Here is a 219,057-nt window from a genome sequence, read left to right as displayed (position 1 = left end):
GCCGGAACGCAGGATCAACAAGAATGACGTACGTAGTGTGTTCGCCACCTTCTGCGAGGTTGCCCAACAGGCAGGATTCGACACGGCACAATGGAAGCTTCTCTCTCCGGAGGAGAAGGGAAACGTCTATCGACTGCAAGAGGAGGAGGTGTGGCGGGTTAACGGGGAGGTCACGAGGCGAGTTCTTCACAACACCCCGTTTCCCTCTCACCTGTTCGCTACGGACAGGGAGACGTACAACCAGATTGCCGCGTGGATTCAATGCCTCACGGCGATTCGGAACAACGCCGACGACATCGAGGTCGGGAGTCAGATCGGATGACTGACAAATGGGGTGGGGAACAGCTCGACTTTCATGAGCACTACTGCCGGCAGGAAACCGGAGATTCGATCACTCGACTGACCATCGGGGGGCACGCAGTCATGGTGTTCTCTTACCCCGGTCAGTCGCCCCAGGTGATCGAATACCCGAACGAAGTGCAAGCCATTCGCGCTTACCGCGAGATGTCCATGGGGATGGGTGGGCCGGACCCGTTCGTGATTACCGCCGATATGTCTCTCACTGTGAAGCCGTGGGTTACGACACACATCGACTCTGACTAGCACGCAATCGAGAGGGCTCAGCGCTCACGCTCTGAGCCTTTTCATAGCGGCCTAGTAATACTCCGCTAAACCTGTACCGTCGCCATACAAATTGAAAAGAGGAGAGAAAGTGGCCACTGTCGCGGAACTGAAGGCTCAGGCTGACGCCCTGGGCATCACGTACACCACGAAGACTCGGAAGGCTGAGCTAGAGGCACTGATTGCCGACGCTCAGCGCCAGGAGGAAGCGCAGCCTCTCAGCAACGCTGACAAGGCCCGGCAGGCTGGCAGCAAGGGCAAGAGCGCTACGCCCATGGGGAACGCCACTCGTTTGATGCACTACAACAGGCAGCGCTTTGGCAAGGACACCATCCGGGCCAACTCTGAGGGTCACTGCACCCCTCGGCAGGCCCGGCGCATCCGTAAGACTATCAACCGTGCTAGCAAGGTCGCTGCCTGATGGGAAAGCGGAAGCCTAAGCCTGCATGTGAGTTCACCACTGCTCCGAATCACTCAGATGACCGAGTGGAGGTTTACCCGGGACACCCTAAGCCGGTAATCCTCTGCGGCTATCACGCTTCGGATGGCTGGGTAAAGACTGCTCTCGCGTACGCCCTGGGAGCGCGCAATGTGGCCTAAGCTCGATTATCGCGAAGCACACGAACGGGGAGTTGACCCTGACGGCACTACGTACCGCTTCCTTCTCGTCATCGGATATCTCAACAGAGAGGAGGAGCTTTCGACGCTTCCCCCTGAATCTGGGAACGTCTGCCGACCGTTCAGCAGAGCGGCTAGTGAGATCCTGATGCACAATGCACCCGTGATGGATCTGTTTATGGAATGACTGAGTTGTACCCCTTAGATTGCCCTACAGGCCACGTAATCCTGTGCTCGCCTACTGATACCAGGGGTGAGGCATACCGGAGGTTATGGTCTGTAGGGCTTTCTAGCCGGACAACTACAGGAGGTTTTGACAATGGCCACGATTAGGGATCTGGCAGAGGAATACGGCTGTCAGCCGTACGAGGTGGCAGCTTTCGGAGACCTGGGGAACACTCCCCAGGATGAACCGCTTCCCGAAGAGACTGTGAGTGCCATTCGCGAAGCATGGGCGGAGTCGGACAGCAACAACGACTGATGTGATTAGCCGTAGGGCCGGAGGATTCCTCCGGCCCTACCCTTGTCCCATTAGCGCACACGGAAGGAAACGCAATGGACCCGAACGAAACCTTGAAGAACATTCGAGAAGAGCTTGCCATCTTCAAGGAGCAGGGAGACAAGTGGGAAGACAACGAGCAAGCCGACACTCTAGCTTGGGCCGTTGGCGACCTTATCGAATGGCTGGATAGGGGCGGCTTCCTCCCGGCTGACTGGCAGCGCAACCGGGGCAACTGATGACAGTCCTGGCCTTTCTCATCGGCTGTCCCGCGCTTGTCTTTCTGTGCCTGGCTGCTGTCATGATTGCCACAGGTCATAACCTAGGCTCAGACCTTCTCAGACGCCACAGAAAAGGAATGCACGCCGTCAGGTACTACTGCACTGAGAAAGAGGCTCAGGAGCGCTCTCAGCAGGGTTAAACGAGGGGCCTAGGCTTTCGCCTAGGCCCCTCTAAGTCTTTGCTCGCACCTGCATGTTTGCTAGCACCCGCCAGGAGGATTGTCAATCCCCTAAGCGGCTTGATCTTGGATCTTACATCGATGTGACATAGAGCATTCTGCCAGTGTCCCGCCGGTGGGACTCTTCGTTAAGGTCTCCTTAACAGGACGTAGACAGTCCGGTTAAGTCCGGTCCGGTCGCCCCCAGTCCGGTCCGGTCCGTCCGGTCCCTTTGTGTCCGGTCGTGTCCGGTTCGGTCCGGTCAGCCCCCCACGGCTGTCCGGTTGCATAATTTGGTTTATGCAAGTCCCACGGGTACAGTGGTACAGGTCCGGTCCGGTCGTTGAGCGTCCGGTCAGTCAGTGTCCTCATCGAAGTAGCCGGAGGTGGTACGGATGTTCTCAGTCTTCTTGTACCGGGCCTCAAGGACGGCCATGGCTCGTACAAGCCTACGGACTGAGCTGAACGGCATCGTCACTACTGCCGGCCGGTCAGGATCCTCAAGGAGCTGGACGGGGAACTCGATGTGGCTGCCCACCAACTGTGGTGGGCCAGCGAAGACACCTGACCACTTCTCGGGCGTACGAGGCATGAGACATCCATTCCTGTTGATGTAGGGAAGCTCTGCGTTGCGAAGCTAGCATATCAACAGGTATGGAAGTTCGGCACTCTCAGTAACAGGTGACCCAAGTCACTGCACAGGAAGGTTGACAGATGCCCAACTCTACCCCTCAAGATCCCGCTGGACAGCGGTGGTTTGTGTTCATCCCGGATCAGGGGAAGTTCAAGATCCCCCAGGGGGTGATAGACCGGGAGGGGTACGCCCGGAAGACCGGGGCCACCCGGCTGCTTTTCGGGAACGAGGTCCGGTGGTCTCGTCCGGAACCCTCCTCGGGTCCGGTCCGGAGCCACCTGGCGGTAGTCCGGTGAGTGACATCAGGCGTGATTACCAGGGAGCAGAGGATCCATGGGTCGGCTATGAGCTGGGGGATGTGTTCGCGGCTGACCATATGTACTCCGGCGAACACGAGGTGATCGAAGACCTCGTGGAGTTATACGAGGTGACCCTAGATTTCGAGGTCTGGGCACACGACTTCCGGACTGAGGACATCATTCATGGTCGCCACAAAGCCCATGAGTGGGAGCTGTGCTCCGCGTTCGGGGAAACTACGTCCATTCGACTGGCTAGGAGCTGATATGACTGACACCACGGGGACCGAACGAGTCTACCCCTTCACCGACTGGCGGCTACCTCCGGACTACGCGCCGAAGGTTCACTACACCGCAAGGTATTGTGCCTGGCCTGGGAGCAAGATTTCCGGCGGAAATATCTGGTGGGACATGGCAAAACTCATGGATACGATCGAAGAGGTTCATGGGTTTATGGCTCGGCACCACAAGAACGCCAAGTCGTACGTCGTCTACAAGGTGACCACCACCGAGGAAATCATCGACACTTCCCGGATGCTTTACGACCCGGAAGACCCGTACTACAAGGAATAGCTCTACCGTCGCCACACAGACTTGAGGGATCACAATTGAATACGTACGTTGATTTGCACGTGCACACCGATCGGGGATCGATTCTCGACGGTAAAGGCACCAGCGAGGAGTACGCCGAGAGGGCTGCCCTTCTGGGGCAGCCCGCTTTGGCTCTCACGGATCACGGTAGTATGTCCGGTGCTATGCGGCACTGGGCAGCCTGCAAAGCCGCTGACATCAAGCCCATCTTGGGATGTGAGTTCTATGTGTCTCCTGGCTCAGCAGAAGTCAAGGAGCGACGCTCCTGGGGACCGGGAGATCCCACTCGACTGGCCGAAGACGGGGACAACCCTGGTATCGGTGGCCAGGGAGCTTACACGCACCTCAGTGTTATTGCTCAGACTGGCGAAGGACTCAGGAACCTATACCGACTCCAAGCGGAGGCTTTTGATCGAGGGTTCTATCGCAAGCCTCGAATCGACATTGAGACGCTTGAGAAGCACTCTGAAGGACTAATCGTCCTCAGTGGGTGTGCTGGGTCGGCAATTAGCACACGGCTTCGTCTGGGGCAGAATGCGGAGGCTTCCGTCCTTGCGGATAATTACAAGAGCATCTTCGGTGATCGCTTTTTCATAGAGCTGATGCACCACGGCATACCTTTCGAGGATGCTCTCAACCGGGATCTCATCGGGCTCGCACACAAGCATTCACTTCCTATGGTCGCTACTAACGATGTCCATTACTGCGCCCCTGAGGACGCCTCGGTTCACTCGGCGTTGCTGTGCGTGCAGACCCAGAGCACGCTTGCCAAGCCGGTATTCCAGTTCTCCGGGGCTGGCTACCACATTGCGTCCCGAGCTGAAATGGAAGCTAAGCCTCTCCCCGTGATCGCTCTCGACAATACTCTGTTGATTGCGGAAATGGTGGGGAGCTATGACCAGGTATTCGAGAAGAAGCTTCGGTTCCCTGCCGTAGAGCTACCTGACGGCTGGGACGAAGAGGAGGCCCTTCGGGAGTTGAGCAAAGAGGGCTTGCTTGCTCGGGTTCAGCCCTACACTGATGAGTACGTTCGTCAGCTCTGCTACGAAAACCGAGTCATTATCGACATGGGTTATGCGCCGTACTTCCTGGCGCTGCACTTCATCCTGAAGGAGGCTAAGGGTCGTGGAATCCCAATTGGGCCTGGGCGTGGATCTGCTGGGGGTTCCCTTGTCGCTTACGCCCTGGCAATTACAGATCTTGATCCGATTCGACATGGTCTCATCTTCGAGCGCTTTCTCAACCCGGAGCGTGCGTCCCTCCCGGACATCGACATCGACGTTGCGGAGGATCGGAGAGACGAGTTCATCGCGCTCGTGGTCGAGATGTACGGTCAGGAGTTCGTTGCACAGATCGGCACCTTCGGGACCATCGGGGCCAAGAACGCGCTGAGGGACGCCAACCGCGTCCTCGGTGGAGCGCGCAAGCAGGGCGACGTGTACGCCTCTCAGTTGCCTCCGGCGAAGTTCGGAAGGTCTCCGAGCCTCAAGGATTACACCGGGCCGAAGGATGCCGTCTATGAGCTTGCTACAGGGCTCGAAGGCACCACTAGAAGTGAAGGTGTGCATGCTTCTGCGGTAGTGATCCCTCCTGAGCCTCTGAGGGATCTGCTGCCTCTTCGGAAGCCCAAGGGTGAAGGCTCGTGGATCACCGGATTCGATATGCACGAGGTGGAAGCTCTTGGCCTAATCAAGTATGACTTCCTTGGACTACGAAACCTGGGGATTATTGATGAGACGCTACGAATGCTGCGGACTCGACAAGTTGAGACGACACTACCCGTGGTGCCGGACGAATGCTCCGACCGAGCTACCTATGAACTCCTTGCCTCCGGAAACACCCTCGGAGTCTTTCAGTTGGACTCTCCTGGTATGCGAGGACTGCTTCGCCAACTACGACCCACCCGCTTTGATGATGTCTCAGCCGTGCTCGCGTTGTACCGGCCTGGCCCGATGGGAGCTAACGCTCACCTTGAGTTCGCCAAGCGAAAGAACGCGGGAGTCGACTGGAAATCTGACTGGGCAATTCACTCTGAGCTGGAAGAAGCTCTAAAGCCTGTCCTCGCTCAGTCCTTCGGCCTGATCGTATGGCAAGAGCAGGTACTTGAGGTCTTGAAGATCGTGTGCGGCTGGTCGTACGCCGAGGCCGCGTTGTTGTTCGACGCGATGAGGAAGAAGAATCATGCAAAGATGGAGGCCACGAAGCCGGAGTTTCTTTCGTCGGGTGAAGCTAAGGGCTTCTCGAAAGCAGCGCTTGAAGCGCTCTGGGCTACGCTTGTCCCGTTTGCCGATTACAGCTTCAATCGCGCGCACTCTGCCGGGTACGGACTGGTCGCTTACTGGACGGCTTATCTCAAGGCGAACCACCCGACTGAGTACATGGCAGCAGTCCTCTCGTCGGTCGCGGAAGACCCAGATAAGCTACCTGAATACCTCGCAGAGGTGAACCACCTCGGGATTCCGTTGCTGCCTCCGGACATCAACCACTCCGGAGTCGGCTTCAGCCCCAGCCCGAAGGGAATTCACTACGGAATCTCGGCTATCAAGGGCGTCGGGGAAGCAGTGTTCAACGCGGTCAGCTCGAAGAGACCGTTCAAGGACCTGGACGATTTCTTCAGGCGAGCGCCGGCTAAGGCACTGAATACCGGCTCTCTGGGTGCTCTGATCGCCTCTGGGACGTTGGACGGTATCTGTGACTACCGGGAAGAGCTTTACATCGCCAGGGAGGCTCTGAGCGCCAGGGCGCTACGAGACAGAGCAGAGAGGAGGAACGGTCAGAAGCCGCTCTACCGGATCGGATACGGCGTAGGCAACAGCAACCTCCGGTCCACCGAGCAGCGCCAGGCTTGGGAGGGACAGTACCTCTCGACCGTGCTCACCAGGAGTCAAGTGGATCTGGTGCCAACCAGAGCGCTAACCGAGGACGAACTTGTGTGGCTCAAGAATCTGCTCACCAGGAATCCTGGTGAGTGGGAATTGCGGCTAGTCCTCGGAAGGGTCAAGTTGCAGTTGCCTTCGGCAAATTGGCCCGTCGTTCAGCAAGCTGTAGCAGCTCTCGGTGTGTTTCAGTGATCTAGCCCCGCCTCCGAGAAGAGGCGGGGCTTTTTCATGCTTGCATACTCCCCGGTATGGACCTAAGCTCTGGGTAACCAACCGGTTACTCCTGAAGGAGGAGAGCATGGCAAAGCGAGACCCCCAGGACGGAGCTACGGCCAAGCCGATCTGTCCGAGCTGCAACGGAACCTGCGGGCGGTACGTCACGAAGCGTTCCGTCAACAGCAAGGGGAAGACCGAGAGTCACAGCGTCTGGGAGAACTGCACCCGATGCAAGGGTAGGGGGTGGCTCTGATGAAGGGCAAGGGTCCCAAGCATCCCGAAGGACTCGGGAACCGAGGCGGAGGCGGGCTCTGCTCCGCCTGCGGAGGCGAGGCCGGCAAGTGGGTTCGCCGGGACGTCATCGTCAAGGGCAAGGTCGAAACCCAAGAGGAGTTCGTCCCCTGCCGGAGTTGCAAGGGCACAGGCCGGTCCTAGGAGTACACTGCCGGTATGCCGTCTCTGTGTCGCAAGTGTGGTGGCGATGGCGTCATCAGACGCCTGGTCGCTGCGGTAGGTCCGATCCGACCCATGAGGGGAAACCTGATCTTCCAGCTTGGGCCTGATCGAGCTAACTTTGTGCCACCGGGAACCGTCGCCTCGGCGCACTGTTCATACGACTGTCCAGTGTGCGAAGGATCTGGCCGTGCCAAACCCCGAAGCTGAATGGTGGACCACCCGTGATGTAGCCGAGTATTGCGGAGTGGGAGACTCTACCATCAGTCAGTACCGTCGCCGAAAGCAAATGCCGTCGCCAGATGACAAATTCGGAAGAACGTGGGTTTGGAAACCGGCTCGAATAATTGAATGGAGGACAAAGTGAAAAAGGCCCCCGCCAGAAATGGCGAGGGCCTTTTCATTACTGGGACGCTAGAGCAGCCCGCCAAGCGTTAGCGCTCGGAGTGTCATCCAGGGGGACACCCGGGATACTTCCGATTTCGTTAAAGTACGCAATAGCCAGTACATCACCTCTCCCACGGAGATAGGCAATGTGGCTGGTGATGGCAGCAGCCCTAGCTGAACCGGAGGTGTCGGAGTTCTGCTTGACGATTCCGTACTCAGGGACCATCAATGGCAGACCAGGGTAGACCACGTGAATTCGATCGAAGACGTAGCCGAACATCTTCTGATTATCGAAATAGCCACCGCTGGTTGACGACTGATAGCAGTCGACTCCATAGAAATCCATGCCGTCCCAGCCGTAATCCTCCGGGTCAGCCCTATTGGGATTCTCGTCGAGATCGTACCTCGTAAGAATCGGTCCGATACCGAGAACCCACTTGCCCTTAGAATGGCTATTCTTGATAGAGGTCAGCAAAGCACCGTTGGCTCGAATTTGAGCAGCGGTAATGATGCCGTCTCGGACTTCATCATGGGGCTCGTGGAAGTGGGACACGTAGACACCCTTGAACCACGCCGGAGGCGTATCGGGGATGCTGTTGAGGAACCCCGTGAAGAGTGAAGGGTCGCCCTTCCACGAGATATGCATAATCCCGCCCTGGGGGAGTGCTGCCCACCGCTGGCCCGTATTCCACGGAGTAGGGGTAGTTGGGCTTCCGCTACCAAAGTCTCGGTGATACAGAATCCCTGGGAAGGAGATTACATCTCCCGCGAAATTCCCGGGGAGTGAGTCCATGCCAATCAGCATGCTGGGGGGAGGGGTCGTAGGCTCAGTAACGATCTTGTCGAAAGTCAGTGGAGCAATGCTGGTGCCATTCCACCGCCCTTCGAGGGTCAGCGGAACCTCAGTGGTGCCATTCCACCTGAACCAGGGGCCAGAAGCAGCCTCTTCGAGAGCCACGATCGCCTGAGCCGAACCAGCAGCCGCATCGAAGGTCCACGACACGCCCAGAGGGGTTCCCGTTGGAGCGTTGTAGCGATAGGCGACCTTCAGGCCAGCCCCAGCATCCGTGGGGAGAACTGTCCACCCCGAGGACTCATGAATCTGGCTGGTGGTGTTGGCGTTCGCCTGAACCAGCGCGATAGCCATCGTCTTCGTTTTGCTCGGGGTAACAGTTACCGGAGTGGGAGCAGTGCTACTAGCTCGCTCGATAGCGGCTACGGCGTTAACAACTCCCGTACCACCGGAAACCTCAACGACAACAGCCGCGCCGAAGTTCGGGCCATTCTTAGTAACCGTTACGGAAGTAAAGGGGCTGGTGGGTGTGCACTTCCAGAGTTCGATGCGACGCCCCACGGTGCCAGAATCGGGGGCGCTTTCAATTCGGGTCCACGTATTACCGCCGTTGTCCGTCACTCCGGTAAAGGAGTTGGCGGCCAACCACATTCCGCCGCACACAAGATATGTGCGCCCAACGACACCGCTGCAAGACAGCACCAGGGGGTTGGTTACGTCTGCTGTCGAGTAGGCTAAAGAGACAGGATTTGAGAAGGCCATTTACGCCGTCCTCAGGATGATTGCTCCCACCGGAGTGCCAGAGGGCACTGGGTCACCAGGGGCCAGGACTACAACGGTGCTCTTGGAATCCAGAGCGTTCTGAAGACCGGTGACTCCGCTGATAACGTGCGTATGGCTGGTTGCAGCCTTACCCGAGAGAGCTGTAGCAAGCCCCGTGATATCGCTCTGAGCGTGGCTGTGAGACGACGGAGGGAAGGTGGTGGGCTTATCCGTCAGATCGGTCCACGAGGAAACGCCAGAACCCTCCTCCGCCTCTGCAACGTGGTTGGCGAAAGTGGTTAGGGTGACGAACGCCGTAGGCGAACCCGAAGACGAAGACCGAGGGGCGACCTCGCTGAGGTCGATGCCATTGGGCAGGGCGCTCAGCGGAACATCGATGTCGTAGGTACGACCACCACCACCAAGGAAACTCTCCTGAACGGTGTAGGTCCAACCGTTCGGAAGGATATCAGGGTCATTGGTGGCCGGCAGGTTGACGGTAAACGAGCCGTTGGAGTCCAACGTGGCAATGATGGTGTTCGGCAGAATCACCGTATCGGCAGCGTCGCTGACCGCTACCACCTTGCCAGAGAATTTCACCTGTCCCGAGGCAGGCGTGCCATCCAGATAAACGTACTTCCCCTTAACGGGGACCTTATCGTAGTTATTGGGTAGGGCCATCTAGTTTCTCCTTTTGCGGCCTGCCTGCTTCTCCCGTTCGGTCTTCAAGGAGTGGTCACGGTGGCAGATCCAGGCCAGATTGCTTGAATGATTCGATCCACCCTGGGATCTGGGGGTTATGTGGTCCACCTGACCATCTATGCCGGATCGACCGCAGACGTAACACGTCTTGGTGGAATACCCCCTGGCGTACTTCCGGATGGTCTTCCAGTTGCTAGGTAGGTCTACCTGACCACTGGATTTCTGCCACATTCGGTGAATCTTGCAAGGCTTAAGTTGCTTGCAGCTTGGATTACTGCATCTTTGCTTTGCTCTGGGCATGGTGCTCCTTCAGCTCTGGCGGTACTTGGTGTGCGGCTGCGCCGGCTGAGGAAGATGGGAAGCGGGGGAGGGGAGCTGCCTAGGCGGTAGCGAACCTGGCGCTCAGGACCCTCCCCCGACAATCAGAGGAGAACTTGTTCGATGTGCACTCCTGCGTGCCCCAGAATTTCCAGTCCACTATTCCGGCCGTAGGCCTCTGAGTAGTACACCGTAGAGATTCCGCTTTGCGCGATGAGCTTCGAGCATTCGTAGCATGGCTCGTGGGTACAGTAGAGGTACGAGCCTTCAACGGCGATTCCTCTTCGAGCTGCCCAAATGATTGCGTTGGCTTCAGCGTGGATTGCTAGCCGGCAAGGCTCATCGATTACCGTGTGATTGCAGTGAGCCATCCCCGAGATAGCCCCGTTGTAACCTGACGACAAAATTACACCTCGGTAGTCAGCGACGATGGCACCGACATTCAATCGTGAGCAAGTGGAACGCCTTGCGAACTCGTAAGCGACGCCAATAAGCGTCTGCTGGATCGTAGGCCTAGAGGTATTCAACGGTTGCCCCTAGCATTTCAACGGCTTTGAGAAGATCTCTTATAGGAGCGAGTTCGTAGGCTTTAGACGAACTCGCGACTCTGATCTCAGCCTGGTTTAGACCAGGCTGAGGCTTGGAGTAAACTACGTATCCCGCCGTAGGCGACAGCATAGGATCACCAAATCCTCTCCGGATTTGGTTCAGGTAGAGGAACTTTCTCTTCGCCCCCTTCCCCGTGGGGAAGGTGACAATGGCGAAGTCTCTCAACTTAGCTCCTATGTAGTTATAGACGCCGTAGGCGTCTTCTAGATAGCGGCCTACGGCCGCTTATAACTAAGTCCTTAGTTATTTATGCGCTCCGTAGGAGCGCTTACTTATAACTACTAACTAAGTTCTTATAACTTAGTCTACTCATCATCCGGTGGCACCGGATGTACTCCCTCCGCTGCCTCCGCAGCAACCAGCTCCCACTAAGTAATGTCGATGTCCCAAAATCCCCACCGAGGACAACCCGAAGCCTGAGTGTGACCGGAGTCACATGGAGTATGCCTTCAAACTAGGACACCATGGACTCGCATACCGCCGGTTATGCAAGTACCGTTGGGCTCACGCCACCGAGGCGAAGGGGAGAGAAGATGACGTTCTGGTTGTACCTCGATTGGGGATCGCTCGAATCTGACAGGGACTCCCTTCCGGAGAGGATTTTGGTCGCGGGGCTCCCTCAGGAGGGGTCGCTGATTGCGCTGCCCCGGGAGGGCGAGGGTGATTTCGAGGTAGAGGTAGAGGAGCTTTACATCGACGCTAGCGTTCTCAACAACGTTCGCCACAAGGCGTTTGTCATTCCCGCCTAGCACCACCGAACAGGAAAACAACTGAATAGGAGGATCTACTTGACGCATCGTCAAGGCGCTGCTCTGGGCATCCTAATCGCAATCCTAGTGGCCTGTGCCTACGGCCCGGTGGCGTACCTCTGGGGGGCTTAGTGAGCCTGTCAGAGGTGCCTACGGAGGACCTGAAGCAGCTCTACTGCCACCACCGAGAGAAGGCACTTGAGGTCGCCTTCGAGCTGGTCACCAGGCATGACGCTGGGGATCTGATCGAATTCTTCACGGAGAACCCTCTTCCGCTGGAAGAGGGTGAGAAGAAGCAGGTGATGAAGCTTCTCGCGGAGCGAGGTGTGCCGCACGCCGTCACTGGTGCGGTAGTGGGGAAGAGCGCGAATGCGGTCTACAAGGCGGTGGGTAAGTCCGATTCGTCCAAGCAGCAGCCCGAGGGCTGCTCTCCCGGCAAACCGGACATCCCACTCCCCGAGGCTACAAAGGAGGGTCTACTAGCTGAGGTGTTCCGGGAAAAGGTCGCCTCTGTCTCTCGGACCCTAGGGAAGTACGTACACCTGCCCGTAGAGGAAGTCCTTGAGGCTGATGCCGAAGACATCCTTGACTCGCTAGACGACATCATCGCCACTGCGACCACAATTAAAAAACAACTTAATAGGCGGTTCTGGATCAATGAAGAAGGCGTTTACATCGACGGAACTCGCAGCGTTGCTGTATAAGCGCATGACGGTTGAGTTCTACACCTTCACTAAGGACAGCCTTATGAAGGAGTACGGGCTTTCCGAGACGAAGTTTAGTAAGACTGTGAGAGAGTTACGGAGGAATCACGCCTACCGAAATAAGGTGATGTTGGGCTATCACTATCGCCTGGGCATATGGAAGGTGTTCGATACTTCCGAGGAAGACGATTATCGCTTCTCCGTCTACCGAGAAACGAAGTGTCAGATTCAAGGTCTCGACACGATTGATCGCAGCCTTCTCGAAGGAATGGAGAACAGGGGGAAGATTGCCCCTTCGGCCAGAAAGGCATACCGGGATTACGTAAACCAAGGCGGAAAGATTATTCGGTCCTTGAAGCCTATGAAAGTGGACTGAATATGTTCGTCACGGATGCAATCGCCATGGATGATCTAGGTAGCCTGCCAGCCATCTTGCAGACGGACTACCCGGATTTTATCCAGACGAAGCAGGTTTCTCTCTGCATCGGAGAGCACGGGGACCAATACGTCCCCGAGAAGCATCGAGAGGTGCAAGCTGAAGCAATCTTGGAATGCGGCCAACGGCTGTCATTTACCGTTGCCCCAGTAACAGGAGAACGGCTCTACTGCCCACGCCATGAAACGTGGGAGGTCTGCCGTGTGCCCGGAGGCTTTTTGTATCGCTGTGAAACCTGCGACTCAGAGCCTCTGGCTCACTTTGGGCACAACTCGATTACGCCTTTAGCTAAGGCGAGATCACACCTGAGTAAGAACAGCAACAAAGGCCATCGCGCCATGATCGGCAAGTACACCGAAGACAGCATCACCTGGAAGCTCTACGAAAAGGGGATGGAACTGTAATGTTTAGCGTCACGTACACCCTCGGCCAGTGGCCAGCCCACTCCGACGCCGAGACCTACCAGCCCGCCGGGCGGGCTATGGCGAAGGCCCTCCGGGCTCTGGGGATCGACAGCAATCCTAATATTGAGGGCTGACGGATGGGTCAGCTTATCCCCGCTCTGAGCGCCACTGTGGCCCCTGCGTTCATCATCCTTGCTCTGGCATACCCTCTTCGCCCCCAGGGCGGCAGAAGGCCTCTGAAGCCGGTTTCCTGGCAGGATATTCGGACCAAGCTGGCTCTTCAGCGTTCCACTGGGGAACTCCCGGCTCTGCCGGTCGTTCGCAGTCACCGGAGGGGCTAAAAACGTGGGAACTGTGCGCAAATTTCTGGGCCGGGTTTTCGAGGGCCGATGGAAAGTCGTAAACCTCAGCAGCGGGATGGTGGTCGCCAGTCACCGATCTTGGGCTAAGGCAACGGACATGTCCAGTCAGTTGAACGATCAGGCAGCTTGGGATGGTCTTCCGGGTGTCTACGACGTGAGGTGGATGTAGTGGAGTTCGCGAAGCAGAATCTTCGGCACGAAGAAATTCCCGCCGGCACTCCGATTCGATTCATGGGGCTGAGGGGCAAGAAGGTTGCCCCTGGTAACTCAGAGACTCTTCACCCGATGCACGTCCCGGTGGTTTTCGAGGGGTCGATCAGTATCAACAATGTCCACGAAATGGACCTCGAAACTCCGGTGGAAGAGAAGCCTGAGCCTCCGGCTCCTCAGCACACCACGACGGACTATTACCAGGAGTCCGCCACGGGAGCCCTCTATCAGCTTCAGTACCGAGCTGACCTGGGGTACAACCTGATCTGTCTGAACAACGTCCGTCCGTCGATTTACTGCCCCTACGCCGAAATCCCCGAGGGCTTCAAGCGTCTCTACAAGGAGGTCTGAGGTGGAACAGATCATTCTTGAGCGCGCTCTGTGGTCTCCCTCGTACTCCCAGTGCCTTACCGGCTACAACCCGGATGGCGAATTCGTGCACACTCAGCGGGTGTTCGCTGACTGTCGAGGCGGCTACATCGATCCGGAGAACTCCATCGAGTACACCATTAAGAGTTGGGCTCCCGATGGTCGGGGCTACTCGGATCGAAAGAAGCAATTGTGAAGCTCTGGGAGTTTTTGAAGCCTAGCGTCACTGATCCTCGGTTCGTACTCTTCGAGCTTGCCTACTGGTTTGTGTGGACTATGTATCACGGACTCACGGAATGGACGAAACTGTGAAGCGTACCAAGGCACTAATCCTCGCTGCTGCTCTCGCTCTGGGCGTAGGCCTGACGGGGTGTAAGTCCGACGACGCTGAGGTTGTCAACGAAAACCTCAGCAAGGACGCTGACAACTTCAAGGTCAATCGGCGGGTAGTGTTCTACAACGCCATCAACGACAAGTACATTCTGTCGGTTGAGGGCTTCTGCTCGGTCGATCCGGGGGACGCCAACCGGATGACTGTTACCTGCAAGGTGGGTAACGAGTACAAGCGGAACGCGCTCGGGAAGAGCGACAACGTTCTCTGGTGGTATGAGCAGTTGACCACCTCGGGTGTTAGCCCGAACCACTACAAGGTGACCCTGAAGCCCTCGGTGATTGTGCCTGAGGTGGAGGTTCGGTGATCTGCCGGGGCACGTACCGCACGACTCTGCGGCACAACTGGGGGAAGTGGGAGGACAAGTGGAAGCCGGTAGTGACGGAGTTCTTCACCGGTAGCAGTCAGCTCCTTCCCGCCAACAGCTACAAGAACACCGGATACGAGCTGTTCAACCTCCGAACCTGCATTCGGTGCGGCAAGACCGAAGGTAAGAAGATCGCATAACTGAATCCACAATTGAATACTGAAAGGAGGGCTCCTTCGGGAGCCCTCCTTGGTGGGAGGACAACTGAATATGAGCAAGCTTGAGCAGCTTGTTGAGGGAATTCGATGCCTAGAGCGAGAGCTTGATGGCGTCTCGAATGAGATGACTTATCGAGAGATTAGTCTTCACGCAAAGGCATGGGAGCTTCGAGGTCTAGCCGAGGAGATTCTTGATGAAGATCCTCGCTGAAGACCTCGCCCGGCTTCTCTATAATTCCATTCAATTTAGCTCCAAGGACTCAAGTCTTGGTGGCGTGGTGATGTTCGTAGCCGGGGAGAGTGGCTACGAGGTGTACGCCTCGGATGACTACGTGGCGATGAGGGATGAGGCTTCTGGCGATGTCGAGGCTGGGGCCATCTTCTACCTCGGGCTCAAGGAGGTCAAGGAGCTTGAGAAGACCCTTCGGACAATTGAGGGACAGGTTCAGCTTCAATTTCCGGTTGGAGAGAACGCCCTTGAGGTGATGTGGCTGACTGAGGATGGAAAGGATGTGTATTCCATCCTGCTTCAGATGCCCTCTGAGCCCCCGGACTTCTCGGGGGTAGTAGAGGTGGTGCACCGAGAGCTGAACGGGCTTGCAGAGGACTACTACCCGGCTTCCCGGGAGCCTTTCGCGATCCGAGGGGAGAGGTTCACGAAGTTCCGACTCCTCCGGACTCCGGAGAGCCCGTCGTGCAAGGACGGCTACCCAGTAGACTTCCTTTGGGATGGCAGTCTGCTGCGGTGGAAGTGTGGCCCGTTCCTCAAGGGTGTTGTCGGTCCGCTGACCAGGGTCAGTCATGATGACGTGGTGGGGCTCCGAGAGCTGTACCGAGAAGAGCCGGGGGTGCTGTGGTGAGGTACATCCGGCGGCTGTTCTAGCCGGTTAGAATAGAGAACGTAAGCAGGGAACACAATTGAATAGCTGGGAGCCCCGGCTACTCGCCGGGGCTCTTCGGCATGGGGGAGTGATGACCCAGGAACGCAAGTACACCCGATCTTTCAGCCAGCTCAATACGTACTCTCAGTGCTCGGAGCAGTGGCGACTTGAGCGAATGGTTCGCCCCAGGCTTCCCAAGCGTCCTGCTAGCTGGTTGATCGCAGGAACTGTCTTTCAGCAGGCAGTAGACAACTGGGAAATCTCCGGTCGAACGAGCGATATGCGGGCCGATTTCGTGGAGCTGTATAACGCTGGCATCGATCAGCTTCGTGAAGAGCAGCCCGACTGGGATCTCTGGATCAAGCCACCTCGGACGAAGACGGTTCAGGCTGACATCGAGAATCGCATGAAGGCCGGTCTTGAGAAATGGATTCCCCAGTATAGACGTTATGCTGAAGAGGCTGAATGGGAAATCTGGCGGACGCCATTCAATGATCCGGCCTTCGAGGTCGAGCTTGAGTGGACTTTCGATAACGGCGTAACCGTCAAGCTGGCAATCGATAGGGTCCTTTGGTGGCCTAAGCAGGGGATTATCTCCCTCGAAGACATCAAGACCGGTAACCGCCAGAAGAGCACTCAACAGCTCTTGCTCTACCTGTACGTATTCAGCCAGGTGTTCAAAGAAGAGCTTGAGGGGCCTGTTGAGTACGCGAGGTTCTTCTATGCGAAGGACGGAACGGTATCCGAGTGGGTCAAGGCCCCTGAGAGGAACGCAGAGACGCTAACGGAGTTCTACGGCGCTCTCGACAGAGGTATTCAACACAAGGTGTTCATTCCAAACGTGGGAGATCACTGCGGGCTGTGCCCAACAAAGCCCTGGTGTAGGTCTGAAGGCTGGCTCCGAGAGGACCAGCCGCTTAAGGGAGGCAACTGATGAAGCCTGTTCCTCTGGCCGATCTGATCGGGAACGCGATGCGGCACAAGATCGCAGCCGGCAAGGGTTCCTATCACACCAAGGGTGCTCTCAAGAAGCGCACCAGCAAGCGCGAGAAGACTCGGCGGTTCTTCGCCGCTAACCCGGATGTGAAGCCGTGGCCTCTGCGCCCTCGGTTGGCTAACAAGACCATGCTGAAGCGAAAGGGCGACAAGTGATCGAGTACGACGAGTTCGATGTTGAGGACATCAAGGCTCACGATGCCCTTGTGGAGAACGAGATCCGGGAGAAGATCCCGGGCTTTGTGGAGCTGGTGGATGAGATGTTCGCTGAGCCGAACATGACCATGAGCGAGGCTGCCCTGACGTTGGCGCTCGCTATCCCCCGCGATCACCTCGCGTGGTATCTGCTGGTGTTCCTCCGAGACCGGAAGGAATTCAATGTCTGAGAACATTCAGCTTTCGCAGCACATCCTTGGAATGAATCCGTATGTGCTGGTGGAGATTTCCGCCGCTGAAGACGACGAGACCATTCAGGTGTCTCTTGAGTACGGCGGAGGGCTTGACAAGGAAACGGCCTTCGAGTTGATGAAGGCTGTTGTAGAGGATTCAGAGGAGAACCAAATTGGCTGATGAGACTGGCTTCCCGAAGATTCACATTGACTTCGTTGCGAACGGTGACTTCGTGCATCTTCGCACGGACAGCGGAGCTGAGCTTGCGGAGGTGGTTGAGGGCTTTGAGGAGCACTCTGAGGCCATCTTCAAGGGCATCGGCACCATCAAGCAGCAGTCGCTTGCTGTAGGGGTTTTCACCGGGAACGCAAACAACCAGGCTGGTGCTGGTGCTCCGAAGGCTGCGCCGGCCCCTAGCGCCGGGAACACCCCTCCCGGTCAGCAGCCGAACTGTGATCGCTGCGGTGGCCCCACGAAGGACCTCCGGGGCAAGCGGGATAAGAGCGGTAATCCGTACCGGAACCGCTTCTACTGCAAGAACTTCTCGTGCAAGGGTCCTGGCTGGGGAGATTGGATCGAGTAATGGACGCGACGACTACTTACAGCGAGCGAACCATTCATCTTGATCTGACGGAGGAGGAGGCGGGGAAGCTCATGTACCTGCTTCTCTTTAACACGGATTGGGAAGAGGATTTGCACGGCGGGTTCGCTAAGGAGCTTCACGACGAGCTTGAGGATATCGGCGTGAAGGTCCGAAGGGAGGCTTGATGGAGATTAGGGCTGAGCGGGTTGATGTGCCAGTCGTTCTCACCATTCCGGGGAGTGAAGCGCGAAAGCTCATGGGCGCTCTTCAGGAGGTTGACTGGCATTACAGCAACTACGGAGATACGGCCAAGAGCGTCTATATGGCACTTGAGGATGCTGGGGTCGAGGAGGAGTGAGATGGAGATAGAGAAGACCGAGCACTTCACCCTGACTGTCACTCGGGAGGAGCTTGAGGCGGTCGTTGAAGGTCTTGGCTCTGTCCGAGGTGGGCAGGTTTCGTATACCTGCTTTGACGAGCTTGAGCGCATTCACGATCAGATGCTCAAGGAGCTTGAGCGTTAAGGAGTAACCCTGAATAGCCTTTCTCTGGCTATGCGGGCTCGGGGGCGGACGGGTGAACCTATCCCGTCCCCCTTCCCCAAGCTCGATGGCATTCGGGCGTTCGCTCGGAGGGGTCAGATGGGGCTTACTGCTGCTGCTTCTGGTGGTGGCAAAACAGCCTTCTGGTGCCACTGGGTCATGAACGCACGGTACGACTTAGACTATCCGATTCCTACGCTGTATTTCTCATCTGACTCAGACACCGCAACCGTAGGTGTGCGTACCGCTCAGGGGGTTTTTGGGTGTACGCAGGATGAGGCAGAGAAGCGTCTCTCCGAGCCGGGAGGCTGGGAGGCATTCCATGAGGCTACAGAGCACGTCTGGTGGGATTTCACCGTTGGCCCGACGTTAGGGCACTTCGATGAAGAGATCGAGGCTTACGCGATCTCTGAGGGGGCTTATCCGCACCTGATTGTCGTGGACAACCTCATGGATGTCGACTCCGGTTATGGAGCTGACGAAGGCAGCAACCAGCGTGAGGCTCTTCTTTGGGGGGCTGCTAAGGCAAGGGAAACCGGGGCTCACGTGCACTTCCTGACGCATGTGACCGGCGACAACGTGAACGGCAACGCCCCAATTGGGAAGCGGGACATCATTCAGAAGATCGATAAGCGACCTCGGTTGATTCTCACGATGTTCCAAGACCCTGAGATGCCGGGATATTTGAACGTCTCGGTAGTGAAGAACTCCTCTGGGCCTGCCCAGAGCGACGGGGGAATGTACGTAGGGATTCCGTGGGTTCCTGAACGTTCATGGATGGGAGGCTGAATTGAAGATCGGCACCAAGGGATTCTGGGTGGACGACAACGAGCCGTGCGAGATCATCGGCATTGAGGACGAGGGGGCGGGGATGTACGTCTTCGAGTCTCTTGACAACCCGGTAGATGGAGACGGCATCTGGATTGGCAATATCGAGGACTTTTCTCCGGAGGTCTGAATGAGAGTTCTAGTGACTGGCTCTCGGGGCTGGGAGATATGGGAGACGGTCTGGAACGAGCTTTATGAAGTGCTAGTCACCGTTCCCGACAGAGGGACGCTGACGGTTGTCCACGGGAAGTGTCCCAAGGGACCAGATCAGCAAGCCCACGAATGGTGTGCCGATATGCACCGGCACACTGAAACGTGGTGGCGGGGCGTGAGCATCATCGAGGAGCCCCACCCCGCTGACTGGAACACCTTCGGCAAGTCTGCTGGCTTCCGGAGGAACGCCGAGATGGTGAGCCTGGGAGCGGATGTCTGCCTGGCGTTCATTCGCAACAACAGCAAGGGGGCCAGCATGACTGCTGACCTCGCCCAGAAGGCAGGTATCGAGACTCGGATTTACCGAGAGGACTGAGATGCACATCGTCATTGGCTCAACGGCAATCAAACACCACTTCCCGGATTTTTCCCGAGAGCCCAAGGACTACGACTGCTTTACTGAGCGCGACGACACCCCTGACATGGTGCAGTGGCGGCAAAGCGAATTCTGCCCCTGCCCCTACGAGCCCTATTTCCACCCCAAGCTGCTTCAGCGCTGGTGGAAGGGTGAAAATCGATACGCCACCCCTGATGAGCTTTACACCATCAAGCTAAGCCACGCCTTCTGGGAGCTTCCCAATGGCTCCTGGGGCAAGCATATGGCCGACTTGATGTTTCTGAAGGCCAAGGGGTGTCAGGCCATCGAGCCCCTTTACAAGCTGCTCTACGAAATCTGGACCGAGAAGCACGGTAGCAAGAAGATGGATCTCTCCAAGGAGGCTGACACCTTCTTTGCGGACGCGGTCCAGCGGAAGTACGACCACGACAGTTTGCATTACTCCGTCGCCTACACACCCGGTAAGCCGTTGTACGAGCTTTACTTGAAGGACGGGCATTCCGTCGACATGGACATGAAGAAAGTGTGGGCTGCTCCCGAGGAGGATATTGTCCGCCTCTTCCGGGAGGAGGTGTACGCGACCGCTCTTGAGCGGATTGTGATCCCGAGGAACTACAGGGTCTCTCCGGGGTTTGCACACCACTGGGCGCTACGGCGCACGATCACTAGTTTGACTCGGGGGAAGAGTGCTCGGTTTATTGCGGAGCGGTACGACCAGTTCTACAGAGCAGATCATGACTACGTGGCTCATCATCGCGCGAACGCGCATTTTCTGATTCCCTTGGAGGGCTAATGACTTTTGTAACCCGAGCCCTCCCTATCGATTGTGCAAACTTGGACTGCCCGAACAAACCGGGCGAAGGAAGGTTCGTCCTCATTCGGTCGGCTGAAAAGATTGTGGGTGGAAATCGCCCGCTGACGCTGTACGTCTGCTTTCCGTGTGCCGAAGCTCTGAAGGGGATTGCAAAGTGAACCAGGAAGTCAAGGCTAAGTGGGTTGCCGCTCTGCGGTCGGGCGAATTCAAGCAGGGCAAGGAGTGCCTTCGTAGCGGAGATGAGTTCTGCTGCCTCGGGGTGCTCTCCGAGCTGGCCGTTCGGGATGGCGTGATCGAGCGCAGCCGAGTTCTTCCGGATGACGACTGGCGAGCCGGCAAGAACGACGCCGGCATTCACGCCTACGGCAACGAGACCGGGCATCTCCCGTCTGAGGTCGCTGAGTGGGCTGGTCTGACGTACTTCGATGAGGACGACCGGAAGACCTACCCGGCCGTTGATCCTGAGACCGGGGACAGCAGCCTTTCGGAACTGAACGACAACGGCACGACCTTTATCGAGCTTGCCGACATCATCGAGAGGGAGCTGTAACCATGGAGTGCCCGACGTGCAAGCAGCAGCTCACCGACGTTGCCTCGATGCTGAACGCTGCTGACAAGTGGTTTATGATCGAAGACCTCGCGGTTGGTCAGACGTACTGGATCCAGGAGATCAACGATTTCGTTGAGATGGTCCAGCCCGCAGCTCCCGGTGAGTACGACTCCTATGGTGGGGGCGTAGCCGAGGACATCTTCATGATCCTGAAAGTGGGCGACAAGCTCTACAAGAAGGTGGGCTATCGCTCCTCCTACGGAGGCACCTATTGGGATGCCGGCAGCATCCGAGAGGTTAAGCCTCAGCCTCGCACCGTCACTGTTTACGACTACATCTGAGCCGTGAGCCGAGAGGACAACTGAATATGGACATCGCTAAGACCTGCCCGTATTGCTCGTCCGAGGTAGCCGAGGACAACCCGGTTTTTGTGGCGACTCTGCTTGAGGAGAAGCTTCGCGGAGAGTGGACGTACGCCACCTACGAGGAGACTGGCTACTGGCGAGACCGAGCGTGGACTGTCGGGAAGACCTTCGAGGTTTCCGGCGTCGGCAAGGTCGAGGTAGCTGACAAGAAGATCAAGCCGAACCTCGATGAGATGGAGACCGGCTACTACGAGGATGGTAGTTACCCCCAGGGCACCGAATTCGAGGTGTACGCGATCCTGAAGGTGGGGGAGAACTACTACAAGTCCACTGGCCGGGGTGACTCCTACGGCGAGATCACGTGGAGCGGGATCGTCAAGCCGGTAAAGCCGAAGACTGTGACGAAGGTTGTCTACAGCTTCGAGTGAGTTAGCGGGAGAGGGCAGGTGAACCTGTGCCGACCCCTGCCCTCTCCCTACCGTGCGGGTCGCTTAACACGGTCCGTAGCAGCTTATCACAACAGCTTGCGACAACTGAATAACGAGGAGTGTTCGTGTCTAACGAGTACACCGTTGGTGATCTCGACCAGTGGATGACCAACGACTTTGAGGTTGCCGCCGAAGGCTGGGATGGGAAGCCTTATTTGGTGACCGCTGAGGATGGTGACCTCTGGTCCCTCTTGATGCACGAAGAGGCCAACGACGTTCCCAGCCCCTTTGGCCTGATCTCTCTTGAGAAGAGCTTCGGAGGCGAGGGCCAGGGTGACCAATATTGGGTTGTCGTCAAGGTGACCCCCCCTGACGGCTCTGAGCGGTTCTTCCGGATGGATGGCTGGTACCAGTCCTACTCCGGTGGTGAGCTGGATGGGGAGCCGTACGAGGTCAAGCCGACTCCGAAGACTGTGGTGTTCTACGAGTAGTGGCTAACTGCGTAACGTGTGGGTTCCTCCTGGTCGGCAGACAAAAGCTCTACTGCGATAAAGCAGCGTGCAAAAAGACTGCTGGCCGGGAGGCCCACCTTCTCAGGACATACGGAATCGGTCAAGCTGAGTGGAATCGAATCTGGGAAGCCCAGGGGAAATGCTGCGCAATCTGCAAGCGTGAACCCCGGCTTAAGAAGGACGGCACCTTAGAGGTATTCCATCTCGACCATGAGCATGCCGTGAAGCAATCGGGGCCTATCCGGGGAATCCTCTGCCCTTTTGTAATACCCGGCTGGTTGGACGTCTCAAGGATCATCAGAAGGCACAGGCTCTTGCCGATTACCTTCGTGATCCACCAGCTAGCCGGGCTTTAGGGCGACAGGTGATCGCCCCCGGAAGGCCCCCCAAGAAGCGAGCACCGAGAAAGAGGCGTAGATGATCCAGTTCCGGCACTGGCCCAATCGAACTGTAGAGCTTGATCTGTCGATGGCAGACGAAGGCGTTTGGTATCCGATCCCGTACACGGAACTTTGCTACCGGCTCTGGCTTGACCACGACGGAGACGTGGATCGCATCGAAATCAAGGCCGATGATGATATCGATTGGGGCGAAGAGTGAAGACCTGGGATGAGATGAAGGCTCTCGTCGGCAAGCGAGTCAGGGTTACCCTGAATGACTCCCCCAGGGTGACCCACGAAGGCACCTTGATGTTTGTGACCGACATGGGTGAAGTCACGATTATGAACGAAGACGGCTCTGTTGGTCACTCCTGGCCTGCTCTGAATATGGAGGAGCTGTGACCTGGCGTAAAGCCTTAGAGGAGGAGGCGTTTCACATCGCCTTTCCTAATGAGGTAATGGGGCCAGAGGACAGGATCGAGATTCGTACTGAGTGGTTCGACGCCACGGAATCTTGGGGTTGTGGCGAAGGCACCTGTTACGAAGAGGGTTCGGATGCCACGATGGTTATCAACGTTCTGTGGCGTAGGAAGTGGCAGGACCCCCGCGCCGGGGCTCCCGGCAAGAGGGTTTATCTCGGGGTTATCGACCCCGCTCCCAAGCTCAGGGTCTACGAGCGTCAAGAAGCGGTCGATTTCTGGATGAGACTGATGCGGGGCTGAATGGGCCTCTCCGAGGGAATGCCGATCCTTCCACTCCTAGAACACTACGGCTTCGATGACGTTAAGCCCGATCACGGGTGGCACACGGTCAGGTGTGTATTCCACGGAGACCGGAAGGCCAGCGGTCGGGTCAGCACGAGAGATAACGCATACCGCTGCCAGGCATGTGACGCCAAAGGCGACACGATCAGTCTGATCATGTGGAAAGAGAGGTTGGATGTCGCTGGTGCCATCGGATTCTACGAGAGAATCACTAACACAAGCGTCCAACGAATATCACAGCAAGCTCCTGACTCCCGAGGGAAGCGAGGTCCACGCATACCTAACGGAGGAAAGGCAGCTTACGAGCGAGGCCATAAACCATTTCAAGCTCGGGTACACAGGAGACTCCCCCCGGCTGGGTGATCCTCACCGGCGGATCAGTATCCCGTACCTCAGCTACTCAGGTCCGACTCAGATTCGGTTCAGGTCTCTGGAAGCCAACCCCGGGAGCCATAAATATCTCGGGTCGGCTGGCGATTCCACCAGGTTGTATAACACCCTGGCTCTCCGGAGTGATTCGCAAACGGTCTACATCACCGAAGGCGAATTCGACTGCATCACTGCGTGGATGGCCGGTTTGCCGTGTGTCGGAGTGCCAGGAGCAAAGAACTGGAAGAAGAGCTATTGGCGTCTCTTCCGCTATCGAGAGGTTATCGTTCTAGCCGATTCCGGAGAAGCCGGAGAACAGCTCGCCAAGGCCATCCGAGCTGACCTTGAGTTGGTTAAGATTGTAGTAATGCCAGATGATGACGTAAATGACTTCTGGCAGAAGTACGGCAGAGACGCCCTTCGAGAGTTCGTGGGAGCAGACAAGTGAATAGTGACGTGAACTATTACGACGAGGCATGGATCAGGATCCTTGCTGCCGCCGAAAGTGTCTTGGAGGACGACCTCAACGAGGATGGCGAAGACCCTCAGGTGTATGAGCAGACGATGAAAGCCGTCTGGGAAATCCTCAATAACCCCTATGCCTTCAAGGACTACCTGTGAACGACGACAGCCCGACTGTTCAGGACAACTACGACGAGATTTTCGCTCTCAATGGCGCGATCGTCGAGTTCAGTCGCCGGAAGGTTCGTGAACTCCGGGAGATGGCGGAGTCCCACCGGGATATCGCGGAGCGATACGACGAGATCGCTGATGCAGTCACGATGATGTCCCTGACTTCGGCTGAGCTGATTGCTCGGGGGATTGCTACGGAGGCTGGTCTTTACGTCGAGGACGATAAGGACGAGGACGATGAGTGACGACAGGTACAACGGCGTCTGGGCTGAATACGACCGAAGGACTCGGGAAGAGGCTGAGTGGTCTCGGGCCGAGGAAGACTATCCGGTGGTTCAGGATGGCCCGTGGAAAGGTTGGCGGGTGGCGGGATACACCACCGATGCGCCCCAGTGGCCCCAGGATGGCGCTAGGAACATTCAGTACGACACCCCTACCGTTATGGGTGCCTTCGAGGTTGATCCTGAGTATCGAGTCAAGTCTTCGGGTCAGAAGCTGTTTCCCAGTGGCGCTATGCGGGATGCTGACCCGAACAAGCCCCGGTACGACCTGATCGATCCTGGGTTCAATTACCGGCTTGCTGAGCAGCTTCGCAAGGGCGCTGAGCACTACGGAGAGCACAACTGGACTAGGGGTATCCCGAGCAGCAACTACCTGGCTTCGCTGATGCGTCACGTTGAGGCATACCGCCGAGGTGAGCGAGATGAGGACCACCTCGCAGCAGCGGTATTCAACATCATGGGTCTGATGCGTAACGAGGGGACGACTCTTCATGACCTCTACGATTGGAGCGCCATTGAAGACTCTGCTAATTGACATCGAGACTGCGCCAAATCTGGCGTACGTCTGGGGCTTGTGGAAGCAGGATATTCCCCTGCCAATGCTTGTTGCTCCGAGCTACATGCTGTGCTTTGCTGCGAAGTGGTATGGCAAAGAGAACACGTTCTTCTACGGACTGCATCGTCCTGGCAAGCCTGGGATGCTTAGTATGGCATGGAATATGCTCGATGAGGCTGACGCAGTTGTTCACTACAACGGCAAGTCCTTTGACATCCCGATTCTGATGCAGGAGTTCCTTCAGGAGGACATGCCTCCTCCGTCGCCGTTCAAGCATATCGACCTGAAGCAGGTTGTCTCCAAGAAGTTCCGGCTTCCGAGTAACAAGCTTCAGTATGTCTCCGATCAACTGCTGAAGTTGGGTGGTAAGGAGGAGACCGGGGGGTTCGCTACCTGGGTTGGGGTGATGCAGAACGATCCTGAGGCTTGGGCCACTTTCGAGAAGTACAACCGTAGGGACGTGACGGTTCTGGAAGAGGTCTACGACCGGCTGTTGCCGTGGATCGACAACCACCCGAACCGGAACCTCTATCAGCTCGACCAGGGCTGCCCGAACTGCGGTAGCACTGACCTCCGCAAGGAGGGGCACGCCTACACAGCCGCAGGAAAGTATCAGCGCTTCGTCTGCCGCAATTGTGGCCGGTGGTCACGATCTAGCAAGAGGGATAGCGGAGTAACCATCCAAGGAGTCTAAAACTGAATATTGATAAAGAAGAGCTGGCTTGGTGCGCAGGCTTTCTTGATGGAGAGGGCTCCTTCGGCTGCTACGCCACCTCGGGTGGCAAATATCGCCGAGTCGTGGCATCTGCGACACAAGCGGACCGCGAGGTTTTAGAGCGGCTACAGCGAAATGTCGGTGGAAACGTACGAGGGCCATACGAAAGGCTGAATAAGAACTCTCGGCCTCAGTACGGATGGAGCATCGAGAACTATGAGGGTGTTCAGTTCGTTGTCGCATGTGTTTGGCCGTGGCTAAGCACCGTAAAGCGTGAGCAGGCTAAGGCTGCGCTCCTTGCAATGCAGGATTATCGACGGAAGCGGCTCACTGCTGTTGATTACGTGGGGGAGAAGTAATGCCGGTTTACGACATGTACGAAGAGCGCTTCGTGTACTACTCAGCCCTGATCGAGGCTGAGAACAAGGCTGAAGCTTGGAAGGAATTCAACAAGCTTCGTGCCAGCGGCCTGCTTCAGGGCCTTGAAGACCTCAACTACCGCGACGCTACCGAGGTGACTGAGGATGCGGAGGCTACGGGTTGGTGAAAGAACTCTCCGCCATCGAAGTCTTCGATGATCTGATCCTGAAGATTTCTACTTCGGTCGCCAAGGATTTCCCTTGTGTCGATTGGGAGGACATCTCTCAGCATCTCTACCTGACAATCCTTCAGCATCGGGAGAAGTTCAAGCATCCGGATAACGCAGGTGTCACCTCGGCTCTCTGGAAGATTGCTAAGGTGTACGCTCTGAAGCTTCGCAGCGAAGCATTGCACATCTCGGTGCAGTACGCCTATCGAACTGAGGATGTTAAGAACATCCTTGAGCAGACCTTCGATTACGAACGTTGGCCTGAGACGGAAGTTCCTGAGGACGCTGAGTCAAGTAAGCCATCGGCCGATCAACTCGATTTGCAGTCCGACATCAAATGGGCCTGGTCGCAACTGACGGTTGAGGACAAGCAGGTGATCTTTCGGAGGTTTGGTCTGAAGGATGAGTTGAACGCCACCGAGAGGCGTCGGTGCAATCGAGCTGTTGAAAAGCTGGTGGACATCCTGAACACCTATCCTCGCCCTGGGCATCCGAGGCGAGCAATGACCAACACCCGTGCGCAGCACATGATCGGAGGCACCTATGAGTGAGCACCAGCACCCGAAGGTTTCTGTAATTCCCACCGAAGACTACGACTATCGAGTCTTCGTCGGAGAGAATGAGCTTCCCGTTGAGGTGTGGAACGTCGAAGCGAAGTTCTATGGGGTGGATGAGGTCAGGGTAACCATCGAGTTCGCCGCTAGCGCTGTGGAGTTCAGGAACGTTGATTGATCCCTCAATTCTGAGGGAGCTGCTTGAAGAGATAGAGATCCCCGATCCCTATCGAGTGAGGATTAACGCCTACGGCCCCGATGCGGGCCGTAGGCTCCTCTCTCTTTACGATTCCCTCAAGGAGATTCTTGATAATGACCCCGGAAGCGAAGCTCAAGGAACTTAAGCCATGGTGCTACACCGTGGCTAAGAGCTATGCCGGGGGTGATCCGGATTTGACGGAGGAGTACGCACAGGAGGCTTGGGTGGCCATGTGGCGGCTCCTAGACAAGAAGCCTGAGTCGACGGATACCCACCTGAAAGCGGACGCGCGACAGAGGCTTAGGGACTGTTACAGCCGTGGGGACCGGCTCGGGAAGCCCCGGGCTGGTCACTCCTCCAAGGTGGCTCTGGTGCCCGTCGACGGAGAGGCCCCCCTGTGGGGGCGTCTGACCGCTCAACCCCAAGGCTCTGACCTGTCATACCACACTCCTGAGCTGGTGGCCGCGATCAACCGTCTGAGCCCCAGCAAGCGGGAGTACGTCTACCTCAGGTTCTGGCGGGGCTATGACTCACCAGCTCTGACCAGGCACTACGGCTACGACCCGGTATCTCTGTGGTCCCGTCCGAAGACCGGAGCTAAGGCCCAGCTCGCGTGTGACCTAGCTCACTTGCATGCCCTGATCTGAGCTTGCATACTTGGCGTTATGAAAGTCGGTAGCTACGCGAAAGGTAGGCAGTAGCCATGGCCAACATTGGCGAGATCATTAAGGAGTTCGAGGTTGTCCCGCTGGAAGTTCCCATGGAGGCTCCGGAGCACGTCGGCCCATCGCGTAGCGGAGAGGAAGCCCCGGATCGAGAACTCACGCCCGCAGGGAGCTGATGTGTGCATGTGCTTTGGGTGTCGCTATGGCAGCGGCTGTGTAAGCAACCTCTTCGCTTTGAAGGGTCCTAAACTGGCCCTGGACCCTTATTACGTCATAACCTGTAGGGGATGCAACGGCGTGGGTTGCTCGGTCTGCGACGACATAGGAGGGGTCGATTCCCGGATTCCCGGCATCTTCGAAGCGATGGCTGAGGCAAGGGCTATCTTCGAGCAGGAGAAGCGGGAAGCCTACCGAGAGCATGTCGCCTCTCTGGACAAGCTCCCTGGCGCAATTCGCCTCTGGCGTACATGGAAGCTGTTCCCCGATGGCTCTCTTCGGGCGATGATTGCCAAGTACACCTGGCAGTCAGGAGAGAATGCTTCTTTGGTCTCCGGTGGAGACGCAGGTGAGGACTCTGGCTTCTACGGTTTCAGTACGGTTGATGGCCTCCGCACTGCTGAGCCAAGGTGGTGGGCGAAAAGCCAAACGGGGGAGCTTTACCACCTACCGATTGCATGGAGCGACATTGCTTCCATTCCGCATCGGTACGTCTGCGGGAGCGTCCTGGGCTATGGACACGTCAAGGCTTCCGCCTCCGGCGCTCGGGTCCAGTACGCAGTCCCCGAGTGCATCGTAGAGCCGGATGGCAGTGATCCTGATTTCGGGATGCTGGTGGTGAACGCTGCGGAGAAGTACGGAATGAAAATCATCAGCATTGCTCAGGCGAACAATCTCGAAACTGGTCTCGTCAACTACTGGAAAGGTCGTCCGCTTCGATGAGGTACGTCATCAAGAGCTACGGGCAGAATCGGAACTTCGAGGTTCCCGAGGGCGTGTCGATGGAGGTCTTACCAAGCGTGGTTAAGACCAGCGACGGGGAGATGTCGCTTCTCACTCTCACGTTCTTTCAGGGTGAAGCTGTACTCGCCATGTTTGCTGGTGTCGTGGAGTTCTACCCTGCCTCCCTGATTCCCCCGAAGGACCAGTTCGCTACCACGGTTCCCGAGGATCTTAGCTGGATCAACCGAGTAGCCTGAGGGGGTGCTGTGCGCCGGCTGAGTAGACCTTGCTACGACAAGTTCCATCGATGCCCTGGCTGGGTCGGGGGAGGCCCCAAGTGGGCCAAGGTGAAGCGGTGTAATGACGGCCGCATTCAAGTTGACTACGCCGATCCATGGTGGGCTTGGAAGTTCTGGCCTTGCGGTAGCTGCAACGTCCTGGTGCTTCCCTACCACTCAAGGAAGCTCAGCATTCCGTGGCTGCTCTACGAACTGAAGTGGAAGATCCGAAGCCTCCGAGACTGAGAGAGCGAGACAACTGAATATGACCATGAAGGTTCTTGCCGTCGCCAGTACGCAGGTTCATTTCGGGGAACTTCGGGAAGCCGGATACGTCATGCATCATGACGCAGAGCCATCGTTTGACTCTGCCGAGGAGTGGGATAGTTGGTGGGACTCCATCCCCACTCACATCGATGAACTCCACGAGGCTGCTGGCCGGAAGTGCTACCTCTCGGAGAACCGTCCGAATCCGGCCACAAACACCAACAAGACGTACCTCGGTCACATCACTGAGATTGACCACCTCTCGGTGGTCGGTCATGGGCACGTGACTCTGTACGTCGAGGGTGTCTCCCGGGCTCTGCTCCTGGAGCTGGAACGGCACCAGCAGCGCTACAGCATCAACTTCTCGGTGCTCAGTCAGCGGTATGTCGACCACGGCGTGGCGAGTGATATCGGGGTTGTAATTCCTCCGATCTTCACGGGGTCTCACACCGCGAGGCTGCGGGAGCATTTTTTTACCTCCCAGCTCCGCTACGACGAAACCTACCAGGAGCTTCGCGCCCTGGGGCACACGGTCAAGGAGGCTCGTGGAGCAGCGCGAGCCTTCCTCCCGGAGTCCACGGAGACACGGTTCTATGTCACTGGCTCTATCCGAGCCTGGCGCAACATCATTGAGCAGCGGCTATCGCCGGCTGCTGACGCAGAGATTCGGGAGTTCGCTTCGCTGGTGCTCGCAGAGATGCAGAAGCTTGCCCCCAACAGCATGCAGAACATGAACCTCGAAGGAGATAACTAAAGATGGCCAAGAGTGATGGCGGCGCAATCGTCGGTGGGTGCCTGGCGCTGATCCTTCTCGCGCCGGCTGTGGTCGCCGTGGAGGCATGGTGGTTGATGCTCCTAATTGGCGCAGTGCACCATGACGTCGACAGTAGCATTCCGGCGTACGGCTTCTGGCAGATGTTCATCGTGGTTCTGGTGTTGAACGCTATCGCGGGAATCTTCCGGGGAATGACCAGCTCGAAGGAGGGCAAGTGAGTACCGTCTACGGCAAGGCTGCTGACCTGATCGAAGAGAACGGCTGGACGGCGGGTAGCCCAAAGAATACGTACGGCTGCTACTGCGCTGGTGGTGCTATCGCGAAAGTGATCACCGGAAACGCATTCGACATGGAGGGGACCGACAAGCCTGAAGAGCTGGACGCAGCTCTCCACGAGTTCGCTGACTTCGTGGGGGTGCCTCGGGGGGAAGGGTTGGATTCTTACTGGCGAGTGTGGCGTTGGAATGACGCGCTGGTTCACTCGATCCCTGACCCCGCCAGCGCTCAGCAGCTCGTCATCGACAAGCTTCGGGCTCTGGACGTGGAGGTTAGCAGCAAGTGACTGACATCGAGATTCAGGATTGGCGACAGAGGGCCTACGAGAAGGCTCTGTCGGGTGAGTGGACGCAGGCGTTCGCGGTCGGTTCTGATGGCTGCATGTGCGCGGGCGGCATGATCGCCTGGGCTATCACTGGGCGGCCGAACATGATGTATAACACCCATTTTGACGATCGAATTCCGCTGGCATTCGACGAGTTCGTTCGGGTCAACGGCATCGAGAACACATACGGAATCCGGGGCTACTGGGCTGTAGCCGCCTGGAACGATGTCCCCGAGCGCACTCTTGAGGACGTTCAAGAGGCATTCAGGAAGGTTGTAGAGGCTAACGGTACCCGGTAGCACCAGTAACGCAGAAACGGCCCCCAGAATCGCTCTCAGAGCGTCCTGGGGGCCTTCTGTGTACCTAGACTAGGATCACCTCCTAGACCACGTTCGCATCCTTGGTGTTCCGAACCTTGTATACGCCATAGACAGTCAGCGCAGCAGTGACCAGGGCGGACACAACTCCCTGGGTCTCCGAGGCGTCAAACACGTTGTCAGCGACAACTGGAGTGAGCGCGACAGCGACACCACCAACGGCTGTAACAACAGCCTTGGCGTACGGGGAAAGTACCATCATTCCTCCTTACCGGCCCCCCTTCGGGGGCTCGATCACAATTACGTTCGCTGACTTAAGTGCTTCAACGGTCTTTTCAAGAGCGATAATGCGCTCTTTAAGGCGAGCATTCTCCTCTGTTGCAGAGGCAAGCTCCTGCTTAAGCCAGGCGATATGTTGAGTCAGGTCGTCAATGATTGCGTCATAATGCATCCGAGCCTTCTCGTATGCCTGAGCTTCGACCTGTTGTTTCTGCAACTCTCTGTTTTCCCTGGCGGTTTTGCGCTGGCCGAGATACGACCAGCCACCTCCGAGAGTCGTGAGAACTGCAACTACGATGGCGACGGTTTCGGTAGACAATGGCTGTCCTAGAAAAAGGTAACTACGATTACCAGCCCCGGCGTCCCGGCACCACCGGCACGGTTAGTGGCGGAGGCGATAGCATTACCACCGCCAGCGCCGTATCCGGACCCAGCACCACCATTGCTCGTGGTGCTGAATGCTGGCGGACCGCCCTGTCCAAAGGGCGTAGACCCACCCTGCTGGTAGTACGTGAAGGAATTGCTCAACACCTGTCCGGCCATACCGGACGCGCCAGCAACATTGACAATGTTTCCACCGGTGGCAGTACCACCGATACCTCGCGATGCCGTAGAGGTCGTAGCTGTGTTCGTGCCAGCGGAACCACCTGTACCGCCGTTGGCGGTCATGTACGACCCAAAAGCGGTAGCGCCTCCATCACCGCCAGAGGCGGCACTAGAGGCGGTGCCTCCGGCACCGATCGTGACGGCAACACTGCTAGGCAGGTCGGCAGCGCTGTACCAGCTCTCTGCGTACCCTCCGGCTCCACCAGAGGCACCACACGCATTAAAGGAGCCACCGCCAGCAGCTCCGCCACCACCACCGCCACCACCCACGATGCGGACCCACACTGAACGTGCGCCGTTTGGCTTAGTCCAAGTGCCGCTAGTGGCAATGCGGCTAATCTCTGGTGCTCGGGCGTAGCTGTAGGGGGTCCATTCACCGATGTCAGCCTTATAAACGGTCAGGGCGTGAGAATCAGTTAAGAATGCATGCTGTCCATCAGTAGGGGCTGGAATCTTCAGGTCACGAGCTGAAGCGCTAGCGAACCTCGGGATTACCAAGGTGTCAAGCGCCACTGCCAGCCCAGAGAAGGCAGCCGGGCCATTCGGAGGATCACCAGTCTCCGGAATTGGAAGATTTGCGATAGGACTATTGGTAGCCAAGAGGACTCTCCTTAAGGTAGGTTGGCCAGGGAGATATCACCCGTGACTCTTGCGATAATGCACAACGGACTACCCGCACAAAGTACGGTCGAGGAAGTTGTCAACCCAGTGACATGAGCACCCTTAGGAACAAACCGAAGAATGGTGTCACTGCCATCGAAGTTGCCCCCGGGGATCTTCACCTGGGAAAGGTCTGCGTCGGCCGCTTCAGCGGCAATCCACACTCCGTAGACAAACTGCGGCCTAGCAGGTCGGCCCTTGATCGCTTTGGCTAGGCGATTGATTTTATCCATTGTAGAAGGTCCCCTTTGAGGTGCCAGTAAAACTGCCGGGCCCAAGAGGAATGGATAAGGTCTCTAGCTGGTGAATCTCAGCTCTACCGTCGAGGTAGACGAACTTCACGAAGTCCCCAACGTCAAGAGCGGGGTTTGGGATCGAGGAGAAGTCGAGTGAATAGCCCAATCCCACATAGCGAGCAAGTTCAGTTCTAGCTCGGTTGTAGCACTGTGCAGTGCTTGTCAACGAGGTGTCATTAATGACTTGCATCACTCGGCCGAATGGACCGCCCCAGCGGAGAGGCGAACTGCCATCGAGGTTGTAGGCCACGGCGCTGGGAGTCTTTGCTTCCTCCTGGGCAGCACCGATTACGGTGACGGCGTTGTAGACGCCCTCCCGACTGAATGAATGTGTTGCGTCCACTAGGACGCCATCTAGTCCAGCGTTGATCGTTTCTACTGGGGGACGCTGAGAGTCCAATGGCTCGATGAGCTTGCACCTGGGTTGACCCTCTGTATCGAAGTGCAGATCGCCACCCATGTTCCGGCAGAGATCCTGAATGGCGGACCAGTAGTCACCTTGCTCAAAGGTGTGACCTCCTGGTAGTCCGTAGTTGGTCAGACCGGGATCGAAAAGAGCCCCCGGACTGATCGGGGCGAGACTGGGATAGAACCATTCAAGGAACTCGATGACAACAGACATCGCCCCCCGCCCTGAGCGGGAGACGATATTCGATAGGGCAGACTGACTCATGACGCGAGATCGGTCGTATATCTGAATCCGGGGTGCCCGGTCGATCTCGCTCCACTCGGTGATCTCAAGTTGAAAGACTCCAAGGGGAACAAGCTCTTCCTCGCCATTTGGGTATACGACACCTTGGCGGATAAGGATCTCTGTTCCCTGAGGAGACAGCGCTTCATCAAGCGTCGGCACAAGCCGGAGGTCGGCAATAGTTACGTTGCCCGACCTCCGGACTTGGCCACCGAGTTCAACTCGGATTGCCCCTCCGCTGACATTAAGGTCTGCGGCAACAAGCTTTCCGTCGTAGTAGACATCAGCAACAGTCTTCCTGACGCCGGATTCTCGGACACGCCGGTGGAAGTTTGTGGACAGTGGCGAGTACATCTATCCTCACAAGTTACGCTGAAGGAGGTCCAGCCACGTTGAATGGTTGGTGAGTACGTCAGCCCACGTTTCATTCTGCTCAGAAACATCGGCCCAAGAGCGAAGCGACAGCGACTCCTGCGTCGTAGCAGGCTTGTCTACCTCGATGAAGCTGATCGAATGAAGGTGGACCAGCTCTCCACCAATTGCGCCGATGCGCTTGCGGTCGAAATCCTTGACCTCGAAATACATATCGTCTTCGCCGGTTAGCTGGTGTCCGGCAGTTTGCAGCAGCAGTGTTCCACCGAACTGCAACAGTTCTCGTAGCTCTCTACTCTTGGAGTCTGACTCCCAGAGTCCACCGAGCTGGAACGTGGCGAGGGAAATCGTTCCCTCGCGCCCACCAATTACGTCCCTTAGGACGATCTTGTTGGGTCTACCCAGGACTTCGTATTCCCCGAGGATTCGCCCGGGGCGGCTGACCTCATCAAAATCTACGATGTTGACGCGCCGGCTGAGCGCCGGCTGACCGACCGATTTGAGCCAAGCGGTTCCGGGGTTGCTCACGTAAATCGGAACAGTCGGGGTGCTGGAAACCGTAGAGGTGACCAGCGATGTTCCCCCCGACCCTGGGAGTTGAACGTTATCGAAGTTCAGGAAGAAAGGCTTAGTGTTGCTGTTGGCTCCACCGGTGAACGCTTGAAGCCCAATGAGTCCCGTAGGAAACGTGGTGTCGACGGTTGACTCAACCCACCACATAGCAGGCTCAGAGCCTCCCTGGGGCCATACCTTCACCTGGGTAGCACCCGAGGTGCGCTTAACCCTGATGGTCCACCAGGAGCCGGCTAACCAGCTCGTAACAACGTCGTTGTGCACCGCGAGGTTAATCAGGGTGCCAGAAACCTGACGACGAATCAAAACGTCTATGCTGTTGTCCGGCATAAACCGGACCTCAACGCGGTAGAAATTCGACTCATCCTGATAGCCATAAACGAACCCAGCGACAATCTGAGCACCGGTCGTGAGTACGCTCGAAGACGCATCGAAGTACACATCGAAGTCAGAGAGCACTGGATCTAGCGTCATCGTCAAGGGATCGTTGTTCGCCGTGATGGACGCCTGAGCAATACTGCCATTGGTGGAAGCATTAGCCGCTGTGCCGGCTTTGACCGTCCAGCTCAGTCCAGAGCTGGACGCCCCCCAGCCGGACGAGGTGGTCCGACTGAAGGGGTCCGTCTTAGTGCTGTCAGTGGTGGCTACTCCATCGGCAGTAACCCTATAGATATAGCTCTTGCCGATCGGTGCCTCGAAGTCCGTGATAGCGAAGTCATCGTCACTGACGATGGAGACATTATCCCCACCACGGACAGGGGTGTCCCTGTCCTCACCGGTGGTGTCAATCCGAAGGATGGTGATCCGGTTGTAGTCGTCGAGGCCAGTGACGGTAATATCGAACCCGGGAGAGTGGTACGAGTTGTTGTAGGCAACGTTAACTGCAACAGCCATTACACACCCCCCAGAGCCTGAATGAGTTCTTCCGTCTTCTCCTCGAAGACGATTTCTGCGTCCCGCTTGACGCCATCGACGTACACGGAAACAGAGATGGGTCGATCAGAGTTCCGAATCTTCTGCTCAAGTGCATTACCTTGGGCAGCATTCAACGCCAGCTCATTCGAGCCAGTCTTGTTAATGAAGGGCTGATTCGGAGCGATACTTCCGCCGTTGTCGTAAGCCCAGTGGACGTGGTTATAGTGATCTTGCTGAATGGTCCCGCCAGAGAACACGTGTGGCATACCATTCTTGATCTGCCGTCCGCCGGCAGGAGTGAAGATAAGCTCCTTCGTGCTCTTGCCGTAGTTCGCAGCAATCCAGTTGAAGACATCCCAGCTAGGAGGCAGGTCAACGGCTCTGCCGAGGGCGTGATAGCTCCGGTTACCCGTGGAGGTAACTGCACCCTCACGGAACCCCGAGATAAGCGGAAGCCCTGGGAAGCGACGCCTCAGAACTGCCATCATGGTTGCTACGCCGATACCACCCTGACCAGTTGGACCACCAAGGATGGGGTCGGGGAACTTGGTCTTGGACATATCGAGGTTGACGGGCCAGGTGACCGAACCACCCTGGGCGAACTGCTGATAGGGCAGTTGCCCCGTGCGGTTGATATAGTCAAGAACCGGCTGACCGAGCCTGTTGGCTGACCGAGCCTTAATCATGTACTCCTGGTCGGAGGCCATAATCGGGATCTTGTCGCCAGTCGGGCCACCAGGCCCACGAATGGGGCCACCAGCCTTCTTGCCAACACCACCGTTCTTCAGGCCTTCACGCTTCTCCATCTGCCACTGCTTGCGCTCGGAGGCGAGAGCAGCGGAATAGGAGAGGCCAGGTCTAGCGGCAACCTTCTGGGCAGCAAGGATTTCCTGCATCTTCTTAGCGATGTCGGTATAGCCCATCATTTTCAGAAGGGTCTTAACATCCTTCGGCACCTTGCCGTAGGTGTTAATGAGGCTCTGAGCCTCCTTGCGGGTCTCCTTGTTCTGGCCGAACTCTTCCTTCAGAGCCTTGGTGCGCTTCTTGTGACGCGAGATGGCCTGCTCCATCGGAGTACCCGATCGGATATCCTGAAGCATCATCTCGAAGGATGCTTGAGCGGCTTGCTTCAGCGCGGCCCGGTTGTTCTGTCCAGCGCGGGTGTGATCGTCAAGAGTCCGCTTGTTGGTCTTGACGGCTTCCGTCAATCCGATTTGAGACTGCTTGAATGCATCACTAGCATCGGTCAGGGTTCTGGCCGTAGCAGCCTGACCCTGCATTGCAGTGCGAGCATTGTTGATCGCGTCCTCAAGGGACATCTGCTTCTGAATGCTCTGGTCGATAATCCCATTCCACGAGCCGAAGGCTCCGGAAAGCCCAGTCGTGGTAAGGTCAAGATTGTTAAGCCTGCTCGACCATTCATCCGTGGCCTTAGAGTTGCCCTCTGTCAGACCCTTCCACATGCTCGTAACATCGATAAGCCCACCGAGCTTCTTCTGTGCCCGTTCGGCACTCTCGGCCACTCCCTCGAAGTATTTCCCGGTAGCCCCAGGAAGGTGCGAGAGCCCTTGGAAGAGCTGTTGTAGCACCCAGATAAGGGCGGCTAGGGTTTGCGTGACTGCGTACGCTACAGAGCCCAATGCGAGCATCGCGAACTGCAACGCCTTGATCGCAACAACAACGATCAGGATGACCTGCATTGCTGCGATCAGTGGCAGAACCAGAATGCCGAGAATCCACGCGAGATCCTTGGTTTCCAGTCCAAGGAATGAGAAGGTCTTCTCAAGAGACTGGATCGATCCGATAAGCAGATCGACGACAGGCAGGAAGCCGTTTGCGATCGCATCCTTCACCTGGTTGAAGAGCTGAAGCATGCTCTTGCGCACAGGCTCAGACTTGGTGTAGAGAACCGCTAGAGCTGTAGCAAGAACGACAAGCGCAACGGCTACAAGCGAGATCCACCCCCCCAGTGGGAGAAGTGCAGAGCCGAAGAAGGACAGACCCTTCATCGCCAGTGATGCAAAGTTGGCTACGCCAGAAAGGGCGGTACCGAAGACACCCACTGCAATAGCAGCAGGGCCGGAGGCCAGAGTAAGGAGGATTACTTGGTGGAGCAAATCCTTCTGGGCAGGATTCAAGGCGTCATAGGCGTTCCTAATTTGAACGATCTTGCCTACTAGCCTCCCCAACCACTCAATCATTGTTGGGACTGCTCTGACGAACATTCCCACTAGTTCCATCACAACTGGCTTCATGGCCTCGATGGCAGCAATGATCTCGTTGCGATTCTTGTCGAATGCCATACCAATGGTGGCCTGAACATCCTCTTGGAGCGCTTGCCACACACCGCCAAGGGTCTGCGCTGCCTGAGTCGCACCCTCAAGGAACTTGGGCTGATTGCCAAACTTGATCATTGCGTTGTTCAGATCGATGGCTGTAACGGTGCCAGCCTTCATGGCCTTGTTCAGCTCTGGGATATCCTCGAACCCCAGCCTCTTGGCTAGCTTCTCGAAAATCTGGATACCACCAGGAACGTGCTCCGCGAACTGCTGGCGAAGGTCGTCCATTCCGACGACACCCTTAGAAAGGATCTGGGTATAAGCCATCAGCGCCAGAGAGGCACGCTCAGGCCCAGCAACACCCTGAGTCAAGAAGATGTTGTTTAGAGCCTTCATGGTCTTATAGACATCTTTGCCCTTGACGCCCACGGCGGCAATTTTCTGGGCGTAGCTGATGGCGTCCTCGGTATTGAACAGGGGTGACTCGATAGCCATCTTCTGAATGTCAGCGAGGATCTTCTCTACGTCCTCGGCTGGCCCCAGAAGGGACTGCATGCTTGCTCGGGCGTACCCGATCGTCGTAGCGAACTTCAGGCCATCTCTGGCCAACCCACCAAGGGCGTACGCCACTGGTCCCGTGAGGAACGTTGTTGCGAACCCACCGAGAAGCTGAAGCTGGAAGGACGCTAGGCCAATCCTGGTGCTGAGCTGGGAGAGCGAATGAGAGGCCATGTCCATAGCCTTGGCAACCTCAGCGCCAGAGCGCTTAGCCTGTCCACTCAGCTTCGTAAGCTGGGTTCCCATCTCGCCAACTCGGATGTTTTTTCCGGTGGCTGCGGAAGCAGCAGCTTCAGGGGTAGCACCCATTGCCCGCATTGCGCGGTACTTGAATGCCTTATCCATGTCCTCCTGAGACTGCTTAGCAATCTTCAGAGACTCAGCGGCATCAGCCTTCTCGATAGCGTGCTTCTGCTGACCCCACTTGGTCAGCTCCTGAATCTTCTTCTGGACCGCAGCTTGCTCAGCCTTGTTCCGTCGCTCGTTCTCGGCGTACGCCTGGCGCTCTGCTCTCTGCACCTCGGCCATTGCCTTCTGGCGCTGGTCTGCTAGCGACTTCTGAGCCTTCATGGACTCAGCGATCTTTCGCTTCTCAGCCTCGAAGAGCTTGTCTCGCTCCTTGGCGTTAGCCTTCATCTCAGAGGTGCGCTGAGCGTCCAACCTCTTAGCCCGGTCGGCTTCACGGGCGATTTCCTTCAGGGCTAGACTCTGGGTCCTCTCGTAGTCTCGGATGCTCTTAGCAGCCGTATGAGGGAGCCCACTGAGGCTCTTGGTAATACCCTTGTCGAGTTCCTTCGCAGCTCCCTCAAGAGCCTTCTTGATTTCCCTCTTGGCCTTGGCGGAGTCGATCTCCGGGGTGATCTCGATATGGGCCTTGCCGACCCTAGGGCCATCATTTTCCGCCACCTACAGACCACCCCCAAAGAATTCCTGTAGTTCTTGCTTGCTGGACATACGCGGCTTCTCCTGCTCTTGCCCAGGTCTAGGAGCCGGCTTAGGAGCGTCTTTAAAGACCTGCTTCATGCCGGAGCCTTTGAGATCCTTGGTCGCCTCAATGGAGAGGAAGTAGACCGCCTGCTGAAGTAGGTCAACCAAGTCCTGTCGGTGGTGATCTGGTTGATCCCAGATGTCACCCGATTCACGACGGATGTGCTTGACGTACCACGAATCTTCGGGGAGGTGCCGAATATGGCTCACAACCCAGCGGTAAGTCATCCCCGAGCCTGACCGCCAAAAGTCACGGAGATCGGCTCCATAGAATCGGCTGAAGTCAGCCTCGATAATTCCCAGGAGCCGATCATCCGCGAACAGCTTTGCGAGCCAGGCTATTCCCCCGAGGACGTGCCCAGGGCCTTGAAGGCTTCACCGATGAACTCGATGTGGTCCTTGACCTTCGGCCGGACGACAGCCTTGTACTCCGCGAACTGGTCTTCACCAAGCAGAGCCTTCAGAGCCGCAATCGGCTTGTCGTTCTCATAGTGCTCAAGCACATCGCCATCAGCCTCGTTCAGGTTCGGCGGCAAGGTAAACTCCTTGCCACGGAACTCGAAAACCACATTGGCGTCCTGCGCCTCATTCTTAACAGCTTCCTGAGCAGTCACTTTAAATTCCTCTGTTGAATTGTAAGTTTCGGGGGATTGGGTTGAATTCGTTTAGCTAAGCAGGTCGGTGTTGTTCGACAGCAGAACAGCGCTGTAGCCGTCCGGACCAGCCAGAGCAGAGAAGGTGATACCGAGAGCCACAGCGTCAGAGCGCTGAAGATTGATGGCCTCGCGGTCGGTCATGGTGACTCGGGGCAGAACCAGGCGGTTGACATCACCCTCGTCGTCGGTCCACTCGATACCGAGCATGACCTCCTGGCTAACAGGAGCGTTCGCCATCTCAAGCCGAGCAACGCCGGAGGCGTTAGTGACAGTCGAGTTGAGGAAGTACAGGCCAAGGGTGCTCTTGTTGTGCGAACCCAGAGCCATACTGACCTCAAGGCCCATGCCGGTCAGAGGCCGCTTGACAGCGGTAATGCTCTGCCACATCATGATGTCGTTAGTATCGACCGAGGGGGTAACGGAAACGCCGTCCTCGGTCACCCAACCAAGCTCCTTGAAGGCATCGTCCCACTCGGCGGTAACGTCAGCCGGCTCGGCGGTACCGAGCAGAGCGACGAGGACGCGACCATCGGGAGCGAGCCGAACCTGACTCGGGTTGTAATTGGTAGCCATATAGACTCCTATTTAGTTGTTATGCAGTTTTACCTGCCGTGCTCGCGGAGATATTCCGCAGCACGATCGGCCAGTTTAGGATTATCTCGAAGCATCCCTAAAGCCGAGTTGCAGCTAGAACACAGAAGCTTTCTAACCGCTCCGGTAACGTGGTCGTGATCCACACAGAAGGGGCTCATGGGCTCCTCGCAGATGGCGCAGAGACCCACTTGATCGGCTAGCATCAGGTCAATATCTTCAGCGGATACTCCGTACCTCTTTTGCCTGAGATAGCTAACCTGTCTAGCAATTACCTTGGCTGAATTCTCGCGGTAGTATGCCCGACTCCTAGCAGCATGGCATTCGTAGCATGTCGTCCGGGGCTTGCCGTTCTTGTAGCGCGGGAAATCGCGAATCTGCTTATCAACTAGGCAGCCTTTACATTGCTTCATGGCATGGTCTCTGGGTCGGGGGTGGTAGTTAGGCGAAGAGTCGCAAAGTACCGGGGCGTCTCTTCCTGCTTGTCGTAAGCCTCAATGGCTCCGACTTCCTCCACCACCCGGTGAAGCCGGATTCCCCAGCCTCTATATTGGAACTGAGCACGGAGGACGCTTGCCTCTGCGATATCGATGATGTCTGCGCACTTGTTCGGGTCGGGACAATAGACATCAATATCGATGCGAGGCTTGTTAATCTTCGGCCACACCTTCAGGCCGCCCTCTTGGGACACCTGAATCCAAGTCTTGTCCTTCGTCCAGCCGACAAGATCCTTGGCGATGTTGTCGACTCCTAGAGTCTCAAGCTCAGGGGTGTAGTTTGTGAGGATGTCGATAATTGCAGCAGCAGCATCCCCATGACGAATAAACGGAGGCAATTATCTCAGCCTCTCTTGTGATTCGAGCCGATCCAGAGCGGTCCTCATCGGGGCGTACTTCAGGATCTCTACATCAGGGTTACCGCCCGGATGGGCTCCCCATTCGACCCAGACAGCACCAGGGTCTTCGTTGACAAGTCGCCAGTTGCGACCGATCTTCCGGACCTTGAACACCTCCACATATCGGGGAGGTGAGGTATTGGACGTACGGTAAGGCCCTGCCTTATAGCGCTCGTTGTAAATCTCGATGGCAAGGTCCTTCAGGGTGCTTGCCTGCTTCTTTGCGTACTCTGCGTACTTTGGACCATCGACGATGGCGAGCATCTTCTTGCCATCGATCTTCGGGGTTCCGACTCTCCAAGCCACTAGCCCTCCCGGATTCGTCCGATGAAGGCAATGTGGTCAAGGACCCCTTCGAGGTCTACCAGTTCGCTTGTGAAGCCAAAGAGTTCATACTCCCTGCCTCGGTACAGGAACCGATCCGTTGGCTCGGGAGAGACGTTCTCAGGGGGGCTGTAGACCCTCACAGAAGACCGAGCGAACTCTCGGTTGTCAGAGACTTCGTAATTCAGCTTCTCCGCCAATGGAAACGGCTGCACCGAGCAGCCGGGAAGAGGGGTTTCCTCGGCGTTCTCCCAGTCGCGAACCATGCTCCCCGAGCGAGCATCCTTGACTAGTGGAGCCCGGCGGAGGATTACGGTTTCATTGCCTAGAGACGCCATGTCCGAGCCACCCCCTGATAGGAACGGATCACGTCCAGCCCGAAGGAATCGAAGTTTGCCTCGGAGACACGCCACTTGTAGGTCACGTCCCCCACGGTCTTCTCTTCGAGGTCTTCCGGAGTCCGGCCATTCAGCTCACCGAGAACCACAGAAATAGCGACACCCTTGATGTCGGCGGGGACCTCTTCGATGTCGTAGCCGTAGGTGTACGTCACGTCGACTACTTCATACGGAGCCAGGCCATCGATCTCGTCGAGGCCATTCCACTCGGAGGCAATCCAATACCAACCGTCATAGCGGTAGGTATAGTTCGATTGAATAAGCGGAGTAATCGAGGCGACGGAAACAACGGGGCCGATCAGCTCAACTACACCATGGCCATCAGCTCGGTATCGAACCGTCTCGTTGGTGTGCAGAGAGAAAGCAATCCCAGTCACGTTCTCGATGTACGCCGTAACCTGGTCAATCATGTACTGGTAGTACGGCTCTTCGGCAGGGTCGATAGACCTCTTCAGCGGAACTTCAAGGTCAGCGATAGTGAACACAGTTACCTCACTGCAAGGTAATCGTAGAGTTCCTGAAGTCCAGCGGACCCGAGGATTTCAAAGATCAGGGAAAGCTCTTCAAGCTCTTCCTGGGACTGTCGCCAGAGGAATTCGGAACGGGCTTGCGAAGATGGCTCGTTAGGCTGCCCGAGAGCCCCGTGAAGGGCCGAATTCCACTTGTTGTAGTCTCCGTACACGGCGTACCTTGCCGAGTCTCCCATTGCCTCAATGAGGCCATCGGTAGGAGTGCAGATACTTGGAATCCCAGAGGCAGCAGCCTCTACAGCGACACGTCCGAAGGACTCATACTTACTGGGCACCAGGAGAACCCTGGTGCGCTTGTAGACCTCCCGGATGTCTTCCTGGTGGGGCATGTACTCCACATTCGGAAGATCCTCGTAGGCCTGCTCGCCGTAGGCTCCCTTGACTGCCAGGAACGGCAGATCAGGATTCCTCCGAGCAAGCTCAAAGAAGGTCGCATACCCCTTGTCATACAACCCGTCAGCGCCCATGCTGAGATTGATGAGGGTGACGCACTCGCCAGGAGAGTCGACTCTGTACCGCTCCGGTTCAACTACGGGGTGTAGCACGATCCCGGGGGTAGAGACTCCGCTATCCCGGCAGCTCTGCCGGACCCACTCGGTGTTATAGAGCCCCAGGTGGGATATTCCCAGGGGCTTTCGAGTGCCCTTGTGGTCATTGTGGGCGTAGTGCACCACTGGCTTACCCATCATCTGGGCCACCAGAGCACCCCGGTAGGAGCACTTGAGCTGCGTCACGACGACATCAGCCCAAGGGAACAGGTTGAGTGGAGCTGCCTTGGCCTCTGCGTCCGTCTGGACCGTTCGTACCTGTACGCCGTCCAGCTCGTAGCTGGGGACCGGAGTTGGCTCACCAACCAGGATCATGACATCATGACCTTGCGCAGCGAGGTGCCGCAGAGCATCATGTAGCGAGGTTTCGCCCCCGGCTTGATGCTTCATCGGGCCGGGGTATGCATGGGTATAACCCAAGATCCGCACTGGAAGGAATTCCTATCTAGGGGCTTTACGGGAAGAGTGAAGTGCGAGAAGGGTGCGGTTCGTTTGGCGACGGTAGCCGCATCTAGATCGCATGATCCTCGGGAGAGGGGCCGGAATTAACCGGCCCCTCTCTTTCTGGATTAGCTAGAGAAATCAGCGTCCGGACGCAGCACCGAGAAGGGGTACTCACCACCCAGCCGCTTAAGCGGGTTGATGACGTTCGCGGCAACCCGGAAGGTTGCACGCAGAACCTTCGCGTCCTGCTGGAAGGTGTTCAGGACAAGGGTGCCGTCCTGAGCGAAAATCGGAGCCGAGTCGGTAACAGCGAACTCGATATCCTGCCGGATACCGATCTTCAGCGTGTCCCACTGACCAGCGATCATCAGGGCGTCGTCCTTGTGAGTGTTCCAAATGCCGGACCGCACCTCAGCGAGGCTCTGACCGTAGATACCCTGACCCGTAGGCGAGCTGGTCAGCGCACCGTCGAAGATCGGGTTCTTGTTGGCGTCACGAAGCCGAACCAGCTTCCACTTAAAGCCGGGGTAGGTCACGAAACCGGACGGGTCGTAGCCGTCCTCAGCCATCGTCTCCGACATCGCAGCGATAGCGTCAGCCAGGTCAACAAACTGCCCGGGACTGGTGCCGATGTTCGCAGCGTTCACGGAGTTGCCGGCCGCAATAGCGTCCGGAAGAATACCGTGGAAGCCGTTGGCAGCCCAGGAGTTCGGGATCTCCTCCCCGAAGAGGATCGCAGCGTCCAGCTTCTTAGCCATAGCCTCAACGAGGTAGGGCTTGATCTCGCCGAAGTCGACATCCGAGTCAGCAGCCCAGGTGTCCGGAAGCGGCACCAAGACGGCCATCTCTTCGGCTTCCATCCGCTTCTGAGACCAAGTCATGCTGGTCGTCTGCTTCATCGCGAGATCCTTCGCCTCACGACTACCGTCAGTCTGAGAACTGCCAGGACCGAACGACGGCTTATCCGTGGCAGCCGTACCCTTAATCCAGTAGGCGTCCGGAAGGGTCTCGGTCAGGGTGAAAATCTTCTCCCGGCGAGTCATTCGCGAAACAGAGCCGAGCTGAAGCGCGGCGGAGCCGGTGAGAACGTCGTCCAGAATACCGGAGGCAACCTCCGGAGGAAGCTCACGAACGCGGTTGCCGACCGAATTGATCGACGCATCCTGCTCGTGGCGGTAAAGACCCTTGGTGGTCTGAATGGCCATATTAAGTTGTCCTTCGTCTAAGAGAGATTAGTTGCGACCCCAGATGAGCTGGGACATGTATTCGTTGGCAATCTGAGTGGCATCCTTCGAGCCCTCACCCGTGGAGACACCTCGGGTGCCAGCGAACACATCTGTAGTGTTCGGCTTAGTGCCGGTAGTCTTGACCCGAGCGGCCAGCTTCTCGGCGGAAGCCTTCATGTCCTCCGGAGTGTCACCACTAATGAACTCGACATCATCCATGGTCAGACCAGCGCCCAGGGCAATCGAAGTCTTCAGAAGGGAGTGATTCTCCTTCTGAAGGCTCTCAGCGCGCTCCTGAGCCTTCTCAAGCTCGGACTTCTGCGAGTCTTTCCACTTGCGGAACTCTTCAAGCTCCTGCTCGGTCTCACGGTTCTTGACGCGCTTAGCCGCGTTCTCCTTGCGGAGACTCTTGGCAAGCTCGATGAGGTCATCCTTCTCAAGCTCTTCGAGCTTGGAAGCGGTCTCCTTGGATGCACCCTCGGTGGTGCCGTCAGTAACCTCAGTGGTGTTCTCAGTCGCCTCCGGGGCGGTCTCTCCGGACATATCTATAACCATCCTTCTAGGACTTCTTGGTATTCGAGGACTGGCCACCAGAGCCAGCCTTAGCCTTAGCGCCCTCCTTGGCGAGGGCCATTTGCGTATCTGCCTGCTGCTTCATCATTTGGTCTTCCCTGGCCCGCTGTTCAGCCTGGTAAGCCTCGGCAGCAGCGGTAAGCTGCTCAACCTGATCCGGATCCAGATCCATCATCTGAGCCAGCACAGGGATCATGAACGGCGGGGCCTGAGCGAACGCCTGAGCGAACTTCACAGCGGCATCAGCCTTCTCAGCGAGACTGCGGATTTCCGCGTCTCCCCAGATGACTTCTGCGTCCAGCTCCTTAGCCTTCTTGAGGTCTCCCTTGTACTTGAAGACCAGCCGCATAGCTTTCTCAATGGCCCACCCGACAGAGCGCTGACGGGCCTGAGTTCTGAGCTTGTGCCCGGATTCAGCCTGGGTCAGGGTGTCACCAGAGATGTTCGCCATTCGGCCCATGAGATAGTGGGCCGGGAGCTGCAACAGGGCAGCGAAATCGAGCACGTCATCACGTACTGAATTCAGGATTTGCGTGATGTCGACCTGATCGAAATCGCCGAATTTGGCATCAGGAGCCGGGACATGCCAGAGGGTGTCTGCACCAGGATCAAACGGAGGTTTCTGGTCTACACCCTTCCTGCCCTTTTTGGCAGCAGCAATCTGACCTCCGGTCAGCCACTTCTGCCGGTAAGCCTGAGATTTCGAGATAACCAACCGGTTCAGGATGGTGAGGTTGATCCGGTCCTGAATCTCGAAGGCGTCTTCAGCTTCAGCCTTGCCGTCAGGACGCCACTGGCACCTGACAAGCGGAACCTCATCAATCGAGTTCTGCTGGACGCTGAGACGCTTGAAAGCGTTGTTTGCGAACGCTGTACTAGCTGGGACGGATTCCCCATTCTGGGGACCCGTGTACGCATGTACGCTGCCGTCAGACAGGTAGACAACCGCTACCATCTGCCCCAGGTAGGCATCCCGCCAAAGCCGGACACCAGCCAGAGCCCGAGTGGGCCTGACAGGATCAGCGAACACATGACAGAGCTTGGGATGCTCGACAGTAATCGTCGGCTCGTTGGTCTCGGGGTCCTCTGGACCCACCAGGAGATAGCTCTCGCCATAGGTCGCAGCCCAGGTCAGGAACTGATCCATCTGGAAGTCCATGTCGTTGGCCATCCAGACGAGACGAGCGTCTTTGTCAGCGAGGCCCCGGCTACCCTCAGAATCGGCCTTTTGAGGCCCCTGAGAGCCATTCTGAGGCGTTTTCCCCTCAGGGTTGGTACTAGGAGAGGGAGAGGGCTTCTGAGGCTCGTAGGAGCCGAATCGGAAGCCTTTAACGCGCATACGCGGAATCATCGCGTTCGTAGCTAGAGCTACGTAGTTAGTCAGCGACTTCTCTTGGAAGTCTCGAAGAGCCTTGACATACCTTCGGTCACCATTAGGGAGAGGGTGATCTCCGGATACATACCGCTCTCGTACAGTGTGGTAAGCCTGCTTACCCTCGATGGCTAGCATTCCATTGAATAGCCACCACTCAGGGCTTCCGGGAGGGAAATTAGCACCCGCTCCATTGAAGATCGACGGATTCCAAGAATACGGCAGTCCTGCTGCCTGATTCCCCGGTGGAACCGTGATATCTCCGGTGTAAGTTGCCAAGCCCTCACCCCCTTATTCAGTTATGCGTCACCAGGCATACATCATGCGATCCACCTCCGGGGCGAGAGCGCCATCTTCGATTGCCTGCATGCACGCTGCGTGCGCTAGCACTGCCGCTTGTGCGGCAGCGATATATCTCTTTGAATCGGAGGTCTCCTTGCGGAGAATGTCCCCCTGCGGAGTTTCGAGGATGTGGCAGGCGAGAATGTGTCGTTCAAGGTCCGTTTGATCGTTCCAGACGATCCGTTCACTCCGAACGCCACTCTCGAAGCCCTCGATGGCTTTGGCGTACTTAGCCTTCGAGGTAAGCCAGAATTCCTCTACGCTACAATCCTCGTAGTCTGCGGCCCATTTACCGATGATGTCCTGGAATTGGTGTGGATCGGCGAACACGCTGTAGACGTTCCGCTTTTCCAGTTGCTTCCGGACATACTGATCGACCTCGTAATACGGGACTTCCCAGGAGCGATCAGCGCTCTCAGGCTTCTCCCACATTTTGAGAAGAAAGACAGCCTGGTCGGTAAGCCTGACTGCCACAACGGCAGCAGCACCATTCCTCATAGCGCCCTTGAAGCCAAGGGCAATCTTGTCGGACTTCTTGAGGGGCTTTAGGTCCGGTTTACGGACCTTCTCGACCTCAGCCTTCTTGAGCCAGCCTGACTCGCCGATGACGATCTCGTTGAAGTAGAACTTCCGCGCGCTCGATTCACGAGTGTTGGAGTCGCAAATCTCCTCGAAGATACGATTGATGTTAACCCACGGGGAGTTGCGGTAAATCCACTGCAAAGCAGGGATAGCCTGCTCGGGGTCTTTGACATCCTCTACGTGGATGCTCTCTGAGTCGAAGAGCACACCTCCGAGATTTCCATCGGCCGCTAGCCGGCTGAACTCTCGATGGGAAGCCTCAGCTACCGAGTTCTCACCGGGGAGCGGAGCGTTAGTAACCTCGATAGATCGTCCATCGAGTTTACCGAGGTTACGACGCAATACCTCTGCGAACTCAGGGCCTCTTTCCGCAGGTACCCAGTTGTGCGTTTCTTCAAGGACGACGAATGTTGGCCTAGCACCCTCACGCGAACGCGGACTTGCGGTTACCTTCTCCAACTTTCCGCCGTTAGGGACATAGATTCTAGAAAGCGCAATGTCTAGTCCGTATTCACTCTCAGCCGCGCCGTTGGCAAGCATCGAGTTAATCAGAACCATCGTCTGATCTGCCTGAGACTCGGATACAGCGGCTAGCTGAACGAGGGGGTTTGGATGAGGTCTACCCACGGGATTGCCGTAGGCGTCAAACCCATCGAACTGCACGGGGCCTAAAAGCTCTGTGGAAGCAATAGCGGCGACCATTGGTGTCTTGCCGACACCCTTAGCGCGCTCTCTGTAGGCTCGGCGGAAGAGCCATCCACCCCGGGCGAATTTGCCAGCCTCGAAATCGAATTTCGAGTCAGGGTGAAGGGCGTAGAACCAGAGCAAAAACTTGGCCTGGTCGTCTGTGAACTCCCAGCCTCGGCCCTTGTTGATGCCGTCAGGCTGGGCCAGGTAGGTGGAGGCCCAATCAAGGAGGTCCCAACCTAGGGTCTGATACCCGTGATCTTCCGGGAGCCCAGGTGGCAGCCCTCCTTGGGCCATAGCGTCCTCCTGGGACTTGGATATTGAGTTGTATGTAAGTTCGTGATACTCTTGGCGCTACGTCGCCAAACGTGAGGAGTGTGCCCTATGAGGGTCGCTGTGCACCTCCTACTGGATGTTGATCCAGTGGTGTGGGCTATCAAGAACCGTGGGGAATGGCCCACGGATGACCTCAACAGTCTGAACTCAGCAGTTCGTCAGGACGTACGAAAGAGGATTCTGGCCGAGGTCAACGAAACCCCCGGATTCAAGGAGTCCGGCGTTGCAGTGAAGATGCAATGACCGGCACAGCCCTCGAAGGCGAGGGCTCTTGGAGAATTCGTCCAGAGGACGATCCAGGGTGCCTGTTCATCATCGACATGAAGACCATGGAAACCTGTCCTATGCCGCGTGCCGAAGGCAAGATTCACTGCCTCGTTCACGTGGGCGTCAAGCAGACTCGCAACGAGAGATGGAACCCGCTTGAACTTTGATGCCGATAGGGGGCCGAGGGTTAGCCCGACCCCCACCAACGGAGAAGCAGGGGCAGCCCTGATCCTTATCGTCGCCTTGGTTTTTATCGTCGCCACTTGTCTTTGTTGTGGAGCTGCACTATGAAGTACGCGGACAACGCCGGGAACCACTGGAATGGCTACGGTGAACGAAATGTAGAAGAGTTAGACACCATTGAGGACTGTATCGAAGAGATCGCAGTGGCTGCTAGGCGAACATATGTCTCTCTGCACTCTGTGCACTCGGCGAGAATGCGAGGAAAGGTTAACGACCAGTTCTTCGTCAAGATCCGAGCTGTCCTTAGGAGGGCTCAGGATCTTCCCCGCGAAGGCGGGACCGGTAGTCCACCCCAGAACGACTCGCCTTCTGAGCCTCCGCCTCAGCAGCCTTAACGACATCGGCAGCACCAGCGCCGACACGCATTCCCAGGGAGCCACGGTCTTTGATCGTGGCTCCCATCTTTTCCAGCCGGATGCGGATGGAGTCAGAAAGAGATTTTGCGTCCTTCGGTGAGCATGGGACATCAATGAAGCCCCCATTGGTCTTATCCACCTCAATGTGCCAACCCCAAAGGTTGTTGTGGAGTAGGGCTGTGGTAAGCATTTCCTCCCAGTCGGTGTCAGTCATCAACATCGCCTGAGCTGATTCCTGCCAGGTTCGCCAGAACTTTAGGGTGCGGTCACACCACTTGATGTCAGGTTCCTCATCAGCCAACTCAGGGCCTCTGCGGATACCGTCCCATTGGAGGTTACCGACGCTGTGAACAACGGGGTTGCGGTTCACCTTGGCTTCGTCGGGCTTGCGCTCACTCATCGCTCCTCCACCGAGATAAGCGGAGGGTTGACCCGACCAAGCCGAATGGACTGTTGAATGGTCGCAAGAGTCCTCGAAGAAACACCATCGAGGACATAAATTCGATCGTTATCGAAATAGCGTCTTCCCTCACTACTGTAGCTGTCCAAAACCACAATAGTGCGATCATCTAGACCGAAGTGGTTATTCTTGAGAAAATCACGCGCTCGGGACTCGCAGGGAGCGAACAGATAATTCACTTCTGCACCGCCTTGCGCGGAGCCCGCTTAGCGGGAGCCTTCTTGGCGGGAGCCGGCTTAGGCTTCTCCTCAAGAAGCCCGGAAAGGGCCTCCACGTCGCCACTGAACGCCGTATTCATGTACTTCAGGTACTCATTAGAGTCCTCGGTCAAAAGACCCTCAGTACGGGCGTACGTGGCATCATTCCGGGCCTTGCGCATCACCGGATGCATATGCTCGATAATGACATCATCGCGGTACGCCAGCTTACCGAGGCCCTTGCCCCAGTCAATCCATACGAGATCGAGGCAGTAGTGCTGGAAGACCTTCGGAGTCATAAAGCCGAGAGTCTTCGGGATGTCGGAGGTCATCACCACGGCGGTAGCCATCTTCTCGCCCTGAAGGAGATCGTTGCCGTAGGCGATACCAGTTTTCATCTCCCGGAGGCTGTCAAGGAGCTTCTGATCCCACCCCAGGGTGCGAGGGCAGTGGTCATCACCCATGAAGCCAACAGCGAACCCCAGGCTGTCCCTGACGGCTTCAACGCCGGCATTCAGGGGTGCTACTACGCCCGGGAGGTCGGGATCCACGGTGACAGTGACAGCCTTGCCGCCAGCCTGTGTAAGGTGCCAGTAGTAGAGGTCGTGATCGGGATCATCGGCAGAGATCACGAAGATAAGCTCAGTGTCTGCCTGGCAGACCTCCCGGAACTGCTTCAGCAGCTTCAGGGCATTACCGATGCGCCCACGAGTGGGCACCAAGATAGTAAGATCGGCCATATTCAGTTGTTCCTCCTGGGAAGTGGCCTACTAAGGCCATGAAAAAGGCCCCCGTTAGGGGGCCTGAGAGCTTCTGTAAGCTAGTTTTGGATTATCGCTAGGGTAACCCCTAGGGTAAAGAGCGCCACAGGCGTATAGGCCATCCAGAGGGCTGCTACGGCCTTCCCCCGGCCAACTTGGTGGGTTGCTCGGATCTCTCTCAGAGCCATGTGGCCGAGGATGGCTGCGATCACATTCGGGATGAACAAGGTGCACCAGCCGAGCACTAAGGCGAGGACCCCAACCCACATGGCCTGGGTGGCTGACTTGTTCTCAGGAGCCATCTGGGCGTACATCTGCTCTCCTCCGAAGGGGGTGAATGGGGGTCGGGTGTATTGCAGAAGCGCACCCCGCGAAAGATGCCCCCTCCCGACCCCCAAGACTCCAAGGTAGCTACTGTTTAGGAGAATGTCCAGTCAAAGCCTCAAGGATGTTCCTCGGAACGTAGAAGGCGTACTGGATTCCGTCAAATACGTTCATACTGACGGCCTGGTCGTCTCTCTCTGCTCGCTCAAAGCGGCCCAGGGATACCCAACTGCCCCCGGCTCTAGCGATCTCTAGGCGAGCACCGATGCGGAGAAGCACCTCCCGGCGCTCTGAGAGGTCTGAGGATGTCCAGAGGTCTCGGTAGAGTACGCCCATGGGGCGGTAGGTCTTACCGGCTTTGCGCTCGGGCAGAGCGCTCAGGGTGACGATTCTGCTCTCAGTGGCCGCGATCTGTTGTCGATAGATGCCTTTGACAGCCTCAGGCTTACCCTTGACCATCTCTAGGAGGTCATTAAGAGCCTCCTGAGCGTCTTTCAGCTCTTCGGCATGAGACTCACCAGTAGAGCACACCTCTTCGAGGGCTTCAAAATCGCCAACGTGACCCAGGAATTCATCTTCGATGATTCTATGGACCGATTCAGCGAGAATGTAGCGAGTTTTGCAGTCTTTTTCGCCACCGATCCGGTTTTTGCACCGGTAATACTCCTTCGTACGCCCCGAAGGGCCTGCAACGGCTCGATACATCGCTCCTCCGCAGACCAAGCAGAAGGCAATTCCGAGCATAGGACTGGTGGTGCGAGACCTTTTGAAGGGTCCCTTCTTGATGCGCTGAAGATGCCCCTGGATATCATCCCAGTCAGCCCGGCTAATGGCCGGCTCTGAGCGCTGAACGGGTAAGCCGTTGTTGTCGTAGACAACCTTACCTTCGTATTCCTCGATCCCCAGTAGAGTCTTGGAGGAGAGGAGTGACTTCAGGGATTGTCTGCTCCACTTGGTTCCCCGAGTGGGCTTGCCGCTACGGCTTCTGTGAAGGTCTAAGGGCGTCAGAACGCCCTTGGCTGTTAATTGAGCGCAGATAGCGTCTAGCGATACACCATTACGACACTGCTCAGCAATCTCTTCGAGAGTGCTCTTAGCCTGGTCATCCACCACTAGCACCCAACCCTTTCCGGAAGGGTGCCTTTGGGTCTTGTAGCCATATGGAGGATAGCCTCCATGCCAGCGATTTTCCGCTCTAGCTAGAGCCTGAGAGTCCTTTACTCGCCCTTTGATCTGGCTCACCTCGATCTCGCCAGCAAAGGCGAAGATCATGACTATGAGACTACTGATTGGGTCCAGTGGACCTCGCCGGAAATCTAGCTCCATGCGAGGTCCACCAGCGGGACCAGTCACGAACACGATGATCTTTCGATGACTCATGGCCCACTTGGACAGCTCGTGCATATCCATCATGCTGCGGATGGCTCTGTCAGCCTTGGCGAACACCAAGGCGTCATACTCATCCTGCCTGCTCTTCAGCCAGGGACCCAGGTTGGGTCTCTCGAAGGGGCTGAACTTGTCCGCCGAGACTCCTAGATCCTCCACGAACTCAACATGGTCCGCTCTGCGGACCAGCTCGTCAGAGGAGATGTCTGCTCGTTGGCGTTGAGGAGAGGTCGTCTCATCGGTAAGGTTGCTGATCCGGATGGGGGCTAGGACACGCATGCCCTCAGTGTAACTGTGTCAGCTTCGGCTGGCCGAAGATGTCGTGCGCGTGCAGCCCGTACTGCCGGCAGATCGCGACGCAGAGCCGCGCCAACCCGTCGAGCAGTGCCTCCGGCGGCGTCTCGGTGACGTAGGTGCCCTCGTTCTCGACGCCGATGGCCCGGCCGTTCTCACCCGGGCAGTGCGCGGCGATCATCTGCCTGTCGCCGGCCCGCAGCCGCTCCAGGCTGCCGTGCCGTCCCTCCAGGACGTGACCGCCCCGGCTCACCGTGAAGTGCTGCCCGGTGTCCGACCAGCCGTTGCCGTCCATGTGCAGGTCCTGGCAGTCGCGGGCGAGCTGCTCGGCGTGCTCCTTCGAGTAGTCGGTGACGTTGGGGAACGCCATGTGGTGCAGGATGATCTTGTTGGTGGGGATCGCGCTTACCAACAGCGCGCCCGACGGCGGGCGGGCGGCCCACCCGTCACAGCTGATGATCCAGTCGAGGTCCGCGCCCGGCGCGGCCTGCGCGGCGGTCGGGAGCGCGAGCTCGCTCCCGACGACCGCGACGGTGGCGGCGCCGAGGCCGGCCCGCAGCAGCGTACGACGGTCCAGCTCGGAATGATCGAAGTGCATGGCATCTCCTCGCCGACCCGACCGGGGCCGGGCGATGTAAAGGAACTCCAAGTAAGGCGCGCAATCCGAAGAATATTGCCAACACTCCCGTGAGCGCCAGAGGACAAATACCGCACCCGCTCGCCGCTTCTCCGTCGATCTTGGACTTGTGGCACCTCCGAAGTCCGACGAATTCGACATTCCCTGGCGCCACAAGTCCAAGATCGACGGGGCCGGCCGGCCCGCCCGTACGCTGGTCGCGCGGGCGGAGGGGAGGGGGATGGCGATGGGCGGTGGGGCGCGACCGGGCCGGCGCACCGTGCTGGCCGCGGCGGGCGGGCTGGCGGTCGCCGGGGTCGGCGTACCGCTCGGGCTGGCCGCCACCCGCGACCGGCCGCAGCCGGCCCGCGGACGCCGGCCGGTAAGCATGGCCATGCACCTGCACGCCTCGTTCAGCGAGGGCGTCGCCAGCTACGCCGCCCACCTCGACCAGGCCCGCCGCAACGCCGTCGACGTGCTCTGGTGGACCGACCACGACTTCCGGGTCGCCGCCCACGACCACCGCCGCGTCGTGCACTTCGACGGCCCGGAGGAACTGGAGGGCGGCCTGGCCTGGACCTGGCGGCCGGCCACCGAGGGGCGGCTCACCGACTCGACCGCCGACTTCGTCGCCGCGCCGGACGCGCCCGACGGCCCCGGCCGCGCGCTGCGCCTCACCGCCACCGGCGCCGGCACCCACTGGTACGCGGGCAAGGCGTGGAACTGGACGCACACCGGGAACATCTCCGACACCACGCTGCACCTCGACGTGCGGCCCGAGGTGGCCGGCCCGCACGCCACGCTCACCGTCGAGATCGCGTTGTCCCACCACCCGGCCGGACCCGGCCGCCCCGCCGGCCAACTCGTGCTGCGCTACCGCCTCGGCGCGGCGGACACCGTCCGGCACACCGTCGACGGCCGGCACGGCACCGTCGACCTCCCCGCCCCGGCCGGCGCCTGGCGGCGGCACACGTTCGCGCTGCTCGCCGACGTCCGGCGGCTCTGGCCCGACCTGGTGGCCGGCGACAACTCGCTGCGCGGGCTGCGTCTCGGCGTGACCGTCACCGGTGGCGCGCGCGGCGCGTACCTGGTGGACCGGCTGGTCTTCGACCGCGCCCGGCGGGCCGGGCAGGCCGGGGAGGAGATGCGCGCCGAGGTGCTGCGCGGCTACGCCGGGGCGTACCCGGGCGTCACCCACCATCGGGCGTACGAGGTGTCCATGGTGCGGCACCTCAACTGGTTCGGCGGCGACGGCACGCTGCCGCGCTTCCCGTCCCCGCCGTACCGGGACAACGACGTCGACGCCACCGAGCGGATGGTCGAGTTCCTGCACGCCCACGGCGGCGTGGTCTGCTGGAATCATCCGCTTGACGCCGAGCGGCGCGACTCGCTGGCCCGGCTGCTTGTCACCCGGCGCGCGCTCGGCGTGGACCTGATCGAGATCGGACGGACGCCGGTCGAGGACCACCTCTGGGCGTACGACGTGGCGGCCCGCAACGCCATCCCGCTGACCGCGGTGGGGGTGACCGACGACCACGACGGCACCGACTGGCGGGCCGGTCGGGACCGGCACGTCACCTCCGTCTGGGCCGCCTCGACCGGCCGCGACGACCTGGTCGCCGCGTTGCGCGCCGGGCAGGCCTACTTCGCCGACCTGGCCCGCTACCGGGGCGCGCTGGACCTGGAACTCGGTGGCCGCAGCGCCATGGGCGCGCTGCCCACCGTCGCCGAGGACACCGCCACGGTCCGGCTGCGCGCCACCGACCTGCCGGCCGGCGCCACCCTGGAGGTGGTCACCGGCGAGGTCGACCTGGCCGGCGCCGCGGACCCGACCCCGGCGATCCGAACCGGACACGTGCCGTGGCGGCAGTTGCGGCAGGGCTGGCACGACCTGCCGGTGCGGGTCGGTGGCGGCGCGTACGTGCGCACCCAGATCCGCGACCGCGATGACACAGTCATCGCCGCGAGCAACCCCCTCTGGCTCCTGCGCCGGCCCCCGCCCCAGGGCGTCCCCCCGTCCCGCCGCCGCTGACTGCCCTCGTCCCACTCGCAGATCACCATCGGTGATGAAAACCTGGCACCCGCATATACCGATGAGCGGTATATTCTTCGGGGATGAATGACACTCCACTGCGGGAGCCGACGTTCCTCGTGCTCACCGCCCTGGCCGAGGAGCCCCGGCACGGCTACGCGGTCGTCGAGGACGTGCTGCGCATCTCCGACGGGCGGGTCCGGCTGCGCGCCGGCACCCTCTACGCCGTCCTGGACCGCCTGCGGTCCGACGGCCTGATCGAGGTCGACCGGGAGGAGGTGGTGCAGTCCCGGCTGCGCCGCTACTACCGGCTCACCGCGCTGGGTGCCACGCGGCTCGCCGACGAGGTGGCCCGGATGCGCCGGCACGCGGACACCGCTGGCCGTCGCCTGCGCGTCGCCGGCCTGCTGCCCGAGGGGGGAATCTCTTGAGCGAGGAGTTGGAGCGCCGCTACCGCCGGCTGCTGGCCGTCCACCCCTGGGCCCACCGCCGGGTGTACGAGGAGGAGATGCTGGCCGTGCTGATGGCCGACGCGCGGCCGGGGCAGACCCGCCCGGGTCTCGCCGACACGGTCGACCTGGTGGGGGCCGGGCTGCGGGCCCGGCTGCGGGTGGGCGGACGGGGGTTCACCGAGCCGGCCTGGGCCGACGCCGCCGCTGTCACCGGGCTGCTGGTGGCGCTGGTGCTCGCCGCCGCCGCCGGGAAGAACGTGCTGGACCAGATCCTGGTCGACCCGTCCCTGCCGCCGCCGTTCCGACCACCCGCGACGGACCCGGTCGACTGGCTGCGGCTGGCCGGTTGGGTGGCCGTCGCGGTGGCCGTCGCGGTCGGACTGCGCCGGGTCGCGGCGATCCTCGCCTGGGCCGGGGTCGGCGGCTGGCTGGTGCTGGTCGGGCCGGGCGCGACCGACCAGCCGGGGTACGTGGTGGACACCCTGCCGCAGTTCACCCTGGCCGTGATCGCCGCCGGTGCGCTCAGCGTGGCGGCGCCGCCACGCCGGGCGGTGCGCGTGCTGGGCCGCACACGCCTCGCCGCGGTGGTGGTCGGGCCGGTCCTGGCGGTCGGCCTGCTGGAGCTGAACCGGGTCACCAGCCCGCTGTTCGGCGGGGGTGAGGTCACCTACGAGAGCTTCTACGGGTTGGGCGCCGGCAGCGAGCCGGTCATGTACCTCTACCTCGCCGGGCTCGCGCTGGCGTGCCTCGCGGTCGGCGTACCCGTGGCCCGGCTGGCCCCGCCGGTGCGGCGGCGGGTCGTGGTGCTGCTGGCGCCGGTCGCCGCCCTCGCCCTGGTGATCGACGGCGCGCTGGCCGGTTGGGCGACCTCCACGGCCCACATGGGGCATGCCATCCCGCTGGTCGGCGCCCAGTGGGCGATGCTGGTGCTCGTCCCGCCGGTCACGTTCCTGGCCGGGGTGCTGCTGGTGCGCCGGCGCGAGGAGACGCACCGGATGGTGGCGCTGGGCCGCGCCGCGGACCGGGAGCGGCCGACCGGCTGACGCTTGCCGGCGTCTGCTACCAGTGACGGGGTGTCCGTTACCGACCATCCGCGGCCCGGCACCGGGCGGCGTCCCCGGCCTGGGGCCGCCGTCCGGCGTGCGGAAGCACCCGTTGCGCCGATGGCCGGCCGTCCCGGCGCGATCAGAATGACCAGCGAGGCGGCCACCGACATCCGCCCCTGGAACGCCGTGGAGTTTGTCGCATGAGCGGCTGGCAACTGTCCGGCTACACGCCGGTCCGTCGGCTCGGCGCCGGCGCGTCGGGCAGTGTCGTGCTGGCCACCCACGACGCCACCGGCACCCCGGTCGCGATCAAGTACCTGGTCCGCGACCTCGGCGGGGAGTCGTCGTTCCGGGTGGCCTTCCGCGCCGAGGCCCGGCTGCTCGGCGAGATCGACGACCCGCACGTGAGTCGGCTCTACGAGTACGTCGAGTCCCCGCAGGGCGCGGCCATCGTGATGGAGCTGGTCGACGGCGTCTCGCTGCGACAGATGCTGCGCGCGCACGGCCCGACCACACCCGAGGCGGCGCTCTGCGTGCTGCGGGGGTCGCTCGCCGGGTTGGCCGCGGCGCACGCGCGCGGGGTGGTGCACCGCGACTACAAGCCGGAGAACGTGCTTGTCACCGGCGGCGGGCTCAGCAAGCTCGCCGACTTCGGTATCGCCATGCCGGTCGGCCAAGGCACCGACACGACCGTCTCCGGCACGCCCCGCTACATGGCCCCCGAGCAGTGGACGGGCGCCCCGGCCAGCCCCGCCTGCGACATCTACGCCGCCACCGCCACGTTCTTCGAGTGCCTCACCGGGCTACCCCCGTACCAGGGGCCGGACCTGCTCTCGCTGCGCGAGCAGCACGCCACCGCGCCGATCCCCACCGATCCGGCGCCCGCGCCGGTGCACGAACTGCTCCGGCACGGCATGGCCAAGCGTCCGGACGAGCGGCCGCAACCGGCCGAGGTCTTCCTGGAGCTGCTGGACCGGGTGGCAGGCACCGGTTACGGCCCCGGGTGGGAGGAGCGCGGGCTGCGCGAGCTGGCCCGGCGGGCCGCCCTGCTGGCCGCGCTGTGGCCGTTCCCGGACCGGGCGGAGGGCGCCACCGCGGTGGCCAGCACGGCGCTCGGCGCCGCGACCGGCCGGGGCGGCCTGCTCCGGCGGGGACGCAAGCGCACCGTGCTGGTGGCCGGCGCCCTGGTCGCCGCCGTGCTTGTCGGCGGCGCCGGCTACAGCTACGCCGCCCGCGAGACCCCGGTCGCCGCCGGGGCTCCCGGCGGTCCGTCGCCGGCCGTATCCGACCCGTCCGGGGCCACACCGGACCCGCCGAGCGCCGCGCCCCCGGACGCCACCCCCACCCCGACCCCCACGCCGTCCGCCCTGGCCACCCCGCCGGCGGAGACGCCGTCCACCGCGCCGGACGGAACCCGGGCGCCGACCCGACCGCCGGCGCCCACCGGCGCGGCGACCCCCGCCCCGTCGCGCAGCACCACGCCGCCGCCCCCGCTGGACGTCACCGCGCCGGTGGTCGGCGGCGTCGCCGCCGATCCGAGTGAGCTCGAACCGAAGGGCTGCCCGTTCGGGGTCCAGAGCAGCACCGTCAGCGTCCCGGTCACCGACGACCGCAGCGGCCCGGCCGCGCTGAAGGTCACGTTCCGCTACACGCTTGAGGGCGCCACCGGCACGGTCCGGATGGCCGCCGCCGGTCGCGGCGTGTTCACCGGCACGCTCGGCCCGCTGGCCGCGCCGAAGCAGAGCACCCGCATCCCGATCCAGGTCACCGCCGCCGACGCCGCCGGCAACGCGACGACCTCGGCGAAACCGGTGTACGTGACGCTCTACAACTACTGCACCCCCGGCTAGGAGTACGACCGTGCCCGCAGCCCAGCACCGCAGCCCGACCCGGGGACGGCCGGCATGAACCGGCCGGAGGAGCCCACCGAGGCGCTGCCCACCCACGCCCTGCCCGCGTGGTCCGGCACGGACCACACCGTGCGTTTCGGCCCTCCGGCGGTGCCCGGGCCGCCCGGTGGGGACCCGACCGTGCACCTCGCGGGTGACCCGCGCGTCGCGGGAACGACCGCCGGGGCGTACCGGGATCCGACGGTGGACGCGCGGGCGGTGAGCGGCGTCCCGGCGCCCGCGCCCGGCGGCGAGTTGCGCTTCGGCCCGGGCGTGCCGGCGACGCCGCCGCCGGCCCCGGCCTGGCCGGTCGCGCCGCCGGTCCGCCCGCCGCGCCCGCTCTGGCGTCGGGTCGTCTCGGTGCTGTCCACGGTGCTCACCGCCGCGCTGCTGGTGGCGGTCGGGCTCTACCTGTGGCAGCGGCTGCGGCCGTTGGAGGTCGAGCAGGTCTCGGTGGCGGTGCCCCGGCCGGCCGGGGTGGCCTGCGACGTGACCGTCGACGTGGTCGCCACGGTCCGCACCAACGGGCACGCCGGAACCATCCGCTACCAGTGGTTCCGCTCCGACGCGCCGCCCGGCGCCCTGCTCAGCGAGCGGGTCGGTGGTGGGCAGCGGACCGCCACGCTCACCCTCAAGTGGACGTTCAGCGGGGTCGGCGCGACCACCGGGACGGCCACCGTCAACATCGTCGAACCGTCGCCGGTGCAGGCCGGCACGCGCGTCAGCTACCGCTGCCCCGGCGGCTGAGCGTTTCCCCGCGCGCCGCCCAGGGTAGGCCCACCCGGAACTACCCCTGACCCCGTGCGTGGAGGCCCTTAGATGAGAGACAACTTCGGAGACGCGGTGGGCGACGCGTTCCGCTCGGTGATGCTCTTCCTGCCCAAGGCGGTCGCGTTCGTCGCGATCCTGGTCGCCGGCTGGCTGATCGCCAAGGCCGTGCTCAAGCTGGTGGACAAGGTCCTGGAGCGGGTGCGCTTCGACCGGGCCGTGGAGCGCGGCGGGATCAAGACCGCGCTGGCGCGTTCGAAGTACGACGCCAGCGACATCGTCGCCAAGCTCGCCTACTACGCGGTGCTGCTGGTGACGCTTCAGCTCGCGTTCGGCATCTGGGGCCCCAACCCGATCTCGGACCTGATCGCCGGCGTGGTCGCCTGGCTGCCCAAGGCGTTCGTGGCGATCGTCATCGTGGTGGTGGCCGCCGCCATCGCCCGCGCGGTGAAGGACATCATCTCCAGCGCCCTCGGCGGTCTCTCCTACGGCCGGGTGCTGGCGAACCTCGCCTCGGTGTTCATCCTCGGCCTCGGCGTCATCGCCGCGCTCAACCAGATCGGCGTCGCCACCGCGGTGACCACGCCGGTGCTGATCGCGGTGCTGGCCACCGTCGGCGGCATCCTGGTGGTGGGCGTCGGCGGCGGCCTGGTCCGGCCGATGCAGAGCCGCTGGGAGAGCTGGCTGAGCCGGGCCGAGGAGGAGTCCCGGGCCATCGCCACCCACGCCCGCGCCTACCAGGCCGGCCGGCGGGACCTGGAGGCCCGCCTCGCCGCGGACCGCGAGGCCGAGCTGACCCCGCCGGTGACCCGGGACGCCGACCTGACCCAGCCGGTGACCCGGGACGCCGAGGCGGAGCGCACCCAACCGGTGCCGGTGTACGCGGGCTCCGCCGAGCCGACCCAGGCCGTCCCGACCCAGTCCGGCAGTGACCCGGCGGTGGCGGCCGGTGGCGAGGCCACCCAGGTCATCCCGCCGCTCGCCGACGCCGACCGTATCCCGCCGGCCGAGCGCGCCGCGCCGGCCACGCCGCGCCAGCCGACGGCCGAGCAGGCCGCGGAGAGCGAGACGACGATGGTCATCCCGCAGGCGGACGCGGAGAAGTTCCGCCGCTGAGCCGAACGGCGCACGAATCGTCGGGGCGGGATCCGATCGGGTCCCGCCCCGACGCCGTTCACCCCGTGTACGCGCGCTCGGCCCGGCCGCGCCGCAGCGTGGTGGGTGCCGGCAGGGTGGCCAGCAGCGCGTCGATCTCGGCCGGGCTCAACGTGAGGCCGAAGTCGTCGACGAGCGCGGCGGCGTACTCCTCGTCGGTGAGCGACCGGGCGGTGGTGTCGTCGCCGGGGCGTTCCCGCGCGTACTCGCGGTCGATGAGCCGGCGCACCGACTCGTCGTCCTTGCGGACCACGATGCGCTGCCTGGTGAACGGCGAGTGCGGGCTGGTGGCGGTGTTGTGGTTGGCGACCTCGACGTCCACCGGGTACTGCGGCTCCTCGGTGAAGGTCTGCAGCGTGGCCCAGTCGCCAGTGGTCCGTTCCTGGAGCCGCCACGCGCCGTCCAGGCCGCGGCGGAGCCGGTATTCCCACCGGCCCTGCCGCCGCGGCTCGCCCTCGACCAGGGGCAGCGGTTCGAGCAGGCCGGAGCCGAAGCCCACGTCGGCGAGCCACACCTGGTCGCCGTCGTCGACGCGCAGGACCAGGTGGGAGCGCGGGCGGGGGGCCTCGGCGGGGTCGCCGGTGCGGGCGAGCAGCCGGTCCACCCGGTAGCCGAGGCGCTGGAGCACCGCGCCGAAGAGGACACCGTGTTCGTAGCAGTAGCCACCCCGACCGGCCCGGACCAGCTTGTCCTGCACCCGGGGCAGGTCGACCTCGACGCCCCGGCCGAGCATCACGTCCAGGTTCTCGAACGTGATCGCGGCGACGTGGGCCCGGTGCAGGGCGCGCAGGGTGGGGCCGTCCGCCGCGACGGCGCCGCGGTGGCCGACGCGGCGCAGGTACGCGTCGAGGTCCAGCGCGTCGACCCGCCAGTGCGCGGCCGGGTCCACGGCTCCGAGCGGTGCGGTCATGTCACGGTCCTCTCTGCTCAGCGCCCCGGCACCGGACCGGTGCTGGAGCGGACGACGAGTTCGGTGGGCAGGGTCACCCGGCCCGGGGTGCCGCCGGGGTCGAGCAGCATGCGGGCCATCAGCCGGCCCTTCTCGGCGATCGGCTGGCGGACGGTGGTCAGCCCGGCCGCCGCCGCCACGGGCACGTCGTCGAAGCCGGTCACCGACAGGTCGTGCCCGACGCGCAGCCCCCGGTCGGCGGCGGTCGCGGCCACGGCGGCGGCGAGCACGTCGCTGTCCGCGACGATCGCCGTCGGCCGCTGGGCGGCGCCCAGGATCGCCGTCGCCGCCGCGCGGCCGGAGGCGGTGGCGTTGCTGCCGCCGCTGACCACCCGCAGGCGGGCGCCGGTGGGCAGGGCGTCGCGGACGCCGGCGAGCCGGTTGCGGGAGTACGGGTAGAGCGTCGCCTCGTCCACCGCCGGCACGATCCGGCCCGGCTCTCCCGGCGCGGCGACCACCATCGCGACGTCGCGGTGGCCGAGGCCAACCAGGTGCCGCCCGATGGTCCGGCCCGCCTCCCGGTCGTCGATAAGCACGCAACGGGCGGCGGTCGACTCGGTGGAGAGGACAAGCGGCAGCGACCGGTCGGCGAGCGCGCGGACGGCCGGGTGCTCGTCGGTGAGCCCGTCGGCGACCGCGCCGTCGATCACCGCGCGGTGCACCGCGTCGAGCGACTCGCGCACCTGGGCGTCGGTGAGCCCGGCGACGACCGGCGCGAACGGGATGAACACCAGGCTGGTCCGGCCGGCCGTGAGCGTCTCGGCGAGGCCGCCGAGCAGGTCGAGGACGTAGGGGTCGCGGAACGCGTACGCCAGCTCGGTGGTCAGGATGACGCCGACGGCGTTGGCCCGCCCGGTGCGCAGCGAGCGCGCGGCGGCGTTCGGGCCGGGGTAGCCCAGGTCGCGGGCGACGTCGAGGATCCGGGCGCGCAGGTCGGCGGAGAGCCGTTGCGGGCGGTTGAAGGCGTACGAGACCGCCGCCGTGGACACGCCCGCCGCCTCGGCGACGGAGCGCAACGTGACCCGGGAGCCCATGACCCTCCATCTCGTTAATCGTTTAACAGCATGCTCCGGAAACGTCCTGTCGTCAAGGGCGCGGTCCGGTTAGGATCGACGGCATGACCTGGCGATGGTGACCCCCACCTGAACGACGGACCCGCGTGCCCGCGACCCGCCGGCTGGCGGCGACCCTCTACGGCTACGCGTTCCTCACCGACCTCGTCCTGCTCTACCCGCTCTACGTGCTCCTGTTCGCCGACACCGGGCTGTCGGTCGGGCAGATCTCCTCGCTGTTCGTCCTCTGGTCGGCCGCCGGCATCCTGCTGGAGGTGCCCTCCGGGGCATGGGCCGACGCGCTGTCCCGGCGACTGCTGCTCTGCCTCGCGCCGCTGCTCACGGCCGCCGGCTTCGCGCTCTGGGTGCTGCTGCCGTCCTACCCCGCGTTCGCCGTCGGGTTCCTGCTCTGGGGCGCCGGCGGCGCGTTGCGTTCCGGCGCGCTGGAAGCGCTCGTCCACACCGAGCTGGACCACCTCGGCGCGGCCGACAGGTACGCCCGGCTGATCGGCCGTGCCCGCACCGCCGAGGTGCTCGGCGCGGTCGCCTCCGGAGTGCTCGCCGGGCCGGTGTTCGCGCTCGGCGGTTACCTCGCGGTCGGCGCCGCGAGCGTGCTGACCTGCCTGCTCGCCGCCGCCGTCGCGGTCCGCCTCCCGGAACGCCGGCCGGCGCCCGCCGCCACGCCCGCGCCGGTGCCGGCCCAACCCGGCCCGGCCGCGCCGCCGCCCGCCCTCCCCGGCCCGGCCGCGCCGCCGCCCGCGCCGGGGGAGCGGCCGGCCGACGACGGGCCCGGCTGGCTGGACAGCGTGCGGAGCGGGCTCGCCCAGGTACGCACCGACCGGCGGGTCCGCGCGGCGGTGCTGCTGGTCGCCGCCGTGGCCACGATCTGGGGCGGGCTCGACGAGTACGCCGGGCTGCTCGCCCGCGACACCGGGGCCGCCGAGGCGACCGTGCCGCTGCTGCTCCTGCTGCTGTGGGGCGGGATGACCGTGGGCGGACTGCTCGCCCCGCTGGGCGAGCGGCTGTCCGACCGGGGATACGCCGGCCTGCTGGTCCTCGCGGCGGCGGCGACGGCGGTCGGCGCGCTGCTGCGCCACCCGGCCGGGTTCCTGCTGCTGGCGGTCGCGTTCGCCGCCTTCCAACTCGCCACCGTGCTCGCCGACGCGCGGTTGCAGGCCCGGATCACCGGCGACGCCCGGGCCACTGTCACCTCGCTCGCCGGAATGGCCACCGACCTGACCACCGTGGCCTTCTACGGCGCCTACGGGCTGCTCGCCGGCGCGGTCGGCAACCCGGTCGCGTTCGCGGTGGCCGTGCTGCCGTACCCGCTGGTGGCGCTCCTGCTGTTCCCCGATCGGGGGGCGGGTCGGGGGAAGCGGTAACGGAAAGCGCATCCGCCACTACGGTGGGTCCGGTGACCCTGCAAGCAGCGCGCACCCTGCGCGACGAGGACCTGACCGGGCTGGCGGAGCTGGCGGCCCAGTTGCGGGTGGACGCGATCCGGTGCAGCACCATGGCCGGGTCCGGGCACCCCACCTCGAGCCTGTCCGCCGCCGACCTGCTCGCCGTGCTCGTCGCCCGGCACCTGCGCTACGACTGGTCCTACCCGGGCAACCCCGGCAACGACCACCTGATCTTCTCCAAGGGGCACGCCTCGCCGCTGCTCTACGCGGTGTTCCGGGCCGTCGGCGCGATAAGCGAGCAGGAGCTGCTGGAGACGTACCGCCGGGCCGACTCGCGCCTACAGGGCCACCCCACGCCGGTCCTGCCCTGGGTGGACGTCGCCACCGGCTCGCTCGGGCAGGGCCTGCCGGTCGGGGTGGGGGTGGCCATCGCCGCCCAGTACCTGGACCGGTCCCGCGCCCACGTCTGGGTGCTCTGCGGTGACAGCGAGATGGCCGAGGGATCGATCTGGGAGGCGCTGGACAAGGCCGGCCACTACGGCCTGCGCCACCTCACCGCGATCGTCGACGTCAACCGGCTCGGCCAGTGCGGCCCGACCGAGCTGGAGTGGAACCTGGACACCTACCGGCGGCGGGTCGAGGCGTTCGGCTGCCGGGCGATCCTCGTCGACGGCCACGACCTCGGCGCGATCGACGAGGCGTACGGGCAGGCCCGCGACGGCGCCGGGCCGACCGTGGTGCTGGCCCGCACGGTCAAGGGCAAGGGCGTGCCCCAGGTCGAGAACGACCCGTCCTGGCACGGCAAACCCCTCGACCCCGAGCTGGCCGACCGGGCGGTGCGGGCGCTCGGCGGGCCACGGCGGATCCGGGTCGCCGGGCCGAGGCCGTACTCCGCGCCACGCGCCACCCCGGCCGAACACGGCCGGCCCGAACTGCCCCGGTACGAGCGCGGCGCGAAGGTCGCCACCCGGGACGCGTACGGGGACGCGCTGTGCGCGCTCGGCGCCGCCCGACCCGACGTGGTCGCGCTCGACGGCGAGGTCGGCGACTCCACCCGGGCGGACCGCTTCGGCGCCGCGTACCCGGACCGGTACTTCCAGATGTACATCGCCGAGCAGCAACTCGTCGCCGCCGCCGTGGGCCTGGCGGTCCGGGGCCGGCGGCCGTTCGCGGCGACGTTCGCCGCGTTCTGGTCCCGCGCCTACGACTTCATCCGGATGGCCGGCGTCTCCCGCGCCGACATCGCGCTCGTCGGCTCGCACGCCGGCGTGGAGATCGGCCCGGACGGACCCTCCCAGATGGGGCTTGAGGACATCGCCGCGGTGCGCGCCGTGCCCGGCTCCACAGTGCTCTGCCCGGCCGACGCGGTCTCCTGCGCGGCGCTCGTCGCCCAGATGCCCGACCGTCCGGGCGTGGCCTACCTGCGCACCACCCGCGGCGCGTACCCGGTGCTCTACGACAACGGCGAGGAGTTCCCGATCGGCGGCAGCCGGGTGGTGCGCGACGGTGGCGACGTGGTGCTGCTCGGCACCGGCGTCACCGTGCACGTCTGCCTGGCCGCCGCCGACGAGCTGACCCGGGAGGGGATCGACGCCCGGGTCGTCGATCTCTACTCGATCAAGCCGGTCGACCGGGAGCGCCTGCTGGCGGCGGTCCGGGACACCGGCGGCCGGCTCGTGGTGGTCGAGGACCACTACCCGGAGGGCGGCCTGGGCTCGGCCGTGCTGGAGGCGCTTGCCGACCTGCCCGAACCGGTGCGCGTCAAGCACCTGGCGGTACGCGGGCTGCCCGGCTCCGGCACCCCGACCCAGCAGTTCGACCGCGCCGGCATCGGCGTGCACGCGGTCGTCTCCGCGGCGCGCACCCTCGCCTGAGGTGTAAGGAGGGGGCCCCGGTTAACGCATTCGGTAGAGGCGGGGCCCCCGCTTAACACCCGGCAGGCCGGGTGCGCTCACTCCGGCAGCGCGTCGAGGTAGACCCAGCGGCCGTCCTCCCGGGCGAAGCGGCTGTGCTCGGCCAGCACGCCCGGTCGGCCGTCCTCGCGGTAGTGGGCGCGGAAACGAACCGTACCGGTGCTGTCGAACAGGCCGCCCTGCCCGGTCTCCACCACCTCCAGCCGGGTCCACCGGGTGCCCGGGGCCAGCTCCAGGCGCTCCGGCCGGGTCCGGGAATGCCAGCTCCGCACCAGGTAGCCGGCGTCGCCGAGCGCGAACGCGCTGAACCGGGAGCGCATCAACGCCTCGGCGGTCGCCGCCGTCGCCGCGCCCCGGTGCACCGGGGCGCAGCAGTCCTCGTACGGCCGGGCCGAGCCGCACGGGCAGGCTGCTGTTCGCTTCGCCATGCCGCGATTCTCGCCTCCCGTCTGGAAGGCGTTAAGAAGGGGCCCCGCCTATACCAAATGCGTTAAGAAGGGCCCCCGCCTTACACCCCAGCGGGGCAGCGGGAGGCCGGGGAGCGCACTAGTCTCCGAGGATCATGAGCGGAAGCCCGACCCGGCGCGACCTGGACCCGGAGCAGGTGCGCCGCTACCTGGCCGCCTCGCTCGGGCCGGCCGTCGAGGTGGCCGACTGCGGGCCGCTGGCCGGCGGCGGGTTCGCCGCGGTGTGGTGGGTACGCCTCGCCGACGGGCGCGACGTCGTGCTGAAGGTCGGTCCGCCGCCGCACGTGCGACTGCTGCGCTACGAGCGCGACATGATCGGCGCGGAGGCGCGCTACCTGCGACTGGTGGCGGTCCGCGCGCCCACGGTCCCGGTGCCGGCGCTGCTGCACCACGGCCGGCACCGTGAGCTGGGCGACTGGCTGCTCACCGAGCGGCTGCCCGGTCGTACCCTGTGGGACCTGACCCGGGCCGGGGCGAACGTCGCGCCGTTGCGCGTCGAGTTCGGCCTGGCGCTCGCGATGCTGCACGCCGTCACCGGCGACCGGTACGGCTACGACGGCGGTCGCGCCGCCGCGCCCACCTGGCGCGAGGCGTACGCCGCGATGGTGGACGATCTGCTCGCCGACGCGGCGGACTGGTCGGTGCCGCTGCCCGCGCCGGCGTCCCGGATCCGGGAGTTGGTCGCCCGGCACGCCGCCGTCCTCGACGGGGTCCGCCGTCCGGCGCTGCTGCACTTCGACGGCTGGGCCGGCAACGTGCTGGCCGTCGAGGGTCCGGACGGCACGCCACGGCTCAGCGGCCTGGTCGACGGCGAACGGCACCTGTGGGGCGACCCGCTGCTGGATCTGGTCTCGCCGCTGCTGTTCCGCCGGGCGGAGGACGAGCCGGACGACCCGTTGGTGCGCGCGTACCGGACGGTGGCGCCGTTCCCGTGGGACGCGGGGGTGCGGCGGCGGCTCGGCCTCTACCGCCTGCATCTCTATCTGTTGATGACCGTGGAGATGCCCAGCCGTGCCATCACCGTGGAGACGGACCCGGGGCGGGTGGCGCTGCTGGCCGAGCTGCTCGACGCCGAGCTGGCCGACCTCGCCGGCTGAGGGGCGTCCGGGACCCGGCTGAGGGGCGTCCGGGCCGGGCGTTCACGGGACGGCGTCGGAGTAGACCTCGACGTCGTAGAGCAGTTGCACGTTGCGACGGCCGTTGGTGATGCCGACGAAGACCGGGTCACCGGCGGGTGTGCGGCCCTGACGCCACACCTGTTCGCGGGCCGCCTCCCGCGACTCGTGGTGGACGCCGCCGTGCTGGTGCAGTTGCAGCACGCGGCGGGCGGTCGTGCGGTCGGTGTCGAGATGGACGCGCAGCAGAGGCATGACCGGACCTCCTTCGTCAGGCCAGCTTAACGACGTTAAGTTTCGTGTCCATCGGTTTAGGATGGCGTCGTGGACAGCCGTGGACGCTCGCCGGTGTGGCTACGTGGGGAGCCGTCCCGTGCGCGGCGCAAACCACCGCTGACCCTCGAACGCATCGTGGACGCCGCGGTGGACCTCCTCGACCGGGACGGCGCCGAGGGCCTGACCATGCGCGGCCTCGCCCTGCGGCTCGACGTGACGGCGACCGCGTTGTACTGGCACGTGACGACGAAGGACGACGTGCTCGACCTGGCCGTCGACCGGATCTTCGGTGACGTGCCGATCCCGGAGGCGAGCGAGGACTGGGCGGACGACGTCCGCGCCCTCGTCCGGGGATGGCGCGCCGCCATGCTGGAGCACCCCTGGGCGCCCGGGCTGGTCGGACGACCGATGCTCGGGCCCAACGTCCTGGCCCGCACCGAGTTCCTGCAGGCGGCGCTGGTGCGTGGCGGCTGTCGTGGGCGTCGGCTCGCGGTGGCCACCCGGGTCCTTGCCAACTTCGTCATCGGCGCCTCGCTTACCGAGGCCACGTGGCGCCGGACCGCGGATCCCGAGGCGAGGGCGGCGGCCCGCGCCCACGTCGCCGCGAGCGCGGACGCCTATCCGACGCTTGCCGCCGCCGGTCACCTCGACGACACCCGATGGAGCGACGACCTGCTGTTCGAGGAGGGCCTCGACAGCGTCCTGCCGGTCAGAGCCAGCCGGAGCGGCGGAACAGCCGGTGCAGGGTGACCGCGAGCGTCGCCATGAGCAGCAGCGCGAAGCCGTAGCCGTACCGCCAGTGCAGCTCCGGCAGGTGCGCGAAGTTCATCCCGTAGACGCCGGCCACCGCGGTCTGCGACGCCGCGATCGCCGCCCACGACGCGATCCTGCGCATGTCGTCGTTCTGCGTCACGGCGAGCTGCGCCAGCCGGGACTGGACGAGCGAGGTGAGCAGCTCGTCGTAGGCGCCGATCCGCTCCACCGCGCGGGCCAGCCCGTCTGCGACGGCGGTGAACCGGTGGCGCACCCGGGGCGGGGGACCGCCGTCGGGCGAGTCCAGCAGAGCGCGTAGCGGCGCGGCAAGCGGCAGCACCGCCCGCTTGAACTCCACCACCTCCCGTTTGAGCTGGTAGAGGTGCCCGATGTCGGCGCCGTGCCCACGGGCGAAGACGCTCTCCTCAACCCGCTCCAGGTCGCGTTCCAGGTGCTCGGCGACCTCCAGGTACAGCTCGACCATCCGGGCGCAGACCGCGTACGCCACCGCCCACGGGCCGTCGGCAAGCAACCCCGGGCGGTGTTGCAGCTCCGCGCGGACCGGGGCGAGCGCGCCGGTGGCGCCGTGCCGGACGGTCAGCACGAACCGGTCGCCGAGGAACACCAGCACGTCCCCGGTGTCGACCACCTCGGAGGTGGCGGTCAGCTCGGCGTGCTCGACGTAGCCGGCGCTGCGCAGCACCAGCAGCGTCACGTCGCCGTGGCGCCGCACGGTGGGTCGCTGGCCGTCGGTGAGCGCCTGCTCCACCGCCGTCTCGTCGAGCCCGAACGTCCGCCCGACCGCGGCCATCACCGCCGCGCCCGGCTCGTGCAGGCCGAGCCACACGAAGGTACGCCGCCGGCGGCGGACCTGCGCGTACGCGTCGGCGTAGTGCGGCCGGCCGGGTTCCCGCCGGCCGGCCACGTAGACCGCGCAGTCGACCATCGCGTCCGGATTCACCCGCCGCTGCCGTGGCGTGTCCGCCTCCCGGGCGCGCCCGAGCAGCCGCCGGACGAGGCCGGGCATGCGTTGCCGCCACCGGAACCGGTCCACCGCGCACCTCCACCCGCCGGGAAACCGACGGCCTACCGTACGGCCCGCCGGGGGTGCGGCGGTGTCCGGCCGGCGTCAGCGGGCGGCGGTGGCGAAGACCACGATGTTGTCGGGATAGCTGCCGGTACGCGGGTTGAACCGCCCGCCGCAGGTGATCAGGCGCAGCCGGGCCGCCGCGCCGCCGCCGTACACCCGTTCGGTGGGGAAGCGGTCCTTGGGGTACGTCCCGACGCCGTCCACGATGAACGCCGCGGTCCGGCCGTCGGCGCGGACCACCCGGACGGTGTCGCCGGGGCGCAGCCGGCCGAGGTCGAAGAAGACCGCCGGGCCGCGTTGCGTGTCGACGTGCCCGACCAGCACCGCGTTGCCGGCCTGGCCGGGCGCGGGGCCGGGACGGTACCAGCCGGCGACCTCGGGGCGTTCCAGCGGCGGTACCTCCAACGCGCCGTTGTCGGTGGCGACCGGCACGATCTCGGCGTCCACGCCGATGCGGGGAATGACCACCCGGGCGGGCGTCGAGCGGGGGAGCGTCGGGCCGGCGGTGCCGGGGCGTTCGGTGGCCGGCGCGGCGGACACGCCGGGTTGCGGCGGCGACGCCGAGGTGCTGCCGAGACCGGCCGAGACCAGCCCGGCGCCGGCGGCGGCGGCGAGGGTGACGGCGGTGACCACGGCGGCGGTGCGGGCCCGCGACGGCCCGCCTGCGCGGCGGTGGGACGAGGACACCGATCCGGCCTCCCTCCGACGTGGACGCGGGGGCCCGCGCCGGGTGGACCGGCGCGGGCGACCCGCTCGGCGTGCCGTTCAGGCCGTGGCGCCCGCCCGTCGCCGGCGGCGGACCAGCACGTACGCTCCGCCGGCGAGCGCGCCGGCGGCGAGCGCGCCGCCCGCGACAAGCACGCCGGTGTCGCCGTCCCGGCCGCCGGCGCCGGCCTGCGCGCCGCCGATCGGGGTGACGGTGAACGTGGCGCTGCCGCCGTCGCTGCCGTCGCCGCAGGTAGCGGCCACCGTGTACGTGCCGAGCGTGAACCCGGCGGTGAAGAGTTCGGCGCTCAGGCCGCCGCCGGCGGCGGCAGTGGTGGACCTGACGTTCTGGTCGCGGTCCGGCCCGGTGACCCGGAAGATCGCGTCACCGGCCTTCGGGTTGCACGTGGTGGTGAGCACGACCGTGCCGCCGACCGGGGTGGTGGCGGGTGAGACTCTGGTGTCCGCCAGCGCGGCGGCCGGTAGCAGCAGTGCGCCGAGGCCCACGCCGACCGCCGCCGTGCCGAGAAATGACTGTGCCTTCATCCGCGTCTTCCCTCACATTTCGTCCGCTGTCTGCGTGGGACGTCGTTCGGGTGGCCAACTCCGTGACTAGCACCGGTGTGGCCAACACTAGGAGGGTTGCGGCGGTCACTGGGGGTAATTGAGAAATCTTCGTTGCCGTCCGGTGTTCCCCCTCCCGCCACCCGACGACGGACATGCCGGCACGTCGAGGATGAGACCGGACAGACGTCAGGACGTCCCGTGCGGGCTGAGCGCCGCCGACCACAGGGCGATCCGGCGGTCCCGGCTCCGCCGGCTCAACAGGGCGAAGCAGACGGCGAGGACGACGAGGTCCGGATGCCGCCCGGTGACCTCGACGTCGACCGGGGCGCCCGGCCGACCCGACGTGCGCGCGGTGACGGTTCCCCCGGGCCCGGTCAGCGCACCCTCGTACCGCCGGAACCCGCGCGTGGTCCGCCACCCGACGGGGGTGTCCACACCGGACAACCGCGCCGCCGGCGGTTCCAGTTCGAGCAGCGGCGCGTCGGCCGGCCCGGCGATGATCCGCAGGCGGCATCGGCCCTGTGCGCGCAACGGCCAGGCGCCCTCGGACGTGGTCGCGTCGGCGCGGACCAGGCCACGGCCGGCGTGCAGCGTCCCGCGCGGCGCGGTCCCCGCCGTCAGCGTCCACAGTCGGCGGCCGGTGCGGCGCAGCGTCAGGTCGGTCATGTCGTACCCCCGTAGTCGTGGTGTGTGCGGCTCACCCGGCCGGCGGTTCCGGCCGGACCAGCCCGGTGTCGTAGGCGAGGACCACCGCCTGGATGCGGTCCCGCAGGCCCAGCTTGGTGAGGATCGCCGAGACGTGTGTCTTCACGGTGGCGGTGCTCAGGTGCAGCCGGGCGGCGATCTCCGCGTTGGACAGTGCGCGCGCGGTGAGCGTGAGCACCTCCCGCTCGCGGGCGGTCAACGCCGCGAGCGCCCGGTCGGCGGTGGGGGCCGGGCCGGGCAGCCGGTCGGCGAACCGGTCCAGCAGCCGCCGCGTCACCGTCGGCGCCAGCAGCGCCTCACCCCCGGCCACCACCCGCACCGCCTCGGCCAGATCGGCCGGACGGGTGTCCTTGAGCAGGAAGGCGCTCGCCCCGGCGCGCAGCGCGGCGTAGACGTGCTCGTCGACGTCGAACGTGGTGAGCATGACGATCCGGGCGGGGCTGCCGGCGGCCACCAGGTCCCGGGTCGCGGCGATACCGTCCCGCCGGGGCATCCGCACGTCCATCAGCACCACGTCGGGCCGGGTACGCGTCGCCACCGCGACCGCCTCGACGCCGTCCGCCGCCTCCCCGACCACGGTCAGGTCGGGCCGGGCGTCGAGGACCATCCGCAGCCCGGCGCGGATCAGCTCCTGGTCGTCGGCGACCACCACCCGCACGTTCACCGGATCACCGCCCGCACCGGGAGTTGCGCGCGTACCCGGAAACCGCCGGCCGGCAGCGGGTCGGCGTCGAGCGTGCCACCGAGCAGGCGGGCCCGTTCCCGCATGCCGACGATGCCGCGTCCGCCGGTCGCCCCGGGCCGGCGGGCCGGCGTCGAGCCGTCGTTGACCACCTCCAGCCGCAGCATCCCGTCGCCGTAGCGGACGTCGACGTCGGCGCGGGTCGCGTGCCCGTGCCGCAGCGCGTTGGTAAGCGATTCCTGCACGATCCGGTACGCGGACAGCTGCACCCCGCCGGGCAGCGCCTCGCCGTCGCCCTCCCGGCGGAGCGTCACCGGCAACCCCACCGCGCGGACGGCGTCGACAAGCGCGTCGAGCTGCGCCAGCCCCGGCTGCGGCCCGTCCGGGTCGGAGCCGTCGTCAGCGGTAAGCGCGTGCAGCATCGCCCGTAGCTCGGTCAGTGCCGACCGGGCCGCCGCGTTGATCGAGCCGAGCGCGGCGCGGGCCTGCGCCGGCTGCTGGTCGAAGATGTCCTCGGCGGCGACGGCCTGCACGGCGATCACCGCCACGTGATGGGCGACCACGTCGTGCAGCTCGCGGGAGATGCGCTCCCGCTCCGTGGCGCGCACCTGCCGCTCCCACTCGCAGCGCCGCTGCGCCTGGGCGCGGAGCAGTTCGCCGATCGACCAGCTCAGGCCGAGCGCGGTCACCGCGAGCAGCATGTCCCGCCAGCCGCCGGTGACGAGCTTCCACGGCGTGGGCGCCACAAGCACCCCGAGAGCGACGAGCGAGAACCGCGGCGGTCGCAGCCGGGCGACGTAGGACAGCGGCGCGGCCACCAGACCGAGCCAGCCCAGCGTCGGGCAGAGCGCCTCCAGGCCGACGCCGGCGAGCGCGGCCACCGCGAGGGCGTACCCGGGTCGGCGCCGGATCCAGAGCAGGCAGCTGGCCTGCAACACGGCCAGGCCGACCGCGACGGCGGTCCCGCCCGGGGTGGCCGGGCCGACGTCCGAGGTCAGCAGCACGAGCAGCGACACGCCGAGACAGGCCGCGGCGATGCCGCCGTCGAGCACCAGCAGGAACCGGGTCCGGGACAGGCACTTCATGCCCTGGATGCTAGGTTGCCGCCCCGCTTGACCTCATCGGCCGCGAGACGGAGATGTGGCCCGGCCCTGGTTCCCGGGACGGACCCGGGAACCGGCCGCCGGCGCGATCCGCGCGACGCCCCGCCGGCCCTAGCGTCTTCCGCAGTTGATTCCGCCACACCGGAGGTACGCACCGATGGAAACCACGATGCCGAGCGCCACCGTCCGTCCGGCCCGCCGCCGCGACCGACTGCTCACCGTGCTCGCCGCCACCGCCGCCACACTGCTGGGCTGGGCGGTCGCGGTGCCGCTCGCCGGCGTGGAGCTGACCGCCCGCAGTGGCGACGCCGAGCAGCGGGTCACGCCGGTGGCCGTGGCGGTCAGCACGGTGCTCGCCGGGTTGGCCGGCTGGGCGCTGCTGGCCCTGCTGGAGCGGTTCACCGGGCGGGCGCGGACCATCTGGACCGTGGTCGCGGCGCTTGTGCTGCTGCTGTCCCTGCTCGGGCCGCTGTCCGGGGGAGTGGGCCGGGCGGCCACGGTGACGCTCGTGGTCCTGCACCTGCTCGCCGGCGCGGTGCTGGTGCCCGGCCTGCGGCGTACCGCCGCCCGCTGACCGGCCGCCCGCCGGGCGGGTCGACTCGGAACCGCCCGCGACGGGGGTGGGCGGCTTCGATCGAGGTCATACAACTAGCCTCCTAGGACGCCGTAGAGGCTGTGCCTCACTCACCGGTCCGGTCGTCGGCCAGCTCCCGAAATTTTTCTGCTCGGGATGTCGAGAACCGTGGGCCGGCTCCGTCCCCGGTCCGAACGCGGCCAGAATGGGTCGCACCCGTACCGAGGAGAAGCACCATGGCGAAGTACCTGCTGCTGAAGCACTACCGCGGCGGCCCGAAGCCGATCACCGACATGCCGATGCTGGACCGGTGGACGCCGGAGGAGGTCACGGCGCACGTGCAGTACATGAACGACTTCGCGGCCCGCCTGGAGAAGTCCGGCGAGTTCGTCGACGGCCAGGCGCTCTCCCCGGAGGGCACGTTCGTCCGCTACGACGGGGAGGGGCGCCCACCGGTCACCGACGGCCCGTTCGCCGAGACGAAGGACCTCATCGCCGGCTGGATGGTGATCGACGTGGACAGCTACGAGCGCGCCCTCGAACTGGCCGCGGAGCTGTCCGCCGCGCCGGGGCAGGGCGGCCGGCCGATCCACGAGTGGCTGGAGCTGCGCCCGTTCCTGACCGAGCCGCCCACCATCACGGAGTGAACTGATCCGATGGACCACGTGATGCTGCGCAGCCTCACGCCTGGCGTTCTCGGTGTCCTCGTCCGCCGCGGAGCTGACTTCGCGGCGGCCGAGGACGCCGTGCAGGACGCGCTTGTCGAAGCGCTCCGCGTGTGGCCGGCCGACCCGCCGCGCGAGCCGAAGGCGTGGCTGGTCACCGTCGCCTGGCGCCGGTTCCTCGACATGGCTCGCGCCGACGCCGCCCGGCGTCGGCGGGAGGACCTCGTCGACGAGGAGCCGGCGCGGGGGCCGGTGTCCGGGGCGGACGACACGCTGCGGCTCTACTTCCTCTGCGCGCATCCGTCGCTGACCCCGTCGTCGGCGGTCGCGCTCACCCTGCGCGCCGTCGGCGGGCTCACCACCCGCCAGATCGCCCAGGCATACCTGGTGCCCGAGGCGACCATGGCGCAGCGGATCAGCCGGGCCAAGCGCACCGTCTCCGGCGTACGGTTCGATAGGCCCGGCGACGTCGCGACCGTGCTGCGCGTACTCTACCTGGTCTTCAACGAGGGCTACTCCGGCGACGTCGACCTCGCGGCCGAGGCGATCCGGCTCACCCGCCAGCTCACGGCCGCCATCGACCATCCCGAGGTGGCCGGGCTGCTCGCCCTCATGCTGCTGCACCACGCCCGCCGGGCCAGCCGGACCAGCCCCGACGGCGGTCTGGTGCCGCTGGCCGAGCAGGACCGCCGCCGCTGGGACACGAGTCTCATCGCCGAGGGCGTGGAGATCCTGCAGGGGGCCCTGGCCCGGGACCGGCTGGGCGAGTTCCAGGCGCAGGCCGCCGTCGCGGCCCTGCACGCCGACGCGCCCACCGCCGCGGAGACCGACTGGGTGCAGATCGTCGAGTGGTACGACGAGTTGGTCCGCCTCACCGACAACCCGGTCGTCCGGCTCAACCGCGCGGTTGCGGTCGGGGAGGCGGACGGCGCCCGGGCCGGGCTGGCGGCGCTCGCCGAGTTGGACGAGACGCTGCCCCGGTACGCGGCGGTGGCGGCGTACCTGCACGAACGTGACGGCAACCCGGAGACGGCCGCCCGGGTCTACGCCGAGGCCGCCGGAAAGGCCACCAACCTCGCCGAACGCGACCACCTGATCCGCCAGGCCGCCCGCCTGAACACCCGGTGACCAGCGGTCCCGGCCCTGGCGGCCCTGCTGCCGCACGCCGCTGGGAAGCTGCTCGACCCGGCCGGCCCGGTCCCGGCGGCGCGGTCGCGCGCTAGCCTGCCGGCATGGATCTGGGTCAGGACGGCGAGCGGGTGGCCGCGTCCCTCGCGCACCGACTCGCCGGGCTGACCTTCGTGGATCTGACCACCGACCAGGTGACCGCTCGGCTCGTCGACGCCGTGGTCGAGTGGGCGTCCGGCGAGGGCTGGCGGGTCTACCGCCGGGCGGCGAGCGTGCTGCCGTTGCCGCCGCCGCTGTCCGGGCGGCAGTCGGTGCTCGACGTCGCCTGCGCGCGGCCGGCCCGTCCGCCGGTCGTCGTCGAGGTCGACCACACCGATCGTCGACGCACCGTGGAGAAGCTGCTGGCCGAGGCCGGGGCCGGGCGGATCCCGATCTGGCTGCGCTGGGGCGTACCCGGGTTCACCCCGCCACCCGCGCCGATCCGGATGGTGACGGTCGAGGTGTCCCGCCGCAACGGTCCGGCCGGCCAGGGTCGGCTGCACTCGCGGCGACCGGCGGTGGACCGGCCGGCACCGGCGCACTCGCTTACGGCGGGCGGCCCGGCCGACCCGGTCGCGCTGCCGATTCCCGCCCCCGAGGAGCCCGACCGAGCTGCGCGGGACGCGCGCCGGTCCTGACGCTCCGGCGGTGCTGGCCCGACGGTGTTAAGAGGGGCCCCCTCCTATGCACGATGCGTTAAGCGGGGGCCCCTCCTTAAACCGCTCGGCGGGGGGCGCCCGCGCTGGTAGCTTGCCTCGTCGTGACGGGGGAACGGCTCGGCGGGCGCTTCGCCCGCCTGTGGACGGCGAGCACGCTGTCGGCGTTGGGCAGCGGCATGGCCACCGTGGCCGCCCCGCTCTACGTGGCGTCGCGCACCGACGACCCGCTCGTGGTCTCCGCCGGCGCGGCGGTGTCCTGGTTGCCGTGGCTGCTGTTCGCCCTGCCCGGCGGTGTGTTGGCGGACCGGGTGGACCGGCGCCGGCTGATGGTGCTCATCGACTGGGTACGCGTCGGGGCGCTGGCCGTGCTTGCCACGGCGATGCTCGCCGACCGGGCCGGCGTCGTGCTGCTCTACCTGGTGCTGTTCGTGGTGAACACCGGTGAGGTGGTGTTCCGCACCGCCGCCCAGGCGGTGCTGCCGGCGGTGGTGCCCCGGTCCCGGCTGGAACGGGCCAACGGCTGGCTGAGCGGCGGCACCCAGGTGACGCAGAACATGGTCGCCGGCCCGCTCGGCGGCTTCCTGTTCGTGCTTGCGGCGGCGGCGCCGTTCGCGCTCAACGCCGGCACGTACGCGCTCAGCGCCGTCCTTGTCGGCCTGCTCGCCGGGACCTACCGGGGCGCGCCGGCGCGCGGCGAACGGCGTTCGGTGCGGGCGGAGGTCGCGGAGGGGTTCCGGTGGCTGCGGTCGCAGCGGCTGCTGCGCACGATGGCGCTGCTGATCGGGCTGCTCAACGTCACGCTCACCGCGGCGATCGCGGTGCTGGTGCTGCTGGCGACCGAGCGGCTGGGTCTCGGTTCGGTCGGCTACGGCGTGCTGTTCACCTGCATGGCGGTGGGCGGGTTGCTCGGCTCGGTCGTCGGTGACCGGTTGATCGCCGCCATCACCGCCACCTGGACGGTGCGGGTGGGCCTGCTGGTCGAGGCCGGCCTGCACCTGGCGTTGGCCGCGTCGCGCAGCGCGGCGGTGGTCGGGCTCGCGTTGTTCGCGTTCGGGGTGCACAGCGCGTTGTGGAACATGGTGGCGAACTCGCTGCGGCAGCGGCTCACCCCGCCGGCGCTGATGGGCCGGGTGGGCAGCACGACGTTGTTCGTCGCGGCCGGCGGCAACTGCGTCGGCGCGTTGCTCGGCGGCGTGTTGGCGGCCCGGTTCGGGATCACCGCGCCGTACTGGGTGGGCTTCGTGGTGGCGGTCGCGGTGAGCGTCGCGACGTGGCGGGTGTTCGACCGGGCGACGGTGGCCGCCGCGTACGCCGAGCCGACGCCGCCCGCGCCCGCGCCGGTGGCCGGGTAGCGGTCAGCGCAGCGGGGGCACCGGCAGGGTGACGCCCTGCGCCGCGGCCTGGTGCGCCAGCTCGATCAGCTCGACCACGGCCACCGCGTCGGCCGGGTCGACGGGCATCGGCGCGCCGTCGCGCAGCGCCGCCGCCACCCGGGCGTAGAAGTCGGGGTAGCAGCCCGGCTCGGTGGGCACGGCGCGCAGGTCGCCGTCGGCGCCCAGCCGCCCGTACCGCTCCGGGCCGACCGCGCCCCAGCCGGGTTCGCCGGGCCGCCGGCCGTCGCGCAGCGCGGCCTCCTGCGGGTCCAGGCCCCAACCGGTGTACGCGGCCCGGTCGCCGAGCACCCGGAAGCGGGGGCCGAGCTGCGCGGTCACCGCGCCCATCCACAGGTGGGAGCGCACGCCGCGGGTGTGGGTGAGCGCGACGAAGGCGTCGTCGTCGACCTCGGCGCCGGGCCGCCGCCGGTCCACCTCGGCGTAGACGTGCTCCACCGGGCCGAACAGGTGCACCGCCTGGTCGATCAGGTGGGCGCCGAGGTCGAACAGCGCGCCGCCGGCCTCGCCGGGTGCGGCGCTCTCCCGCCAGCCCGGCCTGACCGCCGGGCGCCACCGCTCGAACCGCGACTCGAACCGGGTCACCCGGCCCAGCTCGCCGGAGTCGACCAGGCGGCGCACGGTGCGGTAGTCGCCGTCCCAGCGCCGGTTCTGGAACACCGTCAGCGGCACCCCGGCGGTGGTGGCCTCGTCGAGCAGCGCGCGGCCCTGCTCGGCGGTCGGTGCGACAGGCTTGTCCACCACCACCGGCAGGCCGGCGGCCACTGCGGCCCGGGCCAGCGGCACGTGCTGCCGGTTGGGCGCGGCCACCACCACCAGGTCGAGCGCGTCGGCGGCCCGCCACAGGTGGTCGGCGTCGTCGACGACCCGGGCGTCGGGGTGGTCGGCCTGGGCCTGCGCGCGCCGCCCCGGGTCGCGGGTCACCACCGTGTCCAGCCGCAGCCCGGTGGTGGCGGCGATCAGCGGGGCGTGGAACACCCGCCCGGCCGTCCCGTACCCCAGCAACCCGACCCGCAGCGGCGCCCCCGTCATGCCGCCGAATCTACGCGGCGGGGTCCCCGGTGGCGCGACCCGCCGGTGTGACAGCGTGGGCGGGTGTCCGCTTCCTACCCGGTCGACGTCGACCTCGCGCTTGTCGGCGGCGGTGGCGCCGCCTCCCTGGTCCTGGCCGCCCTGGACCGGCACCGGGTGAGCGGCGTGCGGGTGGCCGTGGTGGATCCGGTGCGCAAGCGCGGCCAGGACCGCACCTGGGCGTTCTGGGGCACGCCCGGCGGCGACCTCGACCCGCTGCTGAGCGCGAGCTGGTCGCGGGTGGAGGTGGTGACGGCGGCGGGCCGCCGCGTCCTGCCGTTGGACCCGCTGCGGTACGCCATGCTCCGCTCCGCCCCGGTCTACGACCGGGCTGCCGAGGCGGAACGGCGGCTGGGCGCGGTGCGGATCGGCGCGGCGGCGGGGGAGGTGCGCGACGACGGTGACCGGGTGACCGTGCACGACCCCGCCGGTGGGGTGTTGGCGCGGGCCGGCTGGGTGCTCGACTCCCGGCCCCGCCCGCCGGCACGGCCGGGGCGGACGAGCTGGTTGCAGCACTTCCGGGGGTGGTGGCTGGCGGCCGAGAAGCCGACGTTCGACCCGGGCCGGGCGGTGCTGATGGACTTCCGCACCCCGCAGCCGGAGCGCGGGGTGTCCTTCGGGTACGTGCTGCCTGTCGACGACCGGTTCGCGCTCGTGGAGTACACCGAGTTCGGGCCGGCGGTGCTCGACGACGCCGGCTACGACGCGGCGCTGCGCGGTTACGCCGGGCTGCTCGGGCTGGACCTTTCCGCGCTGCGGGTGCGGGAGGTGGAGAACGGGGTGATCCCGATGACCGACGGCCCGTTCGTGGCCCGCCCGAGCCGCCGCGTGGTGCGTTTGGGCACCGCCGGTGGGGCGACCCGGCCGTCCACCGGGTTCACGTTCTCCGCCATGCTCCGCCAGGCCGACCAGGTGGCCCGGGCCGTCGCGGCGGGCCGCCCGCCGGTGCCCCTGCCCGCGTACCCGGGTCGGCACCTGTGGATGGACGCGGTGGCGTTGCGGGCCCTGGACCGGGGGCACGTCGGCGGGGTGGAGTTCTTCGAGCGGCTGTTCGACCGCAACCCGCCGGAGCGGGTGCTGCGCTTCCTCGACGGCGTCACCAGCCCGGTCGAGGACCTGGCGGTGATGCGGTCCAGCCCGTTGCTGCCGATGACCGGCGCGGTGCTCGGTGACGCCGCCGGCCGGCTGCGCGCCCGGCTGCGCCGTTAGGCGTTGGCGGCGGCGACCCGGTCGCGCACCAGCACCCGCAGCCGTTCCATCGGGTCACCGTCGCCCGCGCCGAGCCGGTTGCGCACCGCCGCCACCGTCAACCCCAGTTCCGGATACGCGAACGCGAGGCTGCCGCCGCTGCCGGCGGTGCCGAACGACCCGTCGTCGTCGACCGCGTAACCGAGCCCGAACGTGCTCTCCTGCCCGAACACCCACTCCTGCGCGCGTACCGCGGGCGCGGACACGGCGCGCAGCCGGTCGGGGGAGATCAGCCGGACCCCGTCGACCGGGCCGAGCAGCGCCGCGTACATCCGGGCCACCGCGCGGGCGCTCATCGTGCCGACCGACGGCACGTCGGCGCGGAGCACCGCCGGGTTGCCGCCGATCGTCGCGTCCGGACGGACCGCGGGCGGGGCGACCGCGTCGAAGTGCGGCAGGTTGGCGCCGGCCCAGGTCATCATCGCGGACAGGCCGGCGTCCTCCAGCCGGGCCAGCCGGGGCAGCTCCGCCTCCGGTACGGCGAGGAACAGCTCCCGGTCGACGCCGAGCGGCCCGGCCACCTCCTCGGCGAGCACCTGGGAGATCGGCTTTCCGGTGACCCGGCGGACCACCTCGCCGACAAGCCAGCCCCACGTCCAGGCGTGGTAGGCCAGCCGCTCGCCGGGCGCCCACAACGGTTTCGCGTCGGCGAGCAGGTCGCACATCCGGGACCAGTCGGTGAAGTCGGCGGGGGTGATGTCGGCGGGCAGGGCGGGCAGGCCGGCGGTGTGGGTGAGCACGTGCCGCAGCGTGATGCCGTCCTTGCCGTTGCGGGCGAACTCCGGCCACACCCGGGCCAGCGGCAGGTCGGGGTCGAGGCGGCCCTGCTCGGCCAGCACGTGCGCGACGGTGGCGGTGAGGCCCTTGCCGGTGGAGACCGCGTGCACAGGCGTGTCGGCGGTCATCGGCCGACCGGCGTCGGTGTCGGCGAGGCCGGCGTGTTCCTCGACGATCGGCGCGCCGTCGAGGTAGGCGGCCACCTGCACGCCCGCCTCCCGCCCGGAGGTCACCAGGTCGTCGATCGTCGCGCGCACGTCGGCCCGCAGGCCGTTCCACCGGTTGTCCACGGTCAGGGAGCCTGCCAGAGCGCCGCGTCGGCGTCGCGCGGTTTTTCGTCGTCGGTGAGCAGGCGGGCGCGCAGCGCGGCGATCGTCTCCTCGCCCACCCCGAGTCGCCCGGTGACGTATCCGCGCACCGAGCCGTGCGCGGCGACCAGCTCGGCCAGCACCAGCCGGATGAGTTCGGCGGGCGCCCGACCGTACGCCGGCCAGCCCGGCGTCGCGCCGCCGTTGCGGTCCCGCCACTCCGCGACAAGCGCCCCGGTGGCCCGTTCGGTGAGCGCGAAGTCCGCCGCGATCTGGTCGGTGTCCACGCCGAGCAGGGCCAGCACCAGTGCGGCGAGCAGCCCGGTGCGGTCCTTCCCGGAGGCACAGTGGAACACGAGCGGCTGCTCGTCGTGGGCGATCACCTCCACGGCCCGGCGCAGCTCCGCCACGCCGTCCTCGGCCACCTCGGCGTACCTGTCGGCCAGGTAGCGCCATGGATCCACGTCCGGGTCGATGTCGGCCTGGACGTAGGGGCGGTGCTCGATGCTCAGGTTGTGCCAGGTCACGCCGAGGCTCTCCGGCGCCCGGCCGCGCTCGGCGATCTCCCACGGGTAGCGCAGGTCGATCACGGTGCGGACGCCGAGCGCGGCGAAGCGTTCCAGGTCGTCGCCGGTGAGCTTGGCGAGGGAGTCGGAGCGGTAGAGCCGGCCCCGGGCGACCGTGCGGCCGTCGGCGGCACGCCAGCCGCCCAGGTCACGGAAGTTGCAGAGGGTGGTGAACGGCGGGGGCGCGGTCATGGGTGGCACGGTAGCCGGGCGTCGCGGGTCGGGTGGTCCCGCGCGGCGGCGTACCCGGTAGGTTGCCGGGCATGGCGGAGGCGGAGACCGGCCGGGTCGTGGAGATCTGGACCGACGGCGCGTGCAGCGGCAATCCCGGGCCCGGTGGCTGGGGCGCGGTGCTGCGTTGGGGCGGGCACGAGCGGGAGCTGTGCGGTGGCGAGGCGGCCTCCACCACGAACAACCGGATGGAGTTGACCGCCGCGATCGAGGCGTTGGAGAGCCTGACCCGTCCGGTGACCGTGCGGCTGCACACCGACAGCACCTACGTGCGTAACGGCATCACCGGGTGGCTGAACGGGTGGAAGCGCAACGGCTGGGTCACCGCCGCGAAGCAGCCGGTGAAGAACGCCGACCTGTGGCAGCGGTTGGAGGCCGCGTGCGCCCGGCACGACGTCACCTGGCTGTGGGTGAAGGGCCACAACGGCCATCCGGAGAACGAACGCGCCGACGCGCTCGCCAACCGGGGGATGAGCGAGGCGCGGGGCGGCGGTTCACCGGCCACCCCGCGCACGCCGGCGGCTCACCGCAGCGGGCGGCCCTCCTCGATCTCCTCCGGCCCGTCGGCCGGGTCGGCGGTGCCGGAGACGGCGTCCACGTCGTAGCCGGCCCGGCTGGTGTCCCGCGCCGAGCGCCGGTCCTCGGCCGGCAGGTCGGCGAAGTCGTCGCCGCTGTCGTCAGTGGTGTGCAGGGATTCGCCCGGCGGGCGCAGGGACGCCTCGTAGGCGGTGGCGCCGTCGGGTTCGTCGCCGGCGGCGCGGCCGAAGGACTCTTCACTGGTCATGTCGCACTCCTGCCCGCATCCGGTGGCGGCAAACGTTCAGCGGGCCGCGTCCGGGTGCGTCGGCATCGACGAGCCGCCCGAGCTGCTGCCGGACGCTCCGCCGGCCATCCCGGACCCGTCGTCCTCGGTCACCTCGTCCGGTGCGGGCACGTCCGGCTCGGCGGCCGGCACCTCGGTGTCCGCCGGCACCTGCACCAGCCGGGCCTGTCCGGCCGCGTCCTCGGCGTGCGCCGGGTCGACGGGTTCCGCGCCGTCACGTGCCCGATATCCCACCGGTCCGCCCCCGTCCCCCTCGACTGTTCCCGCCGCCGCCTACCCACCCCACCCCCACCAAAACCCCACCCACCCACCCACCCACCCGCCTGTCTGGGGTCGTTTCGTCGATCTTGGATTTGTGGTGCCAGGGTATGTCCGTTAAGGGCAGGTATCGGAGGTGCCACAAGTCCAAGATCGACGTCACCGCCGTAGATCTTGAACCCGGAGCACCGGTGACAGCCGCAGGGGGACGGGATCGGTGATCAAGGGGTTCACGTCGAGGGGGCGCGTTCTCGAGAGGCGAACTCCTTGATCAACGGGGGTGGTGGGGGCGGGGGTGGTGGGCCGGGCGGCGGCGGGGTGGGCGGGGCGCGGTGGGGGTGCGGGTGGGGGTTGGGGTTGGGGGCAGGGGCCAGTGCGTGGGGCGGCGCAGGCCGGGCGGCAGGACGGTGCGGTGGTCGCCGCGGGCGGCGTCGAGTTGGGACTGGTGCGTGAACAGGCACTCGCCGAGGTCGGCGCCGCGCAGGTCCGCGCCGCGCAGGTCGGCCCCGGTCAGGTCGGCGGCGCCGAGCCGTACCCCGCGCAGGTCCGCCCCGATCAGGGTGGCGCCGCGCAGATTCGCCCCGGCCAACGCGACGCGGCGCAGGTCCACGCCGATCAGCACGGCGCCCCGGCGGTCCGGTCCGGCCCGACCGGCGCGGGCCTGCTCGCCGGCGCTCGACAGCAGCCGGTTGACCCGGGCCCGGTGCGCGTCGGCGTCGACCGCGAGCAGTTCCTCCGGGGTGCCGTCGGTGAGCCGGCCGGTCTCGTCAAGCGCGGCGGCCAGGTCGTCGCGCAGCGGACCGGGCGGGGTGAGCCGCACCGCCTCGGTCAGATACCAGAGCAACTCGTGCAGCGGTCGCAGCACGGCGAACGTGTCGAACATCCGCCGTGCGGTCGCCGGGTCCGTGCGCCAGTCGCGGCCGGCGAAGGTGCCCTGGGTGAGGTGCTGGCCGGCGCCGAAGCAGTCGAACACGGTGCACCCGGGGAAGCCGCGTTGCCGCAGCTCCGAGTGGATGCCGCAGCGGGAGTCGGGGCGCAGGTTCGGGCAGGGCCGCCCGGCCGGCTTGTCGATGGCGAAGTCGGCCGAGGCGGCGAACGCCGGCGCGACGCAGCAGACCCCCGCGCAGCGCGCGCAGTCCGCCCGCAACTCCCACCCCTCGCGCTCACCGGTCATCCGCCGCCCCCCTCCGACACCCGGTCCATTCTCCGCCGGCCCACCACCCGCACCCCAGCCGCCCCGCGATCATGAAGCTGGCGGCGCCCGCCGTCCGAATTGTCGCCGGCAACCTCATGATCGGCGGGGCGGGTGGGGTGCGGGTGGTGGGCCAGCGGGCTCCTTGATCAACGGGGCGGGTGGTAGACGGCGGCCAGGGCGGCGGCGGTGTCGGCCAGCCGGGTGCGGAGCGCGGCGGGGGAGAGAACCTCCACGTCGGCGCCGAGCCGCAGCAGGTCGCCGTGCGCGTGGGTGAGCGACTCGATGGGGATGACGGCCCACACCCAACCCGCCGCGTCGGGCGGGCCGGCGGACGCCTCGGCGGCGGCGACCACCACGTCGCTGCCGATCTCCCGCAGCCGCGCCCGCCCGCCCGGGGAGAGCCGGACGGTGGCCTCGTCCCGGTGCAGCCCGGCCCGGAACGCGACCACGTGCGCCCGCCACCACGCCGGCAGGTCGAACTCCGGCCGGTCGAACGGCTCGTCGAGCGGGGTGAGGTCGAGGATCTGGTTGACCCGGTAGGTGGCCGGCTCGGCGCGGTCCGGCCGGGCCGCGACCACGTACCAGCGGCCACCCTTGAGCACCAGCCCGTACGGCTCCAGCACCCGCGTCACCTCGCCGCGCCAGCCGCGGTAGCGGACCCGGACCCGGTGTTCCCGCCACACCGCCTCGGCCGCCTCGGCCAGGTGCGGTGACGGGTCGCCGTCGGAGTACCAGCCCGGCGTGTCCAGGTGGAAGCGCTGCTCCAGCCGGGCCGCCCGGTCGGCCAGCGGGGCGGGAAGCGCGGCACGCAGCTTGAGCTGCACGGCCGCCACGACCGACTGGTAGCCCAGCTCGGCGGCCGGCCCGGGCAGCCCGGCGAAGAGCAGCCGGTCGGCCTCCTCGCCGGTAAGCCCGGTCAGCCGGGTACGCCAGCCGTCGACAAGCCGGTAGCCGCCGGCGTGCCCGGCCTCGCCGTACAGCGGGATGCCTGCGGTGTGCAGCGCCTCGACGTCCCGGTAGATCGTGCGCGCCGACACCTCCAGGCGGGCGGCCAGGTCGGCGGCGGTGAGCCGGCCGTGCGCCTGGAGGAGCAGCAGGATGGACAGGAGTCGACTCGCCCGCATCCGCTGACACTAGCTGTCAGGGGAGTGGCCCTACGGTCCCCGGCATGGCCTTCCACGACAAGGAGCTGACCGTGCCCGGGACCGTCGAGGTCGCCGGCCGGCACGTCAAGCGCTACCACATCGACCAGCCGCGGCGTCGCCTCGAACCGGACGTGGTCGACGCCGCGTCCGCGTACCTGCCGTCGCTGCTGCCCGCCCCGACCGACGGCACCCCGCCGGCGAGTTGGGCGGTGCTGCACCGGGGCGCGGACACCGGGGCGTACCTGCTTGCGTACAGCTGGTTCTTCGACAACGTCGTCGAGTGCCGGATCGCGATCGCCGGGCAACCGGCGCTGGCCTGCCCGGACGACGACCCGGCGCACTTCGTCGACCTGGACCGGCCCGGGGTGGGGTGTGTCTGGGAGCTGGGAGTGCTGGAGCACGAGCGGCTCGCCTGGATCCGGCACGTGCTCGCGCCAGAGCGGCCCGACCTGGCCGGCTACCTGGCCGACGCGCGCGCCGAGGGGCCGGTGGGCCGCTGATGGGCGACTTCGACTTCCTCGTCGGCGCCTGGGACGTGACAAACCGGCGCCTGCGGCAGCGGCACGTCGGCGCCGACGACTGGGACGAGTTCGCCGGCGTCAGCGAGGCGCGTTCGTTCTTCGACGGCGCCGGCAGCTTCGACGAGATGCGCTGCCCCAGCCGGGGCTTCTCCGGCTCCACCGTGCGGGTCCTCGACCCAGCGACCGGGCTGTGGTCGATCTACTGGATGAACAGCCGGCGCGGGGTGCTGGAGCTGCCGCCGGTGGTGGGCCGGTTCAGCGACGGCGTCGGCACGTTCTTCGCCGACGACACCGACGAAGGGCGGCCGGTGCGCTGCCGGTTCCTCTGGTCGGCGATCACCCCCACCTCCTGCCGCTGGGAGCAGGCGTTCTCCACCGACGGCGAGCGCACCTGGGAGACCAACTGGACCATGGAGTTCACCCGGGCGGCGTGACAGGTGGCGTGGTGGTGCGGTAGATCGCGGTCAACCAGACGTCGAGCAGCACGTCGACCACGTCCCGCTCGGCCACCGCCGGGCCGTCCCCGGCGAACGTCGCGTACCAGACCCGCTCGTTCATCGAGTTCAGCGCGATGGCGAGGTCCCGGGCGGGCAGCCCGTCCGGGGCCGCGCCGCGGGCGCGCTCCACCTCGACGGCGGCCTGCACCGCGCGTACCCAGCGTTCCAGCACCTCGGCCCAGAGCCGCCGCACCTCGGCGTTGGTGCCGCGCACCTGGGCGCAGGCGAGCACCACGTCCCGGTGGCCGCCGAAGATCGCGTGGAACCGGGCGATCAACTCCCGCCACCTGGCGCGCGGGTCCTCGGCGAGCCGGTCCAGCACGTCGCCGGCGGCGGCGTCGGCCTCCTCGGTGACCCGGTCGAGCAGGGTGAGCAGCACCGCGTCCTTGGAGGGGAAGTAGAAATAGAAGGTGGGCCGGGAGATGCCCGCGCCCCGGGCCAGGTCGTCGATGGAGATGTCGCCGAACGGCCGGTCCCGCAGCAGCCGCTCGGCGGTGGCGAGGATCGCCACCTCCCGGTCGTCGCCGGTGGAGCGGCCGGCCCGCCGCCCGCGGGTCGGCGCGGCGCCGGTCGGCGTACGGGCGGGGCTCATGTGGGCCGATGGTACACCTGGTCAACACCCTGTCGATTCCACTCGACAGGGTGTTGACTGGTCTCGGTGGCGGTGGCTAGTGTCCGGTCCACCGCGGGCAGAACGGGAGAAGCGATGGCCTCCGACCACGTCGACGTCCTCATCGTCGGTGCCGGTCTGTCCGGCGTCGGCGCCGCCGTCCACCTGAACCGCGAGTGCCCCGGCAAGACCTACGCGGTGCTGGAGGCCCGCGGCGCGATCGGCGGCACCTGGGACCTGTTCCGCTACCCAGGCGTGCGCTCCGACTCGGACATGTACACCCTCGGCTACTCGTTCAAGCCGTGGACCGACCCGAAGGCGATCGCCGACGGCGAGTCGATCCGCCGCTACGTCCGGCAGACCGCCCGCGAGTACGACGTGGAGCGGCACATCCGCTTCCACCACCGGGTGGTGCGCGCCGAGTGGGACAGCACGACCGCCCGCTGGACCGTGCACGCCCACCGCGACGACACCGGCGAGGACACGACGCTCACGTGCGCGTTCCTGTTCACCAACTCCGGCTACTACCGCTACGACGAGGGCTACACGCCGCGCCTGCCCGGCGTCGAGCGGTACGCCGGCACGCTCGTGCACCCGCAGCACTGGCCGCGGCGGCTCGACTTCACCGGCAAGCGGGTGGTGGTGATCGGCAGCGGCGCGACCGCGGTCACCCTGGTCCCGGCCATGGCGCAGCGGGCCGCCCACGTCACCATGCTCCAGCGCTCACCGACGTACGTCATCTCGCTGCCCTCGCGCGACAGGTTCGCCGACGCCGCCCGGCGGTGGCTGCCCCCCACGGCCGCCTACGCCGTCACCAGGTGGAAGAACGTCCTGCTCGGGGTGGCCAACTTCCAGCTCAGCCGGCGCGCGCCCGGGCTGGTGAAGCGGTACCTGCGCCGGGCCGCCAGGGGCCGGCTTCCCGCCGGATACGACGTGGACCGCCACTTCTCGCCCCGCTACGACCCGTGGGACCAGCGGCTCTGCGTGGTGCCGGACGGAGACCTGTTCACCGCCCTGGCCGACGGCCGCGCGTCGGTGGTGACCGACACCATCGACACGTTCACCGGGCACGGCGTCCGGCTCGCCTCCGGCGCGGAGCTGCCGGCCGACATCGTGGTCACCGCCACCGGCCTCAACCTGCTCGCGCTCGGCGGCATGACGCTCGCCGTGGACGGCGTCGACGTCGACCTCGGCGCGACCGTCGCCTATAAGGGCATGATGCTCTCCGGCGTGCCGAACCTCGCCATGACGATCGGCTACACCAACGCGTCCTGGACGCTCAAGGCGGACCTGGTCGCCACCTACGTCTGCCGGCTGCTGCGCCACCTCGACGACACCGGCCAGCAGATCGTCACCCCCCTCGCGCCGGACACCGACGACCTGGCGCCGATCATCGACCTGCGGTCCGGGTACGTGCTGCGCTCCGTCGACCAACTGCCCAAGCAGGGGCCACGCGCGCCGTGGCGGCTGCACCAGAACTACCCCCGGGACGTACGCCTGATGCGGCACGGGCCGCTCACCGACGGCGTCCGGTTCGCCCGGGCCGGCGTGCCGGCCGCGGCCCTGTATGGAGGCAATGATGCGTGACCTGGACTTCTCCGGCGGTGTCGCGGTCCTCACCGGCGCCGCGAGCGGCATCGGCGCGGCGCTGGCCCACGGCCTGGCCCGACGCGGCGCCGACCTGGTCCTGCTCGACCGCGACGCCGACGGGCTGGCCACCGTGGTGGCGGCCATCCGGGCCGCGCACCCGGACCTGCGGGTCGAGACGCACCTGGTCGACCTCGCCGACGCCGACGCCACCGACCGGGTCGCCGCCGAGATCCACCGCGCCCATCCCCGGATCCGGCTGCTCGTCAACAACGCCGGCGTCGCGCTCGGCGGCCGGTTCGACCAGGTCACGCTCGACGAGTTCCTCTGGGTCATCGAGATCAACTTCCGGGCGGTGGTGCGGCTGACCCACGCGCTGCTGCCGGCGCTCAAGGCCGAGCCCGGCGCCCACCTGGTGAACGTCTCCAGCCTGTTCGGCCTCATCGCCCCCGCCGGGCAGGCCGCCTACTCGGCAAGCAAGTTCGCCGTACGCGGGTTCACCGAGGCGCTGCGGCACGAGCTTGTCGACGACGGGGTCGGCGTCACCTCGGTGCACCCGGGCGGGATCCGGACCCGGATCGCGGCCCGCGCGTGGGTCGGCAGCGGCGTCCCGCTCCAGGAGTACGAGGCCGGCCTCCGGCAGTTCGAGAAGCTGCTCACCATCGACCCGGCGACCGCCGCCGAGGCGATCCTGCGCGGCGCGCAGCGTCGCCGCGGCCGGGTGCTGATCGGCTGGTCGGCGAAGCTGCCCGACCTGCTCGCCCGGATCGCCCCCGCCGGCTACGGCCGGGTGCTGGCCCTGGGCATGCGCCCGCCGCGTGCGCCGGCCGCCCTCGCCGCCCCGGACGGCGCGGCTCCCCTCGCCGCCCCGGACGGCGGGGGCGCGCCGGAGCCCGGTCGGTCGGCGTGACAGTCGCCCTGCCGGCGGTCGACGAGCGCACCGTGGCCGGCCGGCGGATGCGCTGCCGGATCACCGGCGACGGGCCGCCTGTGGTGCTGCTGCACGGCATCTGTCGTACCCTCGACGACTTCACCGCGCTGCACACGGCGCTGGCCCGGGACCACCGCGTGCTCGCCGTGGACCTGCCCGGCCACGGCGGCTCCGCGCCCCTGGACGGGCCGCACACGCTGCCCGCGCTGGCCGGCGCGGTAGCCGGGTTCCTCGACGCCGCCGGGGTCACCGGCCCGGCCCACCTGGTCGGCAACTCCCTCGGCGGCGCGGTGGCCATGCGCGTCGCCGCCGACGCCCCGCACCTGGTGTCCGACCTGGCGCTGCTCGACAGCGCCGGCTTCGGGCGGGAGGTGACCGTGGCGCTGCGGCTGCTCGCGGTGCGCCCGCTGGCCCGGCTGCTGCTGCGTCCGCACCCGGCGATCGCCCGCCGCATCGAGCGGGCCATCTTCTTCGACCCGGCGTACGTCACCGACGAGCGGATCGCCACCGCGCTGGCCGTGGCCCGGCAGCCGCACGCCGCCCGGGTGATCCGGGAACTGGTCCGCCACCTGGGCACCTGGCGTGGGGTACGCCCGCGCTGGCGCGCCGAGCTGCTCGACGCGGTGGCCGCGCTGGACCTGCCCACGCTGCTGGTCTGGGGCGACCGCGACCTGATCCTGCCCGCCGCGCACCTGGCGTACGCGCGGACCCGGCTGCCCGGGGCACGGGCCCACCTGTTCCGCGACACCGGCCACTTGCCGCAGATCGAGCGCACCGCCGAGGTGGAGACGCTGCTGCGCGACTTCTGGTCCACCCGCCCGACCCCCTGACCCAGCCCACCCGGCCCGGCGATCATGAAGTTGACGGCGCCGGTTGTCCGAATTGCCGCCGTCAACTTCATGATCGCGCGGTGTGAGGGCTGCGCCGGGCGGGGGCCGGGGTGTTCTGCGCCACGACCGGTGGCGGCGGGGGCGGGCACGGGAGGTCGGGCGCGCACCATCGATTCATGACGCAGGCGTGGCACATCGACACCGGGCTCGGAAGGTCCCGGTGAGCGCCGCCCGCCGACCCGCCGCCCTGGTCTACGCGGTGGCCGTCACCGCGTACGTGGCGGCCGTGTTCCACCGCAGCTCGCTCGGCGTGACCGGGGTGGACGCGGCGGACCGCTTCGGCATCAACGCGTCCGCGCTCGCCACCTTCTCCGTCGCCCAGCTCGCCGTCTACGCGGCCATGCAGATCCCGGTCGGCGTGCTGCTGGACCGGTACGGTTCCCGCCGGCTGCTGCTGGCCGGCGGCGCGCTCATGGTGGCCGGGCAGCTCGTGTTCGCGGTCGCCGTCGACGTGCGCCTCGCCGTCGTCGCCCGGGTGCTCGTCGGCCTCGGCGACGCGATGACGTTCATCAGCGTGCTGCGGATCGTGGCGTTCTGGTTCCCCGGCCGCCGCAACCCGATGCTGGTGCAGCTCACCGGCACCATCGGTCAGCTCGGGGCGGTGCTCGGCGCCGTACCCCTGGTGGCGCTGCTGCACCACGCGGGCTGGACCCCGGCGTTCCTGACCGCGGCGGCGCTCGGCGTCACCGTGCTGCTGCTGGTCCTGGCCGCGGTGCGGGACACCCCGCACGCCGGGCACGTCACCGCGCCGACCCCCGGGCTGGCGACCGTACGCCGGCAGCTCGCCGACGCGTGGGCGCAACCCGGCACCCGGCTGGGCCTGTGGACGCACTTCGTCACCCAGTTCTCCGGTTCGGTGTTCGCGCTGCTCTGGGGTTATCCCTTCCTGGTGCAGGGGCAGGGTTTCTCGCCCACCGCCGCGGCCGGGCTGCTGACCCTGATGACCGTGGTGACGCTTGTGTGTGGCCCGGTGGTCGCGCACCTGTGCGCCAGGCACCCGTACCACCGTTCGGTGGTGGTCTTCGCCATCACCGCCGCCACCGCCGCGGTCTGGGCCGTGGTGCTGGCCTGGCCCGGCCGCGCCCCGCACGGGCTGCTGGTGGCCCTGGTGGTGGTGCTCGCGGTCAACGGCCCCGGCGCGGTGATCGGCTTCGACTACGCCCGCACGTTCAACCCGGTGCACCGCATCGGCAGCGCCACAGGCATCGTCAACGTCGGCGGGTTCGTCGCCTCGATCGTGCTCATCCTGGCCGTGGGCGTGGTGCTCGACCTGGCCACCCCGGCCGGGCGGGGCGCACCGCCGCTGTGCGCGTTCCGCTTGGCGTTCGCGGTGCAGTATCTGCTCTGGGCGTTCGGCGCGGTGCAGGTGCTGCGCTACCGCAACGCGGCCCGGCGCCGGTTGGCCGCCGAGCGGGTGCCGGTGGCGGTGCCGGCCTGAGGTCGCGTGCCGGTCAGTGGCGCCGCCGGTGGGTGAGCGAGTCCAGCATCAGGGTCACGCCCGCGCCGACAAGCCACACGTCCTTGGCCAGTCCGATGCCCGCCTGGCTGGGCCGCAGGCTGGTGCCCTCCCGCATGCCCGGGGTCTTCAGGTAGAGCTGCACCAGCCCGGCGCCGAACGCGGTGAGCGCGGCGCCGGCGAGCAGCGACGGGACGAACGGGGCGAGCAGCGCCGCGCCGAGGGCCATCTCGCCGCGGGAGAGCAGCACCGCGAACCGGTCCGGCGGGACCTGCCCCAGTTGCGGGATCGCGCCGACCGCCATGCCGTGCACCCCGGCGGCGGCCTCGCCCTCAAGCGTCCGCTTGGACAAGCCGGAGTTCAGGATGTACGCGCCGATGGCGACCCGCAGCGGCGCATGCGTCAACCTCATGATCACTCCCGTTCGACGTCGAAGAACCGGCACCGGCGGATACCCGGTGACGACCGGGACAATCCGCCCGTGCCGCCGACGATGATCGGCGGTAGGTTCGGCGGGGGACCGAAACGAAGGAGAAACCGTGAGCCAGGAAGTCCGGGGAGTCGTGTCGCGGCGCAAGGGCGCGCCGGTGGAGGTCACCACGATCGTGGTGCCCGACCCGGGGCCGGGCGAGGCGGTGGTCCGCGTCCAGTCCTGCGGCGTCTGCCACACCGACCTGCACTACCGCGAGGGCGGCATCAACGACGACTATCCGTTCCTGCTCGGCCACGAGGCCGCCGGCGTCGTCGAGCAGGTGGGCGACGGTGTCACCGACGTGGCCCCCGGCGACTTCGTCGTACTCAACTGGCGGGCCGTGTGCGGGCAGTGCCGGGCCTGCCGGCGCGGCCGGCCCTGGTACTGCTTCGCCACCCACAACGCGGCGCAGAAGATGACCCTCACCGACGGCACGGAGCTGGCCCCCGCGCTTGGCATCGGCGCGTTCGCCGAGAAGACGCTCGTGCACGCCGGGCAGTGCACCAAGGTGGACCCGTCCGTCCGGCCCGCCGCCGTCGGGCTGCTCGGCTGCGGCGTGATGGCCGGCCTCGGCGCGGCCATGAACACCGGCAACGTGACCCGGGGCGACTCCGTCGCGGTGATCGGCTGCGGCGGCGTCGGTGACGCCGCGGTGGCCGGCGCGGCCCTCGCCGGCGCGACGACGATCGTCGCGGTCGACACCGACTCCCGGAAGCTCGACTGGGCGCGGAAGTTCGGCGCGACCCACACCGTCAACGCCTCCGAGGACGATCCGGTCGAGGCGATCCGCGCGGCCACCGGCGGATTCGGCGCCGACGTGGTGATCGACGCGGTGGGTCGGCCGGAGACCTGGAAGCAGGCGTTCTACGCGCGGGACCTCGCCGGCACGGTCGTCCTGGTCGGCGTGCCGACCCCGGAGATGGCGGTCGAGCTGCCGCTGCTCGACGTGTTCGGCCGCGGCGGCGCGCTCAAGTCCAGCTGGTACGGCGACTGCCTGCCCAGCCGCGACTTCCCGATGCTCACCGAGCTCTACCGGCAGGGCCGGCTCGACCTGGACGCGTTCGTCACCGAGGAGATCGCCCTCGACCAGGTCGAGGAGGCGTTCACCCGGATGCACCACGGCGACGTGCTGCGGTCGGTGGTGGTCTTTCCGTGACCGCCCGCGTCGACCACACCGTCACGTCCGGCACGTTCTCGCTCGACGGGCAGACGTTCGACGTGGACAACAACGTCTGGGTGATCGGCGACGACGACGAGTGCGTCGTCGTCGACGCGCCGCACGACGTACCCGCCATCCGGGCGCTCATCGGTGACCGCCGCGTGCTCGCGGTCCTGGCCACCCACGCCCACGACGACCACGTCCGGGTCGCCCCCGAGTTGGCCCGGGCCACCGGCGCGCCGGTGCTGCTGCACCCGGCGGACCGGGTGCTGTGGGACCAGGTCCACCCGGACACGCCGCCGGACGGCGACCTCGTCGACGGGCAGACCGTCACCGTCGCCGGCACCATGCTGCGGGTCCTGCACACGCCCGGCCACAGCCCGGGAGCGTGCAGCCTCCACGCGCCGGAACTGGCGGCGGTCTTCACCGGCGACACGCTCTTCGCCGGCGGACCCGGCGCGACCGGGCGCTCCTGGAGCGATTTCGACACCATCGTCGAGTCGATCCGCACCCGGCTGCTCACCCTGCCGCCGGAGACCGTGGTGCACACCGGGCACGGCGACGACACCCGGATCGGCGCGGAGGCGCCGCACCTGGACGAGTGGATCGCCCGCGGCCACTGACCACGGCGGAGACCGGAGGCGGCGAAGCGCCCGACGACGTTCAGCGCCTCGCTGTCGTCGTCGTGGATCCATCAGTCACGGTGCGCCTTCCCCGGTGCGGCAGGTGCCTCACCGTAGCGAAGGGACACCGCCCCGCCGGCCGGCTCGCCCCGCCCGCGGCGTACCCGAAGGAAATCCGTGGTTCGCCCGCCCCCGGCCCGGCGATACTCGGCGGCGTGCCCGGACCGACCCTGACCGCCGCGCAGTCCGCCGCCCTGCGGCACGTGCGCGACGTCGCGCTGCGGGACCGCCCGGCCGCGCTCGCCGTGATCGCGCAACACCTCGCCGGATCCGGCGCCGACGTCCACGCTGAGGAGGTCGTCGCGGCGGTGACCGGGTACGGCCGGCTGACCGTCAACTTTCACCCCGACCGGGTGCTGCGCGACGGCCGTACCGTGGTCGAGGCGCTCGACGCCGACGGTGTCTACCGCAGCCAGTTCGAGACCGGCATCTCGGCCGGCGGGCTGACCGCGTTCCCCGGTGGCGACCGGGACGTCTGGGAGAAGGCGATGTTCGGCGGCGCGTACCAACGTCCGGGCGTGCTGTCCGTGGAGCGTCCGAAGTACGGCGGTCTCAACCTGCTCGACCACCCCGACGGCGCGTGCCCCCGGTTCGGCTCCTGTCACCTGCGGCTGCGCCCGGAGGTGCTGGCGCGGGCGACGTTCAGCTTCGGCGACAGTTCCGTCGGGCCGGCCGAGGTCGGCACCGCCACCGTCTTCGAGCCGGTCCTCGCCGCGCTGCTCACCGCCACCGCCGCCACCGACGTCAGCCTGGGCGTGTCCGGAATGGACACCGGCACGCTGCTGCGGGCCCTGCTGTCCCGCCGGGAACGCGCGTCCGAGCGGGCCGGTCGCGCCCTGGACGACTACATCGAGGCGCAGGTACACGGCGAGGTGAGTCTCGCCCGCGACGTCGAGGCGGTGGTGGTCGACCCGTCGTTCCGCGACACGGACGTGGGACGCCGCCTCGCCGGGATCGCCGGCCGGCACGGCTTCGCGCTGCGGTGGCACACCGGCTTCCAGCTGCCCGTGGACGCCGTGGACGCCGACTTCCGGGGACCGGGCATCCCGCCGCTGGCCGCCCGCGTGCACGCCGAGTTCGGCCGGCCGGGGGAGCCGCTGACCGCGGCGCTTGTCGGCCGCGCCGCCGCGTCGCTGGTACGCGAGCCGCACCGCTGGGCCGACCGGGGGCCGGCGGAGTTGACTGTGCAACACCTCAAGCAGCTCTGGCACGTCCTGGTCTGGTTCGGCCGTCCGGCCTGATCGTCACGTGGTGTCCGCTCCGGTGCCCACTGTCCGATCCCACGGGTGACCTGGACCGCAGCCCGTGCCCGGACCCATGTCTCCGGAATGCCCGGCCGGCCCGGCTGGTTGTGTCCCCGGTACCGCCGGTGCGCAAACCAGCACCGACCGTGAACCCCCGAGGGGCGCTCACCCCGGAGCGCGTCGTAACGATCGAAAGGGCAACCATCGTGAAGCAGCACGTCGCTCGATGGCTCCCCGCCATCGCGAAGACCGCCGCCGCGAGGACCGGCGACATCACCCGCAACCGTCGTGCCGTACTCACCGTCGCCGGCGTGACCGCCCTGGGCGGTCTCGCCTACGGTCCCACCGCCGTCGCCGCCCCGGTGACAAGCGGACCACACGCCGGCGCCGTGGCCGCCATCGACCTGGCCACCGGCAAGAAGTCCGCCCGCGAGGCGGCGAAGTCGGGCCTGACCACCGGCAGCGACAAGGTGCCGACCAAGGCCGACCGGCCGAGCAGGGACAAGCTCATGCCGCACGGCGTCGAGGGCGCCCAGTCGCGCATCCCGCTCGACGACGCGCAGGTGGACAACGCCAAGGCCATCGTGCGGGCGGCCAAGGAGACCGGAGTGGGGGAGCGGGGCGCCGTCATCGGCGTCGCCACGTCGCTCCAGGAGTCGAAGCTCTACAACCTCGGTCACCTCGGCAGCTACAACGACCACGACTCGGAGGGCCTGTTCCAGCAGCGTCCGTCGTCCGGTTGGGGCACGTCCGAGCAGATCACCGACCCGGAGTACGCCAGCAAGGCGTTCTTCGGCGCGCTGAAGAACATCGGCGGCTGGCGGGACCTGCCGCTGACGAGCGCGGCACAGACGGTCCAGGTGTCCGCCTACCCGTACGCGTACGCGCAGTGGGAGGAGCAGGCGGCGGACATCGTCCAGCAGCTCTGGTGACACCGTCACACCCGTGACCGGCCGGCCCCGCTTCCCGGGGCCGGCCGGTCACATTCACGGCGACCGGGAGGTTGCGGCCCGTCTGGGGCACGGGTGGGTGTCTGCGACGCCCTGAGGCACCCTGGCGTTCCAGTCGTCGCCTGTCCGGAGCGCGGGTGGAACGGTATGGGTGTCTCGGGCGTGCTGATGCACCCCTGGCGTTCCAGTCGTGGGCTTGGGGGAGCGCGGGTGGAATGTGCGGGTGTCTGACGGGCGTGTGGGATCCGGTCGTGGTGTGCCGCCCGGGTGTTCCGGGTGGGTGGGGTGTCCGGTTCGGGGGTGGTGGGTGGCACTCTGACGGTGGAATCGTCGCGGGGGTGCGGGCGTTGTAACCCGGTGAACGGCCGAGGAAGGCCAGCGCACCGGTTCGCCGCGCTGCCGACCCGCCCCCGGGAATGGCGGTGGGTAGCCGGTCGTTACACAGTCTCCCGGCCCCGTGGTGTGGCCCTGCCCCGCGGAGCAGCCGGCATCCCCCGCAAAATCCTGAGTGCCTGACGGTGCTTGCGCGCGCGCCAACCCCCCTCTCGGTGCGCGTCGTCGACCCCCGAATGGAGCCCCCACCATGAACACGATCCTGCGTAAGAGCGTTCTGGGTGTTGCTGGTCTCGCGTTTACCGGTGGTGTGTTCGCCGGTCCGATCGCCGCCCACGCCGACACCCCCACCCACACCACCAAGCCGGTCACCACGGCGGTGCAGGCCGAGGGCAAGCAGTCGACCATCACCCTCAACGACGAGCAGACCGCCAACGTCAAGGCGATCATCGCGGCGACGAAGAAGGCCGGCCTGCCCGAGCGGGCCGCGGTCATCTCCATCGCCACCAGCCTCCAGGAGTCGAAGCTGGAGAACCTGGGCCACCTCGGCGACACCAACGACCACGACTCGCTGGGCCTGTTCCAGCAGCGCCCCTCCTCCGGCTGGGGCAGCCCGGAACAGATCACCGACCCCGAGTATTCGACCCTGGCGTTCCTGAAGGGTCTGAAGCAGGTCGACGGCTGGCAGGACATGCCGCTGACCAAGGCCGCCCAGACCGTCCAGGTGTCGGCCTACCCGGACGCCTACGCCCAGTGGGAGAACCAGGCCACCGACCTCGTCACCACGCACTGGAACAAGTAAGCAGCACCGCGAAGGCCGGCAACCCCTGCACGGGGATGCCGGCCTTCACGCGCGGCTGTTAAGCGGGGCCCCCGCCTCTACCGGAGGCGTTAACGGGGGCCCCCGCCTTACTCGCGGAGCGGTGGCTGGCGATGATGTCGGTTACGGCTACGGCAAGCGCCAGCACGATGATTCCGGCGGCCAGCAGCAGTGAGTGCCGGAACGCCAGCCCCCAGTCGTTCTGGTTCTGCGCCAGCGTCGAGAAGAACAGCGCGCCGACCGCCGCGATGCCGGCGGCGGTGCCGATCCGCTGCCCGGTCTGGAGCATGCCGGCGCCGCTGCCGGCCATCGGCACCGGCACCTCGGAGAGCGTCAGCGTCTGGTTGGGCGCGATCACCAGGCCGCTGCCCAGCCCGGCGACGAGCAGTGGCAGCGCGGTACGCAGTGGCACGTTCTGGTGCGGCCCACCGGTCAGCACCAGGTCGGTCGCGACCAGCCCGACCACCACGGCGAGCAGTCCGATCGCGACGAGCGGCCGGCCGTACCGGGTGACGACCCGGCCGCCGAGCGCGGAGGCGAGCGCCGAGCCGAGCGCGAACGGGGTGATCGCCACGCCTGCGACAAGCGCGCTGTAGCCCAGGCCGATCTGGAGGTAGAGGGTGAAGATGAAGAAGATGGCGGTGAAGCCGGCGAAGTAGATCAGCCCGATGAGCGAACCGAGGACGTACGAGCGCAGGTTGAACAGCCGCAGGTCGAACAGGGGTGTGGCGTGCCGGGCGAACCGGCGTTCCCAGAGCGCGAAGCCGGCGAGCAGCAGCAGGCCGAGCGGGATCAGCAGCCACTTGGCCGAGCCCTGCCACTGTTCCCGCTGCACCAGCGGCAGCAGGATGACTGTGACCCCGGTGCCGAGCAGCAGCACGCCCACCGGGTCGAGCCGGTGCCGGTGGGGCTGGCCCTCGGGCCGGCCCGGCACCAGCCGCCAGCCGAGCACCATCGCCACGATGCCGACCGGGATGTTCACGAAGAACACCCACCGCCAGCCGTGCTCCTCGCCGCCGAGTTGGATGAGCAGCCCGCCCAGCAGCGGCCCGACCGCGGTGGAGATGCCGATGGTGGCGCCGAGCAGGCCGAACGCGCGACCCCGGTCCGCGCCCCGGAACAGCTGCTGGATCATGCCGCTGACCTGGGGGTTGACGATGCCGGCGGCGGCGCCCTGGACGAGCCGGGCGATGATCAGCCAGGTCGACGAGGTGGCCAGCCCGGCCAGCGCGCTGGTGAGCGTGAACAGTCCCACCCCGACCACGAACGCGGTACGCCGGCCGCGCGCGTCACCGAACCGTCCGGCCGGCACCAGCACCAGGCCGAACGTCAACGCGTACCCGGACAGCACCCATTGCAGGTCGCTCGGGGTGGCGTCGAGCGCCCGGTCGATCGACGGCACGGCGACGTTGACGATGCTGACGTCGAGCAGCGTCATGAACGCCGCGACCAGGCCGACGCTCAGCGCCTGCCAGCGGCGCCGGTTGTCGTACCCGGTGTCCGGCGTCGGCGACCGGTCGCCGCTCATCGTGCCCTCCACAGACCGTCGATCACGCATCCCCGATCGCTACCCGGACCCCGGAGGGGCAAACGACATGATCAGGCTGTCTGACGCGCGCACCAGCGGGGCCCGAAGTCCAGGCCCGACATCGGCGAGTCCTCCCGGTGCAGCAGCCCTCGCTCGGTGAGCGAGTGCAACGGCGCGTGCACCTCTTCCTCGGTCATCCCGGTCTCCTCGGCGATCATGTCCGGGTAGGGGACGTGTCCCCGTACCTCAAGCGCGGTGACCGCCTGGTACACCCGTTCCTCGGCCGCGGACAGTTGGACCTGAGGCATGGCTTCCCTCCTCGCCGGTGGGCCGCCCGACCTGCGGACGGCCGGCGACCGGCGGTTACCCCGGGGAACGGCGAAGATGCCCACCCGAACGACTGTCGTCGCGGGCGTGGCGACGCGCCGGTGCCCTAGGCTGCACGCGTGATCATCTGGGACCTCGTGGTGGTCGGCGGCGGACCCGCCGGACTTTCCGCCGCGCACGCCGCGGCGCGGGCCGGCGTGCGCACGCTCGTGGTCGAGCGGGCCACCCATCCCCGGTACAAGACCTGCGGCGGCGGCCTGATCGGCACCTCGCTCGCCGAGGTCGGCGCCGTGATCGAGGTGCCCGCCCAGGACCGCACCGACCGGGTCACGTTCACCCGCGACGGGCGACGGGCGTTCACCCGCCGCAACGCCACGCCGCTGGTCACCATGATCCGCCGGGAGGAACTCGACGACCGGCTGCGCGCCGCCGCGGTCGCGGCCGGCGCGCAGGTCCGCGAGGGCGTCGCGGTCCGCGCGGTGGAGCAGGACCCCGACGAGGTACGCCTGCGGCTGGCCGACGGCGAGGTGGTACGCGCCCGGAGCGTGGTGGGCGCCGACGGCTCCTCCGGCGTGACCGCCCGCCACGTGGGGGTGCGTTTCCGCCAGGTGGACCTGGGGTTGGAGGTGGAGCTGCCGGTCCCCGCCGCCGAACGGGACCGGTGGCGGGGCCGGGTGCTCATCGACTGGGGGCCGGTCCCCGGCTCGTACGCCTGGGTCTTCCCGAAGGGCGACCGGCTCACCGTGGGTGTCATCGCCGCCCGTGGTGAGGGCGAGCGGACCCGGGCCTACCTGCGGGACTTCGTGGCCCGGCTGGGGCTGTCCGGGATCAGCCCGGAGCACGACTCCGGCCACCTCACCCGCTGCCGGGCCGGGGACTCCCCGCTGCGCCACGGCCGGGTGCTCGTCGCCGGCGACGCGGCGGGCCTGTTGGAGCCGTGGAGCCGGGAGGGGATCAGCTACGCGCTGCGCTCCGGCCGGTTGGCCGGCGCGGCGGTCGCGGGCGGGGATCTCGACGGGTACGGCCGCGAGGTCGAGGCACGGCTGGCGCCGGAGATGCGGGCCGGGCACCGGCTGCTGGACGTCTTCCAACGGCGGCCCGACGTGTTCCACGCCGTCCTGGCCAGCCCGCCCGGCTGGCGAATGTTCGTCCGGTTCTGCCAGGGGAGGGCCAGCTTCGCCGAGGCGCTGGGCCGGCGGCCGGTGCGGGCCGGGCTTGCGCTCGTCGACCGGCTGCCCCCGCTCAGGGCACGATGACCGCCCGCCCGTGGATGTCGCCCCGGCGCAACGCCTCGTACGCCTCGGGCGCCTCGGCAAGCGGGAACGTCCGCACGTCGGCGTGCAGCCGGCCGGCCCGACCCAACGCGATCACCTCCTGGAGTTCGGCCCGGGTGCCCCAGAACGGCACCACCACGCCGGTCTCCAGCGGCACCGGGGGCGGCGCGTCGGCGACCGGGCGGACCGGCAGCGTCCCACCTGCAAGTCCGACAAGCAGCAGTTGACCGCCGGTCGCGACGACCTGCCGGGCGGTGTCCAGGGTGGGTTGCGCGCCGACGAAGTCGAGCACCACGTCCGCGCCGTCCGGCGGCGGGCCGACCAGCTCACGGATCTTCGCCACGGCGTCCGGGCCGGCCGGCACCACGTGGTGGGCGCCGAGGCGGCCGGCCAGGTCCAGCGCCGCGACGCTTGTGTCCACCGCGACGATCCGCACCGCCGTGGTGGCGACCAGGATCTGCAACGCCATGTGCCCCAGGCCGCCGATGCCGATCACCACGCAGGTGGTGCCGGGCCGCAGCCGGGGCCGGGCCAGTTCCACCGCGTGGTACGGGGTCAGCCCGGCGTCGGTGAGCGGAGCGGCCTGGGTCAGGTCCATGTCACCCACATGCAGCAGCCGGGACGCCGGCACCGCCACATACTCGGCGAGCCCCCCGTCACGGCTGAGGCCGATGCCGCCGACCGGGACGACCCGGCAGCGGTTCTCCTCGCCCCGCAGGCAGGCCCGGCACCTGCCGCAGCCGATGATCCCGTAGACCGCGGCCCGGTCCCCGGGCGACCAGCCGTCGACGCCGGGACCGGCGGTCTCCACCGTGCCGGCGATCTCGTGGCCGAGCGTCATCGGGGTGGGGAACATCCCCGCCTCGGCGTCGAGGATGTGCAGGTCCGAGTGGCAGGCGCCGACCGCGCCGACGCGCAGCAGCACCTCACCGGGTCCGGCCTGCGGGGTGGGCGCCTCGGTCAGCTCCAGCACCCCGGGGGCGGTCATCCGTACCGCGCGCATCGTCGCCCTCCCACCTCGTCGCCGACGGCCGTCGCGGCGGCATACCCGTGCCGCCCCGGTTGATACCGGCGTTGGACGGGCTGGCGCACAATGCGGGTATGGGCGAGCCGGTCGAGTCGTTCACCGACGAGGAGTACGCGTTCCTGCGGCATGTCCGCTTCGGCGAGTTGCCACCCCGGGTACGCCCCGAGGAGCGCGCGGAGTCCACCGAGACGGACAGCCGCCCGGACCGCCCGGACCCGGCCGGCGGCGAGTCGGAGTGGCACCTGCGCGCCGGCGGCTGACCCTCAGCCAATGCCGTTCCATCCGTGACCCGACCAGCCCGTGAGCGGGACGCGGCCCGGCGGATGGCGCCCCGGCCACCGTCGCGCCGGCCGCGACATCGTGCGTCAGGGCACCGTAGACACCCATGACGTTCCAGTCGTGCGTCATCCAGCCCGCGAGTGGAACACCATGGGTGTCTCCGCGAGCCGCATCCGGCGGGACCGGCGTGTCCCGGCCGATCAGCTCGTCGGACTGGATCATCGAGTCGACCCCCCGACGATCTCGCCACAGATCTTGGAAGCTCCCGGCCCCTCCCGGGGCCCTCTCCTTCCAAGATCTCCACTCGGTCGCGTCGATCATGAAGTTGGCGGTGACAAAACGGAACGGGAGCACCGCCAACTTCATGATCAACCGGGCGGGGGCGGGCTGGGACGGGTCAGAAGACCGGCACGCCGTCGCGGACCAGCTTCCAGTTCGGCACGTAGAAGTCGGCCGGGTCGATGACGCCCTTGGCCTGCGCCCAGTCGATCAGGAGCTGGCGGATCTCCTGCTGCGCGTTGTAGACCTGGGTCTTCACGATGCCGGGGAAGTTGCCGCCGCCGCTGCGCCGGTAGTTGTTCACCGCCACCACGAACTGCGCGTCCGCCGCCACCGGGGTGTCGGTGCCGGCGAGCACCAGGCGGGTGATCCGCTGGCCGACCGGCTTCGAGATGTCGATGTCGTAGTCGACGCCAGAGAACACGTCGTAGTTGTAGTCCGGCACGGTCGGGTCGCTGATGGTCGCCACGTCGACCGGGGCGCCGACCGGGACGGTGGTGAAGTACTTCGCCGAGTACTCCAGGTACGCCTTCACCTCGGCGCCGGTCAGCACGACCGCCTCAAGCGTGTTGTCGTACACGTAGAGGCCGGCCACGTCACGGATCCGCACGTCACCCTGGGGGAACACCGCGGTGCGGCTGAACGGCGCGGCGATCGACAGCACCGGCAGTCCCGCGTACGCGCCGCCGGCAAGCGCCTCGGTGACCACCTCGGTCTGGACGTGGTTGATGAAGTCGAGGATCGGGGTGTCCCTGTAGCGCGACTCGGCGGCGGTCAGCTCCACGCTCGACTGCGCGACGACCTTGTTGACGTAGTCGACGGTCTTGGCGTGCTGGCCCCGGACGGCCGCGAGCACCGCCGGGTCCTCGACCACGGTGTTGGTGTTCAGCGTGGTGGCCGACGAGCCGACCACCTTCCAGCAGCCCTTGTGCCGGGTCAGCGTGAAGTCCATCCGGGTCAGCCGCTGGCCCCACTTGGACGGCTCGGAGGTGAGCACCGCCCGGCCGGTCTTGCGGTTGGTGACGAACTTCTGCGGCACCTCGTTGTGGGCGTGGCCGAACAGGATCGCGTCGATGCCCGGCACCTGCTCGGCGATCAGCGCGGTCGGGTTCTCGTTCGGCAGCTCCGGGCCGTAGCTGGAGGTGCCGCTGTCGCCGCCGTGCGCGGAGATGATGACCACGTCCGCGCCGCGCCGGCGCATCTCCGGCACCCACTTCGCGGCGGTGGCGACCATGTCGGCGAAGACCAGGCGGTCCTCGACGTTCGCCCGGTCCCAGATGGCCACGCCGGGGTTGGTCAGGCCGAGGATGCCCACCCGCAGCTTCGGCGCGCCGTGCCCGCCGAGCTGGACCTGCTTGATCACGTACGGGGGGAAGGCCGGCTTGCCGGTCTTCGCGTTTATCGCGTTGGCGGCCAGGGCCGGGAAGCCGAGCTGTTTGATCCAGGTGGCCAGCAGCGGCAGGCCGTAGTTGAACTCGTGGTTGCCGAGCGTGACGGCGTCATAGCGCAGCACGTTCATCGCATTTGCCATCGGGTGCGTCTCACCGGTGCTGGTGATCGGCTCCTGCTTGGCGTAGTAGGTCGCGAGTGGCGTGCCCTGGATGGTGTCCCCGGCGTCGAGGACCAGGGTCGCCCGGCCCCTGCGCTCGGCGCGGATCTGGTTGACCAGGGTGGCCAGCTTCGCGACGCCGACGTCGTTGTGCGCGCTGTCGTCGTACTCGGAATCCCGGTAGTAGTCCCAGTTGTAGACGTTGCCGTGGGTGTCCGACGTGCCGAGGACGGTCAGGTCCCAGGTCTTCGGCGGCTTCGGCTTCGCCTCGGCGGGCGCACCGGCGAGCAGGGGAGCGGTCGCCGCGGCGGCGGCGACGGCAAGCACCTGGCGCCGCGAGGCGCCGGAGGAGGAGGTCAATGCGGTGCCTTTCCATGGGGGTACGCGCCTCGTGGGCGCCGTTGCGCACCATAGACCATCTGGCGTTTTCCGGGCGCGCGTCGGGGTAGGGCGCAGGCATGAGCGAGGACCAGTACGCCAAGCAGGACCCGACCGAGCAGTACGGCCAGCAGCAGTCCACCCCCGGCACGGAGCAGGAGATGGGCCCGAAGCCGGACCACGGCGAGGAGTCCTACCGGGGCGCCGACCGGCTCAGCGGCAAGCGGGCGGTCATCACCGGCGGTGACTCCGGCATCGGCCGGGCCGTGGCCATCGCCTTCGCCCGCGAGGGCGCCGACGTCCTGGTCTCCTATCTGGGCGAGGAGGAGGCGGCGGACGCCCGGGAGACGGTCAGCCTGGTCGAGCAGGCCGGACGCCGGGGCGTGGCCGTCCGCACCGACCTGCGCGAGGAGGCCAACTGCCGCGAGCTGATCGACCGCGCGGTCACCGACCTGGGGGGCATCGACATCCTGGTCAACAACGCGGCCTACCAGATGTCGCAGGACAACGGCATCGACGACATCAGCACCGAGCAGTTCGACCGGGTCTTCAAGACCAACGTGTACGCCATGTTCTGGCTGAGCAAGTTCGCGGTGCCGCACCTCAAGGAGGGCTCGGCGATCATCAACACGTCGTCGATCCAGGCGTTCGACCCGTCGCCGCAACTGCTCGACTACGCCACCACCAAGGCGGCCATCGCCAACTTCACCAAGGCGCTGGCGCTGAACCTGGCCGACCGGGGCATCCGCGTCAACGCGGTCGCGCCCGGCCCGGTCTGGACGCCGCTGATCCCGGCCACCATGCCGCCGGAGAAGGTCAGGGAGTTCGGCACCGACGTGCCGATGGGTCGCCCCGGCCAGCCGGCCGAGCTGGCCCCGGCGTACGTCTTCTTCGCCTCCCCGGAGTCGAGCTACGTCACCGGCGAGATCCTCGGTGTCACAGGCGGCCGGCTGACGAAGTGACCCCGGCGTCTCAGCGGGGCCAGGCGGCCATCCGGCGGCGCACCTCGGCGATCCGCGCCGCGTCCAGCCCGTAGCGGGTGAACCGGCGGTCGGCGAGCCCGTCGAGGTAGCGGCCGGCCGCGCGCACGTCGGTGTCCTCGAGCGCCGGGTCGACCTGCCGGGCCAGCTCCAGCAGCTCGGTCACCGCGTACCGGTCAAGCGCGGCGGCCACGTCGATGTAGTCGCGTACCTCGCGCCGGTTGACGAGCGCGGCGGTCTTGTTGGCGATCAGGTCCCGCACGTCCATCACCGGGCCGAAGTCCATCACCACCGGGCTGCGGTGGCGGTCCAGCCGGGCCAGGCTGAGGCGGATCCGACGGTCACCGAGGCTGACCACGAAGTCGCGCAGGTCGCGGTCGAAGCCGTCGAACACCTCGCCCAGCCCGCCCGGGTCCGCCTCGTCCACCAGGTAACCGGCCCGTTCCAGCGCGGCGCGCACGTCGGCGGCAGCCGCGGCGGCGGCGCCCTCGACGTCGGCGAACAGGTCGACGTCCTCGGTGGGGCGGGTGACCAGGCCGTGCGCCGCCCAGGCCACGCCGCCGCCGAGCACGAACCGGTGCGGGCCGGCGGCGGCCAGGGCCACCCGGGCCACCTCCCGGTAGAAGTCGTGCGGATGCCTCACGCGGCGCGCAGGCTCCGGTGCCGGCCCTCCCAGGCCAGGCGTACGCCCCGGGGCAGGTTGAGCAGCGGCCACACCCGGCGCAGCGTCCCCGCGTGGATCAGTTCCCGCAGGTCGTCCACCCGGCTGGTCTCGCGCAGCACGTTCTCGTACATCCAGAGCAGCTCGTCCGGGTCGGCGAGGTCGAAGGCCCGTTCGCCGCACCACATCAGGCGCACCGGCAGCTCGACGATGCCGGTGGTGGGGCCGGCCAACTCGGCCAGGGTGCGCGCCACCACCGCGGGACGCCCGGGCCGGGCGAGGTACGCGCTGACGGTGGCGGACATGGCATCAGGGTAACTCCTGCCCGGTGTGCCGAGCGCCGGAGTCGGTGACCGGCGTCACGACGCCCGGCGGAAGAGGCGGCCCCCCGGTACCGTTGTGCAGAGCGTCGGTGTGACCAGTGTCCCCGGGCCTCACCTAAATTGCCTTCGCGGAATACCGTTCGGCTGGAGCCGCGTCGCGCCACTCGCCGAGAGGCGACCTGCACACCGACGCCCAGCGCCGCCCCGGTCACCAGGCCGGGGCGGCGCTGTTGTCCACTCGACTCGCGAGCCATGTTCGGCTGGCCTAGTGTGCTCAGTGTCAGCCGGTCTCAGCGTGGAGGGGGTGCCCGGGTGGGTCTGAAGACGTTCATCCAGGGGTGGCCGGTCTACCGGCAACTCACCGGCACGGACCCGCTGGGTCGCGGCGCCGCCGCGCAGTCGGCGCGTTCCGCCGAGCTGACCGCCCGCACCGAGACCGCCGACGGCATGGCCCGGTCGGTCTGCCCCTACTGCGCGGTCGGCTGCGGGCAGCGCGTCTTCCACAAGGACGGCCAGGTCACCCAGATCGAGGGCGACCCGGACAGCCCGATCTCCCGCGGCCGGCTCTGCCCGAAGGGTTCGGCAAGCAAGAGCCTGGTGACAAGCCCGCTGCGGCAGACCAAGGTCCGCTACCGCCGGCCGTACGCGACCGAGTGGGAGGACCTGGACCTCGACGTCGCGCTCGACATGATCGCCGACCGGGTCCTGGCCGCCCGCGACGAGACCTGGGAGGACGTCGACGACCACGGTCGCCCGCTCAACCGGACGCTCGGCATCTCCAGCCTCGGTGGGGCGACGCTCGACAACGAGGAGAACTACCTCATCAAGAAGCTGTTCACGGCGATGGGGGCACTCCAGATCGAGAACCAGGCCCGCATTTGACACTCCGCCACCGTCCCCGGTCTGGGGACCAGCTTCGGTCGCGGCGGCGCGACGGACTTCCAGCAGGACCTCGCCAACGCTGACGTCATCGTCATCCAGGGCTCCAACATGGCCGAGGCCCACCCGGTGGGCTTCCAGTGGGTGATGGAGGCGAAGAAGCGCGGCGCGAAGGTCTTCCACGTCGACCCGCGGTTCACCCGCACCAGCGCGCTCGCCGATACCTACCTCCCGATCCGGGCGGGCACCGACATCGCGCTGCTCGGCGGCGTGGTGCGCTACATCCTGGACAACGAGCTGGACTTCCGGGAGTACGTGCTGGCGTACACGAACGCGGCCACCATCGTCAGCGAGCAGTTCGCCGACACCGAGGACCTGGACGGCCTCTTCTCCGGCTACAACCCGGAGACCGGCTCCTACGACCATGCCAGCTGGCAGTACGAGGGCCAGGAGGGCAACACCAAGATCCGGGGCACCGGCAAGGAGCGTGACTCGGCGTCCGGGCTGGAGCACGAGTCGCACGGCGAGCCGGTGCCGGCGCAGACCCGGCGGGACGAGACGTTGCGGCACCCGCGCTGCGTCTACCAGATCCTGAAGCGGCACTTCGCCCGCTACACCCCGGAGATGGTGGCGCGGGTCTGCGGCATCCCGGAGGACAAGTTCCTGGAGCTGGCCCGCGCCTGGACGGAGAACTCCGGTCGGGAGCGCACCGGCGCGCTCGTCTACTCGGTGGGGTGGACGCAGCACAGCGTCGGCGTGCAGTACATCCGCACCGGGGCGATCATCCAGACGCTGCTTGGGAACATGGGCCGGCCGGGCGGTGGCATCCTCGCGCTGCGCGGGCACGCGAGCATCCAGGGCTCCACCGACATCCCGACGCTGTTCAACCTGCTGCCCGGCTACCTGCCGATGCCGCACCACGCCGACCACCCGACGTTCGACAAGTGGGTGGACAGCATCCGGCACCCCGGCCAGAAGGGCTTCTGGGGCAACTCGCGGGCGTTCGCGGCGAGCCTGCTCAAGGCGTACTGGGGTGACGCGGCGACGCCGGAGAACGACTTCGGCTACGGCTGGATGCCCCGGATGACCGGCGACCACGGGACCTACCAGCAGGTCCTGAACATGATCGACGGCAAGGTCAAGGGTTACTTCCTGCTCGGCCAGAACCCGGCGGTCGGCTCCGCGCACGGCCGGGCCCAGCGTCTGGGCATGGCCAACCTCGACTGGATGGTCGTCCGCGACCTGTTCCTGATCGAGAGCGCCACGTTCTGGAAGAACAGCCCGGAGATCGCCACCGGGGAGATCGTGCCGGAGGAGTGCCGGACCGAGGTGTTCTTCCTTCCGGCGGCCTCGCACGTGGAGAAGGAGGGCACCTTCACCCAGACCCAGCGGATGTTGCAGTGGCGGGAGAAGGCGGTCGACCCGCCGGGCGACGCCCGTTCCGAGCTGTGGTTCTTCTACCACCTGGGCCGGGTGCTGCGGGAGAAGCTGGCCGCCTCCACCACGCCCCGCGACCGGGCGCTGCTGGACCTGGCCTGGGACTACCCGACGCACGGCGAGCACGCCGAGCCGAGCGCCGAGGCGGTGCTGAAGGAGATCAACGGCTTCGACGTGGCCACCGGTCGTCCGCTCAACGCGTTCGCCGAGGCGAAAGCCGACGGCTCCACCGCCGTCGGCTGCTGGATCTACTCCGGCGTCTACGCCGACGGGGTGAACCAGGCGGCCCGCCGCAAGTCCCGGCACGAGCAGGACTGGGTGGCCGCGGAGTGGGGTTGGGCGTGGCCGGCGAACCGGCGCACGCTCTACAACCGCGCCTCCGCCGACCCGGAGGGCCGGCCGTGGAGCGAACGCAAGAAGTACGTCTGGTGGGACGCCGACAAGGGCGAGTGGACCGGCTACGACGTGCCCGACTTCGAGCGGACGAAGCCGCCGACGTACCGGCCGCCGGACGACGCCTCCGGCCCGGAGGCGCTCGCCGGCGACGACCCGTTCGTGATGCAGGGCGACGGCAAGGCCTGGCTGTACGCGCCGAGCGGCGTGCTCGACGGCCCGATGCCGACGCACTACGAGCCGGCCGAGTCGCCGATGCGCAACCCGCTCTACGGGCAGCAGGCCAACCCGACCCGGAAGATCTACGAGCACCCGGTGAACCGGATCAACCCGAGCCCGCCGGAGCCGCACAGCGGGGTCTTCCCGTACGTGTTCACGGTCAGCCGGCTGACCGAGCACCACACGGCGGGCGGGATGAGCCGCACGGTGCCGCGCCTGGCCGAGCTGCAACCGGAGATGTTCGTCGAGGTGTCCCCGGAGTTGGCCGCCGAGGTCGGGCTGGCGCATCTCGGCTGGGCGCACCTGATCAGCGGACGGGCGGTGATCGAGGCGCGGGTGCTTGTCACCGACCGGCTCACCCCGCTGCGGGTGGACGGCCGGATCATCCACCAGGTCTGGTTGCCCTACCACTTCGGCACCGAGGGGCTGGTCACCGGCGATTCGGCGAACGACCTGTTCGGCATCACCCTGGACCCGAACGTGCTCATCCAGGAGAGCAAGATCGGCACCTGTGACATCCGGTCCGGCCGGCGGCTAACCGGGCCGGCGCTGCTCGACCTGGTCGGCGACTACCAGCGGCGGGCCGGGATGACCCCGGACCGTAGGGTGCCGATCGTGACCACCGACGTGCTGGGCGGGGAGAACGCGGCCGGCAGCACCGACGAGCAGACGCCCGAGGCCGCGGCGCGCGACGGAGAAGACCATGCCTGACGCCAACAGCCTGTACGGACCGCTCGACCCGGCCCCCGACGCGGGCTGGGTGTCCGCGCCGCCGCGGATGGGCTTCTTCACCGACACGAGCGTCTGCATCGGTTGCAAGGCGTGCGAGGTGGCCTGCAAGGAGTGGAACGGCGTCCCCGACTCGGGCTTCGACCTGCTCGGCATGTCCTACGACAACACCGGCGCGCTGACCGCGAACTCGTGGCGGCACGTGGCGTTCATCGAGCAGCCCCGCCCGGCCGGGCCGGAGTTCCTCGGTATGCCCGGCGCGCAGCCGCCGGGGCGGGGCACCGGCGCGGAGAGCCGCTCCGACTTCCGCTGGCTGATGATGTCCGACGTCTGCAAGCACTGCACGCACGCGGCCTGCCTGGACGTGTGCCCGACCGGTTCGCTGTTCCGCACCGAGTTCGGCACCGTGGTGGTGCAGGAGGACATCTGCAACGGCTGCGGCTACTGCATCTCCGCCTGCCCCTACGGCGTGATCGACCAGCGCAGGGACGACGGCCGGGCGTGGAAGTGCACGCTCTGCTACGACCGGCTGGGCGCCGGCATGACCCCGGCCTGCGCGCAGGCCTGCCCCACCGAGTCGATCCAGTACGGCCCGCTCGACGAGCTGCGCGACCGCGCCGCGCAGCGGGTCGCCACGCTGCACGAGCGCGGCGTGCCGGAGGCCCGCCTCTACGGCCACGACCCGACCGACGGGGTCGGCGGCGACGGCGCGTTCTTCCTGCTGCTCGACGAGCCGGAGGTGTACGGGCTGCCGCCGGACCCGGTGGTCACCACCAGGGACCTGCCGAAGATGTGGAAGCGGGCCGGCCTGGCCGCGCTGGCCATGGCGGCGGCGACCGTCGCCGCGTTCGTCGGAGGGTCGTCGTGAGCACGGACCGTCCGGTGGGTGCCCTGTTCCGTCGCTTCCGGGGGCGCCTGGCCGCCGAGCGGGTCCCCGCCCCACCGGCCGCCACCGGCCGCCGCCGCGGCGGCCGGGGCGGCAAGGGCGGCGAGCAGCTCAACGTGCCGCCGGCCGAGTTCACGTCCTACTACGGCCGGCCGGTGCTGAAGCCGCCGGTGTGGAAGTGGGACATCGCCGCGTACCTGTTCACCGGCGGGCTCGCCGCCGGCTCCTCGCTGCTGGCCGCCGGCGGGCAGCTCACCGGCCGACCGGCGCTGCGCCGCGCCGGCCGGGTCGCCTCGCTTGCCGCGGTGAGCGCCAGCGCGTACTTCCTGATCAACGACCTGGGCCGGCCGAGCCGCTTCCACCACATGCTGCGGGTGGCGAAGGTGACCTCGCCGATGTCGGTGGGCACCTGGGTCCTCAGCGCGTTCGGCCCGGCCGCCGGGCTGGCCGCGGTCGCCGAGGCGGCGCACCTGCTGCCCGAGCGCGGCACGCTCGGGCTGGCCCGCCGGCTGCTGCCCCCGACCGGGCACGCCGCCGGGCTGGTGGCCGCCGTCACCGCGCCGGCGCTCGCCACGTACACCGGGGTGCTGCTCGCGGACACGGCGGTGCCGTCGTGGCACGAGGCGTACCCGGAACTGCCCGTCATCTTCGCCGGCAGCGCGCTCGCCAGCGGCGCCGGCGTGGGGCTGCTGGCCGCGCCCGCCGACCAGGCCGGGCCGGCGCGGCGTCTCGCGGTGGCCGGCGCGGCGCTTGAGCTGTGGGGCGCGCACCGGGTGGAGAACCGGCTGGGCCTGCTCAGCGAGCCCTACACCGACGGCACCCCCGGGAAGCTGCTGCGCGCCGGCCGCACGCTCACCGCCGCCGGGGTGGTCGGCGCGCTCGCCGGGCGCCGCAGCCGGCTGCTGTCCGCGATCTCCGGCGGCGCGCTGCTCGCCGCGTCCGTCTGCACCCGCTTCGGGATCTTCCACGGCGGCGTCGCGTCGGCGCGCGACCCGAAGTACACGGTGGTCCCGCAGCGGGAACGCGCCGATCGGGGGGCCTGACCACCTCGCCCGGCGGCCGGTGGGCCGCTGTGGTTGACTCGGACGTGGAGGCGTTCAGGCGGCTGGTGCCCCTCCCGGTCTTCAAAACCGGTGTGGTCCGGGACCCGGGCCAGGCGGGTTCGATTCCCGTCCGTCTCCGCCAACCGTCTGAGGGGGAGCGCCGATGCGTGAGGTGGACCCGCGTCGGCGGGTGCCGCGCACCGACGCGCTGCTCGCCGACCCGGCGCTCGCGGCTGCCGCCGGCACGTTCGGCCGCGACCGGGTCAAGGCCGCGATCGTCGCGGCCCAGCAGCGGGCCCGCCGCGGCGAACTCACCCCCGAGGGGGTACGCGACGCGGCGCTGGCCGGGCTGTCCGGGCGCACCCCACGGCCGGTGCTGAACGCCACGGGCGTCGTGCTGCACACCAACCTCGGCCGGGCACCCCTCGCCCCTGCGGCCGTGGACGCGCTCGTCGCCGCCGCCGGGCACACCGACGTGGAACTCGACCTGGCCACCGGCCGGCGGGCCCGGCGCGGCCGGGAGGCGCTCGACGCGCTCGCCGCCGCCGTGCCCGACGCGCCAGCCGTGCACGTGGTGAACAACGGCGCCGCCGCGCTGGTGCTTGCCGCCACCGCGCTCGCCGCCGGCCGGGAGATCGTGGTCAGCCGCGGCGAGCTGGTCGAGATCGGCGACGGGTTCCGCCTGCCCGACCTGCTTGCCAGCACCGGCGCCCGGCTGCGTGAGGTGGGCACCACCAACCGCACCTCCCGGGCCGACTACGCCGCCGCGATCGGCCCGGACACCGGCTTCGTGCTCAAGGTGCACCCGTCGAACTTCCTGGTCACCGGCTTCACCTCGGCGGTGCCGGTCGGCGAGCTGGCCACGCTCGGCGTGCCTGTGGTCGCCGACATCGGCTCCGGGCTGCTCGCCCCGGACCCGCTGCTGCCCGAGGAGCCGGACGCGGCGACCACGCTGCGCGCCGGCGCCCACCTGGTCACCGCAAGCGGCGACAAGCTGCTCGGCGGCCCGCAGGCCGGCCTGCTGCTCGGCGCCGCCGACCTGGTCGAACGGCTGCGCCGGCACCCCCTCGCGCGGGCGCTGCGGGTGGACAAGCTCACCCTCGCCGCGCTCGCCGCCACCCTGCACGCGCCGGCCACGCCGACCGGTGAGGCGCTGCACGCCGACCCGGGCCGGCTGCGCGCCCGCACCGAACGGCTGCGCGACAGGCTCGGCGCCGACGGCTGCAAGGCCGAGGTGGTGCCGGCGGCGGCGGTCGTCGGCGGCGGCGGCGCGCCCGGGGTGGAGCTGGACTCGTGGGCGCTGAGCCTGCCCGAGCGGTACGCGCTGCCGCTGCGCACCGGCGACCCCGCGGTCCTCGGCCGGGTGCTGCACGGCCGGCTCCTGCTGGACCTGCGCGCCGTGCCCGACACCGCCGACGACCGCGTCCGCGCGGCGATCCTTCGCGTGGCGGGCTGAGCAGGTGTGGGTGATGGCCACCGCCGGGCACGTCGACCACGGCAAGTCCACCCTGGTCCGGGCGCTGACCGGGATGGAACCGGACCGGTGGGCGGAGGAACGTCGCCGGGGCATGACCATCGACCTGGGATTCGCCTGGACCACCCTGCCCTCCGGCGGCACGCTGGCGTTCGTCGACGTGCCCGGGCACGAACGGTTCGTGCCGAACATGCTCGCCGGGGTCGGCCCGGTCCCGGCCGCGCTCGTCGTCGTCGGCGCCGACGAGGGCTGGATGCCGCAGTCCGCCGAGCACCTGGCCGCGCTCGATGCGCTCGGGGTGTCGTACGGGCTGCTGGCGGTGACCCGCGCGGACCTGGCCGACCCGGGGCCGGCGGTGGCGCGGGCCCGCGAGGAGATCGCCGCGACCTCGCTCGGCGAGGTGGAGGCGGTGCCGGTCTCCGCGGTCACCGGCGCCGGCCTGCCCGAGCTGCGCGCCGCCCTGGACCGCCTGGTCGCCCGGCTGCCCGACCCGGCCCGGGACGCCCCGGTGCGGCTCTGGGTGGACCGGGCGTTCACCGTGCGCGGCAGCGGCACCGTGGTCACCGGCACCCTCGGCGGCGGCCGGCTGCGCGTCGGCGACGCACTCGAACTCGCCGCCACCGGGGAGCCGGTGCGGGTCCGCGGCCTGCACTCGCTCGGCGTCGCCCACTCCCAGGTCGACGCCGTGGCCCGGGTGGCGGCGAACCTGCGCGGCCTGCCCCGCGAACGGGTCGGGCGCGGCGACGCCCTGCTGAGCCCCGGCCGCTTCGGCCGCACCGACCTGCTCGACGTGCGCCTGGCCGGGGATCCGGCCGCCGCCCTGCCGGCCACCCTCACGCTGCACGTCGGCGCCGCGGCGGTGCCCGCCCGTGTCCGGCCGCTGGGCCCGGACACGGTACGGCTGCGCCTGGCCCGCCCGCTGCCGCTGCTGATCGGCGACCGGGCGCTGCTGCGCGACCCGGGCCGGCGCCACGTCGCCGGTGGGGTGACAGTGCTGGACGTGGACCCGCCGCCGCTGCGCCGCCGGGGCGCGGCGGCGGCACGCGCCACCGTCCTGGCCGGACTTGACGGGCGCCCCGACCCGGCCGACGAGCTGCGTCGCCGGCGGCTGGTCCGGGCCGGGCAGCTCACCCGGATGGGTGTGCCGCCGACCGCGACCCCGGTGGCCGGGGACTGGCTGGCCGACCCCGACCACTGGCGGGACCTGGGTCGCCGGCTCACCGAGGAGGTCACCAGGTACGCCGCCGAGCAGCCGCTCGCCGCCGGCGTGCCGGTCGACGCGCTGCGCCACCGCCTCGGCCTGCCGGACCGGTCGCTTGTGACGGCGCTGCTGCGCCCGCCGCTGCGACTGCGCGACGGCTTGGTCACCGCCGCGCCGGCCGGGACGCTGCCCGAACCGGTGGCCCAAGCCGTGGCGACGGTCCGCGCCGAGTACGGTGACCGGCCGTTCCAGGCCCCCGAGGCGTACCACCTCGCCGACCTCGGCCTGGGTCCGCGGGAGATCGGGGCCGCGGTGCGCGCCGGGGAACTGCTGAAGCTGGCCGAGAACGTGGTGCTGCTACCCGGTGCGCCGGAGCGCGCGGTGCGGGTCCTCGCCGGGCTGCCACAGCCGTTCACGCTCAGCGCCGCCCGGCAGGCGCTCGGCACCACCCGCCGGGTGGCGGTCCCGCTGCTGGAGCTGCTCGACCGCCGCGGCGCCACCCGCCGGCTGCCCGGCGACGCCCGCGAGGTGGTCCGCCCGCCCGGCTGACCGGTTGCGTCCGGATGGCATGGTGTCGGCATGATCGACAGGCTCCGCACCGTCCGGCTCGACGGGGCTTGGCTGCGCCGGCGGGCGCTGCCGGCAGCGGTGCTGGCCTGTTGGCTGGTCTGGGCGGCGCTCGCCTGGTGGTCCGCGCCGCGCGCCGCAGACCAGAGCGACCTGGAAGGTGATCTCGCGGCCGGCCGGGTGCTGACGATCACCCGCGCCGAGGGGTGGGATACCGGCGGGGCCTGGGGCCGGCGTCCCGAACCCCGTTATGTGCCGGGCGGCTCGACGGTCGTCTGGACCCGTCCCGACGGCCAGTTCCGCTACACCTACCTGCCGGCGCGGACCCCGACCGAGGGTGACGTCACGGGCGTCGGCCCGGGTCCGGAGGCGAGCCCGGCACCGGACGCCGCGACGTGGCCGGGACCGGATCCGCTCGCCGATCCGCTCGCCGATCCGCGGGCCCGGGACGCCACCACCCATGGCGGGGACACCCTGGCGGACGCGCTCGCCAACGCCGCCGCGACGCTGGCCCTGGTGATCGGCGTCGGTTGGCTGATCATGCTCGTCGCCGGGCCGCCGCCGGTGGTCGGCACCCGCTGGTACTGGTTCTGGGTCGGGCTGCTGCCGCTCGGCCTCGGCGTGCTCGCGTGGACCTGGCGGGAACGATGGCGCGCGGACGTGCCGGCCGCCCGGCCGCGCCGCTCGGGCTGGACCGGGCTCGGGTGGTTCATCCTCGGCGGCATCGCGATTTCCCTCGTGCTGGCGGTGGCGGGCATGGTGCTCGGCCGCTACGTCGTGCCGGGCGGCTGAGCCAACCGCCGCCGACGCCCGCCCCGGTCACCTACCGTGACGCCATGGACCCTTCCGCGATCTGGCGGGACAAGAACCACAGGTGGCGGATCGAGGCGTACCGGGCCCCGGACCTGCGGTTCGCCATCTTCGCCACGAACGGCACCACCGAGTCGGCGCCGCTGTGGCTGTTCGGGATGGCCGCCCTGGCCCGCTGGCTGATGACCCACGCCGTCTCCCTCGACGACCTGGAGACGGACTGACCCGTACGGGGGACGACCGGGGCGAAACGGGCCGCCGCAACCGCCGCCTGTCGTACCGTCCGGGCGTGAGGGACCGAGGACTGCGGACGTTCGTGACGGTGCTCGCCGGACTGGCGGTGATCTACTTCGGCGCCACCGGGCACCGGGCCGGCGGCGGCGAGGGCGGCGGCATCTCCGGTGGGGTGGTGCTGCTCGCACTGCTCGCCTCGTTGCTGGCCTGGCACCTGACCCGACCCGGCCCGGCGAAGTAGCCGGCGGCTCAGCGGCCCGCCGCCGCGGTGCGGCTCACCTCGCCGGCCGACTCCTCGCCGAGCGCCACCCGCACCAGCGCCGAGGCCAGCCGCCCGAAGTCGGCCTCCCCGACCAGCCCGACCAGGCTGCCCGGGTTCGCCGGCAGGCCCAGCCGCCGCGCCCCGGCCAGGGTCCGCCGGTCGGCGTACGGGCGCACGTCCGACCAGACCGCCTGGACCTCGCGCAGGAAGATGTCCGCCCCGGTCGGACCGATCCCGGGGAACTCGGTGAGCCGCCGGCGCAGCACCGACCGGTCCGCGCCGGCCTCCCGGTGCATCCGGCGCAGGTCGCCGTGCCACCGATCCAGGCAGAGCCGGGCGCCGGTGCCGAGCATGGTGGCGGTCCGCTCGTCGTAGCGCCGGTAGTGGCCGCGCCCCAGCGCGTCGACCCGGTCCTGCCAGCTCGCCGCCTCCATCTCCTGCGGGGTACGCCAGCCCGCGGCGAACAGCTCCCGGGCCGCGGCCACCGCCACCGACGCCCGGATCCGGGTGCTCAACAGCGTCGTCAGCACCAGCAGTTGGTAGAGCGGGCCGGGCCGGTCCGCGAGCGTGATCCCGGCCTCCTCCGCGTACGTGCGGGACTGCCGGTCCAGCAGGGCCCGGGCCACGTTCCGATCGTCAGGCATTGCACCGGGATACCCGCCGGGCGCCGGCCCAGACCCCGCGCCCACGCCGGAATGCGCCGGGCGGCGGCGGGTAACCGGCTCAGGCGCGCGGCCGAGCACCGCGCGCTCCCACCGGAAGGAGAGACCTGTGGTCAAGCCGCAGCAGGAGGAACTGCGCCGCAACGACCTGGGCGCGACAAGCCAGGACAGCCGCAAGGCCGCCACCGGAGGCGGCGACCGTTCGCGCGGCGCCGGCACGTCCAACGGTGACGCCGGTCGACCGGTGCCGAAGGGACAGGTGTCGCCGTACGGGCCGGCCGGCGAGCCGGTGGCCGAGGACGACAGCGACCGCTAACCGGACCGCGACGACGGCCGCAGCCTCCGCCAGGTGGCCGCGGCCGTCAGCCCGTACGCCAGGTGCGGCACCAGGTCGGAGAGCCAGTCGATCCGCCGCCAGGTGCGCGGGTCGGTCACGCCGAGCAACGTCATCGAGCCGTCGGAGGTGGCCATCACCCCACCGCCGAGCAGCACCACGGCCACCGGCAGCGGCATCCGGCGGCGCGCGGCGAGCAGGCCGAACGCGGCGCCGGCGGCGATGCCGGTGGCGTATCCGAGCACCGGCCCGAGGCCGGCCCGCCGGTTCGCCGCCTCCTCGACCGGCCCCAGGTCGACGTGCGCCACGTCGGCGAGACGCCCGGCGGTGGTCTCCGGGGTGGTGCTGGCCGGACGGGCCCGCAGCGCCATGTCGAGATAGCTGACCGTGTTCAGCACGGCGCTGCCGACGGCGCCCGCGATGGCGCCGTCGACCAGGGGCGCCGCCCTCACTTCGGGTCGCCCGGTTCGCGTTCGCCCTTGGGCCCGTAGGTCCGTTCGCCCCGGACGACGCCACGCTGACCCCGGTCGTCCTGGAGGATCCGGTTGGCCACCTGGTTCGCCTCCTGGTCGGCGGCCCGCCCGGACTGCTCCACGCGGTCGCGCAACCGCGCCCGCTGCTTGTCGTACGCGTTGCTGCCCGGCCGTGGTCCTGGCATTGCTGCCTCCTCGCGGTCGCTTCCGGCTGTCCGTGCCGTCTACCCGCCCCGGGCAGCGCCAACCGTCCGCCCTGAGCCACTCACCCGGGCGCGCGGGCCGCTCAGCCGGGTGCGCGGACCACCGCGACCGGGCAGTCCGCGTGGTGCAGCAGCCCCTGGCTCACCGAGCCGAGCAGCAACCCGCTCAGCTCGCCGCGCCCCTGCCGGCCGACCACGAGCAGTTGCGCCTCGCGGGAGGCCGCGGTGAGCGCGCGGACCGGGCGGGCGTGCACCACCTCGCGGGTCACCGGCACGTCCGGCCAGCGCTCCTCGATCCCGGCCAGCGACCCGGCCAGCACCTCGCCCTCCTCACCGCGTAGCCGCCCCTCCTCGTACACCAGGGGCTGCATGTCGCCGGGGCCCGCGGAGGTCGGGTGGGTGTAGGCGTGCATCACGTGCAGCCGGGTGCCGCGCGAGGACGCGGTCGCGGCGGCGAAGTCGACCGCGTCACGGGAACGCGGCGACCCGTCCACACCGACCACCACCGGGCCGGCGTCGCGGTCCGTTCCGCGGGCGACGAGCACCGGGCAGTCGGCGTACGAGGCGACCTGCACCGCGACCGAGCCGAGCACGAGCGCGGCGAAACCGCCGAGTCCCCGGTCGCCGAGCACCACGAGGGCGGCGGTGGGGGACTCGCCGAGCAGCACGGCGGCGGCCTCCCCGTCGATGATCTCGCCGGTGATCCGCAGCCCGGGACACTGCGCCTCGGCGGTCGCGACCGCGTCGCCGACGAGTTGCTCGGCCTGGTGGCGCAGGCCGGCGCCGGGCGGTGCCTGGTCGGGCGCGTTCACCGGCACGCGCAGCAGCGGCCAGATGAATCCGTGCACCACCCGCAGCGGACGGTTCCGCCGGCTGGCCTCCCGGGCGGCCAGGCGCACCGCCCGCGACGCCGATTCCGAGCCGTCCACGCCGACCACCACCGCCGCGCCGTTCGCCGAGTTCACCCCGTACCTCCTCGTCGCCGGCCGCGGCGGGTCACGCGGCCTCGACCCGCGCGGCCAGTATCGCGGCCGGCGCGCCCCCGCCGCGGCGATACCGCGGGAGTCGACCGGCCGGCTGAGGCGACGGTGCCGGTGTCGGTGGCCCTCCGTATGATGCTTGCCCTGTAGCAATCGTCGTTCTCGGAGGATGAGCACATGCCGGAGGCGTCCGGAGCGGTGTCGCGTGCCCTGCGCGCGGCGCCACCCGACCAGTTGCCGGAGGCCGCGGACGCGGTGCTCCGCGAGACGCTCGGCGCCGCGCGGGCGGAGGTGTTCGTCGCCGACTACCGGTCCAGCGGGCTGTGGCCGGTGCTGGACCCGGAGCGCTCCGACGGCGGCCCGCTCCGCTCGCACGGCGTGGCGCAGCGCTGCTTCAGCAGCCAGCAGCCGGTGTTGGACACGGCGGACGACGGCCGCTGCCGGGCCCACCTGCCGCTGTCGGTGTGGGGGGAGCGGCTCGGTGTGCTGCTTGTCGAGTTTCCCGGCATCCCGGACGCGGCGACGGTGGCGGCGGCCCGGGACGCCGCCGGCGACCTGGCGGTCGCCATCCGCGCGGCCGACCGGGAGACCGACCGCTACCGCCGGGCGCGCCGACGGGAGCGCCTCAGCATGGCCGCGGAGATGCAGTGGGACCTGCTGCCCGGGCGCAGCGTCGAGCACGGCGACGTGCTGCTCGCCGGGCAGCTCGAGCCGGCGTACACGGTGGGCGGTGACCACTTCGACTGGTCCGTCGACAGTGACCGGCTCACCTTGACGGTGCTCAACGGCGCCGGCAACGGGCTGTCCGCGTCGCTGCTCACCGCGGTGACCGTGAACGCGATGCGCAACGCGCGCCGCTCCGGCGGCAGCCTGGTGGAGCAGGCGGAGCTGGCCTCCGACACGATCTACTACCAGCACCGGGGGAGCCGGCACGTGGCCACGCTGCTGTTGGAGCTCGACGGCCGGCGGGGCGTGGTGCGGGCGGTGGACGCGGGTTCCCCGCGCGTGCTGCGGCTGCGCGCCGGTCGGGTCACCCCGGTCAGCCTGGAGCAGCAGCTTCCGCTTGGCATGTTCGCCGAGACCCGGTATGCGGTGCAGGAGTTCGGGCTGGAGCCGGGGGACCGGCTCTTCGTGGTCAGCGACGGGGTGTACGCGGCCGAGCCGGATGAGCAGGAGCCCTACGGCGCGCGGGCGATGGCGCGGGCGATGCGGTCCACTCGGTTGCAGCCGGCCGCCGAGGCAGTTGGTACGGTGATGCGCGAACTGCACGCGTACCATGTCGACGCGGATCTTCGCGACGACGCGGTCGTCGTCTGCCTGGACTGGCGCGGTTCCGGCCGGTCGGGCGACGTCACGCGGCGGTGACCATAGCGGCGGGGCGAACACGAGCGAGACGATCGCAGGGGACAGCGGGTGGAGCGACCTCCGAATCTTGCCGCGGCCGTCGAGGCGGCTGCCGAGGCGCTCATCGGTGTGCTCGACTCCGCCACCTCGCGGCACACGGTGAGCGTCTCGCCCACCCAGTTGCGGGTGCTGTCGCTCATCGTGTCGCATCCCGACACCAACGTGAACCGGCTGGCCGAGTTGCTCGACGTGGTCCCGTCGTCGGCCAGCCGGCTCTGCGACCGCCTGGAGGCGGTGGGCCTGCTGCGCCGGGTGGCCGACCCGCGGGACCGGCGTGAGGTGCGGCTCATCCCCACCAACGCGGCGGAGTCGCTGCTGCGGGAGTTGCAGGAGCGGCGGCACCGGGCGGTGCAGGCGGTGCTCGACCGGATGCCCAACAGGGTGCAGCACGATCTGCTGCTGGCGTTGCTCGCGTTCGGTCAGGCGGCCACGATGACGACGCCGCAGGCCGGCTCCGACTCCACCGCCCGGACGGCCTGATCCGCGCGCTGCCGCACCCACTAGTGTCCTAGGATGCCTTAGCCGTTGTGACGGTCGCCACCGTCACAACACTGACCAGCCACGCAGCGGCGACACCGGAAGCGGCCCGCCGGCCCGATATAGTGGCAGCGCAACTGGCCGGCCCATGATCCGTTCGATGGTGGGCCGCATCGGGGAGGGCGCCGGCATCCGACCGGCCGACAACGCGCACGTTCCTCCGGCGGCCGCTCGTTCGGCTGCCGAACCGTGCTGCGGAGGGGGGTTGGGGTGTCGCGTCGGCCGGCTCCGGCGGAGCAACCGGAGGATGCGGCGACCGTCTCGGCGGACCGCGTCCTCACCCTGCCCAACCTGATCAGCTTCGTCCGGCTCCTGGGCGTGCCGCTGTTCCTCTATCTCTTCCTCGTCGCCCGGGCCGACGTGGTCGCCGTCGTGGTGCTGGCCCTGGGCGGCACCAGCGACTGGGTCGACGGCTGGATCGCGCGGCGCCTGCGGCAGGTGAGCCGGCTGGGCGAGCTGCTCGACCCGCTTGCCGACCGGCTCTACATCCTGGCCACGTTGCTGGCGTTCACCGCCCGCGAGGTGGTGCCCTGGCAGTTCACCGCGGCGCTGCTGGCCCGTGAGTTGCTGCTGCTCGGCTCGCTCGGGGTGCTGCGCCGCTACGGCTACGGCCCGCCCCCGGTGCACTACATGGGCAAGACCGCGACGTTCCTGCTGCTGGCGGCGTTCCCGATCCTGCTGTTGGCCGACGCCGCGCCGGGCACGGCCACCGTCGCGGGCGCGATCGGCTGGGGTCTGGGCTGGTGGGGCCTCGTCCTCTACTGGGTGGCCGGCGCGATGTACGTGGTGCAGGCGCGTCGCCTGGTCCTGGCGATGCGGGCCCGACGCGCGGGAGCCACGGCATGACGGCGGCGCCGCCCCGCGACGGGGAACGGGACCCGTCGGCGCGGGTGTACGCGCCGGACTTCCTGACCGAGCTGTTCCGCAACCCGCTGGATCCGGGTTACGCCGACGCGGCGGCGCGGCGGGCGGCGGGTCCGGTGTCCCGGTTGCGGGAGGTGCTGGGCCGACCGGTGAGTCTGGTGGTGCTGGCGGTGATCGGGTTCCTGTTCGCGGTGGCGTACCGGGAGACGGTGGCCGAGGAGCCGAGTCGGGCGACGGCGCGGGCCGGGCTGATCGCCGCGATCAAGCAGCGGGAGACGGAGACCGACCGGTTGACCACGCGGGCGGAGCAGTTGCGCGAGGAGGTCGGCCGGCAGCGGGACGCGGCGTTGAGCGGTTCCCAGGCGTCCCGGCTGCGCACGCTTGAGGCGGGCACCGGCCTGGGGCGGGTGCGGGGGGACGGTGTGGTGGTGCGGTTGGCCGACGCGCCGCGGGACACGGACGCGGTGACGGGGGCGGAGGCCGGTCCGTCGCACGTGTTGTACTCCGACCTGCAGAAGGTGGCGAACGGCCTGTGGGCGGCGGGCGCGGAGGCGGTGTCGATCAACGGGCAGCGGCTGACCGCGACGTCGACGATCCGTCAGGCCGGTGAGGCGATCCTGGTGGACTACCGGCCGGTGACGAGTCCGTACGAGGTGCAGGCGATCGGGCCGGGGTCGATGCGGGGCAAGTTCGACGACGGCCGGGCCGCGGGGTTGATGCGGGAGGTGGCGCGGACGACGGGGTTGTCGTTCGGGGTGAAGGATGCCGACGACCTCACGCTCCCGGCGGCTCCGGAGCCACAGCTACGCTACGCCGAGCCTTCGGTGAGTCCGAGTCCGTCGGGTTCGGGTGCCGCGGGTTCGTCAAGTCCTGGGCCGTCCGGCTCGGGTGTTTCTCCCAGCCCTTCCGGAGGTGGCCGATGATCGCGGTGCTGGCGTTGCTCGCCGGTGTGGTGCTGGGGGTGTATCTGGATCCCACGGTGCCGGCGGCGTTGCAGCCGTATCTGCCGATCGCGGTGGTGGCCGCGTTGGACGCGGTGTTCGGCGGGGTGCGGGCGAAGCTGGACCGGATCTTCGACGACAAGCAGTTCGTGGTGTCGTTCATCTCGAATGTGCTGGTGGCGGGCTTGATCGTGTATCTGGGTGACCAGTTGGGCGTGGGTGGTCAGTTGTCCACCGGTGTGGTGGTCGTGCTCGGGGTGCGCATCTTCGGAAACGTGGCGGCGATTCGTCGGCACCTGTTCCGGGCGTAGGTTGGTGGCGATGAGCGAGGAGCACAGGGAGACGGGCACGGGGTGGCCGAAGCCGGCGGGGCCGGGGCGGCCGTCGGGTCCGGACGGTGAGCCGGATCCTCGTCCGGACGCGCCGGATCCGGACGAGTTGAGCCCGTTGGCGCCCGCCGAGCCGGTGGAACCCGTCGAGCCCGTCGAGCCGGTGGAGCGGGAGGATGTGCCGGCCCCGGCGGAGGAGCCGGGGGCGCAGGCGCGGCCGGGGCGGATGTCCGGGGCGCGGCGGCTGACGTCGGCCGGCGCGATGATCGGGGTGCTGCTGGCGTTGCTGGGGTTCACCCTGGTGGTCCAGTTGAAGACGACGTCGACGGATCCGACGCTCGCGGCGACGCGGGAGGAGGATCTGGTCCGGATCTCGTCGGACCTGGATGCGCGGGAGCGGCGGCTGCGGCAGGACATCGAGGCGTTGGAGGAGAGCCAGCGGCAGCTGCGTTCGGGTGAGCAGGGTCGGCAGGCGGCGCTGGAGGAGGCGACGCGGCGGGCCGACGAGCTGGGCATTCTGGCCGGGACCCTGCCGGCGGTGGGGCCGGGTCTGGAGGTGCGGTTCTCGGGGCCGGACAAGGCGATGTCGCCGACGCGGATCCTGGACGCGGTGCAGGAGTTGCGGGGCGCGGGCGCGGAGGCGATGCAGATCCAGGGCGCGGACGGCACCGCGGTGCGGGTCATCGCGTCGACGTATTTCGTGGACGGGTCCGGTGGTGGCCTGCTGGTGGACGGGCGGCGGTTGGGTGGCCCGTACTCGATCCTGGTGATCGGTGATCCGGCGACGATGCGTACGGCCTTGAACATTCCGGGCGGGGTGGTCTCCGCGGTGCGGGAGGCCGGCGGTAACGTGACGTCCGAGGATCGTGAGGTTGTGGAGGTTTCGCAGCTGCACGCGCCGATCAAGCTGGACCACGCCCGGCCGGTTTCCTGACCGGTCGCGGCCGCGCCGGTTTCTCCCGGTGCGCCGATGACGAAGGACGCAGTTGGTGATTCCTGAGGATCTGCGGTACACCGCCGAGCACGAGTGGGTCGTCGGTGGTGACGGTGGTGTCGTCCGCGTCGGTATCACGCACTTCGCGCAGGACGCCCTGGGTGACATCGTGTTCGTGCAGCTGCCGGACTCCGGTGCGGTGGTGGCGGCGGGTGAGTCGCTGGGGGAGATCGAGTCGACGAAGAGTGTGTCGGAGATCTACGCGCCGTTGAGTGGCACGGTGTCGGCGCGCAATGAGGCGTTGACCGACACCCCGGAGGTGATCAACACGGATCCGTATGGTGCGGGTTGGTTGGTGGAGATCACTCCGGATGATCCGGCGGCGGTCGAGGGTCTGTTGACCGCTGATGCGTACCGCGAGCTCACCGAGAGCTGAGGTCGTGTCGTGCCGGGCGGCGGGGTTGGTTCCGCGCGTCCGGTTGCCCTGCATTTCGGCGCTGGCTAGGCTCGCCCAGTCGACCGAGAACCAATAGTTTGAGCGTTGCGGAATGCGCCTTCCCGGGCACGGGGAGCCAGCCGCCGGGTGTGGGTTTGCCCGGCGGCCAGACCCGCCATTCCCTGACGCCGACCGAACAGATCCGTGAGGTGGTCCCATGACGCGCCCAGACGACGAGTTCCCCCCGCTCGACGTCACTTCGACGCTCAATCTCGGTTCGCTCGACGAAGTGCTGGAGGGGCCGGACACCGATGTGGTGCCGAGCCGTATGTCCGGTTCGTTGCCGCCGGGAATGGCGTTGCTCGTGGTTCGCCGGGGCCCGAATGCGGGTGCCCGGTTCCTGTTGGACCACGATGTGACGACGAGTGGGCGGCACCCGGACAGTGACATCTTCCTCGACGACGTGACGGTGTCGCGGCGGCACGCGGAGTTCCACCGGGACGGTGGCACGTTCACGGTGCGGGACGTGGGCAGCCTGAACGGCACGTACGTGAACCGGGAGCGGGTCGAGGCGGCCACGTTGAGCAATGGTGACGAGGTGCAGATCGGCAAGTTCCGGGTGGTGTTCATCGCCGGTCCGCGCCCGGAGGAGGAGGCCGGCCGGGGGTGAACGAGCCTGCGGCTTCGACGCCGTCCGGGGCGGGGCGGGCGCCTGCGCTGATGAGTATCGGCGAGGTGTTGGCGCGGTTGCGGGCGGAGTTTCCGGACGTGACGATCTCGAAGTTGCGGTTCCTGGAGGCCGAGGGCCTGGTGGAGCCGCAGCGGACGCCGTCGGGTTACCGGAAGTACGGCTGGGACGACGTGGCGCGGTTGCGGTTCGTGTTGACCGCGCAGCGGGATCAGTATCTGCCGTTGCGGGTGATCCGGGAGCAGTTGGCGCAGTGGGACGACGCCGAGGCGCCGTCGGGTCGGTCGCGGCCGAATCTGGTGGCGGTCGGTCCGGGTGGTGAGGTGCCAGGCCGGGAGCCGGTGGAGCCGGTCGAGTCGGCTGAGGTGCGGCTGGGCCGGTCGGAGTTGGTGTCGCGCAGCGGGGTCGACGAGTCGACGTTGGTCGAGTTGGAGCGGCTCGGTGTGGTGGTGTCGGATCCGCCGGGGTGGTATGACGCGGATGCGTTGATCATCGCGAGTGCGGTGGCGGGGTTGGCGTCGTACGGGTTCCAGCCGCGGCATCTGCGGGCGTACCGGTCGGCGGCGGATCGTGAGGTGGGTTTGTTCGCGCAGTTGGTGGCGCCGTTGGTGCGGCAGAGTGATCCGGCGGCGCGGGCGCGGGCGGCGGAGACGGCGCGGGAGTTGATGGCGTTGTCGCAGCAGCTGCATGCGGCGTTGGTGCGGGTGGGGTTGCGGTCGACGTTGGGTCGGTGAGGTGTGTCGGTGGGGGTCGGGTGCCGTGGGGCGCCCGGCCCTTCGTCGTGGGTGGGCGCGCGACGTTCGGGTGGGTTGGGCGTGTCGTAGGCTTGCCGGGGTAAGCCCGTCCGTCGAGGCGTGGTGCACGTAGCGCGTGGGACTTGCGTGTCCTGGTCCGTGTACCGTGCAGGGAAGGGCGCGGTGCGATGGTGACGACGACACGGAGGCGGCGGTGCGCGAGCTGAGCGTGGTCGGAGTTCGGGTGGAGTTGCCCAGCAACCAGCCGATCGTCCTGCTGCGGGAGGTCGAGGGGGACCGCTATCTGCCGATCTGGATCGGCGCGGTCGAGGCGACGGCCATCGCTTATGAGCAGCAGGGCGTCAAGCCGGCGCGGCCGTTGACGCATGATCTTCTGCGGGATGTGTTGGCGGCGTTGCAGGCGCCGTTGCGGGCGGTGGAGATCACCGAGTTGAAGGAGAACGTCTTCTACGCGGATCTGTTGCTCGGTGACGGGGTGCGGGTGTCGGCGCGGCCGAGTGATTCGATCGCGTTGGCGTTGCGGGTGGGTGCTCCGATTCGTTGTGCGGAGCAGGTCCTCAGCGAGGCGGGGATCGTGATCCCGGACGAGCAGGAGGACGAGGTGGAGAAGTTCCGGGAGTTCCTGGACCAGGTGCGTCCGGAGGATTTCGCGGGTTGAGTGGGGTCCGGCCGGGTGGCCGGGGTGGCGCGGCGGTGGTTGTCACGGTGGTGGCGGCTGGCCGCCGTGTGTGCTGTCGCGGGTTGGTGGCGCGGCGTGTCGGGTGTCTCCTGCCGGTGCTGTCCGCTCGTCGGCGTTAGGGTTGCCGTGTCGAGGGGTGCCCGCACGGGGGCGTGGCGCCGCACGGGCGGGGAGGTTGGTCCGGATGCGCGAGCCGCAAGATCCTGGTCCGAGTTCGGGACAGCAGGCGGGTGTGGGGCCTGGGTCGTTCGCCGACGGTGAGGTGGGCTACCGGGGTGTGACCGCGTGTTCGGCGGTGGGCATCAGTTACCGGCAGTTGGACTACTGGGCGCGGACGTCGCTTGTGGTGCCGAGTGTGCGGGATGCGTCGGGGTCGGGGACGTCCCGGTTGTATTCGTTCCGCGACCTGGTGGTGTTGAAGGTCGTGAAGCGGTTGTTGGATGCCGGGGTGTCGTTGCAGAACATCCGTAAGGCGATCGAGGCGTTGCGGTCGCGTGGGGTGGATGATCTGGCGGGCATCACGTTGATCTCCGATGGGACGACGGTGTACGAGTGCCGGTCGCCGGAGGAGGTGGTCGACCTGTTGCAGGGCGGCCAGGGGGTGTTCGGCATCGCGATCGGTGGGGCGTTCAAGGAGATTCAGGGTTCGTTGTCGCATCTGCCGGCGGAGCCGGCGGGTGGTCCGGAGCGGGATGCCGTGGTCGCGGAGCCTGAGGTGGATTCGGTGGGGGACGAGTTGGCGGCGCGTCGGGCGCGGCGCCGGGCCGGGTGATCGTCCGCCGTCTCGTGTACGGGATCGCGTCGTGGCCTTTTCGGCCCGACGCGATTCGTCGTTTGGTGACGGTGTGTGCAGGGCTGGGGCGTCGGGTGCGGGTTGCGGGAGTTTGGGCGGTCCGGTGTGGGCTGGCCGGCGGTGTGCGCAGGTCGTGGTGGGTGCCCGCGTGGTGTCCGAAAGAGAGGGTCGGTGGCCGGTGGTGACCGGGATGGGGTTACAGGTGTGCGTCGCGTTCGTCGAATCGGGTGACAGCACTGACTGTCCGTAGTTGACGGTTGTCGGGAACCTGATCGGGTGGGCGTGAAGTGTCGGGGCGGGCGCGCTATGGTCCCTGACGGTCGCCGGCATGCCGACGTCACGGTGCGTACGGCGCGTGATGTCCTGTCGCTGGCGACGTCCCCTGCCGCGGCGCTGCCGCGGGCCCCTTCGCGGAAGGACCGAGCATGACGGTGACGAACGAGACGACCCCGATCTCCCATTACGAGCGCATCGGTGGCGCGGCGGCCGTGAAGGCCGCGGTGGAGGTGTTCTACGAACGGGTGTTGGCGGATCCGGACCTGGCCGGCTACTTCACCGGTGTGGACATGACCGAGCAGCGGCGGCATCTGGCGTTGATGCTGGCGGTGGTGCTGGGCGGCCCGAACGAGTACGCGGGTCGGGGGTTGGCCGAGGCACACCAGCCGTTGCACATCCCGGGGGCCCACTACGCGATGGTCGGTGAGCACCTGATGGCGACGTTGACGCAGTTGGGTGTGCCGGGTGACGTGATCGACGACGTGCGGGCCGTGCTCGGTCAGGTGCGGGATCAGGTCGTGTCGGCGGGGAACGCCTGAGCGTGGACGCGGCGCGACTCAAGCAGAGTTGGTCGCTGGTGGCCGGGCACGGCGACCAGGTGCCGCTCTACTTCTATTCGACGCTGTTCCTGGCGCATCCGGAGCTCCGGCAGATGTTCCCGACCAACATGGCCGGGCAGCGGGATCGTCTGGTGTCGGCGTTGGGGCACATCGTGTCGCACGTGGACCAGGTGGATCGGCTGGTTGGGTTCCTGCGGCAGCTCGGCGCGGACCATCGCAAGTTCGCGGTTCGGGCGGAGCATTACCCGGCGGTGGGTGAGGCGCTGGTGGCGACGTTGCGGCATTTCAGCGGCGCGGCGTGGACCGACGAGCTGGCCGCGGACTGGGTGGCCGCGTACGGGCTGGTCGCGCGGGTGATGACGGAGGCGGCGCAGGCGGCGGAGGCGCATTCCCCGCCGTGGTGGGTGGCGGAGGTGCTGGTCCACGAGCGGCGCACGTTCGATGTGGCGGTGTTGACGGTGCGGCCGCAGTATCTGCTGCCGTTCACCGCGGGCCAGTCGATCGGGGTGTCGCATCCGGCGGTGCGGTCGTGGCGGTACTACTCGCCGGCGAACGCGCCGCGCGCGGACGGCACGGTGGAGTTGCATGTGCGGGCGGCGCCGGGTGGGGCGGTGTCGTCGCGGCTGGTGTACGGGTGCGCGGCGGGGGATCAGATCCACCTGGCGGCGCCGGTGGGGGACGGGTTGACGTTGTGGTCGGCGGGGTCGTCGGATCTGCTGCTGCTGGCCGGTGGGACCGGTTGGGCGCCGGTGAAGGCGTTGGTGGAGCAGGTCGCGGCGGAGGGTTCGGGGCGGCGGGTGGACCTGTATGTGGGGGCCCGGTCGCGGACGGAGTTCTACGACAGCGAGGCGATCGACAAGCTGGCGGCGCAGCATCCGTGGTTGCGGGTGTCGTTCGTGTCGGGGTCGGATCCGCGGCGGCCGGGGGAGGCGACGCCGATCGTCGACCGGGTGTTGGCCGAGGGGGACTGGCGGTCGCGGCACGTGTTCGTGTGCGGGTCCGACGAGATGGTGAGCCAGTCGGTGGCGGCGTTGGCCGGGGCGGGTCACGACCCGGGTCGGCTGCATCACGAGGGTTACGGCAAGCATTGGTACGGGCCGTCCTGGCGTACGGTGACCACCTCTGACGGAGGTATCGAATGAGTGCGACTCCGATCAGCAGCTATGACGACGCGCAGCACGTGTCGGGGCCGGTGCAGGTGCGGCTGACGTCGGACCGGGTGCGGCGGTGGGAGTTCGGGGCGGCGGCGTTCACCCGCCGCGGTTACGAGCATGCCGACGTGGACCGGTTCCGGATGCAGGTGGCCGACGAGTTGGATCTGTTGGCGGCGCAGGTGGCGAATCTGCGGGCGGAGAACGAGCGGCTCAACGACCATCTGGAGTTGCACCGGCACGGGGTGATCCCGAGCGCCGACAAGCCGATGATGCCGGCGGCGAAGGAGGTCAACCTGTTGTCGGCGGCGCAGCGGGAGGCGGAGCAGATCATCGCGCAGGCGCACGACTACGCCCGCCGGGTCGCCGAGTACGCCCGGGCGCAGTACGAGAGTTACATGCGGGCGGCGGCTGAGGAGGCGAAGCGGGAGGCCGAGCGGGCGGTGGTGGAGTACCGCAGCAACGCCGGGGGGAACGTCGACGACGCGGTCGCCACGCGGGAGGCGTTGCGGATCTTCGGGGAGATGATGATGTCGCACATGCGGGCGGCGGCCCGGCACCTCGACGACGGCAGTGAGCAGTTGGCCCGGACGATGGAACGCCTCGCCCGGGAGGCGCCGCCGGTCGGCGCCGAGCCGCAGCCGGCGTTGCCGCGTCACCAGCGCTGAGGTCGATCATGAGGTTGGCGGCGGTCCGCCTCGGCGTGTCGCACCGCCAACCTCATGATCATCGGGGGGTGCGGCGGGAGCGGGGCGGGGCGAGGGACCATGGAGGGGTGAGTGAAGCGATCGAGGCGTTGACGTCGCTTGTGGCGGCGGGCGGTGTGGTGGTGCTCAGCGGCGCCGGCCTGTCCACCGAGTCGGGCATCCCGGACTATCGGGGGCCCAGCGGCGCGTCCCGCCGGCACACCCCGATGACCTATCAGGCGTTCACCCGGGACCCGGATGCCCGGCGGCGTTACTGGGCGCGTAGCCACCTGGGGTGGCGCACCATCGCCCGCGCCGCGCCGAACGACGGGCACCGGGCGGTGGCCGGGCTGCAGCGCGCCGGGCTGCTCGGCGGGATCATCACCCAGAACGTCGACGGCCTGCACGCCGCCGCCGGCGCCACCGGTGTGATCGAGTTGCACGGCCGCCTCGACGAGGTGACGTGCCTGGACTGCGGCAACGCGACCGGCCGCGACGAGCTGCACCGGCGCCTGACCGAGGCGAATCCGGGGTTCGACGCGCAGGTGGCGCGCGTCAACCCCGACGGTGACGTGGACCTGCCCGACGAGGCGGTGACCGGGTTCCGCACGGTCGACTGCGGGGTGTGCGGGGCAGGGATGCTGAAACCGGACGTGGTGTTCTTCGGCGAGACGGTGCCGGCGCCGCGGGTGGCGGACTGTTTCGCGCTTGTCGAGGGCGCCCGGTCGCTGCTGGTGCTCGGGTCGTCGTTGACGGTCATGTCGGGGCGGCGGTTCGTGTTGCGGGCGGCGAAGCACGGCATCCCGGTGGCGATCGTCAACCAGGGCGTCACCCGCGGCGACGGGTACGCCACGCTGCGGCTGGACGCCCCGTTGGGCGCCACTCTGACCGCGCTCGCGGCCGGCCTCGCCGAGCCGGCGGGCGCCGCGGTGTGATCAACCCCCGGGACATGAGCGGGAAACACGGCCGCTGGTAGCGTGGGAGACGCCGGTACCACCCACGTGGGAGAGACCGTCGAGAAGACGGCGCCGAAGGGGCAGATTCTCCCCGGAACCTCTCAGGCAAAAGGACCACGTGGGCAGGCGCTGTGGAGCGCGTCAGCGCGACTCAGGGGGAGGCCGACCCGTCGACCTCGCCCCCGCAAGGAGCGCCGCGCATGACCGCAGAGCAGTTCGCCGACCGGCACATCGGCCCCGGCCCGGACGCCGAGCGCCGGATGTTGGAGGCCGTCGGCTACAGCTCCGTCGACGAGCTGATGGACGCCGCGATTCCCGAGGTGATCCGCTGGCACGGCACCCTGGACCTGCCGGAACCGGCGAGTGAGCGGGAGGCGGTCGCGGAGCTGCGCGCCCTGGCCGCGCGCAACACCGTCGCCGTGTCCATGATCGGTCTGGGGTACCACGGCACGCACACGCCGGCGGTGATCCGCCGCAACGTGCTGGAGAACCCGGCCTGGTACACCGCGTACACGCCGTACCAGCCGGAGATCAGCCAGGGCCGGCTGGAGGCGCTGCTGAACTTCCAGACCATGGTCACCGACCTGACCGGGTTGGCCACCGCGAACGCGTCGATGCTCGACGAGGGCACCGCCGCGGCCGAGGCGATGACCCTCGCCCGGCGGGCGTCGAAGAGCACAAGCCCGGTGTACGTGGTGGACGCCGACGCGTTGCCGCAGACCATCGCCGTGCTCGCCGGCCGCGCCGAGCCGCTCGGCATCGAGGTGCGGGTGGTCGACGTGGACGTCGAGGAGTTGCCGGCGGAGTTCTTCGGCCTGCACCTGCAGTACCCGGGGGCGTCCGGGGCGGTGCGGGACCACGCGCCGCTTGTCGCCGCCGCGCACACCGCCGGGGCGCTTGTCACCGTCGCGGCGGACCTGCTGGCGTTGACGCTGCTGCGTCCGCCCGGCGAGATCGGCGTCGACATCGCCGCCGGCACCACCCAGCGTTTCGGCGTGCCGATGGGCTTCGGTGGGCCGCACGCCGGCTACCTGGCGGTGCGCGCCGGCCTGGAGCGGATGCTGCCCGGCCGCCTGGTCGGGGTGTCCCGCGACGCCGACGGCAACCCCGCCTACCGGCTGGCGTTGCAGACCCGGGAGCAGCACATCCGGCGGGAGAAGGCGACGAGCAACATCTGCACCGCGCAGGTGCTGCTGGCCGTGATGGCCGGCATGTACGCGGTCTACCACGGCCCGGACGGGCTGCGCGCCATCGCCCGGCGTACCCACGCGGCGGCGGCGCGGCTCGCGGCCGGGTTGCGCGCCGGCGGCGTCGACGTCGCGGACGTGGCGTTCTTCGACACCGTCACCGCGACCGTGCCCGGCCGGGCCGCGCAGGTGGTGGCCGCGGCGGCGGCCCGCAACGTGAACCTGCGGCTGGTCGACGCCGACCGGGTCGGGGTGTCCTGCGACGAGACGACCACCGGCGCGCACCTGGCGGCGGTGTGGGCGGCGTTCGGCGTCGACGGCGTCGACGCCGTCGAGGCGGCGTTGCCGGCCGGGTTGGCGCGCACGTCGGGTTTCCTCACCCACCCGGTGTTCGGCGCCCACCACTCGGAGACGGCGATGCTGCGTTACCTGCGCCGGCTTGCCGACTTCGACTACGCGCTGGACCGCGGCATGATCCCGTTGGGGTCGTGCACGATGAAACTGAACGCCACCACCGAGATGGAACCGATCACCTGGCCGGAGTTCGCGCACCTGCACCCGTTCGCGCCTGATGCCCAGACCGCCGGCTACCGGCAGTTGATCGCCCAGTTGGAGGGTTGGCTGGCGGAGGTGACCGGCTACGACGCGGTGAGCGTGCAACCCAACGCCGGGTCGCAGGGTGAGCTGGCCGGGCTGCTGGCGATCCGCGCCTACCACCGGGACCGCGGCGACGGGCACCGCGACGTGTGCCTGATCCCGTCGTCGGCGCACGGCACCAACGCCGCGTCGGCGGTGATGGCCGGGATGCGGGTGGTCGTGGTGGGCTGCGACGCCGACGGCAACGTCGACCTGGTCGACCTCGACGCGAAGATCGACAAGCATCGGGACGCCCTCGCGGCGATCATGGTGACGTACCCGTCGACGCACGGGGTGTACGAGACGGGCATCGCGCAGTTGTGCGCGAAGGTCCACGACGCCGGCGGTCAGGTGTACGTCGACGGGGCGAACCTCAACGCCCTGGTCGGGTTCGCCAAGCCGGGGAGGTTCGGGGCGGACGTGTCGCACCTGAACCTGCACAAGACGTTCTGCATTCCGCACGGCGGCGGCGGCCCGGGTGTGGGTCCGGTGGCGGTACGCGCGCACCTGGCGCCGTTCCTGCCCGGCGACCCGCTCGGCGCGCACACCGACGGGCGGCCGGCGATCTCCGCGTCGCGGTACGGGTCGGCGGGGATCCTGCCGATCCCGTGGGCGTACCTGCGGATGATGGGCGCGCCGGGGCTGGTCCGGGCCACCGGGGTGGCGGTGCTGGCCGCGAACTACGTGGCGGCGCGGCTGCGGCCCCACTTCCCGGTGCTGTACGCCGGCAACAAGGGCCTGGTGGCGCACGAGTGCATCCTGGACCTGCGTCCGTTGACCCGGGCGACCGGGGTGAGCGTCGACGACGTGGCGAAGCGGCTGATCGACTACGGTTTCCACGCCCCGACGATGTCGTTCCCGGTGGCGGGGACGCTGATGGTGGAGCCCACCGAGAGTGAGGACCTGGCCGAGCTGGACCGGTTCTGCGCCGCGATGATCGCCATCCGCGGTGAGATCGACGAGGTGGCCTCGGGGCGGTGGCCGGCGGGCGACAACCCGCTCGCGAACGCGCCGCACACCGCGGCGATGGTGGCGGGCGACGAGTGGCCGCACCCGTATCCGCGGTCGGTGGGCGCCTACCCGGGCGGGGTGGACCGGGCGGGGAAGTACTGGCCGCCGGTGCGGCGTGTCGACGGCGCGTACGGCGACCGGAACCTGGTCTGTTCGTGCCCGGCGCCGGAGGCGTTCGAGGAGGGCTGAGCGGACACGCGCCGGGGCGGTGGGGAATCGCCGCCCCGGCCGGCGCGCCGACGGTCACCGCCGGCGCGTACGCTCATGCGACGCTGCGTGATCGCTCAGGCGACGAGGGCGTGGCGGGCCGGTCCCCGGTGCGGGGCGATGGTCCGCCCGTCGGGGAGCAGCTCACCGGTGTCCTCGAAGACGATGACGCCGTTGCAGAGCAGGCTCCAGCCCTGCTCAGGGAAGCAGGCGAGGACGCGGGCGGCTTCGCGGTCGGTCGCGTCGGCGGAGGGGCAGGTGGGCTGGTGCTGACACATCGGGTTCTCCGGACTGTGGGGGCACTGTGTCATGGTTCACATGACCAGTGACGCACAGTACCAAGCAAATCCGCGCGGCATCGAGCAGGGATGCGGCTTGTTCACCCAGAATCGGCTGAACGGATGAGCCGGAACCGACCAGACGTTGTGGAAGCGCTCCCACAGGTACCGGTCGATGTGCCGGGCGCGCCGCCGCGCTGCCGACCCCACCTGGTCGAGACCGCCCGGCTGCAGTGGCGCGTCGGAGACGGCGGCGACCCCACCGACCTGGCGCAACGCTTCCTCACCACGCACGGCGTACCGGTCGACGACCTGACCCGCCCCGCCCCGCACACCCCGAACGGGGTGTGCGGGGCGGCGCTGTTCCTGTCCGCCGCCGCGGGAGCGTCCGCCATCGGCGCGCCGGGCGGCGCGCCGACCCCCGCGCCGGCCCTGCCCGACCTGGTCGTGGTCGTCTACCGCCACGGCACCCCCACGCCCCCACACCCGGCGCCGCGCCGCTGGTGGCTGGGGGACTGGCGGGACAGCTGGACGCCGGCCGCGCACGCCGCCGCCGTCGACACGGTCCGCGCCGCCATCGCCCGCGGCGACGTCTACCAGGTCAACCTCGTCGGACACGCCGCCGCCGACTACACCGGCGACCCGCGGCCGGCGCTGGCCCGCCTCGCCGCGCTGCCCGGCGCCCGCTACGGCGGCACCCTCGCCGGCCCCGGCTGGACGCTCGGCTGCGCCTCCCCGGAAACCCTCGTCGCGATCGAACACGGCCGGCTGGTCACCCGGCCGATCAAGGGCACCCGCCCGGCCACCGCCGCCGGCCGCCGGGACCTGCTCGCCTCCGCCAAGGAACGCGCCGAACACGTGATGATCGTCGACCTGGAACGCAACGACCTGGCCCGGGTCGCCACCACCGGCTCGGTGCGCGTCGACGAGCTGTTCGCCGTACGCCGCTGGTGCGACCTGTGGCAGGCCGAGTCGACGGTGTCCGCGGCGCCCGCCGACGGCCTGGGCCTGGCCGACCTGCTGCGCGCGGTGTGCCCCGGCGGGTCGGTCACCGGCGCCCCCAAACGCGCCGCCCTGACGTCCGTGGCCGCGCTGGAGCCCGTCGGGCGGGGGGCCGGCATGGGCGCGCTGGGCTGGGTCGGACCGGACCGGCTCGACCTGGGGTTGACCATCCGCACCGCCGTGGCCGACGCCCACCTGCTGCACCTGTGGGCCGGCGGCGGCATCACCTGGGGCAGCGACCCGGCCGCCGAGGTCGCCGAGGCCGCCGCGAAGGCCGCCCCGCTGCGCGCGCTGCTCGCCGCCGGCTGACCCACCCGCGCCCCGCCGCCGCGCTCAGGCGCGCTCAGGCGGCGAACGCGTCCAGGGTGGCGACCACCCGCTCGCCGATACCGTGGCCGCTGCCGTGGCCGCCCGCCTCGACGATCTCCAGCCGGGCCTCAGGCCACCGCCGGGTCAACTCCCAGGCGATGTCGGGCGGGCCGCTGACGTCCAGCCGACCCTGCACCAGGACCCCGGGGATCCCGGCGAGGCGACCGGCGTCACGCAACAACTGCCCGTCGGGCAGGACACCGGCGTGGGCGAAGTAGTGGGTGACCAGCCGGGTGAACCCGAACCGGAACACCGGGTCGGCGTAGCGGGGGCTGGGCCCGTCCCCACCGGCGAGCGAGACGTGCACGTCCTCCCACGCGCACCAGTCCCGCGCCGCCCGGTCCCGCACCGCCGGGTCCGCGTCGTTGACCAGCCGGGCGTACGCGGCGGCCAGGTCACCGTCACGGTCGGCCTCCGGCACCCCGTCGCGGAACCGCGCCCACTGCTCCGGGAACACCCGCCCCATGTCCCGGGTCACCCACTCGACCTCCCGGGCGGTGGAGGTGACCACGCTGAACAGCACCAGCGCGGTCACCCGCTGCGGGTGGGCCTGGGCGTACGCCAACGACAACGTCGACCCCCACGACGCGCCGCACAACAACCACCGGTCCACACCCAGGTGCGCGCGCAGCACCTCCATGTCGGCCAGCAGGTGCGCGGTGGTGTTCACCGACAGGTCGGTGGCCGGATCCGCGACCGGCGGGGTGCTGCCGCCGCACCCGCGCTGGTCGAACAGCACGATCCGGTAGGCCGCCGGGTCGAACAACCGCCGCCACGACGCCCCCGCCCCGGAACCCGGGCCGCCGTGCACCACCAGCGCCGGACGGCCGTCCGGGTTGCCGCAGGTCTCCCAGCGCACCCGCTGACCGTCCCCGACGTCCAGCAGACCCCGCGCGTACGGCTCGATCGGTGGATACATCGGCAGGCCCTCCCACGACAACCGGACACCACAGCGCCACCCGCACCACCGGCGGGTGGGCACCACCGATCGGTAAGCAACGACTAGCCTTCCGGGCATGACTATGCGCCCGATCCGGATCATCGGCGACCCCGTCCTGCGCACCCCCAGCGAACCGGTCACCACCTTCGACGCCGAACTGCGCGCCCTCGTACGCGACCTGACCGACACCATGCTCGGCGCGCCCGGACGCGCCGCCGTCGCCGCACCCCAGATCGGCGTCAACATGCAGGTGTTCGCCTACCACACCGACGGCCACCACGGCCACCTGGTCAACCCCACCCTGGAACTGTCCGACGAGCTCCAGGACGACGACGAAGGCTGCCTGTCCATCCCCGGGCTCTACTTCCCGACCCCCCGCGCGATGCACGCCACCGCCCACGGCTACGACCAGCACGGCGAACCGCTCACCATCACCGGCAGCGGCTTCCTCGCCCGCGCCCTGCAACACGAGACCGACCACCTGCACGGCCGCCTCTACGTCGACACCCTGCGCGGCGACACCCGCCGCCGGGCCCTGCGGGACATCCGCGCCGGCCGGTTCGACTCACCCAGCCGCAGCCGTTGACCCCGACCGGGCCGTCAGCGTGAACTCCTCGTAGTCGGCGACCCGGGTGAACCCCACCCGCTCGTACAACCGCACCGCCGCCGCGTTGCCCGCCCGCACGTTCAACGCGACATGCGCGACGCTCTCCCGCAGCCGCACACACAGCGCCGCCACCACCGCCGCGCCCAACCCCCGACCCCGCCACCGCGGATCCGTCGCCACGTTGCCCACCGCCGCCACCCGGTACGCCGGCGACCACACGTGCACCCCCGCCACCGCGACCAGCTCACCGCCGTCGCGCACCCCCACGTACTGGCCGGTCTCCACCATCCGCGCGTCGAACCAGTTGTCCGGATACGCCCGCCCGTACAACCGGCGCAACGCCGGCAGGTCCGCCGCGCCCAACACCTCACCCGCCGGCGTCACCCCCACCAACCGGCCCGGATCCGTCAACGCCATCCGACGATGCCGCCCACCCGGATCACACCGGAACGACCCGGCCAACGCCCCCACCAGACCGGGGGACAGGTGCGCGTACAACCGGGCCGGCAACACCGGCGCCACCTCCGCCAACAACGCCGCCATCCCCGCGCGCCCCGCCGGCGCCGCGAACGCCAACACCGTCGGCGGCGTCACCCCGTGATACAGCAGCACCACCTGATCGTCGCGGCGGAACCACGACGTGTACGGCCAGAAGAAGTCGTCCAGATCGCCCAACTGGTAGGCGTGCAACACCGGATCCCGACCCAACAGACCCGCCAGCACCGCCCGGTCGTGCTCCGCGCGCACCGCCACCTCAGCCCGCCACCCACTGGTCGTGACCCACCTTCGCGACCAACGCCACGACCACCACCAGCAGCACCACCCGCACGAACCCCGACCCGCGGCGCAACGCCATCCGCGCCCCCAGCACCGCCCCGGCGATGTTGCACACCGCCATCGCCGCCCCGAGCAGCCACCACACGTGCCCGGTCACCCCGAACACCACCAACGCACCCAGGTTCGTCCCCGCGTTGACCACCTTCGCCATCGCCGAACCATGCAGGAAATCCGCGCCCACCACCGCCGTGAACGCCACCACCAGGAACGTCCCCGTACCCGGACCGATCAACCCGTCGTACAACGCGACCGCCACCCCGGCCACCCCGACCGCCACCGCCACCCGCGCCGGCGTCCGCCGCGCCGGCTGCGCCACCACCCCCAGACGCGGTCGCAGCACCACGAACAACGCCACCGACACCAACACCACCAACACCACCGGCCGGTACGCCCCCGCCGGCACCACCCCCGCCAACGCCGCGCCCAACCCCGCCGACAGCACCGCCAACCCCGCCGCCGGACCCGCCACCGCCCAGTCCACAGTCGTCCGCCGGGCATACGTCACCGCCGCCGTCGACGTCCCGAAGATCGCCGCCAGCTTGTTCGTCCCCAACGCCGTCGCCACCGGCACCCCCGGCGCCGCCACCAACAACGCCGGCAACAACAACAGCCCGCCGCCGCCCACCACCGCGTCCACCCACCCCGCCACGGCGGCCACAGCCAGCAACGTCGTCAACGCCCACGGATCCACGCCGCGATTCTGCCCACCCCGCCACCAGCGGCGGGAACACCTGTGGCCAGCCTCACCGGCCCCGACGCCGCCGCAACCACACCCCCGCCGACGCCACCGCCACGAACACCACCATCGAACAGCACAACAGCTTCAGCACCCGGCCAGCCTGCCACCCCCGACGTAGGGTGTGCGAGTGCGCCTGGCCACCTTCAACCTGCTGCACGGCCGCTCCCTCACCGACGGGCTCGTCGACCCCGACCGGCTCACCGCCGCCGTCACCGCCCTCGACGCCGACATCCTCGCCCTCCAGGAAGTCGACCGCGACCAGACCCGCAGCGGCAACCTCGACCTCACCGCCCTCGCCGCCCGCGCCCTGCACGCCGACCACCACCGCTTCGCCGCCGCCGTCGTCGGCACCCCCGGCGAACAGTTCCGCCCCCTCACCCACGACGACGACGGACACGGCGAACCCCTCTACGGCGTCGGCCTCATCAGCCGCCACCCCGTCCGCACCTGGCACGTCACCCGCCTCCGACCGGCGCCCGTGCGCTCACCCATCTACGTACCCGGCCCCGGCGGCGGGCTCCTCCTGCTCCGCGACGAACCCCGCGTCGTGCTCGCCGCCGTCCTCGACACCCCCCACGGCCCCCTCACCGTCGCCGCCACCCACCTGTCCTTCGTCCCCGGCTGGAACCTCTGGCAACTACGCCGCGTCGTACGCGCCCTGCGCACCCTGCCCGCCCCCCGGATCCTGCTCGGCGACCTCAACCTCCCCGCCGGCCCCGCCGCCGCCCTCACCCGCTGGCGACCCCTCGCCCGACGCCCCACCTACCCGGCCGGGCAACCCCGCGTCCAACTCGACCACGCCCTCGCCGACCCGCACCACCTCGACCGGCTCCCACCCGTCACCGCCGTCGGCACCCCGCTGTCCACCATCTCCGACCACCGACCCCTCGTGGTCGACCTCGGCTGACACCACTCAACCCACCCCGGACTGCCGCCGCGCCGCCTCCACCGCATTACGGAACAACATCGCCACCGTCGTCGGACCCACCCCACCGACCCGCGGCGTGATCGCCCCCGCCACCCGCGCGCACGACTCGTCCACATCCGGCAGCAACCGCCGCCCCTCATACCGCACCCCACCACCGACCACCACCGCACCCGGACGCACATGCTCCGGCCGCACGATCCCCGGCACCCCCGCCGCCGCCACCAGAATCTCCGCCCGCCGCGTATACCGGGGCCAGTCCGCCACCCCCGTGTGCACCACCGTCACCGCCGCGTTCGCCGTCGGCCGCTTCTGCGCCAACAACAACGCCAACGGCCGACCCAACGTCGCACCCCGACCCAGGATCACCACCTCCCGACTCGCCACCGGCACCTGATGGAACGCCAACAACGCCTCGATGCCCGCCGGCGTACACGGCAACGGACCCGGCAACCCCAACGCCAACCGGCCCATGTTCACCGGATGCATCCCGTCCACGTCCTTGTCCGGATCCACCTCGGCCAGAGCCCGGTCGTAGTCCAGACCCACCGGAATCGGATGCTGCACCAACACCCCGTGCACATCCCGGTCGGCGTTGAAGTCCGCAAGCGCCGCGTGCACATCCGCCTGCGACGCCGACGCCGGCAGATGCACATGCGGCGACGCGAACCCCAACTCCGCCGCCTGACGCTGCTTGATACGGATATAACCCGCGCTCGCGTCGTCGTCACCCACCAACACCGTCGCCAACGCCGGCGTCACCCCCGCCGCGCGCAACCGCGCCACCGACGCGGCGACCTCGGCCAACACCCGCTCCGCCACCGGCCCACCCGGCAACAACCGCGCACCTGAAGAAGAAGACATGCGACACCCCGCCCGCGGAGGCCCAGGCGGTCGACCCCCACGACGAGCTCCCCGATGGTTTCCACCCATCCCCGTGCCGCCAGTCGCGTCGCCCTCAGCCTGCCACAGCCCGCCGCGCCACCGCATCCATCACCGGCTGCCACGCCGGCAACGACGCCAACACCGCATCCGCCCGCCGCCGCCGATCCGCCGCCAACCGCCCCGACGGATCCGCGATCACCCCATCGGTACGGAACATCGGCGCGAACACCCAGGACCCCAGCACACCCTCCGGGCCACCCAACTCCGCCCAGGTGACGCTGCTGACAACACCCCACGATGGACGAACTTGCCGACCTTCACCCCGGGCGACTCCCGCACCAGCAACACGTCCACGTCCGACCACACCGGCAGCACCGCGTCATCCGGCAACCCCACCGTCGACCCGCTGAACAACGCCCCCTCGATCGACGGATCGGACCGCATCCGCTCCCGCACCCAGTCGACCGCCACCGCCCGCGCCGCACCCACCCGCACCCGGCCGATCCTGCCAGCCCGCCCACCTCGGCCGAACCCGGCGAACCATCGGTGGCGCGCGAACGACGACCGGGTTTCACCGCACGAGCGCCACCAGGTCGCCGGGCCGGCCCGCGGTCACGTCGGCGGGAACATCCGGGTCGTACAGATGACCCCAGCCCGCCGCGACGGCCAACGCACCGGCGGCGCGAGCCGCCCCCAGGTCCAACGGCGAGTCGCCGACGTAGGCCACCCGCCCCGCCTCGACACCCAGACGTCGGCACGCCACCAGGACACCCTCCGGATCCGGCTTCGGCCGGGTCACCTCGTCACCGCCCACGATCACCCGCACGTGCCCGGCCAGCCCGGTCCGCTCGAGCAGGATCCGCGCGGCCCGCGCGCTCGCCCCGGTGAAGACACCGACCGGCATCCGCCGCGCCGCCTCCGCGAGCAGATCCGCCACCCCGTCGTACACGGTGACCCGGTCAGCCGTGCCCGCCAGCTCGTCGTGGTAACGGTCGAGATCCAGCCGGGTGGCAGGACGGCCGAGCAGCGCGGCGAGTAGGTTCGCCGGAGCACCCAGCGGATAACCGGCGATGATCTCCGCATCGCTGGGCGGGCGACCGCCGCCCGCGACGACCGCCGCCCGGTACGCCGCGGGCACCACCGCGTGCGACTCGATCAGAGTGCCGTCCATGTCGAAAACCAGCCCGGCCAGTGGGGCTCGCGAATCTGCCACGGTGTCGAGGCTAGGCGAGTGAACTACAAACCGGACAACCCCGACAGCGCCCGGTTCGTGCGGTTCGCCGCCACCGCCGCCCGCTGCTGACCGGCCGTCACCTCGATGTACGTCTGCGACGACGCCAACGACGCATGCCCCAGCAACCGCATGATCTCCGCCGCGCCCGCCCCGTCCTCCGCCAGGCGCGTCGCGAACGTGTGCCGCAACGCGTGCAGCCGCGCACCCCGCGGCACCCGGTCACCGATGCCCGCCCGCCGGTAACACGACTCGACCAGATACTGCAGGCCACCCCGACGCAACGGCTCACCCGCCCGGTCCACGAGCAACGGCCCGTCCGGCCGAACGCTGCGCCCCCCGAACCGCAGCCGCCGGCTCTCCAGATAGCCGGCCAGCACCCGGTCCACGCCCGCCTCGATCGGCACCGTACGCGGCCGACCGCCCTTGCCCGCCACGTCGACGCGCCGCTCACCGTCGCGCCCGACCACCGACGAGACCCGCAACGCCAGCAGCTCCGCCAGGCGCAACCCGGCGCACAGGGCCAGCACCAGGACCGCCAGGTCCCGCTCCGGCCACGGGTCACGCTGCCGGCCCTGCGCCCGCGCCACCGCCGCCAGCAACTCCTCCGGGGTGTCCTCGCCGCGCAGCGGCTTGGGCCGGGGGAGCGGCGCGCGGGGCCGCCCCACCGCCGGCATCGGATTCCCCGGCACCACGCCCTCGGCCACCAGGAACGTGAAGAAGCTGTTCCAGGTGGACCAGGCACGGTGGACCGAGGCGGCGGCGCGGGGAGCGGCGAAGCGGGCGAACGCCGCACGCATCACCCGGGGGGACAGGGCGGTGATCGGCAACCGGGCCGGGGGGAGGGGAGTGGCGTCACCGTCCAGCTCCACCAGCTTCGCCACCGTGGTCAGGTCCCGTCGGTAGGCGGCCAGAGTGTGGGGGGAGGGCTTGCGGGTGGCCTGGGCGGTCAGGAACTCCTCGACCAGCGCCCCAACCGTTTCGTCCGGTTTGTCATGCATAAGAGATATTATGCATGACTTTCGCGTTCCTGCCAGGCTCCAACCGGGGGAGCATGGCAGGAACGCGGTAGTCGCGCGTCAACGACGGTGGTGGGATGCTCGTGCCCGTCAGTAGCCGCCGTCAGTAGCCGGCGCGGCGGTGGTCGGCTGTTCGCCGCGTTCGCGCGCGGCATGGTCGTCGAGGATGGCCTCGGTGGCGGTGGCACCGAATCGGGTCGCGCCGGCGTGGTGCAGTTCGAGCAGGGTGTCGAGGGTGCGGACACCACCAGCCGCCTTGACGTCGACGCGCGGGGAAACGGTGGCGCGCATCAGCCGAATGTCGGCGAGGGTGGCGCCGCCCGGGGCGAACCCGGTGCTGGTCTTGACGAAATGCGCACCGGCCTGCTCGGTGAGGCGGCAGCCACGGATCTTCTGCTCGTCGGTGAGGTAGGCGTTCTCCAGGATGACCTTGACGACGCGACCCTGGGCGGCGGCGACGACGGCGGCGATGTCGTCATGGACGTAACCGGTGTCGCCGTCGCGTAGACGGCCGATGTGCAGCACCATATCGATCTCGTCAGCGCCGGCATCGACCAGCTTGCGGGTTTCGGCAACCTTGGTCGAGGTGCGGGTGTCGCCGTGCGGGAACCCGGCCACGGTGCCGACGAGCACGCCGGTGCCCGCGAGCGCGGCAACGGCGAGTTCGACGTCGGAGGGGCGCACGCACACCGACGCGACGGCGCGGCGGGCGGCGACGTCGCAGCCGCGGCGGACGTCGTCGGTGGTCAGTTCGGGGCGCAGCAGTGAGTGGTCGATCATCTTGGCGACGTTCATCGGGCAGCTCCTGTCTGAGGTGGTTGCACGTTGAAGGTGACGTGCAGGTCGTAGCGGTCGCCGACGTAGCGGCTGACCGTGTACTCCAGCGGTACCGAGTGCTGGTCGACGATCAGGCGGGTTTCGACGAGCAGCGGTTCGTCGACCGGGACGTGCAGGTGTTCGCCGTCGGCGCCGGCCCGCTGCGCGGTCAGCGTCGAGGAGCCGAGCGTGGGGCGCAGACCGCGGTCGTGCAGCGCGCGGTGCAGCGAGGCGGTCTCCAGGTCGACGTCGAGCAGCGTGTGCAGGTGCGGCGGGAAGCAGGCGTACTCGATGGCCACCGGGACGTCGTCGGCGAGCCGGACCCGCACGATGGAAACCGCCTGTGGTTCTGCGGCGGTCAACTGCAGCGCCGTCGCCTCGGCGGGAGACGCGGGCCGAATCTCGGCTTCGATCAGGCGTGACGTCGGGATGCGCCCCCACGCGCGGACCTGGTCCTGGAAGCTCATCAACGTCCCGGCCGGGCGCGGCTCCGGTCGCTGCCGCACGAACGTGCCGCGCCCCTGGATCCGTTCGATCAGCCCGTCCGTTTCCAGCGCGTTCAGCGCCGCACGCACGGTCATCCGCGCGACCCCGAAATCGGCGGCGAGCGTCGACTCGGCCGGCACCACGTCCCCAGGACGCGCCTGAGACAGGCGAGCGCGCAACTCCCGCTCGATCCGCACGTACAGCGGTGCCTTCGCCATTCTCGACACTCCTCTAGGTCGTCTAGACAACATCGAGATTGCCATGGTGCGTGGGTGCGGGTCAACGGCCTGTGAGCTACGGCATCATGCGCGGATGGCCGTGAAGCTGTGGGGGTTCCACCAGCGGTCGGCGTGACCGCCGGGCGCAGTGGCCGGCAGCCGTCAGCGTCGAGCTGGGGGCGTTCTGCTGCCGCCGGGAGGAGCGCAGCTTGCCGACCGCGAGCGCGTGGCGGTGGCGTTCGCCGGTCCGGTGGCCGCGCGTTTCGGGGGCCCGGCTCCGCCCAACTTGACATAATGTAGATTATCGAATCCCTATCGGGAGGCGTCGCTCTCGGCTGGATCGATGATGACGAGCTGCTTGCCGACCGGCGCCCCCATGAACTTCTGGTACTCCTCGACCCCGAGGACCGGGACGAGATCCTGCTGCAGGTGGTAGCCCAGTTCGTTGACCCGGGCGTCCCGCTGCGCGGTCGTGGCCCTGCCGGTCGCGGCGTCCCGGCCGATGGCGTCCATCTTGGCCAGGTATGTGGATTGGACGGGCCGTATGCTCTCCGGGTCCACCGCCGGCACGACGATCCGGGCGTACGCGGTGGTGGCCCGCATGATGATCTCGTTCGGCTCGGGTTCGGGCCCCTGGCGGGCCGCCGCGTAGATCTTCTGGAGACTGCGGAGGAGTTCCTCGGTGTCGTTCGTGGCGGCCTCCTCCCCTGGCTCGGTTTCGCGGGCATCGACGGCGGTCGGCACGACGAACCCGGCCTTGCGGGCGCACGGGTCGTAGATCCTGACCAGCCACTCCAAGGCGTCCCTGCCATGAAAGCCGTAGAGAAGGATGCTGAGCGCCATCGCCAGCACCTTCCTCGGGTCGAGCAACGTGTGACCGGCGTAGAGGAAGCGGTTGGCCGCCTGATGGCAGACGCCGGTATTCCCGTAGATGATGCCCGCGGTGTCCCGCCCGTTGAGGCCCACCGTGTCCGGCTGGCTGGACCGCGGCCGCCGGTAGCAGTCGGCGGTGGCGTAGGAGCCGGTGCCCACCGGCCCGGCCTGGTGATCGTTCGCGCCGCTGTGTTCGCCGAAACAGTCGAAGTACATGAAGTTGGTGCGGCAGTACACGTAGGTGTGGTCGGCGAGGCCGCCGCAGCAGGTGCAGGCGCGGCCCTCGAATTCCTCGTTCGCCATGGTGGCTCCCCCGACGATGTGCGGACGCCGGGGGTTCCCGGAGAATCGACGGGTACACGTGCGGGCCGGGTCAGGCCCCGACGTAGTCGGCGAGGTGCTCGCCGGTGAGCGTGGACCGGGCGGCCACGAGATCCGCCGGGGTGCCCTCGAAGACGACCCGGCCGCCGTCGTGGCCGGCGCCCGGGCCGAGGTCGATGATCCAGTCGGCGTGCGCCATGACCGCCTGGTGGTGCTCGATGACGATGACGGACTTGCCGGAGCCGACGAGCCGGTCGAGCAGGCTGAGCAGGTGGGCGACGTCGGCCAGGTGCAGGCCGGTGGTGGGCTCGTCGAGGACGTAGACGCCGCCCTTGTCCCCCATCCGGGTGGCGAGCTTGAGTCGCTGCCGCTCCCCGCCGGACAGTGTGGTCAGGGGTTGACCGAGCGTGAGGTAGCCGAGCCCGACGTCGGCGAGCCGGTCGAGGACGGTGTGGGCGGCCGGGGTGCGGGCGTCGCCGGTGCCGAAGAACTTCTCCGCCTCGTTGACCGACATGGCGAGGACCTCGCTGATGTCGCGGTCGCCGAGGTGGTAGTCGAGCACGGCGGCTTGGAAGCGCTTGCCCTCGCAGTCCTCGCAGGTGCTGGCGACCCCGGCCATCATGGCCAGGTCGGTGTAGATGACGCCGGCGCCGTTGCAGGTGGGGCAGGCGCCCTCGGAGTTGGCGCTGAACAGCGCGGGTTTGACGCCGTTGGCCTTGGCGAAGGCCTTGCGGATGGGGTCGAGCAGCCCGGTGTAGGTGGCGGGGTTGCTGCGTCGGGAGCCACGGATCGGGGTCTGGTCGACGCTTACCACGTCGTCGCGGCCGGCCAGGGAGCCGTGGATGAGGGAGCTCTTGCCGGAGCCGGCGACGCCGGTGACGACGACGAGGACGCCGAGGGGAATGTCGACGTCGACGTCGCGCAGGTTGTGGGTGCGGGCGCCGCGGATGGGCAGGGTGCCGGTGGGTGTGCGCAGGGTTTCCTTGAGGGTGGCGCGGTCGTCGAGGTGGCGGCCGGTGGTGGTGTCGCTGGCGCGCAGGCCGGCGACGGTGCCCTCGTAGCAGATGGCGCCGCCGTCGGCGCCGGCGCCGGGGCCGAGGTCGACGACGTGGTCGGCGATGGCGATGGTTTCGGGTTTGTGTTCGACGACCAGGACGGTGTTGCCCTTGTCGCGCAGGCGGAGCAGGAGGTTGTTCATCCGGGCGATGTCGTGCGGGTGCAGCCCGATGGTGGGTTCGTCGAAGACGTAGGTGACGTCGGTCAGGGACGAGCCGAGGTGGCGGATCATCTTGGTGCGTTGGGCCTCGCCGCCGGAGAGGGTGCCGGCGGGGCGGTCGAGGCTGAGGTAGCCGAGACCGATCTCGACGAAGGAGTCGAGGGTGTCCCCCAGCGCGGTGAGCAGCGGGGCGACGGAGGGTTCGGTCAGGTCGTGTACCCAGGTGGCGAGGTCGCTGATCTGCATGGCGCAGGCGTCGGCGATGCTGATGCCGTTGATCTTCGAGGAGCGGGCCTCGGGGCTCAGTCGGGTGCCGTCGCAGTCGGGGCAGGTGGTGAACGTGACGGCGCGTTCGACGAAGGCGCGGATGTGGGGTTGCATGGCGTCGACGTCCTTGGCGAGCATCGACTTCTGCATGGCGGGGATCAGGCCGGTGTAGGTGACGTTGATGCCCTCGACCTTGATCTTGGTGGGTTCCTTGTGGAGCAGGTCGTGCAGTTCCCGTTCGGTGTAGTCGCGGATGGGTTTGTCCGGGTCGAACATGCCGCTGGCGCGGAAGATGCGGCCGTACCAGCCGTCCATGCTGTAGCCGGGGATGGTGATGGCGCCTTCGTTGAGGGTGCGGTCGGCGTCGTAGAGGACGGTCAGGTCGATGTCGGTGACGGCGCCGCGGCCCTCGCAGCGGGGGCACATGCCGCCGAGGCGGTTGAAGGTGGCCTTCTTGGTCTGGTTCCTGCCGGCGCCGCGTTCGACGGTGATGGCTCCGGTGGCGCGGACGGAGGGGACGTTGAACGAGTAGGCGTTGGGTGGGCCGATGTGGGGTTGGCCGAGGCGGCTGAAGAGGATGCGGAGCATGGCGTTGGCGTCGGTGGCGGTGCCGACGGTGGAGCGGGGGTCGGCGCCCATGCGTTCCTGGTCGACGATGATCGCCGTGGTGAGGCCGTCGAGGATGTCGACGTCGGGTCGGGACAGGGTGGGCATGAAGCCCTGAACGAACGCGCTGTAGGTCTCGTTGATGAGTCGTTGCGACTCGGCGGCGATGGTGCCGAAGACCAGGGAGCTCTTGCCGGAGCCGGAGACGCCGGTGAACACGGTGAGGCGGCGTTTGGGCAGTTCGACGTCGACGTCGCGCAGGTTGTTCTCCCGGGCGCCGTGAACGCGGATCATGTCGTGGCTGTCGGCGTGGGCTTTGGGCATCGGGTCTCCGTCCGGTGGGGTGGGTTCAGCGTCGCTGGTTGATGCGGATGAGGTTGCCGGTGGGGTCGCGGAAGGCGCAGTCGCGGACGCCGTAGGGCTGTTCGGTGGGTTCCTGGACGACGTCGGCGCCGGCGGCCTGGAGGCGGTCGAACAGGGCGTCGAGGTCGTCGGTGGCGAGGGTGAGCGCCCCGTAGCTGCCCTTGGCGATGAGTTCCAGGATGGTGCGGCGCTCGTCGTCGGTGATGCCGGGGTCGACGGCCGGCGGGTGCAGGACGATGCCGGTTTCGGGTTGTTCGGGTGGGCCGACGGTGAGCCAGCGCATGGTGTCTCCGCGGCCGACGTCGTTGCGGAGGTCGAAGCCGAGGGTGTCGCGGTAGAAGGCGATGGCGGCGTCGGCGTCGGTGTGCGGCAGGAAGGCGTAGTGGATCGTGATGGTCATGGTGTTCACGCTAGTGGCGGCGGTCGGCCCGGGCTTCTCGATTCCTGACCGGTCGGGTGGCGTGTTTGGTGAGGCACGCCGGTGGTTCGGCGGCGCCTGGCGCGTGCCGGGCGCGGTAGGCGCTTGGTGGTTCGCCGACGAGTTCGGTGAAGCGGGTGCTGAAGGTGCCCAGGGACTGGCAGCCGACGGTGAAGCAGACGTCGGTGACGGTGAGGTCGCCGCGACGGAGCAGGGCCATGGCGCGTTCGATGCGGCGGGTCATGAGGTACGCGTACGGGGACTCGCCGTAGGTCTGTCGGAACTGGCGGCTGAGGTGGCCGGCCGACATGTGCTCGCCGCGGGCGAGGGCTTCGACGTCGAGGGGTTGGGCGTACTCGCGGTCGATGCGGTCGCGGACGCGCCTCAGCCGGGTGAGGTCGCGCAGGCGTTGGGTGAACGCCGGGTCGTGGTCCTGCACGGGGACATCCTCCCAGGTGGGGTTCGTCTGGAACGGACGGCCGGTGCGCGTGGGGTTGGGCTCAACGCAGCCGGCGGGGGGTGAACCGGGTGGGCGGGTCGGCGATGGCGTCCTGGGCGGCGACGAGTTGGAGCTCGCGGGTGCCGGCGGCCAGGGTCGCCTCGAGCACCGCGAAGATCGAGTTGGTGGTGTGTTCCAGCGCGGTCTCGGGTGATCCGCTGGTGGCGAGGTGGGCCAGGTAGAGGGCGGCGGTCACGTCGCCGCCGCCGTTGGGGCTGATCGGCAGCAGCGGGGTGGTCACGGCCCAGGCGCCGTCGGCGCAGACGGCGACGACCTCCAGGTGGCCGGCGGGCAGGTCGCCGTGCAGGACGCTGGTGACCAGGACGTGCTCGGGGCCGGTCGCGCGCACGGCGTCGACGGCGGCGAGCAGGTCGTCGAGGGTGTCGGTGCGGCGGCCGGCGAGGAACTCCAGCTCGAACTGGTTGGGGGTGACGATGTCGGCGCGCGGGACGACTGTGTCGCGCAGGTATTCGGGGATGCCGGGGCGGACGAACATGCCGCGGCCGACGTCGCCCATGACCGGATCGCAGCAGTAGAGCGCGGCCGGGTTGGCGGCCTTGACCTGGGCGACGGTGTCGAGGATCACCGCGCCGACGGCCGGGTCGCCCTGGTAGCCGGAGAGTACGGCGTCGGCGGTGCCGAGGACGCCACGGTCGGCGATGCCGGCGATGACCTCGGCCACGTCGGTGGGGGCGAGCACGGGGCCGCGCCAGGCGCCGTAGCCGGTGTGGTTGGAGAAGTGCACGGTCAGCACCGGCCACACCTCGTGGCGGAGGCGCTGCAGGGGGAACACGGCGGCGGAGTTGCCGACGTGGCCGTAGGCGACCGATGACTGGATGGACAGGATCTTCACCGGCCCATCGTCGCATCCGGGTTGGTGGTCACGCTCAGTGGTCGTTCGGTGGCGACCGGGGGTAGCGTCGGCCGCTCGGCTCAGGATTTCGACCGTCGGGCGCGGGGTGGGTTTGGGCTCCGCATGCGGTGGGGGCATGAAGCGAGGGGTTCTCGCCATCTGGACGGAGGAAGCACTGATGCTTTCCGCACTTGATCGTCGGCGCACCATTGCGCCGGCGGGGTACAGCCGATGGCTGATCCCGCCGGCGGCGCTGGCGATCCATCTCTGTATCGGGCAGGTCTACGCGACGAGCGTGTACAAGAACTCCCTGATCGCGCACTTCGACACCGGGCAGACGGCGATCGGCGTGATCTTCAGCATCGCGATCGTGATGCTGGGCCTGTCGGCCGCGGTGGCCGGGACCTGGGTGGAGGCGAACGGGCCGCGTAAGGCGATGTTCGTCTCGGCGTGCTTCTGGGCGGCCGGGTTCCTGGTCGGCGCGCTCGGCATCGCGACCTCACAGCTGTGGCTGCTGTACCTGGGGTACGGCGTGTTGGGCGGTATCGGCCTGGGAATCGGGTACATCTCCCCCGTCTCCACGTTGATCAAGTGGTTCCCGGACCGGCCGGGCCTGGCCACCGGCCTGGCGATCATGGGCTTCGGTGGCGGGGCGATGGTGGCCTCTCCCCTGTCCCGGCAACTGCTGTCGTTGTTCGACTCGGGCTACGACCCGTCGAACAGTGGGTCGACCGCGTCCGGTTCGGCACTGGTGTGGCTGTTCGTCACGCTCGGTGTCGGCTACTTCGCGATCATGATGTTCGGCGTGTTCAACGTGCGGGTGCCGGCGGCGGACTGGCGTCCGGCCGGGTTCGACCCGTCGACGGTGGCGAAGAAGCCGATGGTGACCACCGCGAACGTGTCGGCCGCGAACGCGGTGAAGACGTGGTCGTTCTGGCTGTTGTGGGTGGTGCTGTTCTGCAACGTGACGGCGGGCATCGGCATCCTGGAGCAGGCCAGCCCGATGATCCAGGACTTCTTCCGCGACGGCGGCACCTCCTCGGTGTCGGTGGCGGCGGCCGGCGGGTTCGTGGGGCTGCTGTCGCTGTTCAACATGGCGGGCCGGTTCGTCTGGTCGTCGACGTCGGACGTGATCGGCCGTAAGCCGATCTACGTGGTGTACCTGGGTGTGGGCCTGGTGCTGTACCTGCTGCTGGCGCTGGTCGGGCAGACGGCGACGGCGTTGTTCGTGTTGCTGGCCTGCGTGATCCTGTCGTTCTACGGCGGTGGGTTCGCGACCGCGCCGGCGTACCTGCGGGACCTGTTCGGCACGTTCGAGGTGGGCGCGATCCACGGCCGGCTGCTGACCGCGTGGTCGGCGGCGGGCGTGGCCGGGCCGCTGATCGTCAACGCGTTCCTCGACGCGCAGGGCGAGCCGGGCTCGTTGACCGCGGCGGCGTACCGGCCGGCGCTGTTCACGATGGTCGGGGTGCTGGCGGTGGGGCTGGTGGCGAACCTGCTGATCCGGCCGGTGCCGCAGCGGTTCCACGAGCCGGCGTCGGGCCGGGACGAGATGGCGCGGGGTCAGTCGGTGGCGGCGGAGAGGAGCGGGTCGTGAACGAGCGGACCGGTGGCGGGCAGCAGGTCCGCCTGGTGGTGTCGTGGTTGTTGGTGGCCGTGTTGCTGGGTTACGGCGTGATCCAGACGCTGATGACGGCGGCGAAGCTGTTCGCCGGCTGACGGTGGTCGCGGGCGGCGGTCCGGGGGCCTCCCCCGGGCCGCCGCGTCGTTCCTACAGGCCGCCGGCGACCCGCAGGACCGCGCCTGTCGTGTAGGTGGCGTCGGGGCCGAGCAGGTGGACGATCGCGCCGGCCACCTCGTCGGGCTCACCGGCGCGGCCCAGCGGGATGCGGCCGGCGGCGCTGTCCGGGCGGTCCGGTGCGCCGGACCGGGCGTGGATGTCGGTGCGGATGATGCCGGGGGCGACCGCGTTGACCCGGATGCCGCGCGGCGCGAGTTCCTTGGCCAGGCCGACGGTGAGGGTGTCGGTGGCGGCCTTCACCGCCGCGTAGTGGATGTACTCGCCGGGGCTGCCGAGGGTGGCCGCGGCGGAGGAGACGTTGACGATCGCGCCGCCGCGGGTCATCCGGGTGGCCGCCTGCTGGGCGCAGAGGATGTAGCCGACGAGGTTGACGTCGACGACCTCGCGCAGGTCGTCGGCGCGCAGGTCGGTGAAGGGGCCGATCGGGCTGGTGACGCCGGCGTTGTTGACCAGGCCGGTGAGCGGGCCGAGCTGGTCGGCGGCGGCGAACAGCAGGCGTACCTGCTCGGGGTCGCAGGTGTCGGCGGCGACGGTGACGGCGCGGCGGCCGGCGGCCCGCACGGCGGCGGCGACTGTCGCGGCGGCGTCGTGGTCGGCGCGGTAGCCGATGACCAGGTCGTGGCCGTCGGCGGCGAGGCGGCGCGCGGTGGCCGCGCCGATGCCGCGCCCACCCCCGGTGACGATGGTGACCGAGGTCAATGCGTTCTCCTCTGCCCTGGTGATGGGGGCGACGTTACCGTGGGCGGGATCACCCGGGGACGGAGAGGACTGTCACATGGGGCGGGCGTTGGTGCTGGGCGGCGGCGGGGTGACCGGGGTGGCCTGGGAGTTGGGGCTGCTGGCCGGGTTGGCCGAGCGGGGGGTGCCGCTGGACGAGGCGGACCTGGTGGTGGGCACGTCGGCCGGTTCGGTGGTCGGCGCGCAGGTGTGCTCCGGGGCGCCGCTGTCCGAGCTGTACGCGGCACAGCTGCGCTCGCCGCGTGACGAGGTGCCGGCCCGGCTCGGCCTGGGGGTGCTGGCCCGCTGGGCGTGGGCCGGGGCGCGGGGGCAGGACGCGGCGCGGGCCCGGGCGCGGGTGGGGGCGTTGGCGTTGGCGGCGCGTACCCCGTCGGAGGAGTCCCGGCGGGCGGTGATCGCGGCGCGGCTGCCGGTGCGGGACTGGCCGGCGCGGCGGCTGCTGGTCACCGCCGTCGACGCGGCCTCGGGCGGGTTCGTGGTCTTCGACGCCGACAGCGGGGTGCCGCTCGTCGACGCGGTCGGGGCGAGCTGCGCGGTGCCCGGGGTGTGGCCGCCGGTGACTGTCGACGGCCGGCGTTACGTCGACGGCGGGGTGCGGTCGCCGGTGAACGCGGACCTGGCCGCCGGGTCCGGTCAGGTGGTGGTGTTGGCGCCGACGAGCGCCGCGGTCGGGCCGATGCCGCGGCTGTCGGCGCAGGTGTCGGCGTTGCGGTCGGCGGGGGCGCGGGTGGCGGTGGTGGCGCCGGACCGGGCGGCGCGCGCGGCGATCGGCCGTAACGTGCTGGACCCGACGCGGCGGGCGGCGTCGGCGCGGGCCGGGTTCGCGCAGGCCACGGTCGTGGCCGATGAGGTGGCGGCGGTCTGGGGGTGATCGCCTAGGCTCACCGGGTCGGTGGCGAGGCGTGGGAGGTACGCGGTGGGTGTGGGTGTCGGTGACCTGGTCGAGGACTTCACGTTGCCGGACCAGACGGGCACGCCGCGGCGGCTGTCGGAGTTCCTGGCGGCCGGGCCGGTGGTGGTGTTCTTCTACCCGGCGGCGATGACCCGGGGTTGCACGGCGGAGAGCTGTCACTTCCGGGATCTGGCCGCGGAGTTCGCGGCGTTGGGCGCCTCCCGGGTGGGGATCAGCCGGGATCCGGTGGATCGGCAGGCGGAGTTCGCCGCCCGGCACGGGTTCGACTATCCGCTGCTGTCCGACGTCGACGGGGCGGTGGCGGCGGCGTTCGGGGTGCGGCGGCGGTTGCCGTTGGGCGCGTTGAGCACCCGGCGGATGACGTTCGTGATCGGCGCGGACCGGCGGGTGCTGGCCGTGGTGCACAGCGAGGTGAGCATGAACGAGCACGCCGACGCGGCGTTGCGCGCGCTCGGGGGCTGATCTTCGCGTTGTCGCAGCCGGCTGGTATCAAGGTGCGTCAAACAGGTGTACGGAAGAGGGCGTGATGGCGGTCCAGGGTTTGTCCACTGACGAGGTACAGCAGATCCGCGAGTCGTTGGCGGCGGGCCGCAAGCCACGGGTGGTGTTCACCGAGGCGGCCGGTCAGATGTCCGGGCAGCTCGGGCAGGTGGTGGAGCTGACCGACCCGGCGGTGTCGGAGGAGTTCGTGGTGGTCCGGTTCGGCCGCGACGAGTTGCCCTTCTCCCCCGCCGACGTGGCGATCGCGCCGAAGGGCGCCGGGCGCCGGCCCGCGGCCGTGGAGGCGAAGCCGGAGCCGGAGCTGCCGCCCGCTGCGGCGGCGGAGCCGGAGTTCGTGCTGGACACGCCGCGGGTGCCGGCGCCGCGCCGGGAGGAGCAGAAGGTGCAGGAGCAGCAGCCGGTGGATCCGAAGCCGGCGAAGCGGGCGGTCAAGGCCGTGAAGCCGAAGACCCCGCCCGGGTTGACGGTGACGTTGGCCTACGGCGAGGGCGAGTGGACGGTCGCCGCGCAGCAGGGCGCCAAGGCGCTGGCCCGGCCGTACGTGGTGAAGCCGGCCGAGGCGTTGCGGATGGTGGCGCTTGTGGACGTGCCCGGGGTGCAGGAGGCGGTGGAGCAGATCCTGGCCGCCGAGCGGGCCGAGGCGGAGCAGCAGGCGGAGAAGCTGCGCGCCGAGTTGGCCGAGATCGAGGCGCGGCTGGCGGAGCTGCGCGAGGCCCGCTGAGCGGGCGGCCGGTCACGGGTTCGCCGGGGCCACCGCCGAGGGTTCCGCCGCCGGCGTGTCCTCGGCCGGCGTGGTCGCGGCGGGCTCGTGGCGGGCGGCGGCGCGTCGTTGCCCGACCGTCGTCACGGCCGCCTCGATCGAGGCGGCCACGAGGAGGATCAGCCCGACGCGCAGCAGCACCGCCTCCTGGATGCCGAAGCGGGCATACTCGCCGGCGGTGAACAGCGTGCCCGCCACCGCGCTTGCGGTGCTGGCGGCCACGAGCAGGCCACCGGCGGCGGCGGTCCAGCGGGCCCGGCGGAACCCGCGGGTGAGCAGCCCGACGGCGGCGGCGAGCACGACGATCAGGCCGGTCACCGGCAGCACCCGGTCGGGGTCGGGGAAGAAGACCCGCTCGGGGAAGGTCGGCAGGGCCGCCACCGGCTCGGCGTAGCGGCCGGTGGTGCCGCCCAGCAGCGCGGGCAGCACCTCGCCGATGCTGGCGGCGGCGTGCCTCGGGTGGGCCAGGGCGTACCGGTAGGCGACCCTGCCCTTCTCCCGTTCGGTCCAGTCGACCAGGTCGGGGCAGCCGCGCCAGGCGGCGATGAACTCGGTCATCTGCCACGGGGCACCGGCGGCGATCTGTTCGGCCGGGGCGCAGCGGGGCATGCCCAGGTCCCGGCGGTAGGCGCGGGCGACCTGTGGGTCGTTCAGGATCTGGAAGCGCAGGCGGTACATGAATGTCGCCTCGGACAGGCTCAGCCCGGAATACCACGCCCGGTAGCTCTCGTCGGTGGCGCCGACGGTGGCGGTGTTCCAGGCCAGGCCGCCGAGCAGGACCACCACGGCCACGAGCGCGGCCCGCTGGTAGCGGCGCAGCAGCGCGTAGCCGGCGAGCACGACGAGCAGCAGCAGCACGTACGGCAGCACGTCCTGGCGGGTGAAGGTCCACCAGAAGGCGGCCAGGACCAGCGCGCCGAGCGCCACCCGGGACCGGGTACGCGTCCAGATGGCCAGCAGGGCCAGCGCGGCGACGCCGAGGCTGATCGACAGCGATTCGGACAGCACGGCGTGGTCCCACGGGTAGACCGACCGGGTCAGGGCCAGGCCGACGACCGCGGCGGTGGCGGCGATGCGCGCGGGCAGGGTGCGCAGCAGCAGCCAGGCGGCGCCGATCAGCAGGGACCAGGCCAGCGTGCTGATCGCCCACTGGACGGTCGCGCCGGCGCGGTCGGAGCCGGCGAGGGCGTACAGCAGCGGCACACCCCAGGGGCGCGGGGCGTGGCCGGTGAACGACAGCAGGTCGATGGTGTTGCCGGGCCGCTCGGCGTAGGAGGTGCTGTCGACGGAGGTGTAGACGGTGAAGCGGGCCAGGATGAGCAGCCGGGCGGCCAGGTAGACGGCGAGCAGGACGGCCAGGGGCAGGTGCCGGGGCCTTGGACGCCACCGGCGCGGCGACTGGGGTGGCGTGTCGACGGCCGCTGACGGCATGCGGTGTCCTCGGGTTCGCGTCGGGATCTGGTCGGCGGGAAGCATAGCCGCCGCCCGCGGGGGTTCGGGCCCCGCGGGCGGCGCGGCGCTCAGTGCCGCGGGATGTTCGCCACCCCGATCCGCTTGCGGAACACCCAGTACGTCCAGCCCTGGTAGGCGAGCACGATCGGGGTGAACACCACCGCCACCCAGGTCATGATCTTCAAGGTGTACGGGGTGGACGCGGCGTTGGTGGCGGTGAGTGTGCCGGCCGGGTCTGCGGTGGAGGGCAGCACGTTCGGAAACAGCGCGGCGAACAGCGTCGCCACGGCCAGGGCGATGGCCACCGCGGTGCCGGTGAACGCCCAGCCCTCCCGGCGTACCCTCGCCGCGGCCAGGCCGCCGAGCAGGGCGAGGGCGGCGCCGGCGGCGAGCACGACGGCGGCGGCGCTGGCGCGGATGGTCAGCGACCAGCCGAGGAACGCCACCGCGGTGACGGCGGTGCCGGCGCCGAGGCGGACGGCGAGGGCGCCCGCGCGCTCGCGGATGTCGCCTGTGGTCTTGAGCGCGAGGAACACCGCGCCGTGGGTGAGGAACAGGCCGAGGGTGGTCAGGCCGCCGAGCAGCGCGTACGGGTGCAGCAGGTCGAGCAGGCCGCCGGCGTACTCGTGGTCGGCGGCCAGCGGCACGCCGCGGAAGATGTTGGCGAAGGCGACGCCCCACAGCACGGCCGGCACCGCCGAGCCCCAGAAGATGGCCCGGTCCCAGCGGCGTTTCCAGGTCGCCTCGGGGCGCTTGTGCCGGTATTCGAAGGCCACGCCGCGGGCGATGAGGGCGAGCAGGATGAGCAGCAGCGGCAGGTAGAAGCCGGAGAACAGGGTGGCGTACCACTCGGGGAAGGCGGCGAACATGGCGCCGCCGGCGGTGATCAACCAGACTTCGTTGCCGTCCCAGACCGGGCCGATGGTGTTGATCAGGACGCGGCGTTGCCTGTCGTCGCGGCCGAGTACGGGCAGCAGCATTCCGACGCCGAAGTCGAAGCCTTCGAGGATGAAGTAGCCGGTGAAGAGCACGGCGACGAGCAGAAACCAGACGGTGGTGAGTTCCACGGTGGGCTCCGGGTCAGTAGGCGAACGCGAGCGGGCGCTCGGCGTCGTCGGTGTCGTCGTCGGTGGGTTGGTCGCTGACGTCGGGTACGCCGGCGCGGGCGTAGCGGACCAGCAGCTTGAACTCGATCACCGCGAGGGTGGCGTAGATGAGGGTGAAGGCGGTGAAGGAGGTGAGCACCTCGGTCAGGGAGACGCTGCGGGACACGCCGTTGCGGGTGAGCATCTCGCCGAAGACGATCCACGGTTGGCGGCCCATCTCGGTGAAGATCCAGCCGAAGGAGTTGGCGAGCAGCGGCAGCACCGGCATGACCAGGCCGGCGCGCAGCAGCCACCGGCTGGTCGGGGTGCGGCCCTTGCGCTGGCTCCAGAGCACCAGCAGCGCGATGGCGGCGGCGGCCAACCCGAAGCCGATCATGAAGCGGAAGCTCCAGTAGGTGACCGGGATGATCGGGGCGTAGTTGCCGGGGCCGTACTGGCTGGCGTACTGGGCCTGGAGGTCGTTGATGCCCTGCACGGTGCCGTGCGGGTCGCCGGTGCCGAGGAACGACAGCAGGTACGGGATCTTGACGGCGAGGATCTCGCGGCTGCCGTCGAGGCTGCCGACGGTGAGCACGGAGAACGAGGCGGGGCTCTCCGTGGTGTAGAGGCCCTCGGCGGCGGCCATCTTCATCGGCTGCACCTCGGTCATGATCTTGCCCTGGATGTCGCCGGTGAGCACCACGAGCGCCGAGGAGACAAGCACCACCCAGGCGCCGAACCTGGTGGCGAAGCGGTAGGCGCCGGTGTCGGCGCTGTCGCGGTTGCGCATCACGTGCCACAGCCCGACGGTGACCACGAGGGACCCGGCGACCAGGAACGACCCGGCGAGGGTGTGCGGGAAGGTGATCAGGGCGACCTTGTTGGTGAGCACGGCGCCGAAGTCGGTCAGCTCGGCGCGTCCGCTGTCGGGGTTGATCCGGAAGCCGACCGGGTTCTGCATGAACGAGTTGGCGGCGAGGATGAAGTAGGCCGACAGGTTGGTGCCGATCGCGGCGGCCCAGATCGCGGCCAGGTGCAGTCGCTTGGGCAGCCGGTCCCAGCCGAAGATCCACAGGCCGATGAACGTGGACTCCAGGAAGAACGCGACCAGCGCCTCGATGGCCAGGGGCGCGCCGAAGATGTCGCCGACGAAACGGGAGTAGTCGCTCCAGTTCATGCCGAACTGGAACTCCTGCACGATGCCGGTGACCACGCCCATCGCGAAGTTGATCAGGAACAGCTTGCCGTAGAACTTGGTGAGCTTGAGGTAGCGCTCGTTGCCGGTGCGGTGCCACATCGTCTGAAGGATGGCGACGAGCACGGACAGGCCGATGGTCAGCGGCACGAACAGGAAGTGGTAGACGGTGGTGACACCGAACTGCCAGCGGGCGACGTCCAACGCGTCCACCTGAAACCCCCAGCCTTCTTACTACGAGACGTAGTAAATACTACTCGCCGTCGTAGAGAAAAGGTGAGGGCCACTCGACCCGAACCGGCCCGGGACCAAGGACCCTGATCACCTTGCCGGAGGGCCCGTCCCGGGCCCCGGGGTCACCTCCGCGCGTGCGACCATCCAGCACTGATGGACACCTCCCCCTGGCGCGCGCCGCTGCTGTGGCGCGGCGCGCAGACGCTCGCCCGCGCCCTCGTCGCGCTGATCGGCCGGCTCGAGGTCACCGGCGACGTGCCCGAGGAGCTGCGGCGCGGGCCGCTGATCCTGGCGGCCAACCACATCAGCCCGTTCGACCCGGTGGTGTTGGCCGCCGCCTGCCGGGTCCGTAGCGTCGCGCCGCGCATCATGGCCACCGCCGGGCTGTTCCGGGCCCCGGTGATCGGGCCGCTGATGCGCCGCGCCGGGCACATCCGCGTCGACCGCGGCACCGCCGCCGTACACCGCTCGCTGGAGGTCGCCGCCGAGGCGGTGGCCGGCGGCTCGGTGGTGCTCGTCTACCCCGAGGGCCGCATCGGGCTCGACCCCGGCATGTGGCCCGAACGGGGCAAGACCGGCGCGGCCCGGCTCGCCTTCGCCAGCGGCGCCGCCGTCGTACCGGTCGCCCAGTGGGGCTCGCACGAGGTGCTGCCCTACCGCGCCCCGAAAGGAATGCTGCGCGGCCTGGCCCGGGCGCTCGCCCGCCGGCCGGTCATCCGGGTGCACTTCGGCGCCCCGGTCACCCTTGCCGATCTGCGCCACGACGCGCCGGGCGCGGCCCGCCACGCCACCGACCGGATCATCGACGCGATCACCGAAGACCTGGTCCCGCTGCGCCCGCACGAGCCCGACCTGCCCCGGCACGTCGACCCCGGCCGCCCGAGCGACCCCAGTCGCGCGCACCGCCGCCACCGACCCGACTGAACCGGGCACCCGGGCTCAGCCGCCGGCGCGCAGCCGGTCGTCGAGCGCGGTCAGGTCCGGCACGAACCACACCTGGTCGTGCTGGTTGGACTCGGCGACGAGCGCGCGCAGCGCGCCGCTGTCGGCCAGGTGCGCGGAGATGTCACCGACCACGGCCAGGCGCAGCCGGTAGTTGACGAACTTCTGCATGACCTCACCGGCGAAGCGGGTGCCGAGCGCGAAGAAGCGCGGGTCGAGCCGCTCGGTCGGCACCGCCACCACTGTCGCGCCGAGGAACGCCGCGCCGATCAGGTCGAGCGCGTCGGCCTCGGTGGCGATCGGTGGGCCGGCCGGATCGCAGAGCAGCACCGTGACGCCGGCACGTTCGACCAGCTCGTCAGCCACGGTCGGCCTCCTCCCCCGCGAGCAGGCCGTTGTCGCCGTCGAGCACCGCGTCGAGCAGGCGCAGCAGGTCGGCGGTGGCGGCCAGGTCGCCCAGGATCACGATCTTCATGCGGTGACGCTCCTCGTCGTGGACCGTCTGCACCCGCAGTGGACGGTCCGGGTCGGGGTGGGTGTTGACGCCGGCCAGCACCAGCGTGGCCAGCCGGTCGGCGGCGGTCCGGTCGACGCCGTCGAGCGCCACGATGCTCGACACCTCCGCCCCCGGGGGCGGAGGTGTCGCCGGCCGGCCGGTCAGCGCGTCCAGGTCGGCGCGGGCGATCCGGTACTGCTTGCCGATGCGCACCGCGCGCAGCCGCCCGGCACGGATGTAGCCGCGCACGGTGCGCACGTGCAGCCCGAGCAGCTCCGCGACTTGCTCCACCGAGTACATGTCGTTACCCATCGCACCCTATGGTAGCCACAACAAGGAAGGATAGGGAATTTCGCTGGCTGGGCATCCGGACGTCATGTCGGGCCGGCATACTGCCGGCGTGCAGCCTCGTCACGGCTACCTCGACGCGCCCGCGCCGCTGGCCTTCGCCCACCGCGGCGGCGCGGCCGACGGCGACGAGAACACCGCCGCCGCGTTCGCCCGCGCGGTCGCCCTGGGCTACCGGTACGTGGAGACCGACGTGCACGCCACCGCCGACGGCGTGCCCGTGGTGTTCCACGACCCGACGCTGCGCCGGGTCACCGGCGAGGACGGCCGCATCGCCGACCTGCGCTGGGCCGACCTCGCCTCGGTACGCGTCGGCGGCGCCGCCGTGGTGCCCCGCCTCGACGACGTCCTCGGCGCCTGGCCGGAGGTGCGGTTCAACGTCGACGTCAAAGCCGACGGCGGGGTGGAGCCCACCGTCGCCGCCCTCGACCGGGCCGGCGCCGCCGACCGGGTGCTGCTGGCCTCGTTCAGCGACGCCCGGCTGACCCGGCTACGCGCGCTGGCCGGGCCGAAGGTCGCCACCAGCCTCGGCATGCGCGGCGTGGCCCGGCTGCGGATGGCATCCCTGCACGGGCGGGCGCTGCGGCTGCCACCGTCCGTGGTCGCGGCCCAGGTGCCGGTCTCCTACGGGCGGATCCCGGTGGTCGACAGGCGTTTCCTCGCCTACTGCCACCGGATCGGGTTGCAGGTGCACGTCTGGACGATCGACGAACCCGCCCAGATGCACCACTTACTTGACCTTGGTGTGGATGGCATCATGACCGATCACGTCGGCGTGCTGCGCGACGTCTACCGCAGTCGCGGCCACTGGGCCGCCTGAGCCCCGAGGACCGCCCCGATGGCCGATCCGGTCACCCCAGTCGTCGTCGAGCCCGCGCCGCCGGGCAGCACCCGCCGCGAACGCACCGGCTGGTACTTCTACGACTGGGCCAACTCCGCGTTCCAGACCACAGTCATCACGGTCTTCCTCGGGCCGTTCCTGACCACCGTCACCGAGCTGGCCGCCGGGTGCGAGCTGGGCGCCGACAGCTGCGACGGCGTGGTGCACCCGCTGGGCATCCGCGTCGCCGCCGGCTCCTACTACCCGTACCTGATCTCGCTGTCGGTCTTCCTCACCGTGTTCGTGCTGCCCGTGGTCGGCGCCATCGCCGACCGCTCGGCGCACAAGAAGCGGCTGCTCGCCGCCGCCGCGTTCACCGGCGCCGCGGCGACCATCGCCTTCGCGTTCGTCACCGGCGAGCGTTACCTGCTCGGCGGCGCGTTGTTCCTGATCGCGAACATCTCCTTCGGCGCCGCCGTGGTGGTCTACAACTCGTTCCTGCCGCAGCTCGGCGGCCCGGACGACCGCGACGGCATCTCCAGCCGCGGCTGGGCCATCGGCTACCTCGGCGGCGGGGTGCTGCTCGCGCTCAACCTGGTCGCGGTCACGATGCTCAGCGAGGAGGGCAACCCGCAGCGCACCCTCGACCTGGCCCGCTGGTCGATCGTCTCGGCCGGCGTGTGGTGGGCCGCGTTCACCCTGCTGCCGTTGCGCTGGCTGCGCGAACACCCCACCGCCGCCGCCCGCCACGGCGGCGGCAACGTGCTCACCGACGGGTTCCGGCAGCTCGGGCACACCCTGCGGGAGGTCAAGGCGTATCCGCTGACGCTGTTCTTCCTGCTCGCCTTCCTGGTCTTCAACGACGGCATCCAGACCGTCATCACCCTGGCCAGCCAGTACGGCACCGAGGAACTGCGGCTGGAACAGGGCACGCTGATCGTGACCATCCTGCTGGTGCAGTTCCTCGCCTTCGGCGGCGCGCTCGCCCTGGGCGCCCTCGCCAAGCGCATCGGCGCCTGGAAGACCGTGCTGCTGTCGCTCGTGCTCTGGACCGGCGTGATCATCGCGGCGTTCCGGCTGCCCGCCGAGGCGCCGGTGCCGTTCATGATCCTCGGCGGCTGCATCGGCCTGGTCCTCGGCGGCAGCCAGGCGCTGAGCCGCTCCCTGTTCAGCCAGCTCATCCCCGCCGGCAAGGAAGGCGAGTACTACGGCTTCTACGAGATCAGCGACAAGGGCACCAGTTGGCTCGGCCCGCTCGCCTTCGGCCTGGTCTTCCAGCTCACCTCGTCCTACCGCGTCGGCCTGGTCTCCCTGCTGATCTTCTTCGTGGTCGGCTTCGCGCTGCTGGCCGCCGTGCCGATGCGCCGGGCCATCCTCGCCGCCGGCAACACCCCGCCCCGGGTGCTCTGAGACGGATCCCGCGGTGGATCATCGCGGACCGGATGCAGCGGCGTCGATCGGCTAGGCTGCCCCGACGTGACCGACGACGCCGCTGCCGCCCCGACCTGCCTGGCCCGTCCCCTGCCGGGGCCCGGCGACGACCGCGCCGGTGGTTGCGCCGCCGCCCGCGGCGTCGACGGCCGGCCGTTGCACGCCGCCGCGCTGAAGTTCTTCTGGGGGCCGATGGACTGCGGCAAGTCCACCATGGCGCTGCAGATGAACTACAACCACGCCCGGCAGGGCCGCCGGGGCCTGGTCACCACCCGCATCGACCGCTCGCTGGGCCCGCAGGTCACCACCCGCATCGGCCTGGCCCACGAGGCCATCGAGGTCACCGATGGCCTCGACCTACGCGACCTGGTCCGCTCCGCCTGGGCCGAGGGGGTACGCGTGGACTACCTGATCTGCGACGAGGCGTCCTTCTACGACCTGGAACACGTCGAGCAGATGGCCGAGCTGGTCGACAAGTTCGACGTCGACGTCTACGCCTTCGGCCTGGCCACCGACTTCCGCTCCTGCCTCTTCCCGGCCGCGCAGCGACTGTTCGAGCTGGCCGACGAGGTGGCCCGCATCCAGGTCGAGGTGCTGTGCTGGTGCGGCCGGGAGGGCCTGCTCAACGCCCGGGTCGTGCAGGGCCGGGTGGTCCGCGAGGGCGCGCAGGTCGTCATCGGTGACACCGTCGACAGCGCCGACGTGCGCTACCAGGTGCTGTGCCGGCGGCACTACCGCTCCGGCGACCTCGGCCCCCGCGCCTGAGCCGCTAGAACGGGTCCCCGCACACCCGCCACGTCCCGCCCTCCGACACCACCGGCAGCTCGCGTTCCTCGCTGCCACCGCCGTCACGGTTGAGCCGCACCACCACCGTGGCGCGCGGGCGCCCGGACCGGGTCGTCACCGACACGTCGACGATCTCGTAGCCGCTGACCAGCGGCGGGGTCCGCACCCAACTGCCGAACCCGGCCTGGCTCCACCGGCTACGCGCGTCGTGGCACAGCCGCCCGTACGCCCGGTCGGTGTCGCCGGCCGCGACGTCGCGGAAGAACGCGTCGGCGGTCTCCCGCACCGGCCCGTCGGCCCGCAACACCACCTGGGCGTTCCACACCGCCAGGCCGGCCACCCCGATCAGGCAGGTGGCCAGCCCGAGGCCGGCCACAAGCACACCGGCGCGCAGCGGCCGGCGGCGCCGGGCCGGTCGGTGCCACACCTGCTCCCTGCCCATCACCACCGACGGTAGGCAACCGGGGACCGGCCCGCAGCCGGTTGCGCCGTGCCCGCCCCTTCGCCGTGATCCGCCGCCCGTACCTGACAGGAGGTGGCAGGTACCGGCGGCAGACTGCCGGGCATGACGACGCACGCCGACCTCGCGATGGTCAACCTGGACAGCTCCGACCCGGCCGCGCACGCGGCCTTCTACGCCCATGCCCTCGGCTGGGAGATCACCCACAGCGAAGCCGAGTACGCCATGATCGTCTCCGGTGGCACGTCGATCGGCTTCGGCCTGGTCCCCGGATACGCGCCGCCGGCCTGGCCGGACGAGACCGGCGCCAAGCGTTACCACCTGGACCTGCACGTCGACGATGTGGCGGTCGCGGAGAAGGACCTGCTGGCGGCCGGCGCGACCCGACCGGAGCACCAGCCCGGCGACGAGCGGGGGATCGTGCTGCTCGACCCGGTCGGGCACCCGTTCTGCCTGTATCCACGCCCGCGGGACTGACTCGGCGATGCGGGCCGCGGGCGACCGCGGCCCGCATCGCGCCCGGCCCACCACCGACCCGGGTGCGCTGCTGTCCAGCCGTGTCCAGCGGTGTCCATGATCGGCCCCTCCGAACGCCCGCAGGGCCCAGGGTCTCGGTACGCAGAGGCGCTGCGACAGGCGGCGCCCCGCGAAAGGGAGGACCGCACAGATGAAGCTTTGGTCGACCGGATCACGACGGGCCCTTCGGACCCTGGCGATCGCCTCAGTCGTCGTACCCGTGCTGATCGTCGGACCGGGGGCCGACGCGGCCGAACGCGACGCGGTGGTCGACGCGCCCGGCGCCGCCGCCGGGATCACCGGCTTCACCCCGACGGTCACCGCTGACGCGACCCGGGCCGCAGAGGCGGCGGCGGGACAGCGGCTGTCGCGCGACGCGGTGCTGGCCGCGTACTGGACCCCGGCGCGGATGCGCGCCGCGCGCCCGGTCGAGGAGTCCGAGCAGTACCGGCGCGCCCTGACGGCGCCGCAGGCCGGCCTCAAATCCGCGCCCGCGCCGCGTAACAGCGGCCAGGAGTTGATCGTTCCGCCCGCCCGCGGCGCCACCACCGGGGGGATGGGGACCCAGGCGACCGACCCCAACCTGCCGAGCAGCCACCCGACCGCGTTCACGGCCGGCAAGGTCTTCTTCACCATGGACGGCAAGAACTACGTCTGCTCGGGCACGATCGTGAACACGGCCGCCGGCAACGAGGTCTGGACCGCCGGTCACTGCATCCACGGCGGCCGGGGCGGCACCCTGGCCTCGAACTGGACCTTCGTCCCGGCGTACAACGGCGATGCGGCCAACCCGCGCCCGCTCGGCACCTGGACCGCGACGGGGCTGTGGACCATGACGGCGTGGATCAACGACTCGAACTTCGCCGAGGACATGGCCGTGGCCGTCATGGGCACGCAGGGCGGCCAGCACATCAACCGGTACGGCGCGCAGGGTCTGTGGGTCAACGCCGGCGTGAACCAGTTCATGAACGCGTTCGGCTACCCGGCGGAGGCGCCGTTCAACGGCCGCCGGCTCAAGCAGTGCGCCGCGAGCTCCGTGCAGGAGAACCCGGCGGTGTGGACGCAGACCATCAAGATCACCCCGTGCAACTTCACCGGCGGGGCGAGCGGCGGCTCTTGGCTGATCAACTACGACGGGCAGTGGGGTCTGGTCAACGGCATCAACAGCCGGGCCGATCGGGCGACCTGGGTGGCGTCACCGTACTTCGACGACACCGCGCTGGTGCTGTACAACTTCACGACCAACTTCTGATCGGCCGGCCGGGATCCCGGCTGACCGGAGCACCGAGGCGGCGGACAGCCGGCGCCCCGGTGCTCCGGTCTTGCCGCCAACGGATTATCCGCGCCGGCGGGCCCGGGCCGCCCAGATCGCGTACGCCGGGTCGCGGTCCAGGTTGTGCCGGTCCCGGTCGTAGCGGCGGGTGGTGCGCGGATCGGCGTGACCCATCGCGTCCTGCACGTCCTCCAGCGGCACCCCCTCCGAGCGGGCCGTCGTGGCGAACGCGTGCCGCAGCGAGTGCGGCGACAACCGCGCCCAGGCCGCGATCCCGGCGGTCTGTGCGAGGCGGCGCACCAGCCGGAACACGGCGTGCCGGTCCAGCCGACCGCCGGAGGCGGTGACAAGGAGCGGACCGGTCAGCTCCGGCACCGTCACACCCTGGGTGGCGGCCCGGTCGGCCAGATAGGCGTCGAGCGCGTACGCGGTGCCCGGGGTGAGCGCGCGGCGGCGTACCTTGCCGCCCTTGCCGACGAAGCGGACGCTGCGGTGACCGCGCTCCGCGCCCAGGTCGGCCAGGTTCAGCGAGACCAGCTCACCGACCCGCAGCCCCAGGTCGGCCAGGAGCGCGACGACGGCCCGGTTGCGGGCGGCGGTCGGGCCGGTGTCGGCCTCGGCGGCGGCGAGCAGCGCGTCGACCTCGTCCGGGCTCAGGCCGACGGTGGCGGAGTGGTCCCGGTCGACCCGGGGCCGGTCGGCGGCGGCGACCGGGTTGGCCGGCACCGCCCCCAGCTTGACCAGGAAGTCGTACCAACTCGACAGCGCGGACAGCCGGCGGGCCACGGTGGCCGGGGTGAGCGGGCGCCCGTCACGCCCGCGCGGGGTGGCCTCCAGATCCCGGCCGTACGCGTTGACGTCGAGGAAGGTGACCCGCAGCGGCTCCAGCCCGCGCTCGGCGCACCAGCGCAGCCAACCGGTGACGTCCCGCCGGTAGGCGTCGCGGGTGTGCTCGGACAGGCGGCGGTTGCGCAGCCACGCCTCGGTGAAGTCGGCCGGGCCGCCGGGCAGGGCGGGGCGCGCGCGGGGAAGCACCTCGGGACGCAGCATGTGAGAAAGGTTCTCAGTCGGCGGGGCGTTTCGCGACGAGGCGCGCCGCCGACCGGATTCCCGGCGCGGGTTACCGTCACCTGATGCGCGCCAGCCGGCTGGTCTCCCTCCTGCTGCTCCTGCAGACCCGGGGGCGGATGACCGCCCAGGAACTCGCCGACGCCCTGGAGGTGTCGGTGCGAACCGTGTACCGCGACGTCGAGTCGCTCGGCGCCGCAGGCGTCCCGGTGTACGCCGACCGGGGCCCGGCCGGCGGCTACCGACTGGTGGAGGGCTACCGGACCCGGCTCACCGGGCTCACCGGCCCGGAGGCCGAGGCGTTGTTCCTCGCCGCCCTGCCCGGCCCCGCCGCGGAGCTGGGCCTGGCGTCCGTGGTGGCCGCCGCCGAGCTGAAGGTGCGCGCCGCGCTGCCGGACGACCTGGCCGACCGCAGCGGCCGGATCCGGCAACGGTTCCACCTGGACGCGCCCGGCTGGTTCCGCCACCCGGAGGCCACCCCACACCTGGCCACGCTCGCCGGCGCGGTGTGGGACGACCGGTTGGTGCGGCTGCGCTACCGGCGTTGGCGCGCCCCACGGGAGGTGACCCGACTTGTCGCCCCGCTGGGCGTGGTGCTCAAGGCCGGGCGGTGGTATCTGGTCGCCCGATGCGGGGACCAGATACGCACCTACCGCGTCGGCGCGGTGCTCGACGCGGCGGTCACCGACGAGCGGTACGAGCGGCCGGACGGGTTCGACCTGGCCGCCTACTGGCGGGAGTGGACCGCCCGGTACGAACGCGACGTCTACCGCGACCAGGCGCGGATCCGGCTCACCGCCGCCGCGCTGGAGTTCATGCCGTACGTCTTCCCGCCGGAGATGAGCCGGGCGGCGCGGACGGCGGCCGGCGAACCCGGACCGGACGGCTGGTTGGAGACCACCGTGCCGATCGAGTCGGTGCGCCACGCCCACGCCGAGCTGCTCAAGCTCGGCGCCGAGGTGGAGGTGCTGGCGCCTGCGGAACTGCGCGACCGGTTCGCCGCGACCGCGCGGGCGCTGACCCGGCTCTATCGGGCCGACGCCGACGCCGACGCCGACGCGGGGGCTGCCGGCGCTCCGGCGTCCCCCGCGTCGGCCTGAGGCTCACGCGGTGGTGAGCTGCCGGTGGCCGTTGCTCTCGGCGGGTGCGGTGACCGTGATGCGGCGCGGCTTGGCGCGCTCGGCGACCGGGATGCGCAGCGTCAGCACGCCGTTGTCGTAGCCGGCCTCCAGCCGGTCGGTGTCAAGCGTGTCACCCAGGAACAGCTGCCGGGTGAACGTGCCCATCGGCCGCTCGGCGGCGACCAGCTCGACCTTTTCGCCGGTGGGGCGGCGTCGCTCGGCGCGGACGGTCAGCACGTTGCGTTCGACGGTGCAGTCGATGCTGTCCGGATCGACGCCGGGAAGGTCGAAGGCGGCGTAGAAGTGGTCGCCGTCGCGGTAGGCGTCCAGGTGCATCACCGCCGGGCGGGCGGTGGTGCCGAAGAACTGCTCGGCGATCCGGTCGATCTCACGGAACGGGTCGGTACGCATCAACATGGCTCTGCCTCCTCGGTTCTCCTGACCCAAGGGCTCGTGTTGAGTCGGGGTGACTCAACTTCCCGATTTCTTTTTTAGCGCGACGCCGCCACGCCGTCAACCCGCACCGGCGGGCCGGTCCGCCAGTAGACGCCGTGCTCGCGGGTGAGCAGCATGTCGTCGATCAGGTAGCGGCGTAGCGTCACGTGATCTGCCTCGCCGCCGGCGCACCAGGGACGCAGCAGGTCGTCCACTGCCCGCTCCGGGTAGCGCCGCCCCACCTCGAAGCTGCGCTCGGTGATGTGTTCCAGCAGCACCCGCCGGCGACCGCGCTGCGCCGGCAGCCGGGTCAGCGCGCCGTCGCGCAGGAACGTGCGCAGGGTCGACTCGCGCGGGTCGGCCGCCGGCGCCGCCGGTGCCGCCGCGCCGGCCCGGGCGAACTCGCGCAACCGGTCACCGTCGACCCGCAGCCCGGGGGCGCCGTCGACAAGCACACCCGCGTCGGTGAGCCGGCGCACGGCGGTGGCGGCGTCGCGGGCGGACAGGCCGGTGCGGGCCACCACGGCGGGCACGTCCCGGGCGCCGAGCGCGATCGCGGCGAACGCGACGCGGCGACGCTCGTCGGCGAGCGCCCCCGCCAGAGCTTGAGCGGTCATGACCGGCAGCCTGCCACCGGCCACCGGAGACGGCCAGGCGTTTTCCGTCCGGGTGCCCGGACGGTCAGGCCGGGACGGTGGCGGGTCAGGCCGGGACGGTGGCGGCGAAGTCGACGTCGGCGGTGTCGACCGTACCGGCGGTGCGGCCCGGGGCGCTCTGAAAACCCCAGTAGAGGTTGGTGTGCGCGATGACCTGCGCCGGCGGCGGCGCGCCGTAGGCGGACAGGTCCTCGGTGGTGTGCGCGTCGGCGACAAGCGTGGCGTCGTAGCCCCTGGTGAACGCCCCGTGCAGCGTCGAGCGGACACAGGCGTCGGTCTGCGCGCCGGTCACGATCAGCCGGCCCACGCGCGCGGCGGCGAGCACCCGCTCCAGGTCGGTGCCCTCGAACGAGTCGCCGTAGGTCTTGTGCACAAGCGGCTCGCCGTCGCGGCGCGTCAGCTCCGGCACGATCTGCCACGGCTCGCTGTCGGCCGGCAGGTGCTCGGCGCGGTGCTGCACCCAGACGACCGGGACACCGGCATCGCGGGCCCGGTCGACCAGGGCGGCGATGTTGGCGACCACCCGGTCGCGGTCGTGAGCGTCGCCCACTACCCCGTTCTGCACGTCGATGACGAGCAGGGCGGTGTGCGGGCGGTCGGTGAGCGTGGTCATGGCGAGGCTCCTTCGGCGGCTGTCGTCCGGGCGAACCTAGCCGCGACCCCCGACACTCTCCGGCCGGCTCGGACGTGCCCACCGTGGCCGGTCACAGGAACCGGTGCATGACGTGCAGTCCCACCCGACCGAGCCTCGGATGGGCGAACGACTCCGGCACGGTGCCGATCACGGTGAAGCCCAGCCGCAGGTAGAGCGCCACGGCCGCGGTGTTGGTCTCCGCCACGGCGTTGAACTGCATCGCGGCGAAACCCTGCCGGCGGGTCCAGTCCAGCGCGTCCTCGCACAGCGCCCGGCCGACGCCCCGGCCGCGGGCGGCGGCGGAGACCATGAAGCTCGCCGTCGCCACGTGCGAACCCGGCCCGGGCCGGTTGGCGCCCATCTTCGCGGTGCCGAGCACCGTGCCGTCGTCGTCGACCGCCACCGAGGTACGCCCCGGCGGGCGTTCCATCCACACCTCGCGCGCCACCTCGGCGGGCCACGCCGGGTCGTAGACGAAGGTGTCGCCGGCGGTGATGACGTCCTCGACGACCGGCCAGATGTGACGCCAGTCGGCGTCGGTGCAGTCACGGATGCGCATCGCCGGCACGCTAGCGCCGGCCGGGAACGTCGCACCACCTATTCTCGACCACCCGGGCCGGCGGGGCAGCGCCGATGCCGCCCGGCGGGCCATCATGGGCGGGTGGCCGAATCCGTCACCGACGTCGATCGCCCCAACGCCGCCACGCCCACCGGGCCGCCACCCGCCGGGCCGCGAGCGACGGCGCCCTGGCTGGTCGGCGCGGCCGTCACCGCCGTGTTGCTGCTGCTCGCCGGCCGCTACGGCTACCACCGCGACGAGCTCTACTTCCTGCTGTGCGGGCGGCACCTCGACTGGGGCTTCGTCGACCAGGGGCCGCTCGTGCCCGCCCTGGCCCGCGTCGCCGACACGATCGCGCCGGGCAACCTGGTGCTGCTGCGTACCCCGTCGGCGCTGATCGGCGGCGCCGCGGTGGTGCTCGTCGCGGCGATCGCCAGGCAACTCGGCGCCGACCGCGCCGCGCAGTCGGCCGCGGCCGTCCTCGCCGCCGCCTCCGGCATCGTCCTGGCCGGCGGCCACCTGCTCAGCACCACCACCGTCGACCTGCTGGTGTGGCTGGTCGCCGCGCTCTGCGTCACGCGGGTGCTGCGCACCTGTGACACCCGGTGGGCGCTCGGCGCCGGCCTCGCCCTCGGGGTGGGAATGCTCAACAAGCCGCTGCCCGCGCTGCTCGGCGTCGGCCTGGTCGCCGGCGTGCTGATCGCCGGGCCCCGCCCGCTGCTGCGCGACCGGTGGGTCCGCACCGGCGCGGCGATCGCCGTGCTGTTCGCCGCGCCCTACGTGACGTGGCAGGCCGCGCACGGCTTCCCGCAGCTCCCCGTCGCCTCCACCATCGCCGGCGGCGACAGCTCCTACAGCGGACGGGCCGACGCGGCCGTGCTACACCTGGTCATCATCAGTCCGTTCGCGGTCGCGGTGTGGGTGGCCGGGCTGGTCGCGTTGCTGCGTCGCCCGGCCTGGGCCGCCTACCGCGCGCTCGCCTGGGCGTGGCTGGTGGTGCTCGCGATCGTGGTGCTGGCCGGGGGCAAGGGCTACTACGACGCGCCGCTGCTGCTGGTGCTCACCGCGGCCGGCACGGTGCCCACCGTCGAGTGGGCCCGGCGCGGAGCGCACCGCGCCCGGCAGGCGCTGCTCGCCGTCACCGCCGTGCTGATGGTGGCCGGCAGCGCGGTGCTGTTGCTGCCCCTCCTGCCGGCCGACCGGCTGCCCGGCTTCGTGGTCGCCGTGAACTACGACACCGGTGAGACGATCGGCTGGCCGGCGTTCGCCGACTCGGTCGCCGCCGTGCACCGGGCGCTGCCGCCGACCGAGCGTGACCGCGCGGTCGTGCTCACCGGCAACTACGGCGAGGCCGGCGCGTTGGCCCGCTACGGCCCGGCCCGGGGCCTGCCCCGCGCCTACTCCGGGCACAACAGCATGGCCGCGTTCGGCCGGCCACCCGACGCCGCCGACGTGGTGATCGCCGTCGGGTGGTCCCGCCCCGACCAGCTACGCGGCTGGTTCACCGAGGTGACCGAGGCCGGCCGGGTCGACCAGCGGGTCGACGTCGACAACGACGAGAACGGCGAACCGATCTATCTGTGCCGGGGCCTGCGCCGCCCGTGGGGCCAGATCTGGGACACCGAGGTCCGGCACGCCTACTGATCACCGCGGGCCATACTTGTCGCCATGCTCTGGGGTGTCAGCGGGTCGCTCTTCCTCCTCGACTACCTGGCCGCCGTCGCCGTGGCCGCCGCCGTCGCCCTGGCGGTACGCGAGTCGACCGGCCGCCGGACCCGCGGCGCGACACCCGACCAGGTCGAGTTGGCGTACCTCACCGACCGGGCGCTGCTGGCCTGCCAGGTCGGCGTGGCCGCGCTGCGCCGCGCCGGCGGGGTGACCGTCGGTGAACTCGCCACCCTCCACGCCGAGGGCCCGCCGCCGCCCCGGCCGGCCGCACTGGTCCGCGCCCTGCACACCGCGCTGCGCCGCCCGCAGACCTGGGCCGCGGTCCTCGCCGACCCCGACGTCGGCCGGGCGCTGCGCCGGATGGTCGGCCGGCTGGTCCGCGACGGCTGGCTGCTCACCCGCGCCCAACGGCGGCGGGTCGCCCTGGGCACCGTGCCCCTGTTCCTGGTCGCCGCGGTCGGCGTGGCCCGGCTGCTGGACAGCGCCGTCGAGGGACGTACCGCAGGTGGTCCGGCCTCGGTCGCCGGGCTGCTGCTGTGCTGCCTCGCCACCGCGCTTGCCGGTTGGTGGCTGACCGAGGTGCCGGAGACCGGCGCCGCCGCCCGCCGGCTGCTGCGCCGGCTACGCCGCGAGCACGCCGACCTGGACCCCGAACGCCGCCCCACCTGGGCCGGCCGGGACACCGACGCGCTGCTGACCGCGATGGCGCTGTTCGGCCCCCGGCCGCTGCTCGCCGTCGATCCGGCCTTCGCCGTCCAGGTCGGCGTCGACCCGGAGCGCGGACGTCCCCGTCCGGAACGCAAACCCGCCCGCCGTTGAGCGGACCGCCGCGTACCGGATGTCGGGCCCGTTCCGGCAACAGGAGCACCCACCGCGGGACAAAGCGTACGGGCGGGGCCGGGCACGGGTGGGTTTCCTTGTCTTGGGCGCCGGGAAGGCTCCGGCATGGCCGAGACATTCGCGAGCGAAGACCTGAAGACGCTGCAGTCGATGGCGCGTGGGGCCGGGATTTCGGATGCCGAGCGCCTGTCGCACGACGACCTGGTCGAGGTGTTGCGCCGGGCCGGGCTGGCCGACGGCACCCAGGACGACTGGCCCGATCAGCCGATCGAGGATCCGGCGCACCTGGCCGGGCTGCCCCGCAGCTCCCTGCGGCAGGGTGACGAGAGCACCGGCGGCCGGGCCGCCGAGGAGGCGATCGGAGCCCGGCCCGGCGAGTCGGGCACCGAGATCGACGACCGCACGCAACGCTGAGGACAGACGGCCGCCTCCCGCGACTAGGGGGCGGCTGTCTTGTCACCGGGGCTTCGTACGCTCGCCGCATGCTGTCTGACGTCACCGGGTTGTCCCGGCACTTCACCGAGGAGTCGCTGCGGGCCTACCTTCTGGACCGGTCGGAGCGGCTACCCTCGGGCTGCCTCGTCGTTCGTGGCTACGGCGGGCGGCGTGGGGTCCATCAGAAGCTCGCCGGGCGCGCCTGGGCACACGTCGCCGCCTACGTGGTCTTCGTCGGCGGCTACCGGCCGGACCTCGACGTGCATCACGACTGTGGTGTTCCTGACTGCATCGAGCCGACCCACCTGCGTCAGCTCAGCCATGCCGACAACTGCCGGGAGCGTCAGCAGCAGCCGAAGTGCCGCAACGGGCACGGCCGGGAGATCGACCCCGCAACCGGACGATTCCGGAAGGTGTGCCGGCGCTGCAACAGTGACGCCCAGCGGCGCTGGCGTGAGCGGCGTGCCGCCGAGGTGGCGGCGGCCAAGGCCGGTTATCGGGTCTGAGTCGAGCCGAGCAACCGCCGGCACAGCCCGCATCAGCGACCACGGGGCGTTGCGGCGCGCTCGCGATTGGCACGAATCTCGTCGTGGTGGTCGGCGGCCCAGCCGATCAGCGAGGTGACGATCTCGTGTAGGCCGCGGCCCAGCGGGGCGAGGATGTACTCGACGCGCGGAGGGACCTCGGCGTAGGCGGTGCGGGTGATCAGGCCGTCCTGCCCGAGCTGGCGAAGAGTGAGGCTGAGCATGCGCTGGGAAATGCCGGGGACCTGACGTTGCAGGTCGGTGTAGCGCAGCGGTCCTGGCTCCAGGACCGCGATGATCAGCAGGCTCCACTTGTCGCCGACGCGGTCGAGGGTCTGTCGGATGAAATCCATGTGCTCGGCGGGGATGGTCGCACACGGCCCGATCGCCGCCGCTCCTGCCGTCACCCCTGCTCCGTCGCCCGCTTCCATGGCGCACATTCCTCTCCGGTACGCACACCGGTGTGCCTTTTGTATCGCCCTCCATGCTGGCCTATCGTTGCGTTACGAACAAGTAGTAGGAAATGGATATACGTGATGAGTGAGGGTATTTAGGCCGAGGTGACGGACGGCTGCGCCGTCCCCGACCGCGAACTACGCGAAAGGCATCTGATCACCATGAGTAACCTCCTGGTCTTCGGCGGCAGTGGCCGCACCGGCGCTCACGTGCTGGCGTACGCAGCTCAGCGCGGCCACAGCGTCCGCGCCCTCGTCCGCAACCCCGACAGGGTGCAGGCACCGGTCGGCGTCGAGCTGATCCAGGGCACCCCTGCGAACATCGACGACATCCGCCGGGCTGCCGAAGGCGCCGAGGGGGTGATCAGCGTGTTGAACAACGGCCGCGCCTCCGACAACCCGTGGGCCAAGCCGGTCAGCCCGCCGAGGTTCATGACCGCCGCCACCCGCCACACTCTCACCGTCATGGGCGAGCAGGGCATCCGCCGCATCGTGTTGACGTCCACGCAGGGCGCGGGCGACGACTGGGCCAGGCTCAATCCGCTGGTCAGGGCGTTCATCAAGCTGTCGAACATCAAGGTCGGCTTCGCGGACCACACGGGCGTCGACCAGGTCGTCCGCGCCTCGTCCGGCATCGACTGGACCCTGGTCCGCGCCGTAACCCTGACCGACAAGCCCGCCGGTGGCCCCGTGCGGGCTGCCGAGGCCGGCACCGAACAGCCCGGCGCACGGATCAACCGCGTCGACCTCGCCCAGTTCCTCGTCCAGACGATCGAGGACGACGCATGGATCCGCGGAGCACCCCTGGTCTGGAACACCCGCGGCTGACCCGACCCGCCAGGCCCCGGGTGGTACCCGCGTCAGCCGGAACCCTCCGCCTCAGGTCCAGGCCACCTCCCGGGCGTACGGGGCTCGGACGGCGGCGATGCGGTCGGCCGCGTTCTCGGAGGCGTTCATATGCACGATCCCGCGTCTTCGGCCGTGCCGATGATGAGGTAAAGAGCCCGGCGTAGCTGTGCGACCTCGGCCGCCGGGATGGGCCGGACCGCGTCGGCCTCGCGAGCTTCGGCGCCGGCAGCGATCGCCGCCCGCGCATCCTCGCCCTTCGGGGTGATGGCGATGATGCGGGCCCGCCGGTCTCGCGGGTTGACGCGGCGTGAGACGAGTTCCATGCGCTCGAGTCGGTCGATCTCCGCGGCCAGAGTCGTCTTGTCCATGCCGAGGGCCTGCCCGAGTTCGACCTGGGTGAGATCGGCGGTCTTGTGCAGATCGCTCAGGACGATGTGGTCGCGCAGCGACAGGCCGTGGCGTTCCGCCTCCGCGCCGACGAGTGCGTGCATCCGCTGGGCCGCCCGGTGGAGCAGCCACGTCAGCTCGGAATCGGGCCCCGGTCCCAGAGCGGGGTGCTGCGGTGCCTCGTCGGTTGGCTTGGACGTGCCATCAATCCTTGCACCAGGCCATGCCATTACGCACAAGAACTGTCATTATGGTGCGTGGTGGATTTGCGGCGTTTGCGTGGAAGATTAATGGATTCAAGTTTCCTGCAATTCATTAATCCATGCGGCAAAGTGGGCAGGCCGCCGCGGATCTCGGTCAGCAGCCGGACGAACGGGCGGACCAGAGGTGGCCTAGGAGAAAAGGTTCCGGTACCGGCCGGGTGCCTTGCCGAACTCCCGTTTGAAGGCTCTGGCGAACGCGAACTCCGACCGGTACCCGGCCCGGGTCGCAACCGTGTGCACCGAGTCGTCGGTGTCGATCAGATGGCGGGCGGCCGTGGTCATCCGCCACCAGGTCAGGTAGGCCATCGGCGGGCGCCCCACTGTTTCGGTGAACCGACGGGCGAAGGTGGCCCGGGACAGCCCGCCGCGCGCGCCCAACTCGGCGACCGTCCATGCCCGGCCGAGCTCACCGTGAATGGCCTCCAGAGCGGCGGAGATCGACGGATCGCGCAGAGCGAGCGCCCATCCGCCGACGTCACCCCGGGCGGCCCGGTCGTCGAACCAGGCGCGCAGGATGTACAGCAGCAGCAGGTCCACAAGCGGCGGGACGCCGGCACCGGCGTTCTCCGCGTCGAGTTCCTGGCCGAGCAGATCGACCGCGCTTCGCAACGCCGGGTGCCGGCCCGGCCGGGCCGGCAGGTGGATGACCTCGGGAAGGTCCTGCATCAGCGGGTGCGGGCGGGCGTGGTCGAGGTGGTACGCCCCGCACAGCAGCACCGTACGCGGACCCGGGCCGTCGGCCGTCAGCTCGGCGGAACCCGCCGCGGGGAACGGCCCGAGTGGTGTGGCCGGATCGTCGGCCAGGCCGTGCCCGCGCCCGCTGCGCAGGAAGACCACGTCGCCCGGGCCCAGTGCGATCGGCTTGCCGTGGCGCAGCAGCAACCAGCACGAGCCCTGGAGCACCACATGGAAACCGGCACCGGGAATCTTGTCGAACCGCAGCCCCCAGGGCGCGGCCAGGTCACTGCGGGTCGAGCCCGGGCGGCCAACCCGCATCGCCGCGATGGCGTCGCCGAGCACATCCATGACCGGATGGTAGCTCCGTCTCGCCGGTGAGACGCACAGCAATGAATCGCAGACGTGGCGTGCTGTCGCGTCTCGACCAGCGGCAATACGGTCGACTCCTGCCCATTGCCATGGAGAGGCGGAGCGCATGCCAGCTCACATGAAAGCCGTTCGTCAGCAGGCCTTCGGCGGCCCGGACGTGCTGGAGTACACCGAGGTACACCGGCCCACGCCGGGCCCCGATGACGTTCTGGTCCGGATCCGCGCCGCGAGTGTGAACCCGGCGGACTGGAAGATCCGCTCGCACCTCGCCGCGCTGCCGGTGGACCTGCCATTCGTCCCCGGGTTCGACCTGTCCGGCACCGTCGAGGCCGTCGGCGACCGGGTCACCCGGTTCCGTCCCGGCGACGACGTCTTCGGGATGCCGACACCGTTCGTCGGCGCCTACGCCGAGTACGCCCGGGCCCCCGCCGCCGACCTCGCGCCCCGGCCCGAACGGCTCTCGCACGTCGACGCCGCGGCGCTGGCCTCGGTCGGACTCACCGCTTGGCAGGCGTTGGTGCACATCGCCCGGGTCGAGGCTGGCCAGCGGGTTCTGGTACACGCGGCGGCGGGCGGGGTTGGGCACCTCGCGGTGCAGATCGCCAAGGCCCACGGGGCCCACGTGATCGGCACCGCCCGCGCGGCCAACCACGGCTACCTCGCCGGGCTCGGCGTCGACGAACTGGTCGACTACACGGTCGAAGACTTCGCCACCGCGGTCAAGGACGTCGACATCGTGCTGGACACCATCGGCGACTCCTACGGCCCCCGGTCGCTGGAGACGTTGTCGCCGGGCGGGATCCTGGTCGGCGCGGTCTGGGACCGTCCCGGGCTCACGCCGCAGGACGCGCGGCGACGCGGCGTGCGGTTCGAGACCGTTCAGGTGCACCCCTCGGCCACCGACCTCGACGACTTGAGGCGGCTCGCCGAACGGGGCCAGGTCCGGGTGGACGTGACGCACGTCCTAGGCCTCGCGCAGGCGGCGGCGGCACACCGGTTGAGCGAGGGCGGCCACGTCCGGGGCAAGGTGGTCCTCACCCCCTGATCGTCACGGTCCAACCGCCGGGAGATCCGCAACGCCCCGAAGTGCGTCGAGTCGGACGCCGCGGCGGTCGACCCGACACCCCAGATGCTCTGCCGCCGGGCCCCGAAGGTGGCGCTGGCGATCTCGATCGCCAGCGCCCGGAGCAGCTCCGGGTTCAGATATCGACGCCGCACGTCGCAAAGCTCCTCCTCGCGGTGGCCGTGCTCACCGGCGGCGACCGCCCGGATCCCGGTAGGGGTTGAGCACGCAGATCAGCGGGACCATGCCCCACTGCCGATGGGGTGGCCCGGGCGGTGTGGAATCAGGTGGTGTGGCGGATGATCGAGCCGGCGATCCGCTCGGTGAGGCCCGGGGAGAAGAACGGGTGGTGACCCATTCCCGGCACGATCTCTAGGTGGGCCGTCGGGATCTGCGCCACGAGGGCTTCACCGTGGGCTTGGGGGAACAGCGGGTCATCGCTGCCGTGCAAGACCAAGGTGGCGGCGGTGATACGCGACAAGGAGGCTCGCCGGTCGTCGTCCCAGTGTCGACCGGCCAGATCGTGGTTGGAGGCGGCAGCGAGGTTGTTGGCCCGGGCGTAGCTGTGTTCGACAAACTGCCGCGCGGCGCGCTCGTCGAAGGGCAGGACATCGCCGTTGAGCACTCGCCAGGTCTGCACGTCGGCGTCCACGCGCTGCTGGGCCGTCGTACGAGGTGCTTTCGCGGAGGCCATGAGATGGCTGAGGAACCGCGCCGTCGGGGGCGGGAGTTCGTCAGCCGCAGCCGGTTGGCCTGCCATCGCTTTGGCCCACGCCGGGCCCGGATTGTTCCCCATCGGAGAGGAAGCCATCGCGGTCAGCGTGCGGACGCGGGCCGGCTGATGCACGGCGAGCCACTGGCCGATCGCCGCGCCCAGCGAGGTCCCGACGATGTGCGCGTCCGTGACGCCGTAAGCGTCCAGAACGGCGGCCGTGTCGGCTGCCATGTCGGCGAGCGCATACGGATGCGTAGCGAAATCGACGGAGTCGGAACGGCCGGTATCACGGTGATCGAACCGGATCACCTGCCGGCCGTTGTTCACGAGAACTTCCACAAACTCGTCGGGCCAGCCGATGCCCTGCGTAGAGGTGCCCATGATCAACAAGATGGTGGGGTCATCAGGACGACCGAAACGCTCAGTCCACAGACGAATCCGACCGGAACGAACGAAATCCTCTTCACCAGTAAGCATGCGAGGCACCCTAGCCGTCACCGGACCGGCCGGAATCCGCCACCTGTGGTAGGTGGAAATAGTCTCCATGAGATAATAGAGAGGCAGGCAGAGCGCGACGCGCAGTGCTTTCACCAGCCTTCGCCGAACGCATGCCACGACAACCGCCCGGCTGCGCGCGGTTGTCGACCAAGCCGAAGCGCGCTGCTGGAATTCGATCTGGCAACACGCTTCTAACCAGCAACTCGGGCTGAGCGCGGTTTGCTTTCGAGCGCGCTCGAAGCTTTAGCGTCGGGGCCATGACCACGACGACCGAGACGAAGACCTGGATCATCACGGGCGCGAGTTCGGGCCTCGGCCTGGCACTCGCCGAGGCGGCGCTCGCGGCCGGCGAGCATGTGATCGGAACCGCGCGGCGGGCCGACCGGTTCGAAGGGCTCAGGGCGCGATACGGGGATCGGCTCCTCGCCGTCGAGCACGATGTGCGCGACACGGCGGGAGCGGCCTCGGTCGTACAGCGGGCGCTGGAGGTGTTCGGGCGCGTCGACGTGCTCGTCAACAATGCCGGCGCCGGACAGGTCGGGGCCGCCGAGGAGATCACGGATACCGCGCTGCGGGCCATGATCGAGCAGCACCTGTTCGGCCCGGCCGCCTACGTGCGTGCGGTGCTGCCCCACCTGCGGGAGCGTCGCTCGGGCGCGATCGTGCAGATGAGTAGCCAGGGCGGGCGGATGTCGTTCCCCGGCGTCGGCAGCTACTCGGCGGGCAAGTTCGCGCTCGAGGGCTGGTCGGAGGCGCTTGCGCGCGAGGTCGCGCCGTTCGGCATCCGCGTCCTGATCGTCGAGCCCAGTCGCTTCCGCACCGCGTTCAATGCCACTGACGTGCTCCACGCGGCGCCCCAGATCTCGATCTACGACGATGTCGTGGGTGCCGTACGCGCGAACATGGCCGAAGCCGACGGCATTCAGGAGGGCGACCCGGCACGCGCCGCCCGGGTGATCCGCGACATGCTCGACACCCCCGACGCGCCGCTCCGGCTCCCACTCGGCGCCGAGGCGGTTCGCAATCTCACCCGCGCCTACCGTGGCGCGCTCGACGACGTGGAGAAATGGGCGTCCGTGAGCGAGTCGGCAGACTTCCCGGGTATGCCACCCGCGGTACGCCCGTTCTGATCGCCGTACGCCGCGGACCAACGCCGCGAGTACTCCGCGCCGGGGACACCAGCGTCGACGGCGCCGACCTGCTGCGATCACGTCTCAGTAGTCGCCTCCGCCGGGGTCCCCACGGTGGCGGGTTGCTCCCCGCGTTCGCGGGCGGCGTAGTCGTCGAGGATTGCCTCGGTGGCGGTCGCGCCGAACCGGGTCGCCCCGGCCTGGTGCAGGGTGAGCAGGGTATCGAGGGTACGGACGCCGCCGGCGGCCTTGACCTGGACGTGCGGAGAGGCGGTGGCGCGCATGAGCTGGATGTCGGCGAGGGTGGTGCCGCCCGGGGCCCGTCCGCAGCGCCAGAGCGGCATCCGATCGCGGCGGGCACCCGGCCGGCTGCGACCGGCACTACGGTTGGTCCGTCGGCCGGATCCACGAAGGAGGCATCGATGGCAGCGTCGTCGCGGGAGGTCGTCGAACGGGTCCTACGTGCGGGGCGAGAGCAGGACGTCGAGGCGTTCGTGGCGTCGATGGCCCCGGACGGATACATCGAGTGGCCGTTCCGGCCCGCGGGCGTGCCCGGGCGGGTGCGGGGGCGCGCGGAGATCCGCCGGCACCTGACCGAGACGGCCGCGACGCTGATCGTCTTCGATGAGCACCGCGACGTGGTGACGCACGAGACCACCGACCCCGAGGTGGTCGTCGTGGAGTACGAGGCGGTGGGCACCGTCGTCGCGACCGGCGCGCCGTTCGAGCAGACGGTGATCGCGGTGTTCCGGGTCCGGGACGGCCAGGTCGTGTCGTACCGCGACTACATCAACCCGCTGCCTCTGATGGAGGTGCTGGCCGGGAGCACGGGCGAGCGCTGAGGCGGACGAGAGGAACAGCATGGAACAGAACGAACGGCTCCGGCACTCCTCGTCGTTCGGCGCGGCGGCGACCGCGTACGCCGAGCACCGCCCGGACTACGCGCAGGCCGCGGTGCGTTGGGCGCTCGGCGCCGCGCCCGGCCGCCGGGTGCTCGACCTCGGCGCGGGCACCGGAAAGCTGACCGTCACGCTGGACGCGGTCGGCGTCGACGCCACCGCGGTCGAGCCGGACCCGGCGATGCTTGCCGAGCTGCGCCGCGCCCGGCCCGGCGTCCGCGCGCTGCCCGGCAGCGCCGAGGCGATCCCGCTGCCCGACGGCTCCGTCGACGCCGTGGTGGCCGGCAACGCCATGCACTGGTTCGACATGGCCGTGGCCGGTCCCGAGATCGCCCGGGTCCTCGCGCCCGGCGGCGTCCTGGCCGGCCTGTGGAACGTCCTGGACGACCGGGTCGACTGGGTCGCCGGGCTGGCCGAGGTCAGCGGCAGCGCCGCCATCGGCCCCCGTGACACCCCGGCCAGTTGGCGGACCGAGTCGGCGCGGATGCATCTGCCGAGGAACGACGAACCCGCCCGGTTCGACGCGCCGGAGCAGGCCGAGTTCCCACACGGGCAGCGCCGCACCGCCGACTCCCTGGTGGCGACGCTCGCCACGCGGGCCGGAATGCTGGTGATGCCGGCGGGCGAACGTCAGCGCACGCTCGGCCGCATCCGCGCGTTCCTGGCCAGCCGGCCGGAAACCGCGGACGGCGAGTTCACCCTCCCGATGCTGACCTGCGTGCTGCGCGTGCGGCGCCGGTGAACGGCACGGACGTCCGCCGCGCCGCCGCCGCGATGACCGCCGCGCTGCGGCCGGCCGCCGGCCGGGACTGGACGGTACGCGCGGGCGACCTGGACTGGTCCTGCTGGACCACCGCCGCGCACGTCGCGCACGACCTGGCCGGGTACGCCGGTCAGGTCGCCGGCCGTCCCGGCGACGCCTACCTCCCGTTCGACCTGCGGGTACGCCCCGACGCGCGACCGGCCGACGTGCTGGCCGTGGCGACGGCCGCCGCCGGGATGCTGGCCGCCCTGGTCGACACCGCCGACCCCACGGATCGCGCCTGGCACTGGGGGGCGGCTTTTTCCCGACGCGCCGGCCGGCGACCCGGCGTCGGTGCTGCTCTGGCTGACCGGCCGTGCCGCGCTCGGCGGGCGGCCCCGCAGAACGTCGTGGACCTGGCGAGCCGCGATCGGGTGAGGAAGGCCGCTGTTCACCCTCGGGGCCAGTCGGCGAAGGCGTCGCGTACGGCGCCGATCTGCGCGGGCGTGAGGCGGTAGAGCGCGAAGACGGTGTCGGGCTGGGGCTGCCTATCGCCGACCGACCATCGCGGCGGCTCGTAGCTGTTCGGCCGTCCGCTCGAGTTCGGCCGCCTCGGCGGGCGAGGCGTTGCTGAGCCCGCTGTGCACGGCTGTCGAGCTGCGCAGGAAGCGCCGCAGCACGGCCACGAGCAGCCCCTGCGGCAGTGTCCGCAACGCACCGAATCCGCGCGGGACCGGCGGGTTCGGCATGGCGGCCAGGTTCTGCCGGATGAGGCGGAGCATGTCGCGGATCGCGTCCGGATCGTCGGCCAGCGCCGCCGGGCCGCCCGCCGCGTACACCGCCTGGCCGAGTGGCGTCGCGAACGCGGCATGCGTGGTGAGCCAGGCGGCCATCCGCGGCTCGACCTTGACGTTGATGCCGGCGGCGCGGAACGCCCGCACGATCCGTGCCAGCCGCGGGGTGGCGCGGCCGTCGGGTTCGCCGATCGGCATCGGCGCGAGGCGGTTCAGGAGAGTGGGCGCGCGGTAGCGGACCACGTCGCCGTCCATCGTGCCGCCGGCGGTGGGGAAGCCGAGCAGCACCCGCTCGTGGCCGATCACCGCGCCCAGAGGCTCCGCGCCGGCCGCCCAGTTGAGCAGGAACAGCACGTCGCCGTCGTGACCGGCGAGTGACTTCAGCACCGCGTCCACCTGGTGGGCGCGGACGACGACGACGATCAGGTCGTACGCACCGGCCGGGTGCTCGACCACCGGCACCGGCACCCGTCTGACGGTCGGGCTGTCCTGCTCGGCGAGCCGCACGCCGTGCCGGCGCAGGGCGGCCAGGCGTTCGCCCCGGGCCAGGAGCGACACGTCATGCCCGGCCTCGTGCAGGTGGGCGGCGAGCAGGCTCCCGCAGACCCCGGCGCCGTACACGAGCAGTTTCATGGCCACCCCACCTCGTTATTCATACGTTCGTTTAAATCGTTCGTATGTATAGTAGCCGCCCATGGGGTCATCCGAAACCCGCACCCAGATCCTCGACGCGGCCGAGCACCTCTTCGCCGAGCGCGGCTACCGCGGCGCCTCGATCCGCGCGATCACCGACCGCGCCGGGGCGAACCTGGCCGCCATCGGATATCACTTCGGCTCGAAGGCGGAACTCCTGGCCGCGGTCGCCCGCCGCGTGATCGAACCCATCACCGCCGCGCAGGCCGCCGGCCTCGACCGGGTGCTCGCCCGGACCCCGGATCCGCCGGTCACCGACCTGGTGGAGGCGTTCGCGGGGCCGCTGTTCGACCGGATGCGGGCCGGCGACGAGGGCGGCGCCCGGACCTCCCGGCTGATCGTGATGATCCTCAGCGATCCCGCCGAGGAGGTACGCACCTGGACCGGCCCGGCCGCGGACACGGTCCGCGACCGTTTCGTGGCGGCCTTCGAGCGTGCCCTGCCCGACCTCCCCCAGGAGGAGCTGTGGTTCCGGATGCGGGGAATCCTCGCCGTGACGGCCGTGGACCGCGTCGGGGTCTACCACCAGGACCCGCCGGCCAGCCTGCCCCCGGAAGCGGGCGAGGCGGCCCGGCGCTGGGCGGTCACGTTCCTGAGCGCGGCCATGAGCGCGCCACCGACCGGACCTGACGCCTCGGGAGGGCCGCGGGCCGCGACGGGACCGTGTGTCCGGAGATCGTGACGAGGTGGCCCGGTGCGAGGCTCAGCGACGCCACAGGCGCCACCGCCGTCGGACGCGCGCCGGACGCGCGACGTGCGGCACCGGTTCGACAGTCGTGGCGGCGGCGGCGTACTGCCGGTCGGCCCGCCAGCGGCGTACCGCCTCGTCGACGTTCACCGGGCGGACCACGACGCGCGGGCCGGTCGGGCTGCGCAGCCAGGCCACCACCTCGGCGTTGAGCACCGCCACGTACGACCGGACCGCCTCCTCGGTGGGCAGGTCCCGCAGCTCGTCGGGGAGTTGCTCGATGCGGCGGCGCAGTTGCAGCGGGGTGGGCAGCATCAGGTCCGACGGGATCTGCTCCCGCTCCATGAAGCCGCGGATCCACCAGCCCTCGTCGTAGGGCGTGTCCCGGCCCGGGATCGGCTTGCCGGCGCCCGGCAGGTTGTCGAACTCCCCACGCTCCTGGGCCGAGCGGATCTGCGCCTCGACCGCGGCCTCCCAGGCGTTCGTCACCGCCGTCACCTCCCGTACCCACCGTATCCGCAGGCGTACCCGACCTTGGTAAGCGTCCGACGGCGCCGCCGTGTTCCCGGCCGACACCGGGGACGGTTCACCGCAGCCGGCGTACGTGCCGGTGGCCGTCGCGGGGGAACGGCGGGCGGGCCGGCAGCACCTCGGCGAACGCGTACCCGCTCTTCTCCGCCACCCGGCAGGAGGCCGGGTTGTCGACCTGGTGGAACAGCTCCATGCGGGTCAGGCCGGCGGCGGCGAACCGGGTGAACGCCCAGCCGGTGACCGCGTCGACCGCGCGGGGCGCGACGCCGCGCCCGCGGGCCGGGGCGGCGGTCCAGTAGCCGACCTCGGCGACCTGGCACCCGGGGCGAATCTCCTTGAGCACCACGCAGGCCACCAGCCGCTCCCCCGCCGGCTCGGGTTCCAGCACGGCGAAGCTGAACCGGCGGTCGGCGGCCCAGCCCTGCCGGGCGCGGCGCAGGAACGCCCGCGCCTCGGCGCGGGTGGTCACCGGCCACCGGGTCCAGGCGCGCAGCACCGGATCCCGGTACGCCTCCAGCAACGCCTCGGCGTCGCCGTCGCGCCACGGTCGCAGCAGCAGGCCGGGCGCGGTCGGGGTGGCGGCGGCGGACAGCACGACGGACATCTGCTGAGTGTCGCGCGTCACCGGCCCCGGCCGCGAGCCCGGACCTCCCGGCGGCGGCGGGCGGCGTAGGGTCCGGGCAAGGGTCTACGGCGGGAGGCGGCGTGGTCACGTTCGGTGCGGTGGTGGGGATCGCCCTGGTGGCGCTCGGTCTGGTGCTCACGCCCGGGCCGAACATGGTCTATCTGGTGTCCCGGTCGGTCACCCAGGGCCGGCGGGCCGGCCTGGTGTCGCTGCTCGGGGTGGCGGTCGGGTTCCTGATCTACCTGGCCGCTGCGGTGGCCGGCATCGCCACCGTGTTCGTGCTGGTCCCGCCGCTCTACACGGCCGTGAAGCTGGCCGGCGCGGCGTACCTGCTCTGGCTGGCCTGGCGGACGCTGCGCCCGGGCGGCCGGTCGGCGTTCACGCCGCTGCCGCTGCCGCCGGACCGGCCCCGGCGCCTGTTCACCATGGGCCTGGTGACGAACCTGCTGAACCCGAAGATCGCCATCCTCTACGTGTCGCTGCTGCCGCAGTTCGTCGACCCGGCGCGCGGGCACGTGGCGGTGCAGAGCCTGCTGCTCGGGCTGACCCAGATCGGCATCGCGCTCACCGTGAACGCGCTGATCGTGCTCAGCGCCGGCGCGGTGTCGGCGTTCCTCACCCGCCGCCCGGCCTGGGCCCGCCTCCAGCGGTACGTGATGGGCACCGTGCTGGCCGCGCTCGCGGTGCGGATCGCCGCCGACCGGTCCCGCGCCGCCGTCGCCACGCCCTGAGGCGGTACGCGGGTCAGCCCGGCGGCTCGCGCAGCACCGCCACGCCGCCGGGCGGCACGGTCACCGCGTCGTCGACCGGCTCGTCGGTGAGCAGCTCGTGCCCGGTGGCCGGCACCCGCTGCGGCCGGTCGGTGTGGTTGAGCAGGAACAGCCAGCTCTGGTCGCCGTCGCGGCGGCGGACCGCCTCGACGCCGGATGGGGCCGCCGGGCAGGTCGGGACGACGCCGGCGAGCCGGGCCGCGTCGACGAGCAGCCGGCGGTACGTGTCGTCGTCGGGTCGGGTGGAGACGTACCAGGTGCGGGCGGCGCCCACCCGGTGCCGGGTGACCGCCGGGCGGCCGTCCAGCACCCCACCGATGTACGCGGTGACCGTCTCGGCGCCGGCCAGGTGCACCGTCTCCGACCAGATCCGGCCGATCCCGCCGCTCGTCAACGGAACCTGGTCGTCGTCGGCAAGCGGGTGGAACTCCTCCACCCGCACCCCGAGCAGGTCCCGGTAGGCGCCGGGGTGGCCGCCGAGGCGGATCCGGGCGTGTTCGTCGGCGACGCCGCTGAGCCAGGTGACGAGCAGGTGCCCGCCGGCGTGGACGTGCCGGCGTACCCAGTCGACTGTGGCGTCGGAGGCCAGGTAGAGGGCGGGGAGCACGAGCAGCCGGTGCCCGTCGACCGGGTCACCAGGTGTCACCAGGTCGGTGGTGATGCCGGCGTGCCACAGCGCCCGGTGCGCGGCGGCCACCTCGCCGGGGTGGTCGAGGCCGTCGCGGGGCATCCCCGGGTGGCGCAGCGCCCAGCCGCTGGCGGCGTCGGACGCGATCGCCACCCGCGCCTGCACCCGGCCGGCCGTGGTCCCGGCGAGCCGGCGCAGCGCGGCGCCGATCCGGGTGGCCTCGCGGAACACCCGGGTGTCCGCGCCGGCGTGGGACACCACCGCCGAGTGGAACCGTTCCGCGCCGCCGGCCGGGGCACGCCACTGGAAGAACATCACCCCGGCGGAGCCGCGGGCGACGTGCGCGAGGCTGTGCCGGGTCATCCGGCCGGGTTCCTTGGTGTGCATCCGCCCGGCGGTGTGGATCTGGTTGGGCGCGCTCTCCATCAGCAGCCACGGCGCGGGTCGGCCGGCGCCGTGGCGGGCCCAGCCCCGGGCGAGGTCGGCGGCGAGCGCGGTCTGTTCCTCCGCGCCCCGGTCGACCCGGGTCGGGTAGTGGTCGACGGCGACCAGGTCGACCTCGCGCGCCCACCGGGCGTGGTCCACCGGCACCCAGTCGCCGAGCACGTAGTTGGTGGTCACCGGCACCGCCGGGTTCGCCGCCCGCAGCAGGTCCCGCTGCTCGGTGTACGCCGACAGCAGCGTGTCGGACCAGAAGCGGCGGAAGTCGAGAAGCTGGCCGGGGTTGCCCAGGTACTGGGTGGCGCGGGGCGGGCCGATCTGCGCCCAGTCGGAGTAGTGCTGGCTCCAGAAGCTGGTGACCCAGGCGTCGTTGAGCGCGTCGAGGTCGCCGTACCGGTCGGTGAGCCAGCGACGGAACGCGGTCTCGACGTGCGGGCAGTGGCAGGTGGTGCCGTACTCGTTGTGCACGTGCCACAGCGCCAGCGCGGGGTGGTGGGCGTACCGGGTGGCGAGCACCTCGGCGATGCGGCGGGCGGCGGCGCGGTAGGCGGGCGCGGCGGCGCAGTAGGTGTCCCGGCTGCCGTGGTGCAGGCGTACCCCGTCGGCGGTGACCGGCAGCGCCCCGGGGTGGTTGAGGGTGAACCAGGGCGGTGGGGAGGCGGTGGGCGTGGCCAGGGCGGCGCGGATGCCGTTGTCGTGCAGCAGGTCCAGCACCCGGTCGAGCCAGTCGAGGGTGTAGCGGCCGGGGGCGGGTTCGAGGCGGGACCAGGCGAACACGCCGACGGTGACCAGGTCGACCCCGGCCGCGCGCATGAGGGCGACGTCGTCGTGCCACACCTCGGGCGGCCACTGCTCCGGGTTCCAGTCGCCGCCGTAGTGGAGCCGGCCGTCGCTCCACAACCCTTTAGTTGTCATCTCCGCCAAAGTAAGAACAGGTGAGGCAGAAAGTCAATGGCGTCGATCATTGACAGTTAGTTGTGGTTCCAAAGAAACTTGCGGGACCGCCCGTGTCGCCGCGAGGAGACGCCCATGCCGTACCGCCCGCCCCTGGTCCCGTACGAGACGTTCGTGGCCGACCCGCCCGACCTGCCGGTCCGCGCCCCCGGCGAGGAGGGCGCCGACGACGTGCTGCGGGCGCAGGTGGCCGCGACCGACGCGCACGGCGTCACGCTCACCGCCACCTGCGCGTCCGGTCGCACGCTCGTCGCCCGCGTCGAGGCCGCCGGGGACGGGATCCTGCGGGTACGCCTGACCGACGACCTCTCCGTGCGCAGCCGCTCCGCCCGCGCGCTGGCGCTGACCCGGCCGCAACCGCACCCGGCCCGGGTCACCGTGGACGAGACCTACGCGCGGGTGGACGCCGGCGCCGTGGTCGCCGAGATCCGCCTCGACCCGTGGGGGCTGCGCTTCCTCGCCGCCGACGGCCGGCTGCTGCTGGCCGGCGACGGCGGCACCCGGGACATCAGCGGCCGGCGACGCACCCTGCCGCTGGGTCGCTCCACCGTCGACGGCGAGCCGGTCGCCTGGCACGAGAGCTTCATCGCCCCCGGCGACGAGCGGTTCGTCGGCTTCGGGGAGAAGTTCACCCCGCTTGACAAGCGCGGCCAGCGTCCGCTGATGTGGAACTTCGACGCCTTCGGCGGCGAGTCCGACAGGTCGCACAAGAACATGCCGTTCTACCTGTCCGACCGCGGCTACGGCGTGCTCGTCGACAGCGGCCTGCCGGTGCAGTTCGACGTCTGCGCCAGCACCCACAGCAGCGTGCAACTGCTCGTCCCGGACGACCTGCTCGACTACTACGTGCTGGCCGGCCCGACCCCGGCGCAGATCCTGGACCGGCTCGACGCGCTCACCGGCCGGCCGTACCTGCCGCCGAAGTGGGCGTTCGGCGCGTGGATCTCCTCCGGATTCTTCCCGGACAGCGAACAACGGGTGCGGGAGCGGGCCCGGCTGATCCGGGACCGGGACATCCCCTGCGACGTGCTGCACCTGGACTGCTACTGGCAGGTCGCCGGGCGCTGGTCGGAGCTGCGCTGGGACGAGCAGGCGTTCCCCGACCCGGCCGGGATGCTCAAGGACCTCGCCGAACAGGGCTTCCGGGTGTGCCTGTGGATGAACCCCTACCTGATGACCGACAGCCCGCTCTACGCCGAGGCCGAGGCCGCCGGCTACTTCCTGCGCCGCCCGGACGGCACGACGTACGTCGCCGACACCTGGCACGGCAGCTACCCGGTCTGCGCCATCGTGGACCTCACCAACCCGGCGGCGGTGCGCTGGTTCCAGGGCCTGCTGCGGCCCCTGCTGGCCCAGGGCGTCGCGGTTTTCAAGACCGACTTCGCCGAGGCCGTGCCCGCCGACGCGGTGGCGCACAACGGCATGACCGGCGTCGAGCTGCACAACGTCTACGCGCTGCTGTTCAACGACGTGGTCGCCGACGTCACCGAGGAGGTCGCCGGGCACCGCACGGTCTGGGCGCGCTCGTCCTACCTGGGCGGGCAGCGGCACAGCGCGCAGTGGAGCGGCGACGTCAACTCCACCTGGCCGGCCATGGCCAGCACGCTGCGCGGCGGGCTGTCCCACGGGCTGTCCGGGGTGCCGTTCTGGAGCCACGACACCGGCGGGTTCCACGGCACGCCGGAGCCCGACCTGTACGTGCGCTGGACCCAGTTCGGCGCGCTGTCGCCGCTGGTCCGGCTGCACGGCACCACAAGCCGGCTGCCCTGGGACTTCCCGCCCGAGGCGGAGCGTCACGCGGTCGCCGCGCTGCGGCTGCGCTACCGGCTGCTGCCGTACCTGTGGTCGGCGGCCGTGGCCGCGGCCCGCACCGGCGCCCCGATGATGCGGGCGCTGCTCGTCGACACCCCCGACGACCCGGCCGCCTGGACCAGCGACCTCCAGTACCGCCTCGGCACCGACCTGCTGGTGGCGCCGGTGCTCGACCCGTCCGGGGAACGCGCCGTCTACCTGCCGGCCGGCGACGACTGGCTGGACGCGGCCACCGGGCAGCGGCACGCCGGCGGCCAGCACCTGCGGGCGCGCGTGCCGATCGACCGACTGCCGCTCTACGTGCGCCGGGGCGCGCTGGTGCCGGTCGCGCCGCCCGCGACAAGCGTCGCCGAGGGCCCGTTCCGCGAGGTCACGCTCGTCGCGTGGGGTGACGCCGACGGCGTGGGCGTGGTGCACGACGACGGCGGCGACACCACTGTCACCGCCACCCGTGACGGCGACACCCTACGGGTCCGGGTGGACGGGCCGCTCGACGTACGCCGGGTCAGCGTGGTCGGCGCGGACGTGCCGCGCCGGATCACGCTCAACGGCGAACCGGTGCCGGTAACCCCGTTCGAGCCCTGGTTCGGTAGCTGACGGACGCCACACCTATTTAGTTTAAGCTGTAGCCGAACTGAGATGGTCGGCGGCGCAGGAGGCGGGCACCACGTGATCAGCATCGACCGGCCGGTCCAGACGGCCGACCTCGGCGACGTGCGGGTGGCCAACCGGGCCGTGGTGCTGCGCCACGTCCGCCGGCACGCACCCTGCTCCCGCGCCGACGTGGCCGCGCACACCGGGCTCAACAAGGCCACCGTCTCCAGCCTGGTCAGCGAGCTGATCGACCATCGGCTGCTGCGCGAAACCGGGCTGACCGAGAACCGGGTCGGCCGGCCGGCCACCATGCTCGTGCTCGACGGCTCCCGGTACGTCGGGCTCGGCCTGCAGATCGGCGCCGACGAGCTGGTCGTGGTCGCCGCCGACCTGGCCGGCGCGCGGCTGCTCACCTGGCGACGCGCGTTCGCCGCCGCGACCGCCGGCCCGCAGGAGACGGTACGGGCGCTCGCCGCGCTGGCCCGCCGGGCCGTCACCCGGGTCGCAGGCGCGGACCGCACCGTGCTCGGCCTCACCGTGGGCGTGCCCGGACTTGTCGACGCCGACGGCGCCGTGCCGGCCGCGCCGGCGCTTGGCTGGCGCGGCGTGCCGCTCGCCGCCGAACTGCGCCGCGCGCTGCACGATCCCGCCTTCCCCGTCGGCGTCGACACCGACGCCAACCTCGCCGCCTGCGCCGAGCTGCGGCACGGCCCGTACGCCGGCACGGCCGACCTGGTGCACCTGACCGGCGGGCTGGCCATCGGCGCCGGCCTGGTCAGCGGCGGCCGGCTGCTGCGCGGTGGCCGGGGCTTCGCCGGCGAGATCGGCCACCTGCCCGTGCTGGCCGGCTCTCCCGACGGCCCGGCGTGCGGGTGCGGCCGGCACGGCTGCCTGACCGGGCTGGCCGGCGTGGACGCGGTGGTGCGCCGGCTGCTGCCCGACGCGGCGCAGGACGGCCCGATCACCGACTACCTGCCGGAGGTCGAACGGATCCAGGTGCTCGCCCGTGCCGGCGACGAGCCGGTGCGGGCCGGGCTCACCGAGGTCGGCCGGGGCCTCGGGCAGGCGCTGTCCGTCCTGGTCGACCTGCTCGACCCGGAGGTCGTCGCCGTCGGTGGCCACCTGGCGGCGCTCGCCCCGTGGCTGCTGCCGGCCGCCCGCGCCGAACTCGCCGCCCGCGCCCTCGGGTCGCCGGCCGCGGTCCGGATCGAGGCCAGCGCGTTGGGGTCCGCGGCCAGCGCGCTCGGTGGCGCCACCGCCGCACTGGCCACCGTGGAGGCCGGGCAACTGCCCGTCGCGTGACCCTTGACCCCGCCGCCCGCGGGTGCCAACCTCGGTAGCGCCGCCACCGGGACCGGGCACTTCCGCGGGCGGCATGTTTTCCGGCGGCTGTCGAAGCGCTTCACCACCGCTCCGGGCCGACCCCGCCGGCCGACCACCACCCTTTACGCGTGCGCGCGCCGCCGTTCACCGGCCCGTGCGTCGAAGCGCTTCGACGCACGGGAGGCGACCCGCACGCCCACCGGAGGCGCCCGCCATGACCGACCGCACCCCCCACCACCGTCTGGACGACCTGCTGGCCCGGCTCACCGTGCCGGAGAAGCTCGGTCTGCTGCACCAGTGGCAGGCCCCGGTCCCCCGGCTCGGCCTGCCCGCGTTCCGCACCGGCACCGAGGCGCTGCACGGCGTCGCCTGGCTCGGCGAGGCCACCGTGTTCCCCCAGGCGCTCGGCCTCGCCGCCAGTTGGAACACGCACCTGATCCGGGCCGTCGGCGCCGCCGTCGGCGACGAGGTGCGGGCCAAACACCGGGCCGACCCGCGGCAGGTCGGCCTGAACGTCTGGGCGCCTGTGGTCAACCCGCTGCGTGACCCCCGCTGGGGTCGCAACGAGGAAGGCTGGTCCGAGGACCCCTGGCTGACCGGCCATCTCGCCACCGCCTACGCGCGCGGGCTGCGCGGCGACCACCCCACCCTCCTGCGGACCGCGCCGACCCTCAAGCACTTCCTCGGCTACAACAACGAGACCGACCGGGCCGTCACCTCAAGCGACCTGCCGCCGCGCGTGCTGCACGAGTACGAGCTGCCGGCCTTCCGCGCGCCGCTGGCCGCCGGCGCGGCGGTCGCCGTGATGGCGTCGTACAACCTGGTCGACGGCGTGCCGGCGCACCTGAGCCCGCTCATCGACGGCGAGCTGCGCGGCTGGGCCGACGACGAGGTGATGGTCGTCGGCGACGCCGGGGCGGTCGGCAACCTCGCCGGCGTGCAGGAATACCTGCCCGACCACGTGACCGGCTTCGCCGCCGCGCTGCGCGCCGGGGTGGACAGCTTCACCGAGGACGACGACGACCCCGCACCCACCGTCGCCCGGCTCACCGAGGCGCTGGACCGCGGGCTGATCGGCGAGTCCGACGTGGACCGGGCGGTCCGGCGGATCCTGTCGGTGCGGTTGCGCCTGGGCGACCTGGACCCGCCCGGCCACGACCCGTACGCCGACGTGCCGGCCGACGTGGTGAACTGCCCGGCCCACCGGGAACTCGCCCGCGAGGCCGCCCGCCAGTCGATCGTGCTGCTGTCCAACGACGGGCTGCTCCCACTCCGGGCCGACCTGCGGGTCGCGGTGCTCGGCCCGCTCGCCGACACGGTGCTCACCGACTGGTACAGCGGCACCCTGCCGTACGCGGTCAGCCCCTACGCCGGGCTGCTCGGACGGCTGCCGGACGTGACCACCCACCCGGGCGCCGACCGGGTCGCGTTGTGCGTCGGCGACCGGGCCGTGCGCCGCGCCGACGGCGGGCATCTGGCGCTCGCCGACGCGGCGCCCACCGAGTTCGACGTGGTCGACTGGGGCCACGGGGTGGTCGCGCTGCGCGCGGTCGACACCGGCCGGTACGTCGGCGCGGACGAGGACGGCGCGCTCGTCGTCGACCGGCCGGGCCCGGGCGGCTGGGTGGTCCGCGAGACGTTCCGCCTGCACCACCGGCCCGACGGCGCCGCGCTGCTGCACCACCTCGCCACCGGCCGGCACGTCGGCGTGGACCCGGACGGCCGCCTCAGCGTCACCACCGGCGACCCCGCCGCGTTCACCGTGGAGCTGCGCGTCGACGGGGCCGCCGAGGCCGCCGCGTTGGCCGCCGCCGCCGACGTGGCAGTGGTGGTGCTCGGCAACCACCCGATGGTCAACGGCCGGGAGACCGAGGACCGCGCCGACCTGACGCTGCCCAGCGGCCAGCAGGAGCTGCTGCGCGCCGTGCACGCGGCGAACCCGCGCACCGCGCTGGTGCTGACCAGCAGCTACCCGTACGCGGTCGGCTGGGCCCGGGAGCACCTGCCGGCGGTGCTGTGGAGCGCCCACGGCGGGCAGGAACACGGCAACGCGCTCGCCGACGTGCTGCTCGGCGCGGCGGACCCCGGTGGCCGGCTCACCCAGACCTGGTACGCCGACACCGCCGAACTGCCCGACCTGCTCGACTACGACGTCATCGGCGCCGACACCACCTACCTCTACCACCGGGGCGAGCCGCTGTACCCGTTCGGCCACGGGCTCAGCTACGGCCGGTTCGACTACGCTGATCTTCGGTTGAGCACCGCGACGGCGCACGCCGGCGAGGAGGTCGAGGTGAGCGTCGAGGTCACCAACACGGGCCGCCGCCCGGGCACCGAGGTGGTGCAGCTCTACACCCGGCAGCGACGCTCCCGGGTCAAGCAGCCGCTGCGGCAGCTGCGCGACTTCGCCCGGGTCACCCTGGAGCCGGGCTGCGCGGCCCGGGTGACGCTGCGGCTGCGTACCGCCGAACTGTCCTGGTGGGACGCCGACCGCGCCGCCCCGGTGGTGGAGGACGCCACCCATTCGGTGCTTGTCGGCCGCTCCGCCCGCGACGTCCGGCTGGTCGGGGCGCTCACCGTGACCGGCGGCGACGTGCCGGCCGGGTCCGCGGCGGCCCGGCGCTCCGAGGTCGCCCGGTGAGCGGCCGGGCGGCCGGCGAGCAGGTGACCATCGCCGACGTGGCCCGCCACGCCGGGGTGGCGGCGAGCACCGTCTCGTACGTGCTCAGCGGCAAGCGCACCATCTCGGCGACCACCCGCGGGCGGGTGCTGGCGAGCGTCCGCGCCCTGGGCTACCACCCGAACGCCGGTGCCCGCGCGTTGGCCAGCCGCAAGGCCAACGTGATCGCGCTGGTGCTGCCGTTGCGCACCGGCATGCAGGTGCCGGTGGTGATGCGGTTCGCCACCGCGGTGGTCACCACCGCCCGCCGCCACGACCACGACGTGCTGCTTGTCACCGCCGACGAGGGCCCGGCCGGGCTGCACCGCATCGCCGGCAGCGCGCTCGTCGACGGTGTGCTGCTGATGGACGTGGAACTGGAGGACTCCCGGGTGCCGCTGCTGCGGGAGTTGGCGCTACCCGGCGTGCTGATCGGGCATCCGGCCGACAGCACCGGCCTGGCCTGTGTGGACCTGGACTTCCGGCGGGCCGGGGAGCTGTGCGTGGAACACCTGGCCGCGGCCGGGCACCGCCGCGTCGCGCTGCTCGGCGCCCCGGCCGCCGTCTACGACCGGGGCACCGGCTTCGCCCACCGCACCCGGGCCGGGGTGGTGGCCGCCGCCGGGCGGCTCGGCGTCGACGCGGTTACCCGCTCCTGCGAGGAGGGTCCGGCGGCGGTGCGCCGGGCCCTGGCGGCGCTGCTGGACGCGCATCCCGACGTCACCGGCCTGGTGGTGCAGAACGAGTCGGCGGTCGGCCCGGTGCTGGCCACGCTGCCGCTGCTGGGCCGCCGGGTGCCCCAGGACGTGTCGGTGGTCGCGGTCTGCCCCGACGAGTTGGCCGAGCCGTCCGGGCTGACCTGCGTGCCGGTGCCGGCCGAGGAGGTGGGCCGGCAGGCGGTGATGTTGCTGATGCGGCGACTGCGCGACGAGCCGGTGCCGGAGGTGACGCTGCTGGAGCCCCGGCTGACCGTGCGCGACACCAGCGCCCGGACCGACAGGTGAACCACCGGCCGCGGTACGTGTCGGTCAGGAACCGGGAGCGAGAACGCCGACCGGTGTGACCCGGTCGGTGCGGGTGCCGTCCCCCAGTTGCCCGAAACCGTTACCGCCCCATGTGGCGACGGTGTAGCCGGGCATGAGCGCGATGTCGTGGAAGCCGCCCGCGTCGATGGCCCTGATGCCGAACAGGAACCGGTTGCAGGGCGCGACCTGCCCCACCGCGCACACCCGCACCGGGGTGGAACGGTCCACCCGGGTGCCGTCGCCGAGCGCACCGAGGGCATTGGCTCCCCAGGTGAGGACACCGTTGCCACTGCCCAGCAACGCCATGCTGGAGAAACCCACGCTCGGGAAGCCGCCGGCGCTGATCGCCCTGACCCCGAACAGGAACCGGTTGCAGGGCGCGACCTGCCCCACCGCGCACACCCGCACCGGAGTGGAACGGTCCACCCGAGTTCCGTCACCGAGCTCACCGTAGAAATTCAGACCCCAGGAGACGACCGCGCCACTGCCCAGCAACGCCATGGTATGAAAGCCACCAGCGGTGACCGACCTGACCGCAGAAAGAAAGCGATCACAGGGCGCGATCTCACCTACCGCGCACACCCGCACCGGAGTGGAACGGTTCACCCGAGTTCCGTCGCCGAGCTCACCAACTCCGTTGTAACCCCACGCGACGGCCGCCGCGTTGCCCACCACCGCCAGGCTGTGGAAATCTCCGCCGGCGATGGTCCTGACCCCCGTCAGGAACCGGTCACACGGCGCCGCCTCACCCACCGCACACACCCGCACCGGGGTCGACCGGTTGTCGACGGTACCGTCGCCGAGCTCACCGTATGAATTCATGCCCCACGTCACCAACCGCCCGTCGCTCAACAGCGCCATGCTGAAGAACCCGCCGGCGGCGATGGTCCTGACCCCGCTCAGGAACCGGTCACACGGCGCCGCCTCACCCACCGCACACACCCGCACCGGGGTCGACCGGTGCGCACCGATGCCGTCGCGGCCGTTGCCGAGTTGACCCCAGTCGTTCGCGCCCCAGGTCACGACCGTGCCATCCCTGAGCAGGGCAAGGCTGTGGAAGCTGTTGGCGTCGGCGGCGACGGCGACCACCCGGTCGAGGAACCGGGTACACGGAGCGGTTTGATCGACGGCGCAGACGCGCACCGGAGTGAGGCGATCCGTGGTGGTGCCGTCACCCAGCTGACCGATCTCGTTGTCGCCCCAGGCCACGACGGTACCGTCGGAACGCAGGGCGAGACTGTGTCCGAAGCCGGCGGCAGTGGCGATCACGCCGGTGAGCAAGCCGGAACTGCTCGCAGACGCGGGGGCGACGTCACCGACAAGCGCGACGGCGGTCAGGACCCCGAGCAGGGCCACGATGGTCCGGCGCCGATGGCGAGTCGTGGCGAGCGCGTCGTCGGAAACCTGTGGAGTCGAACCGCTGTCCATCCTTGCCTCCGGTGCGACGCCGGCCGCCCGTCGAACACGCCTCGACCTCCGGCAGAGGACGGGCCAGGACCGGTCTGGCGGGTATCAGGACCCGACCCTCGTGATCGGGGGTCTACCAAGGTAACGTCGCGGACCGCCGTCAGGTGATGGGAGCAGTGGACGGCCGCCCGCGGGCTACCCCGCGTCGGCGCGGTCGGCGCCGAGGACGGCCACTAGACTTCGCCCCCGATGGACGCCGATCTGACCGCCGAGACCCGCCCCTGCGCCCACTGCGGGCGGGAGGTGCCGCAGCGCGCCGGCGCCGGCCGCCCGTTCCGCTACTGCCGGGACAACGACGGCGCGTGCCAGCGGGCCGCCCGCAACGTGCGGATGCGTCACCGCAACTCCCCCGGCCTGCCCGGGCAGGTGGCCCGCACCTGGGAGGTGGTGGACCGGCTCGACCAGGTGGTGGAGACGCTCACCGAGGCGCTGCACGCCGAGCTGTCCCCGGCGGGCGTGGAGCGGCAGCTCGCCGACCTGCGCGCGGAGACCGCCGCGCAGGTCGCCGCCGCGCACGCCGAACGCGACGAGGCCCGCCGCGACGCCGAGGACGCCGCCGCGGCGGGCGCCCGGGACCGGCAGGAGACCCGGGCCGCGTACGCCGACCGCGACGCCGCCCGGGACGACGCCGAGCAGGCGCGCTCGGCTGCCGCCACGGCCGCCGAGCGCGCCGCCGCCGCCGAGACCGCCCGCGACGCCGCGCGTGCCGAGGCCGGCGCCGCCCAGGCGCTGCGGGTGCAGGCCGAACGCGACCGCGACGCCGCGCGCGCCGAGCTGCGTACGGCGCGGGCCGAACGCGACGGCGAGCGGCAGCGGGTCGCCGAGCTGACCGCCGACCGTGACACCGCCCGCGCCGACGCCGAACGGGCCACCCGCTCCGCCACCGAGGCCCTGGACCGGGCGCAACACCTGCGCGCCGAGGCCGACGCGGCGCGCGCCGACGCGCAGGCCGCCCGGACGCAGGCCGTCGAGGACCGCCGGTCGGCGCGGGCCGCGACCGAACGGGCCGACGCCGAGGCGACCGCCGCGCGGGCGGCCCGCGCCGAGCGGGACCGGGCGGAGTCCGCCCGCGCCGACGCGGTCGCGGCGGCGGAGACGGCCCGGGTCGAGGCGGTCGAGGCGGCCCGGGTGGAGGCGGCGGCGCAGGTCGCCGACCGGGAGGCGCTCGCCGCGGAGCTGACCGAGGCCCGGCGCGCCGTGACCGCCGCGCGAGCCCGCGCGACCGCGTCGGAGGCCCGGCTGGCCGCGGCCGAGTCCGACCGGGACGCCGCCGAACGTCGCGCCGGACAACTCGCCGACCAGGTCAGCGACCTGGCCGGAGCGCTGGCCGCGCTCGGCTCGCGGGCCGGCTGACCACGGCACCGACTCCAGCTCGCCGAGGCGGCGGTATCCCGGTGTGCCCGACCACGCCACTTCGGCGATCCGGAGTCGAGCAAGCAACCCCTCCCACCACTCGGGACGAGTGAATCGTGGTACGGGGACGCCCCTCAGGGGGCGGTCCCGTACCAAGATTGGCCACACGACCCGGCCGAACCGAGCAGGGGCGTCGTACCTGGCATACCGCGTGGAGACCGGCCACGGTCCGGGACGGGGCAGCGCGGCGGCGGCCCGCCGGGCCAGGATGGCGGCATGGGAAAGACGTACGATCGCATCGACGGCCGGCTGCGGGAGTTCATCGAGGCGCAGCCGGTGTTCTTCGTCGCCACCGCCCCGCTGGCCGGCGACGGCACGGTCAACCTGTCCCCCAAGGGCCTGCGCGGCGCCCTGGCGGTGCTCGACGAGCGCACCGTGGCCTACCTCGACTTCGCCGGCAGCAACGCCGAGACCATCGCCCACCTGCGGGAGAACGGCCGGGTCACGCTGATGTGGTGCGCGTTCGCCGGCCCGCCGACAATCGTGCGGGTGCACGGGCGCGGCGAGCCGGTGTTCCGCGACGACCCGCGCTGGCCCGACCTGCTGCGGCACTTCCCCGACATCGACCCGGGTCCGCACGGCCTGCGGGCGGTGATCGTGGTGCGCGCCGAGCTGATCCGCGACACGTGCGGCTACGCGGTGCCGTTGATGAGCTACGACACCGACCGGGATCTGCACGGCCGCCGGTTCGCCCGGGAGGACGACACGTCACTGTCGGCGTACTTCGCCGGCAAGGAGCACGTGGCGACAAGCATCGACGGGCTGCCCGGCCTGCCGCTGCCGTTGCCGCCCACCCCGGCGCGGTGAGCCGCGGGTCAGTGGATGCCGGCCATCAGGCCCCGGATCTGGCGGGTGAACATCACCGCGGCCAGGCCCAGCGCCACCGAGGCCAGCCCGAAGGTGAGGAAGTAGGTCGACTGCGACCAGCTCTGCGCCAGCCGGGCCACCTGCCCGCCGATCGCGTCGCCGACGGCGGTGGCGAGGAACCACAGGCCCAGCATCTGGCTGGCGTACTTGACCGGGGCCAGTTTCGTGGTGGCGGACAGGCCGACCGGGCTCAGCGACAGCTCGCCGGCGACCTGGATCGCGTACACCGCGACGAGCCACCACGGTGAGACCAGGTCACCGCCGACGGCGGCCCGCGCGGCGGCGGCCATCAGCACGAACGACAGGCCGTTGAGCACCAGGCCGACGGCGAACTTCGTCGGTGTGGACACCCGGTGGCCGAGCCTGAGCCACAGCCACGCGGCAAGCGGCGCGCCGATGATGATCAGGATCGGGTTCACCGACTGGAGCCAGGACGCCGGGAAGGTGAACCCGCCGACGTTGCGGTCGGTGCGGTCGGCGGCGAAGATGTTCAACACCGAACCGGCCTGGTCGTAGATCAGCCAGAACGCGGCGGCGAAGACGAACAGCCACACGTACGCCTTCATCCGGGAGCGTTCGGTGTCGCTGATCTCCCGGTCGGTGAGGATGCGCGCGAAGTATCCGACGGTCACCAGCACGGTGATCACGGCGAGCAGGTTGACCACCGTGTCGACGGTGAACCAGCCGGCCAGCAGCAGCACCAGCAGGACCACCAGCAGCGCGCCGACGACCGCGGCGGCGCGGGTCAGCGCCCGCCGCCGGTCGGCGCCGAGCAGCGGGTCCACCGGGTGGGCGCCCGCGTCGCCCAGGTTGCGCCGGCCCGCCACGTACTGGATGACGCCGAAGGTCATGCCGATCGCGGCCGCCCCGAACCCCAGATGCCAGTTGATCTTCTCGCCGAGGAAGCCGGTGATCAGCGGGGCGATGAACGCGCCCAGGTTGATGCCCATGTAGAAGATGGAGAACCCGGCGTCGCGGCGCGGCGAGTCCCGCTCGTAAAGGTCGCCGACCATGGTGGAGATGTTGGGTTTGAGCAGGCCGGTGCCGAGGACGATGAGCGTCATGCCGGCGAACACACTCCACCCGGTGGGGATCGCCATCACGTAGTGGCCGGCGGCGATCACCACGCCGCCCCACAGCACGCTGCGCCGCGCCCCGATCAGCCGGTCGGCGACCCAGCCGCCGGGCAACGCCATCAGGTAGACCATGGCGTTGTAGGTGCCGTACACGGCGTTGGCGGTCGACTCGCCGATGCCGAGGCCGCCGTCGGCCACCGCCGCGGTCAGGTACAGCACCAGGATGGCCCGCATGCCGTAGAAACTGAACCGCTCCCACATCTCGGTGAGGAAGAGGGTGGACAGCGCCCGGGGGTGACCGAAGAAGGTCCTCCCGGCGGGCGGTCGGGCGCCGACCGGCGCATCGCTGCTCATCGTCACCTCCGGCACGCGTGGTCGGTAACATCCCCGGTGACGGGTGAAACACTCCACCGATTCGAGCGGCTGTCGCGGCCGGTTACCCTTGAGGCTCCCGACCCGCGGACGGCCTCATCCGGCGCGGGTGGGGAATGGGTGGGCGGTGACCGGCCGTTACACCTGAGGACAGCACCACGAACGAGGGGAAGTCGATCATGGGCGAGCGTATGCTGCGCGGTAGCCGGCTGGGCGCGGTCAGCTACGAATCCGACCGCAACACGGAGCTCGCGCCGCGTCAGACCCGCGAGTACCTGTGCGCCAAGGGCCACCAATTCGAGGTGCCGTTCGCCGTCGACGCCGAGGTCCCCACGACCTGGGAGTGCAAGTTCGACGGCAGCGTCGCCCGATTGGTCGACGGCAACGAGCCGGAGCAGAAGAAGGCCAAGCCGCCGCGCACGCACTGGGACATGCTGCTGGAGCGGCGTTCGATCGCCGAGCTGGAGGACATCCTCGCCGAGCGGCTGCAGGAGGTCCGCACCCGCCGCGGGCGCGCCTGAGCATCCCAAAACCGTCGAAACGCCCCCGGGGATCACCCCGGGGGCGTTTCGTCACGTCAGATGGTCAGCGGTCGACGATTTCGCCCTCGATCGCCGTGCCCGGCTGCGGCGGGGCGGCCGGGGGCTGCTGAGGCATCGGGGGTGGTTGCGCGGCGCCCGGGTAGACCCGCACCCGGCGCGGGCCGAACAGGTCACCGGCGACCATCGACGACACCCGCCGCTCGGTGGACCGGCGCACCCCGACGGCGGTGAGCCGGCGCAGCGGCGGCACCAGCAGCAGCAGCCCCACGACGCCGCTGACCAGCCCCGGCAGCGCCAGCAGCAGCGCACCGGCAAGCCCCACCAGGCCGTCGGTGACCTGCGGCCCCGGCGGCTGCCCGGCCTGCGCGGCGGCCCGGAAACGTCGCCACGCCCGCATGCCCTCGCGGCGCAGCAGCACCAGACCCAGCAGCGACGCGGCGAACACCACGAGCAGCGCCGCACCGAACCCGACAGCCCGACCGACCAGGACGAAAACGGCCAGCTCCAGCAGCGTCAACAGCAGCAGGGCCAGTGGTATGAATCGCAGTCCTCGGCGCATCTCACCCCATCCGGTGTGTCGTCACGCCCCTCCAGCATGACACGTCCGCGCTCACGGCCACCGCGCCAACGCCTGCGGGCGGCCCCGCACCGCCGCCCGCCGGTCCCGCACCCCCCACCGGGTGACCCGCCACAGCGCCTCCGCCACGATCAACGGGCTCATCTTGCTGTCGCCGTGTTCCCGCTCGGCGAACGTGATCGGCACCTCGACGATGCGTACCCCGGCGCGGTGCGCCAGCCGGGACAACTCCACCTGGAACGCGTACCCCTGGGAACGCACCGAGCCCAGGTCGATGGCGTCAAGCGCCGTCGACCGGTACACCCGGTACCCGCCGGTGGCGTCGCTGACCGGCATGCCCAACGCCACCCGCGCGTACAGGTTGCCCACCCGCGACAGCAGCAGCCGCCGCCACGGCCAGTTCAACACCCGCGCACCGGGGGTCCACCGGGAGCCGATCACCACGTCGGCGTCGCGGGCGGCGTGCAGCAGCGCCGGCAGGTCCTCCGGGGCGTGCGAGCCGTCGGCGTCCATCTCCACCACCGCGTCGTAGCCGCGCTCGCGCGCCCAGGCGAACCCGGCCAGATACGCCGCGCCGAGGCCGTCCTTGCTCCGCCGGTGCAGCACGTGCACCTGCGGGTCGACGTGGGCCAGCGCGTCGGCGATACCGCCGGTGCCGTCGGGGCTGCTATCGTCGGCGACGAGCACGTCCACCGCCGGCGCCGACGCGCGGACCCGGGCGACGATGCGGCGCACGTTGTCCGCCTCGTTGTAGGTGGGGATGACCACGAGGACCCGCCCCACCCCGGGATGGCCGGCTGCCACGCCCACCGTCGCACCGCCTCTCGTCGGCTCAGCCGCCGGTGACCTCCCGGCGGCGGCGCAGCACCGCCGCGCCGGCCAGGGCCGCGACCGCCAGGGCCGCGAGCGCCACCTCCGGCCACACTCCGGCCACGGTGGCCGGGGTACGCCCGTCCCCGAGTCGCATCTGCCGCACCACCACCTCGGCGGTGTTGAACCCGGTGGCACCGTCTACCCGCCCGTCGGGGGAAACGAACCCGGACACCCCGACCGTGGAGGACATCAACGCGGCACGGCCGTGCTCCACGGCGCGCAGCCGCACCATGGCCAACTGCTGGCGGGCCTCGGCCACGTCGAAGGTGGCGTTGTTGGTCTGCACCACAAGCAGTTGCGCGCCGCCGGTGACGGTGTCCCGGACGATGCCGTCGTAGGCCACCTCGAAGCAGATCACATCCCCGAGGGTGGCCGGCCCGGCGTCGAGCACGCCGGGCCGGTCGCCGGCGACGAAGTCGGAGCGGACCCGGTCGACCTCGGCGCTGACCCTGCGGGCGATGGAACGCAGCGGCACATACTCGGCGAACGGCACCGGATGCCGCTTGGTGTACAGCTGGGTCAGGTCGGCGCCGCTGCCCGGCCGCCACAGCAGGCCGGCGTTGCGGACCTGACCCTGGCCGGGGCCGAGCAGCACCGCGCCGACCAGGATCGGCGCGCCGATCGCGTCGGCGGCCTGCGAGATCCGGTAGCCGGCGGCCGGGTTGCGCAGCGGGTCGATGTCGCTGGAGTTCTCCGGCCACACCACCAGGTCGGGGCGGGCCTGCTCACCCCGACCGACCCGCTGCGCCAGGGTCAGGGTGGCGTCGACGTGGTTGTTCAACACCTGCTGCCGCTGGGCGTTGAAGTCCAGGCCGAGGCGGGGCACGTTGCCCTGCACGATGGCCACGGTGACGGTGTCACCGGCGCCGCGTACCCCCGCCGGGACGGCCGGTCCGGCGGCGAGCAGCGCGGCCAGGGCGGCGGCGAGCGCGGCGACCGGCCGCCACTGCCCGGCCGGGCGGGACCAGTCACGCCAGGCGAGGGCGAGCAGGATCCCCCCGGCGAGCGCGACGGCGAACGTCACGAGCGGGGCGCCGCCGAGGGCGGCCAGGCGCAGCAGCGGCGACGTGTCCTGGCTGAACGCCAGCCGACCCCACGGGAACCCGCCGAACGGGATGCGGTCACGCAGCGCCTCCTGCCCGACCCACAGCACGCCGGTCAGCAGCGGCCACGCCGCCGCCCGCCGGTCGGCGAGCGGCGACACCCAGGCGGTGGCGGCGCCGAGCAGCGCCAGGAAAGCGGCCTGCGACACCGACAGCAGCACCCACGGCAACACGCCTGTGTGCAGGTTCGTCCACTCCAGCAGCGGCGCGAACAGCACCACCCCGGCCAGGAAGCCCAGCCCGGCGCCGGCGCGCAACCGCCGCCGGTGCGCCGCGGCGGCCAGCAACGCCACCCCGACCGGCGCGAGCGGCCACAGCCCGTACGGGGGGAACGCCGCCAGCAACGCCAGCCCGGCCAGCAACGCCGCCGGCACCGCCACCATCAACGGCAGCGCACGACCACCGGCGTGCGGGCGTGCCCCGCCGGTGGCACGCGGCTGTTCCCGGTCCAGCGTCGTCACCGGCACCTCACCACGATCACGGGCCGAAGGCTACCCGGCCCGGACCCGGACCGGCCCACGAGCGGCCCGCAGACGAAAATCGGGGCGCGGCGTAAGCCGCGCCCCGACGCTCCCAGGCCCTCCCCGGCCGGTGGGGCGAGGATGATCGGCGCCGACCTTCGGACCGACCCGACGTGGACTGGCTGCCCCCGCCTGGCCGTTGTCTACTGGCCGTTCCTCTCACCCTGCCCGTACACCGGTAACCGCGACCGGTTCGCGCCGCCCCGCCGACCCCCGCCCGCTGGACCTGGCCGCCGCAACCTTCCGGTCGCTCGGCCAGCGGACGAGAGGACGAAGCGAACAACAGCCGCTTCCCATGGTAGGACTCAAAGACGGTACGGCGTGCACCCCCGCCGCTGTCAACCCACCCCGGCCTGTCGTGTGTCGCGCCACGGCGTGTCGCGTCGGCGCGTCTCGATGGGTGGACCGTCCGCTCAGGCGCCGAGGTGGTGCCGCAGCACCGCCGCCGCCGCGACCGGATGGTCCCCGGCGAGCAGCCCGGCGGCGGCAAGCACGTAGTCGACGTCGACGACCGGCCGGGCGGCGCGCGGCAGCGGCCACCCGCCCGCGTGGTCGGTGAGCACCGCGTCGAGCACCCCCGCCGCCGAGCCCGGCTCGGCGTGCCGCAGCACCCCGCCGGAACCGACGAGCAACCGCACCTCCCGCAGGTCCCGGCCGGCGCGTTCCCCGGTCGCCGCGCCGCGCGCGTGCCGACGCAACGCCACCGTCGCCGCCAGCGCGGCGATCCGCCCGTCGACGGCCCGCTCGGCGGCCCCGCCGGGCAGGAACCCCGGATCGGCGGCCCGCGCCGCCGCGGCCACCGCCAGGTTGTCCCGCTCCCCGGCGGCGAGCAGCCGTTCCTCCGCGGCGGCCCGCACCACGCCCGGCGCGGACCACCGCATGCCCAGGTCCCCCTCGACCGTGCGGGCCCGCCACAGCGTGCCGGTGACCTCCCGGCCCGGGCCGGTCTCCCGCTCGTCGGGGGTCAGCACCGAGTACACGTCGGTGGTGGCCCCGCCGACGTCCACCACGGCCAGGTCACCGCCGACGGTGTCGGCGAGAACCTCCACGCCGGTCAGCACCGCGTCCGGGGTGGCCGCCCGGACCAGCCGCGCGAACCGGACACCACGGGACAGTTTCTTGCCGCCGATGACGTGCCGCAGGAACACCTCCCGGATCGCCGCCCGCGCCGGCGCCGGCGCCAGCACCCCGATGCGGGGCAGCACGTTGTCCGCCGCGGTCACCGGCACGCCCGCGCCGGCCAGCAGCCCACGCAACCCGTCGCGGACGTCGACGTTGCCCGCCAAGACCACCGGCACCCGCCACCGGGCCCGCGCCAGGCGGGTGGCGTTGTGGGTGAGGGTGTCGGCGTCACCGCCGTCGGTGCCGCCGACAAGCAGCACCACGTCCGGACGGGCCGCCCGCACCGCCGTCAGCTCCGCCGCGCCGAGGCGGCCGGCGGCCACGTGCACCACGTTCGCCCCCGCCGACAAACCCACCCGCCGGCCCGCCTGCGCCGTCACGAGCGGCTCGTAGCCCACCACGGCCAGGCGCAACCCACCACCGGCCGACGAACACACGTACCAGGGCACGTCACCGACCCCGGCCGCCGTGCGGGCCGCGCCGACCGCGGCGTCCAGGCCGTGCAGCACATCCGAACCGACAGTGGTCGGCGCGGACGCCGCGCCGACCAGCCGACCGCCGTCGAGGTCGACCACCGCCGCCTTCGTGTACGTCGACCCGACGTCGGCGCAGACGACGGTGCCGCCCTGCGGGCGCGGCGCCGACCCGCTCACGCCGCCGGCGGCACGACCACCGTGCCGGTCGCGGTGACCGCCACGATCGGCGGCTCCAGCACCTCGGCCGCCGAGTCGCCCCGGTCCGGGCGGCCCCGGCACACCACCGCGCAACTCAACTCAAGCGTCCGGCTGCGCGTGCCCACCCGGCTGACCCGTGCCGTCACCTCCACCACGTCACCGGCCCGGACCGGCGCGGCGAACCGCACCTCGGAGTAGCCGGCGAACAGGCCCTCGTCGCCGTCCGTACGGATGCACACCTCCGTGGCCACATCCCCGAACAACCCGAGCGCGTACGCCCCGTCCACCAGGTTCCCCGCGTAGTGGGCGTGGGAGTACGGCACATACCGGCGGTGGACGACGGTCAACCCGACCCGCGGATCGCTCATGCGGCGCTCGCCTTCCTGGAGGTGATCAATGCGTGGACGAGGAAACTGGCCACCTCGCCCGGGGTGGTGCCGCGACCGAAGATCCGGTCCACGCCCAACTCGCCGGTCATCGTCTCGTCGAACCGCGGCCCACCCACGATCAGCAGCGGTCGCCGGCCCGCCGGCATCGCCTCCCGGAACGCCGCCGACATCTCCCGCGTGTTGTGCAGATGCGCGTCGCGCTGCGTCACCACCTGCGACACCAACACCGCGTCCGCGCGCTCCTGCCGGGCCGCCTCCACCAACTCCGGGACGCTCACCTGCGCACCCAGGTTGGTGACCTTCAACTCCCGGTAGTACTCCAGGCCCTTCTCCCCCGCGATGCCCTTGACGTTGAGGATCGCGTCGATGCCCACGGTGTGCGCGTCCGTGCCGATGCACGCGCCCACCACCGACAGCTTGCGGCGCAACCTCCGCTTCACCGTCGCGTTGACCTCCTTGGCCGACAACAACGGGAAGTCCCGCTCCACCACCTGCACCCGATCCAGGTCCACCAGGTGGTTCACCCGCCCGTACACCACGAAGAACGTGAACCCGTCACCGATCGGCTTGGCGTGCACAAGCATCGCCGGGTCCATGCCCATCTTGTTGGCCAACTGCACCGCCGCGCCCTCGGCCCGCTTGTCGTGCGGCACCGGCAACGTGAACGACACCTGCACCATCCCGTCGCCCGTGGTGTCCCCGTACGGCCGCACGATCGTCTTACCCGTCATGAGGGCTGCTCCAGGATCTTTGTGGCCGGGTTGTAGTAGCCGTCGGAGTGCTTCGCGACGCCGTCGATGCCCTTGCCCCGGTCCGCGGGCCGCTTCATGATCCCGAACGTGCCCTCGGCGATCGCCGTCAACAACGACTGCTCCCCGATACGCTCCAACAACCCCACCGCCTCACCGAGCACCCGGTGCGCCCGCTGCTGGATGAACCCGCCCGGCGCCGGCACGAAATCCTCGTGCAGGTTGCCCGCCGCGCCCAACACGTACCGCACGTTCTGCAACGCGACGTCCCGGTCCGACAACCACGGCGTCACCACCGCCTCCGTCATCATCCCCACCAGCAGGATCCCCTGCCCCGTCATGGCGCCCACCAGGTTGAAGAACCCGTCGAGCAGGTTCCCCCGGAACACGTCACCGGTCATGTGCTTCGTCGGCGGCATCCACTTCAACGGCGCGTCCGGGAACAACTCCCGCGCCAGCAACGCGTGCGCCAACTCCAACCGGAACGACTCCGGCAGATCCGGGTTGATCTCGAACGCGTGCCCCAACCCCAGCAGCCGGTCCGGCAACCCCGCCTCGTGCGCGAAGAACTCGTTCAACAACTGCGACACCGTCACCGTGTGCGCCTCGTCCACCGCGTCGGCGGTGGTCAGATAGTTGTCCTCACCGGTGTTGATGATGATCCCCGCCCGCGCGTGCACCTGCCGCGAGAACCGCTGGTCCACGAACGTCCGGATCGGGTTGATGTCCCGGAACAGAATCCCGTACATCGAGTCGTTGAGCATCATGTCCAGCCGCTCCAGGCCGGCAAGCGTCGCCATCTCCGGCATGCACAGACCCGACGCGTAGTTCGTCAGCCGCACGTACCGGCCCAACTCCCTCGACGACTCGTCGAGCGCCGCCCGCATCAACCGGAAGTTCTCCTGCGTGGCGTACGTCCCGGCGAACCCCTCCCGGGTCGCCCCCTCCGGCACGTAGTCAAGCAACGACTGCCCCGTCGACCGGATCACCGCGATCACGTCCGCGCCGGCCCGCGCCGCCGCCTGCGCCTGCGGAATGTCCTCGTAGATGTCCCCCGTCGCCACGATCAGATAGATCCACGGCCGCTGCTTCGGATCCCCGTACCGCTTCACCAGGCGGTCCCGCTCCGCGCGCCGCCGATCCACCTGCCGGATCCCCGCCGCCACCGCCCGCCGCGCCGCCCGCCGCGCCGCCGTCGCCGCCTTCCCCGCCGGCTGGTCGAAGCGCACCGAACCGGCCGCCGCCTTCTGCGCCAGCAACGTCACATCCGTGACGCCCTCCCGCGCGAGCGCGTCGAACACCGGCAGCGCCACCCCGTGCCCCAGCCCCACGTCCGCCACCACCGCGTCCACCAGCCGGTTCACCCACGGAATGCCGTCCGGATCCGCGCCGGACACCCCCGCCAACCGCAGCACCGCCCGCTCCACCGACACCGTGGTGTGACTCCGCGCCAGATCCACCACCGGCTGCCCCGCCCGGCGCGCCAACTCCCGCGCCCGCGCCACAAGCGCCGGATCCAACCCAAGCTTGCTCACGAACTGCCTTCCTGATAGATCACGTCACCGCGCAACACCGTGGCCCGGCACACCGGCAACGGAGTCGGATCCAGCGGCCCCCGCACCTCCGGGTCCTCCGCCAACACCACCGGCAGACCCCGCTCCACCCCGGCCGGGGTGTCCCACACCGCGAACGTCGCCGGCGCGCCCAACGCCAGCACACCCTCGTTGTCCAGGTGCACCGCCCGCCACCCGCCGCGTGTGTGCGCCGCGAACGCCGCCCGCACACTCATCCGCTGCGACGGGTTGTGATGCGCCGCCGCCGCCCGCACCGACCCCCACGGGTCCAACGGCGTCACAGGCGAATCCGACCCGAACGCCAACGCCACCCCCACCCCGTGCATCGCGCCCATCGGATTCGACTCCAACGACCGGGCCAACCCCAACCGCGACTCGTACATCCGCCCCGAACCACCCCACAACCGGTCGAACGCCGGCTGCATCGACGCCACGATCCCGTACTCCACGAACCCGGCGATCAACCGCTTGCTCATGATCTCCGCGTGCTCCACCCGGTGCCGGGCCGCCCGCAACCGCTCCGTGCCAAGCGTCGCCGCCGCCTGCGCGAACCCCGCCAACACCGTGCCGATCGCCGCGTCCCCGATCGCGTGGAACCCGCCCTGCATCCCGTGCGCCGCGCAGTCAATCAGGTGATCACGCACCTGCTCCGCCGACACGTACCCGTGCCCACACGCCCCCGACTCCCCGTCCAGGTACGCCGCCGACACGTGCGCCGTCCGCGACCCCAACGCCCCGTCCGCGAACAGATCCCCACCGGCGCCCACCGCGCCCAGGTCCCGGGCCCGCGCCGCGCCCAGCAGCTCACCCCAGTACCCGTACACCTCCGGCACCCCGTCCCCCGACACCGCCAACAACCCGGTGAAGTCCTCCTCGTCGGAAATATCCGGACCACCGCACTCGTGCACCGCCGCGATCCCCAACGACGCCGCGTGCGCCAATGCCCGACGCTGCGCCGCCACCCGCTGCGCCCGCGTCACCGACGCGAATGCCGCCGCCCGCACCACATGGTGCGCGTCGCGCCGCAACCACCCCGACGCGTCGTACCCGGCCACCCCCGCCGCCTCCGGACACGCCGCCAGCAACGCCGACGACACCAACGCCGAATGGATCGACGCCTGCGACAGATACACCTTGCGGCCCCCCGCCGCCCGGTCCACCGCCGCCGCGTCCGGCAACACCGGATCCACCCACGACGACTCGTCCCACCCGTGCCCCAGCACCACCGCGTCGGCCGGCAACCCGCCCGCGAACGCCGACACCGCCGCCAACAGCTCACCCGCCGACCGCGCCGCCGACAGATCCAGACCCGACAACGCCAGCCCGGTGTCCGTGGCGTGCACGTGCGCGTCCACGAACGCCGGCGTCACCAACGCGCCGGCCAACTCCACCACCCGGTCGGCGGGCGGCGCGTCCGCGTCCGCGCCCAACCAGGCGATCCGCCCGTCCCGCACCAGCAGCGCCGTCGCGCGCGGCTCGGCCGGACAGTGCAGCACTCCACCGCGGTACAGCGTCGAGGGGTTCGTCATGGCCTCAGTCTGCCGCCAGCCGCGCCTCGAACAGACCACGCACCCCCGGCTCGGCCCGCAACAACTCCAACGCCAACTCCGCGTGCCCCGGCACGAACCCGTTGCCCACAAGCATCGTCACGTCCGCCGCCAGGCCCTCCGCGCCCAACGCCGCCGCCGCGAAACTCGTCGCCATCGAGAAGAAGATCACCGTGCCGCCGTCCGCCGTGGCCAGCACCGCGCCGTGCTCACACCCCGGCACGTCCACGCACACCACAGTCACGTCCGCCGGCACACCAAGCGCCGTGGTCACCGCCGTCGACAACCCCACCGGATCCCGCGCGTCGGCGAGGGCCACCGCGTCGGCCAACCCGGCCCGCTCCAGCGCGTCGCGCTCCGCCGCCACCGGCACCACCCCGACCGTACGACCCGCGCCGGCCCGCCGCGCCGCGGCCAGGGACAGCGAACCGCTCTTGCCGGCGCCACCGATCACCGCCACCGCCACCGGACGCCCGTCACCCTCCCGGGCCCGCCGCGCCACCTGCTCGGCCACCACCCGCGCCGTCAACGCCGGCGCCCCGCACACGTCAAGCACCGCCAGGGACAGCTCCGGATGCAGGTCGGCCGGCAACACCGCGGCGATCGACCGCGCGAACAGGATCGCGTACCCGTCGCAGGGCACCTGCTCGCTGCGCCCGTCCCACCGGGCCAGCCCGTCGAGGATCGTCAGCGGCGTCAGCGTCAACGACACGAGCGTCGCCACCCGGTCCCCCGGCCGCAGGCCCAGCGGGGAGCGGCGACCCGCCTCCTCCACGGTGCCGATCAGCATGCCGCCCGAACCGGTCACCGGGTTCTGCATCTTCCCCCGGGTCGAGATGATCTCCAGCACCTCGGCGCGGATCTTCTCCCCGTCCCCGCCGTGCTTCTCCGCCAACTGCCGGAAACTCGCCGCGTCCAGGTTCAGCCGCTGCACCCGGATCCGCACCTCGTTCGCCGCGATCCGCGGGTCCGCGTCCAGGCGCCAGGCCGCCTGCGGCAGCACCCCCGCAGGTTCCACTACTCGGTGCAGACCCACCGGTGACGTCACGCCGACCCCCCTGTATCCAGCCGCCCGAAACCCCGGCCAGGGTTCGCGTCGCGGGAAAACTTACGGCAGACTAATTTCTAGACCGCAGATTTTCCAGTAGCCTTCGCAAGGTTGATCAACCCGCACCACTGACGAGGAGGGGCCGTGACACAGACCCAACCGGTGGAAACCATCCCGACGCCCCGCTCCACGCCGGTCGCCGTCCCCGCCGCCGGACAGCCCTACGAATACCGGCGCACCCCCCTGGTCGAACCCGACTGGACCCGCTTTCCCGGCTGGCGTCACGTCACCCGCGAACAGTGGGAGAACGCCCAGTGGCAGCGGGTCAACTGCGTCAAGAACATCAAGCAGCTGCGCACCGTGCTCGGCGACCTCGTGGACGAGAGCTTCTACGCCGACCTCGAGGCCGACCAGAAGGCCCTGGCCACCATGTCCATGCTGGTGCCACCACAAATGATCAACACCATGGTGCCCTTCGCGCCCATGACCACCGAGGCGCTGCTCGCCGACCCGGTCCGCCGCTACATGATCCCGGTCGCCTCCGACCGGCGCACCGACTGGCCCTCACACCCCTACGCCAGCCGCGACAGCCTCCACGAACACGACATGTGGGTCGCCGAGGGCCTCACCCACCGCTACCCCACCAAAGTCCTCGCCGAACTGCTCTCCACCTGCCCCCAGTACTGCGGCCACTGCACCCGCATGGACCTCGTCGGCAACTCCACCCCCGCCGTCGACAAGCTCAAACTCACCCTCAAACCGGTCGACCGCTACGACGCGCACATCACCTACCTCAAGGGCCACCCCGGCGTACGCGACGTGGTCGTCTCCGGCGGCGACGTCGCAAACGTGCCCTGGCGCAATCTCGAGTCCTACCTCATGCGCCTGCTCGAGATCGAAACCATCCGCGACATCCGGCTCGCCACCAAGGCCCTCATGGGCCTGCCCCAGCACTGGCTCCAGCCCGACGTCGTCGAGGGCCTCGAACGCGTCGCCCGCACCGCCGCCCGCCGCGGCGTCAACCTCGCCATCCACACCCACGTCAACCACGCCCAGTCGCTGACCCCGCTTGTCGCCAAGGCCACCCAGACCGCCCTCGACGTCGGCGTACGCGACGTGCGCAACCAGGGCGTGCTCATGCGCGGCGTCAACGCCACAAGCGCCGACCTGCTCGACCTCTGCTTCGCGCTCCAGGGCGAGGCGGGCATCCTGCCGTACTACTTCTACATGTGCGACATGATCCCCAACGCCGAGCACTGGCGGGTCCCGGTATGGCACGCCCAGCAGCTCCAGCACGACATCATGGGCTACCTGCCTGGCTACGCCACCCCGCGCATCGTCTGCGACGTCCCGTTCGTCGGCAAGCGCTGGGTGCACATGCTCACCGACTACGACCGCGAGCGCGGCATCTCCTACTGGACCAAGAACTACCGCACCTCGATCGAGTCCGCCGACCTGGAAGCGCTCAACAAGCGCTACGCCTACTACGACCCGATCGACACCCTGCCCCAGGCCGGCCAGTCCTGGTGGCACGCCCACCGCGACGACTGATCCCCGCTCCACCCGTCGCCCCCGCGGCCGGCCCGGGCGCGGGGGCGCCGCCGTGCCCACCCGCAGACACGTCGGTGGGCCACCGCTGATCCGGTGGCCCACCGATCGCACGGTCACTTCTCGAACGCGTCCTTGACGTCGCGACCGGCCTGCTTGACGTTCTCCCCGGCCTGCTTGGCGCGCGCCGTGCTCTGCTCGCTGGCGCCCTCGGCCCGCAACCGCTCGTTGTCGGTGGCGTCACCGATGCGCTCCTTGGCCATCCCGGTCATCTCCTGGGCCTTGTTCTTCGCCTTGTCGGTGAAGCTCATGTCGCCCTCCTCGTCTGGGCTGCCGGTTGCCCTCGTCGCGTCCCCGTTGTGGTCGTGGGCAAACGCGGTGTGCGCCCGCACACCGCGTTTGGCATCCTAGGATAATAGGTTGAAGGTGGTGCCGAGCGGCCTCGTCCGGCCCGTGCTTGACTGGGACGGTGAATGAGATCCTGCTGGTCCGGCACGGTGAGACCACCTGGAGCGCGAGCCACCGGCATACCTCGTACACCGACCTGGAGCTGACCGCCGACGGCGAACGACAGGCCCGCGCGCTCGCTCCCCTGCTCACCGGCCGACGCTTCGCGCGCGTGCTGTCCAGTCCCCGGCAACGCGCCACCCGCACCGCGCTCCTGGCCGGCCTCACCGTCGACGCCACCGACCCGGACCTGGCCGAGTGGAACTACGGCGAGTACGAGGGACGGACCACCGCGGCCATCACCGAGGAACGGCCGGACTGGACGATCTGGACCGACGGCGGCCCCGGCGGGGAGTCACCGGACCAGGTCGGCGCCCGCCTCGACCGGGTCCTCGCCCGGGTCACCCAGCTGCTCGACGAGGGTGATGTCGCGCTCGTCGGGCACGGGCACAGCCTGCGGGTGCTCGGGGCACGCTGGATCGGGCTGCCCCCGGCGGCCGGCGGGCTGCTACGGCTGGACACCGCCACGCTCAGCGTGCTCGGTCACGAACACGGCCGGCCGGTCATCCGGCGCTGGAACCTGCCGGCTCCGACGCCGACCGGGAACGGACCCGACCAGGCAGCTCGGCACTGATCCTCGGCGGCCGGTGCTCATAGGGTGTGGAGAGCACCACAGTGGTGCGGGTGGTGACGTTCGCGGAGGTGCGGATCTCCTGCAGCAGCCGTTCCAGATCAGCCGGGCCGGCCACCCGCACGAGCAGGAGATAGAAGTCCTCCCCCGCGACCGAGTAGCAGGAGTCGATCTCGGGCAGGTGGGCCAGCCGTTCCGGCGCGTCGTCGGGCTGCGACGGATCGAACGGCCGGATCGCCACGAACGCGGTGAGCGGCAGGTCGAGCGCCTCGAACGACACCCGCGCGGCGTACCCCTTGAGCACACCGCGTTGCTCCAGCCGGCGGACCCGCTGGTGCACGGCGGACACGGACAGGCCCACCCGCTCGGCCAGGTCGGTGTACGACAGGCGGCCGTCCCCGGTCAGTGCCGCGACGATCGCGCGGTCGATCTCCTCCACGCGCTGAAACCTACCGGAGATAGCGCTCCCACGCCGTCCCCGCCCCGCCGTGGTGACGCTCAGCGTGCCGCGCGGTCGCGGACCGCGTCCGCGGCGTAGTTCAACACCTCCGCCATGTCCTCCTCGTCCAGGAACGGCAGATCGGTGAGGATGTCCGTGACGGACATGCCCTCGGCCATCATGGCCAGCAGCGTGGCCACCGGGATGCGCGACTGCCGCACGCACGGCGCGCCACCCATGACGTCGGGGTCGACGGTGATCCGGGGGAAGGTCACCGCGACAGGTTAACCCTTGGCCAGGGCGCGGGAGATGACCAGCCGCTGGATCTGGTTGGTGCCCTCGACGATCTGGAGCACCTTCGCCTCGCGCATGTACCGCTCGACCGGGTGGTCCGCGACGTAGCCGGCGCCGCCGAGCACCTGCACCGCGTCGGTGGTCACCCGCATGGCCAGGTCGGTGGCGAACAGCTTCGCCTTCGCCGCCTCGATCGAGTACGGCCGGCCGGCGTCGCGCAGCCGCGCGGCGGCGAGCATGAGCGCGCGGGCGGCGGAGATGCCTGTGGCGTGGTCGGCGAGGTTGAACCCGAGCCCCTGGAAATCGATGATCGCGCGGCCGAACTGCCGGCGCTCCCGGGCGTAGCCGACCGCGTAGTCGAGCGCGGCCTGCGCCAGCCCCACCGCGCAGGCCGCGATGCCGAGACGACCGGAGTCCAGCGCGGACATGGCGATGGTGAAACCGACCCCCTCGCCGCCGATCAGCCGCTCGGCCGGCACCCGGGCGTCGTCGAAGGCGATCTGGGCCACCGGGGAGGCGTGCAGGCCCATGGTGCGCTCGGCGGCCTGCGGGTGGATGCCGGGCGTGCCCCGGTCGGCGAGCAGGCAGGAGATGCCCTTCGGGCCGGGCCCGCCGGTGCGGCAGAAGATGTTGTAGAAGTCGGCGACCCGGGCGTGGGTGATCCACGCCTTGGTGCCGGTCACCACGTACGCGTCGCCGTCGCGGACCGCCCGGGTGGTGAGCGACGCCGCGTCCGAGCCGCCCTGCGGCTCGGAGAGGCAGTATGCCCCGAGCAGCTCCCCGCCGATCAGGTCGGGAAGCACCTTGCGCTGCTCGTCGGTGCCGAACGCGGCCACCGGATAGCAGGACAGCGTGTGCACGCTCACCGCCTCGGCCACGGCCAGCCAGCGGCTGGCGAGGATCTCCAGCACCTGGAGGTAGACCTCGTACGGCTGGGCGGCGCCGCCGTGCTCCTCGGCGTACGGCAGCCCGAGCAGGCCGGCCCGGCCCAGGGTGCGCAGCACGTCGCGGGGGAACTCGCCGCGTTGCTCGAAGTCGGCGGCCCGTCCGGCCAGCTCCCGGTCGGCGAGCTCGGTGGCGAGGTCCAGCAGGTCGTGGGCCTCGTCGGTGGGCAGGATCCGGTCGACGTCCATGGCGGGGTGAGCTCCGTGGGGTAAGTGAGCCGTTGCGGCGTCCGTGGTGCGGACCCCTGAAGCTTAACGTTCGTTTGGTCGACGTGGTGCCCGCGCGCTCCTGTCGTACCTGTGGTCCATGATCCTTGTCGTCACAGCGGCACGGATCACGGGCCGGCGACGGCGGTCCGGCGTGCCCGGCGCCGGCCGCCGGCGGGGAGGTCGGGACAATGACGGACGCCTCGTGGCGACGGCGGAGCGTGGCGCGGGTGGCGCCCCCCGCGCGGGCCCGCAAGCTCGCCAAGGTGCCCTTCGTGGAGCTGGCCGACGGGCGGCTCCAGGGGGTGGTCTCAAGCGGGTCCGACGTGGAGCGGGTCTACGTCTCGTCGGTGACCGCCGGCAGCCACGCGGTCAACTGCAGCACCAACAACAACCGGCCCTGCGGCGGCCTGCGCGGCAGCATGCTCTGCAAGCACCTGCACGCCCTCGCCGACGAGGCCGTGCTCCAGTACGGCGTCGAGCAGGTCGCCGGATACCTGCGCGTCGACGTCGGCGACGGCGTCTCCGGCGGGGCCGAGCTGCTGGCCCGCACCGACGCCCGGCACGAGCCCGGCCCGGCGGCGGTGGTGTTCAGCCGTTTCCTGCGCCACCTGGCCTACCTGGAGGTCCCGCCGAGCGGCGCGCCCGTGCCCGAGCTGCACTGGTTCCCGGCCACGGCGGGGGTGCGCTGATGCTCGCCGCGCAGCTCACCCAGCTCGACGACGGCCTGCCACCCGGTCTGGTCGAGGCCCTCGCCGTGGTCGACGGCGTCGACGACACGCTCACCCGTGGCCTGGCCCGCCCCGGCGAGCCGGACGCCGCCGCGTGGGCCGCGCTTGCCGCCGCGGTCGGCGGCACCCCGCTGGCCGAGCGCACCGCCGAGGCGGTCCGCGCCGCGGCCACCGGCCGGCTCACCGACGCGCACCTGGCCGTCCTCGCCGGCGCCCGCTCCGCGCTGCTCGGCGCCGCGCACGACGCGCTGCTGCACCGGCTCGACGAGGCGCTGCGCCGGTCCCGCTCCCCGTGGGCCGCCGCGCCGCCCGACCCCGCCACCGGCTCCCCGTCGGCCGCCGCGCCGGACGACTCCCCCGGCCGGGCCGGGGCGCGGGCCTGGCTGCACGAGTTGGCGCTCGCCGGTTGGCGCGGCGCCGACCACGAGCTGCTCTCCGGCGTCGCCGCGCCGGTGGAGGCCGCGCTCGCCGTGCCCGCGCTGCGCCGCCTCGCGGTGCTGCTCGACGGTCTCGCCGCCGAGCTGCGCACCGGCGCGGCGGCCGACCCGGCGCGGGCGCCCGCCCGGCGATGGGCCGACCTGTGGGCCCGGGCCGTGCTGCTCACCGCCGGCGCCGCCGACGAGGCCGCGCCGCCGGAGCCGGTCTCCGGCCGGCTGCTGCCGCTCGGCGTCGACGTGCACGAGCACGACACCGCCTTCCAGGCCCAACTGCACGCCCTGCTCGAACCGGCCGGCGGCGGCGCCGTCCGGCTGGTCCGGGTCACCGTGACCGCGGCGAAGGTCGCCACCATCGTCGGCCCGGCCGGCTGGCGGCTGCTGGAGGCGTACCCGGTGCTGCTCAAGGCCCTGGCCGAGCGACGGAGCCTGACCGTCACCGACATGCCCGCGCACGGCGGCGACCTGCGCTGGGTCGACGAACGGGCCGCGCTCGGCGACCCGGCCGACCCGTTCGCCACGGCCCGGGTGCTGCTCGCCGACGCCACCGCCGCCGCGACCCCGCCGCTGCAACGCCACCCCGCCGCGATCGCCGAGCCGGTCCTGGCCGAGGGTCGGGTCACCCGCGACGGCGACGGCGCCCTGCTTGTCGATCTCGGCGGCCGGACGATCCCGCTGGCGACCGACCGGCTGCCCGCGGCCGGGCCGCTCACCCCGGCGCTGCTCGGCGCCGCCACCGCCTGCCTCGGCCTGCTGCGCTGGGACGACGGCCGCTGGCTGCTGCAACCCCTCGCCGTGCGCGCCACCGTCAAACGGCAGGGCGTCGAGGCGCACAACGGCGACTGGGCGTGCGGCGTCACCGACGCCAAGGTCGCCAAGGCCGAGGCCAGGGCGGGCGACGCCGTGGCCGTGCTGCGCGAACGCGCCGGAAGGTTGCTACGCCGATGACCGCCGACCACCCCAACCGCCGTCAGGTGCTCTACTGGCGGCTGCTCGCCCGCCTGTTCCACCCCGACGAGCAGCCCGCGCTGGAGTCCGCGAGCGTCGCCGTGGTCGACGACCTCGGCCTGCCCGCCGCGCTGCTCGACCCGGCCGTCTCGGTGGACACCGTCGTTCAGCGCTTCCCGGCGCTCGCCGACGAGCTGCGCGGCCTGCTCAGCGCCGACGACACCCCGGGCGACACCGGGCCGTTCCACCCGACCGAGACCGAGGTACGCCGGGCCGCGCTGGCCTCCAAGCTGCTGCTCAACGTGTTCGCCACAGGCGCCGGCGAGGTGAGCGCCGGGCAGCTCGCCCGCTGGCAGGCCGACGCCGGCTGGTTCGAGCAGGCGTGCGGCGTCGCGCCGGGCGAGCTGCGCCGCGACGGCGCCGGCCTGGGCGCCACGCTCGCCGGCCTGGAGGGCGACCTGGTCCGCCGGATGCGCCTGCGGGAGGTGCTCGCCGACCCGGTGCTGGCCGCCCGGCTGACCCCGAGCATGTCCCTGATCGAACAGCTCCTGCGCGACAAGGCGAACCTGTCCGGGGTGGCGCTTGCGAACGCCAAGTCGCTGATCCGCCGCTACGTCGACCAGGTCGCCGAGGTGCTGCGCACCCAGGTGGCACAGGCCACCGTCGGCGCGGTCGACAGGTCGGTGCCGCCCAAGCGGGTCTTCCGCAACCTCGACCTGGACCGCACCATCTGGCAGAACCTGACCAACTGGAGCCCGGAGGACGAACGCCTCTACGTCGACCGGCTCTA

At 69.6% G+C, this 219,057-nt stretch carries 252 protein-coding genes, 1 tRNA gene, 4 pseudogenes and 2 riboswitches (2 of these 259 cut by a window edge); of the genes and pseudogenes, 150 read left to right on the top strand and 107 right to left on the bottom strand.

Annotated features, from left to right (window positions below; genetic code table 11):
• The 8 genes from SM450_RS09895 to SM450_RS09860 all read left to right on the top strand — a co-directional run.
• On the top strand, nt 1-322 hold the 3' portion of the coding sequence (locus tag SM450_RS09895) for a hypothetical protein (protein WP_474619398.1). The gene continues 2 nt to the left of window position 1, outside the view; only the last 322 of its 324 coding nucleotides appear in the window; only part of the start codon is in view: it crosses the left edge, with 1 base visible at nt 1; the stop codon is at nt 320-322.
• A complete protein-coding gene (locus SM450_RS09890; protein ID WP_474619397.1) occupies nt 319-603 on the top strand; it encodes a hypothetical protein in 285 nt (94 codons plus the stop codon). Before SM450_RS09895 ends, SM450_RS09890 begins: the two co-directional genes overlap by 4 nt.
• A gap of 109 nt (nt 604-712) precedes the next feature.
• Nucleotides 713-1,042, top strand: a complete 330-nt coding sequence (locus SM450_RS09885) for a Rho termination factor N-terminal domain-containing protein (RefSeq protein ID WP_474619396.1) — start codon at nt 713-715, stop codon at nt 1,040-1,042.
• Nucleotides 1,043-1,794: 752 nt separating this feature from the next.
• A complete protein-coding gene (locus tag SM450_RS09880) occupies nt 1,795-1,977 on the top strand; it encodes a hypothetical protein (RefSeq protein WP_474619395.1) in 183 nt (60 codons plus the stop codon).
• Nucleotides 1,978-3,103: 1,126 nt separating this feature from the next.
• A complete protein-coding gene (locus SM450_RS09875) occupies nt 3,104-3,373 on the top strand; it encodes a hypothetical protein (protein WP_474619394.1) in 270 nt (89 codons plus the stop codon).
• A gap of 1 nt (nt 3,374) precedes the next feature.
• Nucleotides 3,375-3,680 carry a hypothetical protein gene (locus tag SM450_RS09870; RefSeq protein ID WP_474619393.1) on the top strand — a complete coding sequence of 102 codons (306 nt, stop codon included), beginning with the start codon at nt 3,375-3,377 and terminating at the stop codon, nt 3,678-3,680.
• A gap of 35 nt (nt 3,681-3,715) precedes the next feature.
• Nucleotides 3,716-6,769: a DNA polymerase III subunit alpha gene (gene dnaE, locus SM450_RS09865; RefSeq protein ID WP_474619392.1), complete on the top strand. Its 3,054-nt coding sequence runs from the start codon at nt 3,716-3,718 to the stop codon at nt 6,767-6,769.
• Nucleotides 6,770-7,436: 667 nt separating this feature from the next.
• Nucleotides 7,437-7,613, top strand: coding sequence for a helix-turn-helix transcriptional regulator (locus SM450_RS09860; protein WP_474619391.1), 177 nt, complete (start codon nt 7,437-7,439; stop codon nt 7,611-7,613).
• A 36-nt stretch (nt 7,614-7,649) separates the two neighbouring features.
• Here SM450_RS09860 and SM450_RS09855 read toward each other — a convergent pair whose 3' ends face one another.
• From SM450_RS09855 to SM450_RS09840, 4 genes are all read right to left on the bottom strand, one after another.
• On the bottom strand, nt 7,650-9,188 hold the full coding sequence (locus SM450_RS09855) for a hypothetical protein (protein WP_474619390.1): 1,539 nt from the start codon (nt 9,186-9,188) through the stop codon (nt 7,650-7,652).
• Nucleotides 9,189-9,869: a phage tail fiber repeat family protein gene (locus tag SM450_RS09850; RefSeq protein WP_474619389.1), complete on the bottom strand. Its 681-nt coding sequence runs from the start codon at nt 9,867-9,869 to the stop codon at nt 9,189-9,191.
• Nucleotides 9,870-10,121 carry an HNH endonuclease gene (locus tag SM450_RS09845; RefSeq protein ID WP_474619388.1) on the bottom strand — a complete coding sequence of 84 codons (252 nt, stop codon included), beginning with the start codon at nt 10,119-10,121 and terminating at the stop codon, nt 9,870-9,872. It abuts the gene before it with no gap.
• Between the two features lie 191 nt (nt 10,122-10,312).
• Nucleotides 10,313-10,735, bottom strand: a complete 423-nt coding sequence (locus tag SM450_RS09840; protein WP_474619387.1) for a deoxycytidylate deaminase — start codon at nt 10,733-10,735, stop codon at nt 10,313-10,315.
• A gap of 615 nt (nt 10,736-11,350) precedes the next feature.
• Here SM450_RS09840 and SM450_RS09835 point away from each other — a divergent pair.
• From SM450_RS09835 to SM450_RS09615, 45 genes and pseudogenes are all read left to right on the top strand, one after another.
• Nucleotides 11,351-11,566: a hypothetical protein gene (locus SM450_RS09835; RefSeq protein ID WP_474619386.1), complete on the top strand. Its 216-nt coding sequence runs from the start codon at nt 11,351-11,353 to the stop codon at nt 11,564-11,566.
• A gap of 146 nt (nt 11,567-11,712) precedes the next feature.
• Nucleotides 11,713-12,270: a hypothetical protein gene (locus SM450_RS09830; RefSeq protein ID WP_474619385.1), complete on the top strand. Its 558-nt coding sequence runs from the start codon at nt 11,713-11,715 to the stop codon at nt 12,268-12,270.
• Nucleotides 12,224-12,646 carry a hypothetical protein gene (locus tag SM450_RS09825; RefSeq protein ID WP_474619384.1) on the top strand — a complete coding sequence of 141 codons (423 nt, stop codon included), beginning with the start codon at nt 12,224-12,226 and terminating at the stop codon, nt 12,644-12,646. The genes SM450_RS09830 and SM450_RS09825 overlap by 47 nt, the downstream gene beginning before the upstream one ends.
• A gap of 2 nt (nt 12,647-12,648) precedes the next feature.
• Nucleotides 12,649-13,110, top strand: a complete 462-nt coding sequence (locus SM450_RS09820; RefSeq protein WP_474619383.1) for a hypothetical protein — start codon at nt 12,649-12,651, stop codon at nt 13,108-13,110.
• A 530-nt stretch (nt 13,111-13,640) separates the two neighbouring features.
• Nucleotides 13,641-14,033 carry a hypothetical protein gene (locus tag SM450_RS09815; protein WP_474619382.1) on the top strand — a complete coding sequence of 131 codons (393 nt, stop codon included), beginning with the start codon at nt 13,641-13,643 and terminating at the stop codon, nt 14,031-14,033.
• Between the two features lies 1 nt (nt 14,034).
• On the top strand, nt 14,035-14,247 hold the full coding sequence (locus SM450_RS09810) for a hypothetical protein (RefSeq protein ID WP_474619381.1): 213 nt from the start codon (nt 14,035-14,037) through the stop codon (nt 14,245-14,247).
• Between the two features lie 100 nt (nt 14,248-14,347).
• Nucleotides 14,348-14,749 carry a beta-sandwich lipoprotein gene (locus SM450_RS09805; RefSeq protein ID WP_474619380.1) on the top strand — a complete coding sequence of 134 codons (402 nt, stop codon included), beginning with the start codon at nt 14,348-14,350 and terminating at the stop codon, nt 14,747-14,749.
• Between the two features lie 412 nt (nt 14,750-15,161).
• Entirely contained in the window at nt 15,162-15,827 is a 666-nt protein-coding gene (locus SM450_RS09800) for a hypothetical protein (RefSeq protein ID WP_474619379.1), read from the top strand.
• 112 nt (nt 15,828-15,939) lie between these two features.
• Nucleotides 15,940-16,782: a PD-(D/E)XK nuclease family protein gene (locus SM450_RS09795; protein ID WP_474619378.1), complete on the top strand. Its 843-nt coding sequence runs from the start codon at nt 15,940-15,942 to the stop codon at nt 16,780-16,782.
• The gene (locus SM450_RS09790) at nt 16,782-17,000 is read left to right on the top strand and encodes a hypothetical protein (protein WP_474619377.1); all 219 of its coding nucleotides are present in this window, start codon (nt 16,782-16,784) and stop codon (nt 16,998-17,000) included. The genes SM450_RS09795 and SM450_RS09790 overlap by 1 nt, the downstream gene beginning before the upstream one ends.
• Complete coding sequence (locus SM450_RS09785; protein WP_474619376.1) at nt 16,997-17,230, top strand: hypothetical protein; 234 nt, start codon at nt 16,997-16,999, stop codon at nt 17,228-17,230. The genes SM450_RS09790 and SM450_RS09785 overlap by 4 nt, the downstream gene beginning before the upstream one ends.
• Nucleotides 17,223-17,414 carry a hypothetical protein gene (locus SM450_RS09780; protein ID WP_474619375.1) on the top strand — a complete coding sequence of 64 codons (192 nt, stop codon included), beginning with the start codon at nt 17,223-17,225 and terminating at the stop codon, nt 17,412-17,414. Before SM450_RS09785 ends, SM450_RS09780 begins: the two co-directional genes overlap by 8 nt.
• Nucleotides 17,407-17,817 carry a hypothetical protein gene (locus tag SM450_RS09775; protein WP_474619374.1) on the top strand — a complete coding sequence of 137 codons (411 nt, stop codon included), beginning with the start codon at nt 17,407-17,409 and terminating at the stop codon, nt 17,815-17,817. The genes SM450_RS09780 and SM450_RS09775 overlap by 8 nt, the downstream gene beginning before the upstream one ends.
• Nucleotides 17,817-18,002, top strand: coding sequence for a hypothetical protein (locus SM450_RS09770; protein WP_474619373.1), 186 nt, complete (start codon nt 17,817-17,819; stop codon nt 18,000-18,002). Before SM450_RS09775 ends, SM450_RS09770 begins: the two co-directional genes overlap by 1 nt.
• Nucleotides 18,002-18,175 carry a hypothetical protein gene (locus SM450_RS09765; protein WP_474619372.1) on the top strand — a complete coding sequence of 58 codons (174 nt, stop codon included), beginning with the start codon at nt 18,002-18,004 and terminating at the stop codon, nt 18,173-18,175. Before SM450_RS09770 ends, SM450_RS09765 begins: the two co-directional genes overlap by 1 nt.
• Before the next feature lies 1 nt (nt 18,176).
• Entirely contained in the window at nt 18,177-18,341 is a 165-nt protein-coding gene (locus SM450_RS09760) for a hypothetical protein (protein WP_474619371.1), read from the top strand.
• A 117-nt stretch (nt 18,342-18,458) separates the two neighbouring features.
• Nucleotides 18,459-19,148 (top strand): hypothetical protein, encoded by a 690-nt coding sequence (locus SM450_RS09755; protein ID WP_474619370.1) that lies wholly within the window; start codon nt 18,459-18,461, stop codon nt 19,146-19,148.
• Nucleotides 19,149-19,176: 28 nt separating this feature from the next.
• Nucleotides 19,177-19,317, top strand: a complete 141-nt coding sequence (locus SM450_RS09750; protein ID WP_474619369.1) for a hypothetical protein — start codon at nt 19,177-19,179, stop codon at nt 19,315-19,317.
• Nucleotides 19,318-19,473, top strand: a pseudogene (locus SM450_RS09745) (SLOG family protein); the annotation flags it as partial. It lies immediately after the preceding gene.
• A gap of 42 nt (nt 19,474-19,515) precedes the next feature.
• Nucleotides 19,516-19,716: a hypothetical protein gene (locus SM450_RS09740; protein ID WP_474619656.1), complete on the top strand. Its 201-nt coding sequence runs from the start codon at nt 19,516-19,518 to the stop codon at nt 19,714-19,716.
• A 1-nt stretch (nt 19,717) separates the two neighbouring features.
• Nucleotides 19,718-20,530 carry a DUF7275 domain-containing protein gene (locus SM450_RS09735; RefSeq protein ID WP_474619368.1) on the top strand — a complete coding sequence of 271 codons (813 nt, stop codon included), beginning with the start codon at nt 19,718-19,720 and terminating at the stop codon, nt 20,528-20,530.
• 175 nt (nt 20,531-20,705) lie between these two features.
• Nucleotides 20,706-21,101 carry a hypothetical protein gene (locus SM450_RS09730; protein ID WP_474619367.1) on the top strand — a complete coding sequence of 132 codons (396 nt, stop codon included), beginning with the start codon at nt 20,706-20,708 and terminating at the stop codon, nt 21,099-21,101.
• 2 nt (nt 21,102-21,103) lie between these two features.
• A complete protein-coding gene (locus SM450_RS09725; RefSeq protein ID WP_474619366.1) occupies nt 21,104-21,442 on the top strand; it encodes a hypothetical protein in 339 nt (112 codons plus the stop codon).
• Between the two features lie 26 nt (nt 21,443-21,468).
• Nucleotides 21,469-21,894: a hypothetical protein gene (locus SM450_RS09720; protein ID WP_474619365.1), complete on the top strand. Its 426-nt coding sequence runs from the start codon at nt 21,469-21,471 to the stop codon at nt 21,892-21,894.
• Between the two features lie 125 nt (nt 21,895-22,019).
• Nucleotides 22,020-22,385 (top strand): hypothetical protein, encoded by a 366-nt coding sequence (locus SM450_RS09715; RefSeq protein ID WP_474619364.1) that lies wholly within the window; start codon nt 22,020-22,022, stop codon nt 22,383-22,385.
• Nucleotides 22,385-22,762, top strand: a complete 378-nt coding sequence (locus SM450_RS09710; RefSeq protein ID WP_474619363.1) for an endonuclease domain-containing protein — start codon at nt 22,385-22,387, stop codon at nt 22,760-22,762. The genes SM450_RS09715 and SM450_RS09710 overlap by 1 nt, the downstream gene beginning before the upstream one ends.
• A gap of 61 nt (nt 22,763-22,823) precedes the next feature.
• Nucleotides 22,824-23,006: a hypothetical protein gene (locus tag SM450_RS09705; protein ID WP_474619362.1), complete on the top strand. Its 183-nt coding sequence runs from the start codon at nt 22,824-22,826 to the stop codon at nt 23,004-23,006.
• Nucleotides 23,003-23,188 carry a hypothetical protein gene (locus SM450_RS09700; protein ID WP_474619361.1) on the top strand — a complete coding sequence of 62 codons (186 nt, stop codon included), beginning with the start codon at nt 23,003-23,005 and terminating at the stop codon, nt 23,186-23,188. Before SM450_RS09705 ends, SM450_RS09700 begins: the two co-directional genes overlap by 4 nt.
• A complete protein-coding gene (locus SM450_RS09695; protein WP_474619360.1) occupies nt 23,185-23,508 on the top strand; it encodes a hypothetical protein in 324 nt (107 codons plus the stop codon). The genes SM450_RS09700 and SM450_RS09695 overlap by 4 nt, the downstream gene beginning before the upstream one ends.
• Nucleotides 23,509-23,712, top strand: a pseudogene (locus SM450_RS09690) (CHC2 zinc finger domain-containing protein); the annotation flags it as partial.
• Nucleotides 23,713-23,725: 13 nt separating this feature from the next.
• Nucleotides 23,726-24,367, top strand: coding sequence for a toprim domain-containing protein (locus SM450_RS09685; RefSeq protein WP_474619359.1), 642 nt, complete (start codon nt 23,726-23,728; stop codon nt 24,365-24,367).
• Between the two features lie 8 nt (nt 24,368-24,375).
• Entirely contained in the window at nt 24,376-24,540 is a 165-nt protein-coding gene (locus SM450_RS09680; RefSeq protein ID WP_474619358.1) for a hypothetical protein, read from the top strand.
• The gene (locus tag SM450_RS09675) at nt 24,537-24,797 is read left to right on the top strand and encodes a hypothetical protein (protein ID WP_474619357.1); all 261 of its coding nucleotides are present in this window, start codon (nt 24,537-24,539) and stop codon (nt 24,795-24,797) included. Before SM450_RS09680 ends, SM450_RS09675 begins: the two co-directional genes overlap by 4 nt.
• A complete protein-coding gene (locus SM450_RS09670; RefSeq protein ID WP_474619356.1) occupies nt 24,790-25,368 on the top strand; it encodes a dATP/dGTP diphosphohydrolase domain-containing protein in 579 nt (192 codons plus the stop codon). The genes SM450_RS09675 and SM450_RS09670 overlap by 8 nt, the downstream gene beginning before the upstream one ends.
• On the top strand, nt 25,349-26,083 hold the full coding sequence (locus tag SM450_RS09665) for a ribonuclease H-like domain-containing protein (protein WP_474619355.1): 735 nt from the start codon (nt 25,349-25,351) through the stop codon (nt 26,081-26,083). The genes SM450_RS09670 and SM450_RS09665 overlap by 20 nt, the downstream gene beginning before the upstream one ends.
• 379 nt (nt 26,084-26,462) lie before the next feature.
• Nucleotides 26,463-26,651, top strand: coding sequence for a hypothetical protein (locus tag SM450_RS09660; protein WP_474619354.1), 189 nt, complete (start codon nt 26,463-26,465; stop codon nt 26,649-26,651).
• Entirely contained in the window at nt 26,648-27,244 is a 597-nt protein-coding gene (locus SM450_RS09655; protein WP_474619353.1) for a hypothetical protein, read from the top strand. The genes SM450_RS09660 and SM450_RS09655 overlap by 4 nt, the downstream gene beginning before the upstream one ends.
• Entirely contained in the window at nt 27,237-27,425 is a 189-nt protein-coding gene (locus SM450_RS09650; RefSeq protein ID WP_474619352.1) for a hypothetical protein, read from the top strand. The genes SM450_RS09655 and SM450_RS09650 overlap by 8 nt, the downstream gene beginning before the upstream one ends.
• A 134-nt stretch (nt 27,426-27,559) precedes the next feature.
• Complete coding sequence (locus SM450_RS09645) at nt 27,560-28,093, top strand: RNA polymerase sigma factor (protein WP_474619351.1); 534 nt, start codon at nt 27,560-27,562, stop codon at nt 28,091-28,093.
• Between the two features lie 315 nt (nt 28,094-28,408).
• Entirely contained in the window at nt 28,409-29,050 is a 642-nt protein-coding gene (locus SM450_RS09640; protein WP_474619350.1) for a hypothetical protein, read from the top strand.
• Complete coding sequence (locus SM450_RS09635) at nt 29,047-29,307, top strand: hypothetical protein (RefSeq protein WP_474619349.1); 261 nt, start codon at nt 29,047-29,049, stop codon at nt 29,305-29,307. The genes SM450_RS09640 and SM450_RS09635 overlap by 4 nt, the downstream gene beginning before the upstream one ends.
• 286 nt (nt 29,308-29,593) lie before the next feature.
• Complete coding sequence (gene thyX / locus SM450_RS09630) at nt 29,594-30,349, top strand: FAD-dependent thymidylate synthase (RefSeq protein ID WP_474619348.1); 756 nt, start codon at nt 29,594-29,596, stop codon at nt 30,347-30,349.
• A gap of 2 nt (nt 30,350-30,351) precedes the next feature.
• Entirely contained in the window at nt 30,352-30,588 is a 237-nt protein-coding gene (locus tag SM450_RS09625; RefSeq protein WP_474619347.1) for a hypothetical protein, read from the top strand.
• On the top strand, nt 30,585-30,932 hold the full coding sequence (locus SM450_RS09620) for a DUF6197 family protein (protein WP_474619346.1): 348 nt from the start codon (nt 30,585-30,587) through the stop codon (nt 30,930-30,932). The genes SM450_RS09625 and SM450_RS09620 overlap by 4 nt, the downstream gene beginning before the upstream one ends.
• On the top strand, nt 30,929-31,270 hold the full coding sequence (locus SM450_RS09615; protein WP_474619345.1) for a DUF6197 family protein: 342 nt from the start codon (nt 30,929-30,931) through the stop codon (nt 31,268-31,270). The genes SM450_RS09620 and SM450_RS09615 overlap by 4 nt, the downstream gene beginning before the upstream one ends.
• A gap of 286 nt (nt 31,271-31,556) precedes the next feature.
• Here SM450_RS09615 and SM450_RS09610 read toward each other — a convergent pair whose 3' ends face one another.
• From SM450_RS09610 to SM450_RS09525, 18 genes are all read right to left on the bottom strand, one after another.
• Complete coding sequence (locus SM450_RS09610) at nt 31,557-31,886, bottom strand: hypothetical protein (protein WP_474619344.1); 330 nt, start codon at nt 31,884-31,886, stop codon at nt 31,557-31,559.
• Between the two features lie 8 nt (nt 31,887-31,894).
• The gene (locus SM450_RS09605; RefSeq protein WP_474619641.1) at nt 31,895-32,686 is read right to left on the bottom strand and encodes a glycine-rich domain-containing protein; all 792 of its coding nucleotides are present in this window, start codon (nt 32,684-32,686) and stop codon (nt 31,895-31,897) included.
• A 372-nt stretch (nt 32,687-33,058) separates the two neighbouring features.
• On the bottom strand, nt 33,059-34,174 hold the full coding sequence (locus SM450_RS09600) for a DUF5047 domain-containing protein (RefSeq protein WP_474619343.1): 1,116 nt from the start codon (nt 34,172-34,174) through the stop codon (nt 33,059-33,061).
• 6 nt (nt 34,175-34,180) lie between these two features.
• Nucleotides 34,181-35,659, bottom strand: a complete 1,479-nt coding sequence (locus SM450_RS09595; protein WP_474619342.1) for a hypothetical protein — start codon at nt 35,657-35,659, stop codon at nt 34,181-34,183.
• On the bottom strand, nt 35,659-39,423 hold the full coding sequence (locus SM450_RS09590) for a tape measure protein (protein WP_474619341.1): 3,765 nt from the start codon (nt 39,421-39,423) through the stop codon (nt 35,659-35,661). Before SM450_RS09590 ends, SM450_RS09595 begins: the two co-directional genes overlap by 1 nt.
• Entirely contained in the window at nt 39,424-39,732 is a 309-nt protein-coding gene (locus tag SM450_RS09585; protein WP_474619340.1) for a hypothetical protein, read from the bottom strand.
• A gap of 110 nt (nt 39,733-39,842) precedes the next feature.
• On the bottom strand, nt 39,843-40,118 hold the full coding sequence (locus tag SM450_RS09580) for a hypothetical protein (protein WP_474619339.1): 276 nt from the start codon (nt 40,116-40,118) through the stop codon (nt 39,843-39,845).
• 51 nt (nt 40,119-40,169) lie between these two features.
• Complete coding sequence (locus SM450_RS09575) at nt 40,170-40,733, bottom strand: phage tail tube protein (RefSeq protein WP_474619338.1); 564 nt, start codon at nt 40,731-40,733, stop codon at nt 40,170-40,172.
• Between the two features lie 29 nt (nt 40,734-40,762).
• Entirely contained in the window at nt 40,763-41,164 is a 402-nt protein-coding gene (locus SM450_RS09570; protein ID WP_474619337.1) for an endonuclease VII domain-containing protein, read from the bottom strand.
• Nucleotides 41,161-41,586, bottom strand: a complete 426-nt coding sequence (locus tag SM450_RS09565; protein WP_474619336.1) for a hypothetical protein — start codon at nt 41,584-41,586, stop codon at nt 41,161-41,163. Before SM450_RS09565 ends, SM450_RS09570 begins: the two co-directional genes overlap by 4 nt.
• Complete coding sequence (locus SM450_RS09560; protein WP_474619335.1) at nt 41,587-41,952, bottom strand: hypothetical protein; 366 nt, start codon at nt 41,950-41,952, stop codon at nt 41,587-41,589.
• Complete coding sequence (locus SM450_RS09555; protein ID WP_474619334.1) at nt 41,952-42,308, bottom strand: hypothetical protein; 357 nt, start codon at nt 42,306-42,308, stop codon at nt 41,952-41,954. The genes SM450_RS09560 and SM450_RS09555 overlap by 1 nt, the downstream gene beginning before the upstream one ends.
• A complete protein-coding gene (locus tag SM450_RS09550) occupies nt 42,296-42,853 on the bottom strand; it encodes a hypothetical protein (protein ID WP_474619333.1) in 558 nt (185 codons plus the stop codon). The genes SM450_RS09555 and SM450_RS09550 overlap by 13 nt, the downstream gene beginning before the upstream one ends.
• A 2-nt stretch (nt 42,854-42,855) precedes the next feature.
• Nucleotides 42,856-43,761, bottom strand: a complete 906-nt coding sequence (locus SM450_RS09545) for a glycosyltransferase (protein ID WP_474619332.1) — start codon at nt 43,759-43,761, stop codon at nt 42,856-42,858.
• Nucleotides 43,762-44,015: 254 nt separating this feature from the next.
• Complete coding sequence (locus SM450_RS09540; RefSeq protein WP_474619331.1) at nt 44,016-45,095, bottom strand: phage major capsid protein; 1,080 nt, start codon at nt 45,093-45,095, stop codon at nt 44,016-44,018.
• Nucleotides 45,096-45,122: 27 nt separating this feature from the next.
• Complete coding sequence (locus SM450_RS09535) at nt 45,123-45,659, bottom strand: hypothetical protein (protein ID WP_474619330.1); 537 nt, start codon at nt 45,657-45,659, stop codon at nt 45,123-45,125.
• Between the two features lie 16 nt (nt 45,660-45,675).
• Nucleotides 45,676-47,028, bottom strand: a complete 1,353-nt coding sequence (locus SM450_RS09530) for a phage portal protein (RefSeq protein WP_474619329.1) — start codon at nt 47,026-47,028, stop codon at nt 45,676-45,678.
• A gap of 339 nt (nt 47,029-47,367) precedes the next feature.
• Nucleotides 47,368-48,969 carry a hypothetical protein gene (locus SM450_RS09525; protein WP_474619328.1) on the bottom strand — a complete coding sequence of 534 codons (1,602 nt, stop codon included), beginning with the start codon at nt 48,967-48,969 and terminating at the stop codon, nt 47,368-47,370.
• 278 nt (nt 48,970-49,247) lie between these two features.
• Between SM450_RS09525 and SM450_RS09520 the strand changes: the two genes are divergently transcribed.
• On the top strand, nt 49,248-49,442 hold the full coding sequence (locus tag SM450_RS09520) for a hypothetical protein (RefSeq protein WP_474619327.1): 195 nt from the start codon (nt 49,248-49,250) through the stop codon (nt 49,440-49,442).
• Nucleotides 49,443-49,761: 319 nt separating this feature from the next.
• Here SM450_RS09520 and SM450_RS09515 read toward each other — a convergent pair whose 3' ends face one another.
• The 5 genes from SM450_RS09515 to SM450_RS09495 all read right to left on the bottom strand — a co-directional run bounded on the left by SM450_RS09515 (nt 49,762) and on the right by SM450_RS09495 (nt 53,894).
• Entirely contained in the window at nt 49,762-50,274 is a 513-nt protein-coding gene (locus SM450_RS09515; RefSeq protein ID WP_474619326.1) for a phage terminase small subunit, read from the bottom strand.
• Nucleotides 50,275-50,509: 235 nt separating this feature from the next.
• A complete protein-coding gene (locus SM450_RS09510) occupies nt 50,510-51,271 on the bottom strand; it encodes a hypothetical protein (RefSeq protein WP_474619325.1) in 762 nt (253 codons plus the stop codon).
• An 80-nt stretch (nt 51,272-51,351) separates the two neighbouring features.
• On the bottom strand, nt 51,352-51,606 hold the full coding sequence (locus tag SM450_RS09505) for a DUF4190 domain-containing protein (protein WP_474619324.1): 255 nt from the start codon (nt 51,604-51,606) through the stop codon (nt 51,352-51,354).
• Nucleotides 51,607-51,703: 97 nt separating this feature from the next.
• Nucleotides 51,704-53,281, bottom strand: a complete 1,578-nt coding sequence (locus SM450_RS09500) for a recombinase family protein (RefSeq protein WP_474619323.1) — start codon at nt 53,279-53,281, stop codon at nt 51,704-51,706.
• A 4-nt stretch (nt 53,282-53,285) separates the two neighbouring features.
• The gene (locus tag SM450_RS09495; RefSeq protein ID WP_474619322.1) at nt 53,286-53,894 is read right to left on the bottom strand and encodes a peptidoglycan recognition protein family protein; all 609 of its coding nucleotides are present in this window, start codon (nt 53,892-53,894) and stop codon (nt 53,286-53,288) included.
• A 148-nt stretch (nt 53,895-54,042) separates the two neighbouring features.
• On the opposite strand from SM450_RS09495, the gene SM450_RS09490 reads away from it, so the two are divergent.
• The 6 genes from SM450_RS09490 (at nt 54,043) to SM450_RS09465 (ending at nt 61,215) form a co-directional block, all read left to right on the top strand.
• Nucleotides 54,043-55,944, top strand: a complete 1,902-nt coding sequence (locus tag SM450_RS09490) for a hypothetical protein (RefSeq protein ID WP_474619321.1) — start codon at nt 54,043-54,045, stop codon at nt 55,942-55,944.
• A gap of 83 nt (nt 55,945-56,027) precedes the next feature.
• Complete coding sequence (locus SM450_RS09485; protein WP_474619320.1) at nt 56,028-56,375, top strand: PadR family transcriptional regulator; 348 nt, start codon at nt 56,028-56,030, stop codon at nt 56,373-56,375.
• On the top strand, nt 56,372-57,439 hold the full coding sequence (locus SM450_RS09480; RefSeq protein WP_474619319.1) for a hypothetical protein: 1,068 nt from the start codon (nt 56,372-56,374) through the stop codon (nt 57,437-57,439). The genes SM450_RS09485 and SM450_RS09480 overlap by 4 nt, the downstream gene beginning before the upstream one ends.
• A 203-nt stretch (nt 57,440-57,642) precedes the next feature.
• On the top strand, nt 57,643-59,292 hold the full coding sequence (locus SM450_RS09475) for a serine/threonine-protein kinase (protein ID WP_474619318.1): 1,650 nt from the start codon (nt 57,643-57,645) through the stop codon (nt 59,290-59,292).
• A 54-nt stretch (nt 59,293-59,346) separates the two neighbouring features.
• Nucleotides 59,347-60,078 (top strand): hypothetical protein, encoded by a 732-nt coding sequence (locus tag SM450_RS09470; protein WP_474619317.1) that lies wholly within the window; start codon nt 59,347-59,349, stop codon nt 60,076-60,078.
• 72 nt (nt 60,079-60,150) lie between these two features.
• Nucleotides 60,151-61,215 carry a membrane protein gene (locus SM450_RS09465; RefSeq protein WP_474619316.1) on the top strand — a complete coding sequence of 355 codons (1,065 nt, stop codon included), beginning with the start codon at nt 60,151-60,153 and terminating at the stop codon, nt 61,213-61,215.
• Nucleotides 61,216-61,273: 58 nt separating this feature from the next.
• Here SM450_RS09465 and SM450_RS09460 read toward each other — a convergent pair whose 3' ends face one another.
• Nucleotides 61,274-62,164, bottom strand: coding sequence for an arylamine N-acetyltransferase family protein (locus tag SM450_RS09460; protein WP_474619315.1), 891 nt, complete (start codon nt 62,162-62,164; stop codon nt 61,274-61,276).
• Between the two features lie 17 nt (nt 62,165-62,181).
• Nucleotides 62,182-63,237 (bottom strand): LacI family DNA-binding transcriptional regulator, encoded by a 1,056-nt coding sequence (locus tag SM450_RS09455; protein ID WP_474619314.1) that lies wholly within the window; start codon nt 63,235-63,237, stop codon nt 62,182-62,184.
• 125 nt (nt 63,238-63,362) lie between these two features.
• Between SM450_RS09455 and SM450_RS09450 the strand changes: the two genes are divergently transcribed.
• On the top strand, nt 63,363-64,637 hold the full coding sequence (locus SM450_RS09450; protein ID WP_474619313.1) for an MFS transporter: 1,275 nt from the start codon (nt 63,363-63,365) through the stop codon (nt 64,635-64,637).
• A gap of 32 nt (nt 64,638-64,669) precedes the next feature.
• Complete coding sequence (locus SM450_RS09445; protein ID WP_474619312.1) at nt 64,670-66,532, top strand: transketolase; 1,863 nt, start codon at nt 64,670-64,672, stop codon at nt 66,530-66,532.
• Nucleotides 66,533-66,609: 77 nt separating this feature from the next.
• Here SM450_RS09445 and SM450_RS09440 read toward each other — a convergent pair whose 3' ends face one another.
• Nucleotides 66,610-66,999 (bottom strand): YchJ family protein, encoded by a 390-nt coding sequence (locus SM450_RS09440; protein ID WP_474619311.1) that lies wholly within the window; start codon nt 66,997-66,999, stop codon nt 66,610-66,612.
• Nucleotides 67,000-67,133: 134 nt separating this feature from the next.
• On the opposite strand from SM450_RS09440, the gene SM450_RS09435 reads away from it, so the two are divergent.
• Complete coding sequence (locus SM450_RS09435; RefSeq protein ID WP_474619310.1) at nt 67,134-68,135, top strand: phosphotransferase; 1,002 nt, start codon at nt 67,134-67,136, stop codon at nt 68,133-68,135.
• 42 nt (nt 68,136-68,177) lie between these two features.
• Here the strand turns inward: SM450_RS09435 and SM450_RS09430 are convergent, their stop codons facing one another.
• Nucleotides 68,178-68,408: a hypothetical protein gene (locus tag SM450_RS09430; protein ID WP_474619309.1), complete on the bottom strand. Its 231-nt coding sequence runs from the start codon at nt 68,406-68,408 to the stop codon at nt 68,178-68,180.
• Nucleotides 68,409-68,477: 69 nt separating this feature from the next.
• Between SM450_RS09430 and SM450_RS09425 the strand changes: the two genes are divergently transcribed.
• Entirely contained in the window at nt 68,478-69,179 is a 702-nt protein-coding gene (locus tag SM450_RS09425) for a TetR/AcrR family transcriptional regulator (RefSeq protein WP_474619308.1), read from the top strand.
• Here the strand turns inward: SM450_RS09425 and SM450_RS09420 are convergent.
• From SM450_RS09420 to SM450_RS09395, 6 genes are all read right to left on the bottom strand, one after another.
• On the bottom strand, nt 69,139-70,236 hold the full coding sequence (locus SM450_RS09420) for a magnesium and cobalt transport protein CorA (protein ID WP_474619307.1): 1,098 nt from the start codon (nt 70,234-70,236) through the stop codon (nt 69,139-69,141). The two genes, SM450_RS09425 and SM450_RS09420, sit on opposite strands and share 41 nt — an antisense overlap.
• A 75-nt stretch (nt 70,237-70,311) precedes the next feature.
• Nucleotides 70,312-70,959: a class F sortase gene (locus SM450_RS09415; RefSeq protein WP_474619306.1), complete on the bottom strand. Its 648-nt coding sequence runs from the start codon at nt 70,957-70,959 to the stop codon at nt 70,312-70,314.
• 78 nt (nt 70,960-71,037) lie between these two features.
• Nucleotides 71,038-71,523, bottom strand: coding sequence for a hypothetical protein (locus tag SM450_RS09410; RefSeq protein WP_474619305.1), 486 nt, complete (start codon nt 71,521-71,523; stop codon nt 71,038-71,040).
• Nucleotides 71,524-71,730: 207 nt separating this feature from the next.
• Nucleotides 71,731-72,210 (bottom strand): hypothetical protein, encoded by a 480-nt coding sequence (locus tag SM450_RS09405; RefSeq protein ID WP_474619304.1) that lies wholly within the window; start codon nt 72,208-72,210, stop codon nt 71,731-71,733.
• Between the two features lie 31 nt (nt 72,211-72,241).
• Complete coding sequence (locus tag SM450_RS09400) at nt 72,242-72,913, bottom strand: response regulator (RefSeq protein WP_474619303.1); 672 nt, start codon at nt 72,911-72,913, stop codon at nt 72,242-72,244.
• A complete protein-coding gene (locus SM450_RS09395; protein ID WP_474619302.1) occupies nt 72,910-74,016 on the bottom strand; it encodes a sensor histidine kinase in 1,107 nt (368 codons plus the stop codon). The genes SM450_RS09400 and SM450_RS09395 overlap by 4 nt, the downstream gene beginning before the upstream one ends.
• A gap of 175 nt (nt 74,017-74,191) precedes the next feature.
• Here SM450_RS09395 and SM450_RS09390 point away from each other — a divergent pair, with 175 nt between their 5' ends.
• The 5 genes from SM450_RS09390 to SM450_RS09370 all read left to right on the top strand — a co-directional run bounded on the left by SM450_RS09390 (nt 74,192) and on the right by SM450_RS09370 (nt 78,451).
• Entirely contained in the window at nt 74,192-74,608 is a 417-nt protein-coding gene (locus SM450_RS09390) for a DUF6069 family protein (protein WP_474619301.1), read from the top strand.
• Between the two features lie 236 nt (nt 74,609-74,844).
• Nucleotides 74,845-75,255 carry a YciI family protein gene (locus SM450_RS09385; protein ID WP_474619300.1) on the top strand — a complete coding sequence of 137 codons (411 nt, stop codon included), beginning with the start codon at nt 74,845-74,847 and terminating at the stop codon, nt 75,253-75,255.
• A 9-nt stretch (nt 75,256-75,264) separates the two neighbouring features.
• On the top strand, nt 75,265-76,401 hold the full coding sequence (locus SM450_RS09380) for an RNA polymerase sigma factor (RefSeq protein ID WP_474619299.1): 1,137 nt from the start codon (nt 75,265-75,267) through the stop codon (nt 76,399-76,401).
• A gap of 104 nt (nt 76,402-76,505) precedes the next feature.
• Nucleotides 76,506-77,078 (top strand): hypothetical protein, encoded by a 573-nt coding sequence (locus SM450_RS09375; RefSeq protein ID WP_474619298.1) that lies wholly within the window; start codon nt 76,506-76,508, stop codon nt 77,076-77,078.
• A 122-nt stretch (nt 77,079-77,200) separates the two neighbouring features.
• Nucleotides 77,201-78,451: an MFS transporter gene (locus SM450_RS09370; protein ID WP_474619297.1), complete on the top strand. Its 1,251-nt coding sequence runs from the start codon at nt 77,201-77,203 to the stop codon at nt 78,449-78,451.
• A gap of 3 nt (nt 78,452-78,454) precedes the next feature.
• On the opposite strand, the gene SM450_RS09365 is transcribed toward SM450_RS09370, so the two are convergent.
• Complete coding sequence (locus SM450_RS09365) at nt 78,455-79,522, bottom strand: Gfo/Idh/MocA family protein (RefSeq protein WP_474619296.1); 1,068 nt, start codon at nt 79,520-79,522, stop codon at nt 78,455-78,457.
• Between the two features lie 63 nt (nt 79,523-79,585).
• Between SM450_RS09365 and SM450_RS09360 the strand changes: the two genes are divergently transcribed.
• Entirely contained in the window at nt 79,586-80,770 is a 1,185-nt protein-coding gene (locus SM450_RS09360) for a lycopene cyclase family protein (protein ID WP_474619295.1), read from the top strand.
• Here SM450_RS09360 and SM450_RS09355 read toward each other — a convergent pair.
• Nucleotides 80,767-81,876, bottom strand: a complete 1,110-nt coding sequence (locus SM450_RS09355; RefSeq protein ID WP_474619294.1) for a serine hydrolase domain-containing protein — start codon at nt 81,874-81,876, stop codon at nt 80,767-80,769. The two genes, SM450_RS09360 and SM450_RS09355, sit on opposite strands and share 4 nt — an antisense overlap.
• A gap of 2 nt (nt 81,877-81,878) precedes the next feature.
• Entirely contained in the window at nt 81,879-82,652 is a 774-nt protein-coding gene (locus tag SM450_RS09350) for a tyrosine-protein phosphatase (protein WP_474619293.1), read from the bottom strand.
• Between the two features lie 71 nt (nt 82,653-82,723).
• Between SM450_RS09350 and rnhA the strand changes: the two genes are divergently transcribed.
• The gene (rnhA, locus tag SM450_RS09345; RefSeq protein WP_474619292.1) at nt 82,724-83,296 is read left to right on the top strand and encodes a ribonuclease HI; all 573 of its coding nucleotides are present in this window, start codon (nt 82,724-82,726) and stop codon (nt 83,294-83,296) included.
• Here rnhA and SM450_RS09340 read toward each other — a convergent pair.
• From SM450_RS09340 to SM450_RS09325, 4 genes are all read right to left on the bottom strand, one after another.
• Nucleotides 83,215-83,475 (bottom strand): hypothetical protein, encoded by a 261-nt coding sequence (locus tag SM450_RS09340; RefSeq protein WP_474619291.1) that lies wholly within the window; start codon nt 83,473-83,475, stop codon nt 83,215-83,217. The genes rnhA and SM450_RS09340 overlap by 82 nt on opposite strands.
• 36 nt (nt 83,476-83,511) lie before the next feature.
• Nucleotides 83,512-83,748, bottom strand: coding sequence for a preprotein translocase YidC (locus SM450_RS09335; protein ID WP_474619290.1), 237 nt, complete (start codon nt 83,746-83,748; stop codon nt 83,512-83,514).
• A gap of 295 nt (nt 83,749-84,043) precedes the next feature.
• Complete coding sequence (locus SM450_RS09330) at nt 84,044-84,946, bottom strand: pentapeptide repeat-containing protein (RefSeq protein ID WP_474619289.1); 903 nt, start codon at nt 84,944-84,946, stop codon at nt 84,044-84,046.
• Between the two features lie 167 nt (nt 84,947-85,113).
• The gene (locus SM450_RS09325; protein ID WP_474619288.1) at nt 85,114-86,091 is read right to left on the bottom strand and encodes a helix-turn-helix transcriptional regulator; all 978 of its coding nucleotides are present in this window, start codon (nt 86,089-86,091) and stop codon (nt 85,114-85,116) included.
• Nucleotides 86,092-86,135: 44 nt separating this feature from the next.
• Between SM450_RS09325 and SM450_RS09320 the strand changes: the two genes are divergently transcribed.
• Nucleotides 86,136-86,612: a hypothetical protein gene (locus tag SM450_RS09320; protein WP_474619287.1), complete on the top strand. Its 477-nt coding sequence runs from the start codon at nt 86,136-86,138 to the stop codon at nt 86,610-86,612.
• Nucleotides 86,612-87,067, top strand: a complete 456-nt coding sequence (locus SM450_RS09315) for a hypothetical protein (protein ID WP_474619286.1) — start codon at nt 86,612-86,614, stop codon at nt 87,065-87,067. Before SM450_RS09320 ends, SM450_RS09315 begins: the two co-directional genes overlap by 1 nt.
• Here SM450_RS09315 and SM450_RS09310 read toward each other — a convergent pair.
• A complete protein-coding gene (locus SM450_RS09310; protein WP_474619285.1) occupies nt 87,051-87,722 on the bottom strand; it encodes a TetR/AcrR family transcriptional regulator in 672 nt (223 codons plus the stop codon). The genes SM450_RS09315 and SM450_RS09310 overlap by 17 nt on opposite strands.
• 114 nt (nt 87,723-87,836) lie before the next feature.
• On the opposite strand from SM450_RS09310, the gene SM450_RS09305 reads away from it, so the two are divergent.
• From SM450_RS09305 to SM450_RS09290, 4 genes are all read left to right on the top strand, one after another.
• Entirely contained in the window at nt 87,837-89,327 is a 1,491-nt protein-coding gene (locus SM450_RS09305) for a flavin-containing monooxygenase (RefSeq protein ID WP_474619284.1), read from the top strand.
• Nucleotides 89,320-90,237: an SDR family NAD(P)-dependent oxidoreductase gene (locus SM450_RS09300; protein ID WP_474619283.1), complete on the top strand. Its 918-nt coding sequence runs from the start codon at nt 89,320-89,322 to the stop codon at nt 90,235-90,237. The genes SM450_RS09305 and SM450_RS09300 overlap by 8 nt, the downstream gene beginning before the upstream one ends.
• Nucleotides 90,234-91,088 carry an alpha/beta fold hydrolase gene (locus SM450_RS09295; RefSeq protein WP_474619282.1) on the top strand — a complete coding sequence of 285 codons (855 nt, stop codon included), beginning with the start codon at nt 90,234-90,236 and terminating at the stop codon, nt 91,086-91,088. Before SM450_RS09300 ends, SM450_RS09295 begins: the two co-directional genes overlap by 4 nt.
• A gap of 220 nt (nt 91,089-91,308) precedes the next feature.
• Entirely contained in the window at nt 91,309-92,586 is a 1,278-nt protein-coding gene (locus tag SM450_RS09290; RefSeq protein WP_474619281.1) for an MFS transporter, read from the top strand.
• Nucleotides 92,587-92,599: 13 nt separating this feature from the next.
• Here the strand turns inward: SM450_RS09290 and SM450_RS09285 are convergent, their stop codons facing one another.
• Nucleotides 92,600-93,016, bottom strand: a complete 417-nt coding sequence (locus tag SM450_RS09285; RefSeq protein WP_474619280.1) for a hypothetical protein — start codon at nt 93,014-93,016, stop codon at nt 92,600-92,602.
• A gap of 127 nt (nt 93,017-93,143) precedes the next feature.
• Here SM450_RS09285 and SM450_RS09280 point away from each other — a divergent pair, with 127 nt between their 5' ends.
• The 5 genes from SM450_RS09280 to SM450_RS09260 all read left to right on the top strand — a co-directional run bounded on the left by SM450_RS09280 (nt 93,144) and on the right by SM450_RS09260 (nt 98,247).
• Nucleotides 93,144-94,232, top strand: a complete 1,089-nt coding sequence (locus SM450_RS09280; protein WP_474619279.1) for an S-(hydroxymethyl)mycothiol dehydrogenase — start codon at nt 93,144-93,146, stop codon at nt 94,230-94,232.
• Entirely contained in the window at nt 94,229-94,858 is a 630-nt protein-coding gene (locus SM450_RS09275) for an MBL fold metallo-hydrolase (RefSeq protein WP_474619278.1), read from the top strand. The genes SM450_RS09280 and SM450_RS09275 overlap by 4 nt, the downstream gene beginning before the upstream one ends.
• Before the next feature lie 215 nt (nt 94,859-95,073).
• Nucleotides 95,074-96,159 carry a DUF3626 domain-containing protein gene (locus SM450_RS09270; RefSeq protein ID WP_474619277.1) on the top strand — a complete coding sequence of 362 codons (1,086 nt, stop codon included), beginning with the start codon at nt 95,074-95,076 and terminating at the stop codon, nt 96,157-96,159.
• Between the two features lie 209 nt (nt 96,160-96,368).
• Entirely contained in the window at nt 96,369-97,094 is a 726-nt protein-coding gene (locus tag SM450_RS09265; protein ID WP_474619276.1) for a hypothetical protein, read from the top strand.
• Nucleotides 97,095-97,695: 601 nt separating this feature from the next.
• On the top strand, nt 97,696-98,247 hold the full coding sequence (locus SM450_RS09260; RefSeq protein WP_474619275.1) for a hypothetical protein: 552 nt from the start codon (nt 97,696-97,698) through the stop codon (nt 98,245-98,247).
• A 58-nt stretch (nt 98,248-98,305) separates the two neighbouring features.
• On the opposite strand, the gene SM450_RS09255 is transcribed toward SM450_RS09260, so the two are convergent.
• Together SM450_RS09255 and SM450_RS09250 are read right to left on the bottom strand one after the other, a co-directional pair.
• Nucleotides 98,306-99,793, bottom strand: coding sequence for an MFS transporter (locus SM450_RS09255; RefSeq protein ID WP_474619274.1), 1,488 nt, complete (start codon nt 99,791-99,793; stop codon nt 98,306-98,308).
• Between the two features lie 71 nt (nt 99,794-99,864).
• Entirely contained in the window at nt 99,865-100,101 is a 237-nt protein-coding gene (locus SM450_RS09250; protein WP_474619273.1) for a hypothetical protein, read from the bottom strand.
• A gap of 138 nt (nt 100,102-100,239) precedes the next feature.
• Here SM450_RS09250 and SM450_RS09245 point away from each other — a divergent pair, with 138 nt between their 5' ends.
• Nucleotides 100,240-101,376, top strand: coding sequence for a geranylgeranyl reductase family protein (locus tag SM450_RS09245; RefSeq protein ID WP_474619272.1), 1,137 nt, complete (start codon nt 100,240-100,242; stop codon nt 101,374-101,376).
• On the opposite strand, the gene SM450_RS09240 is transcribed toward SM450_RS09245, so the two are convergent.
• On the bottom strand, nt 101,363-102,397 hold the full coding sequence (locus tag SM450_RS09240; RefSeq protein ID WP_474619271.1) for an NAD(P)-dependent alcohol dehydrogenase: 1,035 nt from the start codon (nt 102,395-102,397) through the stop codon (nt 101,363-101,365). The genes SM450_RS09245 and SM450_RS09240 overlap by 14 nt on opposite strands.
• A 98-nt stretch (nt 102,398-102,495) precedes the next feature.
• Between SM450_RS09240 and SM450_RS09235 the strand changes: the two genes are divergently transcribed.
• Nucleotides 102,496-102,681 carry a hypothetical protein gene (locus tag SM450_RS09235; protein ID WP_474619270.1) on the top strand — a complete coding sequence of 62 codons (186 nt, stop codon included), beginning with the start codon at nt 102,496-102,498 and terminating at the stop codon, nt 102,679-102,681.
• A 416-nt stretch (nt 102,682-103,097) separates the two neighbouring features.
• Here SM450_RS09235 and SM450_RS09230 read toward each other — a convergent pair whose 3' ends face one another.
• Nucleotides 103,098-104,888, bottom strand: a complete 1,791-nt coding sequence (locus SM450_RS09230) for a bifunctional metallophosphatase/5'-nucleotidase (RefSeq protein ID WP_474619269.1) — start codon at nt 104,886-104,888, stop codon at nt 103,098-103,100.
• A 98-nt stretch (nt 104,889-104,986) separates the two neighbouring features.
• Here SM450_RS09230 and SM450_RS09225 point away from each other — a divergent pair, with 98 nt between their 5' ends.
• A complete protein-coding gene (locus SM450_RS09225) occupies nt 104,987-105,868 on the top strand; it encodes an SDR family oxidoreductase (protein WP_474619268.1) in 882 nt (293 codons plus the stop codon).
• Nucleotides 105,869-105,878: 10 nt separating this feature from the next.
• On the opposite strand, the gene SM450_RS09220 is transcribed toward SM450_RS09225, so the two are convergent.
• The gene (locus tag SM450_RS09220; protein ID WP_474619267.1) at nt 105,879-106,529 is read right to left on the bottom strand and encodes a nucleotidyl transferase AbiEii/AbiGii toxin family protein; all 651 of its coding nucleotides are present in this window, start codon (nt 106,527-106,529) and stop codon (nt 105,879-105,881) included.
• Entirely contained in the window at nt 106,526-106,852 is a 327-nt protein-coding gene (locus SM450_RS09215; RefSeq protein WP_474619266.1) for a hypothetical protein, read from the bottom strand. The genes SM450_RS09220 and SM450_RS09215 overlap by 4 nt, the downstream gene beginning before the upstream one ends.
• Nucleotides 106,853-107,182: 330 nt before the next feature.
• Here SM450_RS09215 and fdh point away from each other — a divergent pair, with 330 nt between their 5' ends.
• The 9 genes from fdh to SM450_RS09170 all read left to right on the top strand — a co-directional run bounded on the left by fdh (nt 107,183) and on the right by SM450_RS09170 (nt 116,983).
• Nucleotides 107,183-110,509, top strand: a complete 3,327-nt coding sequence (gene fdh, locus SM450_RS09210) for a formate dehydrogenase (protein WP_474619265.1) — start codon at nt 107,183-107,185, stop codon at nt 110,507-110,509.
• Nucleotides 110,502-111,395 carry a 4Fe-4S dicluster domain-containing protein gene (locus SM450_RS09205; protein ID WP_474619264.1) on the top strand — a complete coding sequence of 298 codons (894 nt, stop codon included), beginning with the start codon at nt 110,502-110,504 and terminating at the stop codon, nt 111,393-111,395. Before fdh ends, SM450_RS09205 begins: the two co-directional genes overlap by 8 nt.
• Entirely contained in the window at nt 111,392-112,456 is a 1,065-nt protein-coding gene (nrfD, locus tag SM450_RS09200; RefSeq protein WP_474619263.1) for an NrfD/PsrC family molybdoenzyme membrane anchor subunit, read from the top strand. Before SM450_RS09205 ends, nrfD begins: the two co-directional genes overlap by 4 nt.
• Before the next feature lie 46 nt (nt 112,457-112,502).
• Nucleotides 112,503-112,598 (top strand) — tRNA-Sec (locus tag SM450_RS09195).
• 21 nt (nt 112,599-112,619) lie between these two features.
• On the top strand, nt 112,620-113,912 hold the full coding sequence (gene selA / locus SM450_RS09190) for an L-seryl-tRNA(Sec) selenium transferase (RefSeq protein WP_474619262.1): 1,293 nt from the start codon (nt 112,620-112,622) through the stop codon (nt 113,910-113,912).
• Between the two features lie 4 nt (nt 113,913-113,916).
• Nucleotides 113,917-115,680 (top strand): selenocysteine-specific translation elongation factor, encoded by a 1,764-nt coding sequence (gene selB / locus SM450_RS09185; RefSeq protein WP_474619261.1) that lies wholly within the window; start codon nt 113,917-113,919, stop codon nt 115,678-115,680.
• A 30-nt stretch (nt 115,681-115,710) separates the two neighbouring features.
• On the top strand, nt 115,711-116,490 hold the full coding sequence (locus tag SM450_RS09180; protein ID WP_474619260.1) for a hypothetical protein: 780 nt from the start codon (nt 115,711-115,713) through the stop codon (nt 116,488-116,490).
• 44 nt (nt 116,491-116,534) lie between these two features.
• Nucleotides 116,535-116,732, top strand: coding sequence for a hypothetical protein (locus SM450_RS09175; RefSeq protein ID WP_091056808.1), 198 nt, complete (start codon nt 116,535-116,537; stop codon nt 116,730-116,732).
• Between the two features lie 65 nt (nt 116,733-116,797).
• Entirely contained in the window at nt 116,798-116,983 is a 186-nt protein-coding gene (locus SM450_RS09170; protein WP_474619259.1) for a hypothetical protein, read from the top strand.
• 8 nt (nt 116,984-116,991) lie between these two features.
• Here the strand turns inward: SM450_RS09170 and SM450_RS09165 are convergent, their stop codons facing one another.
• Nucleotides 116,992-117,648, bottom strand: a complete 657-nt coding sequence (locus tag SM450_RS09165; protein ID WP_474619258.1) for a hypothetical protein — start codon at nt 117,646-117,648, stop codon at nt 116,992-116,994.
• Between the two features lie 127 nt (nt 117,649-117,775).
• Between SM450_RS09165 and SM450_RS09160 the strand changes: the two genes are divergently transcribed.
• Nucleotides 117,776-117,982, top strand: a complete 207-nt coding sequence (locus SM450_RS09160) for a hypothetical protein (protein ID WP_474619257.1) — start codon at nt 117,776-117,778, stop codon at nt 117,980-117,982.
• Here the strand turns inward: SM450_RS09160 and SM450_RS09155 are convergent.
• The 3 genes from SM450_RS09155 to SM450_RS09145 all read right to left on the bottom strand — a co-directional run bounded on the left by SM450_RS09155 (nt 117,979) and on the right by SM450_RS09145 (nt 119,641).
• On the bottom strand, nt 117,979-118,452 hold the full coding sequence (locus SM450_RS09155; protein ID WP_474619256.1) for a hypothetical protein: 474 nt from the start codon (nt 118,450-118,452) through the stop codon (nt 117,979-117,981). The genes SM450_RS09160 and SM450_RS09155 overlap by 4 nt on opposite strands.
• Nucleotides 118,449-118,658 (bottom strand): phosphatidylethanolamine-binding protein, encoded by a 210-nt coding sequence (locus tag SM450_RS09150; RefSeq protein WP_091056824.1) that lies wholly within the window; start codon nt 118,656-118,658, stop codon nt 118,449-118,451. The genes SM450_RS09155 and SM450_RS09150 overlap by 4 nt, the downstream gene beginning before the upstream one ends.
• 101 nt (nt 118,659-118,759) lie before the next feature.
• Nucleotides 118,760-119,641, bottom strand: a complete 882-nt coding sequence (locus tag SM450_RS09145; RefSeq protein WP_474619255.1) for a universal stress protein — start codon at nt 119,639-119,641, stop codon at nt 118,760-118,762.
• A gap of 192 nt (nt 119,642-119,833) precedes the next feature.
• Between SM450_RS09145 and SM450_RS09140 the strand changes: the two genes are divergently transcribed.
• The 16 genes from SM450_RS09140 (at nt 119,834) to gcvP (ending at nt 134,668) form a co-directional block, all read left to right on the top strand.
• The gene (locus SM450_RS09140; protein ID WP_474619254.1) at nt 119,834-121,021 is read left to right on the top strand and encodes a PP2C family protein-serine/threonine phosphatase; all 1,188 of its coding nucleotides are present in this window, start codon (nt 119,834-119,836) and stop codon (nt 121,019-121,021) included.
• Between the two features lie 48 nt (nt 121,022-121,069).
• Complete coding sequence (locus SM450_RS09135) at nt 121,070-121,540, top strand: MarR family transcriptional regulator (protein WP_474619253.1); 471 nt, start codon at nt 121,070-121,072, stop codon at nt 121,538-121,540.
• Between the two features lie 267 nt (nt 121,541-121,807).
• The gene (gene clsA, locus SM450_RS09130) at nt 121,808-122,443 is read left to right on the top strand and encodes a cardiolipin synthase ClsA (protein ID WP_474619252.1); all 636 of its coding nucleotides are present in this window, start codon (nt 121,808-121,810) and stop codon (nt 122,441-122,443) included.
• A complete protein-coding gene (locus SM450_RS09125; RefSeq protein WP_474619251.1) occupies nt 122,440-123,384 on the top strand; it encodes a DUF881 domain-containing protein in 945 nt (314 codons plus the stop codon). Before clsA ends, SM450_RS09125 begins: the two co-directional genes overlap by 4 nt.
• Nucleotides 123,381-123,713, top strand: coding sequence for a small basic family protein (locus SM450_RS09120; RefSeq protein ID WP_007071104.1), 333 nt, complete (start codon nt 123,381-123,383; stop codon nt 123,711-123,713). The genes SM450_RS09125 and SM450_RS09120 overlap by 4 nt, the downstream gene beginning before the upstream one ends.
• A 10-nt stretch (nt 123,714-123,723) precedes the next feature.
• Complete coding sequence (locus SM450_RS09115) at nt 123,724-124,665, top strand: DUF881 domain-containing protein (RefSeq protein WP_474619250.1); 942 nt, start codon at nt 123,724-123,726, stop codon at nt 124,663-124,665.
• Nucleotides 124,666-124,720: 55 nt separating this feature from the next.
• Nucleotides 124,721-125,101 carry a glycine cleavage system protein GcvH gene (gene gcvH / locus SM450_RS09110; protein WP_107157839.1) on the top strand — a complete coding sequence of 127 codons (381 nt, stop codon included), beginning with the start codon at nt 124,721-124,723 and terminating at the stop codon, nt 125,099-125,101.
• Between the two features lie 217 nt (nt 125,102-125,318).
• Nucleotides 125,319-125,771, top strand: a complete 453-nt coding sequence (gene odhI / locus SM450_RS09105) for an oxoglutarate dehydrogenase inhibitor Odhl (RefSeq protein WP_007071101.1) — start codon at nt 125,319-125,321, stop codon at nt 125,769-125,771.
• Between the two features lie 50 nt (nt 125,772-125,821).
• Complete coding sequence (ftsR, locus tag SM450_RS09100; RefSeq protein WP_474619249.1) at nt 125,822-126,523, top strand: transcriptional regulator FtsR; 702 nt, start codon at nt 125,822-125,824, stop codon at nt 126,521-126,523.
• A 214-nt stretch (nt 126,524-126,737) separates the two neighbouring features.
• A complete protein-coding gene (locus tag SM450_RS09095) occupies nt 126,738-127,202 on the top strand; it encodes a bifunctional nuclease family protein (protein WP_091577612.1) in 465 nt (154 codons plus the stop codon).
• 205 nt (nt 127,203-127,407) lie between these two features.
• On the top strand, nt 127,408-127,995 hold the full coding sequence (locus SM450_RS09090; RefSeq protein ID WP_474619248.1) for a MerR family transcriptional regulator: 588 nt from the start codon (nt 127,408-127,410) through the stop codon (nt 127,993-127,995).
• 446 nt (nt 127,996-128,441) lie between these two features.
• Entirely contained in the window at nt 128,442-128,831 is a 390-nt protein-coding gene (locus tag SM450_RS09085; RefSeq protein ID WP_474619247.1) for a group I truncated hemoglobin, read from the top strand.
• Nucleotides 128,832-128,833: 2 nt separating this feature from the next.
• Complete coding sequence (locus tag SM450_RS09080; RefSeq protein ID WP_474619246.1) at nt 128,834-129,994, top strand: globin domain-containing protein; 1,161 nt, start codon at nt 128,834-128,836, stop codon at nt 129,992-129,994.
• A complete protein-coding gene (locus tag SM450_RS09075) occupies nt 129,991-130,671 on the top strand; it encodes a DivIVA domain-containing protein (RefSeq protein WP_474619245.1) in 681 nt (226 codons plus the stop codon). The genes SM450_RS09080 and SM450_RS09075 overlap by 4 nt, the downstream gene beginning before the upstream one ends.
• Nucleotides 130,672-130,778: 107 nt before the next feature.
• Nucleotides 130,779-131,624, top strand: a complete 846-nt coding sequence (locus tag SM450_RS09070) for an NAD-dependent protein deacetylase (protein WP_474619244.1) — start codon at nt 130,779-130,781, stop codon at nt 131,622-131,624.
• A 57-nt stretch (nt 131,625-131,681) separates the two neighbouring features.
• A riboswitch (glycine riboswitch) is annotated at nt 131,682-131,772 on the top strand.
• 73 nt (nt 131,773-131,845) lie between these two features.
• Nucleotides 131,846-134,668: an aminomethyl-transferring glycine dehydrogenase gene (gene gcvP / locus SM450_RS09065; protein WP_474619243.1), complete on the top strand. Its 2,823-nt coding sequence runs from the start codon at nt 131,846-131,848 to the stop codon at nt 134,666-134,668.
• A gap of 95 nt (nt 134,669-134,763) precedes the next feature.
• Here gcvP and SM450_RS09060 read toward each other — a convergent pair whose 3' ends face one another.
• Complete coding sequence (locus SM450_RS09060; RefSeq protein WP_013286363.1) at nt 134,764-134,964, bottom strand: DUF5999 family protein; 201 nt, start codon at nt 134,962-134,964, stop codon at nt 134,764-134,766.
• Between the two features lie 123 nt (nt 134,965-135,087).
• Here SM450_RS09060 and SM450_RS09055 point away from each other — a divergent pair, with 123 nt between their 5' ends.
• Nucleotides 135,088-136,275, top strand: coding sequence for a chorismate-binding protein (locus SM450_RS09055; RefSeq protein WP_474619242.1), 1,188 nt, complete (start codon nt 135,088-135,090; stop codon nt 136,273-136,275).
• A 34-nt stretch (nt 136,276-136,309) separates the two neighbouring features.
• Here the strand turns inward: SM450_RS09055 and pip are convergent, their stop codons facing one another.
• A complete protein-coding gene (pip, locus tag SM450_RS09050; protein ID WP_474619241.1) occupies nt 136,310-137,254 on the bottom strand; it encodes a prolyl aminopeptidase in 945 nt (314 codons plus the stop codon).
• 97 nt (nt 137,255-137,351) lie between these two features.
• Here pip and SM450_RS09045 point away from each other — a divergent pair, with 97 nt between their 5' ends.
• The gene (locus SM450_RS09045) at nt 137,352-137,861 is read left to right on the top strand and encodes a peptide deformylase (RefSeq protein WP_474619240.1); all 510 of its coding nucleotides are present in this window, start codon (nt 137,352-137,354) and stop codon (nt 137,859-137,861) included.
• On the opposite strand, the gene SM450_RS09040 is transcribed toward SM450_RS09045, so the two are convergent.
• Nucleotides 137,841-138,629 (bottom strand): GNAT family N-acetyltransferase, encoded by a 789-nt coding sequence (locus SM450_RS09040; protein WP_474619239.1) that lies wholly within the window; start codon nt 138,627-138,629, stop codon nt 137,841-137,843. The two genes, SM450_RS09045 and SM450_RS09040, sit on opposite strands and share 21 nt — an antisense overlap.
• Nucleotides 138,630-138,636: 7 nt before the next feature.
• Nucleotides 138,637-139,410, bottom strand: a complete 774-nt coding sequence (locus tag SM450_RS09035; RefSeq protein WP_474619238.1) for a sulfite exporter TauE/SafE family protein — start codon at nt 139,408-139,410, stop codon at nt 138,637-138,639.
• A gap of 175 nt (nt 139,411-139,585) precedes the next feature.
• On the opposite strand from SM450_RS09035, the gene SM450_RS09030 reads away from it, so the two are divergent.
• Nucleotides 139,586-140,365 carry an endonuclease/exonuclease/phosphatase family protein gene (locus SM450_RS09030; protein ID WP_474619237.1) on the top strand — a complete coding sequence of 260 codons (780 nt, stop codon included), beginning with the start codon at nt 139,586-139,588 and terminating at the stop codon, nt 140,363-140,365.
• Between the two features lie 6 nt (nt 140,366-140,371).
• Here the strand turns inward: SM450_RS09030 and SM450_RS09025 are convergent, their stop codons facing one another.
• From SM450_RS09025 to pdxY, 10 genes are all read right to left on the bottom strand, one after another.
• Nucleotides 140,372-141,247, bottom strand: coding sequence for a bifunctional 5,10-methylenetetrahydrofolate dehydrogenase/5,10-methenyltetrahydrofolate cyclohydrolase (locus SM450_RS09025; protein WP_474619236.1), 876 nt, complete (start codon nt 141,245-141,247; stop codon nt 140,372-140,374).
• A 13-nt stretch (nt 141,248-141,260) separates the two neighbouring features.
• Nucleotides 141,261-141,344, bottom strand: a riboswitch (ZMP/ZTP riboswitch).
• Between the two features lie 495 nt (nt 141,345-141,839).
• Nucleotides 141,840-142,481, bottom strand: coding sequence for an HAD family hydrolase (locus tag SM450_RS09020; protein WP_474619235.1), 642 nt, complete (start codon nt 142,479-142,481; stop codon nt 141,840-141,842).
• A 23-nt stretch (nt 142,482-142,504) separates the two neighbouring features.
• Nucleotides 142,505-143,500: a tyrosine-type recombinase/integrase gene (locus SM450_RS09015; protein ID WP_474619234.1), complete on the bottom strand. Its 996-nt coding sequence runs from the start codon at nt 143,498-143,500 to the stop codon at nt 142,505-142,507.
• 108 nt (nt 143,501-143,608) lie between these two features.
• Complete coding sequence (gene deoC / locus SM450_RS09010) at nt 143,609-144,313, bottom strand: deoxyribose-phosphate aldolase (RefSeq protein ID WP_474619233.1); 705 nt, start codon at nt 144,311-144,313, stop codon at nt 143,609-143,611.
• Nucleotides 144,310-145,038: a GntR family transcriptional regulator gene (locus tag SM450_RS09005; RefSeq protein WP_474619232.1), complete on the bottom strand. Its 729-nt coding sequence runs from the start codon at nt 145,036-145,038 to the stop codon at nt 144,310-144,312. The genes deoC and SM450_RS09005 overlap by 4 nt, the downstream gene beginning before the upstream one ends.
• Before the next feature lie 312 nt (nt 145,039-145,350).
• The gene (locus SM450_RS09000) at nt 145,351-146,214 is read right to left on the bottom strand and encodes a hypothetical protein (RefSeq protein WP_474619231.1); all 864 of its coding nucleotides are present in this window, start codon (nt 146,212-146,214) and stop codon (nt 145,351-145,353) included.
• Nucleotides 146,215-146,284: 70 nt separating this feature from the next.
• Nucleotides 146,285-148,645: an ATP-binding cassette domain-containing protein gene (locus SM450_RS08995; RefSeq protein ID WP_474619230.1), complete on the bottom strand. Its 2,361-nt coding sequence runs from the start codon at nt 148,643-148,645 to the stop codon at nt 146,285-146,287.
• Nucleotides 148,646-148,670: 25 nt separating this feature from the next.
• Nucleotides 148,671-149,084: a VOC family protein gene (locus SM450_RS08990; protein WP_474619229.1), complete on the bottom strand. Its 414-nt coding sequence runs from the start codon at nt 149,082-149,084 to the stop codon at nt 148,671-148,673.
• A 10-nt stretch (nt 149,085-149,094) separates the two neighbouring features.
• On the bottom strand, nt 149,095-149,541 hold the full coding sequence (locus SM450_RS08985) for a helix-turn-helix transcriptional regulator (protein WP_474619228.1): 447 nt from the start codon (nt 149,539-149,541) through the stop codon (nt 149,095-149,097).
• Nucleotides 149,542-149,602: 61 nt separating this feature from the next.
• Entirely contained in the window at nt 149,603-150,454 is an 852-nt protein-coding gene (gene pdxY / locus SM450_RS08980) for a pyridoxal kinase PdxY (protein WP_474619227.1), read from the bottom strand.
• Between the two features lie 178 nt (nt 150,455-150,632).
• On the opposite strand from pdxY, the gene SM450_RS08975 reads away from it, so the two are divergent.
• The gene (locus SM450_RS08975; protein ID WP_474619226.1) at nt 150,633-152,051 is read left to right on the top strand and encodes an OFA family MFS transporter; all 1,419 of its coding nucleotides are present in this window, start codon (nt 150,633-150,635) and stop codon (nt 152,049-152,051) included.
• Nucleotides 152,048-152,173 (top strand): MFS transporter small subunit, encoded by a 126-nt coding sequence (locus SM450_RS08970; protein WP_474619225.1) that lies wholly within the window; start codon nt 152,048-152,050, stop codon nt 152,171-152,173. Before SM450_RS08975 ends, SM450_RS08970 begins: the two co-directional genes overlap by 4 nt.
• Before the next feature lie 52 nt (nt 152,174-152,225).
• Here SM450_RS08970 and SM450_RS08965 read toward each other — a convergent pair whose 3' ends face one another.
• Entirely contained in the window at nt 152,226-152,954 is a 729-nt protein-coding gene (locus SM450_RS08965; RefSeq protein WP_474619224.1) for an SDR family NAD(P)-dependent oxidoreductase, read from the bottom strand.
• Between the two features lie 76 nt (nt 152,955-153,030).
• Between SM450_RS08965 and SM450_RS08960 the strand changes: the two genes are divergently transcribed.
• The 3 genes from SM450_RS08960 to SM450_RS08950 all read left to right on the top strand — a co-directional run bounded on the left by SM450_RS08960 (nt 153,031) and on the right by SM450_RS08950 (nt 155,128).
• The gene (locus SM450_RS08960; RefSeq protein ID WP_474619223.1) at nt 153,031-153,864 is read left to right on the top strand and encodes a patatin-like phospholipase family protein; all 834 of its coding nucleotides are present in this window, start codon (nt 153,031-153,033) and stop codon (nt 153,862-153,864) included.
• A 45-nt stretch (nt 153,865-153,909) separates the two neighbouring features.
• On the top strand, nt 153,910-154,368 hold the full coding sequence (locus SM450_RS08955; protein WP_474619222.1) for a peroxiredoxin: 459 nt from the start codon (nt 153,910-153,912) through the stop codon (nt 154,366-154,368).
• 64 nt (nt 154,369-154,432) lie between these two features.
• Nucleotides 154,433-155,128 (top strand): hypothetical protein, encoded by a 696-nt coding sequence (locus tag SM450_RS08950; protein ID WP_474619221.1) that lies wholly within the window; start codon nt 154,433-154,435, stop codon nt 155,126-155,128.
• A gap of 12 nt (nt 155,129-155,140) precedes the next feature.
• Here the strand turns inward: SM450_RS08950 and SM450_RS08945 are convergent, their stop codons facing one another.
• From SM450_RS08945 to SM450_RS08935, 3 genes are all read right to left on the bottom strand, one after another.
• Entirely contained in the window at nt 155,141-156,598 is a 1,458-nt protein-coding gene (locus tag SM450_RS08945) for a hypothetical protein (RefSeq protein WP_474619220.1), read from the bottom strand.
• Nucleotides 156,599-156,687: 89 nt separating this feature from the next.
• Complete coding sequence (gene cydB, locus SM450_RS08940; protein WP_474619219.1) at nt 156,688-157,686, bottom strand: cytochrome d ubiquinol oxidase subunit II; 999 nt, start codon at nt 157,684-157,686, stop codon at nt 156,688-156,690.
• Between the two features lie 13 nt (nt 157,687-157,699).
• Nucleotides 157,700-159,112 (bottom strand): cytochrome ubiquinol oxidase subunit I, encoded by a 1,413-nt coding sequence (locus SM450_RS08935; RefSeq protein WP_474619218.1) that lies wholly within the window; start codon nt 159,110-159,112, stop codon nt 157,700-157,702.
• Nucleotides 159,113-159,286: 174 nt separating this feature from the next.
• On the opposite strand from SM450_RS08935, the gene SM450_RS08930 reads away from it, so the two are divergent.
• On the top strand, nt 159,287-160,057 hold the full coding sequence (locus tag SM450_RS08930; protein ID WP_474619217.1) for a lysophospholipid acyltransferase family protein: 771 nt from the start codon (nt 159,287-159,289) through the stop codon (nt 160,055-160,057).
• 15 nt (nt 160,058-160,072) lie between these two features.
• On the opposite strand, the gene SM450_RS08925 is transcribed toward SM450_RS08930, so the two are convergent.
• Together SM450_RS08925 and SM450_RS08920 are read right to left on the bottom strand one after the other, a co-directional pair.
• Nucleotides 160,073-160,441 (bottom strand): DUF4180 domain-containing protein, encoded by a 369-nt coding sequence (locus SM450_RS08925; RefSeq protein ID WP_474619216.1) that lies wholly within the window; start codon nt 160,439-160,441, stop codon nt 160,073-160,075.
• Nucleotides 160,434-160,883: a helix-turn-helix domain-containing protein gene (locus tag SM450_RS08920; protein ID WP_474619215.1), complete on the bottom strand. Its 450-nt coding sequence runs from the start codon at nt 160,881-160,883 to the stop codon at nt 160,434-160,436. Before SM450_RS08920 ends, SM450_RS08925 begins: the two co-directional genes overlap by 8 nt.
• An 88-nt stretch (nt 160,884-160,971) precedes the next feature.
• Here SM450_RS08920 and SM450_RS08915 point away from each other — a divergent pair, with 88 nt between their 5' ends.
• From SM450_RS08915 to SM450_RS08905, 3 genes are all read left to right on the top strand, one after another.
• Nucleotides 160,972-161,739 carry a glycerophosphodiester phosphodiesterase family protein gene (locus SM450_RS08915; protein WP_474619214.1) on the top strand — a complete coding sequence of 256 codons (768 nt, stop codon included), beginning with the start codon at nt 160,972-160,974 and terminating at the stop codon, nt 161,737-161,739.
• 18 nt (nt 161,740-161,757) lie between these two features.
• The gene (locus tag SM450_RS08910; RefSeq protein WP_474619213.1) at nt 161,758-163,149 is read left to right on the top strand and encodes an MFS transporter; all 1,392 of its coding nucleotides are present in this window, start codon (nt 161,758-161,760) and stop codon (nt 163,147-163,149) included.
• 66 nt (nt 163,150-163,215) lie between these two features.
• Nucleotides 163,216-163,935 carry a thymidine kinase gene (locus SM450_RS08905; protein ID WP_474619212.1) on the top strand — a complete coding sequence of 240 codons (720 nt, stop codon included), beginning with the start codon at nt 163,216-163,218 and terminating at the stop codon, nt 163,933-163,935.
• Nucleotides 163,936-163,939: 4 nt separating this feature from the next.
• Here the strand turns inward: SM450_RS08905 and SM450_RS08900 are convergent, their stop codons facing one another.
• Nucleotides 163,940-164,398: an Rv0361 family membrane protein gene (locus SM450_RS08900; protein WP_474619211.1), complete on the bottom strand. Its 459-nt coding sequence runs from the start codon at nt 164,396-164,398 to the stop codon at nt 163,940-163,942.
• 123 nt (nt 164,399-164,521) lie between these two features.
• Here SM450_RS08900 and SM450_RS08895 point away from each other — a divergent pair, with 123 nt between their 5' ends.
• Complete coding sequence (locus SM450_RS08895) at nt 164,522-164,893, top strand: VOC family protein (RefSeq protein WP_474619210.1); 372 nt, start codon at nt 164,522-164,524, stop codon at nt 164,891-164,893.
• A 259-nt stretch (nt 164,894-165,152) separates the two neighbouring features.
• Entirely contained in the window at nt 165,153-166,184 is a 1,032-nt protein-coding gene (locus SM450_RS08890) for a trypsin-like serine peptidase (protein WP_474619209.1), read from the top strand.
• An 84-nt stretch (nt 166,185-166,268) separates the two neighbouring features.
• Here SM450_RS08890 and SM450_RS08885 read toward each other — a convergent pair whose 3' ends face one another.
• Nucleotides 166,269-167,255 carry a tyrosine-type recombinase/integrase gene (locus tag SM450_RS08885; RefSeq protein WP_474619208.1) on the bottom strand — a complete coding sequence of 329 codons (987 nt, stop codon included), beginning with the start codon at nt 167,253-167,255 and terminating at the stop codon, nt 166,269-166,271.
• Between the two features lie 83 nt (nt 167,256-167,338).
• On the opposite strand from SM450_RS08885, the gene SM450_RS08880 reads away from it, so the two are divergent.
• Nucleotides 167,339-168,373 carry a helix-turn-helix transcriptional regulator gene (locus SM450_RS08880; RefSeq protein WP_474619207.1) on the top strand — a complete coding sequence of 345 codons (1,035 nt, stop codon included), beginning with the start codon at nt 167,339-167,341 and terminating at the stop codon, nt 168,371-168,373.
• A gap of 3 nt (nt 168,374-168,376) precedes the next feature.
• Here the strand turns inward: SM450_RS08880 and SM450_RS08875 are convergent, their stop codons facing one another.
• The 4 genes from SM450_RS08875 to SM450_RS08860 all read right to left on the bottom strand — a co-directional run bounded on the left by SM450_RS08875 (nt 168,377) and on the right by SM450_RS08860 (nt 170,678).
• Nucleotides 168,377-168,811 (bottom strand): Hsp20/alpha crystallin family protein, encoded by a 435-nt coding sequence (locus SM450_RS08875; RefSeq protein ID WP_474619206.1) that lies wholly within the window; start codon nt 168,809-168,811, stop codon nt 168,377-168,379.
• Nucleotides 168,812-168,885: 74 nt separating this feature from the next.
• On the bottom strand, nt 168,886-169,446 hold the full coding sequence (locus SM450_RS08870) for a DUF2087 domain-containing protein (RefSeq protein WP_474619205.1): 561 nt from the start codon (nt 169,444-169,446) through the stop codon (nt 168,886-168,888).
• Nucleotides 169,447-169,531: 85 nt separating this feature from the next.
• Complete coding sequence (locus SM450_RS08865) at nt 169,532-170,098, bottom strand: isochorismatase family protein (protein WP_474619204.1); 567 nt, start codon at nt 170,096-170,098, stop codon at nt 169,532-169,534.
• 91 nt (nt 170,099-170,189) lie between these two features.
• Nucleotides 170,190-170,678 carry an N-acetyltransferase family protein gene (locus tag SM450_RS08860; RefSeq protein ID WP_474619203.1) on the bottom strand — a complete coding sequence of 163 codons (489 nt, stop codon included), beginning with the start codon at nt 170,676-170,678 and terminating at the stop codon, nt 170,190-170,192.
• A 102-nt stretch (nt 170,679-170,780) separates the two neighbouring features.
• Between SM450_RS08860 and SM450_RS08855 the strand changes: the two genes are divergently transcribed.
• From SM450_RS08855 to SM450_RS08840, 4 genes are all read left to right on the top strand, one after another.
• On the top strand, nt 170,781-172,322 hold the full coding sequence (locus tag SM450_RS08855; protein WP_474619202.1) for an ArnT family glycosyltransferase: 1,542 nt from the start codon (nt 170,781-170,783) through the stop codon (nt 172,320-172,322).
• 24 nt (nt 172,323-172,346) lie between these two features.
• Entirely contained in the window at nt 172,347-173,165 is an 819-nt protein-coding gene (locus SM450_RS08850) for a TIGR04222 domain-containing membrane protein (protein ID WP_474619201.1), read from the top strand.
• A gap of 126 nt (nt 173,166-173,291) precedes the next feature.
• Entirely contained in the window at nt 173,292-173,600 is a 309-nt protein-coding gene (locus SM450_RS08845) for a hypothetical protein (RefSeq protein ID WP_474619200.1), read from the top strand.
• Nucleotides 173,601-173,668: 68 nt separating this feature from the next.
• A complete protein-coding gene (locus tag SM450_RS08840; protein WP_474619199.1) occupies nt 173,669-174,127 on the top strand; it encodes an HNH endonuclease in 459 nt (152 codons plus the stop codon).
• A 32-nt stretch (nt 174,128-174,159) separates the two neighbouring features.
• On the opposite strand, the gene SM450_RS08835 is transcribed toward SM450_RS08840, so the two are convergent.
• Entirely contained in the window at nt 174,160-174,576 is a 417-nt protein-coding gene (locus SM450_RS08835; protein ID WP_474619198.1) for a winged helix-turn-helix transcriptional regulator, read from the bottom strand.
• Between the two features lie 129 nt (nt 174,577-174,705).
• Here SM450_RS08835 and SM450_RS08830 point away from each other — a divergent pair, with 129 nt between their 5' ends.
• Nucleotides 174,706-175,428, top strand: a complete 723-nt coding sequence (locus SM450_RS08830) for an NAD(P)-dependent oxidoreductase (RefSeq protein WP_474619197.1) — start codon at nt 174,706-174,708, stop codon at nt 175,426-175,428.
• Between the two features lie 125 nt (nt 175,429-175,553).
• Here the strand turns inward: SM450_RS08830 and SM450_RS08825 are convergent, their stop codons facing one another.
• Complete coding sequence (locus tag SM450_RS08825; RefSeq protein WP_474619196.1) at nt 175,554-175,940, bottom strand: MarR family winged helix-turn-helix transcriptional regulator; 387 nt, start codon at nt 175,938-175,940, stop codon at nt 175,554-175,556.
• Nucleotides 175,941-176,228: 288 nt separating this feature from the next.
• Nucleotides 176,229-177,125 carry an AraC family transcriptional regulator gene (locus SM450_RS08820; protein WP_474619195.1) on the bottom strand — a complete coding sequence of 299 codons (897 nt, stop codon included), beginning with the start codon at nt 177,123-177,125 and terminating at the stop codon, nt 176,229-176,231.
• A 139-nt stretch (nt 177,126-177,264) separates the two neighbouring features.
• Here SM450_RS08820 and SM450_RS08815 point away from each other — a divergent pair, with 139 nt between their 5' ends.
• Nucleotides 177,265-178,191 carry an NADP-dependent oxidoreductase gene (locus SM450_RS08815; RefSeq protein ID WP_474619194.1) on the top strand — a complete coding sequence of 309 codons (927 nt, stop codon included), beginning with the start codon at nt 177,265-177,267 and terminating at the stop codon, nt 178,189-178,191.
• Nucleotides 178,192-178,235: 44 nt separating this feature from the next.
• On the opposite strand, the pseudogene SM450_RS08810 reads toward SM450_RS08815, so the two are convergent.
• Both SM450_RS08810 and SM450_RS08805 read right to left on the bottom strand, forming a co-directional pair.
• Nucleotides 178,236-178,427: pseudogene (locus tag SM450_RS08810) on the bottom strand (Tn3 family transposase); the annotation flags it as partial.
• 65 nt (nt 178,428-178,492) lie between these two features.
• Nucleotides 178,493-179,401 (bottom strand): alpha/beta fold hydrolase, encoded by a 909-nt coding sequence (locus tag SM450_RS08805; protein WP_474619193.1) that lies wholly within the window; start codon nt 179,399-179,401, stop codon nt 178,493-178,495.
• 278 nt (nt 179,402-179,679) lie between these two features.
• On the opposite strand from SM450_RS08805, the gene SM450_RS08800 reads away from it, so the two are divergent.
• Nucleotides 179,680-180,552: an SDR family NAD(P)-dependent oxidoreductase gene (locus SM450_RS08800; RefSeq protein WP_474619192.1), complete on the top strand. Its 873-nt coding sequence runs from the start codon at nt 179,680-179,682 to the stop codon at nt 180,550-180,552.
• 77 nt (nt 180,553-180,629) lie between these two features.
• Here SM450_RS08800 and SM450_RS08795 read toward each other — a convergent pair whose 3' ends face one another.
• The gene (locus SM450_RS08795) at nt 180,630-180,896 is read right to left on the bottom strand and encodes a hypothetical protein (protein WP_474619191.1); all 267 of its coding nucleotides are present in this window, start codon (nt 180,894-180,896) and stop codon (nt 180,630-180,632) included.
• A gap of 78 nt (nt 180,897-180,974) precedes the next feature.
• On the opposite strand from SM450_RS08795, the gene SM450_RS08790 reads away from it, so the two are divergent.
• From SM450_RS08790 to SM450_RS08780, 3 genes and pseudogenes are all read left to right on the top strand, one after another.
• A complete protein-coding gene (locus SM450_RS08790) occupies nt 180,975-181,394 on the top strand; it encodes a nuclear transport factor 2 family protein (protein ID WP_474619190.1) in 420 nt (139 codons plus the stop codon).
• A 19-nt stretch (nt 181,395-181,413) separates the two neighbouring features.
• Entirely contained in the window at nt 181,414-182,193 is a 780-nt protein-coding gene (locus tag SM450_RS08785; RefSeq protein WP_474619189.1) for a class I SAM-dependent methyltransferase, read from the top strand.
• Nucleotides 182,190-182,631: pseudogene (locus SM450_RS08780) on the top strand (hypothetical protein). The gene SM450_RS08785 and the pseudogene SM450_RS08780 overlap by 4 nt, the downstream one beginning before the upstream one ends.
• A gap of 110 nt (nt 182,632-182,741) precedes the next feature.
• On the opposite strand, the gene SM450_RS08775 reads toward SM450_RS08780, so the two are convergent.
• On the bottom strand, nt 182,742-183,620 hold the full coding sequence (locus SM450_RS08775) for a ketopantoate reductase family protein (protein WP_474619188.1): 879 nt from the start codon (nt 183,618-183,620) through the stop codon (nt 182,742-182,744).
• A 61-nt stretch (nt 183,621-183,681) separates the two neighbouring features.
• On the opposite strand from SM450_RS08775, the gene SM450_RS08770 reads away from it, so the two are divergent.
• Nucleotides 183,682-184,362 carry a TetR/AcrR family transcriptional regulator gene (locus tag SM450_RS08770; protein WP_474619187.1) on the top strand — a complete coding sequence of 227 codons (681 nt, stop codon included), beginning with the start codon at nt 183,682-183,684 and terminating at the stop codon, nt 184,360-184,362.
• A gap of 21 nt (nt 184,363-184,383) precedes the next feature.
• Here SM450_RS08770 and SM450_RS08765 read toward each other — a convergent pair whose 3' ends face one another.
• The gene (locus tag SM450_RS08765; protein ID WP_474619186.1) at nt 184,384-184,857 is read right to left on the bottom strand and encodes a DnaJ family domain-containing protein; all 474 of its coding nucleotides are present in this window, start codon (nt 184,855-184,857) and stop codon (nt 184,384-184,386) included.
• Between the two features lie 97 nt (nt 184,858-184,954).
• Nucleotides 184,955-185,503, bottom strand: coding sequence for a GNAT family N-acetyltransferase (locus SM450_RS08760; RefSeq protein ID WP_474619185.1), 549 nt, complete (start codon nt 185,501-185,503; stop codon nt 184,955-184,957).
• A 101-nt stretch (nt 185,504-185,604) separates the two neighbouring features.
• On the opposite strand from SM450_RS08760, the gene SM450_RS08755 reads away from it, so the two are divergent.
• Complete coding sequence (locus SM450_RS08755; RefSeq protein WP_474619184.1) at nt 185,605-186,255, top strand: LysE family translocator; 651 nt, start codon at nt 185,605-185,607, stop codon at nt 186,253-186,255.
• A 13-nt stretch (nt 186,256-186,268) separates the two neighbouring features.
• Here the strand turns inward: SM450_RS08755 and SM450_RS08750 are convergent, their stop codons facing one another.
• The gene (locus SM450_RS08750; RefSeq protein ID WP_474619183.1) at nt 186,269-188,278 is read right to left on the bottom strand and encodes a beta-galactosidase; all 2,010 of its coding nucleotides are present in this window, start codon (nt 188,276-188,278) and stop codon (nt 186,269-186,271) included.
• Nucleotides 188,279-188,392: 114 nt separating this feature from the next.
• Here SM450_RS08750 and SM450_RS08745 point away from each other — a divergent pair, with 114 nt between their 5' ends.
• From SM450_RS08745 to SM450_RS08730, 4 genes are all read left to right on the top strand, one after another.
• Nucleotides 188,393-190,726: a TIM-barrel domain-containing protein gene (locus SM450_RS08745; protein ID WP_474619182.1), complete on the top strand. Its 2,334-nt coding sequence runs from the start codon at nt 188,393-188,395 to the stop codon at nt 190,724-190,726.
• 72 nt (nt 190,727-190,798) lie between these two features.
• Complete coding sequence (locus tag SM450_RS08740) at nt 190,799-192,025, top strand: ROK family transcriptional regulator (RefSeq protein WP_474619181.1); 1,227 nt, start codon at nt 190,799-190,801, stop codon at nt 192,023-192,025.
• A 235-nt stretch (nt 192,026-192,260) separates the two neighbouring features.
• Nucleotides 192,261-194,687: a glycoside hydrolase family 3 C-terminal domain-containing protein gene (locus SM450_RS08735; RefSeq protein ID WP_474619180.1), complete on the top strand. Its 2,427-nt coding sequence runs from the start codon at nt 192,261-192,263 to the stop codon at nt 194,685-194,687.
• Nucleotides 194,684-195,709, top strand: coding sequence for a LacI family DNA-binding transcriptional regulator (locus tag SM450_RS08730; protein WP_474619179.1), 1,026 nt, complete (start codon nt 194,684-194,686; stop codon nt 195,707-195,709). The genes SM450_RS08735 and SM450_RS08730 overlap by 4 nt, the downstream gene beginning before the upstream one ends.
• Nucleotides 195,710-195,733: 24 nt before the next feature.
• Here SM450_RS08730 and SM450_RS08725 read toward each other — a convergent pair whose 3' ends face one another.
• Nucleotides 195,734-197,158: an RCC1 domain-containing protein gene (locus tag SM450_RS08725; RefSeq protein WP_474619178.1), complete on the bottom strand. Its 1,425-nt coding sequence runs from the start codon at nt 197,156-197,158 to the stop codon at nt 195,734-195,736.
• Between the two features lie 228 nt (nt 197,159-197,386).
• Between SM450_RS08725 and SM450_RS08720 the strand changes: the two genes are divergently transcribed.
• Nucleotides 197,387-198,550, top strand: a complete 1,164-nt coding sequence (locus tag SM450_RS08720; protein ID WP_474619177.1) for a hypothetical protein — start codon at nt 197,387-197,389, stop codon at nt 198,548-198,550.
• 276 nt (nt 198,551-198,826) lie between these two features.
• The gene (locus SM450_RS08715; protein ID WP_474619176.1) at nt 198,827-199,417 is read left to right on the top strand and encodes a pyridoxamine 5'-phosphate oxidase family protein; all 591 of its coding nucleotides are present in this window, start codon (nt 198,827-198,829) and stop codon (nt 199,415-199,417) included.
• An 8-nt stretch (nt 199,418-199,425) separates the two neighbouring features.
• Here SM450_RS08715 and SM450_RS08710 read toward each other — a convergent pair whose 3' ends face one another.
• Complete coding sequence (locus tag SM450_RS08710) at nt 199,426-200,907, bottom strand: peptide MFS transporter (protein ID WP_474619175.1); 1,482 nt, start codon at nt 200,905-200,907, stop codon at nt 199,426-199,428.
• A 197-nt stretch (nt 200,908-201,104) separates the two neighbouring features.
• Between SM450_RS08710 and SM450_RS08705 the strand changes: the two genes are divergently transcribed.
• Nucleotides 201,105-201,446, top strand: coding sequence for an RNA polymerase-binding protein RbpA (locus SM450_RS08705; RefSeq protein WP_007460094.1), 342 nt, complete (start codon nt 201,105-201,107; stop codon nt 201,444-201,446).
• Nucleotides 201,447-201,510: 64 nt separating this feature from the next.
• Here the strand turns inward: SM450_RS08705 and SM450_RS08700 are convergent, their stop codons facing one another.
• The 9 genes from SM450_RS08700 to kdd form a co-directional block, all read right to left on the bottom strand.
• On the bottom strand, nt 201,511-202,026 hold the full coding sequence (locus tag SM450_RS08700) for an FxsA family protein (RefSeq protein ID WP_474619174.1): 516 nt from the start codon (nt 202,024-202,026) through the stop codon (nt 201,511-201,513).
• A 51-nt stretch (nt 202,027-202,077) separates the two neighbouring features.
• A complete protein-coding gene (locus SM450_RS08695; protein WP_474619173.1) occupies nt 202,078-202,854 on the bottom strand; it encodes a polyprenol monophosphomannose synthase in 777 nt (258 codons plus the stop codon).
• 22 nt (nt 202,855-202,876) lie between these two features.
• Complete coding sequence (gene lnt, locus SM450_RS08690) at nt 202,877-204,481, bottom strand: apolipoprotein N-acyltransferase (RefSeq protein WP_474619172.1); 1,605 nt, start codon at nt 204,479-204,481, stop codon at nt 202,877-202,879.
• Between the two features lie 473 nt (nt 204,482-204,954).
• Nucleotides 204,955-206,316 (bottom strand): glutamate mutase L, encoded by a 1,362-nt coding sequence (locus SM450_RS08685; protein WP_474619171.1) that lies wholly within the window; start codon nt 206,314-206,316, stop codon nt 204,955-204,957.
• A complete protein-coding gene (gene kal / locus SM450_RS08680; protein WP_474619170.1) occupies nt 206,313-206,705 on the bottom strand; it encodes a 3-aminobutyryl-CoA ammonia lyase in 393 nt (130 codons plus the stop codon). The genes SM450_RS08685 and kal overlap by 4 nt, the downstream gene beginning before the upstream one ends.
• The gene (kamE, locus tag SM450_RS08675) at nt 206,702-207,457 is read right to left on the bottom strand and encodes a lysine 5,6-aminomutase subunit beta (RefSeq protein ID WP_474619169.1); all 756 of its coding nucleotides are present in this window, start codon (nt 207,455-207,457) and stop codon (nt 206,702-206,704) included. The genes kal and kamE overlap by 4 nt, the downstream gene beginning before the upstream one ends.
• On the bottom strand, nt 207,454-209,010 hold the full coding sequence (gene kamD / locus SM450_RS08670) for a lysine 5,6-aminomutase subunit alpha (protein WP_474619168.1): 1,557 nt from the start codon (nt 209,008-209,010) through the stop codon (nt 207,454-207,456). Before kamD ends, kamE begins: the two co-directional genes overlap by 4 nt.
• Nucleotides 209,007-210,578 (bottom strand): amidohydrolase, encoded by a 1,572-nt coding sequence (locus tag SM450_RS08665; RefSeq protein WP_474619167.1) that lies wholly within the window; start codon nt 210,576-210,578, stop codon nt 209,007-209,009. The genes kamD and SM450_RS08665 overlap by 4 nt, the downstream gene beginning before the upstream one ends.
• Before the next feature lie 4 nt (nt 210,579-210,582).
• Complete coding sequence (gene kdd / locus SM450_RS08660) at nt 210,583-211,644, bottom strand: L-erythro-3,5-diaminohexanoate dehydrogenase (protein WP_474619166.1); 1,062 nt, start codon at nt 211,642-211,644, stop codon at nt 210,583-210,585.
• 144 nt (nt 211,645-211,788) lie between these two features.
• Here kdd and SM450_RS08655 point away from each other — a divergent pair, with 144 nt between their 5' ends.
• Nucleotides 211,789-213,195, top strand: a complete 1,407-nt coding sequence (locus tag SM450_RS08655; protein WP_474619165.1) for a KamA family radical SAM protein — start codon at nt 211,789-211,791, stop codon at nt 213,193-213,195.
• Between the two features lie 113 nt (nt 213,196-213,308).
• Here the strand turns inward: SM450_RS08655 and SM450_RS08650 are convergent, their stop codons facing one another.
• Nucleotides 213,309-213,503 (bottom strand): CsbD family protein, encoded by a 195-nt coding sequence (locus SM450_RS08650; protein ID WP_281589449.1) that lies wholly within the window; start codon nt 213,501-213,503, stop codon nt 213,309-213,311.
• A 158-nt stretch (nt 213,504-213,661) separates the two neighbouring features.
• On the opposite strand from SM450_RS08650, the gene SM450_RS08645 reads away from it, so the two are divergent.
• A complete protein-coding gene (locus SM450_RS08645) occupies nt 213,662-214,273 on the top strand; it encodes a histidine phosphatase family protein (protein ID WP_474619164.1) in 612 nt (203 codons plus the stop codon).
• Here SM450_RS08645 and SM450_RS08640 read toward each other — a convergent pair.
• The 3 genes from SM450_RS08640 to SM450_RS08630 are packed head-to-tail and all read right to left on the bottom strand — an operon-like array spanning nt 214,203 to nt 216,136.
• The gene (locus tag SM450_RS08640; RefSeq protein WP_474619163.1) at nt 214,203-214,709 is read right to left on the bottom strand and encodes an Lrp/AsnC family transcriptional regulator; all 507 of its coding nucleotides are present in this window, start codon (nt 214,707-214,709) and stop codon (nt 214,203-214,205) included. The two genes, SM450_RS08645 and SM450_RS08640, sit on opposite strands and share 71 nt — an antisense overlap.
• A gap of 59 nt (nt 214,710-214,768) precedes the next feature.
• On the bottom strand, nt 214,769-214,984 hold the full coding sequence (locus SM450_RS08635; protein ID WP_282293412.1) for a DUF433 domain-containing protein: 216 nt from the start codon (nt 214,982-214,984) through the stop codon (nt 214,769-214,771).
• Between the two features lie 9 nt (nt 214,985-214,993).
• On the bottom strand, nt 214,994-216,136 hold the full coding sequence (locus SM450_RS08630) for an acyl-CoA dehydrogenase family protein (RefSeq protein WP_474619162.1): 1,143 nt from the start codon (nt 216,134-216,136) through the stop codon (nt 214,994-214,996).
• Nucleotides 216,137-216,375: 239 nt separating this feature from the next.
• On the opposite strand from SM450_RS08630, the gene SM450_RS08625 reads away from it, so the two are divergent.
• The 3 genes in view from SM450_RS08625 to SM450_RS08615 are tightly spaced (each overlapping or abutting the next) and all read left to right on the top strand, a layout consistent with a single transcriptional unit that may run on beyond the window.
• Entirely contained in the window at nt 216,376-216,846 is a 471-nt protein-coding gene (locus tag SM450_RS08625) for a hypothetical protein (protein ID WP_474619640.1), read from the top strand.
• Nucleotides 216,846-218,267 (top strand): hypothetical protein, encoded by a 1,422-nt coding sequence (locus SM450_RS08620; protein ID WP_474619161.1) that lies wholly within the window; start codon nt 216,846-216,848, stop codon nt 218,265-218,267. The genes SM450_RS08625 and SM450_RS08620 overlap by 1 nt, the downstream gene beginning before the upstream one ends.
• Nucleotides 218,264-219,057, top strand: the 5' portion of a protein-coding gene (locus SM450_RS08615; RefSeq protein ID WP_474619160.1) for a VWA domain-containing protein. 523 nt of this gene lie beyond the right edge of the window; only the first 794 of its 1,317 coding nucleotides appear in the window; it begins with the start codon at nt 218,264-218,266; its stop codon lies off the right edge, out of view. The genes SM450_RS08620 and SM450_RS08615 overlap by 4 nt, the downstream gene beginning before the upstream one ends.

Source organism: Micromonospora marincola (assembly GCF_056150385.1).
This window is presented reverse-complemented; position numbering and strand designations above follow the sequence as displayed.

Excerpts from the sequence above, each read along its gene's own strand:
- SM450_RS09890 (WP_474619397.1), top strand. The coding sequence starts at position 319 with ATGACTGACAAATGGGGTGGGGAACAGCTCGACTTTCATGAGCACTAC.
- SM450_RS09880 (WP_474619395.1), top strand. The coding sequence starts at position 1,795 with ATGGACCCGAACGAAACCTTGAAGAACATTCGAGAAGAGCTTGCCATC.
- SM450_RS09870 (WP_474619393.1), top strand. The coding sequence starts at position 3,375 with ATGACTGACACCACGGGGACCGAACGAGTCTACCCCTTCACCGACTGG.
- SM450_RS09855 (WP_474619390.1), bottom strand. The coding sequence starts at position 9,188 with ATGGCCTTCTCAAATCCTGTCTCTTTAGCCTACTCGACAGCAGACGTA.
- SM450_RS09850 (WP_474619389.1), bottom strand. The coding sequence starts at position 9,869 with ATGGCCCTACCCAATAACTACGATAAGGTCCCCGTTAAGGGGAAGTAC.
- SM450_RS09845 (WP_474619388.1), bottom strand. The coding sequence starts at position 10,121 with ATGTGGCAGAAATCCAGTGGTCAGGTAGACCTACCTAGCAACTGGAAG.
- SM450_RS09835 (WP_474619386.1), top strand. The coding sequence starts at position 11,351 with ATGACGTTCTGGTTGTACCTCGATTGGGGATCGCTCGAATCTGACAGG.
- SM450_RS09825 (WP_474619384.1), top strand. The coding sequence starts at position 12,224 with ATGAAGAAGGCGTTTACATCGACGGAACTCGCAGCGTTGCTGTATAAG.
- SM450_RS09820 (WP_474619383.1), top strand. The coding sequence starts at position 12,649 with ATGTTCGTCACGGATGCAATCGCCATGGATGATCTAGGTAGCCTGCCA.
- SM450_RS09805 (WP_474619380.1), top strand. The coding sequence starts at position 14,348 with ATGGACGAAACTGTGAAGCGTACCAAGGCACTAATCCTCGCTGCTGCT.
- SM450_RS09800 (WP_474619379.1), top strand. The coding sequence starts at position 15,162 with ATGAAGATCCTCGCTGAAGACCTCGCCCGGCTTCTCTATAATTCCATT.
- SM450_RS09795 (WP_474619378.1), top strand. The coding sequence starts at position 15,940 with ATGACCCAGGAACGCAAGTACACCCGATCTTTCAGCCAGCTCAATACG.
- SM450_RS09790 (WP_474619377.1), top strand. The coding sequence starts at position 16,782 with ATGAAGCCTGTTCCTCTGGCCGATCTGATCGGGAACGCGATGCGGCAC.
- SM450_RS09780 (WP_474619375.1), top strand. The coding sequence starts at position 17,223 with ATGTCTGAGAACATTCAGCTTTCGCAGCACATCCTTGGAATGAATCCG.
- SM450_RS09770 (WP_474619373.1), top strand. The coding sequence starts at position 17,817 with ATGGACGCGACGACTACTTACAGCGAGCGAACCATTCATCTTGATCTG.
- SM450_RS09765 (WP_474619372.1), top strand. The coding sequence starts at position 18,002 with ATGGAGATTAGGGCTGAGCGGGTTGATGTGCCAGTCGTTCTCACCATT.
- SM450_RS09760 (WP_474619371.1), top strand. The coding sequence starts at position 18,177 with ATGGAGATAGAGAAGACCGAGCACTTCACCCTGACTGTCACTCGGGAG.
- SM450_RS09755 (WP_474619370.1), top strand. The coding sequence starts at position 18,459 with ATGGGGCTTACTGCTGCTGCTTCTGGTGGTGGCAAAACAGCCTTCTGG.
- SM450_RS09735 (WP_474619368.1), top strand. The coding sequence starts at position 19,718 with ATGCACATCGTCATTGGCTCAACGGCAATCAAACACCACTTCCCGGAT.
- SM450_RS09725 (WP_474619366.1), top strand. The coding sequence starts at position 21,104 with ATGGAGTGCCCGACGTGCAAGCAGCAGCTCACCGACGTTGCCTCGATG.
- SM450_RS09720 (WP_474619365.1), top strand. The coding sequence starts at position 21,469 with ATGGACATCGCTAAGACCTGCCCGTATTGCTCGTCCGAGGTAGCCGAG.
- SM450_RS09705 (WP_474619362.1), top strand. The coding sequence starts at position 22,824 with ATGATCCAGTTCCGGCACTGGCCCAATCGAACTGTAGAGCTTGATCTG.
- SM450_RS09685 (WP_474619359.1), top strand. The coding sequence starts at position 23,726 with ATGTCGCTGGTGCCATCGGATTCTACGAGAGAATCACTAACACAAGCG.
- SM450_RS09670 (WP_474619356.1), top strand. The coding sequence starts at position 24,790 with ATGAGTGACGACAGGTACAACGGCGTCTGGGCTGAATACGACCGAAGG.
- SM450_RS09660 (WP_474619354.1), top strand. The coding sequence starts at position 26,463 with ATGCCGGTTTACGACATGTACGAAGAGCGCTTCGTGTACTACTCAGCC.
- SM450_RS09650 (WP_474619352.1), top strand. The coding sequence starts at position 27,237 with ATGAGTGAGCACCAGCACCCGAAGGTTTCTGTAATTCCCACCGAAGAC.
- SM450_RS09645 (WP_474619351.1), top strand. The coding sequence starts at position 27,560 with ATGACCCCGGAAGCGAAGCTCAAGGAACTTAAGCCATGGTGCTACACC.
- SM450_RS09635 (WP_474619349.1), top strand. The coding sequence starts at position 29,047 with ATGAGGTACGTCATCAAGAGCTACGGGCAGAATCGGAACTTCGAGGTT.
- thyX (WP_474619348.1), top strand. The coding sequence starts at position 29,594 with ATGACCATGAAGGTTCTTGCCGTCGCCAGTACGCAGGTTCATTTCGGG.
- SM450_RS09625 (WP_474619347.1), top strand. The coding sequence starts at position 30,352 with ATGGCCAAGAGTGATGGCGGCGCAATCGTCGGTGGGTGCCTGGCGCTG.
- SM450_RS09600 (WP_474619343.1), bottom strand. The coding sequence starts at position 34,174 with ATGTACTCGCCACTGTCCACAAACTTCCACCGGCGTGTCCGAGAATCC.
- SM450_RS09595 (WP_474619342.1), bottom strand. The coding sequence starts at position 35,659 with ATGGCTGTTGCAGTTAACGTTGCCTACAACAACTCGTACCACTCTCCC.
- SM450_RS09585 (WP_474619340.1), bottom strand. The coding sequence starts at position 39,732 with ATGACTTACCGCTGGGTTGTGAGCCATATTCGGCACCTCCCCGAAGAT.
- SM450_RS09575 (WP_474619338.1), bottom strand. The coding sequence starts at position 40,733 with ATGGCTACCAATTACAACCCGAGTCAGGTTCGGCTCGCTCCCGATGGT.
- SM450_RS09570 (WP_474619337.1), bottom strand. The coding sequence starts at position 41,164 with ATGAAGCAATGTAAAGGCTGCCTAGTTGATAAGCAGATTCGCGATTTC.
- SM450_RS09555 (WP_474619334.1), bottom strand. The coding sequence starts at position 42,308 with ATGGCGTCTCTAGGCAATGAAACCGTAATCCTCCGCCGGGCTCCACTA.
- SM450_RS09545 (WP_474619332.1), bottom strand. The coding sequence starts at position 43,761 with ATGATCCTGGTTGGTGAGCCAACTCCGGTCCCCAGCTACGAGCTGGAC.
- SM450_RS09540 (WP_474619331.1), bottom strand. The coding sequence starts at position 45,095 with ATGGCCATTCAGACCACCAAGGGTCTTTACCGCCACGAGCAGGATGCG.
- SM450_RS09535 (WP_474619330.1), bottom strand. The coding sequence starts at position 45,659 with ATGTCCGGAGAGACCGCCCCGGAGGCGACTGAGAACACCACTGAGGTT.
- SM450_RS09530 (WP_474619329.1), bottom strand. The coding sequence starts at position 47,028 with ATGCGCGTTAAAGGCTTCCGATTCGGCTCCTACGAGCCTCAGAAGCCC.
- SM450_RS09525 (WP_474619328.1), bottom strand. The coding sequence starts at position 48,969 with ATGGCCCAAGGAGGGCTGCCACCTGGGCTCCCGGAAGATCACGGGTAT.
- SM450_RS09520 (WP_474619327.1), top strand. The coding sequence starts at position 49,248 with ATGACCGGCACAGCCCTCGAAGGCGAGGGCTCTTGGAGAATTCGTCCA.
- SM450_RS09515 (WP_474619326.1), bottom strand. The coding sequence starts at position 50,274 with ATGAGTGAGCGCAAGCCCGACGAAGCCAAGGTGAACCGCAACCCCGTT.
- SM450_RS09510 (WP_474619325.1), bottom strand. The coding sequence starts at position 51,271 with ATGGCCGATCTTACTATCTTGGTGCCCACTCGTGGGCGCATCGGTAAT.
- SM450_RS09505 (WP_474619324.1), bottom strand. The coding sequence starts at position 51,606 with ATGTACGCCCAGATGGCTCCTGAGAACAAGTCAGCCACCCAGGCCATG.
- SM450_RS09500 (WP_474619323.1), bottom strand. The coding sequence starts at position 53,281 with ATGCGTGTCCTAGCCCCCATCCGGATCAGCAACCTTACCGATGAGACG.
- SM450_RS09495 (WP_474619322.1), bottom strand. The coding sequence starts at position 53,894 with ATGCACTTCGATCATTCCGAGCTGGACCGTCGTACGCTGCTGCGGGCC.
- SM450_RS09485 (WP_474619320.1), top strand. The coding sequence starts at position 56,028 with ATGAATGACACTCCACTGCGGGAGCCGACGTTCCTCGTGCTCACCGCC.
- SM450_RS09475 (WP_474619318.1), top strand. The coding sequence starts at position 57,643 with ATGAGCGGCTGGCAACTGTCCGGCTACACGCCGGTCCGTCGGCTCGGC.
- SM450_RS09470 (WP_474619317.1), top strand. The coding sequence starts at position 59,347 with ATGAACCGGCCGGAGGAGCCCACCGAGGCGCTGCCCACCCACGCCCTG.
- SM450_RS09465 (WP_474619316.1), top strand. The coding sequence starts at position 60,151 with ATGAGAGACAACTTCGGAGACGCGGTGGGCGACGCGTTCCGCTCGGTG.
- SM450_RS09460 (WP_474619315.1), bottom strand. The coding sequence starts at position 62,164 with ATGACCGCACCGCTCGGAGCCGTGGACCCGGCCGCGCACTGGCGGGTC.
- SM450_RS09455 (WP_474619314.1), bottom strand. The coding sequence starts at position 63,237 with ATGGGCTCCCGGGTCACGTTGCGCTCCGTCGCCGAGGCGGCGGGCGTG.
- SM450_RS09440 (WP_474619311.1), bottom strand. The coding sequence starts at position 66,999 with ATGGCGAAGCGAACAGCAGCCTGCCCGTGCGGCTCGGCCCGGCCGTAC.
- SM450_RS09435 (WP_474619310.1), top strand. The coding sequence starts at position 67,134 with ATGAGCGGAAGCCCGACCCGGCGCGACCTGGACCCGGAGCAGGTGCGC.
- SM450_RS09430 (WP_474619309.1), bottom strand. The coding sequence starts at position 68,408 with ATGCCTCTGCTGCGCGTCCATCTCGACACCGACCGCACGACCGCCCGC.
- SM450_RS09410 (WP_474619305.1), bottom strand. The coding sequence starts at position 71,523 with ATGAAGGCACAGTCATTTCTCGGCACGGCGGCGGTCGGCGTGGGCCTC.
- SM450_RS09405 (WP_474619304.1), bottom strand. The coding sequence starts at position 72,210 with ATGACCGACCTGACGCTGCGCCGCACCGGCCGCCGACTGTGGACGCTG.
- SM450_RS09395 (WP_474619302.1), bottom strand. The coding sequence starts at position 74,016 with ATGAAGTGCCTGTCCCGGACCCGGTTCCTGCTGGTGCTCGACGGCGGC.
- SM450_RS09390 (WP_474619301.1), top strand. The coding sequence starts at position 74,192 with ATGGAAACCACGATGCCGAGCGCCACCGTCCGTCCGGCCCGCCGCCGC.
- SM450_RS09385 (WP_474619300.1), top strand. The coding sequence starts at position 74,845 with ATGGCGAAGTACCTGCTGCTGAAGCACTACCGCGGCGGCCCGAAGCCG.
- SM450_RS09380 (WP_474619299.1), top strand. The coding sequence starts at position 75,265 with ATGGACCACGTGATGCTGCGCAGCCTCACGCCTGGCGTTCTCGGTGTC.
- SM450_RS09375 (WP_474619298.1), top strand. The coding sequence starts at position 76,506 with ATGGATCTGGGTCAGGACGGCGAGCGGGTGGCCGCGTCCCTCGCGCAC.
- SM450_RS09365 (WP_474619296.1), bottom strand. The coding sequence starts at position 79,522 with ATGACGGGGGCGCCGCTGCGGGTCGGGTTGCTGGGGTACGGGACGGCC.
- SM450_RS09350 (WP_474619293.1), bottom strand. The coding sequence starts at position 82,652 with ATGACCGCGCCCCCGCCGTTCACCACCCTCTGCAACTTCCGTGACCTG.
- rnhA (WP_474619292.1), top strand. The coding sequence starts at position 82,724 with ATGGCGGAGGCGGAGACCGGCCGGGTCGTGGAGATCTGGACCGACGGC.
- SM450_RS09340 (WP_474619291.1), bottom strand. The coding sequence starts at position 83,475 with ATGACCAGTGAAGAGTCCTTCGGCCGCGCCGCCGGCGACGAACCCGAC.
- SM450_RS09330 (WP_474619289.1), bottom strand. The coding sequence starts at position 84,946 with ATGACCGGTGAGCGCGAGGGGTGGGAGTTGCGGGCGGACTGCGCGCGC.
- SM450_RS09325 (WP_474619288.1), bottom strand. The coding sequence starts at position 86,091 with ATGCGGGCGAGTCGACTCCTGTCCATCCTGCTGCTCCTCCAGGCGCAC.
- SM450_RS09320 (WP_474619287.1), top strand. The coding sequence starts at position 86,136 with ATGGCCTTCCACGACAAGGAGCTGACCGTGCCCGGGACCGTCGAGGTC.
- SM450_RS09315 (WP_474619286.1), top strand. The coding sequence starts at position 86,612 with ATGGGCGACTTCGACTTCCTCGTCGGCGCCTGGGACGTGACAAACCGG.
- SM450_RS09310 (WP_474619285.1), bottom strand. The coding sequence starts at position 87,722 with ATGAGCCCCGCCCGTACGCCGACCGGCGCCGCGCCGACCCGCGGGCGG.
- SM450_RS09305 (WP_474619284.1), top strand. The coding sequence starts at position 87,837 with ATGGCCTCCGACCACGTCGACGTCCTCATCGTCGGTGCCGGTCTGTCC.
- SM450_RS09300 (WP_474619283.1), top strand. The coding sequence starts at position 89,320 with ATGCGTGACCTGGACTTCTCCGGCGGTGTCGCGGTCCTCACCGGCGCC.
- SM450_RS09285 (WP_474619280.1), bottom strand. The coding sequence starts at position 93,016 with ATGAGGTTGACGCATGCGCCGCTGCGGGTCGCCATCGGCGCGTACATC.
- SM450_RS09260 (WP_474619275.1), top strand. The coding sequence starts at position 97,696 with ATGAACACGATCCTGCGTAAGAGCGTTCTGGGTGTTGCTGGTCTCGCG.
- SM450_RS09255 (WP_474619274.1), bottom strand. The coding sequence starts at position 99,793 with ATGAGCGGCGACCGGTCGCCGACGCCGGACACCGGGTACGACAACCGG.
- SM450_RS09250 (WP_474619273.1), bottom strand. The coding sequence starts at position 100,101 with ATGCCTCAGGTCCAACTGTCCGCGGCCGAGGAACGGGTGTACCAGGCG.
- SM450_RS09240 (WP_474619271.1), bottom strand. The coding sequence starts at position 102,397 with ATGCGCGCGGTACGGATGACCGCCCCCGGGGTGCTGGAGCTGACCGAG.
- SM450_RS09235 (WP_474619270.1), top strand. The coding sequence starts at position 102,496 with ATGGGCGAGCCGGTCGAGTCGTTCACCGACGAGGAGTACGCGTTCCTG.
- SM450_RS09225 (WP_474619268.1), top strand. The coding sequence starts at position 104,987 with ATGAGCGAGGACCAGTACGCCAAGCAGGACCCGACCGAGCAGTACGGC.
- SM450_RS09215 (WP_474619266.1), bottom strand. The coding sequence starts at position 106,852 with ATGTCCGCCACCGTCAGCGCGTACCTCGCCCGGCCCGGGCGTCCCGCG.
- SM450_RS09205 (WP_474619264.1), top strand. The coding sequence starts at position 110,502 with ATGCCTGACGCCAACAGCCTGTACGGACCGCTCGACCCGGCCCCCGAC.
- selA (WP_474619262.1), top strand. The coding sequence starts at position 112,620 with ATGCGTGAGGTGGACCCGCGTCGGCGGGTGCCGCGCACCGACGCGCTG.
- SM450_RS09180 (WP_474619260.1), top strand. The coding sequence starts at position 115,711 with ATGATCGACAGGCTCCGCACCGTCCGGCTCGACGGGGCTTGGCTGCGC.
- SM450_RS09175 (WP_091056808.1), top strand. The coding sequence starts at position 116,535 with ATGGACCCTTCCGCGATCTGGCGGGACAAGAACCACAGGTGGCGGATC.
- SM450_RS09165 (WP_474619258.1), bottom strand. The coding sequence starts at position 117,648 with ATGCCTGACGATCGGAACGTGGCCCGGGCCCTGCTGGACCGGCAGTCC.
- SM450_RS09150 (WP_091056824.1), bottom strand. The coding sequence starts at position 118,658 with ATGCCAGGACCACGGCCGGGCAGCAACGCGTACGACAAGCAGCGGGCG.
- SM450_RS09140 (WP_474619254.1), top strand. The coding sequence starts at position 119,834 with ATGCCGGAGGCGTCCGGAGCGGTGTCGCGTGCCCTGCGCGCGGCGCCA.
- SM450_RS09125 (WP_474619251.1), top strand. The coding sequence starts at position 122,440 with ATGACGGCGGCGCCGCCCCGCGACGGGGAACGGGACCCGTCGGCGCGG.
- SM450_RS09120 (WP_007071104.1), top strand. The coding sequence starts at position 123,381 with ATGATCGCGGTGCTGGCGTTGCTCGCCGGTGTGGTGCTGGGGGTGTAT.
- SM450_RS09115 (WP_474619250.1), top strand. The coding sequence starts at position 123,724 with ATGAGCGAGGAGCACAGGGAGACGGGCACGGGGTGGCCGAAGCCGGCG.
- odhI (WP_007071101.1), top strand. The coding sequence starts at position 125,319 with ATGACGCGCCCAGACGACGAGTTCCCCCCGCTCGACGTCACTTCGACG.
- ftsR (WP_474619249.1), top strand. The coding sequence starts at position 125,822 with ATGAGTATCGGCGAGGTGTTGGCGCGGTTGCGGGCGGAGTTTCCGGAC.
- SM450_RS09090 (WP_474619248.1), top strand. The coding sequence starts at position 127,408 with ATGCGCGAGCCGCAAGATCCTGGTCCGAGTTCGGGACAGCAGGCGGGT.
- SM450_RS09085 (WP_474619247.1), top strand. The coding sequence starts at position 128,442 with ATGACGGTGACGAACGAGACGACCCCGATCTCCCATTACGAGCGCATC.
- SM450_RS09075 (WP_474619245.1), top strand. The coding sequence starts at position 129,991 with ATGAGTGCGACTCCGATCAGCAGCTATGACGACGCGCAGCACGTGTCG.
- gcvP (WP_474619243.1), top strand. The coding sequence starts at position 131,846 with ATGACCGCAGAGCAGTTCGCCGACCGGCACATCGGCCCCGGCCCGGAC.
- SM450_RS09060 (WP_013286363.1), bottom strand. The coding sequence starts at position 134,964 with ATGTGTCAGCACCAGCCCACCTGCCCCTCCGCCGACGCGACCGACCGC.
- SM450_RS09055 (WP_474619242.1), top strand. The coding sequence starts at position 135,088 with ATGAGCCGGAACCGACCAGACGTTGTGGAAGCGCTCCCACAGGTACCG.
- pip (WP_474619241.1), bottom strand. The coding sequence starts at position 137,254 with ATGTATCCACCGATCGAGCCGTACGCGCGGGGTCTGCTGGACGTCGGG.
- SM450_RS09045 (WP_474619240.1), top strand. The coding sequence starts at position 137,352 with ATGACTATGCGCCCGATCCGGATCATCGGCGACCCCGTCCTGCGCACC.
- SM450_RS09025 (WP_474619236.1), bottom strand. The coding sequence starts at position 141,247 with ATGTCTTCTTCTTCAGGTGCGCGGTTGTTGCCGGGTGGGCCGGTGGCG.
- SM450_RS09015 (WP_474619234.1), bottom strand. The coding sequence starts at position 143,500 with ATGCATGACAAACCGGACGAAACGGTTGGGGCGCTGGTCGAGGAGTTC.
- deoC (WP_474619233.1), bottom strand. The coding sequence starts at position 144,313 with ATGAACGTCGCCAAGATGATCGACCACTCACTGCTGCGCCCCGAACTG.
- SM450_RS09005 (WP_474619232.1), bottom strand. The coding sequence starts at position 145,038 with ATGGCGAAGGCACCGCTGTACGTGCGGATCGAGCGGGAGTTGCGCGCT.
- SM450_RS09000 (WP_474619231.1), bottom strand. The coding sequence starts at position 146,214 with ATGGCGAACGAGGAATTCGAGGGCCGCGCCTGCACCTGCTGCGGCGGC.
- SM450_RS08995 (WP_474619230.1), bottom strand. The coding sequence starts at position 148,645 with ATGCCCAAAGCCCACGCCGACAGCCACGACATGATCCGCGTTCACGGC.
- SM450_RS08990 (WP_474619229.1), bottom strand. The coding sequence starts at position 149,084 with ATGACCATCACGATCCACTACGCCTTCCTGCCGCACACCGACGCCGAC.
- SM450_RS08975 (WP_474619226.1), top strand. The coding sequence starts at position 150,633 with ATGCTTTCCGCACTTGATCGTCGGCGCACCATTGCGCCGGCGGGGTAC.
- SM450_RS08960 (WP_474619223.1), top strand. The coding sequence starts at position 153,031 with ATGGGGCGGGCGTTGGTGCTGGGCGGCGGCGGGGTGACCGGGGTGGCC.
- SM450_RS08950 (WP_474619221.1), top strand. The coding sequence starts at position 154,433 with ATGGCGGTCCAGGGTTTGTCCACTGACGAGGTACAGCAGATCCGCGAG.
- SM450_RS08945 (WP_474619220.1), bottom strand. The coding sequence starts at position 156,598 with ATGCCGTCAGCGGCCGTCGACACGCCACCCCAGTCGCCGCGCCGGTGG.
- SM450_RS08930 (WP_474619217.1), top strand. The coding sequence starts at position 159,287 with ATGGACACCTCCCCCTGGCGCGCGCCGCTGCTGTGGCGCGGCGCGCAG.
- SM450_RS08920 (WP_474619215.1), bottom strand. The coding sequence starts at position 160,883 with ATGGGTAACGACATGTACTCGGTGGAGCAAGTCGCGGAGCTGCTCGGG.
- SM450_RS08910 (WP_474619213.1), top strand. The coding sequence starts at position 161,758 with ATGGCCGATCCGGTCACCCCAGTCGTCGTCGAGCCCGCGCCGCCGGGC.
- SM450_RS08900 (WP_474619211.1), bottom strand. The coding sequence starts at position 164,398 with ATGGGCAGGGAGCAGGTGTGGCACCGACCGGCCCGGCGCCGCCGGCCG.
- SM450_RS08895 (WP_474619210.1), top strand. The coding sequence starts at position 164,522 with ATGACGACGCACGCCGACCTCGCGATGGTCAACCTGGACAGCTCCGAC.
- SM450_RS08885 (WP_474619208.1), bottom strand. The coding sequence starts at position 167,255 with ATGCTGCGTCCCGAGGTGCTTCCCCGCGCGCGCCCCGCCCTGCCCGGC.
- SM450_RS08880 (WP_474619207.1), top strand. The coding sequence starts at position 167,339 with ATGCGCGCCAGCCGGCTGGTCTCCCTCCTGCTGCTCCTGCAGACCCGG.
- SM450_RS08875 (WP_474619206.1), bottom strand. The coding sequence starts at position 168,811 with ATGTTGATGCGTACCGACCCGTTCCGTGAGATCGACCGGATCGCCGAG.
- SM450_RS08870 (WP_474619205.1), bottom strand. The coding sequence starts at position 169,446 with ATGACCGCTCAAGCTCTGGCGGGGGCGCTCGCCGACGAGCGTCGCCGC.
- SM450_RS08865 (WP_474619204.1), bottom strand. The coding sequence starts at position 170,098 with ATGACCACGCTCACCGACCGCCCGCACACCGCCCTGCTCGTCATCGAC.
- SM450_RS08860 (WP_474619203.1), bottom strand. The coding sequence starts at position 170,678 with ATGCGCATCCGTGACTGCACCGACGCCGACTGGCGTCACATCTGGCCG.
- SM450_RS08850 (WP_474619201.1), top strand. The coding sequence starts at position 172,347 with ATGCTCTGGGGTGTCAGCGGGTCGCTCTTCCTCCTCGACTACCTGGCC.
- SM450_RS08845 (WP_474619200.1), top strand. The coding sequence starts at position 173,292 with ATGGCCGAGACATTCGCGAGCGAAGACCTGAAGACGCTGCAGTCGATG.
- SM450_RS08840 (WP_474619199.1), top strand. The coding sequence starts at position 173,669 with ATGCTGTCTGACGTCACCGGGTTGTCCCGGCACTTCACCGAGGAGTCG.
- SM450_RS08835 (WP_474619198.1), bottom strand. The coding sequence starts at position 174,576 with ATGGAAGCGGGCGACGGAGCAGGGGTGACGGCAGGAGCGGCGGCGATC.
- SM450_RS08825 (WP_474619196.1), bottom strand. The coding sequence starts at position 175,940 with ATGCACGCACTCGTCGGCGCGGAGGCGGAACGCCACGGCCTGTCGCTG.
- SM450_RS08820 (WP_474619195.1), bottom strand. The coding sequence starts at position 177,125 with ATGGATGTGCTCGGCGACGCCATCGCGGCGATGCGGGTTGGCCGCCCG.
- SM450_RS08815 (WP_474619194.1), top strand. The coding sequence starts at position 177,265 with ATGAAAGCCGTTCGTCAGCAGGCCTTCGGCGGCCCGGACGTGCTGGAG.
- SM450_RS08805 (WP_474619193.1), bottom strand. The coding sequence starts at position 179,401 with ATGCTTACTGGTGAAGAGGATTTCGTTCGTTCCGGTCGGATTCGTCTG.
- SM450_RS08800 (WP_474619192.1), top strand. The coding sequence starts at position 179,680 with ATGACCACGACGACCGAGACGAAGACCTGGATCATCACGGGCGCGAGT.
- SM450_RS08795 (WP_474619191.1), bottom strand. The coding sequence starts at position 180,896 with ATGCCGCTCTGGCGCTGCGGACGGGCCCCGGGCGGCACCACCCTCGCC.
- SM450_RS08790 (WP_474619190.1), top strand. The coding sequence starts at position 180,975 with ATGGCAGCGTCGTCGCGGGAGGTCGTCGAACGGGTCCTACGTGCGGGG.
- SM450_RS08785 (WP_474619189.1), top strand. The coding sequence starts at position 181,414 with ATGGAACAGAACGAACGGCTCCGGCACTCCTCGTCGTTCGGCGCGGCG.
- SM450_RS08775 (WP_474619188.1), bottom strand. The coding sequence starts at position 183,620 with ATGAAACTGCTCGTGTACGGCGCCGGGGTCTGCGGGAGCCTGCTCGCC.
- SM450_RS08770 (WP_474619187.1), top strand. The coding sequence starts at position 183,682 with ATGGGGTCATCCGAAACCCGCACCCAGATCCTCGACGCGGCCGAGCAC.
- SM450_RS08760 (WP_474619185.1), bottom strand. The coding sequence starts at position 185,503 with ATGTCCGTCGTGCTGTCCGCCGCCGCCACCCCGACCGCGCCCGGCCTG.
- SM450_RS08750 (WP_474619183.1), bottom strand. The coding sequence starts at position 188,278 with ATGACAACTAAAGGGTTGTGGAGCGACGGCCGGCTCCACTACGGCGGC.
- SM450_RS08745 (WP_474619182.1), top strand. The coding sequence starts at position 188,393 with ATGCCGTACCGCCCGCCCCTGGTCCCGTACGAGACGTTCGTGGCCGAC.
- SM450_RS08735 (WP_474619180.1), top strand. The coding sequence starts at position 192,261 with ATGACCGACCGCACCCCCCACCACCGTCTGGACGACCTGCTGGCCCGG.
- SM450_RS08725 (WP_474619178.1), bottom strand. The coding sequence starts at position 197,158 with ATGGACAGCGGTTCGACTCCACAGGTTTCCGACGACGCGCTCGCCACG.
- SM450_RS08720 (WP_474619177.1), top strand. The coding sequence starts at position 197,387 with ATGGACGCCGATCTGACCGCCGAGACCCGCCCCTGCGCCCACTGCGGG.
- SM450_RS08715 (WP_474619176.1), top strand. The coding sequence starts at position 198,827 with ATGGGAAAGACGTACGATCGCATCGACGGCCGGCTGCGGGAGTTCATC.
- SM450_RS08710 (WP_474619175.1), bottom strand. The coding sequence starts at position 200,907 with ATGAGCAGCGATGCGCCGGTCGGCGCCCGACCGCCCGCCGGGAGGACC.
- SM450_RS08705 (WP_007460094.1), top strand. The coding sequence starts at position 201,105 with ATGGGCGAGCGTATGCTGCGCGGTAGCCGGCTGGGCGCGGTCAGCTAC.
- SM450_RS08700 (WP_474619174.1), bottom strand. The coding sequence starts at position 202,026 with ATGCGCCGAGGACTGCGATTCATACCACTGGCCCTGCTGCTGTTGACG.
- kal (WP_474619170.1), bottom strand. The coding sequence starts at position 206,705 with ATGAGCGATCCGCGGGTCGGGTTGACCGTCGTCCACCGCCGGTATGTG.
- kamE (WP_474619169.1), bottom strand. The coding sequence starts at position 207,457 with ATGACGGGTAAGACGATCGTGCGGCCGTACGGGGACACCACGGGCGAC.
- SM450_RS08665 (WP_474619167.1), bottom strand. The coding sequence starts at position 210,578 with ATGACGAACCCCTCGACGCTGTACCGCGGTGGAGTGCTGCACTGTCCG.
- SM450_RS08650 (WP_281589449.1), bottom strand. The coding sequence starts at position 213,503 with ATGAGCTTCACCGACAAGGCGAAGAACAAGGCCCAGGAGATGACCGGG.
- SM450_RS08630 (WP_474619162.1), bottom strand. The coding sequence starts at position 216,136 with ATGGACGTCGACCGGATCCTGCCCACCGACGAGGCCCACGACCTGCTG.
- SM450_RS08620 (WP_474619161.1), top strand. The coding sequence starts at position 216,846 with ATGCTCGCCGCGCAGCTCACCCAGCTCGACGACGGCCTGCCACCCGGT.